Source organism: Rhodanobacter sp. K2T2, assembly GCF_013408815.1.
Lineage (GTDB): Bacteria > Pseudomonadota > Gammaproteobacteria > Xanthomonadales > Rhodanobacteraceae > Rhodanobacter.
In genome coordinates this window covers 1-199,275 of record NZ_JACCCA010000009.1, presented here as the reverse complement: position 1 = coordinate 199,275, position 199,275 = coordinate 1, and the positions used below count along the sequence as shown (strand labels likewise).

Here is a 199,275-nt window from a genome sequence, read left to right as displayed (position 1 = left end):
CTGTTCGTCGGTAAATCGCTTCTTCACGTCCAATCTCCTTCGATGGTGGGATTGGACTCCAAATCATCGTGCTACTCAAAACCGGGGGGACGTCGAGCACTCACCGCAGCAGCTAGCTCACAAAAGCAGTTCCAGGCGAGCATGCTCGTTACCGGCTCCATTGTCGTGGCGCCCGACGGGACCGTTAGCAGCTTTACGTTGGACCAAACCAGCAAGCTTCCCAGCGCTGTTGTGGATCTGATGAATAAGGGCGTTCCGTCATGGCGATTTGCGCAGACGAAGCGTGACGGCCAGCCAGTCGCCGCAGCGGCAAGAATGAGCGTCCGCATTATTGCCCAGCCTCAAGACAACGGAAATTACGTTCTCCGGATGAGCGGAGCCCAATTCGATCAAAATACGAATGCCAAGGACTCCCTACATGCAAACCGAATTCCTCCAACGTACCCTGCTTCGGCAATCCGGGATCATGTTGCCGGCTCGGTGTATTTATTAGTTCGAGTGAATAAGCAGGGGCAGGCGGTCGATGCCTTTGCCGAACAAGTCAACCTTGATGCCCAACCAGGGGGTATGCCTTCTGAGTCGACTATGAAAAGGTGGAGAGCCCTCCTTGCCAATGCCTCTCTTGAGGCCGTTCGCAAATGGACATTCCGTAGCCCTGGATCAAACGACCATTCCACGGATGGCTACTGGTACGCACGAGTACCCATAAACTTTAGTTTTTGCGGACTCACTTGAGCGTCCGACACCCGAGTACGGCAAGTGGGAAATCTACGTGCCTGGCCCCGTGGAAAAAATCCTTGGTATAGCCAAAGCCGGATAGCGGATCGCGATATAGATGCACTTCCGGATGGAAGCGTCTCTCTTGCCGATCAGAGGCTGCATCTGGTGACGCCACTTGGGGGCTCCTAAATAAAGATCCCTAAAGGCGGCAGTCGACCCGCGCTTTTCCTCGCACCTCATTCTTAAAGTCTTTTTCCAAAATCCAAGCGGTTGGAAGCAGGCTTTATCTGCGAATAAAGTTTCAATTGCACCTATTGACGCCATTGCTGCATCGCATCTATGTTCGACTCATGTCATCGAACTTGCTGCCCGCCCGCACGCACTTTGCACCGGTTAACGCCGGCGCCTTGCTGTTGCCGGCAGGCACCGTGTCGAGCGGCATTTCCTCGTCCACCATTACGATTACCACCACGACCGGTACCGGTACGGGCTGGGAGTCGGTGCGCGAATAGGTTTCAACAAACGCGCAACGGCTCCGCCCTCCAGAGGCGAGCCGGCACAGACCGACCCGCTTCCAAGAGTCGGGGCCTCATCCGGAGGCTACTGTGAACACCTGTGCACCCCAACTCGCCGAACAACCCCTCAAACGCCGCGCGGCTTTTCCGCTGGCGCCACCGTCGCTGCGCCAGCGCGTGCTGGCCGTCGGCCTGATCGGCCCCGGCCGGGTCGGCAGCGCTCTGCTCGATCAGCTGCGCACCGCACAGCCGCGGCTGCTGCGCGACACCGGGCTGGCGCTGCAGCTGCGTGGCGTAGCAGCCAGCAAACGCATGTGGCTGGACTGCGACGACGCCGAGCTCAACGGTCGCCACGGCGGCGCGCAGACCTGGCGACCGAACGATCTGGATGCCTTCGCCGAGCACGTGCGCAACAGCGGGCGCCATGCACTGCTGATCGACTGCAGCGCCAACGACGCCATCGTGTCGCGTTATCCCGCTTGGCTGCAGGCCGGCCTGCACGTGGTGACGCCGAACAAGCTTGCCGGCAGCGGTCCGCTGGAGCGCTGGCAGGCGATTCAGCGCGCCTGCGCCGATGGCGCGCGCTTCCGTTATGAGGCCACGGTCTGTGCCGGGCTGCCGGTCGTGCAGACACTACGCGACCTGCTCGATACCGGCGACGAGCTGCTGGCCGCCGAAGGCATGTTCTCCGGCACGCTGGCCTGGCTGTGCAGTCGCCACGACGGCGCCCAGCCGTTTTCCGCACTGGTGCGCGAGGCGCATGCGCTCGGCTACACCGAGCCCGATCCGCGCGACGATCTATCCGGCATGGACGTGGCGCGCAAGCTGGTGATCCTGGCGCGCGAGGCCGGCTGGTCGCTCTCGCTGGACGACGTCTCGGTGGAAAGCCTGGTACCGGAAGCGCTGGCCCAGCTGCCGCGCGACGAATTCATGCAGCGGCTGGACGAGCTGGATGCGCCGATGGCGGCCAAGCTGGCGGAGGCGCGCGCCTGCCACGGCGTGCTGCGCCACGTCGCCCATCTGGACCATGCCGGCCAAGCCAGCGTACGCCTGATGGTGCTGCCGGCGTCGCATGCGTTCGCCCATACGCGGCTGACCGACAACGTGGTGCAGTTTCGTACCCGGCGGTACTGCGATAATCCGATGCTGGTACAAGGTCCGGGCGCCGGGCCGGAAGTGACGGCAGCCGGCGTGTTTGCCGATCTGCTGCGCATCGCCGAATCGCTGCAGGTACACGCATGAGCACCCTGTCCTCAACCATTGCATCCGTCAAAAGCCCCGCTCAGGAAGTCATGAAGTCCGCTCCGCCACGCGCCCGCCGCGCCCTCGCCTTTGCCCCCGCCTGTGTGGGCAATGTGGGCGTGGGCTTCGATATCCTCGGTCACAGCATGGCCGGCGCCGGCGACCGCGCCGACGTGCGCCGCATCGAGGAGCCGGTGGTGCGCATCTCGGCGATCCACGGCAGCGTGGTCGACCTGCCGACCGACGCGCTGGGCAACACCGCCGGCGCCGCACTGATCTCGCTGCGCAAGGCGCTCGGCCTGCGCCACGGTTTCGACATCGTGCTGCACAAGGGCATTGCGCTGGGGTCGGGCATGGCCGGTTCGGCCGCCTCGTGCGTGGCTGCGCTGGTGGCCGCCAACGCGCTGCTGGAAAAGCCGCTGCCGCACGAAGCGTTGTACGGCTTCGCCCTCGACGGCGAAGCGGTGGCCAGCGGCAGCCGACACGGCGACAACCTCGGGCCGATGCTGCTCGGCGGCCTGGTGCTGGCCACTCACGATCGGTTGCTGCGCATACCCGTGCCGGCCAGCTGGTACTGCGCGCTGGTCCATCCGCATTTCGTGCTGGAGACGCGCAAGGCGCGCGCGGCGCTCGCCGGCGAGTACCCCCTCAGCGCGTTCGTGGCGCAAAGCGCCAACCTCGCCCTGGTCCTGGCCGGCTGCTATCGCAGCGACGCCGCGCTGGTGCGCGAAGGCCTGAAGGACGTATTGGTCGAACCGCGTCGCGCCTCACTGGTGCCGAACTTCGCCCGCGTCAAGCAGGCCGCGCTCGATCATCGCGCACTGGGCGCCAGCATTTCCGGCGCCGGTCCCAGCGTGTTCGGCTGGTACGAGCACCGCAGCGAGGCCGAGGCCGCCGCCGCGGCGATGCGCGCCGCATTCGCCGAAGCGGGCCTCGACAGCGACACCTACGTCGCACCAGTCGATGGACCCGCCGCGCGACTGATCGATGCCATAGATGAAAAGACCTGGGCCGACGCCCCCGCTGGCGAGGGCGCATGACCGCAGCGAGTTTGAAAACCCAGGCCGCTGCCTCACCGATGCGGTATGTGAGCACGCGCGCCGGCAGCCCCGCCGTATCGATCAGCGCCGCGATTGCCGCCGGCCTTGCGCCCGACGGCGGACTCTACGTTCCCGAAACGCTGCCACGGCTCGATCCTGCCGCATTCGATCCCGGCGGCGCACTGGCCGATACCGCCGCAACGCTATTGGCGCCGTTTTTTGTCGGCGATGCGCTAGCCAGTGAGCTGCCCGCCATCTGCGCCGAGTCGTTGAATCTCGAGATTCCGCTGCGCGCCCTGCCGCAGGCCAAGGCACACGTGCTCGAACTGTTTCACGGCCCCACGGCGGCGTTCAAGGACGTCGGTGCGCGCTTCCTCGCCGCCTGCATGCGGCGCCTCCCCCGTGCCGACGCCCGGCCGCTGACGATACTCGTCGCCACCTCGGGCGATACCGGCGCCGCGGTCGGCGCAGCGTTCCATCGCCAGCCCGGCTTGCGGGTGGTGATCCTGTACCCCGACGGCAAGGTGTCGCCGCGCCAGGCGCATCAGCTGGGCTGCTTCGGCGACAACGTGCACGCGCTGCGCATCGACGGGCGCTTCGACGACTGCCAGCGCATGGCCAAGGCGGCGCTGGGCGATGCCGAACTGCAGGCCGCCGTGCCGCTGACCTCGGCCAACAGCATCAGCCTCGGTCGCCTGCTTCCACAGATGAGTTACTACGCGCATGCGGCGCTGGGCTGGTGGCGCGAACGGGGCGAACCGCTCAATGTCATCGTACCGACCGGCAACCTCGGCAACGCGATGGCCTGCCTGTGGGTGCGCGAGATGGGTCTGCCGATCGGCCAGGTAGAGTTGGCCTGCAACGCCAACGCGACGCTGCCTGACTATTTTGCCGGCGGCGAGTACGAGCCCCGCGCCGCCATCACCACGCTTGCCAACGCGATGGACGTGGGTGCGCCGAGCAATGTCGAGCGTCTGCGCTGGACCTTCCCCGACGAGCGCGCTTTACGGCAACTGCTGCAAGCACGCAGCGTCGGCGATGAGGCCATTCGACAAACCATCACCGCCCATGCGCGCCGGCACGGCGAAGTGTTCTGTCCGCACACCGCCACCGCCATGCACCGGCTCGACCAACTGCGCGCCGCTGGCGACACAGACGCCTGGACCGTGGTCGCCACTGCTCATCCAGCCAAGTTCGACAGCGTGGTCGAGCCGCTGATCGGGCATGCCGTCGATGTGCCTGCGCCCCTCGCCGCGATGCTAGAGCGGTGGGCGACGGCCGATCCAATGGCAGCAGATGATGACGTACTGAAAATGTACTTGCGGCGCTGACGCTCAATTCGTCACGTGATTGTAGGCAGCTTGACAGGCAAAGCCGGCTTGTCTGCTAGCCTTTTGCGCTAAACACTATGGAATACATCAGATGACGTTGAGCGCCAAGTTCGCCACAGCCCTTGGTCTTGCCACACTTTTGGTCTTCGCCGGCCTCATCCCTCTGGGCCGCTGGCACGATGAATATTTCACGCTTTACCATTTTCACGAATCCGGCATCGCATACCTTGGCGAGCGCCTGCTGCATTGGAGCCCGCGTCCGTTATCTGAATTTTTCGCCTACATGTACGGTCTGGCGGTCTACCGTTTTGACTCACCTCTAATTGCCGAATTTCTGGCGATCTTCTGGCTTATGTTCGTGGCCGCTGCACTGTGGCCGGTGTTGCACGACGGCAAAGGCTTCCTGTGCGCATCGGTACTGGTGGCTTTGCTTTTACTGGGTCACCCGGTCGCCGAAGTTTTCTAGTGGCCCTTCGCGACGGTCGCCTATTTGCCGACGGTCGCAGCCGCACTACTTCTGCTGACCCTCGACTGGGGCGGTCAAATCGAAGGTCCTTCAGGCAACGCGTGGATTTTCCTGGCCCTGACGGTTTCTGCCGCGAGCTCCGAAGTTGGGGCGCTTTTTACGGCAATCTACGTCGTACTGCTGTTTGCCATCCGCAGCGTAGAAGACGGTTATCGCTGCCTGATCTTCACCATTCCATTGTTGCTTTCGGCTGCAGTGCTTTACTTGCAATTCACTGGGCGTGTCGCGGTTGGTGGCGAGGTTTTCGGTGACCCATCCGTCGCGCACCATCCGGTCGCGACCATGTCAGCCGTCGCGAAGCATTTGCTTTTCGAGCTTTTGAAAGGTGATAGCGGACATCACGCATTCACACTCCTCATTTCGGGCCTGGTCACAAAGCTTTTATTTTTCTGCGGCGTCTACATCGTTATATCCACGAGGAGGAAATTTGCTCCGCGAGTTCAGAAGCTAAGACTGATTCTCGCCATCGCAGCGATTGCGACAGCTGTGCTGACGCTCGCTGCTGCGCTCTATAATTTTGGATCTCCCTGCTGCGAGCGGCATGCCACGATGCGCCAGGAGTACGTCTTTATCACTATCGGTTCGATAGCCAGCTATATGGCAGCACGCTGGCCGATTCGCGGTCGCCGGCACGCCGGAATACTTCTGGTCTGTTCCATGCTGATTCCATTGGCGGTAGCCATCCCGAAACTGAAAACGGAATATCTTGGCTACGCCGAAACGTGGCGAGCGGATAACCAGACTTGGCGATCCGGTCGCTCCGCCGGATCCTCTATGCAAATAGAACAAGCGGTGCCTGGACCTATCAGCGGTGGCCTAGTTATTACCCCGGGCACCTATCAAAGCGGATCATCGGCGAGAAATGATGTGCCTTGGATGCTTGTCTTTTTCGGCAAACAATCGGCCATCGTCTCTGCGCCAAATGGAGCGCAAAACAACGATACCCGGCAGTAAACGTGCTCTATGCACCGATGAACGCGCTTTACTTAACGCAAACCAGTTGCATCAATCGAGCGCGCGGCGACGAGAAGACTCGCTAATTCACATTTTCGCTTTGAATCACACGCTTACAAAAGCGTCTGGACGCCCAGCCGTCCAAACGACTATTCGGTCGCACGAAAAAAGTTTCTAACGAAACTACCTCAGAAAAAGGTTGACAGGCTTTAGCAAGGTGCCTTACGGTCAGGGACATGTCGCAACGCACAAGCCACCGCAGCAACAACCAAACCCGTCCACTCATCGCGGTCGATGCGCTGCTGCAGCTGCGCGGCAAGCTTCTTCTTACCCTTGTACTCGTACTCCTTATTACCAACGGAGGTGCGGGCTGAGGGCATGTGTCCAGGTAAATAGAAACAAACCTGAAGACTCCCAAAAACCCCGCACCGGCAACGGAGCGGGGTTTTTTTTGCCTCCAGCAACGCACACACAGCGGAGCCATGATGAAAAATCCAAATCAACCATCTGACGACGGCATTAGCGACGTAGCGGCCGATCACGTGCGAATTTTCGACACCACCCTGCGCGACGGCGAACAGGCGCCCGGCTTTTCGATGGACCGCCGGGCCAAGTTGCGCATGGCGCAGGCGCTGGAAGCGCTGGGCGTCGACGTACTCGAGGCCGGATTTCCGCAGGCCTCGCCGGATGACTTCGCGGCCGTGGCCGACATCGCCCGCCTGCTGAAGACCACGACCGTCTGTGGCCTGGCACGCTGCCAGACCGGCGATATCGACACCACCGGCCGCGCGCTGGAAAAAGCATGGCGTTCGCGCATCCACGTATTCCTGTCGACCAGCCCGCTGCATCGCGAGCACAAGCTGCGCATGAGCAAGGCGCAGGTGCTCGATGCCACCGTGATGGCGGTCGAGCGCGCTCGCGGCCTCTGCCACGAGGTGGAGTTCTCGGCCGAGGACGCGTTACGTACTGAACCCGAATTCCTGGTGGAAGTGTTCAGCGCCGCCATTGCGGCCGGTGCCAGCACGGTCAACGCGCCGGATACGGTCGGTTACACCACGCCGTCGGAAATCTTCGAGCTGTTCACCTACCTGCGCAAGAAAGTCAAGGGCGCGGACAAGGTGGTGTTCTCCAGCCATTGCCACGACGATCTGGGCATGGCGGTGGCCAACAGCATGGCCGCGATCAGCGCCGGCGCGCGTCAGGTGGAATGCACCATCAACGGCATCGGCGAGCGCGCCGGCAACGCCTCGCTGGAAGAAATCGTGATGGCGCTGAAAGTGCGCGGGCACTATTTCGGCGTTGACACGCGCATCGACACGCGCAAGCTGCATCCGACCTCCCGTCTGCTGACCCAAATCACCGGCCAGCACGTGCCGCGCAACAAGGCCATCGTCGGCGATAACGCCTTCGCGCACGAGTCGGGCATTCACCAGCACGGCATGCTGAAGCACCGCGGCACCTACGAAATCATGCGCTCGGAAGATGTCGGCATTCCCGAAGTGCGCATGGTGCTGGGCAAGCACTCCGGCCGTGCCGCCCTGCGCCAGCGTCTGGAAAGCCTGGGCCACGCCGTGGAGGAAACCGCGATGGACGACATCTTCGCGCGCTTCAAGACGCTGGCCGATAAGAAGCGCGAAATCCACGACGAAGATCTGGAAGCGATCGCCATGGGCCTGGATCCCGACATGGCCGGGCCGTGGCGGATCGTGCAGCTCACCAGCGCCACGCATCTGGGTGGCGGCGCCTCGGCATCGGTAAAGCTGGCGCACGACGACGGCCGCGAAACCAGTGAAGCGGCGATCGGCGATGGTCCTGTCGACGCCGTATTGCGCGCGATCGAGCGTGCCGCCGGCAGCGACATGAAGCTGACCGATTTCTCCGTGCGCTCGGTCAGCGAGGGCGGCGACGCGCAGGGCCATGCGCAGCTCACCGCTCGCCACAACGAGCGCGACTGGCACGGTCACGGCATCAGCACCGACATCGTCGAGGCAACCGCGCTGGCGGCGCTGGACATCGTCAACCGTATCGAACGACACACGCCGGCCACGCAGCGCGTTGCCGTCGCACATCTCTGATCACACGCACCGCACTTCTTTCGGAACTCGTCATGACTACACCTTTCATCTGGCACAACGGCCGCATCAAGCCCTGGGCCGAGGCCACCGTCCACGTCAGCGCGCACGCGCTGCACTACGGCTCCTCGGTGTTCGAGGGCGAGCGCGTGTACGCCACGCACCGCGGGGCGGCGTATTTCCGTCTGGCCGATCACACGCAGCGGCTGTTCGAGTCGGCCCGTATGTACGAGATCGACATCGGCTACACCGAAGAGGAGATCAACGCCGCCTGCATCGAACTGATCCGCGCCAACGATATGGCCTCGGCGTACGTGCGACCGATCGTGTTTCGCGGCGCCGGCGGGCTCGGCGTGCTGCCGCGCGACGGTTCGCCGGTGGACGTGTCGATCATGGCGCTGGACTGGGGTGCGTATCTGGGCGATGCGCTGGAGGTCGGTGCCGACGTCTGCGTGTCGTCGTGGAATCGCGCCGCGCCCAACACTTTCCCTAGCTGGGCCAAGGCCGGCGGCAACTACCTCAGCAGCCAGCTGATCGCCTTCGAGGCACGCCGCGGCGGCTACGACGAAGGCATCGCGCTGGGCCATAACGGCTTGCTCAGCGAGGGCGCCGGCGAGAATCTGTTCCTGGTGAAGAAGGGCCGGCTGTTCACCCCGCCGACCAGCGCCGGCATTCTGGCCGGCATCACCCGCGACAGCATCATCACCCTGGCCGAAGACATGGGCCTGCGCGTGGAAGAGCGCGACCTGCCGCGCGAGGCGCTGTACTCGGCCGACGAAATCTTCATGACCGGCACCGCCGCGGAAGTCACGCCGGTGCGCTCGGTCGATCGCAAGCCGGTGGGCAAGGGCGAACCCGGTCCGATCACGCGGTCGCTGCAGCAGGCCTTCTTCGGCCTGTTCGATGGTCGTACCGAAGACACGCGCGGCTGGTTGAATTTCGTGAGTAAGGCCTCCCCCAGCGACGAAGAATCGTCGGCGGATTCCCGCGCTCATGGAAGAGCGCATAACCAAAAGGAGATCGCGGCGTGAGCGCGAAAACGCTATTCGAAAAAGTCTGGGATGCCCATGAGGTCGTGGCCGAAACCGAGGCCACTCCGGCAACCCTCTATGTGGATCTGCACCTGATCCATGAGGTGACCACACCACAGGCATTCACCGAACTGCGCCAGCGTGGCCTGCCCGTGCGCCGGCCCGACAAGGTACTGGCGACACTGGATCATTCCACCCCGACCACGCCAGCCGATACGGCCGGCCACTACACCTATGTCACACCCGAAGCCGAACAGCAGGTGCACATGCTGCAGGCCAACTGCGCCGAATTCGGCATCGAGTTGAACGGCTGGGGTAGCGATCACCGCGGCATCGTGCACGTGATCGGGCCCGAGTACGGCGCCACCCAGCCGGGCATGACGATCGTCTGCGGCGACAGCCACACCGCCACGCACGGCGCGTTCGGCGCGCTGGCCTTCGGCATCGGCACCACCGAAGTCGGCCACGTGCTGGCCACGCAGTGCCTGCTGCAGCGCAAGCCCAAGACGCTGGCCATCCACGTCAGCGGCAAGCTCAAGCCCGGCGTCGGCGCGAAGGATCTGATCCTGCATGTGATCGGCAGCATCGGCGTGGGCGGCGGCACCGGCCAGGTGATCGAATACCGCGGCAGTGCCATCGAGGCCTTGTCGATGGAACAGCGCATGACCGTCTGCAACATGTCGATCGAAGCAGGCGCCCGCGCCGGCCTGATCGCCCCCGACGAAACCACGTTCGCCTGGCTCAAGGGCCGTCCGCGCGCGCCGCAGGGCGCCGCCTGGGACGCCGCCGTCAAGCACTGGAAAACCCTGGTGACCGACGAGGGCGCGCGCTACGACAACGAGGTATTCATCGACGCCGCCGACATCGGCGCCACCATCACCTACGGCACGCATCCGGGCATGGTCACGCCGATCGGCGCGGCGATTCCCGCCGCCCGCGATGCGCAGGAAGAAAAGGCGCTGGCCTATATGCAGTTCAGCGGCGGCCAGCAGCTGACCGGCGAGAAGGTCGACGTGGTCTTTGTCGGCAGCTGTACCAATTCGCGCCTGTCCGATCTGCGCGAAGCCGCCAGCGTGATGCGCGGCCGCAAGGTCGCCCCCGGCGTGCGCGCCTTGATCGTGCCGGGCTCGGTGCTGATCAAGCGCGAAGCCGAAGCCGAAGGCCTGGACGAAGTGTTCCGCGCCGCCGGCGCGGAATGGCGCGAGGCCGGCTGCTCGATGTGCATCGGCATGAACGGCGACATCGCCCAGCCGGGCCAGCTGGTGGTGTCCACCAGCAATCGCAACTTCGAAGGTCGGCAGGGCAAGGGCGCGCGCACCGTGCTGGCCAGCCCGCTGGTGGCGGCCGTCGCTGCGGTCACCGGCCAGATCACCGACCCGTCCGCCTTTCTGGAGCAGGCCGCATGAAGCCCGTCACTGACATCCGCTCGCGCACCGCGGTGCTGTCGTTCGAGAACATCGATACCGACCGCATCATCCCGGCGCGCTTTCTAACCACCACCGAACGTTCGGGGCTGGGCAAGTTTGCTTTCAACGACTGGCGTTACCAGGCCGACGGCAGCGACAACCCGGACTTTCCGCTCAATAAACCGGAAACGAAAGGCTGCGCCATCCTGGTCGCCGGCCACAACTTCGGCTGCGGCTCGTCGCGTGAGCACGCGCCGTGGGCGCTGCTGGATTTCGGCCTGCAGGCGGTGATCTCGTCCGAGATCGCGGACATCTTCCGCAGCAATTCGCTGAAGAACGGCCTGCTCACCATCGTGCTGCCGGCCGATGCCCATCGGCGTCTGCTGGAACAGCCCGGTATCGAGCTGAGCATCGACGTGCGCGAGCAGTTCGTCGCGCTGCCCGACGGCAGCCGCATTGGTTTCGAGCTCGAGCCCTTCGCCAAGCACTGCCTGCTCAACGGCGTCGATCAGCTCGGCTACCTGCTGCAGCAGGACGAGGCCATCAGCGCTTATGAACGTCAGCACGAGCGGCAGGAGATCGCCGCATGAAGGCGCATATCGTCACCCTGCCCGGCGACGGCGTCGGCCCCGAGGTCACCGCAGCGGCGGTCGCTGTTCTGAATGCGGTCGCCAAACACGGCGGCCACGAATTCCGGTTCGAGGAGCATGCGATCGGCGGTACCGCCATCGATGCGTTCGGCGAGCCGCTGCCGGCCGCCTCGCTTGACGCCTGTAAGCGCGCCGACGCGGTGCTACTCGGCGCGGTCGGTGGCCCGAAGTGGTCCGACCCGAACGCCAAGGTTCGCCCGGAGCAGGGCCTGCTGGCGCTGCGCGCGGCGCTGGGCGTGTACGCCAACCTGCGCCCGCTGCAGGTGCATCCGTCGCTGGCCAACCTGTCGCCGCTGAAGAACGACAAGCTGAAGAACGTCGACGTGCTGTTCGTGCGCGAGCTCACCGGCGGCACCTACTTCGGCGCCAAGACGCGCACCGAGGACACTGCCACCGACGAGTGCAAATACACCGTGCACGAGATCGAGCGCGTGGTGCGCCGCGCCTTCGATCTGGCGCGCGGCCGCAAAAAGCACCTCACCTCGGTGGACAAGGCCAACGTGCTGGAAACCTCGCGGCTGTGGCGCAGCACGGTGCAGCGCATCGCGCCGGACTATGCCGACGTCACCGTCGAGCATCAGCTGGTCGATTCGATGGCGATGCTGCTGCTGACCCAGCCCTCGCACTACGACGTGGTGGTCACGGAGAACCTGTTCGGCGACATCCTCACCGATGAAGCAGCCGCGATTGCCGGTTCGCTCGGCCTGCTGCCGTCGGCATCGCTGGGCGACGGGCGCAACGGGCTCTATGAACCGATCCACGGCTCGGCCCCCGATATCGCCGGCAAAGGAATTGCCAATCCGACCGGCGCGATTCTTTCGGCCGCGATGCTGCTGCGTTATTCGCTGCATCTGGACGCCGAAGCAACGGCGATCGAGGCTGCGGTGAACCAGGTGCTGCGCGACGGCCCGCACACCCGCGACATCGGCGGCGACGCCGGTACCGACGCGGTGCGCAATGCCGTGCTGCGCGCACTTGAGCATCACGTCAAAACCTCCAACGCCTCGTTCGCCGATGCCAGCGCGTGAGGCCAGAGTTTCAACGCCTTTTCCCTTCCCCGATTGGACACAGGGACGCGTCCAGTTTTTTTCTGCCGCCATTTCGGCCGATACCCCGCTGCCTCGCGTCATTCAAAACTTCTGGAATCCCTCATGCGTAGTGATCAGATAAAAACAGGCCCCGACCGGGCTCCCGCCCGCGCGATGCTGCGCGCTACCGGACTGGACGATGAAGCGATCGCCAAGCCGCTGGTAGCGATCGTGCATACGTGGTCCAACGTCAGCCCGTGCAACCTCAACCTGCGCGAACTGGCCGAACATGCCGCGGCCGGCGTGCGCGCCGCCGGCGGTACGCCGATCGAGTTCAACACCATCGCGGTGACCGACGGCATTGCCATGGGCACGCCGGGCATGCGCGCCTCGCTGATCAGCCGCGAGGTGATCACCGACTCGATCGAGCTGGCCGTCGACGGCCATTGCCTGGACGCGATGGTGGTGCTGTGCGGCTGCGACAAGACCATTCCCGCCGCGGCGATGGCGATGGCGCGACTCAACATCCCTGCCGTCGCGCTTTACGGCGGAAGCATCGCGCACGGCACGCACGACCATCATCCGATCACCATCCAGCAGGTGTTCGAAGCCGTCGGCGCGCACGGCGCCGGCAAGATCAGCGACGCCGAGCTGACGTCGGTGGAGAAAGACGCCTGTCCCGGCGCCGGCGCCTGCGGCGGCCAGTTCACCGCCAACACGATGGCGATGGTGCTGACCACGCTGGGCCTGTCGCCGATGGGACTCAACGACATCCCGGCCACGCACCCGGCCAAGGGGCACGCTGCGTTTCGCTGCGGCGAGCTGGTGATGGAATGTTTCAGGCAGGACCGCAAGCCGCTCGATCTGCTCAGCCGCACTTCGTTCCGCAATGCCGCGCGCATGGTCGCCGCAACGGCAGGTTCCACCAACGCCGTACTGCATCTGCTGGCGATCGCCCGCGAAGCCGACATCGAATGGAACCTGGAAGACTTCGAGCCGGCCTCGGCGCATACGCCGGTGATCGCCGACCTGCTGCCGGCCGGCCGCTATACCGCAGTGGAACTCTTTGGTGCCGGCGGCAGCGGCCGCGTGGCGCAGGAGCTGATCGCCGTCGACATGCTGGACGACGCGCCGACGGTCACCGGCCGCAGCCTGTTCGAGGAAGCCGCCGCCGCACCGCGCGCGGACAAGCAGGACGTGGTGCATCCGGTCAGTAGCCCGCTGAAGCCGCGCGGCGGCTACTCCATCCTGTACGGCAACCTCGCGCCGGACGGCTGCATCCTCAAGCTGGCCGGCAAGGAAAGCGGTCAGTTCGAGGGTAAGGCGCGCGTCTTCGAGAGTGAGGAAGAAGCCTTCGCCGCCGTGCAGGGCGACCAGATTCACGCCGGGGACGTCATCGTGATTCGTAACGAAGGCCCGGCCGGCGGCCCGGGCATGCGCGAAATGCTCGGCGTCACCGCCGCGCTGATCGGACGCGGCATGGGCAACGACGTGGCCCTGATCACCGACGGCCGTTTCTCCGGCGCGACCCATGGCTTCATGGTTGGCCATATCGCACCGGAAGCGGCGCGCGGTGGTCCGATCGCGCTGCTGCGCGAAGGCGACAGCGTGATCATCGACGCCGAAAAGCGCGAGCTGCGCACCAGCGTCGATCTGGCCAAGCGCCGCGCCGACTGGCATCCGCCGGCACCCAAAGTCACCCATGGCGCGCTGGCCAAGTACGCGCTGCTGGTCGGCTCCGCCTCCGATGGCGCCACGACCCAACCGTCCAATGCCTCCAGCCGTCCGGCCATTCAGACGTCCAAAACCTCTTCCACCCCAACAACGCCTACCCCATCGAACCCAGGAGCCACCGCATGAGCAACGCCACCACCAACGACACTCTCGCCAAGGCGCGCATCGCCGTGCTCGGCTACGGCAGCCAGGGCCGCGCCCATGCGCTGAACCTGAAGGATTCCGGCCTCGATGTGGTGATTGGCCTGCGCCCCGGCGGTCCGACCTGGAAAAAAGCCGAGGCCGACGGCTTCGCCGTGGTCGAGCCTGCCGAAGCGGTGAAAGGTGCCGACCTTGTCGCCGTGCTGACGCCGGACATGGTGCAGCCCACGTTGTACACGGACGTGATCGAGCCGAATATCAAGCCCGGCGCTGCGCTGCTGTTCGCGCACGGCTTCAATATCCACTTCGGCCAGATCAAGCCGCGCGCCGATATCGACGTGATCCTGGTCGCCCCCAAAGGCCCTGGTGCGCTGGTGCGCAGCGAGTACGAGCGCGGTCGCGGCGTGCCGTGCATCTGGGCGGTGTATCAGGACGTCAGCGGCCACGCCGAGGCCACCACCAAGGCCTATGCCGACGGCATCGGCGGCGGTCGCGCCATGCTGATCCAGACCGATTTCAAGGAAGAAACCGAGACCGATCTGTTCGGCGAGCAGGCCGTGCTCTGCGGCGGCGCCAGCGAACTGGTCATCGCCGGCTTCGAAACCCTGGTCGAAGCCGGCTACCAGCCCGAGATCGCCTATTACGAAGTGATGCACGAGCTGAAGCTGATCGTCGACCTGTTCTACGAGGGCGGCATCACCCGCATGCTCGAGTTTGTCTCCGAAACCGCGCAGTACGGCGACTACGTCAGCGGCCCGCGCATTGTCGATGCCGCCACCAAGCAGCGCATGAAGGACGTGCTCACCGACATCCAGGACGGCACCTTCGCGAAGAACTGGACGGCCGAATACAAGGCTGGCCTGCCGAACTACAAGAAATTCAAGCAGGCCGATCTCGATCATCCGATCGAGAAGGTCGGCAAGGAGCTGCGCGCACGCATGCCGTGGCTGCAGTCCGGCAAACAGGCGACACCGGCCGCCGAGCCGCTGAAGAAAGTGGGCTGAAGCCAAAACGCCACGGCCGCCGAGCGATGCCATCCGCGCGGCGGCCGTCACACCCAACCGCAACATCTCATCAAGGAATGCTCATGAAACGTTTCCATATCGCTCTGGCTGTGCGCAACCTCGATGACTCCATTGCCGATTACAGCGCGCGACTCGGCCAGCAACCGCAGCTGGTCGTACGCGATAAGTATGCCCTGTGGCGCACCCGGCAGTTGAATTTCTCGATCAACGAAATGCCCGAGCAGGCCGGCCAGGTCCGGCATATCGGCTTCGAGGACGACGAAGCCAAGGGCTTCACCATTTCCAAAGACCCCAACGGGATCGAATGGGAGAATTTTTCCGTCACCGATCAGGAGGCGCTGATCGAGTCAATCTACGGCGAACCGACCTACGCCATGGTCAATATCGACATGGATGCGCTCGAGCTCATCCGCAACTAGACGTCCAAACGATCGACGCTCCGAATGGGCTCGCCAATAGCAAGCCGATATTCCGCACACAGCCGATACGTGCTGACTCAGGACAATTCACGTGACTACGCAAACGCTGAAAGCGCACAAGCCGACACCCTCCATCGCCATCGACGACGCAAGGCATCCGCTCGCCGGCACGCCGATGAGCGGTGCCGACGTGGTAGTACAGGTGCTCGCCGACGAGGGCGTCGAGGTGATGTTCGGCTATTCCGGCGGTGCCATTCTGCCGGTCTACGACGCGCTGTACCGCTACAACGCGGAGCACCTGCGCGCCGATGGCAGCGAGCCGATGCCGCTGATCGTGCCTGCCAACGAGCAGGGCGCCGGCTTCATGGCGTCGGGTTATGCACGTGCCTCGGGCAAGGTCGGCGTGGCCGTGGTCACCTCCGGCCCCGGCGCCACGAATATGGTGACCCCGGTGCGCGACGCGATGGCCGATTCCACGCCGATGGTGGTGATCTGTGGCCAGGTCGCCACCACCTCGCTGGGCAGCGACGCGTTTCAGGAGGCGCCGGTCAGCAACATCATGGGCGCCTGTGCCAAACACGTGTTCCTGGTCACCGAAGCCGAGGCGCTGGAAGCGACGCTGCGCACGGCCTTTGAAATTGCGCGCAGCGGCCGGCCGGGTCCGGTGGTGGTGGATATTCCGAAGAACGTGCAGAACACCGCGCTGACTTTCGACGGCCAGTCGCGGCTGCCGATTCCGGGCTATCGTGCGCGCCTTCGCGCGGTGGAAGAAGCGCGGCTGGACGATGCGGAATGCGCCGCTTTTTTCGCCGCGCTGGATGCGGCGCAGCGGCCGCTGATCTACGCCGGCGGCGGCGTGATTGCCGCCGAAGCTTCGCAGGCGCTGCGCGCCTTCGTCGAGGCTTTCGGGCTGCCGGTCACCACCACGCTGATGGGACTGGGCGCGCTCGACACCGGTGACGCGCTGTCGCTGCACATGCTCGGCATGCACGGCACGGCGTATGCCAATTACGCGGTCGAGGACTGCGATTTCATCCTGACGCTGGGCGCCCGCTTCGACGATCGCGTGGCCGGCGTGCCGGACAAATTCGCGCCGCGCGCCAAGTTCATCGCGCAGATCGATATCGATCCGGCCGAGTTCGGCAAGGTCAAGGCGATCCAGTGGCATCACTGCGGACCCATGGTGCGCACGTTGCAGCGTTTGACCCAGTACGGCAAAACGCACGGCAAGCGGCCCTCGCTGAAGGCGTGGCACGCGCACATCGCCGAGCTAAAGCGCGTGCATGCGATGAACTACGACCGCGCCAGCAGCTTGATCCAGCCGTATGCGGTGATCGAGGAGATCAACAAAACCACGCACGGCCGCGCCATCATCAGTACCGGCGTCGGCCAGCACCAGATGTGGGCGGCGCAGTATGCGGCCTTTCGCGAGCCGCGGCAGTGGCTGACCTCGGGCTCGATGGGCACGATGGGTTTCGGCCTGCCGGCGGCGATCGGCGCGCAGTTCGCCCGGCGCGATGCGCTGGTGATCGACATCGACGGCGACGCCAGCATCCGCATGAATATCGGCGAGCTGGAGGTTTGCACCACCTACAACCTGCCAGTGAAAGTGCTGGTGTTCAACAACCTCGGCGACGGCATGGTGCGGCAGTGGCAGAAGCTGTATTTCATGGGCCGCTTCGCCGCCTCGGACAAAAGCCTGCGCACCAAGGATTTCGTCAAGACCGCCCAGGCCGACGGCTTCCAGTGGGCGAAGCGGCTGGAGCATCCACAGGACGTGGCGAGCACCGTCGCCGACTTCCTGCGCTTCGAGGGCCCCGCCTTTCTCGAAGTGATGATCGACCCCGATGCCGGCGTCTATCCGATGGTGGGCCCCGGCGCCACCTATGCACAGATGATCACCGGCGAACACATCGCGGCGCGCGATGCCAGCGCGGCGCCGCCCGTGACGTCCACGCCGCTCGTCGACATGTTTTGAGGTTGAATCCATGCGCCACACGCTTTCCATACTGCTGCAGAACGAATCCGGCGCGCTGGCTCGCGTCGCCGGCTTGTTTGCCGCGCGCCACGTCAATATCGACGCGCTCAACGTCGCCGCCACCATCGACCCGGCGATCTCGCAGCTGACCCTGGTGCTGCACGGCGACGAGGCCACGCTGGAGCAGATCGTGCGGCAGACGCGCAAGCTGATCGACGTGCTCGACGTGATCACGCTCACGCCCGACGACAGCGACAGCGTACGACTCGCCACGGTAGCCGCACACTCGTGATTGCTCGCGTCGAACCCCTCAGTGCCTCAGCCCCGCAGCCGGTCCAGACTGTCGATACGCCGACCGACAGCGAGATGGTCAGGCGCGCGCAGTCGTCGCAGGTCTATGACGTGGCGCGCGAATCGCCGCTGGAATTCGCCCCGCTGCTGTCCTCGAAAACCGGCAGCGACGTCTGGCTGAAGCGCGAAGATCAGCAAACGGTGTTCTCGTTCAAGCTGCGCGGCGCCTATAACCGCATGGTGAAGCTGGACGACGCGCAGCGCGCGCGCGGCGTGATCGCCGCATCCGCCGGTAACCACGCGCAGGGCGTGGCGCTGGCGGCGGCCAAGCTCGGCATCCAGGCTACCATCGTGATGCCAGTCACCGCGCCGCAGGTGAAGATCGACGCGGTGTATCGCTTTGGCGGCGTCTTCGTGAAGGTGCTGCTGGCGGGCGACTCCTACAGCGATGCCCAGGTCGAGGCCGCGCGCCTGCAGCGCGAGCTCGGCAGCGTGTTCGTGCATCCGTTCGACGATATCGACGTGATCGCGGGACAGGCCAGCGTGGGCCTGGAAATCCTGCGCCAGCATCCCGAGTCGCTGCACGCAGTGTTCGTGCCGGTCGGCGGCGGCGGCCTGCTGGCTGGCGTGGCCACCTGCATCAAGTCGCTGCGGCCGGGGATCAAGGTGATCGGCGTGCAGGCCGCCGACTCCGACGCCATGGCGCAATCGCTGGAAAGCGGCGTACGGGTCGCGCTGGAGGAAGTCGGTCCGTTTGCCGACGGCACCACGGTCAAGCAGGTCGGTGCGCACACCTTCGAACTGTGTCGGCGCCACGTCGACACCGTGCTGCGCGTGGATACCGACGCCATTTGCGCGGCTATCGGCGACATCTATCAGGACACTCGCAGTGTGGCGGAGCCGGCCGGCGCGCTGGCGCTGGCCGGACTCAAGCAGTATGTCGCCACGCATGGCGCTAGCGACGGCGCACTGGTGGCGGTGGTCTCCGGTGCCAACATGAATTTCGATCGGCTGCGCTTCGTCGCCGAGCGCGCCAGCATCGGCGAACAGCGCGAAGCGGTATTCGCGGTCACCGTGCCGGAGGAGCGCGGCAGCTTCAAGCGGTTCTGTGCCGCGCTGGGCCAGCGCAGTATCACCGAGTTCAACTACCGCATCGGCGATGCCGCCTCGGCACATATTTTTGTCGGTGTGCAGATCGGCATTCGCGCCGACCGCGAGGCGCTGCGCGAGGCGTTCGAGGAGCAGGGTTTTGGCGTGCTCGACCTGACCGACGACGAGCTGGCGAAGCTGCATCTACGCCACATGATCGGCGGACGCTCCGCGCTGGCCCGCGACGAGCAAATCTACCGCTTTGAATTTCCCGAGCGGCCCGGCGCGCTGCGGCGCTTTCTAGAACACATGCACCCGGACTGGAACATCAGCCTGTTTCACTATCGCAACCACGGCGCCGACTACGGCCGCATCCTGGTCGGTATCCAGGTGCCGCCGCACGAGCGCGCCATGTTTCAGCAGTTTCTCGGCACGCTGGGTTATCCGCATTCCGATGAGAGCGAAAATCCGGCCTATCGGCTGCTGCTCGGTAACGATACTGCCATCGTAAACGGCACTTAGCCGGCTTATCGAACGGTAGTCATCGCTATCCTCACTGTGCAATCGCATGCCGTTAACGTGCGCGTCGCCAGTCTTGGAGCTCCCAGACAACGTGGAGCACCGTTTCATGCCAGGCAATCCGATGAATCCGCAACCGCCCTTCGCCGAGCCCGGCAAAGGCTTGCCGGAGCGAGAGATAGACAGTCCGGGACATTCGCATCCTGAAGTCGACGCTGATCCGGATCCATTGGAGCCGGATAGCGACGACGACGTTCTCTAAGGCGATCGGCGGCACGCCTTAGGCCTGCCGCGTACGCTTCATCCGTTTGGGCAGCCCAATCAGAGCGATGAGGATTGAGCTGCCTGAATTAATTCAACGCTATCGTTAACTCCGCGCCACCGCGGGAGCTTCTGCTTGGGGTCGCACTGGCCACGGACGGCCAGGTCGACGACTCGGGCATCGACAGGCCGAAGCCTCACGTTAGACTGTCGGTATGTCGCCACCGCCCCGCAAACGTCAGCCGCGCAAAGCCGCACCTTCGTCCACGCCGCGCACGCGGCCCGGCGCCCCGAGGCCCATAGAGAAGAAACCACCACGGCCGGCCGACAGCTCGACGCGCGCCACGCGCGTACTGAACTGGCTTTTGCAAAAGCTGCCGCCGCGCTACCGTGAGAAGGCGCTCGATTATCTCGTGCTCACGCGCATGGATCGGCCGATCGGTGCGCTGCTGTTGCTGTGGCCGACGTGGTGGGCGCTGTGGCTGGCCGCCGGCGATTTTCCGCCGTGGAAACCGCTGATCGTCTTTACCCTCGGCGTGTTCGCGATGCGCGCGGCCGGCTGCGCCATCAACGACTATGCGGACCGCAAGCTCGATCCGCAGGTCGCTCGTACGGCAGGGCGACCGATCGCCAGCGGTCGCGTCACTCCACGCGAGGCGCTGATCGTTTTCGTCGCGCTGCTCGCGTTCGCGTTCGTGCTGGTACTTTTCACCAATGCGCTGACGATCAAACTGTCGTTCATCGGCGCTGCGCTCGCGGCGGCCTACCCGTTTACCAAGCGCTACACGCACATGCCGCAGGTGGTGCTCGGCGCCGCGTTCGGCTGGTCGATCCCGATGGCCTTCGCCGCAGTTGCCGGCGCCGTGCCGCCGGTGGCGTGGCTGCTATTCATCGGCAACATCCTGTGGTCGGTGATCTACGACACGGAGTATGCAATGGTCGATCGCGAGGACGATATTCGGGCCGGTGCGAAGTCCACCGCCATCCTGTTCGGCGATGCCGACCTGCCCATCCTAGGTATCCTGATGGGCACCTTCCTGCTGGCCATGCTGTTTGTCGGCCAGCGCGCCGCGCTGGGGTGGCCGTACTGGGTCGGGCTGCTCATCGCTGCCGCCCTATTCGGCTACCAGCTATGGCTGATCCGCCACCGCGCCAGGGACGCCTGCCTCGCGGCCTTTCGTCACAACAACTGGCTCGGCGTGACGCTGTGGATCGGCATCGTGCTGGCGCTGGCCGTGCGCTGATCTTCGGCCAACACAGCGGCCACGTAGACGCTTCGCGGCATCAGGATCACTTGCGCTGGATGGAGGCGCTGCGCAACAGCAGGGCAAGTTTGCGCGCATCGACACTCTCGCCACTTTCAGAAGGTGATCGGGCCTGGTCGAACGTGAAGCGTAATGCGATGTTGCCGTCCGTTTGCTTCAGGGCGCTCGGCAGCGGCAAGGTCGTGTCCGGCGGTGGCTTGCCTCGCTCGAACTGCCAGCGCGCAAGACGATGCCCGTTCATGTCCACGTTCACTGTCAGGTGTGGAAAAGCCTCTGGCAGATAGGCATCCACATTCAGAACAATCTTCAAGTCAGCATCGCCCGGCGGCACATGAAAAGCCAGAATTGCCGATGGTCCCACCGACCAGGTAGCGTCATCCCCTGGCTCGCCCCATCCGGCCAGCATATACGGTATGCCATTGCCGTCTTTACCGAATACGCAGGTTTCTCCGATCGCGGCATCGGCAAAATCGTTAATGTCGAATCGATGCAGATAAGGGGCTGACGCGTTTTTGAACCAGCCGGGAGCAACGATCGTCATTCCGTCGATCAGCCCCATGCCGGTGTCTGGCGGAAATAACCGCTGCGCTGTTTTCAGCGACCCAAGGGCTGATGATTGCATCAGATAAAGACCATTGGGATCGAGTAGGCCCTCGAAAAACCGTTCGTGTCGGATCTGACGAGGCTCCTGCAACGCGGCGGCAGGTAGCCGCGCGGCATACGCTGTATCGATGGCAAAGCCATGTGCGCCTGCCAAGGACTCATAAGCAATATTCTCGCCGTCTTTATATTGCCCGGGGATCACGTAGATATTCGCGTAGCGCGATCGGGCCTGCGCCCAGAACGCCGACGGAAAGACAGGAAATTTACTGTTGGCCACCGTGGCTGCGGAAGCACGATTGATCGCATGATAAAAAGGAAACAGGTCAAATAGCTGTACGACAAAAAACAACAGCAATACACGGATGCAGACAGGCCGTGAAAAGCGCAACGTGCTTCGTACGGCAGCCAGCATCAACAGATAGTAAACGGGCCAGAACAACCTTCCCGACGCCCGAAATACGTTCATCGCCGATGTGATTTTCGCGGACATCGGCAAGACAAAAAGCACGCGGGAGCCCAACGTCACTTCATTGCTTATCGCCAGCAATGTCAGAACGGCGCAGCTGAGGATGAGCGCCAATTCCGGTGCTTTTTGCCAGTTTCCCGCCGCGCTGCCGGGTTGCCGAAAGTGTGTGGCGATGGCATGAAAAATCCCAAGCATCAACGCCATCAAGATACCCATACCGAGATGGTTGAAACCCTCGTACTGGCCCGAGGTGGCGCCCTGCGGCGAGTTCGGCAGAACCGGCCCCGCACCTATCCACGAGAAGGGCGCAAGCAAATTCATCGAGAAATAACCAAAGCCGCCGCTCGATACATCCATGTCGAGGAAATAGCCGGCCAGCCACATGATCGAGACCGAACCGGCGACCGAAAGGACCGCCGCCGTTGCCACGCGGCCGATCGACCACCGGCGATCCAGCACGCCGTATCGAAGCAGGTAAGCTGCCCAGATCGCGTACACCATGAACATAAGATAGGCGTGTACCAATGGCGCCAGCCAAAGCAAGGCGAGCCAATGCAGGGTCCGCCGTCCTTGTGGAGGCGCGTAGTAGAGATAGAGCGCCGCCACAATGAACCAGTGCGCCGTCAACGCCAGATGCCACTGCGCCCGGAAGAGCATGATCGGGCTGAGCAGAAAAAGCAGAACGCCTAGAACCAGCACGGATCGACGGCTGGTAAACAACGCCAGCAGGCGCAGCGCAAAATAGCCCTGCAGGGCATAGCAGGCACACAGCCACAATCCGTGATACTGAAATGCTTCCGGCAGCCATGCACGCAGCAACTTGAATGTGATGGCCAGCAGCGGGATGGAATCGGAATAGACGATCGAACCGGCTTGCTCCATACCCATCGTGTGCGTGAGGCCCAGCGGGAGCGACCACGGCTCGTGCCGAAAAAACAGCCAACCCAGATAACTTTGCGCGGGGTCGCCACTGGCCAGCCATCCAATCCGGAAGGGATCGACAATCGACGGATCGAGCAGCAGAGTGAAAACGATCGCGCCCGTCAGAGCGGCGACAAGCGCCAGTTTTTGCACGACCCGCTCTTGTTCTGCGTCAAAAGATAGTTGTACTTTCATCAACGTCGGTCGTTCCGATGGATTGTTCGGTGAATGTTCCGAACGGACCCCTGCAGGGAATCAATCCGCTGCCGGCTCGCAACGATTCCGCCGAGAGAAACAGCATCATACACAGCGCGAATCTGTAAATTCGCTCGTCAGCATACTGAAGCCTTGAACGATTGCGAACAGGTTCGGCTGAACCACTTGGGACCATGCCCCACCGCAAGAACGTGAACCCGTGGCAGGCCGCCCGCGCATGCTTGGACAACACACGGCGCGGCCTTTGGCATCTGCGCGCTTGTCGACTGTCGCCACCAAGATCGCACCTTGTTCGAGCGTGTGTCGGCGGCTATTTCATGGCGCTGTCATGAAGGCTCATTAGATTTGTGGATTCGGAAACAGTTGCCGGTCGATCTCTCCCCTGTGGACATGCCTTTGAAGCTGGACCATGCCCACGGCTTTTCGCGCCTGTTTTCCGAACAGCGCGCGCCGCTGAACAGCTATTTCCTCAAGCGCACGGCGCACGCGTGGGACGCGCAGGATCTGGTACAGGAAACCTATCTGCGCTTGCTCGCCGCCGATCAGCACGGCGCGGAAAGCATCCGCAATCCCGAAGCCTACCTCTATACCATCGCCGCCAACCTGATGAAGAAACATGCGGTGATGCGGCGCAGTGCGCCCGTGGGAACTGAGGGCCTGGAGGACATCATCGAGCGACTGGCCACGCCGTGCGACGCGGCCGCCGGTGTGGATCGCGAGGTGCGACGACAGCGCCTGGGCGAACTGATCGGACGGCTGTCGCCGAAATGTCGGGCGGTCCTGGTGATGCATTACCGCGACGAACTCAGCTATCGCGAAATCGGCGCGCAGCTGTCGATTTCAGCCAGCATGGTGAAGAAATATATCGTCAAGGCGCTTGCCGTGTGCCGTCAGGGAATGGGCCGCTATGACTGATCGATCCACACGGGATGTCTCCGGCGCCGATATGCGCCGCGCGACCGAGCAGGCGGCCAGCTGGTATCTGGATCAACGCCAAGGATTGTCGGCAACCGAGCAGCTCGCATTTCTGCTCTGGCTGAAGCAGTCGCCCCTGCATGTGGGCGAATACCTCGCCATCGCCCGCATGCACGGCGACCTGCGCGGCGCCGCCGCGATGGAGACGATGGATACCGCCGAGCTGCGCACGCTGGCGGCGAGCGAGCCGGCGGTCGTCACGCTGCACGGCGAACGCAAGACGCCGTGCGTCCCGGCCAAGCAAAGGACGCGCGGCGAGGGCCCTCGCCGTCGTCGATCAAAACGCTGGCTGGCTGCCGCAGGCATCGCTGCGTTAGGACTTTTCACGAGCGGTGCGCTGCTGTTTACGCCCGGCCGGCCAAGCGGCGATGTCTACGCCTCGACCAATGGCCAGGGGCATAGCCTGGAACTGCCCGATGGCACTCTCGTGCAGCTGGACCGCAACAGCGCTATTGCGGTGGACTTCGGCCCAAGCTTGCGCCGTATCGAGCTGCTGCACGGCAATGCGCTCTTCGACGTAGGCAAGGATCCTTCGCGGCCTTTGCAGGTACGTCTGGGCGCGAGCATGCTGCGGGATATCGGCACCGTGTTCGCAGTGCGCCGCGACGATGCCGGCAATGCGGTGACGGTCATCAGCGGGCGGGTCGACGTGCTCTCGCCCACCCATCCATGGCTGGATGCGCTGGCGCGCCGGCTTGGCCGTTCGTCCGGGCCGAACCACGTGGTCGCGAATCTCGGCTGCGGCGAGCAGGCCGTAGTTGCCGCCGACGGTGCGGTGATCGCCTCGAACAAACGCGCCGATATCGATCGGGCCACGGCGTGGCTTCCGGCGGATATCCAGTTCCGCAACAGCACGGTGGGCGACGTGGCGCGCCGCTTCAATGCGTACACCACCACTGCGCTGATGATCGACGATCCGCAGGTTTCCCGCATGCGGATCAGCGGCCGCTTCCACGCGCACGATGTCGATGCCTTTCTGGCGTACTTGTCCAGCCTGCACGGCGTGCAAGTGAAGCGCGATGGCGCCCGTGTACGGGTGGTCGCGGCCGCTTCGTCGAAACGCTGACACCGTCGGCTGTAAGAAAAAATTCATCAAATCAGCGGTACCCGGTTCGCTGGCCGGGCACTCGTAGATGGTCATGTGGCGGCAAGCCGCGCGTCGCGCGCTGTCGCCAGCCATGCATTCAACCATCAAGGGTCACCGCCATGCGTAGACAACTCGCCATCCATATCGCGCTACTGCTCGGCAGTGCGCTGCCCATTCTTGCATCGGCGCAGAGCCTGCCAGCCGAGACGGCGGATTCGCGCCAGAGCCAAGCGATCGGCGCCATGCCGCTGACCGAAGCGTTGGACGTGCTGGCCCGACGCAGTGGCCTGCAGCTGGTCTATCAGTCCGAGGTTGCCAGCACGGTGCGCAGCAACGGTGCGGCGGCAGGCCTGAGTGCGAGGCAGCAGCTGCATCTGCTGCTGAAAGGCACCGGACTGGATTACCGCTTCGTCACACCGACTACGGTGACCATCGTGGCGGCGCACGCGGCGGGAAACGCGCCCGCCGCAAGCGCGCGGGCGCCACGCAGCATTCCGCCGATCGAGGCTGCGGCCAATGTTCCGCATGACCTGGCACCGGTCAGCGTCAGCGCCAATGCGGTCGATACGCTGGCGCCGAGCGCCGCACCGCTGGACGCCATCCAGCCCACCTCGGTGATCGACGAGCGCTTTATCCGCGACGGCCTGCGCTTCAACGCAAACTTCGACGACATCATCAAGTACGCGCCCAGCGTCACGGTGACCTCACCCGAAGGCCCGGGCCTGGGCAAGAACGAAGGCATCAGCATCCGCGGCTTTCAGGACGGCCAGTTCAACATCACCTTCGACGGCATTCCCTTCGGCGACGCCAGCGATCTGCACCACACGACCTCGGCGTACTTCAACAACCACGTGCTGGGGCAGGCCGAAATCGACCGCGGCCCGGGCGGCGGCAGCACGATCGGCAACGCCACCTTCGGCGGCACCGTGGGCCTGCGCTCGCGCGATCCCAGCAGCGTACCGGGCGTCACCGCGTATCTCACGCTGGGTAGCTGGAACACGCGCGCCGGCGGCGTCAGCGCGGACGGTCAGCTCGGCGCACACACCCAGGTATTCGCCGACGTCTCCAAGGAGTCCAGCGACACCTATCTGAACGGCACCGACGATCAGCGCAACCATATTTTCCTGAAGACAATCACCGACCTTGGCGCCGACACCGCGCTGACCTTCGTCACCAGCTACAACGAGGAACACCAGAACACCGTACAGGGCGCGACGAAACAGGAGATCGCGCAGTTCGGCTGGCGCTACGGCCTGTCCGACAACCCCGCGCTGCAAAGCTACAGCGGCTACAACAACGCCGCGTACTACTCCAGCTTCAACTACCTCGGCCTCACCAGCCGCATCGGCGACTGGAGCGTGGACAACAAGGTCTACTACAACAGCTTCGATCACTGGTCGCGCAAGACCACCGATGCCAGCGACAACAACTCCGCCGACAACGGCGTGACCTTCTACAACGCCGCCGGCAAGAAGGTCGGCAAGGCCGCCAATGACGTGCCCGGCAAGCTCGCCGACGCCGGCTTCCATGCATTCGGCGACGTACTGCGGCTGAGCCGCGATCTGGGGCCGGGCACCCTGCAGGCCGGTGCGTGGCTGGAGCGCAACATCGACGCGCGCTACCAATATCCGCTCGACCTCACGACTGGCCAACAGACAGGCACCAAGTACGGCTATCTCGACAACTACCTGTTCGGCGATCGTACCGACACCGTACAGCCCTACCTGCAATACGACTGGAAGGTCAGCGACCGGATTACGGTCAGCCCCGGCCTGCGCTACTCGGAAGTGACCCGTTCGATCAACGCGGCGATCAACAAGACAACGCCAGTGCCGCTGGATGCCGAGGCGACCTATCACTCCACCCTGCCCTCGCTCAGCGTGCACGACCAACTGAGCGATCAGTGGGCGGCCTACGCGCAGGCGGCGAAAGGTTTTCTGGCGCCACCGATCGACGTGATCGAAACCAATGCCTCGCGCGGGCTCAAGCCGGAACAGACCACCAACTATCAGCTCGGTACCAGCTTCGCCTCCCGCAGCTTCACCTTCGGCGCGGACGTCTACTACATCGACTTCACCAACTATCTCACCGAAACCCAGGTAGCCACGACCGAGGGCAACGAGCTGACCTATATCAACGGCGGCGGCGCGATTTACCAGGGCGCCGAGGTGGAGGGCACCTACGCGCTGAACCACGAGTGGAGCCTGTACGGCAACGCCAGCTACAACGAGGCCACCTACAAGCACAGTAGCGTGCAGGTGGCGGCCACGCCCAAGGTCACCGCGGCGTTGGGCCTGCTCTACAGCGGCGAAAGCGGCTACTTCGGTTCACTAATGGGCAAGTTCATCGGCAAACAGTACGGACTGGACAACACCACCGACGCCAACGGGGATACGGTATTCGCCAACGGCCAGCGACTGGGTGGCTATGTCGCGGTGGATGCGGCGCTGGGCTTTCGCTCCGAGCACGGCGGCGTGTCGAACAAGGGCTACTCGATCAGCGTGGACGTCAACAACTTGTTCAACGTGCACAAGCTGACCGGCTACGCGGGCACGCAGTCGGTCAGCGGCAATGCGTTGTATTTCGGCCTGCCCGGCCGCGGCGTATTTCTCGATCTATCGATGAAGCTCTAGCATGCGCCATCCTTCGGCCTTTCTACGGGGCAGGCCACCTCGCCGTGATCGCGATCCGTACTCAGGAAATCCTATGACTCGCTATTTTCGCTCAAGCCGTTTTTATGGCATCGCGCTGGCGCTGCTTGCTGCATCGGGCGGCACATCTGCCTATGTCGAGGCCGCGCACGCGGCGACGCCGGAGCGGATCGTGCAGCAGATCGTGCTGATCCGCCACGGCATCCGTTCACCCACGGCTTCGCCGGATGCTTTGGCCGTCTATGCGTCCGAACCGTGGCCGGCGTGGCCGGTCGAACCGGGGCAGCTCACGCCGCACGGTGCCCAGCTGATGCATTCGCTGGGCAGCTGGTATCGCCAGCGGCTGATGTCCGAAGGCGTCACGACAGGCGCCTGCGACACGCCGGCCAGGATCAAGCTGATCGCCGACAGCACGCCTCGCAATCGCGACAGTGCCGCCGCCATGCAGGCCGGACTGTCGCCGACGTGTGCGCGCGGCTACTTTGCCTTTGCCGCCAATCAGCCCGACCCGCTGTTTCGCGGCAACGGCGATGACGACGCCGATACGCCGGTCACCAACCCACCGGCCATGCCCGCACTGACCGATCTGCAGCAGGTGCTGCTGGGCTGTCACGACGAGTCCTGTCTCGGCAAGGCAGCGGCCAGCGGCAAGAAGCTGCTGCTCGGCACGGCCCCGGCCAAGGCGCTGAAGAGCGCCGGCACGCTATCGGAAAACCTGATGCTGGAATACGCCCAGGATTTTCCTGCGGCGCAGGTCGGCTGGGGCCGGCTCGATGCCACCGGCGTAGGAAAAATCATCACCCTGCACAACCTGCAGTTTGCGCTGGCCAAGAAGACGCCCGCCGCCGCCAATGCACGCGGCGGCAATATGCTGGCCCATATCGCGGCAACGCTGGCCGCAGCGGCAGGACAGCCGCCCAAGCTGCCGCCGCTGGCACCGGCCGATACCCGGGCGCTGTTTTTGCTCGGCCACGACACCGATCTGGCCAGCCAGGCCGGCCTGCTCGGGCTGGACTGGCACAACACCACACAGCCAGACGACTATCCGCCCGGCGGCGCGCTGATTTTTCAGCTGGTCGAAACGCACGGTGAGTATGGCGTGCGTCTGCAGGTCGCTCTGCCCACGCTCGCCGCGCTGCGCGCCGCTGACGTCAGCGGCGCCCGCGCCATGCATCTGGCCACCTTGCGCCTGCCCGGTTGCCCGCCGTCCGACGTCTGCCCGCTGGCGGCGTTTCAAGCTCTGGTGAAGCGGGCAGTAAGGCCGGGGACTATCCTTGCCGGAACCGGCGGCGAACCTGCCGCGCAATGACGCCCGCTCCGTGATCGGCGGGCGGCGAGTTCGAGTCCGAGCCTGCACGTTTCGGCTGACCATGCGAGACTGCGGCGTCCGGATCAACCCGCTGGATCCGCCCAATCAAGCATTGAGTGAGCCTGCGCCTTGCCTTCCATCATTGACAAGCTACGGCAGCGTATCCACTTGGCATCGGCTGGCGCGGAAGTCTTCGAGGTACCGATGCCGGATATGTCGCTCGCTGGCGTCTGCCGCAGGATCGAATCGCAGGGGCTTTTCGTCATCGGCGCGGCGCGCACCGGAACGACGATTCTGCAGAATGCGCTAAACGATTCGCACGCGATTTTTCTCTTCGGCGAACCCGCCTTTCATAACGAAGGCGACAGTGAGGATTTCGCAGCACGCTACAACGCCATGCACCGAAGCTGGGGCAATCAGGAAAACAAGAGCACTTATTGCCCGCCGCTATTTGAAGAAGACGCTAGCTGGTATGCATATCTTGCGCGCCTGGCCCAGACGTATCGCTACGTCGGGTCCAAGATCGTGATCAATCCTTTGGAGGCTGAAGATCGCGCGAGCGAACTTTTCGACTTTCATTGCCGTCACTTCTATGCGTCGCGCTACCTTTTCACCTTCCGCAACCCGCTGGACGTGCTGATGTCGACGCGTGGTCTGGCCGAACTCAACGGCGGCACGGTATCGACGTATGCCGAGGTGATTAAAAGCTATTTCGTGGTTGTGCAGCTGTTCTTCCGCGCATTGCGCAACCTGCCGCACGTCGAGGTAGTTTTTCATGAAGCCGTGGAGCCGGCCACTTTCAGAAAGTTGGAAAGCTGGCTGGCCACGCCACTGCAGCACGCCGGCGACTATTACAGCGGCAGCAAGGTGCGTCACTACGAACTGACGGCGGTGCCCGAACCCCATCGTCCATTGGTCGCCGAAGCCGTCGATCTCTACGACAAGCTGAAGCGCGAGACGCTAGCCGGTTTTGAACTGATCCAGATCGAGCAGAACTCCGGTCATTTCGATCAGAACCACTTCACTGCGCTGGGCCAGCTGTCGCGAGACGTGTCGAACTTTCTACGGACGATCGACGCACCCAGCTAGGGTTGCCCGCGCGGCGACGGCGCCCGCGCCAGTGCCCATACATCCACGCGCTTTGCGCCGGCGCGCTTCAGGACGCGGGTGCATTCGGCCAGAGTGGCGCCGGTGGTCATCACGTCATCGAGAATGGTTACGTGCTTCGGCAGCGGCACAGCCGAGCGCACGGCAAAGGCACCGCGTACGTTGTGGCGCCGGGTGATGGCATCGAGTTCGGTCTGCGCTGGCGTGGCGCGCTGGCGCTGCAGCAGATCGTGCCGCAATGGGATGCCCAACGCTTTGGCCAGCGGCTTGGCCAGTTCCAGCGCCTGATTGTAGCCGCGCCGACGCAGGCGACCGCGATGCAGCGGCACGGGCACGATCAGATCGGGCAGTAGCGCCGCTCTTGGTTCGGCCTGCCATAGCGTGCTCAATACGCGACCGGCGGCGAGGTCGCGGCCGAACTTGTAGCGCGATTCCAGCCGATCCAGCGGCCAGGCGTAGCGGAACGGTGCCCACGCGGCGTCCCATGGCGGCGGCCGACGCTGGCATTCCCCGCACAGCGCTGCGGGAACGGCCAACGGCAGGGCACAGCGTGCGCAGCAGGAACGATTTCGCGGCAGGTCGGCGACACATCCAGCGCATAGATCGATGCCATTGCTACCCGGCGCGCCGCAGAGCAGGCAACGCAGTGGCAACAGCCAGTGCTGCAGCCGCCTGCCGAGGTTCGAAAGCGCCTCCCTGCGCGTGGTCATGGTCCGCCCTCAGCGCTTGAACATCGCCGCGTCGATGATCGACCAGATATGGATGATCCAGCCCATCCAGACGATCCACAACAAGCCGGCCAGCACGAACATCAGCAGGGCCTTCAGCAGTCGTCCCTGCACCAGCTGGCCGAGGCCGGGGATAAAAAAGCTGCAGATCGCCGCCAGCACGTTGCCGCCGCTACCTTGTCCAGAACTCATGTCTATCGCTCCCATTCTTTGAATACACGATGGTAGCCGCAGCAGCTGCGCGGGGTCACGTCAACTCGAAATCAGCCTGCGCGGTTGACTGGTGGCCGGTTCGCTCACACACTTCCCGGCTTACTGATGGGAGTTTTCCATGGCCGAAGCTGTGATCCGCCACGACTGGACCCGCGAAGAAGTGACTGCGCTGTTCGCCCTGCCGTTCAACGAGCTGATGCACCGCGCGCAAAGCGTGCACCGGGAGCACCACGACCCGAACGCGGTGCAAGTGTCGACCCTGCTGTCGATCAAGACCGGCGGTTGCCCGGAAGACTGCGCCTACTGCCCGCAGGCCGCGCGCTACGACACCGGCGTGCAGGCGCAGAAGCTGATGAGCGTGGAGGCGGTGCTGGAGCGCGCCAAGGCGGCCAAGGCCGCCGGTGCCAGCCGCTTCTGCATGGGCGCTGCCTGGCGCAGCCCGAAGGATCGCGACGTGGTCAAGGTCGCCGAAATCGTCAGCGCGGTGAAGAGCTTGGGCCTGGAAACCTGTGCCACGCTGGGCATGCTCAGCGACACCCAGGCGCAGTCGCTGAAGGCGGCCGGGCTGGATTACTACAACCACAACCTCGACACCGCGCCGGAGTTCTACGGCGAGGTGATCCACACGCGCCAGTATCAGGATCGCCTGGACACGCTCGAACACGTGCGCGCGGCCGGCATGAAAACCTGCTGCGGCGGCATCGTCGGCATGGGCGAATCGCGCGGCCAGCGCGCCGGCCTGCTGCAGACGCTGGCCAACCTGCCCGAGCATCCACAGTCCGTGCCGATCAACCAGCTGGTGCAGGTCGAAGGCACACCGCTGGCCGGCACCGAGGTGCTCGACCCGTTCGAATTCGTGCGCACGATCGCCGTGGCGCGCCTGCTGATGCCGGCCTCGATGGTGCGGCTGTCGGCCGGCCGCCAGCAGCTGGGCGACGGCATCCAGGCGCTGTGCTTCCTGGCCGGGGCCAACTCGATTTTCTATGGCGAAAAACTGCTGACCACCGGCAACCCGGACGTGGCCGACGACCGCGCGCTGTTCCGCCGGCTCGACCTGCACCCGCTGGAGATCGTCGAGACCGACAGCACCGTGCACGCCGACATTCTCGAAACGGAAGCTGCGCAAGCGGGTTGCGGGCAAGGCTGTGGCTGCACCGCCGCGGCCTGATCTGCTCGAGCGTTTGGCCGCCCAGACGGCCGAACGCGAACGGGCGAACCTGCTGCGCCGCGTTCGTACCGTCGATCAGGCCGACGGACCCTGGCTGGACATCAGCGGCAAGCGCCTGCTCTCGTTCTGCAGCAACGATTATCTCGGTCTCGCGCAGCACCCACAGCTGATCGCTGCGCTGCGCCGCGCCGCCTCGGAATGCGGCGTAGGCAGCACGTCGGCGCATCTGATTTGCGGTCACCGCACCGAACACGCTGAGCTCGAAGAGGCACTGGCGGCCTGGACCGGCCGCGAGCGCGCCGTGCTGTTTTCCACCGGCTACATGGCCAATCTAGGCGTGATGCAGGCGCTGCTGGCACGTGGCGACGTCTGCGTGCAAGACAAGCTCAACCACGCCTGCCTGATCGACGGTGCCAGGCTGAGCGGCGCCGAGTTGAAGCGCTACCCGCATGCCGATGTTGACGCCGCCACGCGCCAGCTGACCAGCAACGACAGCGCCGCCACTGTGCTCGCTACCGATGGCGTCTTCAGCATGGACGGCGACGTGGCCCCGCTGCGCGAGCTGGCGGCGCTTTGCACGCGCGAGCACGCGACGCTGATGGTCGACGATGCGCATGGCTTTGGGGTGCTCGGCCACAGCGGCGGCGGCAGCCTCGAAGCATCCGCGCTGAACCCATACGAGGTGCCGGTGCTGATGGCCACACTGGGCAAGGCGCTCGGTTGCGCCGGGGCCTTCGTCGCCGGCTCGCATGCGCTGATCCAGGGCCTGATGCAGTTTGCGCGGCCGTACATCTACACCACCGCGATGCCTCCGGCGCTGGCCGCGGCGGCGCTGGTCGCCACGCAGCTGGCGCAGGCCGAAACCTGGCGCCGCGAAAAACTCAACGCGCTGATCGCACGTTTTCGCGCGGGCGCAGGCCAGCTCGGGCTCACGCTGTCATCGTCGACGACCGCGATCCAACCGATCGTGCTCGGTGACGCGCAGGCCGCGCTGGACGCCGCCAACACGCTGGAATGGCGCGGCCTGCTGGTTACCGCGATCCGACCACCGACGGTGCCGGCCGGCAGTGCCCGCCTGCGCATCACGCTGTCGGCAGCGCACGAAGACGCGCACGTCGACAAGCTGCTCGACGCCTTGGAAGCGCTGCGGCTGCCGCCGGCGAAAAGCTGACGCAAAAGCGCCACCAACACGCCCCGTATAATTACACGCTGCTCCAACCCTGACCGCGCATGTCCACTGTCAATATCTCCGCCTACAAATTCATCAGCCTGGATGACCTGCCCGCGCTGCGCGAGCGCGTGCTGGAACGCTGCACCGCACTGGCGCTGAAGGGCACCGTGCTGCTGGCGCCGGAGGGCATCAACCTGTTCCTGGCCGGCACGCGCCAAGCGATCGAGGGCTTCATCGCATGGCTGCACGCCGATCATCGCTTCGCCGATATCGCGCCGAAGGAATCACTGTCCGAGGCACCGCCGTTCGGCCGCATGCGCGTGCGGCTGAAAAAGGAAATCATCACCATGCGGCTGCCGACGATCCGCCCCGAAGGCGGCCGCGCGCCGGCAGTGGACGCGCCCACGCTGCAGCGCTGGCTGGCGCAGGGTCACGACGACGACGGCCGCGAGCTGCTGATGCTCGACACGCGCAACGACTACGAAACCAAAGTCGGCGCCTTCGACGACGCGGTGGACTACCGGCTGACCAGTTTTACCGGTTTTCCCGCTGCCGTCGCCGCCGATCGCGAACGCTACGACGGCAAGACCGTGGTGTCGTACTGCACCGGCGGCATCCGCTGTGAAAAGGCCGCGTTGCATATGCAGGACCTCGGCATACCGCACGTCTACCAGCTCGAAGGTGGCATCCTGAAATATCTCGAACAGACCGACGGTGCACACTGGCACGGCGACTGCTTCGTGTTCGACGAGCGCGGCGCGATCGACAAGTCGCTGCAGCCTGCGCGTCTTCTCTTCGACAGTGAGAAGGACGTTTCGGCATGACCGAGCTTTACATGGACGTCGTCGGCGACGGCCCGATCCCGCTGGTCATTCTGCACGGCTGGGCCATGCACGGCGGCGTGATGTCGCCGCTGGTCGATGCGCTGAAGGATCGTTGCACCATGTACGTGGTCGATCTCCCGGGGCACGGCTATTCGCGCGATTGCACGCTACCGCTGGAGCCGCGCGCCAGCGCTGCCGCGATTGCCGCAGCGACGCCGCCGGCGATGTGGCTGGGCTGGTCGATGGGCGGTTTGATCGCGCTCACGGCAGCGCTGGTGCTGCCACAGCAGGTACTCAGCTTGGCGATGCTTTGCGCGACGCCGAAATTCGTGCGCGACGACAGCTGGCCTTACGGCAGCGACGCCAAGCAGGTACGTCATCTGGCGACCGATCTGGAAACCGACTATCACGCCACGCTGGAGCGCTTTATGGCGCTGGAGACGATGGGCAGCGCCGATCCGCGCGCCGAACTTCGGCATCTGCGCACGCTGGTGTTCGACCGCGGCGAGCCGGACCTGCGTGTGCTGCAGGAAGGCATTCGGATTCTCGAAGAAGGCGACCGGCGCCCCGACCTGCCCAATCTCGGCATACCCAGCGCATGGATTGCCGGTCGCCGCGACCGGCTGATTCCACCGCGCGCCATGCAGTGGTCGGCCGATCGGTGCGGCGGCCGCTTTGCGGAAATCGAACATGCCGGGCATGCGCCGTTTTTCGGCCACGTCGACGCGCTGATACAGGCGCTCGAGCCGTTGCTACAACAGACTTTAGAGCGAATTTCATGAGCGATTTTCATCTCGACAAGCGGCAGGTGCGGCAGAACTTCGGCCGCGCCGCCACAAGCTATGAAAAACACGACGTGCTGCAGCAGGAGGTGCAGTCCGCGCTGCTCGAGCGTCTGGACTTCTATACGGCCGATCCTGGCCGTATTGTGGATGTGGGCGCCGGTACGGGCCGCGGTACGGCGCTGCTGAAAAAACGCTATGCCAAAGCCGAGGTGATTGCCGTTGATCTTGCCTTGCCGATGCTGCGCGCCGCCAAGCAGCACGCGAGCTGGCTCAAACCCTTTCAGCGCGTCTGCGCCGAAGCCACGGCGCTGCCACTGGCCGATCACAGCGTCGACGTGCTGCACTCCAACCTCTGCTTTCAGTGGATCGACGATTTGCAGGCTCTGTTCGGCGAGTGCGTGCGCGTGCTGAAGCCCGGCGGGCTACTCGCCTTCTCCACCTTCGGTCCAGATACGCTGAAAGAACTGCGTGCCTCCTGGGCTGAGGCGGATCAACAGCCGCACGTCAGCCGCTTTCTCGACATGCACGACGTCGGCGATGCGATGCTCGCCGCCGGTCTGCGCGATCCGGTACTCGACGTGCACCGCTACACGCTGACCTACAGCGAACCGCGCAAGCTGCTGGAGGAGCTGCAGGGTCTGGGCGCCACCAACGCCGACCAGACACGTGAGCGCGGCCTGACCGGCAAGGCGCGCTACAAGCGCATGCTCGCCGCCTACGAAAGCATGCGCATTGACGGGCGCATCCCCGCCACTTGGGAAGTCGTTACCGCCCATGCCTGGGGGCCGCCGCCCGGACAAGGCCGCCGCGGTACCGACGGCGGCGAAATCGCCAGCTTTTCGGTCGACAGCCTGCGCGGCAGTCGACGCTAGCACCGGCGCGTGCCGAGTCAGCCCCTGCAAACCGCTAGTGCCGCTCGGTATGTCTGGCAAGGTCGGATGAGGCTCTCTCCGATTGAAAGCAAATCGTAAGATTGCCTCAGCACGATAAGGAGCTGAATCTCTTCAGGTTCGGCTACCTGGAATCCGCTGATGCGTCGCTCATGCCTTATCCCGCGCCATCTGTGCGTTCGGCTTGCCGCGTATGGCGACCCGTTGCTTGCGCACGGCGACCGCAGGCTCGTCGCTGACCACGTTCGACGTGTCAGTCGCTGAGCAGGGGCATAGCCGTTGCTCCCGCTACTTGCCAAGCCCGATACGATCGTTTTCGCTTCTGTCCTCCAACAGGCGCCTACGCGCGTTGTTCTTCGGGGACGCATGGCGATTCGCCGCGATGCCGATGCGCATGCCAGAGACTCGACCCCGTGACCGCGCCATTCCAGCACAACCTCGATGGCGAAACACAAGCACTGCCGGGACGCGGCGATAGCAAACTCTTCGCCATCCTGCTGGCGCTGTATTTTCTGATTCTGTACCCGATCCTGCGTGCCAATCGTTACTACAACGACGATTTGAAGCGCGCACTCATCGGCCATACCGGCTGGGATTCCAACGGCCGACCGCTGACCACGCTGCTGATGCGGTTGCTGCAGTGCTACGACAGCGCGCTGGTCGACATCTCGCCGCTGACGCAGATTGGCGCGGTCGCGGTACTGGCTTGGGTCGGCGTGCTGATCGCCCGCCGCTACGCGCTACGTTCGCCATGGCTGGCGGCACTGATTGTCTTTCCGCTCGGCGCGCAGCCGTTCTATCTGGAAAATCTGTCGTACAAATTCGACGCGCTGAGCATGAGCGTGGCGATATGGCTGGCACTGCTGCCTCTGCTCGGCATCGGGCGCGGCCGCCGCGGATGGTGGATGGGCGTACTGGCACTGTTCGGCAGCCTCGGCTTTTATCAGCCGGCGATCAACCTGTACCTGATCTTTGTGCTGTTGGATGTGGCGCTGGCGCAGCTGCGAGATGATCCGCTGCGCACGTGGCTGAAGGAATTTTTTCTGCGGGTTCTGCAGATCGGCGTGGCGGTGTTCGCGTATCAGCTGATCATCGGCATCCATATCCACGGCTGGGTCGGCCGCGAGAGCCAGAAAATCCACAGCCTCAGCCAGCTGCCACTGGTGGCGACCAATATCGCCGGCTTTTATCGGTTCATCGAAGGCTGTTTCGACCGGCAGTGGTGGAATTATTTTCTGCCGCTGCTGCTCGTGCTCGCGGCATTTCCCATTGTCATCGGTATTCGCTACGCGCTGCGGCAACGCCCGCGACACGCGCTGTGGGTCGCAGCGGTATTGACGATCGCGGGCGTTCTACTGCCACTGCTCGCGCTGCTGTGCCTGGCCGGCCCCATGCTCGTTTTGCTGACACCCGAGTTCGAGCCGCGAGTGATGATGGGCGTGGGCGCGCTGCTCGTAGCCGGTTTGATTCTGATGCAAACCGCGCTGGCGCAGTGGCGTCGCTCGCCGCGCTGGACGCTTGTCGCCGCGTGCATGCTGGCCATAGGCATGTGCGTACTGGCCAGCGCGTACGGCAATGCGCTGGGCGAACAAAAAACCTACGAGGACCGCATCGCCTCCAACCTCGCCGACGACCTGCTCGACCTGAAGGCGAGCCACGGCATCCGCGGCTTTCTGCTCGATGGCGCGATCGGGTTCTCGCCGATCACTCAGCACGTGGCCGAAGCATTTCCCATGATCGACTTTTTGATATCGCCGTATATCGAATCGGGCGATCGGTTCCACACTACCGATTTTCTGATGTATTACGTCGATGGCGTCGACAACCTGGGGTGGCATACCGATCCTGCCAGTTTGCGGGCTCAGTCGGACATTCTCGCCAGGGCCCAACAGACCTCAGCCATCCGCACGACCAGCGGCTACAGCCTGCGCATCGTCGACGACGTTGCCCTGGTGACGCTTCATTCGGCGCCGGCGCAAGCGTACGCCGCGGCCAATCGGCCGGCGGTTCGCTATAGCTCCCCGGCCAAATAGCGTCGCTCTTTCGTAAGCTCTTCCGACGGCCTTCAAAGTAGCGTTGCTTCCAAACGGGAGTCGGCGTGCAAGGGCGTGCTGCCGAAAAACGACTCACGGTAGAGGTATACCGCTCGCTTGGCGGCCTCTTGCGGCGTCATGCCCTGGGTCACCAGATGCGCATTGTGCGATCCGTACGGCCCGTAGATTTTTGCATCGGTGATCGAAAACATGCCGATCGTCGGCGTACCCGACGCCACCGCCAGATGCATCACACCGCAATCCGCGCTGATCATCATGTCGACGCCAGCCATCGCCGATGCCATGCGACGAATGCTGGTGGAATAGTAGCCGGGCCATTTTGAATCGAGCATCGAGCGGCCGTGTACCGGAATGATTTCCACCAGACTGCACTCCGGGCTTGCCATGCGGATAGCTGCAACGAAGTCGTTCCACCACTCCTGGCAATAGCGCTTTTTCCCGGTCGCCTCGGCGAATAATCCGATCACGCCGCCCTTGCTCGACTGATCGGACGACACGACAAGGTCGCGAACCAGCTGCTCGCCGTGCCGTTTTTCCGCAGCGCTCAAGCGCAAGTCCAACACGGGAAAATCTTCCGGCTCGTCTATTTGCCTCGATGCAAACCAGCGCACCAGCATCACCGAACGTTTTGCCATATGGTGCGGCGCCATCGCGGCGGGAACCAGATGCGTCATGCCGCGGCGCCGGCGCTCTCCGTCGTCAAAACCAAGCTTGCGCTTTCCCGTAAATAATCGCGTCAATAGGCGGCTAAAATCCGAGCCCAAGCAGGGATCGATAATCAGGTCGTAGTGGTTTTTTCGGATTTTTCGGATTTTTGAGAAGAAGGCGAAAGGACGTTTGAAGCCCCGACGTGGAAGGCAATAAATATGGCGGACACTGGAAAATGTCTGGAACACGTCGATCGCGGCATCACCCTCGGCGACAATGTCGATTTCGGCGCCTTTGTACAGCCGTTCGAGTTCGGCGATGAGCGGCGTCACCAAAATCATGTTGCCCAACCGGTGGTTCGGCCGGCACACCAGGATGCGATAAATCTCGTTCCCAGGTATGGCATTGGCCTTGGTACGGGGAGGGAGTCTTTTCACGCATTACCCCGAGGCGGCCATGTTGCAAAGGCCATGCGAACCAGCAAAGAGCGAGCTTGACTGGTTTGGACATTCTGTATGTTGTTAAAGCATTCGACGGCACGAATCGCCCCCTCGGGCGTTCACTTTCAGAATCGCGAAGTTCGCCGGGCGTAGCCGAGCTTTCCGGCCACTAGCTCGCGACTGTCGGAGTCTCACGCATCAGCTCGCGCGCATCAGGGTGTTGGGCGCGCGATGAAACGAAGGATTTCTTTGCAGCGTGGTGCCACACAGCGCCATCCAATGCGACTTTTGACGCAACTAATTGCGATCAGTTTCGGTTTGAAAAAAAACTGGATACCGATGATTTCTAAGAAAATAAAAATCTTTTTCGAAAAATAATGCGTTTAGCGCGCTCGATAACCCCGGGCACCGGCCACTGCCCGGAGGCGGATGACCCATAGCCTGATTGTTTTTGATAATGATTCGCATCATCATATCTGCTCAGCCAGCCACTCATGACTGTCTCGGTTCATGACGCCACGCGCCCAACCATCTGAGCAAAGGGTCATTATGAAAAGGGAAATAAATCGCCACCGAAAATCTCGGCGCGGTTTTCGTGGTGTGTGTGCTGCAACCGCATTGGTAAGCGGGCTGGCTTTGCTTGCGGCTCCCACGGGAAAAGCCACCGCGCAGCGCATCGCGGTGCCCGTCAGCCAGCAATCTGCCGATGGCCAGCCTGCCGATCAGGCCACGTTTCTGACCAATCTCCGGCGCAGCAATTACTTGCTTAGTGACATGTTTGGCCTGCGTACGTTTCTGAGCAAGTACGGCATCACGCTGGTCGCGCAGGAAACCAGCGAGGTGCTGGGCAACCCGAAGGGTGGCACGCAAAAGGGCGCGCAGTACGATGGGCTCACGCAGGTCATCATGCAGCTCAATACGCAGCGTGCTTTCGGTCTCTACGGCGGCCTGTTCAACATCAGCGCGCTGCAGATCCACGGCCAGAATTTCAGCGCCGACAACCTGTCGACCATTCAGACCTCCAGCGGCATCGAGGCCGACCGCGGAACGCGTCTGTGGGAGCTCTGGTACGACCAGAAATTTCTGGACGAAGATCGGCTCGACATCAAGGTCGGTCAGCAGAGCGTCGACCAGGAATTCATGGTCAGCACCAACGCTGCCTACTTCGTCAATACAATGTTCGGCTGGCCGGCGCTGCCTTCTTACGACATGCCCGGCGGTGGCCCGGCGTATCCCCTGTCGGCGGTGGGCGTCCGCCTGCGCTATCGGCCGGTCGATTCGATCAATCTGCTGCTCGGCGTTTTCAACGGCAGCCCGGCCAGCAGCAATGAAGGTGATCCTCAGCGAAGCGACCACAACGGGACTGACTTTCCGCTCGGCGGCGGCCGGCTGATCATGGCCGAGTTGCAGTATGCGTATCCCTCGCTGGGCAGCATGGTCTATCCCGGCGAATCGGCACCGCTATCACGCACCTATAAATTGGGCGCCTGGTACGACACCGAAAGTTTTGCCGACCAGCGCTACGACAGCAACGGCTTGTCGCTGGCCAACCCGGCAAGCAACGGCGTACCGGCCAATCATCGCGGCGACTTCTCGCTATACGCGGTGGCCGACCAGATGCTCTGGCGCAACAAGGACGACCCGAACAACTCGCTGAGCGGCTTTGTGCGTGTGATGGGTACGCCGCAAAACGACCGCAACTTTATCCGCTTCAGCGCCAACGCCGGCTTCGTGTACCACGAGCCGTTCGTCAATCGCGCGGATGACACGTTTGGCGTGGGCATGGGCTACGTCAAGGTCGGCAGCAATGTGTCGGGGCTCGATCGCGATACCGCGAGCTTTGCCGCGATTGTCGACCCGGGCAGTCTCAACATCGTGCGCCACACCGAAACGTATGTAGAGACCACGTATCAGTATCAGCTGCGCCCGTGGTGGCAGCTGCAACCTGACCTGCAATACGTTTTCAACCCCGGCGGCGGCATCGTCAATCCGAACCAGCCCAACCGACGCGTGGGCAACGAGCTCGTGCTCGGCCTGCGCACCAATATCCTTTTCTGATAGTGATCGACATGAGCTACGCCATGAATAAGATCCACCGCCTGACCGTCCACGCGCTTGTTGCTACCGTTGCTGTTCTCAGTGTGAGCAATGCCCTCGCCGACAAGGCGCCAATCGGCTTCCTCGAAACCGTGCATCGCCACGTGACGCTTGCCTCCACCGTCACCGACAACGGCGACCTCAACCCCTACGCCATCGTCGTGGCGCCGGTATCGGCGGGCAAAATCGCCAAAGACGACGTGCTGGTCGACAACTTCAACAACCTGTCCAACCTGCAGGGCACCGGCACTACGATCGTCGACTACCGGCCTTCGACCAAGCAGACCACCCTATTCGCCAAGCTGCCACAAAATCTGCCGCAGTGTCCGGGTGGCGTCGGCCTGACCACGGCCATGACCATGCTGAAAACGGGCTGGATCATTGTCGGCAGCACGCCAAGCACCGACGGCACGACGGCCACCAAAGGCGACGGCTGCGTGATCGTATTGGACCCCAACGGTCAAGTCGCGGCCACGTGGTCCGGCCCAAACATCAACGACCCGTGGGGCAATATGGCGGTGGTCGACAACGGCGACACTGCGACGCTGTTTATCAGCATGGCCGGGTTCGGCCTGCAGAGTCCGGACGTGATCGACCCTGCCACCAAGTTTCCGGTAAGGATCAAGAAAGCCACCGTGCTGCGCCTGGAGCTGCAGATTCCGCAGGGTACGCCGCCAGTGCTGGTCAGCCAGACGGTCGTGGGCGACGGGTTCTCGCAGCGCGCCGACCGCGACAACTTTTTGCTCGGGCCCACCGGTCTCGCACTGGGGCCCGACCACACCCTGTACGTCACCGATGGCCTGGACAACATCATCACCGCGATACCGGACGCGCTTAGCCGCACATCTAGCGCAGGCACCGGCAAGGTCGTCACTCAGGGCGGCCTGCTCAACTGGCCGCTGGCGATGGTTTACACCCCGGCCGGGCACCTGCTGGCCTGCAACGGCAAAGACGGCCAAGTGGTCGAGGTTGATACAAGCACCGGGAAGCAGATTTACAGCCAGTGGATCGACTCCGACCAGGCACAGTCGCCACCGGGCAATGGCGATCTTTTCGGCATCGCGATGACGCCGGATGGCGCCGGTTTTTATTACGTCGAAGATGATATGAACACCTTGATGCGAGCAGGAAAATGAGCGAATCAGACGATCCCAAGCTGCGCAGTCGACGCCGTTTTCTGGCGTCGGCGGCGACAGCGGCGGCGGTGGCCGCCACGGCGCCGGTTGCGGCGGCGGCGCACGGGCGCGCTGCAACATCGTCAAGCTCAAGCGAGAGCGGCGGCGACAGTGAGCCGTTCTTCGGCCTGCACCAAGCGGGCGTGGCGACGATGCCACAAGCCAACGTGTATTTCGCTGCATTCGATCTGACAACCGAAAAACGCGAGGACGTGGTCGCCCTGCTGCGCGCGTGGACCGCCGCCTCGGCGCGCCTGACGCAGGGCCTGAGCGCGGTCGCGCTGACCGAGGATCCCGCCTCGCCCGAGCCCGATTCGTACGACGCCGCTGGACTGAATGCCGATCGACTCACGCTCACGTTCGGCTTCGGCCCAGGCATGTTCACCAAGGATGGTAAAGATCGTTACGGGCTAGCCAAACACCGACCCGAGGCGCTCGCCGACCTGCCGCGCTTCAACGGCGATCAACTGGTGCCTGCGCGCACCGGCGGCGACCTGTGCATCCAGGCCTGCGCCAACAATCCGCAGGTGGCTTTTCATGCCGTGCGTCAGCTGTCGCGCCTCGCCTACGGCACGGCGAATATCCGTTGGGCACAGAGCGGCTTTATGGCCGCACCCAAAGACAAGAGCACGCCGCGCAATCTGATGGGCTTCAAGGACGGCAGCATGAATGTGCCGATCCGTGACGAGGCCTCGATGAACCGCTATGTGTGGGCCGGCGACGAAAGCGGCTGGATGCAGCACGGCACGTACATGGTCGCGCGCCCGATACGCATCGCGCTTGAGCATTGGGATCGGATGAAGCTGAGCTTCCAGGAGCAGGTAGTCGGCCGCCAAAAACACTCCGGCGCGCCGCTGGGTCAGAAGAACGAAAACGATAGCCTTGCGCTCGATACCAACGACGCGAGCGGCAACCCGATCATTCCGGAAAATGCCCACGTGCGTCTGGGCGCGCCGGAAAACAACGACGGCGCGCAGATATTGCGCCGTGCGTATTCGTACGACAACGGACTGAGCTATATCGCCGAGCGTTGGCCGCCGTGGCATCAGGGCATGGAGTTCGACGCAGGCCTGCTGTTTATCTGTTACCAGCGCGATCCGCGCACCGGCTTCGTGAAAATCTTCGACAAGATGTCGAAGTTCGACATGATGAACCAGTTCGTCACCCACGTCGGCGGTGGCCTGTTTGCCTGCCCGCCCGGTGTGAAAGAGGGCGGCTACATCGGGCAGCCGCTGTTCGAACTGGCCTGAGAAAACGCGACCATCGCTTGCGGTCGTAATGACGCGCGCTCGATCATCATGCTTTTTTTTTCGGCGAACAGGCTTTGTGCCGAAAACACGTCACCACATGGTCGTTGATCATGCCGGTGGCCTGCATCAACGAGTAGAGAATGGTGCTGCCGACGAAGCGAAAGCCGCGCTTTTTCATTGCCTTGCTCATGCCGTCGGACAGCGGCGTGCTCGCCGGCACGCTGCCGCTGTCCGCCCAACGATTGACCAGCGGCTGGCCGTCGACGAAAGACCATAGATAGCGATCCAGGCTACCGAACTCTTCGATCACGCCAAGCGCGGCGATGGCGTTGTCGCGCGTGGCAAACACTTTCAGCCGATTGCGGATGATGCCGGGATCGAGCAATAGTTTCTCCAGTTCGCGATCCTTCATCGCCGCGACGCGGACGATATCGAAATCGTGAAACACCTTGCGGTAGCGCTCGCGCTTGGCCAGCACCGTGCGCCACGACAGGCCGGCCTGCGCGCCTTCCAGGCACAGAAATTCGAACAGCTGCCGATCGTCGTGCAGCGGCGTACCCCATTCGGTGTCGTGGTAGTCGCGCAGCAGCGGATCGGTCGCGCCCCAGGAACAGCGTGGGCGTTCGGCGGCTTTCGTCATGGCGTGCTCTCGGTCGGTGTCGCGTTGCATGGGGAGCCGATCGCGTTACAGCAGTGAAATCGGCCCGATCGGCAGCGCTCTGTCGTGGCCGGTTATCATGGCAGGCATGAATCCCACCGTGCTCCCCGCCGATCCCGCGCAGTTTCCCGATCAGGCCGCCAGTTTCATGCTGGACGGTCCCACCGGCAAGCTGGAAACCATCACCGATATCGCCGAACCCGCCGACGCACGCCGCGGCGTGGCGGTGATCTGTCATCCGAATCCAGTGCAGGGCGGGACCATGCACAACAAGGTGGTGACGATGGCCGAACGCGCGCTGCGCGAATCGGGCCTCGATACCGTGCGCTTCAATTTTCGCGGCACCGGTAACTCGCCCGGCGAATATGACAACGGCGCTGGCGAAGGCGACGATCTGGCTGCCGTGGTGGCCTGGGTGCGCAAGACGCGTCCGCACGATGCGCTATGGCTGGCCGGCTTCTCCTTCGGCAGCTACGTGACCATTTCCCGCGCCGCCGAACTGCACGCCGATGCGCTGATCAGCATCGCACCGCCGGTGGGCCGCTGGGCCTTCGGCGAGCTGACCGTGCCGACCTGCCCGTGGCTGGTCGTGCAGGGCGAAGCCGATGAAGTGGTCGAGCCCGATGCGGTGTTCGAATGGATCGATGCGCTGGAGAAAAAGCCCGAGCTGGTGCGCATGCCCGACACCAGCCATTTCTTCCATCGCCGCCTGATGGATTTGCGTGGTGCGATCAAACACGCCGTGCGCGGCTGGTTGCCGCCGACGCGTTGAGCTTCTCCGCCAGCCGCGTTTCTGGCTCGGCCCTCGTTTCACATCCAAGACGTTCCGCCCGATGAGTGAATCACCGCAACTCGCGCCCAGCGCGCGCTATCAGGAAGGCGTTGCCGCGCACCGCTGGGAATCCGACCCCACGCAGCTGGCGCTGCTGCCGGAGTTCGACCGCATGCACGCGGCACTCGGCGCGCCAGCCGACGGCAGCAGTGGACTGTTTGGACGATTGAAGTCGCTGCTCGGCAGCGAGCCGGCAGCCGCCGTGCCAGGGCTGTATCTGTGGGGCAGCGTGGGTCGCGGCAAGACGTTTCTGATGGACCTGTTCGTTTCCAGCCTGCCGCAGGGCACCGCGCTGCGTCGGCACTACCATCGCTTCATGGGCGAGGTGCACGAAAGCCTGCGCGCGCTGGGCAACCGGCAGAATCCGCTGGTCGAGGTAGCGGCCGGGCTGGCCGCACGCTGCCGCGTGCTGTGTCTGGACGAGTTTCTGGTCAACGACATCGGCGATGCGATGATCCTGGCCGGCCTGCTCGATGCGCTGTTTGCGCGCGGCGTGACCCTGCTCACCACCTCCAACACCGCGCCGGCCGACCTGTACAAGAACGGCCTGCAGCGCGCGCGCTTTTTGCCAGCCATCGCGCTGATCGAAAAACACTGCCACGTGGTGGAAATGGCCTCGTCGCACGACTGGCGGCTGCGTGCGCTGGCGCAGGCACCGGTGTATCTGACGCCGCCGGGCGCCGAGTCGCACCGCGCGCTGGAGCGCATCTTCAGCAGCCAGGCCAGCGGCACCGTCGAGCAGAACGGCACTCTCAGCATCAACGGTCGCGACATCCCGTTTCGCAAGCGCGCCGAGAATGTGCTTTGGTTCGAATTCGATGCCTTGTGCGAGGGGCCACGTGCCGTTGCCGATTACATCGCGCTGGCCAAGGCCGGCCCCGCCGTGATCGTCGCCAACGTGCCGCAGTTCAACAGCTACAGCGACGATGCAGCCAAACGCTTCGTGCAATTGGTCGACGAATTCTATGACCGCCACGTCAAGCTGGTGTTGTCCGCCGCCGCGCCGATCACCGAGCTGTACGACGGCGAACGCCTGCGCGCCGAATTCGGCCGCACCGAGTCGCGCCTGATCGAAATGCAGAGCAAGGATTATCTGGCGCTGGAGCATCGGGCGGATTGAAATTGGATATGTTGGGGTGACAACTCGCTCCTGCGAGTTGCCCTACGGGCCATTCGCTGCGCGAATGTTCGTTTCGGCATCCTGCCTCCACAGTCGCTGCGCTCACCGCCAACCTACATGTCACGCTGCTAGCATTATTCCACTTGCGCCCAATCTCTACAGGCAAACTTCCGTGAGCCAAAACGAATCCCGCTCACGCAGCGACAGCGTCAAATCCATCTTCCGCGTGGTCGGCGGCAACTTTCTGGAAATGTACGACTTCATGGTCTATGGCTATTACGCCTCGGCCATTGCACGTACGTATTTCCCCAGCAACAACGCGTACGCCTCGCTGCTGCTGACCCTACTGACGTTTGCTGCGGGCTTTGTCATGCGGCCGATCGGCGCGATCGTGCTGGGCGCCTATATCGATCACCACGGCCGCCGCAAGGGTTTGATCGTGACGCTGGCGCTAATGGCCATGGGAACGCTGCTGGTCGCAGCCGTGCCGGGCTACGCGACCATCGGCGTCCTCGCGCCATTACTGGTGCTCGCCGGCCGACTGCTGCAGGGCTTTTCCGCCGGCGTTGAGCTCGGCGGCGTATCGGTCTATCTGTCGGAAATCGCCACGCCCGGACATCGCGGCTTCTACTGTGCATGGCAATCGGCCAGCCAGCAGGTCGCGGTGATGTTCGCCGCGCTGCTGGGCCTGCTGCTGCAGCGCTGGATGCCTGCGCAGGCGATGAACGACTGGGGCTGGCGCATCCCATTCATCGTCGGCTGCCTGATCGTGCCGTTCGTATTTCTGATCCGCCGCTCGCTGCAGGAGACCGAGGCCTTTCTCGCACGCAAGCATCACCTGGCGGCCAGCGAAATCTACCGTTCGATGATCGCCAACTGGCGCATCGTGCTGCTCGGCATGGCGATGGTGCTGATGACCACCGTGTCGTTCTATCTGATCACCGCGTACACGCCGACTTTCGGCAAGGAAGTGCTGAAGCTATCGTCGTCGGACGTATTTATCGTGACGCTTTGCATCGGCCTGTCGAACCTGATCTGGCTGCCGCTGATGGGTGCGCTGTCCGACCGCATCGGCCGCTGGCCGCTGCTGGCTGCCTGCACCGTGCTCGCTCTGCTCACGGCGTACCCGGTGCTGCATTGGCTGGTGGCATCGCCCGGCTTCGATCGCCTGCTCGGTGTGGAGCTGTGGCTGTCCCTCATCTACGCCGCCTACAACGGCGCGATGGTGGTGGCGCTTACCGAGGTCATGCCGGCTGATGTGCGCACCGCCGGCTTCTCACTGGCATACAGTCTCGCCACCACGCTTGGCGGTTCGAGCCTGGCGATTTCGCAGTGGCTGATCCACCTCACCGGCAACAACGCGGCGCCGGGACTGTGGCTGTCGTTTGCGGCGCTGTGCGGCTTGGTCGCCACGGTATTGGTGTATCGCGATCCGCAGCGGCGGCGGCAATATCGGACTTGATCCGTTGTCGTGCTGGAGAGCGTTGCTGTCGACGTTGCTGGCAGATCACTTTGGTTAGATCCAAGCCCTCCCGTTTGCTACGCTCAGCAGGCACTTCATTTCACAGGGAACAGGGACATGTTTCGAATGACCGCCTGGCTCGGCATTGGCGCAACCTTCTTCAGCATGCATGCCGTTGCGCAATCACGCATGCTGTTGCCCACGGTCTACGAGGCGGGCCACTTTTACGCGACGCCGGAACTGGTGAATGGCAAAACCATGCGCCTGGTGGTGGACACTGGCGGAGGCGGTGCGAAGGGGCTGTACGTTATCAAGGCACCGGCGGCCCAGCGTTTGGGGCTTGGCACCATCAAGTGCGCGCTTGGCGGTGAGACGGCCGAGCTGATCAAAGCGCCCGCTTTTCGTCCCGGCAAAGGTCTGCCCGTGTCGTCGAATACGCCGTGCCATTCGGCCGCATTCGTGATCCCGGCGGGAAAGGGCATGCCAGATACTGAAGATGGTCAGCTGGGTGCGGGCTATCTTCCAGAAAATGTCTGGACGTTCGACTATCCCGCTAAGCAATTGTGGCTGGAGCCGGCCACATGGCAAGCGCCGTCGGGCGCACATCGAACGGCGCTTGGCTTTCAAACGAATGCCCAAGGCGCTTCCGGAATGGCCCGCATTACCCTGAAGGTCGACGGCCAGCCGCTGGATCTGCTGCTCGATACCGGCGCCACCGCCAAACCGACGACCGCCGGTAAGGAAGCCAGCGGCACACCGACGGAACACGGCATCGGCGTCACCAGCTACATTACCACCAGCGTGCTGGAACGCTGGCATCAGAGGCACCCGGACTGGCGCGTGGTTGCCGACGGCGACGACTTGTTCGGCAGTCGGCACGCGAGCCGACTGATCGAGGTTCCAAACGTCGAGATAGCCGGGTGGGTCACCGGCCCGGTGTGGTTTACCGAGCGTCCGGACAAAAATTTCCACGACTTCATGTCCAAATACACCGACCAGCGCGTGGAAGGTTCGGCGGGTGGCAATATTTTTGCCCGTTTCGTCATGACCATCGACTATCCCGACCGGGTGGCATGGTTCACCTGTGCACGGCAATGCAAGATCGCAGCCGCACGGTAGGTTGGGCATCGCTGCGCTCAGCCCCCCACCGACGATTCGTCATGTGTGAGGTTTCCCGCAATCACGAATCGCATGTACGACGCTGGCTATAGTCGATCGCAACTATTTACGAAGGCGGCGTCGAAGCGATGACGGCACTCGATACCAGCACACCATCTGCCACCCGCGCATCACCGCGAACGGTCGACAGGAACGCGCCGTTCTTTATCGTGATGAACGCCGGCTCCGGCAAAAAGCAGGGCGACGAAACGAAGGCCTTGATTGAGGAAAAGCTCGGCGCAGCCAAGCGACGGTTCGAGTTTCGTCTGGTGGAGAACGCGGACGAGCTTGTCAATGTGGCACAACGGGCGGTAGCCGACGCGAAAGCAGCCCGCGGCGTTGTCGTCGGCGCGGGCGGCGATGGCACGCTGTGCGCCGTGGCGCAAGCCGTTTACGGCAGCGGCTGCCCGTTCGCGGTGTTGCCGCGCGGCACCTTTAACTACTTCAGCCGCGATCACGGCATTCCCGCCGAGCCGGCCCAAGCCATCGCGCTGATGTTGCGGGCGCGCGCGTTTCCCGTGCAGGTCGGCTTCGTCAACGAGCAGATGTTTCTGGTCAACGCCAGCCTCGGCCTGTATCCGAAACTGCTGGAGGATCGCGAGGCGTACAAGCAGCGGTTCGGCCGCAGCCGGCTCGTGGCGCTGTGGTCGGCGCTGGTCACCTTGCTGCGGCCACACCGGCATCTGCGCCTGCATATCGATCACGAAGGCGAGCAACATGACGTTCGGACATCGACGCTGTTCGTGGGCAACAACCGGCTGCAGCTTGAGCAGATCGGCACGAAGGAGGCACCCTCGTTGCAACAGAGCAAGCTGGTGGCGATCGCGCCTCGCGCCGTGGGTCGACTGAGGCAGCTGGTGCTGTCCCTGCACGGCGCCGCGGGCGCGCTGGGAGACGCCGACGACGTCAACCGCCTTGCCTTTCGGCAGATCACGGTGAGGTCACCATCGCGGCGCGTCAAGATAGCGACCGACGGCGAAGTGCATCGTTTGAAAACGCCGCTGGTATTTCGCGTTGGCGACGAGCCGCTGTATCTGCTGAAGTACGAGCCCGACGTCGCAGAAGAGCATCGTGCATGACCGTAATGCTACAGATTTCCGATCCGCATTTCGGCACCGAGCAGCCCCCGGTCGTCGAGGCGCTGCTGCGGTTGGTAAAGCAGCAGCAACCGACGCTGATCGTCATGTCGGGCGATCTCACCCAGCGAGCGCGGCGCGGCGAATTTGCGGCTGCGCGGCAATTCGTCGATCGCCTCGCACCAGTGCCGGCGTTGGTGATTCCGGGCAACCACGACATACCGCTATTCAACTTGCCCGCGCGCGCCTTCAACCCTTACGCCAATTATCGACGCGCGTTCGGAAACGCACTGGAACCCGTGCACGAATCGCACGACGCACTGGTGCTGTGCCTGAAAACCACGCGGCGCTACCGGCACAAAGACGGCGAAGTCTCCAACGCACAGATCCAGCGCGTGGCAAGCCAGCTCGAACGTGCAACGCCGCGACAGCTGCGTGTGGTGGTGACACATCAGCCTGTTGCCGCTGCGGTGGCTTCGGATCACAAGAACCTGCTGCACGGACGCGAGCAAGCCATCGCTGCGTGGGCGCGCGCAGGCGTGGACCTGATCCTCGGCGGCCATATTCACCTGCCCTATGTCATGCCGCTGCAAGACCTGCCGCGCCGCGTCTACGCGGTGCAGGCAGGCACTGCGGTTTCGACACGCGTGCGCGACGGCATACCGAACTCGGTCAACCTGATTCGCCATGACGGCTCGTCGCCACAAGTCCTCGTCGAACGCTGGGACTATCTCGCCGCGGGCGATGCCTTCGCTCCGGTAATGCGACATACGTTGGCCTTGGGCAAAACCTAGCCCCCAGTCAGCTACCCGCGCTCTCGTGGGTTGGGTTACGACAGCTCTTCCGACAGCTCTTCCGACAGCTCTTCCAACAGCTCCTCCGATGTCCAGCGCCTGTGATTGCGTTCGGCCGCGTGGATCAATTCGCACAGCTTGGCGTTGACCGGCGCCAGGCGACCTTGTGCTTGCGCCAGCTTCACCACCTCGCCATTGATGTAGTCGACTTCGGTCAGGCGGTCGGCTTTGAGGTCGTCCCAGGTAGAGGAGCGGGCGATCGGATCGATGGCCAGCATGCGCGAGGCGACACGACGGAAGAGCGCGTCCGGCAGCTGCAATACATGCGGCAGCCACGAGGGTGGCACAGGCGTCAGCTTCGCCACCGGCAGCCTGGCTTGGTGGAAGACGTCGAGCGCCTCGCGTTGGGCCAAAACCAGGCAGCGGCGCCAGCCGCGTTGCGACAGCTCGTCGCGCAGCGGCAGATCGGACAGGGCGTTGATCGCGTTGTTGAGATTGAGCAGCAGCTTGGCGCGCTGCACGGCGGCCATGTCGTGACGCAGCTCCAACGGCAGCCCGGCATTGGCGAAGGCGGCCAACCACGCGGCGAGCCTGACGTCCGACGCCACCATCAGTTCGCCGGACGATGCCTGATGAAACACACCCGGCGCGCGCTGCACCACGTTGAACGGCACCATGCCGGCCAGCACTGTGCACTGCGGCAGCGCATCGCGCAGCACGTCGGCGTTGTAGAGCCCGTTCTGCAGGCTGATAACCACCGTGCCGGGCTTGAGTACGGACGCGAGCTGCTGCGCGGCATCCACTGTCGCCGCCGACTTCACGCACACCAGCACCAGCGCCGCATCCGCTGCCGCCCGAGGCTCGGAGCGCAGATCCAAAGCGGCCGGCGCTGTCCGCTGTTGATGGCCCCGATAGTCCGTGACGGTGAGTCCGTGTTCGCGCAGGCTCTGCAGCGCCTTGTCCCGACCGATATAGCGAATCGGCGTTTGGCCTTCCAGACGTCCACCGATATAGCTGCCGATACTACCGGCACCATAGACCACGATCCGTCCTGTCGACGCGATCACGCGCAGGCCTTGGCCGCGGCGCGACCGGCAACGCGGCCGGAAAACAGGCAGCCGCCGAGAAAGCTGCCTTCCAGCGCGCGATAGCCATGCAGGCCGCCGCCGCCGAAACCGGCCGCCTCGCCCGCCGCGTAGAGGCCGGGCAGCGGCTGGCCGTCCGGTGCCAGCACACGGGCGTCGAGGTCCGTTTGAAAACCGCCGAGACTTTTACGCGTCAAGATATGGAGCCGCACCGCAATCAGCGGCCCCTTGCTCGGGTCGAGCAGGCGATGCGGCTTGGCCACGCGCACCAGCTTGTCGCCGCGATAACGTCGCGCATTATGGATCGCCATGACCTGACCGTCCTTGGCATAGGGGTTGTCGAACTGCCGATCGCGTGCCTCGATCTCGCGCCGTATGTGTGCGATGTCGATCAGCACGCTGCCGGCCAGCGCATTCATGCCCTCGACCAGCTCCTCCAGCGTGTCACGCACGATGAAATCGCGGCCGTGCTGCTTGAACGCCTCCACCGGCGGAGGCGCCCCCTTGGCGAGCGCGCGCTTGGCCACGAGGCGCCAGTTTTTTCCGGTGAGATCGGGGTTCTGCTCCGAGCCGGAGAGCGCGAACTCGCGCCGGATGATCTGCTGATCGAGGATGAACCAGCTGTAGTCATAACCGGTGCGGCGCAGGTGCTCAAGCGTACCGAGCGTATCGAAACCGGGCCAGAGCGGACCGGGTAACCGCTGACCGGTGGCGTCGAACCACAGCGAGGACGGACCGGGAAGAATACGGATCGCGTGCCGCGGCCAGATCGGAGTCCAGTTCTCGATGCCTTCCACGTAATGCCACATGCGGTCACGGTTGATCAGATTCGCGCCCGCTGCAGCGCCGATATCGAGCATGCGACCGTCGACGTGTGCCGGCACGCCGCACAGCATGTGCTTTGGCGGCTCGCCCATGCGCGACGGCCAGTAGCGGCGCACCAGCTCGTGGTTGCCGCCGATGCCGCCGGAGCAGACGATCACCGCCTGCGCGCGCTGCTCGAATGCGCCGACCGCCTCGCGCGATGTCGGCTTGCCGCGCTCGGCAAGATCGGCCATCAATACCGTGCCACGCGCGCCGACAACGGCACCGCTTTCCACGATCAGTTCATCGACGCGGTGACGAAACGCAAAGCGCAGCAAGCCCTTGGCTTCGGCGGCACGCGCACGGCGCACAAACGGCTCGATCACGCCCGGACCGGTGCCCCAGGTCACATGAAAACGCGGTACCGAATTGCCGTGACCGATCGCCCCGTAGCCGCCGCGCTCGGCCCAGCCAACCACCGGAAACCAGCGCATGCCCATGGCATGCAGCCACGTGCGTTTTTCCCCTGCGGCAAAATCCACATACGCCTCGGCCCAGCGGCGGGGCCAGAGGTCTTCGGCACGATCGAAGCCTGCCGTACCCATCCAGTCGCTCAGCGCCAGCGCGGGTGAATCGCGTACGCCCATGCGGCGCTGCTCCGGCGAATCGACAAAGAACAGCCCGCCAAACGACCAGAACGCCTGCCCGCCCAGATTCTGCTCAGGCTCCTGCTCCAGTACCAGCACGCGCTTGCCTGCATCCGTCAGCTCGGTCGCCGCGACGAGTCCGGCCAGCCCCGCGCCAATCACGATCACATCCGTACTGCGGCTCATAAGCGCTCCGGTGTTGTAGCGAACGATCAACTTAACGCGCCATGCCCACGTTGGCTAGGCGAGCTGTCGCAAAGGGCGGAGCCGACCACGGCTGTCGCGCGCCCTTTCCCTGCCCCTGGCAGCGTCGGAACGGTATCTGTCCGCCGCTGGCGTGCGGCGCGATGACGCCGCCGGTCGAAACGACCGCGTCGCCTGACGCGACAGCGAAGAGAGCGGACTGCGCCTTTCATGGGCATGTCTTGCAGCCAGACTACACTTGAGGTGTCTATTTCTCATCAGGCGGCGCGAAGTGAACTCAGCGGGACTGGCGGTAAAGTCGGGTGAGCTGACGGCGCTGCGCCTTTTCGACATTGCATACACCATCGATCTGGCGCAGGCCGAATCGCTGTGGGCGGCCCGCGAGGGCGGCAAAGCCAGCCGTTCCCAACTGACCAGTACGCCACCGAAAGCCGTCACTTTCGGCGTCGCGCCTTTGCTGTTTTCTCTGGGATCGACCACGCTCAGCCTGAGCGAGCGCGAGGTGACGGCCGAGCTCTCCGTGCGGCTGTACGATTTCGGCGTGGCGGCGCTGGCCGCGCGCATTGCCGTCGCCGACCTCGGCTGGGACGAATATGTCGCCAACTTCGACGCGCTGGACCGCGCCGTCGGTCCGGCCTCGCTCACCTTCTGGACGCAATGGCTCGATCGGGTGCGTGAAGTCATAAGGCCGGCGCTCGATCGCCCCGCCGCCGATGCGTCGCTGGAAGAGGACTACCTCATCGGCACGGTACACGCCTTCAGCACGCCGATCGATGCATCGGAACTTCGTGACAGCGTCGACCTCGTTGCGCTGCTGTCGGGTGAAAAACGCGCGCTATCGACCGCATCCCGGCGAGAGCTGCTGTCGCGCAGCTTTTCCTACTACGCCGACGACCTGGTGGTGCTGACCTGGGATCGGGCCTTTATCTACGAGCCGCGAAGCGATTCCGACGTGGCGGACGTCATCGAAGTGGCGAACGCCCAGCTGGTCGAATTCCGCTATTACGATACCTTGCTCGATGACGAACTTCCCCGCATGTACGATCGCGTGGAAAGCGCGCGCGGTGCGATGTCGCTGTTTGCCTCGCGGCGATTCGCGCACCTGGCGAGGCGCCTGTACACCCTGGTCGCCGAAGTCACCGAACTGACCGAGCGCGTGGACAACGCCTTGCAGGTCACCGAGGATGTTTACCTAGCACGGGTCTACAGCACGGCTCTGGGCCTGTTCCGCGTGCCTGCGCTGGGCGAATCGGTGGATCGAAAGCTCGCCATTATCCGAGACACCTACGCTGCGCTGTACGGTGAAGCCTCGAGCCGTCGCGCCGAACTGCTCGAGGTATCGGTGGTCGTGCTCATCATGCTTGAGATCGTGCTGATGTTACTGCGCCGTTGATGGCCGGCTCGCGCTATCGATCGCCGTACTTCCCCTGCGCGAACAGAGCCGCCGCGTCGAGCCTTCAGTACGACGATACGAAAGTCTCCACGCACACCGCCGGCTGGAGCCACTCGCTTCATAAGGCTATGGAGGGTGCGCTTGCGCTATTCAAGCGCGACGGCGAGCCGGATCGTTCCGGCATACGCTCAGTCGGCAAGGGCATCGGCGAGCTCGCGTTCGTCGCGCTGCATGACGGGCGCACCCGGCACGACGGGCACCGCATCGGGTTCGGGTTCGTCGTCAACCAGCGTGAAAAAGTCGACCTGTTCCAGCAGTGCGCCGGCACTTTCCCGCATGGCGCGACTGGCCGCCGCCGCTTGATCGACCAAGGCGGCGTTTTCCCGAGTCATCGTTTCGATGTCGACCATCGCGCGGCCGATCACGCCGATGTCGCTGGCGTGTCCGCGGCCGGCGGCGCCCATCTTGGCAACCGACATGGAAAGCTGCTCGATGCTGGCGACAATCCCAGCGAGCTTCGCGCCGGTTTGATCGACCAACGCCATACCTGTTTGTACGGCGTCGTCGCTTTCGGTAATCAATGCACGAATATCCTTGGCGGCCTGGCTGCAGCGATGCGCGAGCTGACGCACCTCGGCGGCGACGACGCCAAAACCACGGCCGTATTCTCCGGCGCGGGCGGCCTCGATGGCGGCGTTGAGCGCCAGCAGCTGCGTCTGGAAGGCGATCTGATCGACGAGATCGAGCACATCGGACATGCGCCGGCTTGTGCGATCGATTTCCCGCATCGATCCGATCGCTTTGCTTGCCACGGCTTTACCCTCGGTAGCGTGAGATAGGGCATCGGTAGCGGCAGTGTCGGCCTTATCGGCATGTCCTACCCCCTGATTGACCGCGTGGTTCATGCGTGCCACCGACATGGCCGCCTGCTCCAGACGCTGCGCCTGTGCCAGCGTGCGCTGGTTCAAAGCCTCATTCCCTTGTGCGATACCTGCAGCGGACTGCTCGACGAACGACGCTCTCGTACGCACTTGCTCCACCACGCTGGCGAGCTGTTCGTCCATGCGTGCCAGGGCATCGAGCAGCGCACCTATTTCGTCCATGCGTCCACGCGCCATCGGCTCGCCCAGCACACCGGTGGCGATGCGCGTTGCGACCGCACAAGCCAGGCCGAGGCACCGGCCCAGCGAACGGATGATCGATATGTCCACCAGTGCCGCTACCGCCAGCGCCGCAACGAGCAGCACCAGCAGCTGCAGCAGGCCGTGGCGGTTGTTCGTATGCTGCTGGTCCGCCTGCGCCTGTCCCTGGGCAAGCGACAGGCTGAAGAGATTGGAGAAATCGCTCTTCAACGGCACCAGGGAAGACTGCACATCGTTGGAGAGCTTGAGCTTGGCGATATCGAATTGCCCCGCGTTCAATAACTGCATCGTATCGTCCACGGCGGCATCCATATCCGCGCGATGTTTTACCGTCAGATCGAGCAACTGGCGCTGATCGTGCGTCAGGCCGCTGCCACTGAGCCGCTGCCAGTGGCGCTGGATATCCAGCCGGTTGCTCTTTATCGACGTGACCGCATCGTCGACCGACGAAGGCAGCTCCGTCAGCGTCGCGTGCACCAATGCCTGCATGATGTCGTCGTAATCGTTTTGTACGCGACCGAGCTCGGCTACCGGCTTGAGCGTGTCGCCCACGACCGCCCGAATCCGCTCGTCCGCACGTGTTAACTGCAGTGCGCCCGCGCCGCAGACCAGGATCAACAGCAGTGCCCACCCCACGAGCCGGATGAGGAGGCGAGAGCTGAGCGTCAGCGTCGAAAGAACATCGGTACGAAAAAGCATGGAAAAACCTTGCGGGGATAAGGGGCAATCCCTTGTCGACCGGAAGGTGCGGAAACTTGAACGAAAAATAGAAAATTTTCCATATATTTCATTTACTTGAATCTTATTCGTCAGATCGATGACGGCGTCATATTCGCTGGCGTCCCGACGAGAATCAACGCAAAGCGCCCCACAGCATCGACACGCCCGAAACGATCATCACCGCGTCGAGAATGAGATGAAAACGGCCAGGACTCATCCGCAAAACGACCGCTTTTCCGGCAATGGCTCCCGCCATCAGTGAAGAGCCGACAATCAGCCCCTTGACGATGGAAGTCACGGGCAACGCACCCAACTCACGAAAGGCGAAAACCTTGCTGGTATACAGCGCAAGAGAACTGGCCGCCTCGGTGGCGAGGAATGGCCCTTTCAGTAATCCATACGCGGCGAAGGCCGGCACGCTGAGCGGACCCGTCGACAGCACCAGGCCGGTGAGAAAACCGATGAAAGCGCCCGCCACGGCCAGTTGCCACAGCCGTAGACGAATGTTCAGTCGGACAAGCTGATAGCGCACCGGGACCATCAGCAGAAAGAAAATGCCCAGCGCACCTTCGACGACATGGGTTGGCAAGGCCAACAGCGTACGCGCACCCAGCGCCGCCGCCGGCACTCCCGGAATCGAGTAGGCGAGAAAAGCGCGCCAATTCAGGTCACGCCACCACAGCACGACACGCGACACGTTGGACATGACCGCCGCCACGGCCATGATCGGCACAGCCTCCTTGGGCCCATAAGCAAACACGAGCACCGGTAGCAACATGATCGACGATCCCGTCCCGATAACGCCACTCAGACAGCCCGCCACCAGCGCTACAGCCAATACAAAAATATAGGCCAACAAAAGCTCTCTTCACTTTCGACAGCCGATCATTCTAGTCCAGTGGTGGCAGCAGTTCTTCAAGCCGTGCGCGCCGCTGACGCTTTTGCGATCGGTAGGCGGCCAATCGAAGCCATGCGTTGGTAACGAACGTCGGTTGCGGGCTTCAGACCTTGCTGCGTCGAACCTTCAGATGACGTTCCCACGGCGGGTTTTCGCCAAAGTGTTCGGCCAGAAAATCTACGAACGCGCGCACGCGGGGCGGCACCATGCGTCGTTGCGGCATCACGGCGTGGATACCGGTGGTCGCGATCGGATACTTCGGCAATACCACCTGCAACTGCCCGCGTCGCAGTTCGTCGTGAACGTGCCAGAGCGAATGAATGGCGATGCCCACCCCGGCGACGGCTGCGTCGCGCAGCAATTCACCGGTATTGCTTTCGAAGCGGCTTCGCATGCGTTGCACGATCTCGCCGCCGTTGCCGTCGGCGAAGCGCCAGATATCCTGCGGGCCGGACGTACCGACCAGCAACAGGCATTCGTGCTTGGCCAGATCCTTCGGGTGACGAGGGTGCCCGTGCTGCTTCAGATACGCCGGCGACGCGCAGAGCACCCGTCGATTGGTCGCCAGCTGACGCGCGACCAGACTCGAGTCCCCCAGCACGCCCACGCGGATGCCCAGATCGAAACCCGCGCCAACTAGGTCGAGCAGTTCGTCGCTGAGATTGACGTTGAGCTTGATGCGCGGATGCCGCGTGAGAAACTCCGGCAGCAGCGGCGAGACGTACTGGCGGCCGAACGATGCCGGCATGGTGACGCGCAATGTCCCGGAAACTTCAGTCGCCGCCTGGCGCAGGCCGCTGGTCAGCGCCTCGAGGTCTTCCACCAGCACGCGGCCCTGGGCGGCCAACGCTGCGCCTTCGGGTGTAGCGTGCAGCTGGCGCGTCGTTCGATGCAACAGCACCACGCCGAGTTCGCGCTCGAGTCGCTTCAGACGCTGGCTGGCCACGGCTACGGAAACACCGAGGCTGCGCGCCGCCGCGCTGATCGTGCCCAGATCGAGTACGCGCAGGAACAGGCTCAGGTCGCCGACGCGATCCATAACTATCAACTATTTATTGAAAATGATTACGCATTCTGTCCATTTATTTGTAAAAAGCAACGACCTACGCTGACGCCATCTTTTGTTGGAGCGTCATCATGTCAGCCACCTCTTTGGCCAAACCTCGCATGCCGATCGCGCTCTACGCGCTGACGGCCGGCGCGTTCGGCATCGGCACCACCGAATTCGTGATCATGGGTCTGCTGCTGCAAGTGGCCGCGGATCTGCGCGTCACGCTCGCCGCCGCCGGCTTGCTGATCACCGGTTACGCGCTGGGCGTGTTCGTCGGTGCGCCGCTGCTTACCGCGGCGACCAGCAGACTGCATCGCAAGACCGCGCTCGTTGCGCTGATGGTGATCTTCACCGTCGGCAACCTGACGAGCGCGCTGGCGCCGAACTATGCGGTGCTGATGATCGCGCGCATCATTACCTCGCTGGCGCACGGCACCTTCTTTGGTGTGGGCGCCGTGGTTGCCACCGGACTGGTGGCAGAAGACCGCAAGGCCTCGGCCATCTCGATCATGTTCACCGGCCTCACCGTCGCTACGTTGCTGGGCGTACCGGCCGGCGCCTGGCTCGGACACGCCTACGGCTGGCGCGCGGCGTTCTGGGCGGTGACCGTGATTGGCGTTGTCGCCACGGCGATCATTGCGCTGTGGGTGCCGGCCGATCGCGGCGATGCGGCGCCGGTGAAATTCTTCGAAGAACTGCGCGGCATCGCCAAACTGCAGGTGCTGCTCGGCCTGCTGATGACCGTGCTGGGCTTTGCCGGCGTGTTTACCGTGTTTACCTATATCCAGGCGATTCTCACCACGGTGACGGGGTTTGCCGACAGCGCGGTCTCGCCGATCCTGCTGGTGTTCGGCGGCGGCCTGGTGGTCGGCAATCTGCTCGGCGGTCGATTGGCCGATCGCCGACTCACGCCGACCCTGCTGGGCTCGCTGATCCTGCTCGCCGTCGTGCTGGGCACGATGACCTTCGCGCTGCACAGCAAGGCGGCGATGATCGCGTTCACCGGCCTGCTCGGCATCGCCGCTTTCGCCACCGTCGCACCGCTGCAGCTGCGCGTGCTGCAGAAAGCCGCCGGCGGCGGGCAGAGCCTGGCATCGAGCTTCAATATCGCCGCATTCAACCTGGGCAACGCGATCGGTGCGTGGCTGGGCGGTGTGGTGATCTCGCACGGTCCTGGCATTGGGGCCGTGACGTGGGTCGCTGCACTGGTGACGGTGTCCGGCCTGTTGGTGGCGCTGGTAAGCGTGCGGTTGGACCGCGCTCAACCTTACGTCTCGCTGGATCGCGGCGCTTGCGCCACCGGTCACGCCTAAGCTCAAAGCAAAGCGCACATCCCGATCAGGAGATCGTCATGCATTCCCACACGCGTCGCTCTACGACGTATCCATTCCTCATGCCTAACGCCGGCCGCCGACTCATGCATCTGATTCTGTTTTCCATCGCCGGTTGCCTCGCCACTATGGCAGCGGCAGCTCCACTGCCGACGACGAGCGACGCGCACTGGATCACGACATGGACGGCCAGCCCGCAGCCGCTTTGGGCCGGCGACTTTCCCCTGCCGACCCATGTCCCGTTCAATGTCTGGAACCAGACCCTGCGGCAAACGGCACGCATCAGCGTCGGTGGGGCAAGCGTTCGTATTCAATTGTCGAACGCCTACGGCACCGCACCGCTGGTCGTCGGTTCGGCCCACCTGGCATTGGCAGGCGACGGTGCCGATATCGTCAACGGCACGGATCGACCGATCACGTTCTCGGGCCGGCGTTCCGTCACCATCCCGCCCGGCGCACCGGCTCTGAGCGACCCCATCGATCTTCCCCTGACCGCACTTCAGCGCGTATCGGTGAGCCTGTATTTTCCGCACCCGACCGCACCGTCCACCTTTCACTGGGACGGGCGACAGACCGCTTACGTGGTGACCGGCGATCAGACGGCCGAGGCATCGATCGCGCCAGAGTCGACGTTGACCAGCCGCCTGTTTTTAAGCGCGATCCTGGTCAATGCACCATCGACAACGCGCACCGTCGTGGCCCTGGGCGACTCGATCACCGACGGCGCCGGAGCGACGATGGATCGCGACACCCGCTGGCCCGATTTCCTGGCGGCGCGGCTGGCAGACAAACATGTGGCCGTGCTCAATGCAGGCATCTCCGGCGCGCGACTGCTGCAGGACAAAATGGGCGACAACGCGCTCGCCCGGCTCGATCGCGACGTATTGAGCCAACCGGGCATCGCCTCGGTGATCGTGCTGATCGGCATCAATGACATCAGCTGGAACCATATGGCGTTTGCGCCCGACGACGGCGCTGCCGATGCCGAACAGCTGATCGCCGGTTATCGACAGATCATCGCCCGAGCCCATGCGCGTAACGTACGCATTGTCGGCGCAACATTGACGCCATTCGAGGGTGCACTGAAAGACACTCCCCTGATGGGCTACTACTCCGCTGACAAGGAACGCATGCGGCAATCGGTGAATGACTGGATACGCCATAGCGGCGAATTCGATGCCGTTATCGACTTCGACGCGTTGCTGCGCGATCCCGCCCACCCCACGCGCCTGCTGCCCGCCTACGATTCCGGCGACCACCTGCATCCCGGCGACGCGGGTAACAAGGCCATGGCGGAGACTGTCGACCTAGAGGCACTACTGCGCTCGTAACGATCGCAAGCGCAGGTATGGGAAAGCCGCACGAAGCAAGCCGCACGCGCTAGCATCGATCATCCCTGGCTCGGAGATGCCCATGCGCCGCACCGCTCTCGCTTTTGCGCTCGCCACCGTCGTAATCTCGTCGCTGCACGCCGCCGATACGCCCGCGCCCAGCGTGCAGGCAATGGCGCAGAAAGAGTTGCCGCAAGTCACCGCGTGGCGGCGCGATATTCACCAGCATCCCGAGCTCAGCAACCGCGAGGTGCGCACGTCGGCGCTGGTGGCGGCGCAGCTGAAAAAGTTCGGGCTGGAGGTGCATACCGGCATCGCGCATACCGGCGTGGTCGCGCTGCTTAAGGGGGATCTGCCCGGTCCGCGGCTGGCCATTCGCGCCGACATGGATGCGCTGCCGGTGACCGAGCCGGCCGGACTGCCGTTTGCCTCGACGGCGACCGGCGAATACCGCGGCAAGCCGACCGGCGTGATGCACGCCTGCGGCCACGACGCGCATACGGCGATGCTGCTGGGCATGGCGCAGGCGCTCAGCGGCATGAAGAAGACCCTGCACGGCTCGGTGCTGTTCGTGTTCCAGCCGGCCGAAGAAGGTGCGCCGGCCGGCGAGGAAGGCGGCGCCTCGCTGATGCTGAAGCAAGGCCTGTTTCGCGATTTCAAACCGGACGCGATGTTCGGCATGCACGTGGTCAGCTCGCTCAACGTGGGCACGGTGTCGGTACGGCCGGGGCCGACGATGGCCGGCTCGGACTGGTTCCGCATGGTGGTGCACGGCAAGCAGACGCACGGTGCCATGCCCTGGAACGGCATTGACCCGATCGTGACATCGGCGGAAATCATCACCGCCGCGCAGACCATCGTCAGTCGCCGGCTGGATATCAGCACGCTGCCCGCCGTGCTGAGCTTCGGCATCGTCGAAGGCGGCTCACGCTACAACATCGTGCCCGACCAGGTGGAACTGCAGGGCACGCTGCGCACCTTCGACGCCGGCATGCGCCAGCAGGCGGTGGACGACTTGAAGATGACGGCCGAGCACATCGCCGCCGCCAATGGCGCCACGGTCGACGAACAGATTCCGGTCGGCGACAGCAATCCCGTGCTGGTCAACGACCCCGCGCTCGCCGCGCGCGTGCGCGCCAGCATCGGCAAGGCGATCGGCAGCGACCACGCGATCGAAGCGAAGCCGTGGATGGCCTCGGAAGACTTCGCCTACTTCGCGCAAGCGGTACCTAGCGTGTATTTCTTCGTCGGCGCCACGCCAAAGGGCCAGGACGCCTCGAAGGCGCCGTCCAACCATTCGCCGAAGTTCTTTCTCGACGAAGGCGCGCTGACCATCGGCATGGAGTCGATGCTGCAGGCGAGCCTGGATTATTTGAATGGGCCGGCGGCCTGAGCGCTCCTCCCCATGGCCAACGTGCTTATCCCTTTACCCAGCCGCGATTCCGATCCGTCGGAAGTCGCGGTGAGCTGGCAGACCTTGCGCAGCGATGGGCATGTCGTCGTGTTCGCCACGTCCGATGGACAGCCCGCGCACTCGGATGAGCTGATGCTCAGCGGCATCGGGCTGGACCCGTGGGGCTGGTTGCCGGGTCTACGCAGGCTGCGCGTGGTCGGGCTGGTGCTGCGCGCCAATGGCGATGCGCGCCAAGCCTACGCCGCGATGCGCGACGATGCCGCGTTCCGCTCGCCACGTCGCTGGGACGAGCTCAATGCCAACGATTACGACGGTCTGCTGCTGCCAGGCGGTCATCGCGCGCGGGGCATGCGCGAGTATCTGGAGAGCCCGGTGTTGCAGCAGCTTGTGGCCGCATTCTTCGACGCCGGCAAGCCGGTGGCGGCGATCTGCCATGGCGTTTTGCTCGCCGCGCGCAGCCGTTCGCCCGTTACCGGCAAGTCCGTATTGTTCGGCCGCCGCACCACCGCACTGACCTGGGCCTTCGAGAAGAAGGCATGGATGACGACGCGCATCACCCGCTTCTGGGATCCGCACTACTACCGCACCTACAGTGAGGCGCCGGATCAAACGGACGGCTATATGTCGGTGCAGCAGGAAGTCACGCGCGCGCTGGCCGACCCCGCCGATTTCCGCGACGTGCCGCACAACGCAAAAGACTATGCCCGCAAAACCAACGGCATCGCGCGCGACAGCGCCACCGACGACTCCCCGGCCTTCGTAGTGCGCGATGGCAGCTACCTGTCAGCACGCTGGCCCGGCGACGTGCACCGTTTCGCCCGCGAGTTCTCGGCGATGTTTGGAGAATCGACGTAGGTTGGCGGTGAGCGCAGCGAACCCCAACATTGATGGCCGCGGGACGTTGGGGTTCGCTACGCTCACCGCCAACCTACGCCGGGACGAACCGCTGACGGTTTCCTAATCCCATATCACTCGCCCCGCTCGCCTAAGGCATTCGGAGAATCAACATCCGCGGCCCAATCGGCGGCAAGTAACCCTGAGCGGATATAGCGATGGATAGACGAGTAAGACCAATCGTTCGCCTTCACTGCATGACCATGTTTTACGGGATTGATGTGGACGTAATCGATATGACGCGCGAGATCGTTTTCATCGCGAATCTGATGTTCCCAGAAGCGGCGCTGCCAGATGCCGCGTTCGCCCTTGCGCAGGCGTGAAGCGTTGATGCTCTCGCCGCTTTGAATGCTTCGCGAGAAGCCTGTTTTGATCAGCATCCAGCGGGTGGAGAAGTCTTCGTCGTTCGGCGGCAGCGCCCATATAGCATGCGTGTGCTCGGGTAAAACAACCCAGGCAAGAATCTCGAAGGGATGGCGTTGTTTGACCGTGCGAACAGCTTGGCGAAGCTCAGCGACATGCTCAACCAGCAGTGAACTCGAACGATCGGCCAGATTCACGGTGAAGAAGTAGGTGCCCCCGGCGGCTTTTGCTCTTCGATATCGCACGACGTCTTCCTTGACGTTGGGTTGAGAGAAACGTTGGGATTCGCTTGCGCTCGTCCCAACCTACGCGTGGGCGTTAGGCAGCCGTGGCCCCCAACTGCGCGCGCTGGAAGCGGCGATGGTGGATGAGCAGGCCGGTGAAGTAGAGGATGTAGTAGCCGATCAGCAGGCCGATCACCAGCATGGTGAGAGGGCTGGAGGTGTAGGCGGACGACCAGGCTTGTGCGCCGGCGTCGGGCACGCCCTGCCCCTGCAAGGCGACATGGGCTTGATGTACCTGCGGCATCACCACGACAAAACGATAAGCGAGCCGGCCGAGCAGCAGCACGGTGAGAAACGCACCGATCCAGGGATTGGGGACGTAGCAGTCACCGCGTACCGGATCGACTTCGAAGCGGGTCAGGCGCACGCCGAGGATGCCGAGCGCCGCGCCAAGTATCACGCCGCCGAACAAACCTTCGGCCAGTTCGATTTTATGCAGGCCGGCCAGCGCGAGCAGCACGCCGATCACGGTAAAAATCGCGATGCGCGCGATCATGGTCTTGCGCTTGATCGGCTGGCGGCCGAACGAGCGACTGACGCGGCGCCAAACCACCCACGCCATGATCGGCAGCATGATGAGATATTGGGACAGGTGGGCAGGCATGGGCATCGCCGGTGAGTGGATACCGGCACAGCTTAATCCAGCGCCGAGGCAGTGACGACTGACGGGATACCGCCGTCGCGCATGACGACTGTCATGCGCCGGGCATCACCCTAAACCGTTGCTAGGCGTCGCCGAGCTGCTCGGCCAGCGAGCGCGTTTTGTCCATCACCACATCGCCGGTATGCAGGGTCGATTTGCGCTCGATCAGCAGGATGTGGCACTCGTCCGACGCAACAGGATTGTGCCGCACGCCCTTGGGCACCACGAACATCTCGCCCTGGTCCAGCTCGATCGCCTCGGCGTTTTCCAGCTCGATGCGCAGATGTCCCTTGAGCACGAGGAACAGCTCGTCCTCGTCGTCGTGGCTATGCCAGCACAGGCTGCCGTGCACTTTGGCGACCTTGATATAGTTTTCCTCGAGCTCGCCCACCACGCGTGGCGACCAGTACTCGGTCAACGAGGCGGCAATGGCCTGCGGTGAGGTAGCCTTGGCCATGCTTATTTCGCTTTACCCTGGTTGGCGACGGCCGCCATCTTGGCTTCGATCTCGGCGGCGTCGCCGAGGTAGTAGTGACGCAGCGGCTTGAGGTGCTCGTCGAATTCGTAGACCAGCGGAATGCCGTTGGGAATGTTCATCTCGACGATGGCTTCGTCGGAAATATCGTCCAGGTACTTCACCAGCGCGCGCAGCGAATTGCCGTGGGCCACCACCAGCACTCGCTGACCGGCGCGGATCGCCGGCGCCAGCGTCTCGTGCCAGTACGGCAGCACGCGGGCCACGGTGTCCTTCAGGCATTCGGTGTCGGGAATTTCCTTGGGGTCGAGCGTGGCATAGCGCGGATCGTGTACCGACTCGTTGGCACTGCGCTCCAGCGGCGGCGGCGGGATATCGTAGCTGCGGCGCCAGATCTTGACCTGCTCGTCGCCGTACTTGGCTGCCGTTTCGGCCTTGTTGAGGCCGGTGAGGCCGCCGTAGTGGCGTTCGTTGAGGCGCCAGTCGGTCAGCACCGGTATCCACATCTGCTGCAGCGCGTCCTGCACGCCCCACAGAGTGCGCACCGCACGCTTGAGTACCGACGTATGCGCGACATCGAAGGTATAGCCGGACGACTTCAGCAGCTCGCCCGCGGCGGTCGCTTCGGCGTTGCCCTGCGGCGTGAGGTCGATATCGGCCCAGCCGCTGAAGCGGTTATCGAGGTTCCACTGCGACTGGCCGTGGCGAATCAGTACGAGCTTATGCATGGCGATCATCAGGTGTGGACAGGCCGGCATGGTGCGGCCGCGAGCCGGCAGCGTCAAATCCGACCCCTGCCACAGGTCACGGTAAACCCTGAGGCGCGCCGGCGCATCCTAACTGCACACATCATCTACGGAGACTGCCATGCGTCGATTCCCGACGATTTTCATCAGCGCGGCGTTTGCCGTGGTCCTGCCGCTGGCGAGCCTGCCCTCGGCGGCCTGGGCCAGCGGCGACGACATCAGCAAGATCAACGGCTCGGTCACTGTCGAGGCCAACCAGCCGGCCGGCGACGTGAGCACGGTCAACGGTTCGGTCCATATCGGCGACGGCGCCAAGGTGGAGAAAGCCAATACGGTGAATGGTTCGATCGATCTGGGCGACAAGGGGCAGGCCAAGTCGCTGGAAACGGTCAATGGCGCCGTGACGCTGGGAGGTGCCAGTCGCGTCAGCGGTGACGTCACCGCCGTCAACGGTGGCCTGCATTTGGCCCAAGGCGCCGAGGTGCAGGGCAAGGTCAGCAACGTCAACGGTGTGATCGCGCTGGAGGCCGCGCACGTGGCCGGCGGCATCGACACGGTCACCGGTGACGTCACCGTGGGCGCCAATTCGCACGTCGAGGGCGGCATCCTGGTCGACGAGTCGCACGGCTGGATCCACAAAAATACCCACACGCCGGTGATCGTGATCGGCCCGCACGCCGTGGTACAGGGCACGCTGGAGTTTCGTCGCGAGGTGATCCTGAAAGTTAGCGACAGCGCGCAGATCGGCCCGGTCAAAGGCGCCACCGTGGTGAAGTTTAGTGGCGCGACTCCTTAGATGAGCGGGAGCGAGAGCTAGGGACGAGGGGCGAGTAGCGAGGGCGTCAGACGAAGGCGCTGCGGGAAGCCGGCAGTCGGCGCGAGTCGGCTCTCCGCCTTTCGCTCACCCCTCGCCCCTCGCCCCTCATCTCTCATCTCTCAACTCTCAATCCAATCCCTAGGCTTCAAATAATCCGCCAGCTTCGCCTCGGCCGAGCCGGCTTCCGGCGCGTAGGCGTACTCAAAGCGCACGCGCGGCGGCAGGCTCATCAGGATCGATTCGGTGCGCCCGCCGGACTGCAGGCCGAACAGCGTGCCGCGGTCGTAGACCAGGTTGAACTCGACGTAGCGGCCGCGGCGGTAGAGCTGGAATTCGCGCTCGCGCTCGCCGTATGCCGTGTCCTTGCGGCGTTCGACGATCGGCAGATAGGCGTCGAGAAAGCCGTTGCCTACCGCCTGCATGAAATCGAAGCAGCGCTCGAAACCGCCCTCGTTGAGGTCGTCGTAGAACAGGCCACCGACGCCGCGCGTCTCGTCGCGGTGCTTGAGATAGAAATATTCGTCGCACCATTTCTTGTAGCGCGAATAGACATCCTGACCGAACGGCGTACACAGCGCGTTCGCCACGCCGTGCCAGTGCCGTACGTCTTCTTCATACGGATAGAACGGCGTGAGGTCGAAGCCGCCGCCGGACCACCACACCGGGTCCATGCCCGGCTTGCCGGCCTCGAAATACCGCACGTTGGCGTGTGTGGTCGGTACGTGCGGATTGCGCGGATGCAGCACCAGCGAGACGCTGGCCGCCACGTACGAAGCACCGGTGAGTTCGGGCTTGCGTGCCGTTGCGGCAGGCGGCAACGACTTGCCCCGGGTATAGGAAAAATTGACGCCGGCCTGCTCGAACACATCGCCTTCGCTCAGCACGCGCGTGCGTCCACCGCCGCCGCCCTCGCGCGTCCAGGCATCCTCGACAAAGCGGGCGCGGCCGTCGACCTGCTCCACGGCGGCGCAAATGCGGTCCTGCAGTCCTCTCAGGAAGGTTTCGGCACGTTCGGCCTGCTCGCTCATCATTTGTCCCGATCCATTCAACAGCGGCGAGCTTAACAAGGCGTCACGGCAGGCGTCGGCGTTCCCGCGGCCTTCATGCCCGAAACTTCAGTATCGGCGCCGTCTGCCGCCGATCCATCGGAAGGCTAGGCAATCCCCGAATCGACCGGTAGGCTTTTGCGATGCCCGATCCCATGACACCGCTCGCGGTCACCGCGTATACCGCCACCTCGGCCATCGGCCACGGCCTGGCGGCGCAGTTCGATGCCCTGCGGGCTGCCCGCAGCGGCCTGCGCCCGAACGACTTCAGCAGCGCCCCGCTGGACTGCTGGATCGGGCGCGTAGCCGGCGTGGAGGACGCGCCGCTGCCGGCGGATCTTTCCGTATGGGAGTGCCGCAACAACCGGCTGGCCTGGCTCGGCCTGAACCAGGATGGTTTTCTCGACCGCGTGCGCGCCGCGCGCGAACGCTACGGCGCGCACCGCATCGCGCTGATGCTGGGCACCTCCACCGCCAGCATCGGCGAGACGGAAGCCGCCTACCGCCGGCTCGACGCCGACGGCGGCTTTCCCGACGACATGCGTCGCCCGGCGATCCACGCGCCGCATTCGCTGGCGGCCTTTGTCACCGCGGCGCTGGAACTGGAAGGTCCGTGCCTGACCATTTCCACCGCCTGCTCGTCCAGCGCGAAGGCGTTCGCCAATGCCGAACGGCTGATCCGGCTCGGCCTTGTCGATGCCGCCGTGGTCGGCGGTGTGGATACCTTATGCGACAGCGTGCTGTTCGGCTTCAACGCGCTGGAGCTGGTCTCGCCGCAGCCGTGCCGGCCGTTCGATGCCGCGCGCAACGGCATCTCGATCGGCGAGGCAGCCGGCTTCGCCCTGCTCGAGCGGGTCGACATCGCCCCGGCGGCACCGCGCCTGCTCGGTTACGGCGAAGCCAGCGACGCGCACCACATGTCCACGCCGCACCCGGACGGCCTCGGCGCCGAGCTGGCGCTGCGCGATACGCTGGCACGCGCCGGCATCGACGCCGATCGGGTCGATTACATCAATCTGCACGGCACGGCGAGCCAGAAAAACGATGAAGTGGAAGCCGCATTGGTCAGCCGCGCGTTTCCAGCGCGCACCCGCGGCAGCTCGACCAAGGGGTTTACCGGCCACACGCTGGGCGCCGCCGGCATCATCGAGGCGACCATCGCGCTGCAGGCGATCGAGCACGGCCTGATCCCGGGCAACCTCGGTGGCGCCACGCCGGACGCCGGCTGCGGAGCGCAGTTCGCCTGGACCAACGAACAGCAGCGGGTCGACGTGGCGCTCAGCAATTCGTTCGGCTTTGGCGGCAACAACGCCTGCCTCGCTTTCGCCCGCGCGGAGTTTGCCGCATGAGTCCTCTGCGCATTCACGTCGAAGGCATCGGCCTGTGGTCGAAGCAACTGGGCAACTTCGCCGCGCTGCAGGCGCTGCTGGGGGGCAACGCACCCGAGCCGCCCTCACCGAAACCGGTGGCCACCACGCTGCCGCCGAACGAGCGCCGCCGCGCACCGGAAAGCGTGCTGCTGGCGGCCGAGGTGGCCGGACAGGCGGTGGCGATGAGCGGCCGCGCAGCGGATTCGCTGACCTGCGTGTTTTCCTCCTCGCACGGCGATCAGGCGATCACCGATTACATGTGCGCCACGCTGGCGAGCGCGCCCAAGGAACTGTCGCCGATCCGCTTCCACAACTCGGTGCACAACGCACCGGCCGGCTACTGGACCATCGCCACCGGCTGCCACGAACCGTCCACCGCCGTGTGCGCACAACGGATGAGTTTTGGCGCCGGGCTGCTCGAAGCGATCAGCCATGCGCTGGCCGACCGTTGCCCCGTGCTGCTGGTGTGCAGCGATATCGCCGGCGTGTTTCCGCTGGTCGAGGAAACCGGCTGCACGCAGTCGTTTGGCTGTGCGCTGGTGCTTACCCCCGAACTCAGCGAAAACACGCTGGCCTCGCTGGACGTCATGCTGGCGCCGATCCAGGGTTCGACCGACCACGCACTGCCCGAACCACTGGTCGGCTGGCGCGCCGCCAACGCGTCCGCCGAAGCGCTGCCGCTGCTGGCCGCACTGGCGCGCGGTCACGGTCATTGCGAGCTGAAGGCCGCGGCCAGCCTGGGGCTGCGTATCGAGCTGCAGGCCGCTGCAGTTCAGCCAGACCACGCGCCAAGCCGCACCGCGGAGCAGGTCGCATGATCGCCTCCTCCGCCCGCTGGTGCGTGTTGATTCCCTGCCTCAACGAGGAAGAGGCGATCCAGTCGGTGGTGCAGTCGGTGCTAGCGCTTGGCGCGAAAGTCATCGTGGTGGATGACGGCTCGAACGATCGCACGCCCGAGATCGTCGCGGCCATGCCGGTGACCTTGCTACGCCACGCGCAGCGGCGCGGCAAAGGTGAGGCGCTGCGCTGCGGATTTCGCGAAGCGTTGCGGCAAGGCTTCGACGCGGTGCTGACCATGGACGGCGACGGTCAGCATCTGGCTGCCGATATTCCACGCATCGTCGCGGCGGCGGCGGACCACCCCGAGCACATCGTGATCGGCGCGCGCCTGCTCGATCGCGAACAGCAGCCCAAGGGCCGCCGCCGCGCCAACGCGGTGGCCGACTGGGGCATCTCCTGGGCCTGCGCCCAGCCGGTGGCCGACACCCAGAGCGGCCAGCGCTGGTATCCGCGCAGCGCAATGGAACTGGTCGACCTGCCGGCGGAACATTTCGTGTTCGAAGCCGCGATTCTGATTGCCGCCTCGCGCGAGAAAAAGCTTGGGGTCGTCGCGGTACCGATCGCGTCGCGCTATCACGCCACGTTTCGACGCAGTCACTTCGCCCCGGTTCGTGACGTGACCCGCATTACGACGTACACCATCGGTCGAGTGATTCATTACGGCGATATCGTGAAAAGCTACCGTCGTTCACACGCGCAGCCGTTGGTGGTCGATCACATCATCGCGAGCGCGCCGCTGACCACCCTGGCGCCGGTGCCGTAATCGATCGCTGCGCGCATGCGGCGAAATTACGCGTCGATACGCCGCGCCGCTGACGCCCAAAACACCGGCGCCGTGCGAGGATCAAACGGTGCACAATCAAGGCCGAAACGGCGGCGCGGAGTCTGCATGACCAACACGTCCCACGATGCGGTAATACTCGGCGGCGGCCTCGCCGGGCTGTGCCTTGCGCTGCAGCTGCGCGGCGAATTTCCAGACATGGACATCGTGGTGCTGGAGCGCCGCGCGCATCCGCTGCCCGCCGCCGCGCACAAAATCGGCGAATCGACGGTGGAGATTGCCGCACATTATCTGGCCGAGACGCTGGGCCTGCGCGAGCATCTGGAAACCGAACACATCCGCAAATTCGGCTTCCGCTTCTTTTTCTCCGACGGCCGCAGCGATCTGGAGAACGTGACGGAGCTGGGCGTTCGTCGGGTGCTGCCGACGCCGAGCTACCAGATCGATCGCGGCATCTTCGAGAATTTTCTCGGCGACGAAGCGCGCCGGCGCGGCATCGATTTTCGCGACGGCGTGGCCGTGCAGACGTTCGAACTCGGCAGCCACGGCGACGCGCACAGCGTGCGCTACATCGACGCCAGCGGTGATACGCATGCGCTCAGCGCGCGCTGGCTGCTCGACGCCTCCGGCCGCGCCGGCATGATACGCCGCCGGCTCGAGCTGACCCGCGACAACGGCCACCACGCCAACGCGGTGTGGTTTCGCCTCGACGACCGCCTGGCGATCGACGGCTGGTGCGACGACAGCGACTGGCAGGGCCGCTGCAACCCCGCCGAGCGCTGGCGCTCGACCAACCACCTGTGCGGACCGGGTTACTGGACCTGGCTGATTCCGCTGGCTTCGGGCGCGCACTCGGTCGGTATCGTGGCCGACGCGGCGATGCATCCGATCGACACGATGAACACCTTTGCGCGCGCGCAGGACTGGCTCGGCGTGCACCAGCCGGCGATCGCGCGCGAAGTGGCCAAGCGGCAGGACAAGCTGCTCGACTTCGCCTTCTTCCGCCATTACTCCTACGGCTGCGCGCGCATGTTCAGCGCCGACCGCTGGGCGCTGACCGGCGAGGCCGGGCCGTTTCTCGATCCGTTCTACTCGCCCGGCACCGACTTCATCGCGATTGCCAATACCTATATCTGCCGGCTGGTGGCGGTCGATCGCGCCGGCCAGCCGATCGCGCCGTACGCGCGGCTGTACGAACGGCTGTTCCTGTCGTTCTACGAGAGCACGCTCAAGCTCTATCGGCATCAGTACCCGCTGTTCGGCAACGCCGAAGTGCTGCCGATCAAGGTGATCTGGGACTACGCGTACTACTGGGGCGTGCTGTGCCAGCTGGTGTTCCAGCAGCGCCTGGGCGATGCCGCGCTGTTCGCCGACATGGCGCGCGAACTCGAGGCGGCGCAGGCGCTCAACGAACGCATGCAGCATTTCTTCGGCCGCTGGCATGCGCTGTCGCAGGGGCGCAATCCGCGCGGCATGCTCGACCAGGGCATGCTGCCGTGGTTCGCCGAAATGAATGCCACCCTGCACGATCAGCTCAGCGATGCCGACCTGCGCGTTCGCCTGCGCGAAAATCTCGATCTGCTCGAAGGGCTGGCCGCCAGCATCGTCGAACGCGCGGTGGCCGACGGTGGTGATTCGCTAAGCGGCGACATGCGCGACCTGGCCCGCGCGCGGCTGCGGCCGATGCTGTTCGCCGCTTGAGAGTTTTCTCAGACCCTGTTCACGCTCTCAGGCCATGCCGCCGTTGATGCCGATGACCTGGGCGTTGATATAGGCGGCCGACTCGCTGCATAAAAACGCGACCAGCGCCGCGACTTCGGCCGGCTTGCCGGCGCGCTGCGCGGGAACCATCTCGCGGATGCGCTCGGGCGGAAAGTCGTCGCCGATCATGCGGCCCTCGATGATGCCCGGCGCCACCACGTTGGCGGTGATGCCGCGCGAGGCCATCTCGCGCGCCAGCGACTTGGTCGCGCCGTGCAGCGCGGCCTTGGCCGCCGCGTAATTGGTCTGGCCGCGGTTGCCGACCTGCGCGGCGACCGAGCTGACCGACACGATACGCCCGAAGCGCGCGCGCGCCATCGGCAGCAGCAGCGGCTGGGTGACGTGGAAAAATCCGTGCAGCGACACGTCGATCACCCGATGCCACTGCTCGTCGGACATGCCGGCCATCGGCGCGTCGTCGTGGATGCCGGCGTTGTTGACCACGGCATGGATGGTGCCTTCGGCCAGCAGCGCGTCCAGCGCGGCGCGCGTCACGCCCGCGTCGGTGACGTTGAAGGCGCACGACTCGGCGCTGCCGCCCTGCTCTCGAATGGCCGCGGCGACGTCGTCGGCGCGGTGCAGGCTTTGATTGCCGTGCACGATCACGTGATAGCCGCCAACGGCCAGCGCATGGCAGATCGCGATGCCCAGTTCGCCACTGCCACCGGTGACCAAGGCGCGACGCAAGGGAGGAATGACGGTCATGGCATGGATCTCAGGAGTCGGGGTGGATGACGGCCGCGCGTCCGCTGGCCAGCAGGCGGCCGCGATGCTCGATGCGAAACAGATATTGCGCGCTGGCTTCACCGGCCTGCAGGCATTGCGCATGGACGTCCAGACGGCCATCGCAGGTGTCGACATAGTCGGCCAGCAGCTGCACATCGCGCAGGCTGACCAGCCGGCCGGGCTTGGCCGTTTTCGCGCCCGCGGCGCGCGCCAGCAGGGCGCCGTGTACGGCCATCGCCTGCGCGCCGTATTCGGCCAGATGCACCGCGTGCAGCCCCTGGGTACCGCGCAGCGGATTGTCCGCGCGCGCGTGGCCCTCGGTGACGGCGTGGATGGTGTGCTCGTCCCACGCCAACACGGCGTCGAGCAGGCACATCGTGCCGGCGTGCGGAATAAGTGCCGCCCAGTCAGTCTTCGGAAGCATGCGGCGCCATCAGGATGGAAAGACAGAAGTGGAACGCCACGCCCAGGCTCACCGTGAGCCCGATCGCGCGCAGCACCGGAATGGTCGCCCAGGCCAGCATGCCGAACACCAGCAGCGCGGACAGCACGCAGACTCCGGTCGCATGCAGGGTGCGCCGCTGTTCGGCCGGGTCGCCGGTATCGCGCTCGAAAAACAGCGCGTAATGCAGGCCCAGGCCCCCGGCCAGAATCAGCGCGACCAGATGGAACAGCGAAATCTCGATGCCGGCCACGCGCTCCACCGCCAGTACCAGAAAGGTGGCCAGCGTCATCGGTGCCAGCACGTGCCAGGCGCGACGCACGCTGCGCAGCGCAAAACTGATCGTGGCAATCAGCAGCACGGTCGCCGCCAGCAGCGCCTGCAGGATGCGCGTGCGGTAGTCGACCACCAGCGATTCGGACGCCGCTTTCAGATCGAGCAGGCGCACCGTGCCTGCGCTGTTGTCACCCAGCGCCTGCACCGCCGCGACATCGTGCAGGCCGCTTATCGAGCCGAGGCCGAGCCAGTGGCCGTCGCGCTGGGTCAGCATCGAGGCCAGCCGCTGTCCCAGCGGCGAGGCGGCATACAAGGTCGGAGTCAGCGGCGGCAGCCGGCGCGCGGTAGCCACGTCGTCGAGAAACGGCTGAAACAGATTCGGCTGGAACGGCAGGCCCTGCAGGGCATCGCCCAGCGACTTTTTCAGCGCCTCGGCATCCGGCAACTTTTGCTGACGCGATTGCTGCAAGGCCACGCTGGGCAGATAGCGCGACGGCAGCTCCAGGCCGTCGACCGCGTGCGCCGCCACCAGCGCATCAACCTTCGGCTGCAGCGCCTCGGACAACGCCAGCACGCCCTGCTCGGTTGGTGCCTGCAGCACGAGCAGGTAGCGCACGTCCGGCGCGCCCAGCGCCTCGCGCAGGCGCGCGTCGTGCAGCAGCATGTCCTGCGGCAGCGGGGTCAGCGCCGCCAGGTTGTTCTGCCAGAACGGTCCGGGCGCGAACGCCAGCATCAGCACGATCGCCAGCGCCACGACCAGCGGAATCCACCGCGGCCGCGGCAGGCGATCGACCAGATCACGCGCCCGAACCAGCCAGGGCAGATCGGCCACGTCGCGCACCTTGCGCGGCAGCAGATGCGGCAGCAGATAGCGCGTGCTGAAGCCGGCGACCAGCAGGCCGACGATGGTGAACACCGCCAGCTGCTTGAGGCCGCTCACGCCCGACGCATAAAACGCCAGGTAGGCGATGCAGGCCGACGCGATAGCGGTGAGCAGCAGCGGCCACAGCGCCCGCACGCTTTGCACGGCGTCCTCGCCCGCGCGGCGGTGGCTGAGCACGCGTATCGGGTATTCCTGCGCCACACCGAGCAGGGTGAAGCCGAACGCGAGCGTGATGCCGTGCACCTCGGGAAACGCCAGCGTCAGCGCCGCGATGCCGGCCAGGGCCGCGCTGGCGATCGGCAGCGCGCCCAGCAGCAGCGAGCTCACGCTGCGATAGGCCAGCAGCAACAGCGCGATAAAACCCACGGTGGAAATACGCCCGATCCACTCGGCCTGATGCTGCGTCTGCGCGCCGATCACCATGCTGAAGTAGCCCGGCCCGCTGAGGTCCAGATGCGCGCCGGCGCTGCCGGGCAAGGCATGAAACGCCTGCTCGATGCCGCCAATGGCCTTGGCCTGCGCGTCGGGATCGAAACCGGCGGCGGCGGTCTGCACCACCAGCAGCGCCTCGTGCTGCGGCGAAAACCATACGCCCTCGCGCAGCTCGGGGGATCGCGGCGGCGTCCAGCGTTCGGCCAGCTTCAGCACTTCCAGCGTGGGGTCGCGCGGCAGCAGGTCCTTGAGCAGGCTGGCGCCGGGCGAGGACAGATCGTCCAGCCGCTGCTGCAGCTGGTCGGCAAGATAGGCCTCGTCGATCGGCTGGGTATCCAGCGTCGGCGACAGCAGGTAGCGATACGGCAAAAGCTTGGGGTCGAGTGCGCCGAGATCGAAGCCCCCATTGAGCACCTGGCTGTAGCGCGGATCTTTTTTCAGCGCCGCGACCAGACCCTGGCTGAGCGCGGCGAGCTTCGCGTCGGGCTGGCCCGATATGGCCAGCAGCAGCAGTCGCGAGCCAGCGCCGTCGCCGACCTGCGCCATCAGCAGGCGCTGATCCGGCGTGGTCGGTGCCGGCATGAAGCTGCGCAAGTCGGTGCTGACCTTCAGCCGCTGGCTGACCATCCAGCCCAGCCCGGCCAGCACCAGCAGCCAAAGGACCAGCAGCGTGACACGCCCACGCTGGCGCATGCTCAGTGCGCGCCCTGGCACAGCGCCTGCAGCGAGGCACGCGTCGGCTGCGTCGGCATCTTGTCGGCCAGCGGCCCGAGCAGGTCGATGGCCAGATCGCCATCGGCTTCCTGCATCTGCATGCAGCGCGGCTGCTTGCCCTCGCCGTCGATCACGATGCTGGCGACGGTTTTGGCGACTTTCGCATCGCGCGGGGTCAGCGTCAGCGTCCACGCGCCACTGGCCTGCCCGGTCTGGCTGATGTTGAACGCCTGCTGCAAGCGGCTGCCGTCGCCGCTGAGCAAGGCTACGAAACTGTCCAACAGCACCTGCAGCTGCGGCGCGTGCGACAGCGAAAACGTGCGCGCACTTTTGCCCGCGCGCTGCAGCGTCACTTCGCCGTTGGCGATGCTGGCCGTTTCCTGATTCGGATGATCGACGCGGCGCTGCAGCTGATCGCCGCCGAGCCAGGCCAGCTCGCCGGAGACGACCAGCGGCTTGTCCAAAACTTTCAGAAAGCGTGCTTCGGCAAACGGCGTGCGCGCCGGTGCGGGCTGGCCCAATGCCGCAATCAACGTTTCCGATGTACCCGATGAGGATGCCGCGGCTGCGGTGGTTTCAGACCTCGACGCGCTCGCCCACGGTAGCAACGTCATGCACAGCAGTAGCGCGAACATCTTGCTGCCAGAAATCATAGAAGTTGAACCAGTTGTAGGGTGCGACATGGACGTAGTGTTCCAGGCGTTGGGCATAGCGGGTGATCAGTGCGTCCAGGGCCGGGCCACGCTGCTTGCGCGGAATCTCCACCCGGTCGGCCATCGCCTCGAACACCACGCGATAGCGGTTGCCGCCCAGGTACAGGCCGAAGCACAGTATCACCGGCACCTGCAGCGTATGCGCCAGCAGCCACGGGCTGATCGGGAACGGCGCCGGCGAGCCGAGAAACTCCGCATGACGCAGCGACTCGTGACCGCGGCCGCGATCGGCCAGCATCGCCACCATCGCCCCGCTCCGACAGGCCTCGGCCATCGCCAGCGCGATGCTGGTGCCGTCCTTCGAGGCATCGATCACGTTGGCCCCGATGTCGGGCGCGAGGTCTTCCAGCAGGCGCGTCATCGCCGGCGTTTTCTGCTTGTCCAGTACCACGCGGATCGACATGTCCGGCCGCCGCGCGCCCACCGCGCGCAGGGCTTCGAAACTGCCCTGGTGCGAACCGAACAGCAGCACGCCGTGGCCGCGGTCGATACAGGCATCGAGCAATTCGAGCCCTTCGGTTTCGATCTCGAACAGCGACTCGCCGCGCGCCAGCAGAAAGATCCGGTCCAGGCTGGTCGCCGCGTAACTGTGCATGTGATGGAACACCTGGCGCATCGTGGCCGGCTTGCCGAACACACGCTGCAGGTATTGCCGCGAGGCGAGGCGCTCGGGCTTGCGCCGCAGATAGAAATACAGCGTGATCGGATACAGGCACGCGCGGGCCAGCCCGCGGCCGCCGTAAAGCGCGATGGTGCGGATGATCCACATCGCGAAAAAGCCGCCGCCCTCGGGGCGGTCCTGCCAGTGCTCCTTGGTGGTCATGCCGCCGCCTCGATCGTGCCGCGCGCCAACAGCGTGTCGCCGCGAAAAATCTCGAAGCGAAGGCGCTCGGCAGCGGCCTGCGTGAGGCGTACAACGGCGGTTTCGGCCGGCAGCAGCGGCGCCACGAATTTCGCGTCCATCACGCGGGCCAGTCGCTGCCCGCGCCATGTGCGCAACGCCATCGCGACCTGCTCCAGCAGGATCACGCCCGGCACCAGCGGATGACCGGGAAAGTGACCGGGCAAGGAAGGATGATCGAGCCCGATGCAGAATGGGTGCTCAAAGGTTTCATGGAGTGTCGCCGTCTCGTCTGCGTCCGTCTTGATCACATCGGCACTCATCGCGGCGACGCCTCTTTGCCATGCATCAGCTGCGGCCACTGAAGCATGAGCTTGAGCAGCATGTCGTGAAGACCGGGATGACTGAGATGGCGCAGGCGCCAGCGGCGGTAGCCGTATTCCAGCGCAAAGGCCACCGCCAGCACCAGATAGCCGCCGACATGCAACCACATCGCGGCCCAGCGATCCGATACCGGCAGCGGTGAGGTGAATCCCAGACGCGCCAGCACGCCCGTGTGCTCGGCGCACAACAGCAGCATCGCCAGCAGCAAGGCCTGTGCCGCCAGCAGCAGCGTCCAGCTCCAGGTGATGTCATGCGCGTAGCGCGCCACACCCGGTTGCGCCAGGCGCTCGCGACCTTCCAGCGCCACGATGAAACGGGCGACCAACGGTTCGGACGTGCCGAGCGTCCTGCCAAAACCGATGGCCAGCAGTGCGCTGACCAGAATCGGCACGCTCTCCAGCAACAGGTCCGCGAAGCCGAACACCGACGACAGCAGCAGCGCCGCCAGAATCGCCAGCCAGGCCAGCCACTCGCCCATGCGCAGCATCAGCAGCCGCGGCAGCATCAGCGCGGTGGCCAGCAGGAGCAGCGCGATCAATGGAAAGATCTGTCGATGCGTCACGTCGCCGGCGATCGCCAAAACCGGATAGGCCAGCAGCAATGGCAGCACATAGCGGCGCGTGTCGACGATAGGCCGCGGCGGCTCAGCTGAAAGAGGCGGAAGCGTCATACCGGTACCGTGATGACCGAACACACGGGCAGGTTTGCCACACGCGTGGTTAGGCGGCGAGGCGATGCTGCTCGACATGCGCCGACAGCGTGCGCAGGCTGGTGAAGATCTGCCGGTTGTCAGGGTTGTCCGAACGCAGCTGAAAGCCGTAGCGTTTGGACACGGCCAGGGCGATCTCCAGCGCGTCGATCGAATCCAGCCCGAGATCGCCGCCGAACAGCGGCGCGTCGGGGTCGATCTGGTCGGGCGTCACGGTATCGAGGTTCAGGCATTCCACGATCAACGTGGCCAATTCGTGTTCCGACGCTGTTTGCTCTGCCATGCTCGATTCCGACTGGGGTTTACTTCGCCTACACCCGGTGGCGACGGCCATGCAGTGTAACATAGCGATCTTAACGTTCTTGGTTGCACCGCATGGTTCAGGGAAGTGAAAAACCGCAGTTTGCCCCCCTTTTGCGCCGCGCCCCGCGCGTGTCGTATCGCGTTGGCGATACCGCCGCCGCGCTGAACGAATCCGGCACGCTGGCCCTGCTCGGCTTCGGCGCCGGCAGCCAGAAAACGGGTGACCCCCGTGCGCTGCAAATCGCGCTGGAAAGCTTCGACGCCCCAGCGCCGCTGGAGATCTGGCAGGTCGATGCACCGGTGACCCATGGTCGCGTCGACGCCCTGCGTTGGTCGGCTGGCGGCGGCTGGCTTTTTGCCGCCATCGAGCTGGACGAACGTGAGCACGGTGGTCCGGAAGGCGCGGCGAACACGGCCTACACGCAGGTGCGCCAGTTCCTCGAACAGCGCGCGGAGCGACATGTGCTGCGCCTGTGGAATTACCTCGGCGCCATCAATGAAGGCGTCGGCGATGCCGAGCGCTACAAACAGTTCTGCGACGGTCGCGCCGCGGGTATGGGCAGTTTCTTCGCCGACGGCTTTCCCGCTGCCAGCGCCATCGGTCATCACGGCCCGGCGCACCGGCTGCAGATTTACCTGCTGGCCTGCGACCAGCCCGGCGAGCGCGTGGAAAACCCGCGCCAGGTCAGCGCCTGGCGCTATCCGCGCCAATATGGCCGCACGCCGCCGAGCTTTGCCCGCGCCATGAACCTTCCTGGCAACGACGTGCTCGCGATCTCCGGTACAGCGGCGGTCGTCGGCCATGCCTCCGCCCATGACGACGACCTGGATGCCCAGCTCGACGAGACCCTGATCAACCTGGAAACGCTGCTCGCCAGCGCCGACATGCCTGCGGGCTTCGACACGCACTCGCCGCTCAAAGCCTACGTGCGACACGCCGTCGACGCTCCACGCGTGCGCGACTTTTTCCGTCGCCGCCTGCCCGGCGTACCGGTGCTGCTGCTGCACGGCGATATCTGCCGCCGCGAACTGCTGGTGGAAATCGATGGGTGGCGGTATGCCTGATCAGCCTGCGTCCGTCGAAGGCGCCTTTGCCGTCAAATCCTTGCACATGAATATCCGGCTGGCGCCGGGAGGGTCACAGAGGATTTCACCGAAGGCACGCCAACCGTTGCGTTCGTAAAATCCAGGGGCTTGGAAGCTGATGGTATACAGCACGGCCGAGCGACAGCCGCGGCGGCGGCCTTCTTCCTCGAACGCCGCCAGAATGCGGGTACCCAGGCCATCGCCGCGCAGCGATGCCGGCAAGAAAAAGAGTTCGAGAAACAGCAAGCCCAACGACGAACGACCGAGCGCGCCTCCGAGCGGTTCGCCGTTGTCCGGATTTTTCAGGACTACGGCGAGTGCATGTCGATCGCCGTAGCCGGCTATCGCATCGTTGAATTGATTCAAGCCCTCACCGATGACCTGATGAATCCGTTCGTCGACCTGATCGGTTACAACTATTTCAGGTTGCGCAAAGGACATAGAATCCTCACCCGAGACACTTCGTTTATCAACACACACGGTATCCGAAATCGGTTGTATGCGCCGACACGGATTCATTCGACCCGCTTGGTCGGCCGTTTCCATCCCTTCAGCGTGGTCTGCTTCGCGCGAGTCAGCGTCAGCTCGCCTTCCGGCGCGTCGCGGGTGATGACGGAGCCGGCGCCGATAGTGGCTTGGGCACCGACGGTCACCGGCGCGACGAGTGCGCTGTTGGAGCCGATAAAGGCGCCGTCCTCGATGCGGGTGATCGACTTGTTGATGCCGTCGTAGTTGCAAGTGATGGTGCCGGCACCGATGTTGACGCCGCGGCCGATCTCGCTGTCGCCAAGGTAGCTGAGGTGGTTGGCCTTGCTGTTTTCGCCGATCGTGGTTTTTTTGACCTCGACGAAATTGCCGACGTGCACACCGCTGGCTAGCTCTGTGCCGGGACGCAGGCGCGCGAACGGGCCGATCACGCAGGGGCCGTGGGTAATCACACCCTCGACGTCGCAATGTGCGTGCACGACGGTACCGGCCGCGAGTTGCACGTCCTTGAGCCGGGTGAAGGCGCCGATGCGCACGTCGTCGCCAAGCACTACCTCGCCTTCGAGGATCACGTCGATATCGAGTTCGACATCGTGCCCCACGCGGATCGTGCCGCGTACATCGATGCGCGTCGGGTCGGCCATGCGCACGCCGTCGAGCGCCAACACGTGCGTGGCGCGACGGCGAAAATGCGCCTCCAGCTCGGTCAGCTGCCACGGGTCGTTGGCACCGGCCGCCTCGACCGGGTCGGCGCATTCGACGCTCAGCGCGGCGCGATTTTCCCGCGCCGCCATGGCAAAGATATCGGTGAGGTAGTACTCGCCCTGTGCGTTGTTGCGATCCAGTCGTGCGATCCAGCCGCGCAGCGCGGCCGCGTCGGCGGCGAGGATGCCGGTGTTGATCAGCGTAACTGCGCGCTGTTCCGCAGTGGCGTCCTTCTCTTCGACGACTTCGGCGATCTGCCCGGCCGCGTCGCAAAGCACGCGCCCGTAGCCGTGCGGGTCGTCCAGCCGCGTGGTGAGCAGGCGCAGAGCGCCGCCGGCCTGCACCAACGGCCGCAACGTGTCGGCGCGGATCAACGGCACGTCACCATACAGAACCAGCACCTGCGCCTCGTCGGCGATGGTCGCCAGCGCTTGCTCGACGGCGTGGCCCGTGCCCAGCCGCTCGGCCTGCAGCACCCAGCGTAGATCCGACTGGTCGGCAAAGGCCGCGCGCACTTCGTCACCCGCGTGGCCGTAGACAACGTGGGTCTCCGCCGGCTGCAGCGCGCGCGCGGTGCTAAGCACATGGGCCAGCAGCGGACGGCCGGCCAGCGGCATCAGCACCTTGGCGTGGCGGGATTTCATCCGCTTGCCTTCGCCGGCGGCAAGAATGATGACGTGCAGCGAGGAATCAGGCATGACAGCACCAACGTGATCGAAACAAGAGGTATTCAGCGACGCAGGATATAAGTGATCGCGCGTGCTGCGCGCTTATCTCCAAGAGATCCGGTCGAACGCCTTCAAGAAAAAATGCTCTACCGACGACCGATCAGTTTTTCGGCGCGGGCTTCAGTTTTTCCAGCTGGGGCGAATACGCCTGCACAAAGGCGTTGTGCAGAATGCCGAGAATGGCCTGCGACGGATCGGCCACCTTGTCACCGATGCGTCCGGAGATCGGCACCCGTGTGCCGAACTGGTCTTTTTCCTGGTTCTTGAACACCGAAACGACGCCCTGCGCGACAGCCTCATAGGCGACTTTCAGCGGACTTTTCTTTTCCTGCTCGACGTCCTTCTTCCAGCTGAAGATTTGCAGATTGTGGAAGAGTGGTTTGGCGTAACCGTCCAGCTGTCCGTTCTGGGCCTGCAGCTCCATCGTGAAATCGCCGGTGCCGCCGGCGAAATCGAGGCCCGCATACGCGCGCGCTAGACCGTTGGCGTTCACCAGCGGGATATCGGTCGCGCGCAGCGCATAGGAAAAATCGCCGAGTTGATTGATCGGGTCGAACGTTGCCTGCGTCTCGAACGGCGCATTGCCGAAGATCTTGGCCGTGGCGTGCAGCTCGGCCACACGGTTGCCGTTGCGGCGCTGGATATTGGTCAGGTTGGTCACGGTGCCGTTGACGTCGGTCATCTTCAGGTCGACGCGCGGGTTGGAGACGAAGCTCTGGAACGTCACCGTGCCATTGATGACGTTGATCTCGTCCAGCCGCATCGGCGCCAGCAGCTTCAGCTGGTCGCGCCAGTTCACGCCCTTGCCGGTCTGGCTGGCGCCCTGGTTGCTGCCTTCGATGAAATTGATCGTCGGCTGGGTGAAGGTCACCTTGCCGCGAAAGACGCCGTGGGTGAGCGCTACCCAGCTCAATGAAATGTCGGTGCGCGGGGTTTCCAGCAAGGGCGCCGGCAGTTTGCCGCTGACTTTGACGATGCTCAGCTGGTTGATGGTGTAGCCGCCGCGCCACAGGTGCAGATCGATATCGGCGATCTGGCCGTGGTAGTCGCCCATCTTGTCCATGCGGCTGTTGAGGTAGTGCCGCACCGCATACGGCATGGCGGCGCGAATGATCAGCAGCATCACGATGACAATGATCAGCACGCCCAGATGTCGGCGGTAGCGAAACTTCATGGCGATCGTTTCCCGGTGCGGTCGGGGCATTCTAGTCGCGCCCGTGTCTGCGTGGCGGCAAATGCTGGCGACAAAGCGACGCGCGGATGGCAAAACGCCGGCGCAAGGCCGGCGTCAGGTCAACCGCCCGCAGTTCAGGCGACGACGCTTTTACTGATAGTGCGGCCATGAATGGCCGCCTCTCGATCGTGCTCTGCGCTCAGGGACGAGCGCACAAACTCAATGCTTGAGGTTCTTGCGCAGGCGCTCCAGCGCCTGCAGCTGGGCCATCGCTTCGGCCAGTTTCGCCTGCGCCTCGGCGATATCCAGCGCCTCGGTGCGATGAGCCAGCGCGTCCTCGGCTTCCTTTTTGGCGCGCTGTGCCGCGGCCTCGTCCAGATCGGAGGCTCGGGCGGCGGTATCGGCCAGCACGGTGATGACCTGCGGCTGCACTTCCAGAATGCCGCCGGAAACGTAGAACTGCTGACGCTCGCCACCGTCCAGCACCACATCGACGTGGCCGGGCTTGAGGCGGGTGATCAGCGGCGCGTGGCGGGGCGTAATGCCCAGCTCACCCAGCTCGCCGGTGGCAATGACCATCGTCGCGTCGCCGGAGAAAATCTCGGCTTCGGCACTGACGATGTCGACGCGAATGGTGTTGGTCATGGTGGGTGGTCTCGCTGTGCTCGACGGGAACGGGGAATGGGGAAGCAAGGAACGGTCAGATCAAAAGCGTGGATGCCGAGGCTTCTTTGCTTTTGTTCCCCGCCGGGCCACCTCGGGTGGTTCCCTGTTCCTTGTTCCTGCTTCTACAAGATTAGGCCGCCTTCTTGGCGCCCATGTCTTCGGCTTTCTTGATCGCCTCGTCGATGCCGCCGACCATGTAGAACGCCTGCTCCGGCAGGTGGTCCACGTCGCCGTCGACGATCATCTTGAAGCCGCGGATGGTTTCCTTCAGCGGCACGTACTTGCCCGGCGAGCCGGTGAACACTTCGGCCACGTGGAACGGCTGCGAGAAGAAGCGCTCGATCTTGCGTGCGCGCGTCACCGACTGCTTGTCTTCTTCGCTCAGCTCGTCCATGCCGAGAATCGCGATGATGTCCTTCAGTTCCTTGTAGCGCTGCAGCGTGCCCTGCACCTTGCGCGCGACTTCGTAGTGCTCCACGCCGATCACCAGCGGATCGAGCTGGCGGCTGGTCGAGGCCAGCGGATCGACCGCCGGGTAGATACCCAGGCTGGCGATTTCGCGCGACAGCGCCACGGTGGAGTCCAGATGCACGAAGGTGGTGGCCGGCGACGGATCGGTGTAGTCATCCGCGGGCACGTACACGGCCTGAATCGAGGTGATCGAGCCGGTCTTGGTCGAGGTGATGCGCTCCTGCAGCACGCCCATTTCCTCGGCCAGGGTCGGCTGGTAGCCCACGGCCGACGGCATACGGCCGAGCAGCGCGGATACTTCGGTACCGGCCAGCGTGTAGCGATAGATGTTGTCGACGAAGAACAGCACGTCGCGGCCCTTGCCGCTGGCGTCCTTCTCGTCGCGGAAGTACTCGGCCATGGTCAGGCCGGTCAGCGCCACGCGCAGGCGGTTGCCCGGCGGCTCGTTCATCTGACCGTAGACCATCGCGACCTTGTCGAGCACGTTGGAGTCTTTCATCTCGTGGTAGAAGTCGTTGCCCTCACGGGTACGCTCACCGACGCCGGCGAACACCGACAGGCCTTCGTGCGCCTTGGCGATGTTGTTGATCAGCTCCATCATGTTGACCGTCTTGCCCACGCCGGCGCCGCCGAACAGGCCGACCTTGCCGCCCTTGGCGAACGGGCAGATCAGGTCGATCACCTTGATGCCGGTTTCCAGCAGATCGTTGCCGGCCGCCTGTTCGTCGTAGCTCGGCGCCTCGCGATGGATCACCCACTGATCCTGCTCGCCGATCGGACCGGCTTCGTCGATGGGGTTGCCCAGTACGTCCATGATGCGGCCGAGCGTGGCCTTGCCGACCGGCACCTTGATGCCTTCGCCGGTGTTGCGGGCTACCAGATTGCGGCGCAGGCCGTCGGTCGAGCCCAGCGCGATGCAGCGCACGATGCCGTCGCCCAGCTGCTGCTGCACTTCCAGCGTGATCGCCGTGCCGTCGATTTTCAGTGCGTCATACACCTGCGGCACTTCATGACGCGCGAACTCCACGTCGACGACTGCGCCGATGATCTGAACTACTTTGCCCTGGCTCATGAAATGCTCCGGATGTAATTTTTAAGGTTTGTTGCGGCGCCGCTCCTGCGCGTCGCCAAAATTCTGTAATGAAACGTTGCTCTTACACCGAGTGCGGCCACGGATGGCCGCCTTTTGATCTTGTACTGCGATCACGGATGATCGCTTTTATTACCACTGCGATCACGGATGATCGCTAAAACTAAACCGCCGAAGCGCCACCCACGATTTCCGAAATTTCCTGGGTGATCGCCGCCTGACGCGCTTTGTTGTAGACCAACGTCAAATCACCGATCACCTTGCTGGCGTTGTCCGATGCCGCCTTCATGGCGACCATGCGCGCGGCGTGCTCGCTGGCCAGGTTCTCCAGCGTCGCCTGGTACACCAGCGACTCGACATAACGAGCCAGCACGTGCTCCAGCACGGTCTGGGCGTCGGGCTCGTAGATGTAATCCCAGTCGTTTTTCTGTTCGAGCTTGGCGCCGTCGGCTTTCTCCATCTCCGCCGCGACCGCTGGCAGTGGCAGCAGGGCGTCGATGGTCGGCTTCTGCGTCATGGTGTTGACGAAGTCGTTATAGGCCAGGAACACGCGATCCAGGCCGTTGGACGTATAGACGTCCATCATCACCTTGATCACGCCGACCAGCTGCTCGAGCTTGGGTTTTTCACCGAGATGGCTCACGCTGCCGATCAAGTTGACGCCCTTGATCCGACGGAAGAACGAGATGGCTTTCTGGCCGATCGCGACCACGTCCACTTCGACGCCCTGCTTCTGCCATTCGGCGATCGACGGCAGCAGCCGGCGGAACAGGTTGGAGTTGAGGCCGCCGCACAGGCCGCGATCGGTCGACACGACGATATAGCCGACGCGCGCCACGTTCTCGCGCTGGGTCAGGAACGGATGGCTGAAATCGGTGCTGGCCTGGGCCACGTGCGCGATCACCTTGCGCATCGCACGGGCATACGGGCGCGAGGCGCGCATCATGTCCTGCGCGCGGCGGATCTTCGCCGCCGAGACCATTTCGAGCGCGCGCGTGACCTTGCGCATGTTCTGCGTGCTCTTGATCTTGGTTTTGATTTCGCGTCCGCTTGCCATCTTTCTCTGTCTCGCTCGCTTTACTCGCTTGGGGAACCGGGATCGGGGAACAGGGACGTGGATCTGTCTGTGGATCGGAGAAAGCGATTAACGCGGATTCTCCGTTCCTTATGTCCTGTTTCCCGCTCTGCTTACCAGCTACCGGTCTTCTTGTACTCGTCCAGCGAGGCCTTGAAGGTGGCTTCGATGTCGTTGTTCCAGTCGCCGGTGGCCACGATTTTGGTCATCAGCTCTTCGTGGTTCTGGTGCATGAAGGCATGCAGGCCCTTCTCGAACGGCAGCACCTGGTTGACCGCGAGGTCATCGAGGTAGCCCTTCTCGGCCGCATAAACCGACAGCGCCAGTTCGGCGATCGACAGCGGCGAATACTGGCCCTGCTTCATCAGCTCGGTCACGCGCTGACCGCGGTCCAACTGCGCGCGCGTGGCCGGGTCCAGATCCGAGGCGAACTGCGCGAACGCGGCCAGCTCACGGTACTGCGCCAGCGCCAGCTTCACACCGCCGGACAGCTTCTTGACGATCTTGGTCTGCGCGGCACCGCCGACGCGGGACACCGAGATACCGGCGTTCACGGCCGGACGGATACCGGCGTTGAACAGGTCGGTTTCCAGGAAGATCTGACCGTCGGTGATCGAGATCACGTTGGTCGGCACGAAGGCCGACACGTCGCCACCCTGGGTTTCGATGATCGGCAGCGCGGTCAGCGAACCGGTCTTGCCCTTCACTTCGCCATTGGTGAACTTCTCGACATACTCCTCGGACACGCGCGCTGCGCGCTCGAGCAGACGGGAGTGCAGATAGAACACGTCGCCCGGGTAGGCTTCACGACCCGGCGGGCGCTTCAGCAGCAGCGAGATCTGGCGGTAGGCCACGGCCTGCTTGGACAAATCGTCGTACACGATCAGCGCGTCTTCGCCGCGATCGCGGAAGTATTCGCCCATCGCGCAACCCGAATACGGCGCCACGTACTGCAGCGCGGCCGACTCGGAGGCCGAGGCGACCACCACGATGGTGTAAGCCAGAGCGCCGTTGGCCTCGAGCTTGCGCACCACGTTGGCGATCGACGAGCGCTTCTGGCCGATGGCCACGTAGATGCACTTAATGCCGGAATTCTTCTGCGCGATGATCGCGTCGATGGCCAGCGCGGTCTTGCCGGTCTGGCGATCGCCGATGATCAGCTCGCGCTGACCGCGGCCGACCGGAATCATCGCATCGACCGACTTGTAGCCGGTCTGCAGCGGCTGGTCGACCGACTTGCGCCAGATCACGCCCGGCGCCACGGCTTCAATAGCGGCGTTGACCTTGGCATTGAGCGGACCCTTGCCGTCGATCGGGTTGCCCAGCGCGTCGACGACGCGACCGAGCAGCTCCGGACCCACCGGTACTTCCAGAATGCGGCCGGTGGTTTTGGCGGTGTCGCCTTCGCGCAGGTGCTGGTATTCACCCAGCACCACGGCGCCGACCGAGTCGCGCTCCAGATTGAGCGCCAGAGCAAACGAGTTGCCCGGCAGCTCGATCATTTCGCCCTGCATCACGTCGGCCAGGCCGTGGATGCGCACGATGCCGTCGGACACGCTGATCAGCGTGCCTTCGTTGCGTGCTTCGGCGCCGAGCTTGAACTGCTCGATGCGGGTCTTGATCAGCTCACTGATTTCCGACGGATTCAAGGTGGTGCTGGACATGGTCGTTATCCTGAATTTTTAGATCTCTTTTTCAAGAGTCCGGCCATGGACGGCCGGGTTTTTTACTGTTCGCGTTAGCACTTCGCGTAAAACTGTTTTTCGGAGTTCAGCCGTTGATGGCCGGTTTTGCTCTTCGCGAAACGGACTTCGCGTAAAACATTAGACTGTCAGCGCGCTCGCCATACGCTCAAGGCGTCCGCGGGCCGAACCGTCAATCACTTCGCTACCGGTATCGATCACCACGCCAGCCAGCAGCGACGCATCGACCTCGGTCTCCAGCTCGATCTCGCGCTTGAAACGACGCTTCAGCGACGCCTTCAGCTGCTCGGACTGCGCGGCATCGAGCGCCATTGCACTGGTGACCTTCACCAGCAGCTGCGACTCGGATTCGCGCTTGTAGCCTTCGAACAGCTCGGCCACTTCCGGCAGCAGGGTCACCCGGCGGTTTTCCACCAGCTCGGCCAGAAACTGCGCAAACGGCGCGTCGCTGGCCACGCCCTCGGGCAGATGCAGCGCCACGATCTGCTCGGGCTTGACCCGCGGATCGTTGTCGAGATCGACCACGCGCGCATCCGCCGACACCGCCGCGGCAAACGCCAGCAACTGCGACCAGCTATCCAGCGACCCGGTGGCATGCGCCACTTCGAAAGCAGCGCGTGCGTACGGGCGAGCGAGAGTGATTGCCTGAGCCATCGATCAGATCTCGGCCGCGAGCTGGTCGAGCAACGCCTTGTGCGTGGACGCATCCACTTCGCGCTGCACGATCTTGCTGGCGCCCTGCACGGCCAACGCACCCACCTGCTCTCGCAGCTGGTCGCGGGCGCGCTGCGCCATCGAGCCGATGTCTTCCTGCGCCGAAGCCTTCAGCCGGTTGATCTCGACCACCGCTTCGGCGCGAGCCTTTTCGATGATCTGATTGGCCTGCTGCTGAGCCTTGTCGATGATCTCGCCAGCCTGCTGACGAGCCACCTTGATCTCGGCTGCGACCTTCGTGTCAGCCTCACGCAATTCTGCGTGCGCGCGCTCGGCCGCATTGAGGCCTTCGGCGATCTTGATCTGACGATCTTCGATAGCCTTATTGATGTGCGGCCAGATGAACTGGACGCAGAACCAGATCAAGATGGCGAACGAAAGCATTTCGCCAATCAAGGTCGCGTTGAAATCCATCGCTGCGTTACCTGTAGATACGGAATAAAACCAGCATGGGCGTTACTTATCCATGCCGAGCTAAACGGCGCCTTAGCGCCGTCGAACAACTTAGCCCGCGGCGAGCTTCGAGAGCAGCGGGTTAGCCACGGCGAAGTACATCGCCAGCGCCACGCCGATCAGGAACGCTGCATCGATCAGGCCGGCCAGCAGGAACATGCGACCCTGAAGCAGCGGCACCAGCTCCGGCTGGCGGGCGGCGGCTTCAAGAAACTTCGAACCCATGACGCCGATACCGATACAAGCACCGAGTGCACCGAGGCCGATGATCAGACCCAGCGCGATAGCGGTGAAGGACTGGACTTGAGCAATGTGAGCGACTAATTCCACGACGGTCTCCTGAGAAATTGAAACTAAAAAATTTGAGCAGTTGAAAAGGGATGATTCAAAAGAATCAGTGGTGATCGTGCGCCATCGAAATGTAAACGATGGTCAGCACCATGAAAATAAACGCCTGAATGCCGATGATCAGGATGTGGAAAATGCCCCACACCGTGTAACCGATGATGCCCATGCCGTAAAGCAGCCAGCTACCGGCGCTGAACAATCCGGCGATCAACATGAAAACCAGCTCGCCAGCATACATATTGCCGAATAGTCGCATCGCCAGGCTAACCGGCTTGGATAGCAGCTCGACCACATTCAGCAAGAAATTCGGAATCCACAGCAGCGGGTTCGCTCCAAAGGGCGCTGTGAACAGCTCATGCATGTAGCCACCAAAGCCTTTGGCTTTGAAGCTGTAAAAAATGATTAACACGAATACGGTCAGCGACATCGCAAAGGTCATATTGATATCGGCTGTAGGCACAGCACGGAAGTGACCAAGGCCGAATTTTTCAGTGATCCAGGGCAACAAATCCACCGGCAGCAGATCCATTGCGTTCATCAGGAAAACCCAGACAAACACGGTCAGCGCCATTGGACCGAGTACACGCCGGTCACCGTGAAAAACATCTTTCACCTGACCGTCGACAAATTCGAGTACAAGCTCGACAAATGCCTGGCCACGACCGGGCACGCCCGAAGTCGCCTTGCGCGCCTTAAGCCAGAACAGCAGGCAAAAGATCACGCCGAGCGCCAGCGACACGGAAACAGAATCAAGATGCACTGCCCAAAAGCCACCGCTGTTCGCATGCGGGGTGAGATGGGTAAGGTGATGCTGAATGTATTCGGTTAGTCCGCCCTGCGGCTCGCTTGCCATGTGTCTCAACCCTTGAATCGGAACGCCAACAGATAAACCGCGAGAGCAGCCACCAGCCCCGTTATGGCAGCTAGCGGCGGCAACTTAAATTTAGCCAGGATCAATAGCAGCCCCCCGACGATCACGAACCACTTCAGAATCACGCCCGCAATCAAACGGCTAAAAGCCATACCCGCGCCGTTCAATCCGCTAAAAAATCGCATAGAGAACAGCATGGTGCCCAGCGCCACTAATGACGCACTCATGGCAGCAGACACCGCTTCACGACGCCCCAGCGTCAAAAAAACGAGGCCGGCCAGCACGGCTACAGCAAGCTGCAGCAACACGGTGCGCAAGGCTAGACGTCGACCGGAGGCAAGACTATTGAGCATGTAAAGGTCTCCGCACGGTTTACACCAGGCGGCACCGCTACAGCCACGGGCCACGATCCCAATCTCGAAAAGTATACCAGCCGGCCCAGCGGCACGACAACCGAGTTACTGGCGGATAGCAATGGATTTCGCAAAGAAAAACATGTCGCGACGCAATATGTTAGCCACTGATGCGATCCGCTCTTGCATCGAAATCGCCGCCGAACTTACATGCCCCGATAACGACAGCCGGAGGTGCAGGTCTCATGGACCACAACCTCCGAAAGCAGTGGAAGCAGGGGCTTGAGGCGATCCCATATCCAGATCGACAGCCGTTCGCTGGTCGGATTCTCCAGACCCTCGATGTCGTTGAGGTAGTGGTGATCAAGCTGGTCGTAAAGCGGCTGAAAAGCCGTCTTCACGTCGGAAAAATCCATGACCCAGCCGGTTTCGTCGCCTAACTCGCCATGAAGATGAATCTCCACCCGGAACGAATGCCCGTGCAGGCGCGCGCATTTGTGGCCCGGAGGCACGTTGGGCAGGCGATGCGCCGCCTCGAGGGTAAAGACTTTGAAGATATCCATGTGCGCATTGTAGCGCCCGCCCGCCGTTGAGACCGCTCAGGCCCAACGACGCCTCGCTACGGCGGCCTGAGTCGCGACTAAACGGCATTCGCCCGTTCACGCCGGTTTGCGGGGCACCTGCGCAAGCTGGCCCTCCACACTTCGTCGACACAGAAGGACTTCACCATGAACAAGCGCATGCTTCCCCTCTTGCTGGGTTTGTCAGTTTGCAGTGCCGCCATGGCACAGAACGCACCGACGAACGCACCCGCGCCAGCCGCCGCTACCCAGATGACGACCACCACTGTGACCTGGGCAACACCGACCAGCGGCGCACTCAGCCAGGATGCCATCGAAACATCGATCGCCAACGCCGGTTATAAAGAAGTGGAAGGCCTCGCGTTCAAAGACGGCGTGTGGCGCACCAAAGCCCGCGGCGGCAACAAACAATGGTCCAAGCTGGCGGTCGGCCCGGTCACCGGCCGAGTCTATCCAGCCGATGCGCCGTCCGCCCTCAATGCGGACGAAGTCAAAGCCAAACTCACAACGGCCGGGTACCAAAACCCCACCGACGTCAAATTCGATGCCGGCCTGTGGAGCGTCGCCGCCAAATCGCCGCAAGGCAGCGACATTCACCTGCTGGTCGATCCGACCGACGGCAGCGTCGTGGCGCAGTCGCGCGATTGATGGTTCCAACCGACTGACGTAAGACACGCGGCTATATTGGCCGCCTCTCTGAGTCAGTGCTGCCGACGATGCTCTGTCCCAGAATATAAAGCGATAACCTTCATGATGAGCTCATTGTGTGAGCCGATTACGCGGTTTATTCGGCTCAAGAGCATCGAACCGAGGTTGGCCAACCTCGTCTCCCTGAGCAACAACCAAGGCCCGGCGAGGCTGAAGGCACAAAAAACCCCGCCATTAAGCGGGGTTATCTCACATCATCCAGCGGCTTGATCCGCCAAGGACGTGGTGGCTATGGGTGCACTCGAACAAGGGCTAGTAACCCCTGTCTCATGCGGTTTTCTAAACTTTTCTAAAATTGACCTACCGTCGCAGTTACCGTCACATTGCGATTGCTCTGACGGTTCGAATCCGCATTTACTCTAAACGCTTCGACATTCTTTTGCTATGTCGGCCAATTCTTGCGGAGCGTTTGGCCAGCTGCCAATATCCTGTGCCAGTATCCGCCGAGTCATCGCTATTCACCCCGGCCGCTGTGAGCGGACAAACAAACTAGCGACAAGCGCAGCGCAGCCGGCAGCTGCGCCTCCCCAGGGCGTCGTCATGATGCCGGGGCCGGCCACGAGCAGACCGCCGATCGCCGAGAATGTTGCGATGCCTAAGTTGAACGCGGCGATGTTGAAGCCCGAAGCAGTCGCGACCGCATCGGGCGCGACCTCTTCCGCCGCCGCGACCACGCCCGACTGAACGATGGGGCCAAGACAGAAGCAGCAGGCAGACCAGAGGAGCAGGTTGGCGAACATCGTCAGGACGTGCGGGGCCGAAAAGGGCAGCGCCGCAAGCGCCAGGACAAGACCGACCAGCGCTGTTATTAGACCGCGCCGCGTGCCGAGTGAATCACTAAGCCGGCCCCCGCCAAAATTCCCGGCCACCGCAGCTGCGCCGAATGCCATAAGCGCCAAGCTGACTGCGGCCGGAGACACGTGTGTTACCTCCGTCAGCAGCGGCGCGAGAAAGGTGAAAACCACGAATGATCCGCCGAACCCGGTCATGGCGATGAAATAGAGCGCCAGCAGGCGGGGCTTCATCAGTACGGCGAGCTGCGACTGCAATCCGGAGGGCTGAGCGTGGGGGATTTCCCGCGGCAACAAAAGTCGCAATAGCGCTGTCGCGAGGCATCCGAGCACAGCCACCGCCAGCAGCGGTGCACGCCACCCAAGGCTCTGTCCGACGATTGTGCCGAACGGGACACCGATGACCATTGCAAGGGTGAGCCCTGCGAACATCGTCGCCACCGCCCGCGCGCCGCGCTCACGATCCGCCAGGCTCATCGCAATCGGCGCGCCGACTGCGAAGAACACACCGTGCGCCACTCCGGTCACGACCCGCCCGGCCAGCAGCACTTCATAAGTCGGCGCAGCGCCGCCAAGCAGATTACCGAGCGTGAACAGGCCCATCAGCCCAACCACAAGCCTGCGGCGGGGAAGCCTTCCAGTAAGTGCCGTGACCGTCGGCGCCCCAACGGTCACGGCCAGGGCATAGCCAGTCACAAGCAGACCCGCTTGGGGTATCGTTACCGTAAGATCGCGCGCGACATCCGGGACAAGCCCGATCATGACGAACTCCGTCGTGCCGATGGCGAAGGCCGCTACGGCAAGCGCGAACAATGCAGCCGACATCGTGTTGCTCTTTATGCGTCGATTAGATCGGCAAAATGCGCGGCAAGGCCGCTTTGGCCCGGAGCAACGTGGTCGGCCATAGTGTGGCGATCGGGGAAGTCGCCGCCGTTTTGCGAACGGAAGGGAATCGGCTTGTCGGTGAATAGCCCGGCAACACGCACACACCATGCTGCCTTGATCGCCTCCACTTCCTCCGCCGTGGAAACGTGGCCCGCACCATAGACCGCGTGCGTCGGGAGCACGTCCATGCCGGGGTAGAACAGCGCGCCATGAGTCAGCGGGAATAGAAGTTGCTCGATCGGCCCGTTGATACCTCGCGGGTCATAGTCGGCCGCTGGGCCGCCTGCCTGCACGTTGACCAGCGCTCGCTTGCCCTTGAGGATGCCGTCGCCAAAGCGAAACTCGTTGGAGCCATTCTGATAGCCGTAGGCAAAACCGAAGGCATAAACCCGCTCTATCCAGCCTTTCAGGATCGCGGGCACACCGTACCACCACAGCGGGAATTGCAGGACCACAGCATCGGCCTTGAGCAGCTTCTGCTGCTCGGCGATCACGTCGGGCGTCTGATGCCCGCTTGCGTAAGCATGGCCTGACTCCATGATGAACGATAGCCGATCAGGGTTGTTGCGCATCGGAAAGTCATCGGCATCGTACACCGCCTTCCACTTCATGCCGTAGAGGTCCGAATGGACCACCGTGTGCCCCGCTGCCGACAGCGTCTCAGCGGTCACGTCGACCAACTGCCGTGTCAGCGAAGTGGGCTCAGGATGGGCATAGACGAGAAGAACATTCATTGCGGGGCCTTCACAGTGCGAGAAGCAGACAAGGTAGGTTTTTGCCCGGTATATTGGAAATGAATTTCCTGTATTGCAGGTATTGCCATGAATAATCTGAGACGGCTGGACCTCAATCTGCTGGTGACGCTTGATGTGCTGCTGTCGGAACACAACGTGACCCGCGCCGCGCAACGGCTGAACTTCTCGCAACCCTCGGTCAGCGTCCATCTGGCCAAGCTGCGGGATGTGCTTGGGGATCCCCTGTTGCTGCCGGGGCCACGAGGCATGCGGCCCACCGCCAGGGCGGAAGCGTTGCGCGAGCCGTTGCGGCAAGCGCTTGATGCATTGGAGCGCGCGGTGTCGCCCGCCAGTCCCTTTAATCCAGCCGAGGCCGGCCATACGTGGCGTGTTGCCGCGACTGACTACGGCGAATCGACGATCGTGCTGCCTGCCTTGAAAAGGTTGCGCTCGGCGGCGCCAGGTACCCAGCTGGCCGTCCTGGAAGCGGTTCCGTCACGCATCGCCAAGCTGGCGGAACAGGGGGAGATTGATCTTGCCTTCCATACCAGCGAGGGAGCACCGCCAGGCTTGCATCGCCAGACGCTCTTTACGGAGCGTTATGTCCTGGCAGGCCGCGCGGGTCATCCACGCTTGAAGCGACGACCGACACTTTCGCAGTTCTGCAAACTCGATCAAGTGATCGTGTCGCCGGATGGCGGCGGGTTTCACGGCGTCACGGATGAAGCACTTTCGAAGCTGGGCCTGGCGCGTCGGGTTGTGCTTTCCGTTCCACACTTCCTGTTTGTAAGGTCGGTCTTGGCAAGCACTGACCTTGTGGCGATGTTGCCTTCGCGCTTGGTTCGCGACACCAGTGCGCTGCAGGTTGTCGAGCCACCTGTTGATGTACCGGGCTACGAGATGTCCATGCTCTGGCATGAGCGCTCCCACCGCGACCCCGCGCATCAATGGCTGCGCGATTGCATCGCAAGCTCGGTATAGATCCTGCCAGACATCCCGCCTCCCAAACTTTACTTGAGGGCTATCAGTCCCATCCGCTATAGGCACGTGCAAGCCGCAGCGGGCACTTTCCTGCACGTCAGATCGGCTGACACCTCAGGACCTGTTCAAGAAGCTTGCCCAGCTACAGTCTTAAGCCGCAAGAGCCGCTATCGGCCAGTGAAACGCGATTCGCCGGTGGGGGCATTCATTGCCTGCACCTTTGCACCCATGACCAGGAGCCACAACATGAAAACGACCTCTCCGAGTTGGGCGGGGCAAGCAATGCCAGAGACCGTATCCTCGTATTGCTGGAGCAATAAACCCGTAAAGCTCAGGGCCAGATAGGCGAAGCCGTTGATGATCAGCCAGATGCCCAGGAAGCGAGGAAGGAACCGCGATCTGTACACAAGCATCGCCGAACGCCGTCCGATACGCCCTCATTGTGTCTCTAGAGGTCAATCAAGAGCTGGAGGTCGATCTGTATACGCCAATACAGACGGCAATCGCCACGCCGATCGAGACGAACATTTCGCGACAACCTTACTCGGTAATCGAAGACATAGAAGCATTAAATGAAGGCGTGGACTGAGGTCATCAGAAAGCAGACTGAAACCTGGGCATCGGCTCTGGTCAAGTTTTACTTTACGATTATGGCCCCTTGATTGATTACACAGACAACGGTTATCCCGCCGCTTCCCATTCTCGGACGCTGAGAAAAGTCGAAGCCCATGGTCGAGAGGCTTGGCGAGGTTTTTAGACGAATGCACACGCGGGGTGCGCACTCGAACAGAGGCAAATAGGCCCAGTCCTATGCGGTTTTATAAATCTCTCTAAAATTAGCCTACCGTCGCAGTTACCGTCAGATTTTGTTTGCTGCGGCGGTTCGAAGCCGCTTCGATTTTATTCGATTCGGTAATCTTCTTCTATTGATCTATTCGTGAGGGACGCCACCAACCGCAGGTTGAACGCGACCACGCTTGTGGCAAGTTCGGCGCGTGGGGCATGTAATAACGTAAAGCGGATCTCACGCGTGACGAGGCGGAGAGCTCGGGTATTCACTGAATTTCTCTAGGCGGCAAGAGCCTGGCGGGCATGTCGCCGTATTAAGCGACCAGCGTGTTCCGCTTCACATCGGCCCAGACCGTCCGAGCGCGCGCAGGGGCCGGCTCGCAACATTTGCCTACCGCTAACCCTCGTAAAAAAGCTACAACTGCAGCGTTGCTATACGCGTCCATCGAACGAGGTGTTTGTGAAAAAGTTTATTTTCTACGGGGCCACCCTTCTACTCTTCTGTGGCAAAGCTGTAGCGACAGACCGATCGAACAGCGTCAGCGGAACGGCGCCGCAGGATGCAACGGACATTCAGCATGTGATGGACGCGTTTCACCGTGCGGTCGCCACGCACGATGGCGGCAGCGTATCCAAACTCTTTCTCGATCCCGGTAGTACCTGGGTTACCGTGCTTTCGGACAAGGCGTTCGCCGCGGCTCGCGCGAAGAACCCCTTGACGCCGAAGGTTCACGTCGGCAGCTATCGGGACTTCGCCAGTTTCGTATCGAAAACGCCAGCAAATCTCGACCCTCGCCACACGGACGTGCGCATCACGAGCGACGGCGCGGTCGCATCGGTCTATTTTCATTTCGATTTTCTCATCGACGGCAAGGTACAGAACCGCGGTGACGAGACCTGGCAACTGGTCAAGACGAATGATGGTTGGCGCATCGTGGCCATCACCTACTCCTCGAATCCTCCGGCGGCTTGAGCCGCGCGTGCATCCGCGCAAGCGGGGAATGGCCGTCCGATAGATACGCGCCGGCCAAATGGAGCGCACCTTCGAGCGGACAGGCAAGGACGACACGGCGCGTGACTAGCACCCATACTCCACGCATGGAAAAAAGCTCCTTCAGCAGGTTGCGCCTTTCGCTTGCCTCGCTGCTCGCCTGGACGGCGGTCGGTGTCGTTTTCGCGGTGCCACGCCTTGCGTCGAACGCGGCATGGTGGTTCATCCTGCGTGGCTCGCTGGCGGACTGGTGGGCCTGGGGGTTACTGGTGCCGCTGATCGTGGCCGTGGATCGACGCCTGCCTATCGGCGTGAACAACGTGAGGACGCGGCTTGCGGCGCATATCGCAATCGGCATTCCGACCACCCTGGTTTACAGTTATCTCGCGGCGCTGCTTCAAGTGGCCGTCGGCGTGATGGCGTGGCCGCAGGCGATGGGCCTCGGACCCTTACGCGATGCGATGAAAGGAGGCGTGCTGTGGAATCTCCTGGTTTACCTTCTCGTGGTCGGCGGTTGGCAGGCGGTGCAATACAGCCAGCACTATCTGGCGTCGCAGCTGAGGCTGGAGCGGCTGGAGCGCCATTTTTCCGAGGCGCGTTTGAATGTGCTGCGCATGCAGCTCGATCCACACTTTCTTTTCAATGCGCTCAATACCATTTCCTCTCTCGTTGGAAGCCAGCCCAAGCTGGCGCGTGGCATGATCGAGCAGCTGGGCGATCTGCTGCGGCTGTCGCTGGAGTCCGGGCGCAGGCAGCAGGTACGTCTTGGTGAAGAGCTAGAGTTCCTAGGGCACTACCTCGCCATCCAAAAGACGCGCTTCGGGGATGCCTTGCGGGTCGTCGTCGATGTTCCCGCCTCCGCACCACCTATTTTTGTGCCGAGCCTGATCCTGCAGCCGCTGGTCGAGAACGCGGTGCGCCATGGACTGGCGCCGCGACCGGGCGGCGGCACCGTCTGGGTGCGCGCGTCGATCGAGGGCGCGACGTTGTGCCTTTCCGTGGAGGACGATGGCGTTGGGCTGGGCGATACGTGGACGGATGATCGCGCAGGTCTCGGGCTAAGCGTGACCCGCGAGCGCATCGCCATGCTCCATCCTGGTCAGAAGGCCAGTCTGCATATCGGCGCACGCGAAGGTGGCGGCACGCATGTGCGCGTTCTGATACCCGCGAATACGGTTGAGGTGCCTGGCGATGAATGATCGACAGACGTATCGAGTTCTTGTCGTCGACGACGAGCCGCCGGCACGGGAGCGGCTGCGCGAGCTGTTGGACGGCGATGCGGACATCGGCGAAATCATGGAAGCTGCTAATGGGCTCGACGCTGTCGAAGCGATTCTGCGGGACAAGCCGGAGGTGGTGTTTCTGGATGTCCAAATGCCCGGGCTCGATGGCCTGGGCGTGATCGAGACGATCGGTATCGAGCGCATGCCGATCACGGTCTTTGTCACCGCCTTCGATCAGCATGCAGTACGCGCTTTCGAATCGGCCGCCATCGACTACGTGCTCAAGCCCTATGGCGACGAGCGCATGGAGGCTGCCTTCTCGCGCGCCAAGTTTCGCCTGGAGGATCGATACGTGCGTGAAGTCGGCCAAAGCTTGCTCAAGCTGCTTGGCGATCACCGCGTGGAAAAGCCACTTCTCGATCGCATCGTGATACGCGAGCGCGACAAGACCGAGCTGATCCGTGTGGAAACGATCGACTGCATCGAGAGTGCGGGCGTCTACGTAGTGCTACACGTGGGGAAGGAACGCATCATCCACCGCGCTGCGCTTGGCGAACTTGTCGGGCGGCTCGATCCGTGCCGCTTCGTTCGCGTGCATCGCTCGACCGTCGTCAATATCGACAGCGTGCTGCATCTGGAGCCCGCCAGCCACGGTGAGTTCGATCTCGTTCTGCGCAGCGGCCATCGGGTGCACGTCAGTCGCACGTTTCGACCCTTGCTTGAGGCTCGAATTGGGCAGCCTTTGTGATGCACGCTGCTTCACTGTGAAAAGATTAAGTTTATCGAAGAGCAAATCGCATTTGTGTTGCGCGAATCCGAAAGCGGCGCGTATCACGCTATCTCTTTGCTGTGATGTAGGGTCTGGCCGTCCAGCGCGAGACGGTTACAACTTGGATATCTCCAAGAGATTGTGGTCGAAGCGCTGCATTCCGTAAGCCGCGTCGACTAATCCCAACGGCTCTCCCGGCTGGAGGGGTGAGACGGCTTAAACTCGATGCTCACTTTAACTGCTTCGCATAGGCGAATTGCGCCAGTGCACCAGCGCATCCTCGCCGCCTACGGGCGCATGAACGGCTGATCTGCTTCGCAATACCAATGTATTCGATCGGTACCTCTGCCTGATAGTAGACGTCGGCGCGTTCCTCCACGCGTCGGTTTACTGCTCATCGGCCTTCTGGGAAGTGGTCGTTCTAACGAGGTAGAACCCGACGATGAATATCTTACTAAAGGTCCCCCGCTCGAAGTGCTCCGCTGTCCAATGATGCAGCATCGAACAATTCATTGATTGCGGGGCGCAGAAGACTGTGCGTCCTTTGCTTCGCAAGCGTGCGCATTTCGATCAAACACACCACCGATTCCGCTTTCAGGACGGCCACCAGCAATGCTCCGAAACCAGCCCCGTCGCAATGTGAAGCCGGCACCGAAGTACTCTTAAACCGGCTGATCCTTGCGCTCTTCGATCAGCCGCATTAATGCTTCCCCTCGGTGAGGCGTTCGAATTGTTGAGTACCACGCACGACACCGGTGCGGCGGGCAGACATCGGCTAAGAGCGGAATCAAGTGGCGGCGAAGCCGTCCACCTTGAATAAATTGTTGGGCGGGAACAGGAATGGATATGTCACCGACGAAGTTCGCCATCCGGCCCATACGGGAGCGCAAGTGGTCACTACTTCCGACCATCGCCGAGCATTTTCAAAATTTAGCGAAAAATACGCTGTGGAATAGCCTCTGCGAAAAACTCGGTGACTCGTCGCACGCGCGCCGGTACAAAACGGCGTCTTGGCCAGATGAGGCTTATGTCTCTGGCGTCGCCCATGAATTCGTCGAGAACGGTGATGACGTCGGTATGCCGGAGATCATCGGCAAGGGAGACCTTGGCAAACCGGCCGATTCCCACGCCGGCTAGGACACCAGCGCGGATGGTTTCTACGCTGTTGGACGTGAGATTTCCGCGTACGGGCACGCTAAATCGACCTTCTGGCCCCATAAAAGCCCAATGCGTTGGCTCCGTCGAGCCGCGATATAAAAGGCAATTGTGATCGACAAGTTCGGTGGGGGTCTTAGGTATTCCGTGCTGCTCAAAGTAACGACGAGACCCCACGCATACGAGGGGAGTGCGGGCCACGCGCTTGGCGATAGCGTCAGGATCGTTGACGGGCCCTACCCGGATCGCCAGATCGATCCCATCGTCCACCATATCTCGCACGAAGTCCGAGAGAACGACGTCTACCCGCAGGCCGGGATGGAGTAATAACAAGTCGGGGATAAGCGGCAAAATATGAAGACGGCCAAAAGTACCGGATGCGGCGATCCTGATGAGACCCGAGACACTATGTGTGCTGTTGGTGAGTTCGCTGTCGGCATCATCCATGCCGTCAAGCAGCGGTTTGGCTCGATCGTAATATCTCTGCCCCTGATCGGTCAGGGTCACGCTACGCGTGCTTCGGTTAAACAACACCACGCCGAGGCGCCTTTCGAGCGCGCCGATGGATTTACTGATCGTCGACTGTGAATCGCCGGTTCTACGCGCCGCGGCGGTAAAACCACCGGCTTCAACCACGGCGATGAAAGCGCTTAATTCGTGGAATCTATCCAATTCATTCTTCCTGAGAATTAATATCATAACAATTTAACTAATTATCAGCGGTTCCGACATCGCCCACAATCTCCACTCTCTCCACAGTTGAAGGAATGGCGTTATGAATATCGATCTCATGGGCCGCAAGGCAGTCGTTACCGGATCCACGGCAGGTATCGGCCGCGCCATCGCCGAGGGGTTGGCGCGTGCTGGCGCCGCCGTCGTTATCAACGGCCGTCGGGAGGACAGGGTTGCCGCAACGCTTCGCGAGTTGCGTGCGCATTTCCCAAAAGGGGAGTTCATCGGTGTCGTCGCCGACCTAGCGACCGCCGATGGGGCGGCGGAGTTGTTCGCGCAAGCGCCGGATGCGGACATCCTCGTCAACAACGTGGGCACGGGGCGAGCGAAGCCCTTTTTCGATATTGGCGACAGCGAGTGGACCGATCTCTTCGAGCTGAACGTCATGAGCGGTATTCGCGCGTCCCGTCACTATGTGCCGAACATGACGAAGCGTGGTTGGGGCCGCGTCGTCTTCATCAGTAGCGAATCCGCGCTCGCCATTCCCAAGGACATGATCGACTACGCGATGACCAAGACCGCTCAGCTCGCCGTGGCGAGGGGCTTGGCCGAGGCGGTCGGCGGAACCGGAGTCACGGTCAATTCGGTCCTCCCTGGCCCGACGAATTCGGAGATTATGAGCGGCTGGATGCAGGCAGCCGCGGAAGAGCAAGGCATTACGCAACACGAAGCCGAGCAACAGTTCATCAAGACGATGCGCCCGACATCGCTGCTCAATCGCTTTGCAACAACCGAAGAAGTCGCCAACCTGGTGGTCTATGTCTGCTCGGAGCAGGCGTCAGGGACAACTGGTACGTCTTTGCGTGTCGACGGTGGTGTCGTTCGAACCATTGCATAGGGCACACGCTTTTTCATTGCTCAACGCGCCCGGGAAGGGCCAAACCATTGCTTCCTGCCAGCAGTGGACGACAGCTCAAGTTGAAATGCGCCTGTATTGACACTGGCATATCCGGGCCTGAGATCCGCAAGGTCCTGAATCTCCAAGTTCAACGCAGGCAACAGACCTTCCGGCTCGAATGTGAGGATCCGGATCGACACATTAACCGTATCGGTCTCAACGACAGACACACAAGAAAGGTCATTCACGATGAACTCTGAAGAAAGACACAGATCGCTACTTTCACGTCGAAAGCTGCTCATAAATGGCGCGATTGCGACCGCAGGCTTAGGCCTAATCGGGATTGCTAGAGCGCAGGAAGCGACAGGCGGAACGCAGGCTTTGAAAGCATCCGACTCCAGCATAACTCTGCGGATCTACAAGGGCTTCTCGCAGAATCGGCTCGATCTTTGGGATGCAGTGATCCATCCCGACGTCAAGTCCAACAGCACTGCAGGGCGCAACATCGATGGGATAGCCGCTCTCAAGCGATGGAACCAGTCGTTCATTGACGCTTTCCGCCCGAGGACCGACCTGGTCGACCATTTTGTCGCTGGGGATCGCGGTCTCGTCACGATCAACCTCCACTGGAAGCACGATCGTCCCTTCAACGGTCTCGCTCCGACTGGAAAGACCGGAACGTCGGTAGAGAATTTCATTCTACGGATCGAAAATGGTTTGGTCACCCAATGGGACGTCGCTGATGCTTCGCTTGATCTTGCCATTTATCTCCACGACGAGGGCTTGAAGATGCCCACGTTTGTCGAGCCGTCACCGCTCATCAAAGGCGTAGCTCTCCCATCCTAGAAGCCGGACGGTCGCCGTTACCTCGGTCTTCTCCGCGGTCGAAGCGCTCGGGCGTTCGCCCGCGCTGGAGCTCTGTCGCGTTCAAGCTTCATCGACACCCCTTTCTGGGACTTTCTGACGGAGGCCAGGCCGCCGACGTGCGCCAGAAGGTGCGCGAGAGGTTCCCCGTGCGCCGGCGCGGCACGCCTGCGGACGTTGGTCACGCCACGACTTTCTCATGACCAACCCCTAAGTCATCGGCAAGGTGTTCGAGGTCTCGGGCGGCGAGCTTCTCATCGACTGAGTTTCTTAGCTGCTTTGGCGCTGCGGAGTTCGCGTTCTGCTCAGAAAGTCAAATAACTCGACCTGTTTTATGAAGACTGATTCTTCTGACGAGTGCGTTGCGTTATCGAAGCGCATCACAGGCTTTGTTTGGCCATGTCGTAAAAAACAGGCAGGAAAAACAAATATGGGCAAGGGTGAGCAGCACGGTTTTCCAGAATCGTCGATCAAATTGAGGGCTATCGGCAGAGCCACATTCCTCCTTTGCAACGCTGCCAGCAGTCCCGAAGTCTTGCATCACTCGACGCCAATGTTCGCAGGTGGGTTCAACCGGTGGATGCAACACACTTAAAGCTGCCCTGGCAGCGGGAGTGTTACAGATGCACCTACGGACACGGATTTATTACCTAAGTTTTCTGCATTTTTAATCGACATCGCCCCTCTGCTGTTAACAAGCTCTTTGAGACTAGGATAGGAAATGACATACAAAACTTGGGTTGGCACGCTTGCGTGTGGAATCGCCTTCGCGTTTCACACGTTGCCAGCCGCTGCTGCGACTGGCAATTCGGCAATTGAAGCTGCAGTTGCAACATCAAACCGATCAAGCGCCGCGCAAGCATTGGATGCCGCCCGAAAGCCCGCCGGCGTTTTAACGTTCCTCGGATTAAAACCTGGCATGGAGGCTGCCGACCTGATGACGGGTACAGGATATTGGGCTGAGATCATGGGGCTCGTCGTCGGCTCGGCCGGCCACGTCACGGCCTTCCAAGCGGACCGGCCGCCAGCCGACCCGGCCGTCACTAAGGCTTGGGAACTTCTGCTTCAGCGCGAAAAGACGTTAACGCTGAAATTCTATCCATGGGCACATTTTTCTGCTCCTGCCGACAGCCTCGACTTCGCGATCATCAATAACAACTACCACGACCTTTACTGGGAATCGGCGAAATACCAAATCCCTCGTACGGATCCAAGTGAGTTCACTCGTGCCCTCTATGCCGCCATGCGGCATGGCGGTGTTGTCGGGGTGATCGACCATACCGCTCTGCCCGGTGATCCGCGCGCCACTGTCGAGAAGCTCCATCGCATCGACCCGGAGCGTGTCGAAGCTGACTTTCAGGCTGCTGGATTCAAGCTCGCCGGTCGCAGCAATTTGCTCGCCAATTCGAAGGACGATCACACCAAATTTTCCGGCGATCCATCGATTCTGGGTAAAACCGACCGCTTCATTCTGAAATTTGTAAAAAGCTGATCTCGGGGAATGGATCGCATTGCCGGCCTTACCGCAACGGTAGCCACTGCGTCGGCCCGACGGGCGAAGCTATCGGAGACATCGACAAAGTCATGGGCGAGATGCCGTAATTGAGGCCGAAGACGTCGCAAGATTGAAGTACGTCTGTTCACAGTTTTGCAGAGACGCCGACGGCACATCGTTGGTAGCACGCTAGAGGAATCGAGGACCTCTGATAGAGATAACGGGGATCGCTGAAATATCAAACACTGCTGCTAGGTTGTTGGACTTGCTGTGCGCTAAGGGCGCACGGTATCCCACCGTTCGAGTGCCAAGTGTCGTACCGACAAACATTTGAGAGAATGAATAGCGCTATCACGTAGACCCATCCACTACGTATTGCCGCCATCCCTATCGGCAAGTACGGCGGAACCATAGGCGTGACCTTTGCACCGGGCAAACGGCGAGCGGCCGCGATGACCGGCATTGGGGGAACGCGATTTGGCGTCGGATCCTTGATCGCGCTCGACAGAGATGTTTGCACGTTGTGCAGTCGCTCCGCTGCACGAGCTAAGTGGATTCTTCAGCAACAGCCAGAAAGCAGCGGGGATGATGTAATTCCATATTTCACCCGCCCCTTCCAGCACCTTTTCAAGGTCAACCTATCGTGTTCCGATCTCTCGACTTGATTACTGTTCGAGCGCCAGGGTTGCCTGCTCGATTCGAGTGAAACGCCTGTAGGGTCGCGCTCCGCGAATATGTACACTTCTTGCACAATCGTTCTCCGTCGTGCTCGACCAGATCGACGACATGGCGTTCCGCGTAGTGGTCGCCATCAGCGAGTTCATTCAGAACAGTGATCGTGGCATGCTCGACAACTTCTCGAAGGAGGACGATGCGCTCGAGAAACGCGGGGCGGTCGACCTAACTCCCGTTGGTGCGTTGCCGGAGGTGGGGTCGAAGTTCCGGTCGACCGCCTCGTCTGCTGCCCGGACGACTCATCACCGCCGATAAGCGAGGACCTGCCTTTAGACACCAATTAACTGCCGCTTCGCGGCGCCAGCAGAAGGCTTAGACGATCGACGCTGCCCGTGATTCTCTCGAGCCGCGGGTAACGCAGACTTCCGTGATACGCAAGCTCGGCGGTGCGAGTCTGCCCATCTGCCTCGAACTTAATCTCGATCGGTATACGAGCGGCCGACTTCACCGCTGTTCGCATCCGATCGTGGGTATACGGTTCGCCATCGACCGAAATAATGCGTGCTCCCGGCGCCATGCCGGCATCGAAGGCCGCACCGTGCCAGGAAACCGCCTTCACGTCGCCCTTGCTCGATATCGACAAACCGATCGAGTACATCAGGTTGATCGCGTCGGCATCCGCCTCATCTTGTACGAAGGTCGCGGTCGGTGTGTCGGTATAAACCAGTCGCCAGCCCGTCCGCGCCAGGCCATCCAGAACACCGGCATCGTGAGCGTCCAGACGCGATTGCAGGAACCGACGCCAGTCGTAAGGGACCACTTGATGGAGCGTCTCGCACACCTGTTCGAAGGTATAGGTCGAAGTGATACGTGAACCGTTCTCCACGTCGAAAAACGCACGAGCGAAGTCGTCCAGACCTTTCCTGCCCTCGCTGCGCTCGCGCATCACCGCATCGACATACAGCCACAGCATCACGCCTTCCGGATAATAGTCTTCGCGACGCTGCCAGTCCCGCCAGGCCACGGCATGTCCCGCCATGTAGACGGGATCGTTGTTGCTGTCCTGCAGGGTTTTCCAGCGGCGTCCCACCCGTGCATCGACGACTGCCGCATCGAGCGCCAGCTTATCGAGCGTTTCCTGTTTTGTGCGTTGACTACTGCGTGCGGCGAGTACGCGACCCCAGAATTCCGTCTGCCCTTCGTAGACCCACAGCAGGCTATCGCGCATCGGCACGTTCAACGTCGGCGTCCAGAGATCGGCCGGCCGTCTGAATTTGCCGTTCCAGGAGTGCACGTACTCGTGCGCGATCAAGTCGCTGTTATTCAGCTGCTGGGCGCTTTCGGTGAAGTAGTTGGCCGGCAGATTGTCTTCGCCGGATTCCAGGTGCTCGATGCCGCCCGCCGAAAACGCATCGCTCAGCGTAACCATCGCATCGTAATGATCGTAATGCGCCGGCCCGAGCAGCTGCCGCGTCTGCTCAAGCAGCCGACGTAGCCGGGTCAAATCGTCGTTCGTTGCAGCTAGGCTCCCTGGGTTGTCGGCAAGCATATCGAGCCAGACCGGCGGCACGTCGTTCGAGGTCAGTTTCACCCGTCGCCAATATCGACTGGCATACACCGGAGAATCGGTAAGCGCCTCCAGCGAGGCAGGCTCGTAAATGACCGTGCTGTCAGACACTCGATCCACATCCAATGACGTGAAGGCCTGAAAACCTGCGGGCAACTTCAAACGGGTCGCAAAGGAAATATTTCTGGCAAACCAGCCAGCCGGATAAAGCAACAGCCGCTGCCACTGCACGTCGACGAGGCTGGGCGTCATCATGGCATCCGATGCCCGCGTGAGATATTGAAACTCGACATCAACCGAACGTGCGCCATCGGGCACGTTGATGTGGAAGGCATGCATGTCGACCGCGTCGCGCTGCCATTCCACGGCCTTCCCATCGATGCTGACGACGAGGCCGGCAAGATTGGCCACCGGAATCGTCTCGGCATGGCTTGCGTCTTCCCAGGACGGATAAAGCAGCGTCAGCGGACCCGATGCCTGCACCGGCAGATTCTCCCTGACGACAAACAGCTTGTGGGCCATATCCGTGGCGTCGACTGCCAGCGTTACCGTGCCATTGAACGGCATATCGCGGGGAGCGACGATCGGTGCCGGATAAGGCAACGGCTGGGGCAATGTCGCAGCGCTGGCTTGCGCCAGGAAAGAGCCCAAGGCGATGCCAACGCCAGCGCAAAACATTCTCATTCGACCGTGAAAGACGCCGTCCAGAGAAGCCCTGACCTGCTCGCGCCTGCCGGCAAACGTCGAAGTGAGATGCCATGGCCGAAAAGTAAGGTGTTCGATAAGCGAATTCACTGACCCTGTCCCCACGTAGCGGTGGCGCCAACAGCAGTCAGCCTAGCAAGGCTATTTACAAACAGTCAATCTTAGACATATTGTCTACTTCGTAGCGGAGGCTCGCGCCCTCTCCGTACCGCGAGACATGGCCTGCCGTTAAAGCGGCTACCCCGTGACATCCCAGCAGAACGATCGATATGCCGAAAAAAACGAAACACGACCAGCAGAAATTTGCCGCTTACTTTCCTATCGCTGACGCCATCGCGACGCTTTTCCGACCGCACGTGGAAGTGGTCATCCACGACTTGTCATCCTTGAAAGTGGCCCATATAGCCAACCCCATTTCCAAGCGGCGCGTGGGTGACTCCTCGGTGGCGGATCAGGTTTCCGAAGACAGCCTCGCGCAGCAAGTGATCGGCCCCTACCGCAAGGTGAACAAAGACGGCCGCAATATGCGCTCCGTCACCGCAGTCATTCGCGATATCGACCAGCAACCCATCGCGATGATGTGCATCAACTTCGACGTCTCCACGCTCGAACGCGTCAGGGACGAAATGTCTGCGCTGGCGTTTCTACCCGAATCCCTGGAACCGCATGCGCCGTTCTTTCACGACAATTGGCGGCAATCCCTCGAGCGCCTTGTGCAATCCATCGAGCGCGAGCAAGGGATGCCGGCGAAGTCGTTCAACAGCGGCTTGCGCCTCGCGCTGATAGAAAAAATCAGCGGCAGCGGCTTGCTGAGCGTGCGCAATGCGCCACCCGTCATCGCCGAACGTATCGGCATTTCGCGCGCCGCGCTTTACAAATACCTTAAAGAAGTTCGATCTTGCGTATAAATGTTTTTTAGCCGGGAAGCGTACTTCTTCGACGCTGCAAGCCTTTTACGTCTGGCACTCGAAATGACACTCTGGCGCTACGACGTAGTCAGCTAAGAAGGTAGCGCGTGCGCGGTTTGCTCAGGTGATCCGTGCGGGATTGAAGATTCGTGTCGAGCCTGACAAACGCGGAGTACTTTGGCTGGATAGGGCATCTTCCGAATATCACTCTTGCGCCATCCAGCGTTCCGGCACATCCACAGCTTGACTGCAAACCGACCGGCCCGGGCTTTCTGGCCCGCTCTCGCAATATCGATTACGGCTGGTGTAAAACCAAGCGCTTTGGCGCATTTTCCGACCCATTGGATGTCAACTTCATCTGACCCCCGCCAGCCTCGTACTGGGAGACAGGTCATGTTAAGAGAAATTCGCAGTGCGACTTCCGCCGAGACTCAGACTAAGTTTCGACGCCACTTGCGATATGAAAAGCGGACTCACGCATCAACTGCCGAGATGGATTCAACTTGCGCTGATTGAGTCGGGATAGCCAAGGGCATCTTTGTTATGCGACACCCGCGTTACGTCGCGCTGTTCAGGATCAATCGGGGCGATAGCCGCTGGGCGTGGCTACCCGCATGTGCGGTATGGATGTGGTCACCCAGATAAGCCATACCTTCCCTGCCGCCATAAGGCAGGACTTGCGAACCTAGTTGAGGATCAGCAGTGATCAAACTGATCGCGTCGTACAAAATATGAGCGGCTTCGTTCAATTGAGGATCTGGCGCCTTCTTGGCATCCGCCTCTTCTTTCAGCTCGGCAGCAAGGCTGCGCTCATTCGCGTTGAGGCCATCGTCGAGATTATCGTCCGTGACCGAAAAATCGCCGTTGATCACTTTCTGACGGGCGCGGAAGTTTTCGATAATCGCATCAAGCTGCTTACGTTCGGCCTGACGCTGAGCCAGATTGAGCGAAATGCTGTTTCGGTCTGCCAGCTTTTTATCCTGCGCGAGCTCATCCAGCGTCAATCGCCAGGCCGGCGATTTGGCATCGCGCTCGGCGTGCATATGTTCGAGCTGCGGCAGGTAGGCCTTCATGTCGGCTACCGGTTGGTAGTCAGCTGGCGGGATCTGTGTCCACTTGAGCGCATTAGCATAAGTAGACTCGCCGTAGCTCTTCTCTTCGCCATTGGTTGGAAAAGCGATGTCCGGCGTGATCCCTTTGAGTTGCGTAGATCCGCCGTTGATGCGAAAAAACTCCTGGATCGTCATCTTCAACGAGCCAAAGTCCGCGCCCGCGTCAGATGCGAATTTGTCCAGATCGATCAGCGTCTGTACCGTGCCCTTGCCGAAGGTGGGTGAGCCAATGATCAATCCGCGGCCATAGTCCTGAATCGCAGCGGAGAAAATTTCGGATGCCGAAGCCGTTCCTCGGTTGACCAGCACCGCAAGTGGGCCAGACCAAGTCATTGGCATGGCGACGCCTTTTCCTTGCGCCTGTACCTGACCCTTCGCATCGCGCACCTGTACGGTAGGGCCTTTGTCAATGAACAAGCCTGTTAGTTCGTTGGCCTCGTAGAGCGAGCCACCGCCGTTGTTGCGAAGATCGATCACCACAGCTTGAACATGTTCGGCCTTAAGGTCACCGAGCAGATGGGCGACGTCCCGAGTGGCACTCTTGAAATTCTTGTCGCCTTCACTATGCGCGCCAAAGTCAGTGTAGAACGTAGGCAGCTCGATGACGCCGATCTTGCGGTCGACGCCGCCCTCATTGATGTCGATGATCTTTTTCTGGGCCGCCTGCTGTTCATTGATGACCTTTTGGCGCACCAGGCTGATGAGCACATGTTGGCCATCCACCCCTTTAGCTTCAGGGGCGACTTCGAGACGCACCATAGTGTCTTTCTTTCCGCGGATCAGATTGACAATATCGTCCGCACGCCAACCGATCACGTCGACAATGGCGCCGTTGGCACCCTGCCCGACGCCCAGCACATAGTCCCCGACATGCAATCTGTTCGATTTCATGGCCGGACTGCCCGGGATTAACTGAGCTACCTGGGTGTAGTCGCCTCGCGATGAGAGTGTGGCGCCGATACCTTCGACAGAAAGCTTCAACTCGATGTCGAACTCTTTTGACTGGCGCGGCCCCAGATAATCGGTGTGGGGGTCCGTGGAATTCGCGTAAGCCGTCATGAAGATCTGAAATGCATCTTGGCTATTCAGTTGCTTGGTACGCTCGATGTAACCGGCGTAACGCTTGTCCAGCACTTTGCGGATGTCGTCATCGCTTCTTCCGGCGAGCTTGAGCCGCAGCCAGTCATTCAACGTTCGCTTGCGCCAAATATCGTTCAGCTCGGCCTCGTCCTTTGACCACGACGCTTCCTTGCGGTCGATCGCGTAGTAATCATTGGAATCGAGGTCAAAACCCTTCTTCAACAAATTGCGCGCGTATGTCATGCGGCCTACTGTGCGCAGCTGATATTGATTGAATATGTCGAAGGGCGCGCTTAGATCCCTATTCCAGATCGCGTCACCGAGCTTGTCGCGGTACTTAGCAAAATTCGCCGCGTCCTGTTGAGAGAAGAAGATTTTCTCCGGGTCCAGCTGCTTGACGTACAGGTCGTAAATCTCGGCCGACATGGCACTGTCCAGCGGTCGCGCGTCATAGTGGAAGCGAGTGAGAAGTTGCGCTGAGATCAACGCCGCATCGGCCTCGCTTGGAGTCGGCTTCAGTGGAAAGTCGGAAGTCTTCCGCGACTGGGCCGCCTCCATGCCGGCAACCGACTGTGCAGCAACTGTGCCGGTAAGAGACAGCGCGATCAGCGTTGTTAAAACAGAACGGAAAATCATAAGCTGTTCAGACTCGAAAAATAAGAAGTTACGGAGCGAACGAAACGCTGGCCTGATATCACCACTCTAACTGCCTCTCTGCAAGGCACTGGAACTCGCGCAAGATCGGCCAGGCCAGTGCCCCTATTTTCTTTGAGGCTGATCATTGCATGATCTAGATGTTGGCGCTGCGCTTTGAGTGCCGGCGCATACGATCTGGTCAGTCGAGAAATAGCAGCGCGGGTTAAAGTTGAACGAGCGGTTAGAGGTGCGCTCAAACGATCAAGGAGCGACGCCACGTCGGCGACAGGCGTTCCATCAATTTGAAAGTGATGCCGACTTGTCTCTTTTTGGTTCGTCAGCCGCCGCCGACAGAATCACCGGTTGCCTTAACCATATCGGGGTCATTTACAGCGAACGAAAGTCGTCTGACTCGCTACGCAATTCTTTCAAGAATTCGGATTCCTCTGCGATCCTTGCTGCGATTTGCAAACGACCAGCCGACGAGACAATGTGCGGAGGCACCTCCTTCATGTTTTTCTCGATCAGCGCGATCTCGTCGGGCACGGTCGGGCTTTGGCCGTGCGAATCAGCGAGCGCCAGCACCCTGGCTATACCGATCGCTCCGAGCCAGTCGAGCGCATCTGCATCGTGAAGGTAGGTCGCTTCAGGGCCGACAGGCATGCGGTAATACATGTGCGTGCGGATCGCGCCGCGAACGGCTTCAAACTTGTCACGCGGAAAGCTGGTGCCCTTCAGGACGATGTCGATCGTCATCGCACCGACATCGCTGTGGTCCTTTCCCTCGACCTCCCAGGGCTTGAAAGCAGCCATGTCATGCAGGTACGCCGCGGCAAAAAGCACGTCGTCATCGAGCACGACATGATCAGATGCGGCCAGTTGACCGGCCAGCTCGTAGTCCCGCTCGGAATGGGAAAGTCCCCAGGCGGGATTCTTGAAGTTGCTCGCCGCGAACGCACGTACGGTCTGGCGCCATGCCGGCTTTTCTAAAGGTGCCGCGTAGCCAATTGCCGTCACCATGCAGAGGCACAGGCCGGTCACCAGCGCAGCATGCACCTGGTCTCGCCACACAGACTTTTGCCACGGCCAACATCCCATATTTTGATCTCCACTTGTCGAAATGATTGCGCGGCCCCAGCAAAGTTGCCGCAATGCAGCCGTCCGGGCGAGCTGCGCGTGCGCCAGATCCGACCTGAAACAGAAATTGCTTTCCCCGTTTTCACACCGCAGATCGAGGCCTTCCGCCGCGGATGCACAGTCTTGCAATCACCAGGTTGAAGGTTGCCATCTGCCGGAGATATGAGCTCACTCACGGCCTGGGCCGCAGGATGTCGTCGAGCAAGTCCGGTGTTCCCGGCACTCGTTCCAGATGTGGATAGCGCAAACCGCCGTCCCACGTCAGTGAAAGCGCATACTCCGTCTGACCTCGTGCGACCCGCAATTGAATGGGACGATCGCCGCGCGAATCCGAAATGGCTGACTTGATCACCGATGCCTGGTAGAGCCGCCCGTCGACCGAGAGCACCTTCGCGCCGACAACCAGACCTGCGCGCCACGCTGCGCTGCCCCAGACGACGCTAGTCACCTCGCCGTCCTTTTTCAGATTGACGCCGATCGAGAAGCTGAGGTTACTCCCACCGCTCTTGGTCTCGCTGGCTTGTTGGAAGCCTGACGGTTGGCCGCTCCAGGTCAGCCGATAGCCGGCGCGCGTGATGCCGTCGAGATCTGTATTGATACCCACGCTGTCTACCCGCGCGCGCAGGAAGGTTGCCCAGTCGTACGGCGTGACGAAGTTCAGCGCGGCAACGAGGTCCTCGAACGTGTAAGGCACGGGAACTCGGCTGCCGTTACGGATCCCAAAGAAGCCACGCGCGAAGTCATCCAACGACTTGCGACCTTTGCTGCGTTCGCGGATCAGCGTGTCGATGTCAAGCCAGATCAACTGGCCCTGCAGATACGCGTCCAGAGTGTTGAGTTGCCAATCTGGCCAGGGCTGGAGTCGCTCCTCTGGATAGATGATGTTGTTGCCGTGCTGGATGAGCACCTCTTCGGAGGCGTCCTGCAACGTCCGCCACTCCAGTCCGGGACGGTTCGCATATGCCGATGCGGTGGACTCCCAGCTCCTGAGTGCGTCCTCCCGGCTGGCGACCCCTGACCGTGCGTCGAGCACGCCGTTCCAGTACATCGTCAAGCCCTCGAACACCCAGAGTAACGAGTCCTGAGGTGCGACATTCAGATTCGCCGTCCACATCGTCGCGGGAACGCGGAAGATGCCATTCCACGCATGGACGAAGCCGTGAAACGGAGCGCCAAGAGATCGACCGTAGCGCGCCTGGTCACTGAAGAACGCTGTAGGGAAGCCATTCTCCCCTGAGCGACTCTGCTCGAAGTAGGCCGGGCCAAAATCGTTCGCCAGCCAGACCAGCATGTCGTAATGATCGTAGTGCTGGCCGCCAAATAATTTATAAGCCTGCGCGACTTCGCGACGGTACTTGTCGAGAGCCTCGGGCGGCACGAGGAGGCCGGACTCCGTATCGGCCGCAACGTCAAGTCGTACCGGCACCGGGTCGTCACTGAGGGCATACTGCCTCATCCAGCGCGCTGCCATGACCGGAGAATCCACAAGCGCATCGAGCGACACGGGAGAGAACCGTACGACATCACCGACGCGAGTGGCACCGTCGAGCGACGAAGCGAACTGCCAGTCGTGAGGTAGCGTCACCGTGGGGGCGACCTGAATGCCGCGCGAGTAGTAGCCGGCCGGGTAGAGCACATGGCTCTGCCACTGAAGATCAACCATCGTCGGGGTTGACAGCACGGGGCCGATCGCCGCGCTGGCGGGGAAAAGGAACTCGAAATCGACGTCCACTTCCTGTGCCCCCGGAGGCAGGTCGACGTGGAATGCTGCTTGTTCCACAGGATCGCGTCGCCATGGCCGGCGCTTCCCGTCCACATTGAAAGCAAGCCCTGCGACCTGGTCGAGCACATTGGGCGGCACCGGATCGCCCGGAATCCATTGGGGGAACAGCAACGTCAGCTGCTTCATTCCGCGTACGGAAATGACTTCGTGGATGCGGTGGATGCCACGCATGGCATCACTGGCGTCCACGTCGAGGCGAAGGGTGCCGGGATAAGCGACATCCCGCGGGGGCGCTACCGGCGCTGGTGCCGGGGTCGCCTGTGGAAGTGGCCAAGCAGCAGTCGCCCCATTGGCAGCATCGCAGCCTGCCAATGCAAGCGACACCACCAGCGCCATGGTTGTCATCACGAATTTCACGCATGTTCTCCCTGGCCACGGTCGGCCAGACAGGTTCGACCGGACGCATAGATGTGGATGTATTTCATGCGCTCAGGCGCTTTCTTTGAGGAAAGGCGAGGTATTCCAGGTCATAGGCGTCAATGCCCGGCGTCGCTTCCGGCGACTGATACCAGAAGCAGGTGCGGACGAGTTGCCACATGGTGGTGTCGAGTCCGATATGGATCGAGTGCAATTCCCCATCACGTCCTAAGGCATCTGCTTTGGCCTGCTCGTCAGACGCCAAGACGCCGAGATCAGTGGAAGGTTCGATTGAGATGAACTCCTGAGTCGCTTGCCCCGGCATGTGATAGTCGTCTTCCGTTCTCGAATAAATACTCATCCATGCACGCACCCTGGGCCGGCCATATTTGGCGCAGACCTGCGCAAATGCGTTCGAGAGAACGAATGCTTGCATGGCCTCCTCATCCCGCCAGACATAAAAAGGTGCGTACCGATTGGGATGGCCTTTTGCGATGTTCGAGACGAGGAACGCTTTTTGGACCAGGCCGGCGAGCGAGTTAAAACTGGAACCAATGACCCCTACCCGCTCGCGCAGGGCCGTCATGTCATGATCGTCGTCCAAGTCGAACCGGTACTGCATTAGCAACATAAGGGTCTCCGCAACCGTAGGACAGTCGCGGGAGTCTGGAAGGTTCGCTCGCCCCTTAAAAGCGAGCGGTTTTAAAGTCATTGATAAGGTTTGCTAAACGGTGACTTTCGAGCTGCCCAACCTGCTCCCGTTTGTCGCGGCGATGGAGCTGACGGGTTCGACAAAGCTAGCAAGTTCTTCCATGGACTCATTGCGTTTAATGGCAATTGGAAATGCAGGTAGATGGGTTACGGAAAAACCTTGGTAAACGCGACGCGGTCGTGCGCAGAAATTATGGCCATGTCGGGATGCATGCGATGAAAGTCGGAAATGCGTCTCGTCGCCACATCGACAAATTCAGGATCGGCGTCGGTGCTGGTGCGAATTGACGATTTCTTACGCAAACCACGTTCAGCCGATTCCAGGGTGTCAGCTGCATCCCCTATTCATCTCAGAAAATCCGTAACGTGGCTTGGTTCGACCGAAGCGCGCTGCGCTAGTGAGAGCAGGAGACACGCTGTGGCACGCTGATGATGCGTATACGGTTTCACGCGAAGCGAACGCTAGCTCGTCGGGCCGATTGCAGGCATTGGTGGACGGCACATTTGGCCCCCTGCATGTTGTGCCGGACCTACCGCGTTTCCTGGACGAACATCCAGAGCATGCGACCGGCCTGAATCTGAACGACCGGATAATCGATTTTGTAGTCCAGGGTGTCGATGCCAGCCAAATGGGCACCGCCATCCATCGATCCGTGAATGGCCTACCCGTATCGCAAACACTTGGGCCAGCGCCAATTTCGCAGGGGCATTGCAAGCAGGAAACTTACAACCCGTGTTCGTTAGACGCGACCTTCTGTAAGCGGAGCCCGCTTACTTATCAAGCCACTTCGCTATGCATGCGATGGGCGTCCGAGACTCTTCTCCCGCTCAATCCAGTGGTCGACTCGGGCTTCAAGTAAATCCAAGGGGAGGCTGCCGGCATCCAGCACTTCCTCGTGATACTTCCTGATATCGAAGTTAGGACCGAGCTCTCTTCGGGCACGTTCCCTGAGTTCGATGAATTTCAGTTGCCCGATCTTGTATCCCAGGCTTTGGGCAGGCCAGTTCACATATCGATCGATTTCCGCTTGCAAAGAGGGCTCATCGGCCGCGCCGCTTTCTCGGAAGTAAGAGACGGCTTGTTCCCGAGTCCATCCGCCCGCGTTGATGCCCGTATCTACAACCAAGCGAACAGCGCGCATGAGCTCAAGATTTAGACGTCCATAATCCGAAGCAGGGTCCTGAAAGAAGCCTATTTCCTTACCCAGCGCTTCCGCGTAAACCGCCCAGCCCTCGACATAGGCCGTGTTTCGAAGTTCTGAACGAAATTCGGGCAAACCCTTGAGGTGCTGCTGAATGGCGACCTGTAAAGCATGGCCAGGAATGCCCTCGTGATAAGCCTGCGTCTCGTCGCTGATAAGGCTTCGTTGTGAAAAGTTGGACACGGCGACAACAACGCGTCCGGGTCTGCTGCCATCCGCTGATCCTGGCACGAAGTGCGTACCGAATCCCGGATTCGTAGGCGAACCTGCTTCTACGGTAAGCAAAGTCTTCGGATATTCCTCGAAGAGGTCTGGCAGGCGGGGTTGCATCGCGCTCACATAGCGATGGAAATCATCCACAATTTGTTCTGGAGAAGAAGGTCGATACTTTGAATCGATCTTCAACGCGGCACGATAGCTGGCGAGGCTGGCATACCCGGCTCGATGAGCGACACTCTGCAACAGTCCCTGAATTCGTGCGACCTCTCGCAAACCGAGGTCGTGGATTTCCACGGGCGTCATGTTGGTCGTGGTCTGTTCGTGGATGGCGTTCTGATACATCTCGGCCCCACGGGGAAGACTACTCAGTCCGATGCCTCGACGGGCGTGCGGAGCGTAGTCGCTCTTCACAAAATCCCGAAAACTCTTATACGCGGGAATGACTTCATCGTTTACGACTTCAGTGACCTTTGCCGTGATGCGATCTTGGTCGTACGTCGAAATCGACGTGGGAAATTTTTTGGTCGGCCTGAGAAATGGATCTTCTGTAATGATGTCGTCGCATGCCGTGACCACCTTCTCCAATAGGTAACGCGCTGGAAGCACGTCATCTTTGATGCCCAGCCTCGCGAGATCTTCTGCCTGCCGCAATACTCGGGGAATTTCCCGTAGATTTTTCAGGTAGTCGGCGTAATCCGCGGCTGACTGGAAGTTGCCGTCACCAAGTTCGGCGAGGTCTATATAAATGCCCTCACCCTCAGCGAGCGGAAGCTCATAGAGCTTCAGATCGTAATCTCGGCTTTCTTGATCGAGTTCACGCAGAAGTATTTCGTGTGACAGCAAATCCTGTTCTGCGAAGCCGTCCGTCGAAATAGCGGCAAGATTCGTCCGTAGTATTACGTTGTCTTGATGTTCTTTTGCAATAGAGCGAAATGATCGATCCGGGAAGTCAACATTGCGCTGTTGTTCGTTTTTCTCATACCGAACAAAGAGGGCGTTCTGCTCTGCGAGTCGCGAAGAAAGATCTTCGCTGCGGCTACCTGAAAACGCATGACATATGGCTGGAGAGAAAGCTGGCAGCCACAAAAAAAGAACAAGTGCGTTGCGCCATGACCGATAGGTTGAGAGCTTCGGACCTTCCATGCGAGAGGCCAGCTGGGCTCGAATGATACGTTTCAAAAAATCGAACGCGTATAGCATCGCAAACATATTCAGGCTCCTCTTACGGGCGACCGCGAGTCGTAGCGAGCAATTCGATCAGGCTCGACGTATCCAAATGGCCTGCACCCCGGTGCTGAAGCTCGGCATAAAATTCATCGATGACACTAGTCATTGGTAGCTGACTTCCATTTCTCGATGCTTCATCACGGCATAGCCCCAGGTCCTTGCGCATCAGGTCCACCGAGAAGCCGAAATCGAATCGACGCTCGTGCATGGTGGCGCCCCGGTTATCGAGTTGCCATGATTGTCCGGCACCGCCTGCGATAACGTGCAGTACTTTCGCCATATCGAGCTGCGCGTTCTCGGCGAAAGCCACAGCTTCCGCCAATGCTTGTATGACACCCGCAATGCAAATCTGATTTGCCATTTTCGTGCGCTGACCGGCGCCACTCACGCCCATATGAACGACGCGCTTTCCGTAACTCTTGAGTACATGCAGGGATTGATCAAACGCTGCTTTATTGCCACCGACCATGATCGACAGCTCACCTTTGATCGCACCGGCTTCGCCCCCGGATACCGGGGCATCGAGGAACTGGACACCGCGTTCGACCGAGGCCCGCTCCACCACATCCACGACATGGGCAGACGTCGTCGTATGATCAATCAAGAATGCGTCGCCGCGCATCGAAGACAACACGCCTACCGGTCCGCAAACGACTTCTTCAAGGTCAGAGTCGTTGCCTACGCAGGTGAAAACATAATCTGCGTTGCTCGCAGCTTCGGCTGGTGTCGCACAAATAATTCCGTCGTAACTATCAGCCCATGCCTTGGCACGTGCGGCGCTGCGGTTATACACCGAGACATGGTGGCCGCTTTTCACCAGATGCCCGCCATCGGTCCGCCCATCCTGCCAAGTCCAATAAAGGCCACATCGGCCATCGGTAAGGTTCCCTGAAGAAGCAAGTCGGGACACCATACCGGCTCAAACTATGCACAACTATGAAGTCTTTCATCGGTTATCGATTAGTATTTCTAAACTATGAATCTCGATATTGCTGCCATCAGAACCTTTGTAGCCGCCGTCGATTTGCAGGGTTTCGCGAGGGCTGCGCGCAAACTTCACCGATCCCCGGGCGCTATCAGCTTGCAGCTGAAATCGCTCGAGGAACGCGTGGGTTGCGAACTCTTTCAGAAGTCTGGTCGCCAACAAATGCTGACACCCGCAGGGGAGGTCTTGCTGGGCTATGCCCGTCGACTTTTGCAGATCAACGACGAAGCTTACTTAGCCATGGGAGGACTGGCCCGCGGCGGAGAGGTCTCGTTCGGTATGCCGCAGGACTTCGCCCAAACCTTGCTGCCGCAGACCCTGGCGCGTTTTGCTGGAGCGCACCCTGCCGTGAGCATTGGTATCAAGGTCGGGCGCAGTGTCGAACTGACTCAGGCGGTCGTGGCAGGCGACCTTGACCTCGCTCTGGCATTCGGCGTTTCAACAGCGGATAGCGCACCGGCGGTGGGACAATTGGCCGTACGGTGGTTCGCAAATCCTGACGTGTCTTGGCGACGCCATGACCCGGTACCGCTACTGATACTTGATCAGCCTTGCACGTTCAGGCAGGCCGCCATCGAGGCGCTGGATCAGGCGAACATTCCATGGCGGATCGCCATGTCCAGCGGAAGCGTCTCGGCAGTGTGGGCGGCCGCCGAAGCCGGTCTCGGTGTTACAGCGCGTACCCGACTGAATGCACCGACCTCGGTTTCGGACGTGGGCGATGCGCTAGGGTTGCCCTCAATGAGTCCAGTATCGATCTTTCTGCTTAAAAGCAACGCCGTCATAAACTTGACCGCCGATCATCTCGAACTGGTGATAAGAGAAGCGCTCGGCGAAATCATCGCCTGATCATTCGTCCATCGCTGATCTGGTTCCGTTGGTATTCTCGTACGAGCCACGTTGCCAGGATTGTACGGATCACAAAAGTAAATCTGGATGTCGGTCGCTAAGGTTAAGCGACGATGACTGGCCATCTCCGATCCTTGATCCACGTCAGCGATCGATAAAGCTCCTTTTCGCGTGGTTGATCAGTGCATCGATCGCCGTCACGGTATCGCGTGGGTTGACTTTGCCGTTCGACCAGAATGGCTATCTGACTGTTCTTGTCACCGAACAGCAGATTCTTTTCCCACTGACCGGGCACGGTGCGATCTTCGATAGCCGGTGACCACTCACTGATGGAGACGGCGTCGGTGATCCTGCCATGGTTGTCGGTTTTCTGCGCGTGGTTGCGCGAACCACGCATCGCGCGGGTGTGCCGAAGATGCGCAAGAAGCTTTTTTGGGCATCGCGGGACGGGATGTTGCACTTGCTGTAGACGGTTTCGTGTGACACCTGACAACCCGTATCGTCGGGATAATGGGGCTTGAGCCATCCGGAAATCTGCTGTGACGCCAACTGTCGTGGACAGCTTCTCAGCTACCCATCGTGCCTCGGTCGCTTATGGGATTGGGCAGGTAATCGCTTGGCTTGAACTCCCTTCGCATTCGCTGGGTGGCGAAATCGACAAAAGCGCGAAGCTTTGGCAGTGACTGACTTCGACTTGGATAGTAAAGAGAAAGACCGGGAACCTCTTCACAATAAGGTTCGAGCACGGTCTGCAGATCGCCATGTTCAATATGCGACATCACGAGCGAGTGTGGCAATTGGAAGAGCCCGACTCCTCTCAGCGCTGAACGAACGCATGCGTCGATGTCGTTAATCACTAAAGGCCCCGCTACACCCACCGTGATGCGCTTGCCATCGACGACAAATTGCCAGTGATCAAGAGCTCGCACGGATTGTCTAAGCAAGATGCAACGATAGTTCTGCAGATCATACGGGGATGCGGGCCGGCCATGCTTCCTAAACAGTGCCGGTGCGCCAACGACAACGAAGCGCTCCGGTGGGGTCAGCCACATCGCGACCATGTCAATCTGGACGAAGTTTCCCAGTCGTATTCCCGCGTCGAATCCTTCTTCAACGATGTCGATGGGACGATCGTCGCCCACTAGTTCAAGCTCAACATTTGGATGAGCATCCAGAAAGTCCGGCAGCAAGCGATTCACCAGCAGTGTCAAAATGGGCCTGGGCATATTGATGCGCAGTCGGCCGGTAATCTCGCCACCCAAACCACTCGCGGCGTCTAACCCCGCTGAGAGCATGTCGACCGCCGGGCGCGCGTGGGCAAGCAGGCGTTCGCCCGCTTCGGTCAGCCTGACGCTTCGCGTTGTTCGGGAGAAGAGCGGCGCGCCAACCCGTTCTTCCAGACTGCGTATCGCCTGGCTGACCGCAGATGGCGTGATGCCGAGGTGCCGAGCCGCAGCGCGAAAGCCTCGATATTCCGCGACGGTCAAAAACATGACCAGTCCATCCAGATGGGTTCGAGCGATTGTTAAGTTCATCTACACGGCCCGTTCCGAATATGCCCCGTATTCGAATAATAGCGCACGGGGTACCGTGAGCCATCAAACCAAATGAAGGTAAACGAATATGTTTTTAGTGATGGGAATTACCGGAAAAGTTGGCGGCGCCACGGCCACTCATTTGCTGACGCAAGGCAAGAAGGTGCGCGCGCTGGTTCGTGACTGCGCGAAGGCGGCAAGCTGGGCTGACCAAGGTGTCGAACTGGTTGAAGGCGACTGGAACGATGCAGCCTCCATCAAGCGAGCACTCAGGGGCGTCGATGGCGCATTTGTCATGTTGCCTCCCATCTGGGCCCCCTCGCCGGATTTCAGGGAAGCAAAGGGCGTTATCGCGAACTATGTCGAGGCCCTTATCGAAGTGCCGGTGCCGCGGGTCGTCGCACTTTCGTCGATGGGCGCGAACAAAACCAGCGAGATGGGGCTAATCACGGCGCTGTCGCTTTTGGAGCAAGGTTTTCGCGATCTGAACGTGCCGATCGCCTATGCACGAGCCGGTGGGTTTTTCGAAAACTTCCTTTACGGCTTTCAGGTTGCCCAGGGTGGCACGCTGCCCGTCTTCTACGACCCGACACATCGGAAATCGACCATGGTCGCGACCAACGACATCGGCGCCGAGATCGCATCGCTTCTGAGCGGACAGGCGTGGTTGGGCCATCGGTTCATTGAACTCGGTTCTATGGTGAGCGCCGATGAAGTGGCGGCGCAATTAGGTGAAGTGATGAAGCTCGACGTGAAAGCCGTTGCCGTCCCAAGGGCCGATTGGGCGGATACATTCGAGCAGTTCGGCATTCCGAAGGGCAAGTCTGGGCCGGCCGAAACCATGTATGAGGCCGTCAACGCCGGAGCGATGGACATCGGGGCGGTGGGTACGGAACACGTCCCTGGCACAACGTCTGCTCGCGATGTTTTTGCGGCGGCTCAGAAGGCCGCTACAGCTTAAGTCCGAGCATCGGCGATCGCTGCGACTTTGGACCCCACTCCGAAGATTCGCAACCGATCGCGATTCTGGAAAGAAAGCCAAAAGAGCCCATTTCTTTGTGAAGTGCGGCGTCCATAACGAACAAGATCGAGATTGAAATATGAAAGTTCTTATTTTGGGTGCAACGGGCGGAACCGGACGGCTAATCGTCCGCGACGCCCTGCAGAAAGGTCATTCCGTCGTGGCGCTGGTTCGCTCGACGGCAGGCGCCGATCTGCCGGGAGCAGAATTGATCGAGGGCGATGCCCGCAATGAGATCGTCCTCGAGCGCGCCCTGGACGGCTGTGATGCCGTCGTCAGTGCATTGGGGACCGGCATGGGCTTCAGCAAAGTCAGCCTGCTGACCGAAGCGACACGCGCGCTGATTATGGCGATGACGCGTAGGGGCGTTCGCCGCCTGGTCTGCATCTCCGCTTTGGGCGTGGGAGATAGCCGCGGCCATGGCGGCTTCGTGTTCGATCGGCTCTTCCAGCCTTTGCTGCTTAGCCAAGCTTACAAGGACAAGGACCGCCAGGAAGTCGCGATCCGTGCCAGCTCACTCGATTGGGTCATCGTCCGGCCCGGCATGCTCACCAACGACCCAGCTCGTGGAAGCGTCAGAGCCATCGTTGACCTCGCCAGCGTTAAGGGTGGAAAGGTCGCACGCGCAGATGTCGCTCGGTTCGTGGTGGAGCAACTGGCGACCAACACCTGGTTGAAACAGACACCTTTACTCCTGTGGTAAGTGCTAGTCGCGCGGCTCATCTTTTTCCGCCGCCACATTCGTCGTAAATCGGCCCGCTTGTCGATCGGACGGTTAAGCCAATTTCGGCAGCAAACTCAGTATCGAAGGTCGGACAAATGTCTAAAATCTCCTGGCGCCAAGTCTTACCTTTAGTCCTTGCCACTTTCTTCGTTGTCGGTTCCCTCAGCAACATTTTCGCCCCGGGACCGATACACGAGGAATACGTGAAATGGGGGTATCCGAGCTGGTTCCATTTCGTGACCGGATCGCTGGAACTCACGGCTGCCATTTTGCTTTTCCGCGCGCCGACTCGCGTGTTGGGATCTGCCCTTGGCTTCACCGTCATGCTCGCCGCGCTCGTGACCGTTATTGTCCACGGCGAATACGGGCATGCGATAGCACCCCTCGTCGCGGCGGCATTCTCACTCGTGGTCGGCTGGATAAGCTGGCGCAATCGCATAGTGTTGCCAGCCAGTGATCAGCGCCGGCAGTAGCAGCGCATAGTCAAGGTGGTCTGCAACCAGATTGCCCGAGATGCCACACCCCGTACCCAAACTTTATCAGGCAAGCGGCCGCTTAACGTGGCGTTCGCCTTGGTGGGATGCCGTTTCGCAACATCGTTGATCCACTACGGATCATTTCGATAGGACGACTGAGGTGTCGCAAATAAAGTAGTTGCTAATGTCTAGTCAGGCCGCTCTGGACATACCGAGGTAACCATGGAGAGATGCATTAGATGCGACGGGGAGCTAGAGAATGGATTCATTCTAGACAAAGGTGATGGTGGATCTACCAGTCAGGCTTTGTGGGCAAGCGGCGATCCCAACACGTCATTTTGGCAGATGTCTGCTGTTAAACCCGGCAACAAGACGCTGCCGGTAATCACATACCGTTGCAAGAGTTGCGGTCGTCTCGAGTCATTTGCATATACCGCAGCTTAACAATTCATTCAAGCCTAGCTGGCTTCGCCAGTCGGCTTAATTCAGGCATTAGGCGAGAGATCGAACACATGTCAATAGTATTCAAGTACGCAAGTCGGGCGATGGCGCTTTATCGGCTAAGAGGTTGGCTGCTTACTGCCTTAATCATGGGGCTCTCACAACCCATTCTCGCCTTCGACGTTACTCACATTCCGATGACACCTGCGCAATGGCAGGCGAATGGTGACGTGTCCTTTCAACACGATCCAACCCAGCAGGGTGTGCTTGTGGTCAACAAGGGTTATGCCGAGCTGAAGAACACCAACTTCAGCAATGGCACGATCGAATTTGACGCAAAATTTGTAGGGAGCCGGATTACCGGCATCACCTTTCGCCAACACGATGACGCAGCCGACGCCTTGTATTTTCGACCGAGCGCGGACTGTGCGGTGTCGGAAGAATGTATCCAGTACATGCCCACAGCGCATCATTTATTCGAATGGGATTTGTACGGGCAGTACCAAACGCACGCGCCCATCAACCCCGCGGGTTGGAACCACGTCAAGCTGGTGCTCTCCGGCGCACGCATGCAAGTGTTCGTCAACGGTGCGCGCTCGCCCACGCTGGCCGTCGACACCCTGGTTGGTGGCTTCCCCGACGGCTCGATCCGGCTGCATGGGCCGGCGTCCTACGCACACCTGAGCATCGCGCCCAACGTCGTGGATGGCTTGCCCGCGGTGGCCTCCAACGATCCCGCGAAGAATGACCTGCGATACGTTCGTGATTGGCTCGCTTCGACGCCGTTCGTGATGCCCAGCCGCATGGATGCCACGCTTCAGGAAAACACTGGCATTGATCCCGTGTATTCGTCGATGCCCAAAGCGACGGCGTCGTGGAAGCCGATCGCGCCCGACCCGGGTGGGCTGATCAATCTGACGCGCTGGTATGGCGATGCGCAGACCGGGCAGGCCATCGCCGGCATGTGGTTGAAAACCACAATCAACGCGGATCATGAACAGATCAAGCATGTGGATATTGGCTGGACCCGGGAAGTCTGGGTCTTCGTCAACGGCAAGCTGGCATTCCAAAGCAAGAATCTCTACGGCGTCAAAGGCGCGAGCAAAGAGCCGGACGGCCGCCTCGGCCTGACCAATGGATCATTCGACCTGCCTCTGCATAAGGGCTCCAATCAGGTTGCCGTAGCGATCGACGATAACTTTGGTGGTGGCGACGAACACTATGGATGGGGACTGGAAATGCGCTTGGCCAATATCGACGGTATTCGTCAGATGGGCGGCGCTGTCGCGACAGCAAACGATGGAAGCCATTAAAGGGCATGCATTAGATGAGTGCGCGGTAATCAGTACCGCGGCGTGTTCGACACTTCCCGGAATTAGTGACCAGATGCGCCGGATTCCGCACATAAATGCGGATCGCGCTAAGCGCCAAATACCGCGCCCGCCGATTTGCAAGGCTCTAGGGTGAGATTCTCGGAAAGTCATCGATACAACTCATTTGGGAATTTCACGCTTTATGGGAAAGACACGTCAAATTTTCCTCTGGCTCTGGTCAGCGACTCGGCTGATAGTTTTTATCGCAGTGCTATCTCCTCTGTCTTTAGTCTTCGCCAAGAGCGGTGTAATCCCGGCGAACACTGCTGGGTTTCCCGCTGAGGCAGTCTCGCTTTACCGGCAACACGTCGCCCTCGGGCCGGAGGGGCGCTTCATGACGGTGTTCGCCAATAAAAGCCTGAGCGTCGCAGATAGTCACATCAAGACCATCATCATCGTAATCCATGGCGGTGGGCGCGATGCTGACGAGTATTTTCGATCCGCGATGGCCGGCGCGTATCTCTCCGGAGCCTTGGATGACACACTGATCATCGCGCCACGGTTTGCCGCCTCGGATGCCACACCGGGTTGCTCGGATATCATGGAGCCCGGCGAACTGCACTGGGACTGTGACAACTGGAAGGTAGGGGGCGTCTCGTCTGACGCACCACAGGTAACTTCGTATGGGGCGGTTGACACGGTAGTCCGTACCGTCATGCGCGCTGGCCTCTTTCCCGGCCTAGTGAACCTCACGATCGTCGGCCACTCGGGTGGAGGCCAGTTTGTCTCCCGTTACGCCCTGATGGGGAAAGCAGACGATGTGTCACGTATCCGCCCTCTTTACGTGCCGGTGAATGCGTCAAGTTATCCCTATCTGGATCGCGACCGGCCGCTTATGCCGCAAGACCCAACCACGCCCGATGCAAAGATTGATCCCCGGGATTTGCTGGAACAACCTCGCGCTCGGTTCGAGACCGTATCGAATCCACGCGGCTGCGAGGCATTCAATCGTTGGCCCTATGGACTTGAAGGGCGGCCACCCCTGCTTGCGGGTCCAGACAACAAGTCGATCGAGAAGAATTTTACATCGCGTCGGATTACTTACGTTGCCGGTCAAATAGATATCGTGCCGCTTGCCGGTTTCGACGACACTTGTGGGGCCAACATGCAGGGCCCGAATCGGCTTAAGCGGGCCATCTACTATCGGCAACACGAGAACGAGCGATATGGCGCTAATCATCCCCTCGTGATCGTGCCTTTATGTGGGCACGACGGGCGTTGCATGTACACCTCACCACTACTTATGCCGATCCTCTTTCCGCGTTAAGAAGGCGGGCAGGATACAGAACTTTAATTCTTAGCAATTCCTAGAAGCAATCTGGTCGCGGATGAAATTTCCAGCAACGGCAAACAAAGCCGTACAAAAGTTGCAGAATTTAGAACTGGCCAGCGCGAGCGGTTTAAATTGACGACTAGAGCGAAACTCGATCACGCCGCAGCGGCGATGGCGAGATAAGAGGTATACATCAGTGAAAAGTTTAAAAAAAGCCTTCAAACAATGCTGCGTTATAGCAGCCGGCTGTCTGATTTATGCTGCGAATAGCGCAACTGCGTCAGCTCAAGCCGTTGATGCGCCTTCAGATGAAAAGAAGGTGCTCTACGCAAACGACAAATTGCTGCTGAACGCGCTTCATCGCGGCGATCAAGATACGTGGGCACGACTGACCACGTCCGACTTCATGTATGTCGAGGAAGGGAACGTCGCTCGTCGAGCGCAATTCCTAAGCGAACTTGAAGAGGATGGATTGATGCCGCTCATCATCCATAACTACGAAGTCAAGATCATTGGCGATACGGCACAGGTTTTTCATCAAGACGATGTACCGCAACGGCCAGGAGGCGTGGATGAAAGCCATTCACATCTACTCATGACCGAGACTTGGCAGCGAATTCACGGCGAATGGAAGCTTAGGGTGGTGCATACCGATCGCATTCGCATTAATCCACCACCCGTTTCGCTTTCTTCTCTGCAAATCGATGAGCTAGTGGGCACTTATCAAAGCGCCGATAAAACGTACATCATCCAGCGAGATGGCAATCGCATTCTTGGAGGAAAGTCCGGACAGCCGCTCACCGAATTGATGGCTGAAACGCGCGATGTACTTTTTCAGCCCGACGACGTGTATCTGCGCCGGGTCTTTCAGCGTAATGCGAACGGACAAGTCACCGGATTTATTGATAGACGCGAAACTGATGGCCGCTCTTGGAAACGTGTTAGCTCCAATTGATCCAAACGTCGATTTTCATATGGTCGGTTCTGGGCAGAGCAGAGCAAAGCTCTGGGCATAAACGGCGCATGGAATCCACGGACTATGGGCTTTACGAGATAACGCAACTTGCGCATCCGACTAAATTCATAAATGGCGCTGATCGGAAACCGAAACCGGGGGCTCAGCCTCCGTCCCTGTTTCCTACGCTCGCGGAAGCCGCCGGCATCGACGACTCGGCTGCTGCGCGTTTGAACTCTGGTGAATACAAAAATGGTGTCAGGGAAAATTTCTATCAATAGAGGCGCCGCATTGCTGCGGCGCCGGTCAGTTCACGCTTAGTAGATACGCTGATCGTTGCGCACGATAGCGACACCGTTCGCCGCCGGGGCGTTGATGGTCGCAAAACCTTTCAGAGTGAAGTCGCCATCACCATCGACGTTATAGATCGATACATGCGAGACCGAACCGCCCGCATCGACCACCGCTGCCACATCGCTGCGAAAGGCAATATCGGTCGGGGCGCCAGCGATCGTGGCCACCACGGGTGCATCCTGAATGATTTTCTCGCCATACACGGCGTAGCGCGAGACAGTCTTGCTTGCGGCGTTGACCGAGAACAAGAAAGGTCCGTCAGGCGTTACCCAGCACGGCGCACTCTGCGTGCCCGAACTGGTAACGGTGACCACCGCGTCATTGCGCACCAAGCTAAGCTCGTTAGCATGAGCGATGCTCACGTAAGCGTCGTTAGCCCGCGTGGCGAGTCCGAAAGGTGCGTTGACGTTTGACGGAATGTTCGCAACCTCTTTGGTGTTGCCGTTGATCGCGCCGTCTTCGTTCAAATGGACGGTCTCGATCACATTGCTCTTTTCACTCAGGATCAATTGACCTTGTAGCACCCCGACTTGCGCGGCGGACCCATCACCGACGAACAGCTTCGCTTTGCCATCGGCCACCGATGCCACGCCATTCTGATCGATACGATGGGACTCGATGTAGCTGGTCGTCAGAATGTACAGATGATGGTTCGCGAGCGCGACGCTCACTGGATTGGTCAGTGCAGGAACCAGTTTCTCGAAACGTAGGTTGAGATTCTCGGTGTCCTTGCTAAACACCGTTACGTTGCCCGAGCCAAAATTGATGACCGCCAAGCGATCATGATCTTGCGTGATACCGCCAGCATTACCGGTAGCGCCGCCTGAACCGCGAGTGGGGATCGTTGCTTGCAACACACCTTGCGTGTTGTAGATGAGCAAGTCGTTGGTCGATGCATTGGTCGCAGTAACGACAACGGCGTGATTGTCACTCCACGTCGCATTCTGTGCCGCGACCGCGGTAGCAATCATCAGCGACAACGCGCCGATGCCGAAAGATAATGTCTTTTTCATAAATGTTCTAGCGATAGGAGGGGCGCCCACAACGCGTACGCGTACGCAATCGCAGGGCAACGATGTCCGATCGATCATCTCGATCGATTATTCATTCGTTGGCGCGGCGGGATCCGTTACAGACATCCAAAGATTTATCGCAGCGAGGGAGCAGACTGAGAACTGGTAGGCGTAATTGACGCCAACACCACTGCGGGAATAATTCGAATCATCGATTGCATACGCTGCAGGGTGGGACTTGGCCTACCGTGATCGAGCAAACCGTTGACTACGCGACTCCATCGACATGCATTCGCGCTTACACCACAACCCTTGGTACATCGAGCGCAGGCCTACACGGCCTGCTTCGTGCTTAATGAGAATCCCTGGAGCGCGCATCAATCGCCCCGAGCACATGGCCCACGTCACGCAAGTGATGCACGATCAAATGGGATACGCCCGTTTTTCCAATGCCGCAGGACGGTCCGATCTTCGGATAGACGCTGCGCTTACCTCGCGGACAGGTAGGGACGGGGCTTTTGTGAGGAAGTTGTCTTTACGAAGTTGTTCGAGGTCAGTGGCTTTGGCTTAAGTCAGCGCCAATCCAACCCGAACCCTTTTTGGACTGAATGGTTCGACCAATGGTCGTAGTCCCAAACGCTGCTTGTCAGAGCTTGACGACCTTGGCCCATAGCCAGTAGTCCTCAAGCAGGGCGGTGCAGCGCGCCTGAAGAAACGATTTAAGTTGAGTGATCGTCGGCGTCAGCCGTGAGCGTTGCGCGCATATGAGGTTGAGCGGTGACGGTTCGCTATGCATCGGCGGAAAAATATCCACCAGGCGGCCAGCTCGCAGATCAGGGACAAGATCGAGGCGCGATTTGTAAACTATTCCTTCGCCCGCGACCGCCCATCGCCGGACGGCATCCGCGTCATCGCTGATTCGATTGCCGGACACGAGGACGGTCTGGTTACCACCAGGCAAGGTGAATCGCCAACGCTCGTGAAGTTGTTCGCTCCAGACAAAGCGCAGGCAATTGTGATGCCTGAGATCGTCGACGCTACTGGGCATACCCGCACGTTCCAAATAAGAAGGTGCAGCGCACAATGCGCGCCGGTTGTTCTCGATCAGCGGTATGGCGACCAGCGACGAGTCCGACAGCGGGCCGTAGCGCACCGCGGCATCCAGCGGCTCTCGCACCAAGTCGGCGACCCGATCGCTCATCCGCACATGCAGGGTCAGCGCCGGATGCTGACGCTGGAATTCGTCAAGCCAGCCCAGCAATAGATTCCTGCCAAAGTCCGATGGGACGGACAGGCGCAGGCTTCCCGACAAAGCCTCTTGATCGCTGGCCAGTGCACGCTGGCCTTGCGACCGCGCATTGAGCATCGTTCGCGCATACGGCAAATAGCGCGCTCCCTCCACCGATAACTGCATGCTCCGGGTGGATCGAACGAACAGCCTAGTGTTCAGCGCTTTCTCCAGCCGCTGAACGGCGGCACTGGCCAGGCCGGGGGCAATATTGAGCCGGCGAGCCGCCTCGGAAAAACTCTCTGCCTCCACTGACTGCACGAAGATCTGGACGTCATCAAGCCGAATCATTTTCTTGATAACTCGGTAAGTGTTACGGACATTAGCCGATTTTTGCAGCAACGAAGCACTGACACAATGTGCGTCTGAATCCACTTGGCAAGCACAACCATGAAAGCCGTCGGCTTTTACCAAAACCTTCCGATAGACCATGCCGATGCCCTGCAGGACATCGAGGTTGCCACGCCCGAGGTGCGCGACCACGACATTCTTGTCGAAGTAAAAGCGGTTTCGGTGAACCCGGTAGATACCAAGATCCGCGCCCATGGCGACGTACCCAGTGACGCCGCACGCATTCTCGGCTGGGATGCCGCAGGCATCGTCTATGCGACTGGGTCCTCGGTCACGCTGTTCAAGTCCGGCGATCGCGTCTGGTATGCCGGTGACATCACGCGGCCTGGCAGCAACAGCGAATGGCACGCGGTCGACGAGCGCATCGCGGGCCTGATGCCCCGGTCGCTGTACTTCGCCCAGGCGGCCTCCCTTCCGCTGACCACCATCACCGCCTGGGAGCTCCTGTTCGACTGCCTGCGAATACACGAAGCCGACCCTACCGAGAACACCGTGCTCCTGGTGACGGGTGCCGCTGGCGGTGTGGGCTCCGTCCTTACCCAACTGGCGCGCAGACTGACCGGCGCCACTATCATCGGCACAGGGTCACGGCCAGAAACACGCGATTGGGTGCTGACGCATGGCGCGCACCACGTCATTAATCATCGCGAACCGTGGGCGCCCCAGTTATCGGGGTTGGGCATCAAGGAGGTTGATTTCGTCACCGGCCTCAACGAAAGCGCGGGCTACATACCTCAAATTGCCGCAGTTATACGCCCGGAAGGCAAGTTCGCGCTGATAGACGATCCCGCCGTGCTCGATATCGGGCCATTCAAAGCCAAGTCCATTTCGATCCATTGGGAGCTGATGTATACGCCCGATTTTCACCACGCGCACACTTTCCCGACAACACGCCCTGTTGCGCCGCATGGCCGAACTGGTCGATCGCGGCGATGTCGCGCACACGCTCACCCGTCGCATTGATGGCCTTGATGCCGCCGGCCTTGTCCAGGCTCATGCGCTGGTCGAAGCCGGCAACATGATCGGCAAAGTCGTCGTTGCCGCCCGATAACTTTTATCCGTCCCAGGAATAGCCATGAACGCAAAGATCAACACTACCCACACTCTCACTTTGGACGCAGCGCATGAACTGCTTGCACAGGCCCGTTCGGCATGCGCCCAACGCGGGTTCGCCGCCACCATCGCCATCACTGACGCAGGCGGCCATCTGCGCGCCTTCGAGCGGGCCGACGCCGCGCCGTTCTTGACGGCCGAGGTTGCCGTGGATAAAGCCTGGACCGCCGCCTCATTCGGCATGTCTACCGATCAGTGGAACCAATACATGGGCGAGCCCACCGTGGCACCGCTAGCACAGCACCCACGACTGATGCCGGTAGGCGGCGGCGTACCCATCGTCCTTTTGACGGCAAGCTCGCTGGCGGGATCGGCATCTCCGGCGGCGCGTCGTTGCAGGATCATGAAGCAGCTGTGGATGCGCTGCGGGCGGTTGGGCTGATCGCCTGAGACGGGCCTAAAGGCAGAATTGCAGCGATTTCGCTTCGCTGACCCGCTGCCGCTCGTTCGACATTGACCTGTCTGTTATCAACTGACTAGGTCGTGAGTGCTGATAATCAGAGCCCGATCCCGATTTATTGATCAGGCAGACGGTCTACCGCAAACGAAAATAGCAGTGCCTTCCTGGCCAATTCTGCGCGAACGCCAACAGGCGGACGGCCGGCAGAAGCCAGGTGTCCGAGCGGGACAGTTCGAAGAGCGACTCTCCTGCGACACTCACCGGCCGACAAATTAGCGAACAGCAACCAAAGGCATTTAGCGGCCCAGAAGAGCTCGCCAGTTACTGCAAATGAACGCCGCAAAGCGACCGTTCGCGACTGGCTGAAATGGGTCGGGATCTGACACCCGCCATACCCTCGATGATCCTCCCTAATCGCCCTTACGGGATTTACTAAAAGCGAACGCGCGACGCTGGAGTCAAACGGTGGCGGTTGCCATTCAAGACGACGAGATCATCACCGTGTCGTCTATAGGTTTACCACATGAATGTTGCCGGCAAAATTAGCTAAGAGCAGATATTCCAGGCCAGGTGAGAAACAGATCACAGTTAGCGTCGGCTGGATGCTGAGGTCGTATCGTTTCACTTGCTCTGATTCAGAATCGGCCGGCTCGAAAGTCGGCGAACGCTTGCTGGATTTCCGACTGTGTGTTCATGACGAAGGGCCCTCCAAATACGATCGGCTCACACAAGGGTTGGCCGGCGAAAAGAAGAAAGCGACAGGTGTTGCCCTGCGCCGCTATGGTAAGTTCCGACGTTCCTGGCTCCTCCGATCGCGTTAACCAGCCAAGCTGGCTGGTCTCTAAAAGGTCACCGACGAGCCCGATCTCGACCGCACCTTCGAGGACGTAGACAAAGGCATTGTCGGTCGCCGCAAACGAGTGCTGAAACGCGCCGCCGTTTTCGACTCGCACCTCGAGCATCGTGACAGGATGGTGGTTGAGCGTGGTCGAGACCCTGTCGGCGTAGGCGCCGGAAAAGATCCTGACCTCAACACCGTCCTCACTCCACACTGGCAGGACGGACGCCTCCAGATCCTGATACCGTGGAATAGCCATCTTCCCGGCCGCGGGTAAATTCACCCAGAGCTGCAGGGTATGAGCACTTGTCCCGGCCGGAGGGTTTTCCTCATGCTGGACGCCTCGGCCGGCGGTCATCCATTGCGCATCGCCGGCATGGATCACCCCCTTATATCCGGCGCTGTCTCGATGCTCGATCGCCCCCTCAATGACGAACGTAACCGTCTCGATGCCGCGATGTGGGTGAAAAGGGAATACCCCCTGGGACGTCCAATCCTCGGCCATCAGGACGAACGGATCGGCGAAGGCGGCGTCCGGTGCGTCGATCAGACGGCGAGCGCGATGTCCGGCTCCTTGTCCCGATACGAACTGGGGATCGTCGATGCGCGCTACTTCTCGAACAAACATCGGTTTGGGAGTGCTCATCCTGTATCCCTCAAAGACGGCGACCGATCGGCAGGCGCACGATGCCCGCAGCTCAGGTCTTATTCGCGGACGATCCGGCGGACGAAGTGCAATTCAACAGCGGATAGAGAGCCACCGAGCTGTTGCATCGCACCGCCTTCCGCGAGAGAGCCGAGGTCGAGCGCGATCAGGCCCGTCGAATTAATAAGATCAACTACGAGCGCCTTGGCATCGCGATCGTCGCCCGACACGAACAGGACGGTCTTCGGCTTCTGTGGCGAGAAGTCCTGTATCCAGGTCATCGGCATATTGCTGATCGACTTCACCAGCCTGGCACCGGGCGCCATGGCGGCGACTATCTCGCTCGACGTGCGGCCCGCCAGCGCGGCTATCGATCTCGCTACGCCGCTAGCGCTGATGTCCGGTTTCTCACCCCTGTGGGGGTTCGTCCCGTCGACGAGTATGCGGCCGCTCCAGTCGATATCCTTGAGCGCCTCCGGCGCATCCGCCCAATTCGTGGCGAGGATCACCACGTCGCATTCCGCAGCGTCCTGCCTGGATCCTGCGCTGGCGGCCAGACCCAGATCGGCGACGAGCCCCGCTAACGCCTCCGGCCCCCGCGAACTGGACAGGACGACCTCGTGGCCCGCACCGACGAAATGACGACCGATGGTCGTAGCCATGCGACCCGCGCCGATGAACCCAACTTTCATGACCGTTTCTCCGCGATCAACCGACGACTCAAGCAGCCGCGGCCGATGCAATCACGTCGCCGAACGCCTCCACCGCTGTCTCGCCTGACATTCCAGCGCGCGCCGATCCGGCGAGGACGATGTCCAGATCTGTCATTCCGATGAACCCCAGCACCTGACGGAGGTAGCCGCTGGCGTGATCGTAGCCTTCGATCGGAGAGCCAGGACTGAAATCACCCCCGCTGGCAAGAATGACGGTGACCTTCTTGCCGGTCAGCTGCCCGACGTTGTCGACGACCGTGACACCGACCCGGACGATATGGTCGATGTAGGCCTTCAGCGCCGCGGGGATGGTGAAGTTGTACATCGGTGTGGCGATGACGATGCGATCGGCTGCCTGCAACTCGGCGACCAAATTGTCGGAAATCTTGATGGCGGCAGCGCTCTCCGGCGAATGTTGCTCCGGGGGCGTAAACGCGCCGCCAATCCATGGCAGATCGACAAACGGCAGATGGGTCTTCATCAGATCGCGTTCAATGACTTTGCCGCCGGGGTGTGCGGCCAGCCATTTCTCGACGAACAGCGCCGAGAGCTTGCGGGAGGTCGAGTGTTCGTGGCGAGGGCTTACCTGTATCGCGAGAAGTGTCGGCATGTCGATCTGTTTCCTATCAGCTTTGAAGCGTTGCCCAAGCGGGCTTGCGTGATAGGAAAGATAGGGAAAGTGAACCATCTTAAAAACTGAAAAAATATCGCTTCCACCCATCTAAAGAGTAGATGACATGCTCGACACCGTCTCCATCAACCAACTTCGCACCTTCGTCGCCGTATGTGAGGAGATGAGCTTCACGGCCGCGGCGCGCCGGCTCCGGCGAGCCCAATCCGCCGTTAGTCACGCGATCTCCGCATTAGAAACCGCGCTAGGCCTGGAACTCTTTCAGCGAGACGCTCGGAAGCCTGAACTCACCGCCGCCGGACGGGGCCTTCTTCCTGACGCGCGAGCCGTGATTGCACGTATGGAAGAGATGAAGAACCGGGCGAAGTCGATGTCGACGGAAGGCGTGCCGAGCCTCTCCATCGCCGTCGATACGTATTTCCCAAGGGGGCGCCTGATCGACTGCCTGCGTGCGCTCGAACGCGAATCGCCAACGGCCGCCATTAACCTGCGCATGGTCACCATGCAGGGTGGTGAGGCGCTGGTACTGGCAGGCAGCTGTTCGCTCGCTATCACCGTTTCAGACGTGCCCGAAATCAAGAAAGGCGCGATCGAGAGGCACTGGCTTTGCGAGGCAGAGATGGTCACCGTGTGTGCGCCGACCCATCCGTTAGCGAATATCGAGCGGCCAATCTCCGTCGAACAATTTGGTCAGTATGTGCAGTTGGTGGTGACAGACAACCAGCCGGGTGCAGAGAAGACCCAGATGGGCGTGGCTGGAGAGCGCCAGTGGCTCGTCAACGACCTCGGCGCGAAACGTGACCTTCTGATTTCGGGGCTCAGCTGGGGCCACATGCCTGCGAACCTGGTCGCTGAAGACCTGGCTGCCGGTCGTCTTGTCGAGCTTCGTCGCCGGGCATGGCACCTGCGTCCTCTTGTGTTCGTCCTCTCGCGCATGCGCGGCAGCGAGCTATCGCCGTTCGAAGAGCGCGCCGTGCAGCTTCTGGCGGATCAGGCGGTGTCAGACGCTTCGCAATAGCCTTGAGATCGAGCATGCAGTCCCGCGCGCTGCCAGATCCGGCTTGAGCGCGTTCCAGTTCAGCGCCATAGGGCAGCGCCCAGGTTTACACCCACGGGGGCGGTCGACATGAAGTTGGCGCCGGGATCTGTCAGGGCTTCACGAACCGATAGGCGAAGCGATCGGTTTCGCCCTTGATCGCGGGATCGAACACCTTGATCGAGTGCGGATCGTCCTTGTTCGCGAGCAGGGTACTTTCCTCGTCCAGTACGAAGCCAGCGGCCTCCACCTCCTTGCGAACGGACGCAGGCTCGATCCGATGCAGCGACTGGGCGTCGCTCGTGCCCTGCCCGACGGCGGCGGCGTGGTCCACGATGACGTAGCACCCGCCGGGCTTGAGCTGCTCGTAGACCACTCGATTGAAGTGGGCCGCCGTCGCGCTCCTGGCCTGCATCAGCGGTGTGTGGAGGTCGTGATAGAACAGATGCAGCCAGAGGACATCCGCTGGCTGCGTGACCTCTGGCATCGCGATGAGATCCGCCGAGACAGCTTCCACGTTCTCTCGACCCGGCTCCGTTGCAAGCATCCGCATGCGACCGAACGGATCGTTCTTGAAGTGGGCGACTTCGGCCGGCACGAAACTGTAGACCCGTCCTTTGGGTCCCACGTCGTCGGAGAAGAGACGGGTCCAGTCGCCTTCGCCTGGATAAACGTCGATGACGGTGGCGCTAGTATCGACTCGTGCGAACTGGATCAACTTGGATAGCGTGGATGGGTCGTACATAGGGGATCTCCTTTGCGGTTAGTCATTCGACAAGTGCGCGGCATGCGGGGGCGATCCATGGAATCATCCGCCGTCGACCTTAACCCCATGGCCGCAGATGGCTAGCATTACGCCAGCCCGGACGTGTCTACCTGCGAGGCACGTGCGAGTGCTTGCGTGTCGATGTACTCACGGATGCTCGTCAGTTTGCCGTCGCGGACCGTGATGGCGAAGATCCAGTCGTCCTCGAACGTTTTGTTCGTGGCTTTGATCGTCCCTTTGGCGACGCCGATAACCAGAACTCTGTCTCCTTGCGCGATGAACTCCCGGGGTTCCGTGGATGTTTCTATCGACCTGGATGCGGTCTCAAGCAAATCCGTCAGCCCCGCGTGTCCGTGGTGTGTTCCGGCCAATGGCCAGTCCTCGCCCGGAATGATCCACTCGATGTCTTCGGCGACCAGCGCCAGCAGACCCTTCCTGTCGCCGCGGCCGATCGCGGCGAAGAAGTCCTTCACGGTCTGGACGTTCTTATTGGTACTCATGGGAAATTCTCCATTTCTCTTGGTTCGGATCGCGGGCGAAGTATCTCAATCAGAACTTGCTGCCAATATCCGTCGCCCAATCGGCTTGTCGTCGGTCAAACGCCCTGGCAAGAGGCCGGCCGGCATTGCAGAAACGCGGTCCCACGACTGGCGGGGCCTGTGGGCCAGCCACGGCAGCGCACCGGAGTCAGCCCTGCGCCCAGCCCCCATCGACGGGAAGATCGATACCCGTAATGTAAGAACTTTCATCGGAGGCGAGGAACGCGACTGCTGCCGCAAGTTCCTCAGGCATGCCCCTGCGGCCCATGGGGATCTGCGCGATGAACTGTGCGAGCGCTTGCTCAGCCTGTTCAGCGGTAAGGCCCGTCGTCGTCGTCAAGGCCGGGGTGTCGATTGCTCCGGGGCTCACACAATTCACACGGATCTTGCGGTCTTTCAATTCCAAAGACCAGCCGCGCGCGAAGTTGCGCACAGCCGCCTTACTCGCGGCGTAAGCCGTAAATCCTGGAAGCCCCTTCACGTTTGAGACCGAGGAGTTCAGGATGATCGAGCCACCGTCCTTGAAGAGGGGAAGGGCCTTCTGCACCGTAAAGAACATGCCCTTTACGTTCACGTCGAAGGTCTGGTCAAAATGGGCTTCACTGGCTAACGCGAGCGGCGCGATTGTCCCTGCGCCCGCGTTCGCGAAGAGAATGTCGATGTGACCATGTTTCTCTTTCACGACAGCAAAGAGGCGGTCCAGATCTTCCAAGCTCGACACGTCGCCCACCACAGCCGTAACGTTTCTCTCGATGGCGGCGGCGGCCTCCTGCAGCTCTTTCTCTCGCCGCCCGGTGATCACGACGTGCGCACCTTCTTCCACGAAGCGCTTGGCCGTGGCCAAACCAATTCCGCTGCTTCCGCCCGTGATGACGGCAACCTTACCTTCCAATTTCTTCATGATCTTTCGCCTTTCGTTTGAGGTGTCAGCAGCGCCTTTGTTCCCATGGGTACAAAGGCGCTGTATTATTTGGAGCACCGATCCATATCCTGATTCGCTCTATCCGGACCAGTGATCCAAATATACGGATCAGTGATCCGATTTGCAAGGGACCCTCATGCGAGCCGACGCCCAAAAAAATTACAGCCACCTCCTTGCAGTCGCGCACGACGTGGTCGCCAAGCACGGTGTCGACGCGTCGATGCGAGATATCGCCCGCCGGGCTGGCGTCGGGTTGGCGACACTTCTGCGTCATTTCCCGACGCGAGAAGCCTTGTTTGAAGCGTTGTTGTGTACGAATCTGGATGGACTGACGCAGAAGGCAAACGAACTCGAAACGTCGAATTCGCCTGACGAAGCGCTTGTGTCCTGGTTTCGTGAATGGATCGCATTTGCCCAAAGCTATAGAGGTGTTGTCGCCCTGATGGCAGCCGCTCATACCAACCCGGACTCCGCGCTTTACGCTTCATGCGCAGCCGTGCACTCAGCGAGCGCACGGCTGCTGTTGCGTGCCCAAGCCACAAAAACAGCACGTGCCGATATGAATGGGGACGACCTGTTCGGCCTGATGGCGGCGCTCGGCTGGCTCGTTGATCTGCCTTCATTCGCGCCACGGGCAGATCATCTTGTTCACCTTATTACGAGCGCCATCCTGACAAACCGGACCGGCAACGACGTCAAAAAGAAAGATGTCAAAAAGGCCAAGCGCTGAGTCGGATCGGCCAGGAAGAATTGCTGGGGATCAGTCGAACTTGACCAGGTCCTTGAAGATCAGTCGACCCCAGCTCTTTCCGCGTGCCTGCACAAGCAGTCCGCCTTCCGAAAGTCCGCCAAGTTGGATCGGCGAGAAGCCAAGATTTTCCGCCAGCGTACCGATCTCCGTGGCGGCGTCGTCCTCGTCGCTGGCCAGGAACACGACGCGTCGGCCGCCGTGTACGGCCGGATCTTGCTCGAGGACGGACGCGCCCAAATGGTTGAAGCCCTTGACCAGTCGTGCGCCGGTGAAGGCCTGCGCGACGACCTTGGACGAAGGCTGCCCTCCCAGTTCCTCGGGAGGCACGCCGTAGGCATTGGTCACATCGATGATGGTCTTGCCCTGCCAGGTCGGCAGCGCTTTCGCGACATCCGGATGCGACTCGAAACGGACGGCCAAAAAGACGATGTCCGCCTTGACCGCTTCCGCCAGTGTTTTGGCGATGACCTTGGGCCCGATCGCGGCCGCTTCGGATGCAACACTTTCGGGGTCGCGCGTGGTTGCCACGGACACGGCGATGCCCTTGCGGGCAAACGCCTTGGCCAGGGCCTGGCCGATGTTGCCGAAGCCGATAATGGCGTAGCTCATAGAAATTCTCCTTGGGTTTGGCACGCCCTACGGTGCTCCGAACATCGAAGGGAGCACCGTAGGAGGTAACGCGTCAGAGTTGCGCCAGGCCGCCGTCGACGGCGACCTCGCTGGCGGTCATGAAGCTGCTGTCCGACGAGGCGAGAAAGGCGGCCGCCGCCGCAATCTCCGATGGATCGGCCATGCGCAGGAGCGGCGTCATCGCGCCGTAGGCCTTCTGTCCCTCCTCGCCCAGCGATCGCTTCGCGAGTTCGGTCGCCGTCGCCCCGGGCGAGAGCACGTTGACCCGGATGCCGGTGCCTTTCAGGTCCGCCGCCCAGGTCCGCGCCAGGTTGCGCACGGCTGCCTTGCTCGCGCTATAGGCAGTGAATCCCGGGGCGCCCGTGGTCCCGGCGCTCGATCCGGTGAGGACGATCGAACCACCCTGGCCCATCAGCGGCAGCGCCTTCTGGACCGTGAAGATCGTGCCCTTCACGTTGGTGTCGAAGGTTTCGTCGATGTGCTCGGCGGTGATTTTGCCGAGCGCGAGCGGGCTTCCCGCACCGGCATTCGCAAAGACGATGTCGAGGGTTCCGCGCTCGGCCTTTACCGCCGCGTAGAGTCGGTCGAGGTCGGCCTCATCGGAGACCGAGCCCTGCACCGCGCGGGCATGGGGCCCGAGGTCGGCTACGGCGGCATCGAGCGCCTCCTGTCGGCGGCCGAAGAGGAAGACGAAGGCGCCTTCCTCGATGAAGCGCTTGGCAGCGGCGAGGCCGATGCCGGTTGCGCCGCCGGTGATCACGGCGGTCTTTCCTTTCAGTCGGGTCATGACGTGCATCCTTGGTTGGAGTGGAGCGCAAGCAGGGATGGGCTTGCTTGAGGACAAGGATGGCGTCCTGATAACCTAGGGACAAGTATGCACTTTTAGGTAAGTATCCAAATGACGACGTCCCCTGAAATCTGCGACACCGGCTGCGGACTCAACGCCACGCTGCGCATCATCTCGGGCAAGTGGAAACCGCTGATCCTGTTTTTCCTGCGCAACGGCCCGAAGCGCTACGGCGAGCTCAAGCGCTTGATCCCAGGCGTCAGCGACAAGGTGCTGATCCAGCAATTGAAGGATCTGGAGGCCGATCGCGTGCTGATGCGGACCGACTACAAGGAAGTGCCGCCGCGCGTGGACTACACGCTGACCCCGCTCGGTCGCAGCCTGGCCGACGCGATCGTCCCGCTGTGCACTTGGGGAACCCAGCACGCGGAGGAAATGGCGAGCATCTTCGCCAACCGCGACGCTTTGCCTTCAGCAGACGGATGGCCCACGCTTGAGTGCTGAAACTGCTTGATCGGACATGACATCTCAGCAGTCGTAATTTCGCTCCAGAGCGGCCGCTCCTGCAAGTCTGCTTGACGGCAACCTCGGAAGCGGACACCCGCCCTACCCACGATAGCGCTTCCTAATCGCCCTGTCCTAAGTCCGTAATCGGCCAAAAGCGGGCATTGCCAGTCATCAGATGATGGCCGAGTTGCGAGATATGGTGGAGCGCAACTGCGGCCTCTGCACTCATTGCGTTGAAGCTAAAATCCTCATCGATTGGCGTACCCCATACATCAGCGTTCGCCACAGCCACTAAGCGGTAACCCGTCAGGCGCGCCGCGGCAAAAGCACCAAGTCTTCCACTTCCTCGGCATCCCTGAGCGTATTGCGCGGAATGCATATCTGCGCACGCATGGTAAGACCATGTGCGAAATCCGTGACTTGGGTTGCGCGCACGATCACAGGAGAGCCGGCCGGCATTTCTTCAACGGTGATCCCTTCCCGAAGACGACCTTCCACCAGAGCTGCTCCGCCGGGCGCGCATTCTGCAGGAACTTCCGGACCTCAGCATCGTCCACAGACGGCGCGACGCACGTCATGCGGTTGCAATACGGTAACGTCGGTCTGGGCGCGTACTCAGGGTGTGGGCTGTGCTGGATGCCTGTTAAAATAACCGCGATTTCACCGAGAACGCCAATATGGATGTCTTCCAGCGCAACTATGTTCGAGTGCTCGGTAACGGTGCGCCGACGTTCGTCTTCGCTCACGGTTTCGGCTGTGACCAGAACATGTGGCGTCTGATCGCTCCCATGTTTGCCTCCCAATACAAGGTCGTCCTGTTCGACCTGACGGGCGCAGGGCGATCGGATCCAGCCGCTTACGATTATAAGAAATACGACTCGCTACACGGCTATGCGGATGATCTGATTGAGATCATCAAGGCGACAACCGACGGCCCGGTGATGTTTGTGGGCCATTCGGTCAGCGCGATGATCGGCGTACTCGCGGAGGGCAAAGCGCCTGAATTGTTCGCCGGTCATGTCATGATCGGACCCTCCCCCTGCTACATCAACGACGGCGACTACGAAGGTGGCTTCTCCCGCGAAGACATCCTGTCATTGCTCGACACCCTCGGCAGCAATTATCTGGGGTGGTCGAGCACGATGGCGCCAGCCATCATGGGCTCACCGGACCAGCCGGAGCTCGCCGAAGAGCTGACCAATAGTTTCTGTCAAACCGACCCTGAGATTGCCAAGCAGTTCGCTCGTGTCACATTTCTATCCGACCACCGGGCGGACTTGGCTAACGTCACCGTACCCACCTTGATCATTCAATGCAGCGACGACCTGATCGCCCCTCAGGCGGTGGGTCAGTTCATGCACCGAGCGATTCCCGGCTCGACGCTTCGCATTATCGAAAACATCGGGCACTGCCCTCACCTCAGCGCGCCCGAGGCGAGTGTCCAAGCGATGCAGGACTTCCTCGTTTCATTGGGTCGGCCTAGTGTCGTCGCCTGATCTCCCGGATCAGTTCTATGAAGAGGCACCTTGCGGACTGCTGGTCACCGATGGCAGCGGGCTTATTAGACAGGCAAATGCGACCTTCTTGAGATGGTTCGGCTACCAACCCTGCGATCTTGTGGGCCGCCGAAATTTCCAAGAGCTCTTAAGCGTGGGTGGCAGGATCTTCTACCAAACGCATATCGGCCCCTTGTTGGAACTTCAGGGCTCGGTTGCCGAGGTTAAGCTCGACATCAAACATCGAGACGGAAAAACGCTGCCAATCTTGGTGAACATCCTTGACCGAGCGAGCGCTCAAGGCAAAATTCGCCAAATCGCCGTCTTCATCGCGGAAGATCGCGTCAAATATGAGCGCGAGCTCGTTCGGGCCCGGGAGCGTGCCGAAGAGTTGCTTGACCAGCTCCAACAGGCACGCGTGCTGGCTGAAGACCGCGCGCTTTTCGCCGAGCAAATGGTGGCCATCGTCAGCCATGACCTGCGCAATCCGCTGATGGCAGTGTTGCTTGGCATTGATGCCGTCGAACGCGAAACGGTCACGCCCCGCCAGGAGCGTTTGCTCACGCAAATGGGCACGGCGGGCCGCCGTGCCTCCCGACTCATTAACGATCTTCTCGACTTTACGCAGGCGCGCGTCGGTCAAGGCATCCGCGTTCATCTCGTCCCGATAGATATTCACGCGTGCGCATGTGATGCCCTGAAGGAATTACGACTTACCTTGCCGGAACGTGAGCTAGTGCATATCGAAAGTGGCCCAGGACCTCAACTCGCGGATGCGGATCGGATCGTTCAATTTATCGGGAACTTGGTGGGCAATGCCAATGCCTATGGCGATCCAACATCGCCCATCACGGTTTCCTCGATCGGGGGAAACGGGGCCTTTGAAATCTGTGTCCACAATTTGGGATCGCCCATTCCCACCCATCTTCTCGACAAGATCTTCGAACCGATGACGCGCGGTGAGCAGGCCTCCGAAGGCATCGGCCTCGGCCTTTTTATCGTCAGTCAGATCGTCGACGCGCATGGCGGCCGTATGGAGGTTCAATCTACCGCTGCTGAAGGCACCAGTTTCCGTGGCTACTTTGCGCCGAGCGCAAATGTGGCTTCGGGAACCTCAAACGCAATCATCGAGGCGAAGTGACATCGCGGTCAGGTGGTCGACGCCTGTCATTTTGCCGTGTGCGACCCTTTTTGAGCATCGACCGGCGAAACCGGAGAACTGAAGACCGATCGCCTTCGTCTGGAGCACATTACGCATTCAAACGTGGTTCTCGTCAAGGCAGTGGACCACCCCCTGTCGCCTCACGGGAAGCAGATCTGCCGTCAAAAGCCGCTATTAGCCGTCGACCTCCAACGCATAGATAAAGGCCACAAATACGTTCAATTACGTTTCTGGCGGCATCGAGTCGCCACTGGTCAAGAGGACAGTCGTTGAAAATCTCGAGGGCACCGAACCTGCCTTTAAGAATCGGAAGCGCAAGTACTGTCTATGATGAAGATAGATTGGTGCTATGGGCCCTAAAGTCACAGTAATTAGGAACGCTAAAAGACTGCTCGATTCGGATTAGCGGTTGCGGCCGAAGCAACTGCGCCTGACGGCTTCCATCGTGAGTAATCGAACGTCGCAAAAGAGTCGGATAGTGACCTTGCCTCGTGTCGCCATCCGGCCACTCGCGGCCGGTCGTGAGTACCGCGTCAGGGCCGTCTATTCGCGCGTAGACGTGCATAGTGTTCGATCAAGCTCGGCACTCGGCACCCACGCTGCCCCGAGGCTTGCGAGGAACCTGTCGACACATATCACCCTAGGGCTGAGAGACACCAGGAGGTGATGAGCCATCTCAGAGCGTCAACCGTTAGATTTCAAGTAACGTCCGGGTGTTTCGCCAAGAACTTTGCGAAACATGACCACAAAATTGCTCGCGTTCTCGTAGCCCAGACCGTCGGCGACATCTTGGACCGTCGCGCCCTTGGCCATCCATTGCAGGGCTAGCAGGATATGAAGTTGCCTGCGCCAGCGTCCGAAACTCATGCCGGTTTCCCGGGATACGACGCGTGAGAGCGTGCGCGAACTCATGCCCACTCGTTGTGCCCACGAGTCGATGCTTGCCGGCTCGGACGGACTCGCCATGATCCACTCGACCAATTTGCGCAGCCGCTTGTCTTTCGGCAGGGGAAGATGCACTCGCCCGGGCTGCGCCAAAGCCATTTCGTCGAGAAGAAGCGTCATCACCCTCGACGCCATGCCCCCTTCTTCGTAACGCATAGGCAATGCCGCTGAACGGATGATCAACTCGCGCAGCAGTGGCGTCGTCGACAAGGTGCAGCAATCTCGCGGCAACGCGTTGCCCGCCGCAGGGTCGACATAGACCACGTAGCACTCGATCGTGCCGGCGGCCTCCATTCGATGCTGCACCCCGCCGGGTACCCAAATGGCGCTTCCTGGCGGCACAAGCCAGAAGCCGCCGGCGACCTCGCAGGTGAGCACTCCGCGCATCCAAAGCAGGAACTGACCTTTTTGATGGTGGTGGAAGTCCGCTTCCTTGCGGCTGTCGATCGGATGCGTGTCGTCGTTGCCTGTGACAGCCATATCCACGCCTGCGGCACCAAGAGTGATCACGGGCCTCGGGACAAAGTCAGGATCCTCCCAATCGATGGACGAAGCGTCGCTGAGAACAGGCATTGGCAACTTCCAAAGACGATGGATTATTGTGGCAAAAATTCAATATGCCATGGCACGTTGGATCCTTTTTAGCCAACACGTGGTGCGCCTAACATGAGCGCTGAAATTACAACCACGAGAGCTGTCACCATGAAACGATCGAAGAAAATCTTGATCTGCGGCGGCGGGATCGCGGGCCCAGCATGCGCCTGTCCCGCCATAAGCCGAAGGCAAAACGGATTTGAGGCAGCCTGCTCTTCGCAAAATTTCCATGCCGGCTTCAGGAAATGTTTCGGCCAGATCATCTGTGCGAGCGGTCAGGCTCAGCTCTCCTCGAGCATCGCGCAACTGCTCGAGCACATTCTTAGTCAATGGCCTGGTCGTGTGGGTCGCCGCAGAAGTCATGCTCGCACTCCACTCTTTTCAAAGTCCCAATCATCCTCACACCCGACCGCCAGGCTCCGTAGAATTTGCTGAGCGTTTCTAATCTCCGTAGGCAGTTGGGAAGGAAGAATGGGAACTCTTTTTAACTGAGGTGCCATCCGCTCCAGCTTCTGCCAGACATCTTCGAAATGTTTGCAGGCTCCGGCTTGCATCGCCAGTTGATCTTCCGGCTTAAGGTGAAGAGCCCAAACCCTAGCAGCGCTCGGCCAATTGTCGCGATTGATCCACGCTTCGCGCAAACGTTTTCTAAGCGATGCACGATCGTATGCTTTCTGCGCGACTTCGAGGCGTGGATCGCAAGGTGTAAGGGGGACGGAGACGCGTTGACGCAGAGTATCTGCCATTCCCCCCGGGGCGCGGCCAAATAGTCTGCCAGATGTGAGGACCCGCGTGGCGCAGTCGTGCCGCACTCGCATTCCTTGCGCTTCCATCATATTGATGAAAAGCCGGTCCTCTCCGCACGGAACGTTTGGAAAATCGCAAATACCACGCAGAGCGTCGACTCGCACAGCGATGTTCGCCCCGGAGGCGTTGTAGTGGCGGGGCCATGGGTCATGAGAAATGGGATCGACAACGGAATCGATTTGATCAAGAAGTAGCGCATATTGCTCTTCTAAAATCCCTCGACTATGAAGCAAGGGCAAAATTTGCTCGCTGTCGTCTGGGTTGATATCCACCTGCCCCGCTATCGCATCGTAGCCACGACGCAGCATGTGACAGTAGTCGGCGATCCACTGGGGCGGGGCAGCGCTGTCAGCATCCGTCATAAATAAAAGCCCGGACTTTTCGTGCAAAAGGTCGATGGCCGCATGATTGGCCATGCGACGTGCAAAACCAGCGTTCCGGCGAGTTTCGGGAAGGAGTACGTTATAGGCGGTAACCGCGATTTGAAACCTTTCGAGATTTCTCCGTATGAATTCGTACGTTCCGTCTTTACATCCATTGGCCATCAGGACTACTCGCACCTGACCCTTTCCTAGCAGCAACCCAGAAGAGTCTCGCTGTTCTGCCAGCGCTTCCACACATCGGCCAACACGTTCAATTTCATCACATACTGGGATGGCGACAGAAATGAGCGGGCTCGGATGTTTTTGTGCAATGCGATTCGACTTACAATCAATCAGCAGTTTTTCCAGTTGCCTCATGGCTCGCTTGTGCGAGCGCATGAAGCCCGCGGCTGCAGATCCCAAATCTTCTCGCCCCCTATCACCCGCCGGCGGCGTCGTGGCGCGGTTTAAGTACATTGAGATTAGCCCTCCCTCCTTCTGGCGGAGGGATTTTGAAATGCTGCTGGTCAATCAACGGTGACGTAGCCGTATATCTGTCGTTCACAATAGGATTTTATCGAGAGCGAAGCGATGATCACGGGGCGCATCAACTCGCTTTGCAGCTGCGACCGTTCGAAATGGGCAATCCGAACAAGAACGCATTAATCGAATTCTTCAACGGGCGTCTGCGCGATGAGTCTCTCAAAGGACTCTCGGTCACCCATCTTCTGAACGCCCGGACGGTAATCAATGGCGGTGCGAACACAACGACGAGCGACCGAAGAAGGCCTTGCGCGATGAACACGTCTCCCTTGTATACAGAGCACCTGAGAGAGAGGACGCTACACTTCAGGCTCCGAAGCGGCCCTATACTGAACGAAGGAACGTTAGGGAACGCTCAGTCGAGCCATGGGTGGCTCAAATCATTCACTCTACACAGAGCGTTACCGACGCTCTTCTCAACCTGATCAGATAGCCATAAGCGACGGCCGAGTCGTTCTGTCGAAAGGACCACCCAACCATGTTTTATTTTCGCCGAGACGGTGTTGCCATCATCATCGAGCCAGATCCTGATCTTGCTAGTGCGCTGTGCGATTTGCTGATTCAAATGGGCTATCTGCCGATTTCGGCGCCTACACATGCTAAAGCTGCTGAGCAGGCGGCTTTGTACAACTCCATTGCGCTGCTTGCCGCTTGTGTACCGGCGCCAGACGAAAGCCGTGCAGGTATTTATTTGGAGCAGGCAGTAATTTTGAACCCACTGTTGGCAATTGTTCTAATGCTTTGTGACACAAGCGAAACTCCCGACAATGCGCCGAAGCAGGCGGTGCGGGTGCTTAAACCTTTTGGCCGCGACGCGCTTGAAAGAGCAATTCTGGAATCGGAGCGGAAGGTGCGACACAACCTCGTAATAGAATAGAAGTTCTTTGCGGATCATTGGTGGCTAGCAAATAGTGCAACTTTCGACCCCGGAATTCGCTTGCCTCAACGATTGAGCGCATCGTGTCAGACGAATTAATTGATCGATTAATTGACAGGTTTCAGATCGGGCGTGAACAACCGCCACTGATTGTCCCCACCTTCGACGCAAAGATAGCTGCGCTCACCTTGCTCTGCCGCTTCTGTTAGAGCCAGTTTACGCGCGAAAGCCAAGGCATCCGGACGCGATGCAAACTGTTTCTCACCGTCTCGCGGAATCGGTACCACCCAGCCATGGGACTGGTCGGGATTGAATGGGATGTAGAAAATTTCCATTGCAGATTCCTGAATCGCGTTTTGCAGAAAATAAGCTAGAAGTAGTGAATGGGTTGTGCAAGTTTGTGCTTAAAAAATCGTTCACCATCTTTGGCAATTTGAATTTACTTTTACGTTGATCTTCGATTCGATATCAGGTAACTCAAAGCTATGAGCTGGCTTCTTCGGCAGAGTGGTCACGGCCCTGTTGCTCGGATTTGGCAAGTGGGTGATTGGAATTTACCTCCCTATCGGCAACGTCGACGGTGCCTACGACGCTGTTGGCAGCAAAGGCCGGGATTGGTATTTCCCGTGTAGCGCTCTATAACTTTCTTAAAGAAGTTCGGTCACGCGTTTAAAGGTTTTTTGCGGAGGGGTGTGATTTAAGACAGCTTTCAAAAGCGTTCCAGATAGCCAGTCTGGTGCGAGTTGAAAAACCGCTGTGCAATTGATATCGACCAAAACGTATGGCGTTCAATCGCTGATAGAGCCCCTTTATGGTGCCTTTGTGAAAATGCACAGCAGCCGCATCGATGGGCCGCCAATCGCTTTCATCAAGCGTTGATCCCTATGAAGATTATGCTCCGCAACGCGCCCATGGAGCACTCATGTCATGGCAGCCAAGCACGAAGAGATTCGGGCGTTATTGACAGGTCTGGAAGCGGATGTACCGCGGTTACACAAGGCCTACCCATATCCAGCAATGTTCATGGACGCACTCGAAAGCCAAGCAGACATCATTTCGCAGGTTGTCAGTGAAAACGACTATGCGTGGGCGTCGCGCGAGATAGATCGGATCATGACAACGTATTGCAGCATCAAGGACCCCGCCGCCTGAGCTCGACGCGTTGCTTCACCCACTCGAACTCTTGATTGGGAACATACGCGAGCCGATATGATGGGTTTCAGAGCGCTGAGGACCGGTCGGAGATAATGTTGCCAGTCCAAGATGGCGCCGAACAGAAATATGCATTTAACTGCCTTATGACGATGCTCCGCCACGCGCAATTACGTGCTTATTCTTGGTGCATCGACGTTTCTTGAATCGTGGGTATGCCGAGCCTGGATACTCTTTCGAACGCGTTTATGGCCATGGTGGCTTACGTTTGCATTCATCTGATCGAGGGCGAAACAAGCGCCCCGATGGTATGCGCGCCCCGGTTCGCCCTTAAACCTATCCTTCTGACCATCTCGCTGATTTCCGGCGATTCGATGTAGGGCGCGCCGGGAGCGATTTTGGTGGTGCCCGTGTGAGCCTACCAAAAATGTGCGTAATCGAATTCTGACAATGGGAGCGCGGGGCCATTTCCTGGAAGGTACAAACATTCGTTCGAACCGTGGCGGAGCCGTTTTATTTTCACGTAGTTACCACTGAAACCTGCTTATAAGAAACAGCCGCATCGTCGCGGCCCATTGAGGATCCGCAACATGGATAAGAATCGAACCGAAGGCACGAAACACGAGATAAAAGGCGCCGTAAAGGAAGGCGTCGGCAAAGTAACCGGCAACAAAGGCAAAGAGTTTGCCGGCAAGATAGAGAAAAACGCAGGAAAAGCTCAAGACGCCGTGGGGAAAGCTGCTGATAAAGCGCGAGATGACGCGAAAAAGCGCTAAACCTTGGCATATCAAGATGTAAAAGAAAGGCCAGCCGAACGACTGGCCTTTTTACTGCTGACGCGACTTCAATAAACCTTTCGACGAGATGGGTATTTACGTAGATGGTAGACGCGATGAATTTGGCCTGCGCCGAGCCAACCGCCCAAGGCCGAACCCAGTAGCGAAAGAAAACCGCTGAGAAACGCGATCCACAACGTCAGCGACAGATAATGCGCTGCCTTGTCCGCTTCCACTTTCGTCTCCGACCGTGCCGCGTCGATTTGGGGCGTGAGCTTTTGCAGGGAAGCCGCGGCGGAAGCCGTCGACGTGCCAGTGTCGGCGGCCAGAAGGGCCGAGGCGACCTGATCCTGGCTTGCCAACAACGCCGTGACAATGGGTTGAGACCCACCGCGCTCGCGACCGGTCAATTGATAGGCCACATTCGCATCCAACACACTCACCGCGGGACTAAGCGCAGGTGAACCTGGACCGCGCATCTGTCCCCCAGGGCCGTCCAGTGCGACGCCGTGGCCACCCATCGAATGGCTGAAGCCCAGAGCGAGCCACAAGGCCGTCGTGGTCAGCGACAAACCCCACACCGTGACCCCGTGAAGGGCACCGCTCGTGTCGTCATTGCGTCCGTCAAACCATGCCGCAAACATGCCGCCCATGAAGAGCGCCGCCACCCAAGTAACAACCATCCAAATCCCCGTGCCAATACCAATACCTTTGGCGCTTCCTTCGGCGTGCCAAGCATCGAAGCTGGCGAAGCCGAGCGCCAGGCCGGCGACATATAAAAGGCCAGCCACACCCGTGGCCACGAGCCACCCGGCAAAGACGGCGCGGAATTTCATCGCAGGATGTTTGATGACTGTTTCATCCGCGAAATCACGGTTCGGCGAATAGGACATGGAGTTCCCCTAGAAGTTGATGAGCGCCAGCGGCAACGGGACGAACCTGGGTAATCAAGCGCAACCACGCAGCAGCGCAAAAAGGATCAACAGCGGAATGGGCACACCCATCATCCAAAGCAACACATAGCCGATCCCGCCCTTCTCTTTGGAAGATTCAGGCACCGGAACACGGTTCAATTCGTTCATCTTTCCCTCCAAAGTGTGACCCCATCTGCGACAGCCTCAGGTGACGCTGGGTGGCGGAACATTGCGCAATTTCAGGTGGAAATTTTGTGATGCCGCCCCCCATCAGCGCGACATCTTCACCGCCGGCGGCAGTAGACTTCTGAGATGTGTGGACGCTATGCCAGCCAGCTTGAATTCGAGTTCACTTTTGACCAGCGTTCATTGCTGGAAAAGATGAACCCTCTGATTGTCGATCAATTGGTGTCACGCGAGCCGCGATACAACATCTGTCCCACTCAGTTGGCTCCGGTCATCGCTCACGGCGAAGACGGTTTCGAGTTGAAAGCGCTCCGCTGGGGACTTGTTCCGTCATGGTCGAAAGACATGAAATCGGCAGGTCGCGGCATCAACGCGCGCGCAGAGACCGTAGCCAAGCTTCCGACCTTTCGAGCCGCGTTCAAGTCCCGCCGAGCCTTGATTCCGGCGACCGGATATTTTGAATGGCAGGGCGATCCGGGCAGCAAACAGCCCTATTACTTTTACCCTAAAGATCGCTCGCTGCTCATGTTCGCCGGCTTGTGGGAAGCCTGGAAAGACAAGGCAGACCCGCAAGCAGAATGGCAAAAGACATTCACCATCATCACCAACGGAGCCGGCCTGGTCAGTTCCAATGTCCATGACCGCGAGCCGGCAATTTTGCCGTGTTCGATGTGGGAGCAATGGCTCACAGGTACGCGTAACCAAGCGTCAGATTTGTTACTGTCGTTACCCGAGGCCGACTTGGCTTATTACGCGGTCAGCAAGGCGGTCAGCAACCCGAAAAATCAGGGCGAAGACTTGGTTGAACCCATATCAATCGAGTAGTCCAAGGGCCGCGGTGAGTCCAGCGCCAGTGGCATCGAAAAAGTGAACGACGTGCTCGATGCATTGGACTGGACGATTATTCGTCCACCGTGGGCTGTCGCAATTTGTTTGGCGATATAAAGACCAAGGCCAAGCCCCGGCTTGGGAGCGTTTGATTTCCCCCGAGTGAACGGCAGGAATAATTTGTCCATCGTTGATTGGGGAATGGGCGTGCCGCGGTTTTCTACTTGGATGGTGAATGCATAATCACCCGAACCGATCACCACGTGTATCGGATGATTCTTGTCGCCGTGGGCAACCGCATTCGATACAAGGTTACTCAGCACTTGTGCGATGCGGCCCTTGTCGCATAGCGGGGACGTTTTTACGTTCACTTGTAGGTTGATGACACGATCGGGATGAGTGCTTCTCACTTCCGAAACCACTTGGGTGAGCTCATCAATCAATTCGTCCTGACGCGTCAGGTTCAAAGCAATCCCGCTACCCAACCGCCCGCGGGCAAGATCAAGAATGTTGTGGATGAGCTCGCCCATGCGCATGGCGCTGCGCTGAATGTGTTGCGCGACCCGGCGTTCGCGTCCTTCGGGAAGATCGCGCGCAAGCATTTCGGCGCCCATGGCGATTGACTGCACGGGCGACCGTAAATCGTGGCCCAGCACGGCTACGAATTCTTCGCGCAAAATGCCGTGCTCGCTCTCGCTGGCGAGCGCCTTCTCCATTGCCTCTTCCCGCAGTTCAGCCGTCAGGGCGGCCGCGAGCAGTGCGGCGAACAACTCAAAGGTTTTCGTGATGTGGGCGGCGTCGAAACCGGCAGCCACCGTATCAACGGCGCATAGCGTGCCAAAGAAGGTGCCGTCTTCAAAAATGATGGGGATGGAGATGTAGCTCTCCAGTCCATAGAGCAGGGGGGTGTGATGCGACGAGTAAGTTGGATCTTGACTGGCGTGATTGAAGACCACCGGTTGGTGATGCAGGCGGATTTCGTTGCATATGGTTGTTTCGAGCGCCAACTCCCCGCCGGGACACAGGCCAAAATCAATCAAATCGTAAACGGCGCAGGCCGTCCAATTGGTTTCGGTGACACGGGCGATGGCCGTGAAACGCATGCCACTGGTGTGGGCCGCCAGCTCCAAGATTTTAGGCACCGCAGAGATGCGGTTGACGGCCGCAACATCCTCAGCAATGGGTCGGGTGGCGGTCAGTGCCATATAAAATCTATTGAATGTCAATTGAAGATACCACTACCGGCAGGCTCAAATGTCGTTGCCGCTCCACGCCCGGACGGCCAGAACAGCTAACTCGTTGGATCACTTGAAGGAATGCATTCTCTCAATCCCTGAGACCGTGGCGATGCTAGTCTTGATTTCCGAACACTAATCAAGATCACCAAATGGCACCCCCCGAACACGGCGGATCCCGACCAGGCGCAGGTCGGAAACCTGGCTCCAACGCTTACGGCGAGCCTACCGAACCACTGCGCGTTCCCGTGTCCCAGAAAGAAAACATTGTCAATTTTCTTGCGGCTTACCGCGAGGCGAGCACCGCGGTGGGTCCACGGCCGATTTCACTGCTTCCAACGGCGTTCCCGTTGCCTACTTTCGCCAGTGGGGCGGCGGCTGGATTTCCTTCGCCAGCAAGCGACTATATCGACGACTCGATAGACATCAATGCCGAAATGATCATTCCTGGACATGAAGCCTGCACTTTTATTCTGAAAGTTCTGGGACTGAGCATGTATCCCATTCTTTTCGATCAGGATCGGATCGTCGTAGATCGGGGGCTTGATCCCATCCACGGAGATATCGTGGTCGCCATTCTGAACAACGAACTGACTGTAAAAACGTTGGGCAACCTGGATGGCAAACTGGCGTTGGTTCCAGCTAATGCTCACTTCAAACCGATTGTGATGCAGGACGGCGACCATTTAGAGATTTGGGGAGTGGTGACCAACTGCTTGCGGAATTTCAAGCGTGGTGGCCGATGAGCACGAGTGGGCGTGGAAGGCCCCAGGCAAGAATCGCGCTCGTGGATGCCAATTCGTTCTACTGTTCAGCGGAAAAAATCTTCCGACCGGACTTGCTCAACACGCCGGTGTGCGTGTTGAGCAACAACGACGGCTGCGTCGTCGCGCGCGATGCTCTGGTAAAGAAACTGGGCGTGCCGATGGGCATGCCATGGTTTCAGATGCAGGGCCTGGCGAAGCAGCACGGCATCTTGGCTTTCTCCTCGAATTAAACACTCTACGGCGACATCAGCCGACGTTTTATGGAAGTGCTGGCCCAGTTTGTCCCACCTTCCGACCAAGAGGTTTATTCGATTGACGAGTGTTTCCTCGACTTCACTCACCAATGGCATCTGGATTTGACCGAGCTCGGCGCCACGATGCGTGACCGCGTGAAACGGTGGACCGGACTGCCCGTTTGCGTCGGCGTAGGCTCGACGAAAACCTTGGCCAAGTTTGCAAACAATGTTGCAAAAAAGCAGACGCGTTGGAACGGCGTGTGCGATCTCACAGTTTTGCCCGAAGCCGACTTGGTGGACCTGTTGAGTCAGTTTGAAGTGCGTGATGTCTGGGGCATCGGCAGAAAAATCGCCATGCAGCTCATGGACTACAACATTCGCACCGCGGCCGACCTGCGCGCGGCCGATGGCAAGCGATTGAAGGAACGCTTTTCCGTGGTGATCGAGCGCACGTGGTCCGAATTGAATGGCGTGAGCACGGTGGCCTGGGAAGACCAGCCACCAGCCAAACAACAGATCATTGCGTCCCGTTCGTTTGGTGGCCCGCTTTACACCACCGAACAGCTGTCGGCACCCATGGCTCTCCACATGGCGCGAGCGGCAGAAAAACTCAGGCAGCAGGGTGGCACCGCCGGTCGCTTCGGGGTGTTCTTGGAAACCAATCGGTTCAGGCCGCAGGATCCGCAATACAGTCCATCAAAAAGCATCGCGCTCCCTATGCCAACGAGCGACAGCGCGGTGCTGACGCAGTGGGCGATGGCCCTAATGAAAGCGTTATGGAAGCCGGGCTTTCGTTACGTCAAGGCCGGAGTGATGCTTCTCGATCTTCGTGAGCTAGGCGTGCTTCAAGGCTCGCTGTTCGACGCGCCACCGCCGGCTCAGGATGTGCGCCGGGAGAAACTGATGGCGCTGCTCGATAAGACGAATGAAAAATGGGGTCGGGGCACGATGGGGAACGGGTCGGCCGGTGTGAAGGATCAGCGTGGGTGGGCGATGAACCGCCAGAATTTATCTCCTCGATACACAACCTGCTGGGATGAAGTGCGAGCCGTCAGCTAAGCAATCGCCCAAGGGCATCGGTGTAAAGAAAAACGGCCTTTTGGGACCGTTTCTTTCATGCAAAAGATGACACCAATTTCAGTCCCGGCTGGCGGTGATGCGGCCCAGCAGAAAGGCAACGCCGGCGGCAATCAACACGGCATTAACAGGTCGCTCAGCAGCCCACTCGGAGAAGCGTTCAACTATGTCTCCGGCCTTGGCCTGGACGTCGCCGGCTTCGGCATGTGCCTTTCCTTTGACCTGCTGGTCCGCATCACCCGTTAACGCGCCGGCTGCGTCTTGGATACGCCCAGCAACTGTATTGACCGTGCCTTGGACTTGATCGACGTTCATGAAATTACTTTGTTGTGGTTGATTGATTTGATTTGAAAGAGCGGGCGAAGCGTCGCGAAGAAGATAGAACTGGCCATCTTTTCGGTCGACGTTCCCAACCAAGTAGCGGCGGTCAAACGGTTTCATAATTTTCAACCGCGCGAGGCCGCATCGGCACGCGCTCTCCGGGTCCAAGGGCGGCCGGTGCCATCGGGAGGGTTGGATTGGTCCGACCCAAGGTGATGTTTTTTCCGGCACGAACGTATCGGTTGGCATATGTCCAGATTTCGCCGGTTTCGGTTATCAAGACCACCCAATACAAGTCAGACTCAGGGCCGTAATCGAGCATCAGATGCGCAAAGCCCTCGCCTTTGGGCGTGTTCATCGGCAGCGGTGGATTGAGTTGGATCATGGTGGTCTCCCCGGGTTTTCACGCACGTTGTCCCACCCATCGTGAATATGCAGCGAAACAAATGTGTGAGAGAAATTGACGCGGGTTTGGAACGATCCAAAGCAAAAAGTTCCACCGGCCACGCAAAGAAAAACCGGGCCGTGAGGCCCGGTTCAAAGGACAGCTAGATCACTTGGCGCTGGCTTCGGATGCGCTGGAAATGTCGTCAGCGTTATTGCGCTTGAATACATCTTTGGCAACGTCCCGCTGCTTGCTATCATCGGTGTGCACCGAGATCAGAATGTTGCCCTCGCGAATTTTCGCGTCATAACGCTTAGCTTCAAATTCGGGAATGCCCAGTCCAACCAGCGCACCGATGACGCCACCGGCGGCCGTGCCGACTGCTGCGCCACCCAGTGCCGCCATGATCGGCCCTGCTGCGATGAACGGACCCACTCCAGGAATGGCGAGCGCACCAATACCGGCCAGCCAACCTACCGCTGCGCCGACACCAAGCCCCGCAATGCCGCCCGTCGTGGCACCCTCTGGCGCTTTCGTGTTGTGCTCGTGAGCGAAATCTTTGGTGCCGCGCTTGTCGGGAAGTAGTGCTGAAATGTCGTCGTTGAAAAAGCCAGCCTGTTGGAGTTCTGAAACAATGTTCTCGGCTTGTTCGACGGTTTTGGTGGTGCAAAAGACAGAAGCATTCATTGTTTTAGATCCTTATTAGTTTTTGACATCGAGCTGGTTATCAACGCTGGACACACCCGACACGGCCTTGGCATCGGCTTCCACTTTCGCTTTTTCGTCCGCGTTCTTGACGGGACCACGCAGCGTCACAACGCCTTGTGCAGCCACCAGTTTGACGTTGTGGGCAGAGGTCGAAAGTGACTTGTCTTTATAAATCGAGCGACGAACGGCAGCTGCCAACTTGATGTCTGCTTTGTCTTCGGGTTGATCGGTCGGCTTCATCGTCTGGGATGAGCGATCACGTTTGTTCACCGCCGTATCGTTGGCAGGTGCCGACATCGTGGAGCTGCTCGACGCGGTTTGTTGTGCTGTTGCGGCAGTGGCGCACGCAAGCAACGAAGCGGATACAGCAGTAGACAGGAGCATGGAACGAATGGGTTTCATAACTAGAACCTCATTGCATGAAAAAAAGCAGCCCGCGCTGCAACCTTGTAATCGGTGCTGCTTTATCCACGAGCACGAGTGAAGCGTCCGTGCAAACGCCCCTGGTGGATACCTTTGTTTGACAAAGGCGGCGGCAAGACGCGCTCATCCAATGTGAAGCAAACCACGACACATGCCTCACATCTGGTTGATGCACTAACCAGCAGTTTGATCTACTGAAGGTCATTGCACTCACGGGTTTGCTACCAGGTGTACTGATGAACTGATCGACAAACAAGGACGACGAATGGCGGCATTGCGCAGCGCACTAACCTACCGCGTGGCTACGTTTACAGGCCAAGTCGCGCATCTTTTGATCGTCAATAAATCATCGCAGCAAATGAACTTTTCATTGGCTGAGCACGTGAAAACAGCGGTGCAAGGACTGCATGATGACGACCGGCGTTGGGTGCTCGCTGAAGTGGATGTACTTTTGCATTCTTTCGGAATTCTGCCAGTAGCTAACGTGGAGAATTCTAAAACACGTTCTGAGCCTCCGGAAAACTTATAGCCCAGATCTCGTCTGTTTTGGATTAAGGACTACGTGATGGCGTGAATCGAAACTTGCAAAAATTCATAGTTGTTGAAGGTTCTTGAACGAAAATCTAGCGTAAAAGATGCGCCGTTCTCACGCCTTCCGCCAGCACTACGTCTGTCGGTCAAGACAGATTCTCTGCCTCGCCAAGATGCGAAGCCGGCAAACCGCGCTGCCCTTACCGCGATCAAAAAACCGCCTGACCTACCGGGCGGTTTTTCTTTGGGTGATACCACCAAATTCAGCTGCTGATATCCAAATGAGGACCAGCAGAAGAGCTGGTGGGATGACGGCCAATCACGGCCATCAGGCGCTCGGAGAATGAGCGTGCATCGACAGGCTCACTTTCCAAGGCGAGCTTCCTCTCCAACGAAGCAATATAGGACTTGCTCTGTTCGTTAAAAAAGTCGAGCGATGCGGAGATCACGCGTTTCCCGCGGCCCGGAAGTAGCGCGCTCGTGTCCACCACGGCAGTCGAGCAGAGGTCATACATCGACTTCATCTCCGCGTGGAACCTTGCTTAAGGCGGGATGATGGAGGTCAACGGGCTTCCCGTTACACTGGATACTATCTGCGCAGTTGCTGCCGACAGCTCTGGCCGCTAGTGTTGCGCTACGGCCAATAATCAGAAAGCATGAGCGAAACTGCTGGCACCATTCTTGTCGCCGATGATCATCCGATGTTTCGCTCGGCGATCGTCCACGCGCTGCGCGCGGCGATGGCGCATTGCCGTGTGCTGGAGGCTTCCAGTCAAAGCACGCTCGAATCCTGCCTTGCGGCAACGCCGGATATCGACCTGGTTTTGCTGGATCTGACGATGCCTGGCGCTATCGGTTTTTCGTCGCTGCTCTGGCTGCGCGGTGAGCGCCCGGACTTGCCGGTGATCGTGATTTCCTCTCAGGACAATCCGCGCACCGCAAGACGCGCGCAGCAGTTCGGCGCGGCGGGTTTCGTACCCAAGGCTGCACCGGTGGAGGATCTGGACAAGGCGGTGCAACGCGTTCTCGATGGCGGCCTGTGGTTTGAATCCGCGAGCGCGGAGCGCAGCGAGCGGGACGCGGTGCTGGCGGCGCGGCTGGCCAGGCTGACGCCGCAGCAATTCCGCGTGCTGATGCTGATGGCCGAGGGCTTGCTCAACAAGCAGATTGCGTCGCGGCTCGGGCTGGCCGAAAACACGGTGAAGATTCACGTGACGGCCGTGCTGTCCAAGCTCGACTGCCGCTCACGCACGCAGGCGGCCGTGCTGGTGAAGTCGCTTGATCTGGATGAGGGCGACGAGACCTCATGACGTGCGCGGCGGTTCGCATGCGAACGGCCTTCCAAGCTTCTTTCTGTGGCTTGACGAGCCGATCCTAATGCCGTCTGGCATTCTGCCGGCTAAAGCAAACAAGGAGCGGCCCATGGAAGCGATTTGCAAGTCGGCGGGGGTCACGGAGACCGAACGGATGCTTGCCGAGTTCTGCGAGAGATCGTTCCTAAAACTCTGGACCTACCCAAATCCTTTCAAGGATGATGGAAAGGAGTTGTGCGACGTCCTCGCTGTGTTCGGCGATCAAGTCTTTGTCTTTTTCGATCGCGAAAAGGCCTTCACAGACTCGCCAGAGGACGACCCGCTGATCGCTTGGGATCGTTGGAAGCGTAGGACCATCGATCGCCAGGTCGTCACTGCCCGCGGAGCGGAGCGCTATCTGCGCACGGGGCGTGGCATCTTTCTCGACCCGAAACAGGCTCAGCCGTTTCCATTGGAAATCAACCTGTCGACGGCAATCGTCCACAAGGTTGTAGTTGCTCACGGGGCCAAGGACGCCTGCAAACGTAGTTCCGAGCAAAACGTATATGGAAGCCTGGCGATTACCTACTCTGATCCAGAGATCAAGTCCGAGCCATGGCCCTTCCACGTGGTGATGGATCGCCAAGACCCGGTCCATGTGTTCGATAGCCACAACATGCCGATCGTGCTAGGTGAGTTGGACACCATCACCGACTTTTCGCGCTACTTGGTCGAGAAGACGCGAGCAATCGGTCGCTTTGACACTTTATCCTATTGCGGTGAAGAGGACCTTCTTGGCCACTATCTGTTGAACTTCGACGCGAAGACGAATCAGCACGTGATCGGCTCCTCGGATGGATCGTTCAATGGCGTGATGATCGGTGAGGGCGAATGGCGAGACTTCGTACAGTCTGAGCTATACAAGAACACGAAGCGCGAAGACGAAGTCTCCTATTTTTGGGATGAACTCATCCAGCGAACTTGTCAAAACGCGCTTGATGGAAGGCTTGGTGGAAACTCCGACCTCCTCCGGGGAAAGAGCGCCATCATTGAGATGGTCAAGGAGCCGCGCTTCGTGCGTCGCGCGTTGTCTAGCAAAATTCGAGAAAATGTCGTCAATTTTCCAGACGGATCTGGCTTCATGCGGCATGTATCGCTCATGCCATCATTCTTCCCCGAAGTTGCCTACGTCTTTCTGCAGATCCGTGCACCCGAAGAATTTCGGAACCAGCCAGACTATCGAGAAAAGCGCATGACGCTTCTGGAGATAGCGTGTGGGTCGGCAAGAAACAAGTTCTCGCACCTCCAGAGGATTATTGGCATAGGCATGGACGCGCCGAAGTTTGCAGGAGATACCAACTCCGAAGACTTCATCTTGATGCCATGCGAACAGTGGAGCGAACAACAGCGAGCCCACTATGAAGAGCAAAATCAACTGTGGCGCTTCTTTGATACTCCACAGGCTCAGCGATACGAGCAAACCGTGACCCAATTCGTGCCGCCAAATGAGTCCTGGCAAGGAAAGAAGGTGGGCCGAAACGACACGTGCCCTTGTGGTTCCGGCAAGAAATACAAGAAGTGCCATGGTAAGGGTTAAGAACGCTGCCGACAGGAACTCAGCAGCCGTAGGCGCGTTCTTCGCTCCTAAGGACTTGAAGAAATCCTCGGCCACGGTACTTCAACCAATTGAACCGATCCATCTGGAAGCCTTCGTGCGCGCCATGGTCAAAATACCCGCGATTGGCGAATCGCCGAAGCAAGAGCTTTCGCCCAGTCAGCTGCAGGTATGCGTTCAGGCTGTCTCGCCGAACAAACAACCCGTGCCTACGCCTTCCCTCGGACGCGAATGCCGCCAGCGAGCCGCTGCCATCAATCCACCCCCGCTGCCGATCCCACTTCAGAGCCAGTGCCCTGATCAGATCTTCGCAAGGCACGCGAAGATGGTCTTGTCGCCCCGCCCCGACATAGGAATAGTCGTACTCCCACTCACCGCCTCGTGACAAAGTCACTTCTGCAAAAAGCATGCCGCCACTTCCGCGATTGAAATAGCCCTCTGCTGCGATCTGGTCGAACACGGGGCCGTCCGGATACTCTGCGAGAAAGCCGCGGTAGCAACTGGCTCCCTGACTGTCGAATGCATCCCGCAAGGCCTGCTGGCCAATGGTCCTCGCCACCGTGCGGCTTGCAAAGATCCCGGTATAGAACCAATTTGAACCCAAGTACGGGTTGGTCATACCGTCGTCCCCGTCCGCGCGATCGTCGTTCCGGTCGCTCAAGGCGATTGCAACCCACTCCTCGCCAGAATTGGACCTGCGAAGAATAGACTCGTCATGCGGTGGGTAATCGTCCTGTCGAGCCCACGCTTTCGTATCACTCGACCGATCCGGATAGGCAGCTCGAGGCCAGTCCAGGACCTCGTCCGGATACTCTATCGGCACGCTGATGTCGCGCATATCAGTTGGATCAGTTTTGCGAACATCCACGGACCATAAGTGTCCTGGACCGGGCTTCCAGTTCCAGGAAGTGGTCCTCGGAGGCACATTGTCTGCTAGCAAGCCAATGAGACGGTGAAGAGCTATCCAGTAATACTTCTTACCCAGGCGCTCCGCGAATCCCTTTCGGCCGCGCCCCTGACCGTACCTCTGAGCGAGCACCAAATCGTGTGCATGGGCGACTTGCTCGTGTCCTGGATATCCAAGTCTCAGGGCCTCGGTCATGATCCAGCAGGCGATGTTTTCATAGCTGATGCCGGCGCCCTCCAAGTCGAAATCATGAATCTTTGACTCGACTTGATAGCGCCAGAAGTCACATCCCAATGACTCGCCCCACAATTTCATGTTGGAAGGCAGCCGCTCAATATCCAATAGCGGCTTGGCATCGGAAATAGTGGGCCACCGCTTTGGCAATTCCACCTTCTCCGGATACGCCTCCAGTCCTCGCGCAGTGCGATCGGAAAGCCACGCGGGATCGAATAGCTTTGCAAGCAGTCTTACGTAGTCACGTACGAGCACGTTCTGTCCGTCGGAAAACGAGGACGAAAGCAGGCGCTCGAGCAGAGGCGCGAAATTCTTGGCGCCGTCCCGGTCCAAGAGGCACGCGCCATAGAATCCCAGCGCAATACTCTCCAGGATGTAGTCGTCGTCGCAGTACTGGAACTCTTCGAGAAGCCCCTGGCCAACGTCTGGATCCATACTTAGAACGCGGGTAAGTGCTTTGGTGGACAAGTCACGGATTCGACGATCGGAGCACGACGATAGCCAGGCCAGCGTCGTGACGCACTCGTGTCGGCTCCCCTGCGGCCAGCGGAGCACGTCTGCGTACAGGGCGGCCTGAATGAGCGACCATACTGAGCCTTTCGCGTCGAAGGATTCTAGCGCCGCGATGGTCAAGAACGCATCGCGATCCACCATGGTGGACTTCTGTAGGAAGTAGCCGAGCCAACGCGTTGCGTTCAAGGGATGATCTGGGACCAGGCTGAGGCGAAAAAAAACCTCGTAGCACTGCTTCCAAAGACCCGGTGTGTTCAAGGCGCCATAGACTTCCTGCTGGATCTTCCAGGAGACGCTCTTGCGAGAACGCCAAGGCAGCCCTTCAAGAAATAGGCGGTGGGCTCGAGCTGGCTCCAGCAACAATTCAGGCGCAGTCAACTCCATGCCAGTTGTTTCGGGCAGGACTGCCGCCAACGCCTCAAGAAGCCCCTCGTCTTCGTCAGTCAGCTGGCTCAACTTGACCGCCAGTGCGGCGTGGTCAAGTCCACCTTGCTTGACGCTTTCGATAAGACTGTTGGCGCGCAGCGTGTCGCCGTAGCGCTGGTATCCGAGGCGGACGAGCCACTTGTCGTCGGCGGCTGGAGAAAGAATCACAAGCCCTTCGTACTGCAGCTGCTTCAGCATAGCCTCTGGAGTCACCTCAGAGCCGAGCAACGGTCGCACAGCGTCCGTACACGCTTCCCACGTGCGCTCCTGAGGCAAGTTCTGTATCAAGGTCTCGGCTAGTCGGACCATCGAAGCCCGAACCACGTTCCTAGGATTGGAGTAATGCAGCCGGCTTCGAATTTGCGCGTCGCAGTGCTTCAAATGGCTGTCGAGAAGAGCGGAAAATCCCGGAAGCGAAAGGTCAAGCGAGGTTAGGCCTTCGGCCTTGAAGGTCTTACAGGCCAAGTGCAGAAAAAGGGGATTGCAAAGCTCGGGTGAAAATAGCGGCGTGATTTCGGTGTCCAGCCCGTAGTAAGTTGCAAACGCCTGAAGTGCCTCGAACTCCTGGCCAGCAAAACCAATGTGCTCGAACGCGAGGCCAGGAAACCGGGAGTCGACGACCAAATCGCGGTACGTGTCTCGCGTAGAGACGCAGATCTTGATTCCGGGGTATGGCTTGCACTGTGCGAGCAGCTCAGGAAGCTTGTTCTTCCACAATGAACTTTGCGGCGTCTCGTTCAAGGCGTCGATGTACAAGACAAAGGGTAGGCCGGTGCCCGTAGCGCAGGCTTCCAGGCACTCAAGCAATTCAAAACGACCAACCGCACTGCCGAATCCTAACTTGCTGCGGACGACCTCCCAAGGCTCTTCCTTTCCGAAGTCCTCTCCGAATACAACGAGAGAACTGCCGCCGCGAGCAAAGCGACGAAGCGCGGCACTCACGATGGCGTGGGTCTTGCCTATTCCGGCCGGACCGACGAGCAATAGTGAATGTGTCGTTGCCGCACCGATCTCTTGGGAGGCTAGTACGGATTGAAGCCGAAGCGACGATTCTTCCCACTTTCTCGCCGCGTCCATTTCGCCGGCGGGAAATGTGCACATGTACTCGGCCATGAACTGGCGGAAGCTAGGCGTGTCCTTGTCGCGACCATGAGTCGCATAGAAAGCCTTCTCTTGCGCGTCACGAGCTTTTGCTAGGAGCGGGTTCAAACGGCGCAGGTACCCGAGGGCAAGCTCGGCCTGCGATCCCGCGACAGAGAAGCTGGTTATTCCGGCGCACGCAGCCACTACATCGCGCACAAGCTTTCGAGCCACCCCAGCGTCAGTCTTGCCAAGGATTTCAAGCGACTTATCACCCCACCCACGCAGTTCGCGAAACTCGCTCGAAGCGGGCGCCAGCTCGCCCTCCCGCCAGCCCTGAAAATCCCCTATGCCTCCGAAAAAATCTAGGCCCGCATGCGCATTGGTGACTACATCGAGTGCCGATGAAAACCGAGGGCCTGCGAATGCGGCAGCAACTTCCAGCCCATTTTGAATTTGGGCCGGCGTCAGCACCGAGTCGTCGAACCAGTATCGACGCATTCCACCGTGCTTATCCAAGTGGAGGAGCTGGCTGCGGATGACTGCCGCAGTGCACAACACGACCTTTAGAGGCCGAGCGCGCTTCACAGCAGCTGCCTCTACCTTTGACTTCCACACCTCAAATCGCTCGGCTTGGCTGGTGCCGCGGCTACCGCCCGCGACACGTCCGGTAAGATCGAAAGGAATGTAGATCCAATACTCGGCTAGATTTGGATGATTCGCTAGCGCGGTGCCGAGCGACTTGGAGATCTGAGACAGTTCAGCTGCGCGAAGCTCGAAGAAATACTTTGCCTGGACGCCCAGGATCTCGCCGCTTGGGGAACGAAAGTATGCTTCGACACCACCATCGCCCCCGTCGCCTCTCAGGCTAACGAAGCTTGAATCGACCGGCGGCGTGCAGCTGTTCCTAAACAGCTGCACTGAAAGCGCTTCAAAGCTGTCGTTGCGACTCTTAGGTGCGGATCGCATCTTGGTGAAGTCAATCGTCGCCATGAGTACACTGCTGAGATTTTCCGGCAGAGTACTAGGATCCGACCAATTCAATCCAATCAGATTGTCGACGGAGTACGGTCAGCTCTCGCGAAACCCGTGTCACCGGTTCGGTACGTGCCGGAGCCCGCGACCAGGCCCCGCCATCGAAGCCTGCTTTGAGGACAGCAAGCAGGCCTGGAGGCGATTGTTCTCGATCGTCAACTTGAGGATGCGGGCGTCAGCCTCTGCGAGCAGTCCGGGCCAACGGCTGCTTGTGGCCGGAACCGGCCCACTGCCCTACTCGAGATAGCAGCAGCTAATCACCTTGTCCAACGGCAGCCAATCCACCACTGCTCAGCCCTCGCACATCGCTCGCCTGAAGAAAGGCGAAGTCGATGGTCTGTTTCACGATGCGAACCGTGGCTTCGTGGGACATAACGCCAATACCAAAGAACAAGAAGATCAGAAACCCGCCAAACACGCGTGACATAGCTTCTTGGCGTAATGCATCGGACACTTCCGCCGTAAACACCCATTGCGACGCAGCCCAAACTAGGCCAGCCCAACATATGCCTAGGAGCCAGTTAATGCGGGTAATCCGCATGCTGGCTACAGAGTCCAGCGCCGCCACGCCAGACTGGAGCAAACTGATGGAGGCATCATCCGGAGCGACGGATTTGATGTACGCCGCAAGGCTAGCGACATGTTGAGGCCGCGCACTCAGCCGAGCAGACCGGCTTGGAAGAGGGAAAAGTACTGAGCCCATAGCCATCAGGCCAGCGACAACCCGGCCGTTCGACGCGTGAAGGTTCGCAGCCGGATTTCCGCCAGTTACCAACATGATGGCGACGAGGATGCACCACCAGACAGGAACAAGAAACAGCCCGAACCCAAAAGTTGCTAAGTGTTCCCGGATACCAATCAGGAGGAACCAAGGCACGTGCACAACGGCATCGATCATAGATTCGATCGATGCCCAGCGTGATTTGACGCGAGGTCCAATGACTAAGCGCTCAGCCGTTTTTATGATCGAAACTGTTTCCTCGAAGATCGACATACCCTGCCCCGTTTTGGTTTCTTTGCGCATTGCGCAAGATCAGTGCGAGAGACCTTAGCATTCCCGACCTCACGCGTGAGCTCTGCTATCGCCTAACTCAGCCGTTTCCGACCGACTCAACTGCGTCGATTTCTGCCGGTCGTTGTCGACTGCGACCGAAGACAGTGGTTGCTAAACTGGCTATTGCCAGTGGTTCGTCTGTTGTATGTAACCAGTTGCCTATATCGCTATTGGATCAGGTTGCTAGACCGCTATGGACCGATACACCAATCAAAATTATTTGAGATCTACATAACTCAAGGGAGAGCAGCAAAGTGCTCTTGTGAATCAGCTGATTTCATCATTTCAGCTATCAGACCCTTGGAGCGAATCGTGATCTTCAACTATCCAATCCTAGAAAGCCTCGTGGCGTTCGCCATCGTTTTCTTTATCGGTTTCCTTTGCGGTAAAACTCGTCAAGCCGCTGGTGAAGCACGACCTTCATCGGGGAATACAGCCCTATGACAACGTGTCCGAATTGCAACGCGGAAGCGTTTGCGGCGCTTAAGCATCACGTTCAGAAGACCGCCACAGCCACGGGCGGTGTGGCGGGTGCCATACGTGGTGTGTCATCGGCGTTGGCGGAATCGGCCCTTGCGGACGCGACTGTCGTTAACGGTCGTCGCCTCCACTTGATTGCCAACGCGATCATCGGCGGCCTTCGTGGCGGCGCGACCGGTTGTGCCGCCGGATCCCTCATCGGCGAAACGATAAAACAGTCCGTCACGGCCGTCTATCTCTGCAAGGAGTGCGGCCACTCGTTCGACTAGAGCTTTCGCCTACAACGCGCTGACCGAGTGGCCAGCCTAAACGGGGCGTCCGCCCTATCACTTGTTTCCTCTTGATACGCATAGAGCCTGGCTTCGGCCGGGCTCTATGCGTATTTCTGTCTCTTTAGGAGTTCACTCATGCATTCCGTTCAATCTATGGCTTACGTCAACGAGGTCCCTTGGCATGGGCTGGGTCAATCGCTTGCACCTCATCAACCGCTCGAAGTCTGGGCTGAACAAGCCGGCATGCGCTGGTCCATCGAGGCTTCAGACGTCCTGTTCGACAGCGGCCTCGACGCGGACGTCAGCTCCACCTTCCCGGGCCAGAAAGTTCTCTACCGCTCTGACACCAAAGCACCCTTGGCCATCGTCTCCGATCGCTACCACGTGGTCCAGCCCTCGGAGATCCTGGAGTTCTACCGTGACCTCACGGAAATTGCGGGTTTTGAGTTAGAGACGGCCGGTGTTCTCAAAGAGGGCAGGAAGTTCTGGGCGCTCGCACGCACAGGCCAGAGCGCGATGTTAAAAGGTGGCGATCAGGTCAACGGCTATCTACTGCTCGCCACGGCATGCGACGGCTCGCTGGCCACTACTGCCCAATTCACATCGGTCAGGGTCGTTTGCCAGAACACCTTGTCCGTCGCTCTCAGCAGGGATGCCTGTGCGGTAAAGGTGCCGCATCGGACTCAGTTCGATGCAAAAGCGGTTAAGCAACAGCTCGGTGTCGCGATCGCATCGTGGGATGACTTTATGCAGCGCATGAAAGCCCTGTCCGAATGCAGGGTCAATGCGAAGACGGTGGAAGCGTTGCTGCAGCGAATACTGACGTACCCCACGACCAACGTCTCCGAAACACAAACCACGGCGGTTAATGAGCGGGCACTTAAGACCGTACAGGGGCTGTTTGAAGGGCGTGGTAAAGGCGCTGACATGAGGTCTGCGGCCGACACCGCGTGGGGCCTCGTCAATTCAGTGACGGAATACGTCGACCACCATCGCCGTGCACGCAGCGACGGCCACCGTCTCGACGCGGCCTGGTTTGGTCAAGGGGCTGAGCTAAAGAAGAAAGCGTGGGACGAAGCACTGATGTTGCTCAGTTAGTGGCACCGCGCGACGTTTGACTCAGAGTCGCCAAGTTTATCCGACCCGCCCGCTTGGCCCAGACCTAGCGCACCACTGCAAGTTTAATCAAACACCCAAGCGCTCAAAGGCCCGGCTCATTGCCGGGCCTTTTTTGTTTGCCCGTCCATCACTCAGGAGCACCGATATGAAATGTGTCCGATCAAACGCTAGCGTCACCTACAACTTTGCCGCGGCGACCGAACAGGATGTTCTCGCCGCGGCGGAGGGCATTCTGATAGACAAACTGAAACGACTGGGAGCCATCACCAATCCCAGCGATGCATCCGACTTCTTGCGTATGCGCCTTGGTGGTTTGTCGCATGAGGAGTTTCATGTTCTGTGGCTGGATAACCGACACCAGATTATCGACTGTCAAAAACTGTTTACGGGGACGATAGACGGCGCCAGCGTCTACCCGCGGGAAGTGGTGCGGGCAGCATTGAGCGTCAACGCCTGCGCCGCCATTTTTGCTCACAACCATCCCAGCGGCGTGGCAGAGCCCAGCACGGCTGATCGCGTTATCACGGACGAGCTACGCGATGCACTGAAACTCATCGGGGTCCGGTTTCTGGATCACATCGTGGTGGGTGCTGACTGCGTGAGCATGGCGGGACGCGGGCTGATATGAGCTGCTGCTTCCGTGCTTCTGAGCCCTCCCTGCGCTACCTAAACTTCTACAAGTGCACCAACTGCAACACCGAATGGGAGGATGCCTGGGACGCAATGTGCGATGACGAGTGTCCGCAATGCGGCACGATCATGACGCCCTATCAGTCTGACGATTCGCCTTTGTAAGGACGAGCTTTTAGACGCCACGCGCGGAGGCTAGCGGTTCGTTCGCCGAGAGGGCTTTGCAAGCTTCTTTAATCGTTGGTCCAATTCGACCGAAAAGGCTGGAAGCGACACGTCGTAGGCCTCGCAGAGGTCCAGCACCTGAAGTAAGTCCAAGCCTCGCTTGCCTTTCTCGATGTCTGACACATAGGTCTGAGGCCGGCCGATGGTTTCGGCCACTTCAGCCTGCGTGAGGTGGCGAAGCACTCTCAGCTCGCGCAAATACTCAACAAGCACCGCATGCCGTTCGCTGTAGAGAGAGGTTCGTTTCATGACCGGACCTGGAGGGACGGTCAACGAAGCTATACCTGACTATGCGTTATATGTAATTCAGGATTTATACCTGCTTAATAGGTATTCTCGTGGGGACTTTACGACCTCACTTTCGCAGGGATGCCGCGAGCACTTGAAGGGGAATGTACCTAGCGCCGTTCTAAGCCAAGCACGCCGTCGGCGCGTTCACCTAAGCGTGGGCGATCAGCAAAGGAGCGTCCAGTTAGGGATGGGGCGACGTTGCTAGGCGACTGGTCACCAGCCGTCCGCGGACGGTTGAGGAACTGCAACGAACTGAAACCCGTAAGAGAAGGGATTTACGCGCAAGTTCGTGGGTGAGCGAATCCCGACTTTCGTGTTGCTCGTCAAACCTTACCCACCGCAAACCAAGCCAATAAGGAAATTAAACCATGCGCCAATTTCATCTGACTTCGAGCCAAAAGAAATCAAACCTGTGGATTGGGGGACTCACCGCTGCGGGCCTGTTAATCATTGCAGCCGTTTTAGGACAAGTCGCGGCCAACGAGGAGACCGGCGCCAACCTCATGCTGGCTGTCATCGGCCTGACGCTGGGCGTACTTGTCCGCAACTCGACCAAAAGGGGCTGGACATATGCGATGGCTGACCAGTCGCCAACTGCTGCCATCAAATGGACCGCGAAGCGTCGACTCGGAGTGGTCGGGCGTGCGCTGGCCATGCTCGTCGCCGGCGGCCTGATTATCAGCGGACTCGGTGGTCTGGCATCGGGAGATATCGCGTTATCGCTCTTCATGGCGCTCGCCGTGCTTGTGATTACAGCCGGCGGGATCGTGGCGGGACTGCGTTACGGCTGGAACGAAGCCCAAAGCAGTCTCGAGACAATCACCACAGCAAGAACAACACCGTAAAGCGTTGCAAAACATTCATTCGGACTACAGGGGATTTCTCATGCGTAAAACAACGGTAGGGATTGCTTTATTCACGCTTGTCGGTGCATTGCTAACGGCGTGCGGCCAGGAAACCTTGGACTCGCGACAAATCGACAACAACGGCGGCTTGGCATACAAGCACGGCAGCACTGATCCGTTTACCGGTGTCGTTGCGTTCAAAGACACGATTCCTTCCAATCTTCAGGACTATTGGACAGCGAACATCGCCACCGTTCCGGGTCACCCAGTGAATCAGGTCTTGTCAGCCTGTGAAGAGCACTACGTTAAAGGCTTACCCGACGGAGGCGCCTGGTGCGAAGGTACCGGCGGTCACAAAGCCTTCGTCCTCCACTATAAGGATGAGCAGTTCGACGGTCCGTCGACGCTGTATAACGCAGATACCGGTGAGTTGATCAAGGATCAATCATGGTCAGCGGGAAAGCTCGAAGGCACGGTTAAAACCTATACCTACGATGGAAAGCAGCTAATTAGTCGGGTTGACTGGAAAGACGGTCTACCGGACGGCACCGTCCAGCAGTGGAACACCCGAGGCGAGGCGACCATCAACGCCATCTATAAGGCTGGTCAAATCGACTCTGGGACCTTCAGCACGGATGACGGGACATTCAAGTCAACGACCGAGTTCCGAGACGGTAAGCCCAACGGAGCATTTGTAAAGGTTCTCGAGCAGGGCGATCCTTTACAGAAAGGCGTATTCGCCGACGGCCAGCGCGAAGGAGAGTGGGACGATCAAAGCATAGGCGTTACGGAGACTTACAATCAGATACATAGGAGTTGCTGGGACGCGAAGATTGACCTCGGTCACGCCCTCACCAGCCCCGCCCATATCGACTCACATTGGAAGCAAGGAAAGCTTGATGGCGAAGCTAAAGCCTGGGACGTAGATGGAAAACTGCTTTTCGACCTGCACTTCAGCGACGGGTCTTTGGTCGGGACAAATCTTGTCGTAAACGACAGCGGAACGACGCAGACTTTTAACTTGAATGCCGGACACGTCGTATCTGAACCGGTGTCTGCGTCAAGCAGCGCGGTGCCTTCAGAAGCGCCTCAGGAACCCACTAAAGCCCAACCAGGCCGCGCCTCAAGCATTAGTTCTCCCGCGGATGCGTTGTCTGGGAGCGTGCAGATTCTAGGTACGGGAAACGCCTGTCTTGACGATTGGGAAGCCGCTTACCGCAAAGAGCGTGGTGACGACGCCGTTATCGCATATGACCAGATTGACGAATGGACCGAAGACTGTAAGCAAGGAAAAACAGCCCCCAAGAACTAGATGCTTAAGAGCCTCACGTTATCGCAATATCGGAACGGCTCGGGAGCTAACGCAGTACCTAAAGGTGGTTAGGAGATACAAAAAGCGCACGATCACGTGCGCTTTTTTTTTGCCTCCATAACCTCGTTCGAGGAGCACGCCATTTCATGGGCCTTTGATGACAGCTTTAGCGCTTGCCCTTCGAGCTCGGTCTCAATAGCGCGGGCCTCATCCCGATTCGTATCAGCCAGATGACCGCGCTCGACACATAACTTAACCGAGATTGCCGACGGGCTAACCATCCGACTGAAGGTCGCTTGTCGACCCATTTCTGCCGTTGGCAAGCGTCTGCTTTGCGGCGTCATCTTTAGGCGGCTGAACGTCTCTTCCTGGCCGATTGGGGCCTTCCCCTTCGCCGAACTCGACGGCAGGAAGCTGCCGTTCAACGTTTAACATCAACGGCTACAGCCACTGCTTGGGTGACGGAAGGATCAGTCGTGGCTCGATGCGCTACGAAACCAGCCCCTAGAGCAGAAGTGCTTGACCAAGATATCCAAGCAACCAGCCTACTGCTCATCATCGCTGCTCACTGAGGAGTTCGTCACGAATCTGTTGGATGAACACTCGCTCTACGGCTTCCTGGAAAGCAGGGCCGAATGCAGGCGAATCAAGCGGCGTGCGATGCAGCTCAGATAGAGCTCCCGCGTACGTCGAGGAAATTACCAGCTCAGTACCGACGGCGTCCACGCGGAACTGAATGAAGGGATCGATCGACGAAGATGCGGACATTAAAAAGCAGAGTGCTGTCTTGGCCCACCGTTCCTCGATTCTTACTTCATGCGCCGTTTGCGTAGGCCGCAGCATGGGGGCGATCCTCTGGGCCTCAAGCGAAGACATCACGGCAGATATCTCCTGAAGCGCTCTCTCGAGGCTGCTCAGCATTTGCTGCTTCGCCTTGGACGAGGCGGAGCTTTGAAGCACGCGAACATCTTCGAGTAGCGCATTACGAGTCATCGGTGCCTCAATGGCACCCGTCTCAATTCGTTGTAGTTCCGATCTGAGTTCCCCAGCCGACTGCCATCTGCTAGTCAACGCATTTTGAAAAGCAGTATCGAAGACCCGCTTTAATTGGCTCACGCGCCAGATATCGCCTATCGACAAGAGCCTCTCGCTGGCTATCTCGACTTGATGTGGCAGCTGGCCATGACCATCTGCAAGCACAGCAGGAACCTCGCCCGTGAGCGCATAAAGCAGTACGCCTGAACAGAACGTCACGTCGCTGCGCAGATCACGCTTGATTGGCGAACTCGGAGCGAGCTCGGGCAGCCGGAGAAACCGATTTCCAACCTCCTCATAGAGATCGGTTGCATCTCGTGCCACCTCATCGTCGTTGAACGAGAGGCCGAAGTCCACAAGCACAGGATCTCCGGGATTGAGTCCGCGCAAGATGATATTGGCAGGTTTGATATCGCGATGAACGACTTCAGATTGATGGCAGTGCTCTACGATACCCAGCAATGCGATGGCGAATCTGATCGCGTCCAAGAGAGGCAAAGGCCCGTGGCTTTCAACGTACTTGTCGAGCGTTGAACCTTTCACTACTTCGGTAACAAGGTAGAGCTTGTAGTCCTGGTCGTCGAAGTTTTCCGCGTTCGTCTCGATGAGCTTGGGAATTGCTGGGTGCTGCAGCGTCCGGTACGACGCCACTTCCCGATACATCCGCTGTCGACGGCTCAGATCATTCTGGTGTCGAAGAATCTTTAGGAACCTTTCTCCGGGCTCACTTCCGTCCTTCCGAACCACGATCTTGATGTCTCCTTGACCACCGCCTTCGCCGCTTGAAACAGCGGTCCAGTTTTCGTCCCATTTACGGGCATCTGGGTGTGTGGCTGCGGCGCTTGAATTCATGTTCTCTTCCTGAAGTGGTCTTTCCCATACCGCGCATTGCTAGTGCGTTTTTCATCCAGATGCCGGCGATGCCTGATCGCCCAAACGGGCTGGCCTCACCGTTGCCATTAGCAGCCTAATGGTCTGAATCTCCCCAGCATTCTGAGACACCCGCAACTCGCACGGTGGACAGCCGCATAGCTGCCGCTGGTAGACTTTCGCCTTCAGTCTGTAGTGGTCTCTCGCGGAGATGCTTTCAAGGACTGCTTCTGGCCGGTCAGCGACCGTTAGTCGCCATTCGACGATTCAGAGCCCGATGAAGACTGATCGACGGTCGCTGTGCGACCCAATGCGGACACCGCAACGGGGGCAGCGCGTCGCTGCGCCACGCATTCCGGTCGCGCGGTAGATCCGAAATTCCGTCGACCCGTTTTAGCTCGCGCCTTCAGGCGTATCATTTCCGCATGGCCACCCTTCCCCCAGGCGTCCCAGCGGACAGCGTCATCGTGAGCGTGGCGAGGGTCGGAGATCTCGCCTCAGCGCTCCGCGCAGCAAACGTCACCGTGCCTGGTCGGGCGAGCAGGCGGACGCACTACCAAGTCGAGATCTACTCGCTCATCCGGGTGCTGGCGTTGCGGGCCTACCACCTTTCCGATTTCCCGCTGAAGCTCATCAAGCGCGAGCGGCCAGACTTCATGCTCTCGGCGAACGGAGTGGCGATCGGCGTCGAGCACACCGAAGCGGTTCCCCAAAACGTGGCGAAGGAAGCCTTCCTACGCGATAGTGGCATCGGTCCCGAGACCCACTACCTGCGCCCTGCCGCCATCGGCGAGCGAGCAAAGGGCTCCAAAGAAATCCGCGCCGAAATAGAAGCGGACAAAATGGGCGAAGGGTGGATGGGCGATTCGGCCGAGTGCAGCTGGGTCGAGGCCATGACCCAGTTCGTCAGTGACAAGATCCAGGCCGCGCAGTCGCCCGACTACACTCGCTTCGATCGCACCTGGCTCGTGATCTACGACAACTGGCCGGCGCCGATCCTCAACCACGCTAAGGCGGTGCCGCTGCTGACCGCCGAACTGCTCAAGCTCGCGACCTGGTCGGTCTTCGAGCGCGTCTTCATCCTCGACGAGTCTGTCTTACTCGAGATTGAGCAAACCGCGGTTCGCTTCCACTGCGTCAACCACTGCTGAGGACGCGCTGTCGATTCAGCGGCTGCCGGTGCCTCTCAGCTCCTCGTCGGTGAATGCGACCTTGATACCCGAGGGCGATAGCCATCCAATCGCCAACTGGTAAGCGAGGCACCGCGATGCTGATGCCACAGCTGTTCGAATAGGGTAGAAGACGGTGGCAATCCTGCCTTGGAATGGCTGCAGCAGCGCTAGGCGCTCGCCATTGCGTTCGACCGCCCGCCGGCCCCTGGTGACCGGGCGGTCGATGTCCAGCCAAGTCAACCCGTCGAAGGCATCCGGCACGCGCTCAGAACCTGATGGCATCGAGGCGAATCTTCCGAAATGGCTTCGACCACGTCCCGTCCGCGTGCGCGCGGCGCACGTACCCGACGCCGGTTCCGTTCGAGTACGTCACGGCGCCGGCGCGCCACCGGATGAAGTCGGGCCAGCCGCTCGGCCGTGGGTACAATTTCTCCGAATGGATCAGCGCATCCTGGCCGCGAGCTTCTTCAGCGGTCGTGACGCGATATCGCTTTGTCACTCCATCATCCGAATCCAAGACCGCGTGGTTGATGCGGTGTTTGGAGGGAATGCGCCTAGCCTCAATTTCATCAAACTCGCGGCTGATCGAGGTGGCATCGCCAATTTCGCGGAAATAGACGTTCGCCATCGCGGTTAGTAGTTGCTGCTGGTTGAGCATGCGCACGTCGCTATCTCTCTTGACGCAGACCCAACCGTTGGCCACCGGCAGCGAGTAGACATCCCCGTCGTACGCCAGAAAAAGATGCCGGGGCGTAAGGGGAAGCAAGCAAATCGTCCCGGATTTTGATAACCCCGGCGCACCGAGTCGTTCGTGTCCTGGTCGCAGGTACCAGCGATTCGTGCAGATGGCAGGGTCGTCGCTCGTGAAGAAATCGACGGTCGACCGATTGCGCAGCAGGCACACCTTCAGGTCTTCCACGGCAGAAACCATCTCGGGGACCGTCGGCATCACCAGCTGCACGGCCTCTGCGAGCGACGTCCGGAATTCCTCGGGCGCTCCCGTCGTGTCTACTACCTCGTCGGACATCGCCGCGAATGCGCGCGAAGCAGCTTCTGTTCTCAAGTGCTGCAGCACCCAGAACGCGCGAAATACCTCACGATCATCGCTGGTCAAGTTGTAGCTCGGGACGGAGATCCGCGAAATTGCCGCGGAATACAGCCCTTCGATCAGCTGCATCTTCTTTTCGTAGTGAAGGTCCTTTCCATAGAAGTAGTCGGCCGAACACTGATTCTTCACCGGCGCATTCGGCACGGCGCGGCGGCGCGCGAAGTTGAACAGGTTGATCGCTACGCCTTCGCCATCCAGCGTGAATGGGCGCAGGTGGCAGCGCGGCACGAAATGCTGATTCTTGAGCGCAGGCATGGGACGCGCAGTCTGCCTCCAGGGGGCCTTTCGGAGCAAGGCTCTGCCGACGAGGCGTGCCGCGCGCCAAGGAGCAACCATGGGGCAAGTCCCGTCGGTCAAAAAGCCGCGACCCGGGCAGATAGGTATCTCAAACCATATGAACGGGCATTCGCCAGTCGCGAATGGCAGCTCTGCGGCGCGCAGTTGAAGATGTCGACCGACAGAAGTTGGCCGAAGTCGGCCGGTCGACTTCCGCTGCTAGCGCGCGTGGCCACTCCCATCAGCTCGGTGTTCTGATCATTCGCTACGAGCACACGAACTACCGGTAAGTGTCGGCCCGGCAACATGCTCATGCCCGCATGCATCGCTGCGCATCTTCTAGGCGCGCGCATCGGAACTGCCAGCCAGGGGCCCGGAAACCCGCCGCAAGGCGCCAGCGGACTTTATGTTGCCTCGTAACATAGACAAAGCCAGAGACGACGGCGCTTACGCTGATCATCATATATTTCAATAACTTATACTTGTTTCAGCAAAACATCTGCACAACACCGAGTGCAGGATCCACCCATTGCGTCTCTGTCGCTGGTAAGGCCTTCGAACGCATACAGCGCTCGCATCGCCTCCGTTAAACCAAGAGTCTGTTTGCTGAGCTTGAAAAGTCAGTGCAGCAGGTGGTCTGTGGGTGCCCGCATATGATGCTGTGGTAAGTAAGAAATATTGGCATGGCTAGCTGCCATCAGAATCGAAGGCTCACCCACTTGCCTCAGACTGCATAGCGTAGCTACAACAACCACAGCTACGCCCTTTAGTGGCGGGCGACTACATAGCGGGCGAAGTACTACCCCCGTTGCGACGAGCGCACTGTGTGGCTTGGACAAAGTGTCCAAGCAAATTTCTATCCTGATTCCGCCGATAAATGTTTACGCTCCCCTTAGCCTTGAGAACAAACCACTAAACAACATTCTCCCGCGGCTACCGGTTCACTAATCGCACCGATGACGAGTACCGAGCACCTATCGCTGAAGCATATAGCCGACAAGAGATACTGATGACGCGCCATGCAGATGGCTCCGCGCCGCTAGACATGCCGATGCCTACCCGTCTAGCTCATCTAGGCCAAGACCAATCTAAATTCGACCATATCGATAACAGCCAACTCTCCGTCGAATACTCCAATGCGATGCGTGAAGCATTTGAAGTCTGAAGGTACCCCGGTCATCGGTTCCACCTGACAAGTAGAGTGTCGGCTATCGCCTGACACTAGCCGGATCGGGCCTGACTCACGGGGAAGCTATATGGTGCGCCCTTCTCGTTTTAGACGATGTTGGCAGCGGTAGCACACGCGTGTAGGCGCAAGCCATCCTGCGCGTCCGCTAATAGCTATACCCGTGTAGTCAGCATCGTAAGTTGACCATGCCTCCTACGCGTACTCGGACGCATAGCGATGTTTAACCTAGGAAGCAGTAAAAGTTTACTGCTCTGCTTATGGTTATGGGTTGAGTACGAGTTAGGTGGTCAGGCATACCGCCTGATGATCAACAGAGAACGTTAAGTAGCGCATAAACAAGAGCACCCCTCTTACTAGGTTGTAGAGGGAGGAGAAGCAGTACGCGCACTTACCCTTTCTCATGAAAGCTGCCCCTGAAGCAGTGATGACAACACAAGAGCAAGCTGGCGAAGATCCCTTCGCCAGCTTTTCTATTACCAATAAAGAAAGGGTGTCCACAATGGCTAGTTTTCATCATCGTATAAAGAGTGGAAAGAAGGGTACGGCAGAGGCGCATGTCGAATACATCGCTCGCGAAGGCAAGCACGCTTTGCGGCATGACTTGATGGCATCTGGCGTTGGAAACATGCCGGGTTGGGCAGAACAACGCCCCATGCTCTTCTGGCATCTGGCAGATCGCTACGAACGCAAGAACGGTGCTGCCTATAAAGAACATGAAGTCGCTCTTCCATCGGAGTTGCTACTAGCGCAGCAAGTCGAACTGGTAGAGCGCCTGTTACCAATACTTGTCGGCGATAAGCCACATCAGTGGGCTATCCACATGCCAAAGTCATCGTTGGAAGGTGTAGCCAACGCGCACGTGCACATCATGTACTCCGATCGCATGGACGACGGTATTCCTCGTGCACCAGAACAGGGGTTCAAACGTTATAACCCGACTGAGCCAAGTAAAGGCGGCTTCCGGAAGGACAGCGGCGGAATGAGTCCACTTGAAATACGGATGAAGATGAAAGCCTTGCGCAAGCAAGGCGCAGACATACAAAACGAAGTGCTAGAGAAATATGGGCACAGCGCCCGTGTTGATCACCGGTCCCTGCGCGATCGGGGCATTGAACAGAAGCCTGAAACACACCTCGGTCAAGCCCGTATCCGTCGAATGTCGGAGTCTGAGAAGAAGGCATACTTGGACGAGAGAAATAAGCGCCGAGGGTAGCGAAGAGGCTATGACCATGCCTCTCGTAACGACGAGAGAGTCGTGCGCCTTAATTGCGTTAGCACTTGATAGGAATCCAGCTCTCACTCATTGAGCGGCTCAAGCTACGAGTTTCGAAAGCGGGGTTCTACTCCGAAATCACGGACGGTTGTGAAAGGGTGGAAAACTTCAAATCCTTTCTGGCGGTCCTTCGCCGCATTCTTGGGTTGTGGCGCCGCTCGATGTATTCGAACACATCCGCTCTTGCGGTATCGAGTGTTGGATAGGTCATGCGATAAATCCGTTCGCGCTTGAGCATGCCGAAGAAGCCCTCGCAAGCGGCGTTGTCGCCGCAGTGGCCAACCGCGCTCATCGAGCACACCAGCGCGTTGGCCAGCAAATACTTCTGATAATCACCGCTTCTGAACTGACTACCTCTATCCGAATGCAGGATCACTGGTTCGTTGTGCTGTCGCTGCCATACAGCCGTCTGTACGGCCCGGATCACCATCTGCCGATCTTGCCGATGGTGCATCGACCAACCCACCACCCGATGGTCGAACAGGTCCAAGACGACGCATAGATAAAGCTTGCCTTCTCCGATTTTAATCTCGGTGATGTCCGTGACCCATTTGGTTTCCGGCTCCCGTGCGGTGAAGTCCCTTTCCAGCCGGTTGCGCACGCCTGGCGGAGTGAGTGCCGGCCGTGCTCGCATCCCCCGTCGCTTCGGGCGCGGCCAACCCTGCAAGCCATCAGCGGCCATCAACCGAGCCACGCGGTTCAGGCCGACCCGCTGACCTTCATCGGCCAGGTCTTCCTGCATCCGGCCGACACCCAACGTGCCTCCGCTGTCTTCGTGCAGCTCACGCATACGCCCCAGCAAACGTGCATTGTCGAGCTGGCCGGCGCTAGGCAGGCGCAGGCTCCAGTCGTAATAACCGCTGGCCGAGAGCCGCAGGCAACGGCACATCAGCCGGATCGGGAACTGATCGAGGTAACGTTCGATCACTTGATATCTCAGGATGATCCCTTGGCAAAGAACGTCGCCGCTTCGCGCAAAAAATCCCGCTCCTTCTTCACCCGCGCTAGCTCGCGATTCAAACGCTCCAGCTCCTCATCCCGTGGCGTGCCCGTGCCGGCAAAGGTGCTGTTGCGTTGACTCCCGGCCTCACGCTTCCAGCGCGTCAACAGGTTGTCCCGGATCCCCAGCTTACGAGCTACCTGGGCACAACTGACGCCCGGTTGGCTCGCTTGTTCAAGCGCACCACGCTTGAACTCCACACTGAACTTTCTTCGCTTCGACATGAACACTCCTATCGGACCTCATCGGCCTTCTCGTAAGTGTCCGTGAAATCGGGGGTGAACCCGGGCGGGTCGATGACGGTATCGAACGTTCGCCGGAGCAAACCTTTCAACGGTTCAATGCCGCGCGTCCTGAACCGGGTGGCAGCAGGAAGGTTGGTTCTGGGGTGAGGCCATCCCAGATCAAGGCTTCTACCATCGAGATGCGTCGCATCATTGCCGAAACGATCAACGATGGGCTTGCCCATCACGGGTTCTCGGATCGTATGGTTGACCATCGTTCGTTGCGAGATCAGGGGATCTTCCGGGAGCCGGCGCCATACTTGGGGCCAGGTCAACTTCGGAAGGTGAAGCAGCAAGGCAACGAGTATTTCCGCCATCGGCGGATTCGGGCGAATGATCACTTATCGCAAATATCTTCAGACGAGTGGGTGATCTAACAACTGCTGGCCCGTAGGGCGTCTGGGAAGTTAGCGGGGGATGGCTGGTTCATCCAGTCCAGCGGCGGCCTAGTCTTGTCGTTGGAGGTGGTGTGCACGGACCTGCTCGTCTGTCGTAGTAGAGCCGGGGCTGGTTCCACGACAAGGCCGTTGGGTGCCACGAAACGGCAGCTACTGGCGCTACTGTAGCAGCGATAGCACGTTTTTCATGTGGCGCAGGTAGACGCGGCTTCCCTCTGGGCTAAGCAGGCAGTAGTTAAGCGCCAACGCCAACGGCACACACACGTCGACGAGAATGAGCAGGGCCTTCTGCACTGCGTTCCCGTAGGCATGTTCAATGCCTGTCAAGCCGACGGGTTCAGGCCGACGGGTTACTGTGAACCTAACTTGGGGTCATCCTTGGTCGGTCGTCGTGGCGACCGACCAAGGCCATCTATCAACGAACAGGACTAATCGGGAAAAATTGGACGTTGAGGTCCAGATAGGCTTTCCTTGTAGAAATGGGATAAGTGAAAATTTTCAGCTCGTGCAAAATGTCGAGCATGATATCCAGCTCTTCGACAGGCATGTGCGAGAGCTGAAGTACATGGTTCTTCGGAATCAGCGCCGCGCGTTCGTCTCGATATCCCGTTACAACGTCATGATGACCTACCCACCATGTGTAGAGGATTTTGATGATCTTCTTGAGCTTTTCGGCCAAGGGCTTCACCATAAAAATCCGGCATGCTTGGGCCAGGTACCATTCCACGATCTGGATGGCCCGCTTTACGGTGCTGGCAGAAATCTCTTTCTCGTTGCCGCCATCGGAAACGTGGAGAACCGCGGCAAGGCGCGTGATGAGCTGTGGTGACTTCTTGGCAAGAAGCCTGGCACTTCGCCACAGTCCATCCCGCCCCAAAAGCGGCTGGATGCAGTTCATCCATTCGACGAGCACTTCGGATGCATCATGATCCAAGTCGAGTTCGGTGGGCATGAACTCGTCGGCGCTGGCCGAGGCGTTGATTTCGTAGAGCATGCGTTCAAGGGTGGCGCAGAAATGATCGACATATACCCAAGAAGGGTTTGCGATGGGGGTTGGCACCTTGACATCCTTTTCTTCGACCATGGCGATGAAACAACGGCCAAGAAATCCCCGCTCGATGGCATCGTCTCCGTACTTGGCGATGAACTTCTCGAGCGCCTTGGGATAGGTTGCAAGCGACATGGTCATGATCGGCTGTTCAATGCGAACCTTGAAGTTCCTTCGACCTCGGCGAATGGGCTTGCCATCGAAAATACGGTTGAGGTCGGGTTGGTCTTCTTTAATTGTTCCTTTCAGAAGGGCCTCACCTTCGTCGCTGATGAGAAAAACACACTTCTCGCCACGATTCATCGTGTCGAGGATGTCGCTGATTGACGCATCTGTCTTCAGCATGTCGGGTTCATGCGGCATGATCGGCTCACCGACCAGGTGGTCATCCAATGCCTTTTCGACGTCGACGAGCTCAGGGTCGTCTTCCTCAAGCCCGCGTATCGACAGGTTAGTTACTCGCTGTGCCTTGCCCTTCTTCTTTGCGTTCCACTTTGCCAACTTGCGCTTATACAGCAACATGTCATCTTCGAACTTATTCCTCAGGTCTGACTGGTAGTTCTCGAATGCCTTGACTAGGCGTTCGTCGACCCGAGATTTGCCGCTACCCGACTCTGATGCCACGATGAAGAAAATCGACAGTAGATCAAGGCCACCACTTAGCGTTTTCACGCGGTAGCCACGTTGGAAGGCGCCGGCCATGCACGTCAACATTTCACCCAGAATGACGGCAGGAGGCGCGCCTGTGTTTTTCAGGAATTCCAGGAACGCGTCGCGCCCACGGATTGACAATGCTTGATAGGGACATTCCTTGACCTGAAGGAGATGGCCGAAAAGGCCATCTCCGAGCAGTTTCTCGGCCAGAGCTATAAAGTCGATATCGGTAATCTGGCGCTTAATGTCTGCGAAGCCGCTTATGCGACCTATATTGAACCCCAGGTTCATGCCGACTCCTCCTGCTGATCACCTTCCGTGGTGCTGTCAGGCACGGTTTGGGTCATCGGTGCGGAATCATCGGCTTTGCCGGCATTGGTAGCTTTACGAATCTTTGGCTTCCTCGGTGAGCCGAGAGGCTTGCATTCGAACTGTTCACCAACTTTCAAGCGACGCTCGAGTTCGCCGTTGAACACTTTGATGATCGTCGCCGTGTGCACACCCGGCCATGTGAGCTTCAGGGTGACGATGACCTGCTGGTCGCTGGCGCCGAGCATCCGTGCGTCAACAATCGAGGAAAACATCGTTTCCATAGCGCGACTCATCAACACTTCCTTGCTCGGACGCATTGCTTTGAACATCGCAATCGTTTCATCCGTCGACAAACCCGTTGTGGTCGACTCATCAGCCGTCTCGACTGAATCGCTAGTCGTGTTGATCACGGCGTCACCTCGCCATGACTTCCAGCGAGGATCGTTGACTGGGAGCTGTTCTGGTTCGCGGCAATACCCATGCGATCGAACCATGCGCCGATAGCTGCTGTCGCCCAACGCTTCTTGCCCGTCTTGATTACGGGCTCCGGGAGTTGCAACCACGGGTGCGGAGGGATCTTGTCATTCTGCTTGAGGTGGCCAGACGCATCGTACATAGGCACGAGGCCGTACAAGTAGGCAGATGAGTTTGAGAGCTTCGCGAACTTGAGGATTTCGCTCAGCGACATGAAACCTGCCGAGACTTCCACTGCTGCGAGACGCTGGGCGATAGCGACAAACTGCCGCGCGAGCGGGCTAATGTTGAGGGGCCGTGTGTCGGGCAAGTGCAGGGCCGCGGCTGCCTGGTTAACACTAGGAACCGCGGAGGACCCAAATTGCGCCTGATGATTCATTTCCATAGTTATTCCAACCGATCGTATCCGTGATCGCTTGCGTGCCGAGAGTTGGGTGTCGAAAACTCGTGAAACAGCCGCAAACAATCATTGCTACGCAGAGAAGCGTAGATGAGGGTTTTCCGTTTCAAGACGGGGTGGCTCACGGTCAGTGCCGCACGAACGGCGCACCGGAATGCCAGAATCGGTTGTCATCTCCGGCAGGTAAAGACCATACCAAATGGAAGCCAAAGCTGTCCAGAGCAAAAGAAAGCCGGATCAGCGGGCCACGAAAGTTGCGTACCTCACATTGAACGTCTTGTCCGCGAATATCTGCGAAGGAGCGCCGGTACGATTTACACACTGAGTCCAACACCACTCCAAGAGCACCCGCGCTCGATCAGAGTTGGCGCAGATGACACACAAAGAGCTAGCCAACCAGATCAATCCATGATCACTTTTTTAGCTGGTGGGCGGCCACATAGCTCTTGAGCCCCCGGCATCGCTGGCGCCGATGGCTTCACCGCCGCGCCGCAATATGTTCAGATAGTTGGCCCACTCCTGCATGATCTTTCGGCGCTCGTGCAGATGCTGAGCCTTGTTATAGACCCCGGAAATTCCCGGCTCTTTGTGCGAAAGCTGGCGCTCAAGTGCCTCGGGATTCCAGCCGAGCTCGCCCAGCATTGTCCGAGCCATATGACGGAAGCCGTGCCCTGTAAGGATGCCCTTGTAGCCTAAGCGGGCTAGTGCCGCGTTCACGGCGCCGTCTGACATATTTCGCTTGGGGCTACGCGCGCCTGGAAAGAGGAACCGTCCGCGCCCGGTAACGATGTGCAGCTCGCGCAAGATCGCTATCGCTTGGGTAGATAGCGGCACAATGTGGGGGGCCGTTTTGGGATTTTCCTTTTCGGCTTTACGCAGTTTCCGAATCATGGGCGGCACCATGTAGGCCGGATTCTCGCCGTCGAGATTAAAGTGCTCCCACTCAGCTTGACGAATCTCCCCCGGACGGCAGAACCAAAGCGGCGCCAGCTTCAGCGCGCAAGCCACTACGAAGGTGCCTTTAAACCCGTCGATTGCACGCATGAGCTCCCCAACCTCCGAGGGCTCGATGATTGTTGGGTAATTTTGCGGTCGACGGGCCGGGAGCGTATCGCGTAGATCAGCGGCCGGATCGCGAAGCGCTCGTTCGGTTGCCACCGCATAGCGGAATACGCGGCTGAGTTGATGACGTAACCGATGAGCCTGCTCGATGTGATCTTTCTTAACCAAACCATTCAAAAGCGGTCGGATTTGCGCGACACCCACGTCGGATACCGGCAGTGAGCCGATCCATGGGAAAGCATGGTTTTCCAACCTCCCCTGCTCTTTCTCATATTGGCCCGCCGTCCACTCCCGCTGCTTGAGGGCGAGCCACTCGCGTGCGACGACCTCGAAGCTGTTAGCCGAGCGCCCACTACCCGCTGCTTTTTCGGCCTTGCGGTGTTCGCCTGGGTCAACGTTATTTGCTATCAGCCTGCGAGCCGCGTCGCGCCGCTGACGGGCATCTTTAAGCCCGGTGTCTGGGTAGGTACCCATACTCAGCGTTTTCCGCTTACCGCCGAATCGGTAATCCAGGCGCCACCAGCGGGAGCCAGTTGGATTCAGCAGAAGGTATAAGCCACCGCCATCACTCATCTTCAATGGCTTAGTGGCGGGCTTTGCGCTGCGTATGGCGACGTCTGAAAGAGGCATGACGGTAGCACCTAAAGTGACTGGGGCAGCTACTGTCAAATCTACCGTCGCCTTGCTGTGGATTGCAATGGATCGACTAGGACGTGTTTGGACAGGGAAGACCTGGAAAACCTTGGTATAGCTGGGTTTAGCGGACTTTTCTGGACGTCTTTGGATAGACTATTGGTGGCTATGGGTGGACTCGAACCACCGACCCCAGCATTATGAGTGCTGTGCTCTAACCGGCTGAGCTACATAGCCATGGGATTGCCCACTATACCGGATCCGGGCGACCTCGGCGGGGCGCGAAAGTGTAATGGCGGCCGCCTGGCGGTACAAGTGCGGCGCTTGCTGCTGGTCGATGGGCTGTGGTTGAATCGGGCATGGAAGCGGCTAGGCGATGCGCGCAGGCACTGCGCGGCATGGCACCAGGAGGCCCGATGATCGACATTGATGGATACCGTCCGAACGTAGGCATTGTGATTTTGAATGCCCAGGGGCAGCTGTTTTGGGCGCGCCGGGTCAACCGCGACGGTTGGCAGTTTCCGCAGGGCGGCATGCGCACCGATGAAACCCCGCTGGAAGCGATGTACCGCGAGCTGGAAGAAGAAACCGGCCTGGCGCCGCAGCACGTCGAAGTAGTTGCGGCCACCCACGGCTGGCTGCGTTACCGGCTGCCCAACCGCTATGTGCGGCATCACCAGCGCCCGACGTGCATCGGACAGAAGCAGGTGTGGTTTCTGCTGAAGCTGGTCGGCGGCGAAGAGGCGTTGAAGCTCGACGCCTGCGACAAGCCGGAATTCGATCTGTGGCGCTGGGTGGATTTCTGGTATCCGGCCGCGCACGTGGTGAATTTCAAGCGGGAAGTGTACGAGCGCGCGCTGCGCCACTTTGCGCCGCACGTCGAGGGGCTGTGCAGCCTGCAGCTGGGCACGCTCCCGCCCCGGAATAACGACGACCCGTCGAGCGGCGGTCCGCGCAAGGGCTGCGAAGCCGCATAAAGCCTCGCCTTCTCGAGGATTGTTGACAATCGTTCGCATTCGCGTTCTCATGCGCAGCATGTATATCTGCCTGTGCAACGCCGTGACCGACCATGACATCCGCCGCGAGGCGGCCGATGGCGTGCAGTCTTTCAGCGAACTGCAGGCGCGCACGGGCTGTTCGGACTGCTGCGGATGCTGCGAGTCGATGGCCCGTGCCACGCTGGCCAAGGCTATCGAGCAGCACACGCTGGTGCAGTGGCCGGGCGTCGCCGCCTGATTCCAAGCTTGCGGCACGTCAGCGTGCTGCCGATCGATGCACTCGCCGACGCCCCACGCAGCGTCGGCTATCGCGCAAGCAAACCATAGCCATTCCCATTCAACCGCCCGGCCGTTGGCGTTTGTATAGTGTCGGCACGTTTTGAAAGGCCAGTCGGAGACTCCCAATGAAAGGTGATGCCAAGGTTATCGAGTACCTCAACAAGGTGCTCTACAACGAGTTGACCGCGATCAACCAGTATTTTCTGCATTACCGCATGTTCAAGGACTGGGGCTATACCGAGCTTGCCGACCACGAGTACAAGGAATCGATCGAGGAAATGAGGCATGCCGATCGCATGATCGAGCGCATTCTTTTCCTCGACGGCCTGCCCAATCTGCAGCATCTGGGCAAGCTGCGCATCGGCGAGAACGTGCTGGAGTGCATCCAGGGCGACTTGGACCTGGAGATCGACGCGGTGAAGGATCTGCGCGAGGCCATCGGCTACAGCGAAGGCGTGGCCGATTACGTCAGCCGCGACATGTTCAAGGCCATCCTGCACGACGAGGAAGAGCACATCGACTGGCTTGAAACCCAGTTCAGCCTGATCAAGGACATCGGCGCCGAGCGCTACCTGCAGAACAAAGCCAAGAGCTGAGGCTCGCCGCGGGGAGCATCAGTAACGCGCGCCCCGCGATCGCTGCCAGAGGGCGCGCGTTTCTTGACGCCCTCCTCGCGCCGGGGCTATACCTTGGGTTTTCCTCGGAACGACCCGCATGGTGTCACGACCCCCGCCGCGTTTCGTGGTGCGCCGGCACGACGACGTCAGTGCGAAGCGGCTCCAGCTCTGGTTGGCCGCCGCCTGGATCGGCAGCCTGCTGGTGACGGGCCTTTTGGTGGGACTGCTGAGCCACCACGCCGACCCGGTTGCCGTGGATCACCGCCAGCAGCGCGCGCTGAATGCGCAAATCGAGAATCTCAAGCAGCAGCTGGCAAACGCGCAGCGCGATGCGCAGGTCAACGATGTGGCCACCAAGTCGCTGCGCGTCACGCTGACCCAGCGCGAAGAGGAAATCAGCGGCCTGCGCGCCAATCTCGGCTTCTACTCGCGGCTGGTCGGCGGCGATACGCAGCACCAGGGCCTGAAGCTGCAGGAAGCCAAGCTGGAGCCGATCTCCGGCTCGCACGGCTGGAATCTGATGCTGAGCCTTATGCAAGCGGCCAAGCGTAACGACGAAATCACCGGCACTGTCACGGTGAGCGTGGAAGGCCTGCGCGACAATAAGGTGGTGCAGCTGGACTGGGCCGCGCTTGGCAATGTGGCGGAAAAGGATGGCCTGCCGTTCCGCCTGATGTACTTTGAGCAGCTGCACGGCACGATCGTGCTGCCGGCGAATTTTCGTCCGATGCGTCTGCACATCGGCATTCAGTCGGCAGGCGAAGCGTCCGTAATGCAAACCGTGTCCTGGGAAGACGCGCTCAGTGGCAATATCATCACGGCTCAGGGGGATCACGATGCTCAACCGTAAACGCAACGAACGCAGCCCGACCAGCCAGGACACCAGCCTGATCGCGCACGGCACGGTCATCCGCGGCGACCTGCGCTTCAGCGGCGCGCTGCATCTGGACGGCCGCATCGAGGGCGCCGTGCTCGGCGAAGGCGACGATGCCGTTTTCACCCTCAGCGAGCATGGCCACGTGCAGGGCGAAATCCGGGTGCCGCATGCGGTGATCAACGGCCATGTCACCGGCGACGTTTACGTCAGCGCGCGGCTGGAACTGGCGGCGCAGGCGCGCATCGATGGCGATCTGCGTTACCACACGATGGAAATGGCCGCCGGCGCCCAGGTCAACGGGCGCATCGCGCGCCAGGCCGACGAGGCGCCGCGCGAGCTGCCCTCGCCCAGCGCATTGAATGAAGGTGTAACGGCATAGGGCGTATGCTTGCACCCGTCCGCCACGGCCCCCATTGAAAGACCATGGAAACCTTGCTCACCATCCCCGACTATCGCAGCAGCGGCGAACCGCTGCTGTTCACCGCCGCCGCCGCGCACAAGGTGCACGAACTGATCGCCGAAGAAGGCAATCCGGCGTTGAAACTGCGCGTCTACATCACCGGTGGTGGATGCTCGGGTTTCCAGTACGGCTTCACTTTCGACGAAGCGCAGGCCGAAGACGATTTTGCGCTGGAGCGCGAAGGCGTCACGCTGTTGTGCGATCCGCTCTCGCTGCAATACCTGACCGGCGCGCAGATCGACTACGCCGAAAACCTCAGCGGCTCGCAGTTCGTCATCAGCAACCCGAACGCCAAGACCACCTGCGGCTGCGGCTCATCGTTCTCCACTTGAACGGATTGTCTTGATGGACCGGGACACACCGCCGCACCAGAGCACGTTTGCTGGACTGAGCCTGGTACTCAACCGGGCGGCCGAGCGGCGCGACGATGGCGAATGGATCGCGGCACAGGCCGGCGCGCCGGATGCTCGGTACCTATTGCTGGATGCCGCGGGCGAAGCGTTCATGCATCGCCATCGAGAAGCGCTGCGCTGGCTCGACCAGCGCGAGTACGAAAGCCTGGGCCTCGGCATACCGGCCAGCTTTCTCGGCCTGATCGAAATAACGCCGCATTTTCTGCTGGTGCTTGAGGAGACCGCGTCGGTCGATCAGCTCGAAGAGGTGCTCGACGCGCGTCGCATGAGCCTGCGCTCGGTCGGCCTGCAGCTGGCAGCCGACGAAGCCGGTTTGTTCGCCTATGCCAAAGGTCTGGCGCACTGGCAGCGCGAGATGCGCTACTGCCATCGCTGCGCCGCACCGCTAGAGCTGGTCGCCGCCGGACACCGCGCGCGCTGTACCAACCCGGACGGCGCCCACATGCATTTCCCGCGCACCGATGCCGCCGTCATCATGCTGGTGGAGTACGAGGGCGCATGTTTGCTCGGCCGCCAAGTGGGCTGGCCGCCGGGGCGCTATTCGACGCTGGCCGGTTTTGTAGAACCCGGCGAATCGTTGGAAGATGCGGTGCGCCGCGAAGTGGCGGAGGAATCCGGCGTCATCGTCAACGACATTCACTACCACTCGTCGCAACCGTGGCCGATGCCGGCCTCGCTGATGGTGGGATTTATCGCCACCGCCTCGTCGCCACACATCACTTTGCGCGACCGCGAGCTGGAAGACGCGCGCTGGTTCACGCCGCAGCAAATCGTCGACGGCCTGGCCGACGGCAGCTTTCTCCCCTCGATGGCGCTGTCGGTGTCCTACCAGCTGCTGGCGTATTGGCTGAAGCAGCGTGCGGGGCTCGATCTGGACGTGCTTGTCGCTAACGCCCGCTGATTGCCTCGATGAGGTACCAACGGTTATTCCGCCGCAGCTGATCGCTGACGCCTGACCACTCGCATACAATGCGCACTCGCTTCGCGAGTCTGTCTTCATGGCTATCCGACTGCTTACCGCTCTTATTGCTCTTGGCCTGCTGCACGTTATGCCGCAACTGGCGCGCTGGCGTCGCGATGGGCTGTTTCGACGCTGGGTCGCACAGCTGGCTGACACCAGCGGCAGCGGCCGCGTGGCGTTGGCGCTGCTGCCACCGCTGGCGATTTGTCTGCTGCTGTCGTGGCTGTTCGATCATCCGCCGCTGGGCGAGCTGCTGGGCCTGCTGTTTTCTCTGGTCGTGCTGTTGTTCTGCTTTGGGCCGCGCGAGTTCGAAGTAGACATTGAGGCGATTCTGAAAGCCCCTGACGGCGCCAGTCGGCAGGCTGCCGCACAGCAGCTGGTCGACAACGGTGGCGCGGTGATCTGGACCGCGCCCGCGCTGGGCGAAGCAGTGGCTTACGCTGCGCTTCGTCGCCGGTTTGCCGTGCTGCTTTGGTTTTTTCTGCTCGGTCCGTTTGGCGCACTGCTTTATCGCTTGACGCAGACGCTGGCGCGTGAGGAGTCGCTTGCGCTCGATGCGAGCAGCTGCACGGCAGCGCGTTATCTCGCCAACGCGCTGGACTGGCTGCCTGCGCAGCTGCTGACGTTCACGCTTGCCGTAGTCGGGCATTGGGAAGCGGTGATCGGTGCGTGGCGTCGCTGGCACAGCCAGGCCGCACCCACCAGCTGGTACAGCGCAGAGCCTGGCTTTCTCGGCGCCGCGGCACAGGCCGATATCCTCAGCGATATCGAAGCCGGCGACGGCTATTTCGAAGAGCGCAGCGAACCGCTGATCGAGCTGCTGCGATTGCGCGGCGCCTTGCTGCGCGCGCTGCTGGCATGGCTGAGCGCGGTGGCCTTGATCGTCATTGGTGGCTGGCTCAGCTGACGGACATGGAACCACGGCGCGTCAGGCCATCGTTCCTCGCAGTTCACCCACACGCTGTTCCAGCGAAGCCGCCGTCACATTGGCCGGCGCGATAGCCTGATCGATGACCAGCTCCACGCGCGCACGGAATCGCCGCGGCAAACGCGAACGGTGCAGCATCGAATCGCGCTTGCTCCAGACGCTGCCCCACAGTCCGCGCAAGGCCATCGGCACTACCGGCACCGGGCGACGCGCCAGGATTTTTTCCACGCCGGTGCGGAATGTGGCGATCTGGCCGTCGCGCGTCAGCGCGCCTTCCGGGAAAATGCAGACCACTTCGCCGTCGGCCAGCGCTTCGTCGATCGCGTCGTAAGCTTTCTGCAACAGCGCAGGGTCTTCCTTATGGCCGGCAATCGGAATGGCTTTTGCCGTGCGGAACACAAAGCGCAGCAATGGAATATTGAAAATCTTGTAGTACATGACGAAGCGCGCCGGCCGTCGCAGGTTGGCCATGAGCAACAGCGGATCCATAAAACTGACGTGGTTGCACACCAGCAGAACGGCGCCTTCTTCAGGAATGTTCTGCGTACCATCCACGCGCACCCGATACAAGGTGTTCACCAATACCCAGGTGATAAAGCGCATCACGAACTCGGGCACCAGGGTGAAAATGTACAGTGCCACCAGCGCGTTCAAAATCGCGATGGCGAGAAAGATGTGCGGTATGCCGAAGCCCAGCGCGCCCAGGCCCAGACCGAAACCGGCAGCGCAAACGATAAACAGCGCGTTGAGGATGTTGTTGCCGGCGATCACCCGCGACAGCCGGTCGCGCGGCGTGCGGCTCTGGATGAAGGCAAATAGCGGAACCACGTAAAAGCCCGCGAAAACGCCGATCAAAGTCAAATCCATCGCGATGCGCCAGCTGCCGGCGGCACGCAAAAAAGCCAGCCAGTTCAGCCCTTGCGTCGGCGCCAGACCCGAGCGGGCGAAAAACAGGTCGATACCGAACGCCGTGAGTCCGAACGCGCCCAGCGGCACCAAACCTACTTCGACGCGGCGACCAGACATTCTTTCGCACAGTAACGAACCGATGCCGGTACCGATCGAAAATAGCGTAAGGCCCAGAATATTGACCGACCCGTCACCGCCAAGATTGAGCTTGGTGTAATTCGGCAGCTGAGCGACCAGCACGGTGCCGAAAAACCAGAACCAGGAAATACCCAGCACGGCGTTGAACACGCCGCGATCCTGTTTGGTGATGCGCAACACGCGCGCCGTCTCGGTGAACGGATTCCAGTTGAATTTCAGTTCCGGGGCTGTGGCCGGAGCGGCGGGAATGCGGCGACTGGCCAGGTAGCCGACGATTGCCACCGCAATCGTGGCTGCACCGGCAAGCACCGGCCCTAGATGCGGGATCTGCATCAGCGAGCTGCCGACAATAAGTCCGATCAATACGGCCAGCTGCGTGCCCATCTCGATCAGGCCATTGCCGCCCACCAGTTCGCCGGGCTTCAGCGCCTGCGGGAGAATGGCGTACTTGATCGGCCCGAAGGTGGTCGAGTGCATGCCCATCAGAAAAAGCACAACCAGCAGCAGCATCGTGTTGTGCGTGTAGAAACCTACGGCCGCCAACACCATCGCAGCGATTTCAAACAGTTTGACGTAGCGGACGATTCGGGTCTTCTCGAACTTCTCGGCCAACTGCCCCGCCGTAGCCGAAAAAAGGAAAAACGGAATGATGAACAGCGCCGGCGCCAGGTTGGTGTAGAGCGACACGGTGTGATCGTCCAGCCCCATCTGGAAGGCCACCAGCATCACCAGGGCGTTGCGAAACACGTTGTCGTTGAACGCACCCAGTGCCTGGGTCCAGAAGAAGGGCGCAAACCGGCGATTGCCCAGCAGGGTGAATTGGCTCATCTCTTTCCTTGGGATAGCCCGAAGGCTGTCAACCGCGCTCACGCTGGCGCGTTGCCGAAGGTTAGCTTACGAAACGCCCAAGAAAGAAACTGCGCGTAGGTTGAATCGACAGTTCAGGAAACGCCAATAGGTCAAGGTTTGAAGCTGTGATCGTCGATAATTGCCAGCACAGTCAATGAAGTAAAGATGTGTAAATATTTGCGATAAAGGCATAATGTGCGCACATCTCCCGTTAAAAACGGCACAAAATCTACGTAACGCCACGGTTCAATGTTTCGAGCCGGATTGTCCGGCCCCAGCGTCGTAATTTTTTGCACCATCTGCCACGGCCACCATCATCATGAATATGCAGCCTTCGTATACGCCTACACCCTCCCCAGGAGGCACCTTTTCGGACCGCATCAAGCTGCTGATCCAAAGGGTCGGCAGCGCTACCGAAATAGCCCGCATGTGCGGCTTTTCCGAAGGCGTGGTGCGCAGCTGGCGCGACGGCAACACCGATCCGTCCCGAGCACGCTGTGTGACGCTAGCGCGCACGCTGGGCATATCGCTGGTGTGGCTGGTGGCTGGCGAGGGCGCCATTCAGACCGACCCATCGACCACGACGCCGGACGATCAATACAGCTCCGAGGTGGTATCGACGCAGCGACCGAAGCTTCGGCTGGGAGGCGCTTCGGTCAGCATGCTGCCGGCGCACGACAACGGCGTGGACTCGCAGCGACTCAACACGGCCATGAAGATTCTGCAGTCCGAGCTGGAGCTGGCGGACAGCCCGCTGACGCTGGCCGACAATACGGACATGCTGGCCGATCTTTATGAAATCCTCGGCCCGGGCGGCATCAACGTCGATACCACGGCGATGGTGACGTTCAATCACCGCTTAGCCAAGCGGATCCGTCAAGGTCGAAGCAATACGGTGGCTTGAGACATCGTTCAATCGCTCACAACTGCAGCCCATAAAAAAAGCAGCTTCACGGCTGCTTTTTTTATGGGCTGTTGCCGAGGCACTCAGAGCAGCGATATATCCGCGATGGCACCGAACTGCGCTTTCAACTGGCCTAGCAGGGCCAGCCGATTGGCTCGCACGGCCGGGTCTTCCGCGTTCACGAGGACGCTCTCGAAAAACAGGTCCACCGGACCCTGCAGCCGGGACAGTCGGTCCAGAACAGCGGTGTAGTTGCCGGTTTGAAGAAACGGCGCCGTATCGCGTTGCGCTGAGGCAAGCGCCTCGGCCAGGTCGCGTTCCGCCGCGGATTCGAAATACGCCGAATCGACCGTGCGAGAGATGGCTAATGCACCGGGCTCTTCGGCCTGCTTGCGCAGAATATTACCCACGCGCTTGTTGGCCGCCGCCAGACTGGCGGCTTCCGGCCGCAAACCAAACTCGGCCACGGCACGCAGGCGCCGATCGAAATCCGGCAGGCTACCCGGCTGCACGACCAGCACCGCTTCGAACGGCGCACTGAGGAAGCCCTGGTCCGCGTAGTAGCCGCGTAAACGATCCATCACGAAGTCGTAGAGCTCTCCGGCCAGCGCCGCCCGACGCTGGCCCGCATTCAACGTGGGCGCGGCGCCGTCTTTACCCGGCTTGAGGCCGGCGGCGAGTGCAGCATCGGGCAGCAATTCCAGCGCTTCGACAAAGCTGCTGCGCAGGTCGATCTCGAGCCCGCCTTCGATCAGCGTACGTGCCATGCCGAGCGCGGCGCGGCGCAGCGCAAACGGATCCTTGTTGCCGCTGGGCTTCATGCCGACGGCAAAAATGCCGGCCAGCGTGTCCAGCCTTTCCGCCACGGCCAACACCCGGCCCACCGCGTCAGCCGCGATCGCGTCGCCGCCGAAGCGCGGCTGGTAAAAACTGTCCAGCGCCTCGGCGACCTCGGCCGTTTCACCATCGTGGCGGGCGTAGTAGCGGCCCATGATGCCCTGCAATTCTGGGAACTCACCGACCATGCGCGTCAGCAGGTCGCATTTGCTCAGCGCCGCCGCGCGCGTCGCCAGGCCGGCGTCGACGCCGACGCGATTGGCAATGATCCGCGCCAGCTCGGCCACGCGGACGGATTTGTCCCACACGCTCCCGAGCGACTGCTGATAGGTGACCGTCTTCAGCGGCTCCATCTGCGAAGCGAGCGGCGTTTTCAGATCCTCGTCCCAGAAAAACTTGGCGTCGGCGAAGCGCGGACGGATCACCCTCTCGTAGCCTTTACGAATCTCCGCCGGATCGCTGCTCTGGATGTTGGCGATGCCGATGAAATGCTCGGTCAGCTTACCCGCAGCATTGAACACCGGAACGAACTTCTGGTTCGTCTCCATCGTCGTCACCAGCGCCTCGGGCGGTACCGCGAGAAATTCGCGCTCGAAGGTGCAGGCAATAGCGACCGGCCATTCGGTGAGGTTGGCGATCTCGTTCAAGAGCTCATCCGTCACGCGCGGCACGCCGCCAGTCTGCGCCGTCACCGCCGCAATTTCGTCGCGAATGCGTTGACGACGTTCTGCAGGATCAGCCAGCACCTTGGCCGCACGCATGGCATCGAGCCAGCTATCGGCATCCGCCACTTGGACCGCGCTCGGATGCATGAAGCGGTGACCACGCGATGCACGCCCGCTCGTCAGGCCCAGAATGTCGCCGTTGATAACGTCGGCACCGTGCAGCATCACCAGCCAGTGCGCCGGACGCACGAAGCTGTAGTCGTGGCTGGCCCAGCGCATCGGCCGCGGAATCGGCAGGCCTTTCAGCGCCTCGTCGACAATCTCCGGCAGCAGCGCCGACAGTGGCTGGGCCGGCTTGAGCGTGCGCCAGACATACCAACCGCCCTTGTCAGTTTCGAGTTTTTCGAGCTGCGCCACATCGACGCCGCAGGACTGCGCAAAACCCAGCAGCGCCTTTGACGGCTGACCGTCCTTATCGAGCGCGGCGCCGAGCGCAGGACCTCGGCGCTCGACGGATTGCTCCGGCTGCCCCCCAGCGACGTTGGGAATATGGACAGCCAGACGGCGCGGCGACGCATACGCCGCGGCCTGATCGAGATCGCCGGCGATACCGCGCTTGGCCAGACCGTCGCTGATACCGCGCAGGAACGCCGCCGACAGCTCATCTAGCGCCTTCGGTGGCAGCTCTTCGGTCCCCAGTTCGATCAGAAGCGATTTCGTGGCGCTCATGCGGCCTGCTCCTTCGAGTGTTTCAGGCCGGGAAAGCCGAGCTTTTCGCGCTGCGCCACGTAGGTTTCCGCCACGCTACGCGACAGCGTACGCACCCGCAGGATATAACGCTGGCGTTCGGTGACGCTGATCGCGCGGCGCGCGTCGAGCAGATTGAAGGTATGGCTGGCTTTCATGACCTGCTCGTAGGCCGGCAGCGGCAGATTGGCGGCGATCAGCTGATTGGCGCTGGCTTCGCAGACGTCGAACCAGTGCAGCAGCTCGGCCACATCGGCCTGTTCGAAGTTGTAAGTGCTCTGCTCGACTTCGTTCTGATGGAACACATCGCCATAGGTCACGACGCCATGGGGCGCGTGCGTCCAGACGATGTCGTAGATGCTGTCCACATTCTGCAGATACATCACCAGGCGTTCGAGGCCGTAGGTGATTTCGCCCGTCACCGGCCGGCACTCGAGTCCACCGGCCTGCTGGAAATAGGTGAACTGGGTGACTTCCATGCCGTTGAGCCAGACTTCCCAGCCCAGCCCCCAAGCGCCCAGCGTCGGCGATTCCCAGTTGTCTTCGACAAAACGCAGGTCGTGCACCAGCGGATCGATGCCCAGTTCCTTCAGCGAGCCGATATATAGCTCCAGAATATTTTCCGGATTCGGCTTGAGCATGACCTGGTACTGGTAGTAGTGCTGCAGACGATTGGGGTTGTCGCCATAGCGTCCGTCGGTCGGCCGACGGCACGGCTGCACATAGGCCGCCGCCCAGGGCTCGGGGCCGAGCGAGCGCAAAAACGTGGCCGGGTGAAATGTGCCGGCGCCGACTTCGAGATCGAGCGGCTGCAGCAGCACGCAACCCTGCGCCGCCCAGTAGCGGTTGAGCGTCTGAATGACGTCCTGAAAAGTGCGCGCGGACATGGTTTTCCGTGACCGTGGATAAAGCGTATTAGTATAGCTGCAGCTGCTTTTTCACCGGGCGCTTTCACTGGAATGCGCGTCAACCGGGACACTATCGGAGTCACGCGCGATGGCCGTATCACCGCAAATCGCATCCCTGCTCGGCCGTCGCGGCCGCCTCGAATTGGATGAGATGCTGGCCGCGCTGGTGGTCGACGGCTACCTGCTCGCCGATGACGCCAAGCAGGTGCGCATGGGCGCACGCGCCGGGCGCGCCACGGTGGAACTGCATCCGCTGGTATTGATCGCCAACGCCAAAATGGTCAACCAGCGCGATCCCGGCCGACCGCTGCGCCTGGAGACGCTGACCGAATGGCTGGCCGGACACGCTGGGCTGCCCTATCTGAAAATCGATCCGATGAAGATCAACGCCAGCTCGGTGACACAGGTGGTCAGCCACGCCTACGCGCAGCGACATCGTATTTTGCCGGTCGCGGTGTCTCCCGGCGAAGTCACGTTTGCCACCAGTGAGCCGTTCGATTCCGCATGGTCTACCGATCTGGCGCAAATGCTGCGCCGTGATGTGAAGCGGGTGGTGTCCAGCCCGATCGACATCAACCGCTATCTGCAGGAATTCTATGGCGTCCAGCGCTCGATCCAGCTGGCGCACGATGCCAAAGGCACCAGCCAGACCTCGTCGGCCATACTCAACTTCGAGCAGTTGGTCGAGCTGGGCAAAACGGGCGAAGTCGGTGCCGACGATCGTCACGTCGTGCATATCGTCGACTGGCTGCTGCAGTACGCCTTTGAACAGCGCGCCTCGGACATCCATCTGGAGCCACGGCGCGAAGTGGGCATGATCCGTTTCCGCATCGACGGGCGCATGCACAAAGTCTTCGAGTTGCCCTCGCCGGTGATGACAGCCGTAACGGCGCGCATCAAGATCCTCGCGCGCATGGATGTGGCCGAGAAGCGCCGTCCGCAGGATGGCCGCATCAAGACTCGCTCGGCGTCCGGTCGCGAGGTCGAGCTACGCATTTCCAATATGCCGACGGCTTTCGGCGAGAAAGTCGTGATGCGTATCTTTGATCCGGATCTTGTCGTCAAAGATTTCGCCCAACTCGGCTTCTCTCCGGGCGAGGGCGTGCTCTGGCGCAGCATGGTCGAGCGGCCACACGGCATTGTGCTGGTCACCGGCCCCACCGGTTCGGGCAAGACCACCACGCTGTATTCGACCCTGCGGCATCTGGCGACACCCGAGCTCAACGTCTGCACGGTGGAAGATCCGATCGAAATGGTCTCGCCGGAATTCAACCAGATGCAGGTGCATGCCGCGATCGATCTGGATTTTGCGGCCGGCGTGCGCACCCTGCTGCGGCAGGATCCGGACATCATCATGGTCGGCGAAATCCGCGACCTGGAGACGGCGCAGATGGCGGTGCAGGCGTCTCTGACCGGTCACCTGGTGTTGTCGACCCTGCATACCAACGATTCGCCAAGTGCTGTGACGCGACTGCTGGATCTGGGTGTACCGCACTACCTGATCCAGTCCACCTTGACCGGCGTGGTGGCCCAGCGCCTGGTCCGCACGCTGTGCCCGCACTGCAAGCAGCCCACGACGCAGGACCCGCAGGCCTGGAATGTACTCACCCACGGTTGGGACATTCCGGTTCCGGAACGGGTCTTCGAACCGCTAGGCTGTCTGGAATGCCGCAACACCGGCTTTCTCGGACGTACCGGCATCTACGAAATGATGAGGCTATCGCCACGGCTGCGCAGCCTTATTTCCTCCGAGTTGGATTTGGGCAATTTCGGCAAGGCGGCGCTATTGGAGGGCATGCGGCCGCTGCGGATATCCGCAGCCGATCAGGTCGCGGCTGGCCTTACTACCGTGCAGGAAATTTTGTCCGTACTGCCTCCGGTGGAAAATTTCGATGACACGATTACCGAAGAACTTCAGCCGTAAAGACGTCCGAAATCACCATCGACCCGACACTGCATGAAGCCTGTACTGATTATTCAAACTGGCCGCGCGCCAGACCCCATACGTGGCCGCCACGGCGATTTTCCGCATTGGTTTCGGATCAGCACAAGGCTAGCGTTCCATCGGCTGAGAACGGTGAATGTGAGCGCCGGTGAATCCTTGCCGGCACCGCGGGAGGTGGCCGGAGCGATTATTACGGGCTCGGCCGCCATGGTGACCGAGCGAGCCGAGTGGAGCGAGCGCACTGCCGGCTGGATCCGTCATGCCATGGAAACGGAGGTACCGCTCTTCGGCGTCTGCTATGGCCACCAGCTGATGGCGCATGCCCTGGGTGGTAGGGTGGACTATCTTCCCGGCGGGCGCGAGATCGGCACACAGCCGATCGAACTTCTTCATGAAGCGCGGCGCGACGAACTGACCTCGAGCCTTCCAGCGAGTTTTCGCGTTCATACGACTCACGAACAGAGCGTCATCGAACCGCCGAAGAGCGCAATCGTACTCGCAAGATCGCAGCGCGATCCGCACCAACTGCTGCGGTACGGCGTCAAAGCGATCAGCACACAATTCCACCCCGAGTTCAACGCGGAGGTCATGCGCGATTATGTCCGGCGCAAACATGCCGATATCCGTCGCGAAGGAGCCGACCCTCGCAGCATCTATAAGGCGGTGGCGGCGACACCGATAGCGCGGGGGTTACTTCGCCACTTTTCGCGCATCCATGGCTGGGTCGATGTGCTGGACTGATGCCTTGTAATGGCTCAACCGCGTAACCGTCGAGCGATCGAGTCGCGCGAAAAAAGCGCGAACACGACCCCAAACATGAACCCTCCGATGTGCGCCCACCAGACATAGGCACCATAGCTCGGTCCTATGTAGCTGAAGAGCAGCTGCAGCAGCGCCCATAACCCGATCAGTAGAAACGCCGGCACCTTGACGAACTCGAGATAGAGTCCCAGAGGCAAGACGAGCCCAAGCTTTGCACGGGGAAATAACGCTACGTAGGTTCCGACGACGGCCGACACCGCGCCACTGCATCCGATAATTGGCAATCGCACACCGGCAAGTGACAGCGCGCCTATGAGATTAGCCACCATGCCGCCCAACACAAACAGCAGCAGAAACCTAAACGACCCCAGCGCACGTTCGCCCGGTAATCCAAAAATCGCCAAGAAGAGAACATTGCTTAGCAAGTGCAGCCAGGTGACGTGGATAAACAGTGCGGTAAACAGGCGCAACAGCGCCGGATCAGCCAGCTGCGGCAGGAGAGGCTCATGCGAGTTGAAGATATTCGCCGGCACCGTGCCCCACTCCAGCAGCAACAGCCCGCGCTGGGGCTCTGGTGTCAGCGCCAGAGCCAGAAAGCACACGACGCACAGGCTCACCATCAGCAAGGTCGCCCAGTGCCAGCGGGGGCGGCGGCGTGTTTCGACGTGGATAAACACATTCAGTCCTTCGGCACCAATCCGAAATAGGTTGGCCCGACCATCATAAGTCCCTCAGACACTCACGTCAGCGCGATCGATCGCGCTGCTGCATGCCACCAGTTACGCAGTTCTCTAATGCCGTAAAGCACCCTTCCGATCATTCTGATCAAGGCGGTCCGAGGTATGCAGCGCCGCGCATGCCGTTGCGGTTTGGACTGTGCGAGTACCGAGGAGTCGCCCAAGCAAAACCCCCCACCGTCACCGGCGAGGGTTTGGGTATAAGGGCGCTGGCGTAGAGCGGTT

Annotated in this window: 188 protein-coding genes, 1 tRNA gene and 3 pseudogenes; 104 read left to right on the top strand and 88 right to left on the bottom strand. The window is 60.7% G+C overall.

Annotated features, from left to right (window positions below; translation table 11 throughout):
* From HDE78_RS20855 to ubiA, 20 genes are all read left to right on the top strand, one after another.
* On the top strand, window positions 1–735 hold a 735-nt coding region (locus HDE78_RS20855; RefSeq protein ID WP_218862411.1), incomplete at its 5' end, for an energy transducer TonB.
* Window positions 736–1,070: 335 nt separating this feature from the next.
* Entirely contained in the window at window positions 1,071–1,232 is a 162-nt protein-coding gene (locus tag HDE78_RS15530; RefSeq protein ID WP_179481083.1) for a hypothetical protein, read from the top strand.
* A 153-nt stretch (window positions 1,233–1,385) separates the two neighbouring features.
* Window positions 1,386–2,477 (top strand): homoserine dehydrogenase, encoded by a 1,092-nt coding sequence (locus HDE78_RS15525; protein ID WP_218862423.1) that lies wholly within the window; start codon window positions 1,386–1,388, stop codon window positions 2,475–2,477.
* 50 nt (window positions 2,478–2,527) lie between these two features.
* Window positions 2,528–3,517, top strand: coding sequence for a homoserine kinase (locus HDE78_RS15520; RefSeq protein ID WP_179481120.1), 990 nt, complete (start codon window positions 2,528–2,530; stop codon window positions 3,515–3,517).
* A 38-nt stretch (window positions 3,518–3,555) separates the two neighbouring features.
* Complete coding sequence (gene thrC, locus HDE78_RS15515; protein ID WP_179481118.1) at window positions 3,556–4,848, top strand: threonine synthase; 1,293 nt, start codon at window positions 3,556–3,558, stop codon at window positions 4,846–4,848.
* Between the two features lie 91 nt (window positions 4,849–4,939).
* Complete coding sequence (locus tag HDE78_RS15510; RefSeq protein ID WP_179481080.1) at window positions 4,940–5,314, top strand: hypothetical protein; 375 nt, start codon at window positions 4,940–4,942, stop codon at window positions 5,312–5,314.
* A 24-nt stretch (window positions 5,315–5,338) separates the two neighbouring features.
* On the top strand, window positions 5,339–6,328 hold the full coding sequence (locus tag HDE78_RS15505; protein ID WP_179481078.1) for a hypothetical protein: 990 nt from the start codon (window positions 5,339–5,341) through the stop codon (window positions 6,326–6,328).
* Window positions 6,329–6,564: 236 nt separating this feature from the next.
* Window positions 6,565–6,702, top strand: a complete 138-nt coding sequence (locus tag HDE78_RS15500) for a hypothetical protein (protein ID WP_179481076.1) — start codon at window positions 6,565–6,567, stop codon at window positions 6,700–6,702.
* A gap of 111 nt (window positions 6,703–6,813) precedes the next feature.
* Window positions 6,814–8,403, top strand: coding sequence for a 2-isopropylmalate synthase (locus tag HDE78_RS15495; protein ID WP_179481074.1), 1,590 nt, complete (start codon window positions 6,814–6,816; stop codon window positions 8,401–8,403).
* Between the two features lie 32 nt (window positions 8,404–8,435).
* A complete protein-coding gene (locus tag HDE78_RS15490; protein ID WP_179481072.1) occupies window positions 8,436–9,431 on the top strand; it encodes a branched-chain amino acid transaminase in 996 nt (331 codons plus the stop codon).
* Entirely contained in the window at window positions 9,428–10,837 is a 1,410-nt protein-coding gene (leuC, locus tag HDE78_RS15485; RefSeq protein WP_179481070.1) for a 3-isopropylmalate dehydratase large subunit, read from the top strand. Before HDE78_RS15490 ends, leuC begins: the two co-directional genes overlap by 4 nt.
* Window positions 10,834–11,427, top strand: a complete 594-nt coding sequence (leuD, locus tag HDE78_RS15480) for a 3-isopropylmalate dehydratase small subunit (protein ID WP_179481068.1) — start codon at window positions 10,834–10,836, stop codon at window positions 11,425–11,427. The genes leuC and leuD overlap by 4 nt, the downstream gene beginning before the upstream one ends.
* Window positions 11,424–12,515, top strand: coding sequence for a 3-isopropylmalate dehydrogenase (leuB, locus tag HDE78_RS15475; protein WP_179481066.1), 1,092 nt, complete (start codon window positions 11,424–11,426; stop codon window positions 12,513–12,515). The genes leuD and leuB overlap by 4 nt, the downstream gene beginning before the upstream one ends.
* A 123-nt stretch (window positions 12,516–12,638) precedes the next feature.
* Window positions 12,639–14,375 (top strand): dihydroxy-acid dehydratase, encoded by a 1,737-nt coding sequence (gene ilvD / locus HDE78_RS15470; RefSeq protein WP_179481065.1) that lies wholly within the window; start codon window positions 12,639–12,641, stop codon window positions 14,373–14,375.
* Complete coding sequence (gene ilvC, locus HDE78_RS15465; protein WP_179481063.1) at window positions 14,372–15,394, top strand: ketol-acid reductoisomerase; 1,023 nt, start codon at window positions 14,372–14,374, stop codon at window positions 15,392–15,394. Before ilvD ends, ilvC begins: the two co-directional genes overlap by 4 nt.
* Before the next feature lie 83 nt (window positions 15,395–15,477).
* The gene (locus HDE78_RS15460; RefSeq protein WP_179481061.1) at window positions 15,478–15,834 is read left to right on the top strand and encodes a hypothetical protein; all 357 of its coding nucleotides are present in this window, start codon (window positions 15,478–15,480) and stop codon (window positions 15,832–15,834) included.
* A 175-nt stretch (window positions 15,835–16,009) separates the two neighbouring features.
* Entirely contained in the window at window positions 16,010–17,812 is a 1,803-nt protein-coding gene (ilvB, locus tag HDE78_RS15455) for a biosynthetic-type acetolactate synthase large subunit (RefSeq protein ID WP_179481116.1), read from the top strand.
* Window positions 17,813–17,822: 10 nt separating this feature from the next.
* Window positions 17,823–18,104 (top strand): acetolactate synthase small subunit, encoded by a 282-nt coding sequence (gene ilvN, locus HDE78_RS15450; protein ID WP_179481059.1) that lies wholly within the window; start codon window positions 17,823–17,825, stop codon window positions 18,102–18,104.
* Window positions 18,101–19,714 carry a threonine ammonia-lyase, biosynthetic gene (gene ilvA / locus HDE78_RS15445; RefSeq protein ID WP_345776076.1) on the top strand — a complete coding sequence of 538 codons (1,614 nt, stop codon included), beginning with the start codon at window positions 18,101–18,103 and terminating at the stop codon, window positions 19,712–19,714. The genes ilvN and ilvA overlap by 4 nt, the downstream gene beginning before the upstream one ends.
* A gap of 473 nt (window positions 19,715–20,187) precedes the next feature.
* Window positions 20,188–21,216, top strand: coding sequence for a 4-hydroxybenzoate octaprenyltransferase (gene ubiA / locus HDE78_RS15440; RefSeq protein ID WP_179481057.1), 1,029 nt, complete (start codon window positions 20,188–20,190; stop codon window positions 21,214–21,216).
* A 46-nt stretch (window positions 21,217–21,262) separates the two neighbouring features.
* On the opposite strand, the gene HDE78_RS15435 is transcribed toward ubiA, so the two are convergent.
* The gene (locus tag HDE78_RS15435) at window positions 21,263–23,422 is read right to left on the bottom strand and encodes a DUF6311 domain-containing protein (protein ID WP_179481055.1); all 2,160 of its coding nucleotides are present in this window, start codon (window positions 23,420–23,422) and stop codon (window positions 21,263–21,265) included.
* A 309-nt stretch (window positions 23,423–23,731) separates the two neighbouring features.
* Between HDE78_RS15435 and HDE78_RS15430 the strand changes: the two genes are divergently transcribed.
* The 5 genes from HDE78_RS15430 to HDE78_RS15410 all read left to right on the top strand — a co-directional run bounded on the left by HDE78_RS15430 (window position 23,732) and on the right by HDE78_RS15410 (window position 30,554).
* Window positions 23,732–24,358, top strand: coding sequence for a sigma-70 family RNA polymerase sigma factor (locus HDE78_RS15430; protein WP_255457844.1), 627 nt, complete (start codon window positions 23,732–23,734; stop codon window positions 24,356–24,358).
* Window positions 24,351–25,484 carry a FecR domain-containing protein gene (locus HDE78_RS15425; RefSeq protein WP_179481053.1) on the top strand — a complete coding sequence of 378 codons (1,134 nt, stop codon included), beginning with the start codon at window positions 24,351–24,353 and terminating at the stop codon, window positions 25,482–25,484. The genes HDE78_RS15430 and HDE78_RS15425 overlap by 8 nt, the downstream gene beginning before the upstream one ends.
* Before the next feature lie 140 nt (window positions 25,485–25,624).
* On the top strand, window positions 25,625–28,138 hold the full coding sequence (locus tag HDE78_RS15420; RefSeq protein WP_179481051.1) for a TonB-dependent receptor: 2,514 nt from the start codon (window positions 25,625–25,627) through the stop codon (window positions 28,136–28,138).
* A gap of 73 nt (window positions 28,139–28,211) precedes the next feature.
* The gene (locus HDE78_RS15415; RefSeq protein WP_179481049.1) at window positions 28,212–29,465 is read left to right on the top strand and encodes a histidine-type phosphatase; all 1,254 of its coding nucleotides are present in this window, start codon (window positions 28,212–28,214) and stop codon (window positions 29,463–29,465) included.
* Window positions 29,466–29,594: 129 nt separating this feature from the next.
* A complete protein-coding gene (locus tag HDE78_RS15410) occupies window positions 29,595–30,554 on the top strand; it encodes a sulfotransferase (protein ID WP_179481047.1) in 960 nt (319 codons plus the stop codon).
* On the opposite strand, the gene HDE78_RS15405 is transcribed toward HDE78_RS15410, so the two are convergent.
* Both HDE78_RS15405 and HDE78_RS15400 read right to left on the bottom strand, forming a co-directional pair.
* A complete protein-coding gene (locus tag HDE78_RS15405; RefSeq protein WP_179481045.1) occupies window positions 30,551–31,282 on the bottom strand; it encodes a ComF family protein in 732 nt (243 codons plus the stop codon). The two genes, HDE78_RS15410 and HDE78_RS15405, sit on opposite strands and share 4 nt — an antisense overlap.
* 9 nt (window positions 31,283–31,291) lie before the next feature.
* Window positions 31,292–31,492, bottom strand: a complete 201-nt coding sequence (locus HDE78_RS15400) for a hypothetical protein (RefSeq protein ID WP_179481044.1) — start codon at window positions 31,490–31,492, stop codon at window positions 31,292–31,294.
* Between the two features lie 139 nt (window positions 31,493–31,631).
* Here HDE78_RS15400 and bioB point away from each other — a divergent pair, with 139 nt between their 5' ends.
* From bioB to HDE78_RS15370, 6 genes are all read left to right on the top strand, one after another.
* Complete coding sequence (bioB, locus tag HDE78_RS15395) at window positions 31,632–32,681, top strand: biotin synthase BioB (protein WP_179481042.1); 1,050 nt, start codon at window positions 31,632–31,634, stop codon at window positions 32,679–32,681.
* Window positions 32,659–33,852: an 8-amino-7-oxononanoate synthase gene (bioF, locus tag HDE78_RS15390; RefSeq protein ID WP_345776075.1), complete on the top strand. Its 1,194-nt coding sequence runs from the start codon at window positions 32,659–32,661 to the stop codon at window positions 33,850–33,852. Before bioB ends, bioF begins: the two co-directional genes overlap by 23 nt.
* A 59-nt stretch (window positions 33,853–33,911) precedes the next feature.
* The gene (locus tag HDE78_RS15385) at window positions 33,912–34,676 is read left to right on the top strand and encodes a sulfurtransferase (RefSeq protein ID WP_179481040.1); all 765 of its coding nucleotides are present in this window, start codon (window positions 33,912–33,914) and stop codon (window positions 34,674–34,676) included.
* Entirely contained in the window at window positions 34,673–35,458 is a 786-nt protein-coding gene (bioH, locus tag HDE78_RS15380; RefSeq protein WP_179481038.1) for a pimeloyl-ACP methyl ester esterase BioH, read from the top strand. Before HDE78_RS15385 ends, bioH begins: the two co-directional genes overlap by 4 nt.
* Window positions 35,455–36,333 (top strand): malonyl-ACP O-methyltransferase BioC, encoded by an 879-nt coding sequence (gene bioC / locus HDE78_RS15375; RefSeq protein WP_179481036.1) that lies wholly within the window; start codon window positions 35,455–35,457, stop codon window positions 36,331–36,333. Before bioH ends, bioC begins: the two co-directional genes overlap by 4 nt.
* A 431-nt stretch (window positions 36,334–36,764) precedes the next feature.
* On the top strand, window positions 36,765–38,384 hold the full coding sequence (locus HDE78_RS15370; RefSeq protein ID WP_179481034.1) for a glucosyltransferase domain-containing protein: 1,620 nt from the start codon (window positions 36,765–36,767) through the stop codon (window positions 38,382–38,384).
* 32 nt (window positions 38,385–38,416) lie between these two features.
* Here HDE78_RS15370 and HDE78_RS15365 read toward each other — a convergent pair whose 3' ends face one another.
* Window positions 38,417–39,490: a glycosyltransferase family 9 protein gene (locus tag HDE78_RS15365; RefSeq protein ID WP_218862409.1), complete on the bottom strand. Its 1,074-nt coding sequence runs from the start codon at window positions 39,488–39,490 to the stop codon at window positions 38,417–38,419.
* 603 nt (window positions 39,491–40,093) lie between these two features.
* On the opposite strand from HDE78_RS15365, the gene HDE78_RS15360 reads away from it, so the two are divergent.
* Genes HDE78_RS15360 through efeB form a run of 3 tightly spaced genes read left to right on the top strand, consistent with a single transcriptional unit; the run spans window position 40,094 to window position 44,015 of the window.
* On the top strand, window positions 40,094–41,551 hold the full coding sequence (locus HDE78_RS15360) for a carbohydrate porin (protein ID WP_179481030.1): 1,458 nt from the start codon (window positions 40,094–40,096) through the stop codon (window positions 41,549–41,551).
* 23 nt (window positions 41,552–41,574) lie between these two features.
* Window positions 41,575–42,726, top strand: a complete 1,152-nt coding sequence (locus HDE78_RS15355) for a hypothetical protein (RefSeq protein WP_179481028.1) — start codon at window positions 41,575–41,577, stop codon at window positions 42,724–42,726.
* Window positions 42,723–44,015, top strand: coding sequence for an iron uptake transporter deferrochelatase/peroxidase subunit (gene efeB / locus HDE78_RS15350; RefSeq protein ID WP_179481026.1), 1,293 nt, complete (start codon window positions 42,723–42,725; stop codon window positions 44,013–44,015). Before HDE78_RS15355 ends, efeB begins: the two co-directional genes overlap by 4 nt.
* A gap of 46 nt (window positions 44,016–44,061) precedes the next feature.
* Here efeB and HDE78_RS15345 read toward each other — a convergent pair whose 3' ends face one another.
* On the bottom strand, window positions 44,062–44,655 hold the full coding sequence (locus HDE78_RS15345; protein WP_179481024.1) for a DNA-3-methyladenine glycosylase I: 594 nt from the start codon (window positions 44,653–44,655) through the stop codon (window positions 44,062–44,064).
* A gap of 106 nt (window positions 44,656–44,761) precedes the next feature.
* On the opposite strand from HDE78_RS15345, the gene HDE78_RS15340 reads away from it, so the two are divergent.
* From HDE78_RS15340 to HDE78_RS15315, 6 genes are all read left to right on the top strand, one after another.
* Window positions 44,762–45,445 (top strand): alpha/beta family hydrolase, encoded by a 684-nt coding sequence (locus tag HDE78_RS15340; protein ID WP_179481109.1) that lies wholly within the window; start codon window positions 44,762–44,764, stop codon window positions 45,443–45,445.
* A gap of 61 nt (window positions 45,446–45,506) precedes the next feature.
* Complete coding sequence (zapE, locus tag HDE78_RS15335) at window positions 45,507–46,625, top strand: cell division protein ZapE (protein ID WP_179481022.1); 1,119 nt, start codon at window positions 45,507–45,509, stop codon at window positions 46,623–46,625.
* A 172-nt stretch (window positions 46,626–46,797) separates the two neighbouring features.
* The gene (locus HDE78_RS15330; protein WP_345776074.1) at window positions 46,798–48,087 is read left to right on the top strand and encodes an MFS transporter; all 1,290 of its coding nucleotides are present in this window, start codon (window positions 46,798–46,800) and stop codon (window positions 48,085–48,087) included.
* 126 nt (window positions 48,088–48,213) lie between these two features.
* Window positions 48,214–49,206: a hypothetical protein gene (locus HDE78_RS15325; protein WP_179481019.1), complete on the top strand. Its 993-nt coding sequence runs from the start codon at window positions 48,214–48,216 to the stop codon at window positions 49,204–49,206.
* Window positions 49,207–49,334: 128 nt separating this feature from the next.
* Window positions 49,335–50,324 (top strand): diacylglycerol kinase family protein, encoded by a 990-nt coding sequence (locus HDE78_RS15320; RefSeq protein ID WP_179481017.1) that lies wholly within the window; start codon window positions 49,335–49,337, stop codon window positions 50,322–50,324.
* Complete coding sequence (locus tag HDE78_RS15315) at window positions 50,321–51,115, top strand: metallophosphoesterase family protein (protein ID WP_179481015.1); 795 nt, start codon at window positions 50,321–50,323, stop codon at window positions 51,113–51,115. Before HDE78_RS15320 ends, HDE78_RS15315 begins: the two co-directional genes overlap by 4 nt.
* 35 nt (window positions 51,116–51,150) lie before the next feature.
* Here the strand turns inward: HDE78_RS15315 and HDE78_RS15310 are convergent, their stop codons facing one another.
* Both HDE78_RS15310 and HDE78_RS15305 read right to left on the bottom strand, forming a co-directional pair.
* Entirely contained in the window at window positions 51,151–52,182 is a 1,032-nt protein-coding gene (locus HDE78_RS15310) for a 2-dehydropantoate 2-reductase (RefSeq protein ID WP_345776073.1), read from the bottom strand.
* Window positions 52,179–53,837, bottom strand: a complete 1,659-nt coding sequence (locus tag HDE78_RS15305; protein WP_179481013.1) for an FAD-binding dehydrogenase — start codon at window positions 53,835–53,837, stop codon at window positions 52,179–52,181. The genes HDE78_RS15310 and HDE78_RS15305 overlap by 4 nt, the downstream gene beginning before the upstream one ends.
* Window positions 53,838–54,126: 289 nt before the next feature.
* Here HDE78_RS15305 and HDE78_RS15300 point away from each other — a divergent pair, with 289 nt between their 5' ends.
* A complete protein-coding gene (locus HDE78_RS15300) occupies window positions 54,127–55,248 on the top strand; it encodes a hypothetical protein (protein ID WP_345776072.1) in 1,122 nt (373 codons plus the stop codon).
* A gap of 188 nt (window positions 55,249–55,436) precedes the next feature.
* Here HDE78_RS15300 and HDE78_RS15295 read toward each other — a convergent pair whose 3' ends face one another.
* The 3 genes from HDE78_RS15295 to HDE78_RS15285 all read right to left on the bottom strand — a co-directional run bounded on the left by HDE78_RS15295 (window position 55,437) and on the right by HDE78_RS15285 (window position 59,047).
* Window positions 55,437–57,089: a methyl-accepting chemotaxis protein gene (locus tag HDE78_RS15295; protein ID WP_179481011.1), complete on the bottom strand. Its 1,653-nt coding sequence runs from the start codon at window positions 57,087–57,089 to the stop codon at window positions 55,437–55,439.
* Window positions 57,090–57,243: 154 nt separating this feature from the next.
* Complete coding sequence (locus HDE78_RS15290; protein ID WP_179481009.1) at window positions 57,244–57,966, bottom strand: sulfite exporter TauE/SafE family protein; 723 nt, start codon at window positions 57,964–57,966, stop codon at window positions 57,244–57,246.
* A gap of 145 nt (window positions 57,967–58,111) precedes the next feature.
* Window positions 58,112–59,047: a LysR family transcriptional regulator gene (locus HDE78_RS15285; RefSeq protein ID WP_179481007.1), complete on the bottom strand. Its 936-nt coding sequence runs from the start codon at window positions 59,045–59,047 to the stop codon at window positions 58,112–58,114.
* 98 nt (window positions 59,048–59,145) lie between these two features.
* On the opposite strand from HDE78_RS15285, the gene HDE78_RS15280 reads away from it, so the two are divergent.
* From HDE78_RS15280 to HDE78_RS15265, 4 genes are all read left to right on the top strand, one after another.
* The gene (locus HDE78_RS15280) at window positions 59,146–60,372 is read left to right on the top strand and encodes an MFS transporter (protein WP_179481005.1); all 1,227 of its coding nucleotides are present in this window, start codon (window positions 59,146–59,148) and stop codon (window positions 60,370–60,372) included.
* Window positions 60,373–60,518: 146 nt separating this feature from the next.
* Entirely contained in the window at window positions 60,519–61,721 is a 1,203-nt protein-coding gene (locus tag HDE78_RS15275; RefSeq protein WP_255457852.1) for an SGNH/GDSL hydrolase family protein, read from the top strand.
* 82 nt (window positions 61,722–61,803) lie between these two features.
* Window positions 61,804–63,114: an amidohydrolase gene (locus HDE78_RS15270; protein ID WP_179481003.1), complete on the top strand. Its 1,311-nt coding sequence runs from the start codon at window positions 61,804–61,806 to the stop codon at window positions 63,112–63,114.
* 12 nt (window positions 63,115–63,126) lie between these two features.
* Entirely contained in the window at window positions 63,127–63,990 is an 864-nt protein-coding gene (locus HDE78_RS15265; protein ID WP_179481001.1) for a type 1 glutamine amidotransferase domain-containing protein, read from the top strand.
* A gap of 113 nt (window positions 63,991–64,103) precedes the next feature.
* Here the strand turns inward: HDE78_RS15265 and HDE78_RS15260 are convergent, their stop codons facing one another.
* The 4 genes from HDE78_RS15260 to gpmA all read right to left on the bottom strand — a co-directional run bounded on the left by HDE78_RS15260 (window position 64,104) and on the right by gpmA (window position 66,522).
* Complete coding sequence (locus tag HDE78_RS15260; RefSeq protein WP_179480999.1) at window positions 64,104–64,637, bottom strand: transposase; 534 nt, start codon at window positions 64,635–64,637, stop codon at window positions 64,104–64,106.
* Window positions 64,638–64,710: 73 nt separating this feature from the next.
* On the bottom strand, window positions 64,711–65,280 hold the full coding sequence (locus HDE78_RS15255) for a DUF1453 domain-containing protein (RefSeq protein WP_179480995.1): 570 nt from the start codon (window positions 65,278–65,280) through the stop codon (window positions 64,711–64,713).
* A 121-nt stretch (window positions 65,281–65,401) separates the two neighbouring features.
* Window positions 65,402–65,776, bottom strand: coding sequence for a cupin domain-containing protein (locus HDE78_RS15250; protein WP_179480993.1), 375 nt, complete (start codon window positions 65,774–65,776; stop codon window positions 65,402–65,404).
* Window positions 65,777–65,778: 2 nt separating this feature from the next.
* The gene (gene gpmA / locus HDE78_RS15245; RefSeq protein WP_179480991.1) at window positions 65,779–66,522 is read right to left on the bottom strand and encodes a 2,3-diphosphoglycerate-dependent phosphoglycerate mutase; all 744 of its coding nucleotides are present in this window, start codon (window positions 66,520–66,522) and stop codon (window positions 65,779–65,781) included.
* 139 nt (window positions 66,523–66,661) lie between these two features.
* On the opposite strand from gpmA, the gene HDE78_RS15240 reads away from it, so the two are divergent.
* On the top strand, window positions 66,662–67,336 hold the full coding sequence (locus tag HDE78_RS15240) for a hypothetical protein (RefSeq protein ID WP_179480989.1): 675 nt from the start codon (window positions 66,662–66,664) through the stop codon (window positions 67,334–67,336).
* 140 nt (window positions 67,337–67,476) lie between these two features.
* On the opposite strand, the gene hemF is transcribed toward HDE78_RS15240, so the two are convergent.
* Complete coding sequence (hemF, locus tag HDE78_RS15235) at window positions 67,477–68,385, bottom strand: oxygen-dependent coproporphyrinogen oxidase (RefSeq protein WP_179480987.1); 909 nt, start codon at window positions 68,383–68,385, stop codon at window positions 67,477–67,479.
* Between the two features lie 161 nt (window positions 68,386–68,546).
* Here hemF and HDE78_RS15230 point away from each other — a divergent pair, with 161 nt between their 5' ends.
* From HDE78_RS15230 to HDE78_RS15215, 4 genes are all read left to right on the top strand, one after another.
* Window positions 68,547–69,752 carry a beta-ketoacyl-[acyl-carrier-protein] synthase family protein gene (locus HDE78_RS15230; RefSeq protein ID WP_179480985.1) on the top strand — a complete coding sequence of 402 codons (1,206 nt, stop codon included), beginning with the start codon at window positions 68,547–68,549 and terminating at the stop codon, window positions 69,750–69,752.
* Entirely contained in the window at window positions 69,749–70,591 is an 843-nt protein-coding gene (locus HDE78_RS15225) for a beta-ketoacyl synthase chain length factor (RefSeq protein ID WP_179480983.1), read from the top strand. The genes HDE78_RS15230 and HDE78_RS15225 overlap by 4 nt, the downstream gene beginning before the upstream one ends.
* On the top strand, window positions 70,588–71,376 hold the full coding sequence (locus HDE78_RS15220) for a glycosyltransferase family 2 protein (RefSeq protein WP_179480981.1): 789 nt from the start codon (window positions 70,588–70,590) through the stop codon (window positions 71,374–71,376). The genes HDE78_RS15225 and HDE78_RS15220 overlap by 4 nt, the downstream gene beginning before the upstream one ends.
* 126 nt (window positions 71,377–71,502) lie before the next feature.
* Window positions 71,503–73,095 carry a tryptophan 7-halogenase gene (locus HDE78_RS15215; RefSeq protein WP_179480979.1) on the top strand — a complete coding sequence of 531 codons (1,593 nt, stop codon included), beginning with the start codon at window positions 71,503–71,505 and terminating at the stop codon, window positions 73,093–73,095.
* Window positions 73,096–73,122: 27 nt separating this feature from the next.
* Here HDE78_RS15215 and fabG read toward each other — a convergent pair whose 3' ends face one another.
* The 8 genes from fabG to HDE78_RS15175 form a co-directional block, all read right to left on the bottom strand.
* On the bottom strand, window positions 73,123–73,860 hold the full coding sequence (fabG, locus tag HDE78_RS15210) for a 3-oxoacyl-ACP reductase FabG (protein WP_179480977.1): 738 nt from the start codon (window positions 73,858–73,860) through the stop codon (window positions 73,123–73,125).
* 10 nt (window positions 73,861–73,870) lie between these two features.
* Window positions 73,871–74,305, bottom strand: a complete 435-nt coding sequence (locus HDE78_RS15205) for a phosphotransferase (RefSeq protein WP_179480975.1) — start codon at window positions 74,303–74,305, stop codon at window positions 73,871–73,873.
* Window positions 74,289–76,607, bottom strand: a complete 2,319-nt coding sequence (locus HDE78_RS15200; RefSeq protein ID WP_179480973.1) for an MMPL family transporter — start codon at window positions 76,605–76,607, stop codon at window positions 74,289–74,291. The genes HDE78_RS15205 and HDE78_RS15200 overlap by 17 nt, the downstream gene beginning before the upstream one ends.
* 2 nt (window positions 76,608–76,609) lie before the next feature.
* Window positions 76,610–77,263 carry an outer membrane lipoprotein carrier protein LolA gene (locus tag HDE78_RS15195; protein ID WP_255457843.1) on the bottom strand — a complete coding sequence of 218 codons (654 nt, stop codon included), beginning with the start codon at window positions 77,261–77,263 and terminating at the stop codon, window positions 76,610–76,612.
* Window positions 77,205–78,164 carry an acyltransferase gene (locus HDE78_RS15190; RefSeq protein ID WP_179480969.1) on the bottom strand — a complete coding sequence of 320 codons (960 nt, stop codon included), beginning with the start codon at window positions 78,162–78,164 and terminating at the stop codon, window positions 77,205–77,207. The genes HDE78_RS15195 and HDE78_RS15190 overlap by 59 nt, the downstream gene beginning before the upstream one ends.
* Window positions 78,161–78,430: a hydroxymyristoyl-ACP dehydratase gene (locus tag HDE78_RS15185; protein ID WP_179481101.1), complete on the bottom strand. Its 270-nt coding sequence runs from the start codon at window positions 78,428–78,430 to the stop codon at window positions 78,161–78,163. Before HDE78_RS15185 ends, HDE78_RS15190 begins: the two co-directional genes overlap by 4 nt.
* 71 nt (window positions 78,431–78,501) lie before the next feature.
* Window positions 78,502–79,236 carry a xanthomonadin biosynthesis protein gene (locus HDE78_RS15180; RefSeq protein WP_179480967.1) on the bottom strand — a complete coding sequence of 245 codons (735 nt, stop codon included), beginning with the start codon at window positions 79,234–79,236 and terminating at the stop codon, window positions 78,502–78,504.
* Window positions 79,237–79,285: 49 nt separating this feature from the next.
* Window positions 79,286–79,558 (bottom strand): phosphopantetheine-binding protein, encoded by a 273-nt coding sequence (locus tag HDE78_RS15175; RefSeq protein WP_179480965.1) that lies wholly within the window; start codon window positions 79,556–79,558, stop codon window positions 79,286–79,288.
* 92 nt (window positions 79,559–79,650) lie between these two features.
* Here HDE78_RS15175 and HDE78_RS15170 point away from each other — a divergent pair, with 92 nt between their 5' ends.
* A complete protein-coding gene (locus HDE78_RS15170) occupies window positions 79,651–80,643 on the top strand; it encodes a pteridine-dependent deoxygenase (RefSeq protein ID WP_179480963.1) in 993 nt (330 codons plus the stop codon).
* On the opposite strand, the gene HDE78_RS15165 is transcribed toward HDE78_RS15170, so the two are convergent.
* The 13 genes from HDE78_RS15165 to queD all read right to left on the bottom strand — a co-directional run bounded on the left by HDE78_RS15165 (window position 80,644) and on the right by queD (window position 92,064).
* Complete coding sequence (locus tag HDE78_RS15165; RefSeq protein WP_255457841.1) at window positions 80,644–81,210, bottom strand: GNAT family N-acetyltransferase; 567 nt, start codon at window positions 81,208–81,210, stop codon at window positions 80,644–80,646.
* Entirely contained in the window at window positions 81,180–82,553 is a 1,374-nt protein-coding gene (gene glmU / locus HDE78_RS15160) for a bifunctional UDP-N-acetylglucosamine diphosphorylase/glucosamine-1-phosphate N-acetyltransferase GlmU (protein WP_179480961.1), read from the bottom strand. The genes HDE78_RS15165 and glmU overlap by 31 nt, the downstream gene beginning before the upstream one ends.
* 130 nt (window positions 82,554–82,683) lie before the next feature.
* Window positions 82,684–83,757, bottom strand: a complete 1,074-nt coding sequence (locus HDE78_RS15155; RefSeq protein ID WP_179480959.1) for a DUF748 domain-containing protein — start codon at window positions 83,755–83,757, stop codon at window positions 82,684–82,686.
* Window positions 83,758–83,976: 219 nt separating this feature from the next.
* Window positions 83,977–84,402 carry a F0F1 ATP synthase subunit epsilon gene (locus HDE78_RS15150; protein WP_179480957.1) on the bottom strand — a complete coding sequence of 142 codons (426 nt, stop codon included), beginning with the start codon at window positions 84,400–84,402 and terminating at the stop codon, window positions 83,977–83,979.
* Window positions 84,403–84,553: 151 nt separating this feature from the next.
* Window positions 84,554–85,966, bottom strand: a complete 1,413-nt coding sequence (atpD, locus tag HDE78_RS15145) for a F0F1 ATP synthase subunit beta (protein ID WP_179480955.1) — start codon at window positions 85,964–85,966, stop codon at window positions 84,554–84,556.
* A 181-nt stretch (window positions 85,967–86,147) separates the two neighbouring features.
* Window positions 86,148–87,041, bottom strand: coding sequence for a F0F1 ATP synthase subunit gamma (atpG, locus tag HDE78_RS15140; RefSeq protein ID WP_179480953.1), 894 nt, complete (start codon window positions 87,039–87,041; stop codon window positions 86,148–86,150).
* Window positions 87,042–87,172: 131 nt separating this feature from the next.
* Entirely contained in the window at window positions 87,173–88,723 is a 1,551-nt protein-coding gene (atpA, locus tag HDE78_RS15135; RefSeq protein ID WP_179480951.1) for a F0F1 ATP synthase subunit alpha, read from the bottom strand.
* A gap of 159 nt (window positions 88,724–88,882) precedes the next feature.
* Window positions 88,883–89,416 (bottom strand): F0F1 ATP synthase subunit delta, encoded by a 534-nt coding sequence (locus HDE78_RS15130; RefSeq protein WP_179480949.1) that lies wholly within the window; start codon window positions 89,414–89,416, stop codon window positions 88,883–88,885.
* A gap of 3 nt (window positions 89,417–89,419) precedes the next feature.
* Window positions 89,420–89,890, bottom strand: coding sequence for a F0F1 ATP synthase subunit B (locus HDE78_RS15125; protein WP_179480946.1), 471 nt, complete (start codon window positions 89,888–89,890; stop codon window positions 89,420–89,422).
* A gap of 90 nt (window positions 89,891–89,980) precedes the next feature.
* Window positions 89,981–90,259: a F0F1 ATP synthase subunit C gene (gene atpE, locus HDE78_RS15120; RefSeq protein ID WP_179480944.1), complete on the bottom strand. Its 279-nt coding sequence runs from the start codon at window positions 90,257–90,259 to the stop codon at window positions 89,981–89,983.
* A 64-nt stretch (window positions 90,260–90,323) separates the two neighbouring features.
* On the bottom strand, window positions 90,324–91,130 hold the full coding sequence (atpB, locus tag HDE78_RS15115; protein WP_179480942.1) for a F0F1 ATP synthase subunit A: 807 nt from the start codon (window positions 91,128–91,130) through the stop codon (window positions 90,324–90,326).
* A 5-nt stretch (window positions 91,131–91,135) separates the two neighbouring features.
* The gene (locus tag HDE78_RS15110; RefSeq protein WP_179480940.1) at window positions 91,136–91,501 is read right to left on the bottom strand and encodes a hypothetical protein; all 366 of its coding nucleotides are present in this window, start codon (window positions 91,499–91,501) and stop codon (window positions 91,136–91,138) included.
* A 206-nt stretch (window positions 91,502–91,707) separates the two neighbouring features.
* A complete protein-coding gene (gene queD, locus HDE78_RS15105; protein WP_179480938.1) occupies window positions 91,708–92,064 on the bottom strand; it encodes a 6-carboxytetrahydropterin synthase QueD in 357 nt (118 codons plus the stop codon).
* 165 nt (window positions 92,065–92,229) lie between these two features.
* On the opposite strand from queD, the gene HDE78_RS15100 reads away from it, so the two are divergent.
* The gene (locus HDE78_RS15100) at window positions 92,230–92,730 is read left to right on the top strand and encodes a PepSY domain-containing protein (RefSeq protein ID WP_179480936.1); all 501 of its coding nucleotides are present in this window, start codon (window positions 92,230–92,232) and stop codon (window positions 92,728–92,730) included.
* Window positions 92,731–93,248: 518 nt separating this feature from the next.
* Here the strand turns inward: HDE78_RS15100 and HDE78_RS15095 are convergent.
* Window positions 93,249–94,406: an MFS transporter gene (locus tag HDE78_RS15095; protein ID WP_179480934.1), complete on the bottom strand. Its 1,158-nt coding sequence runs from the start codon at window positions 94,404–94,406 to the stop codon at window positions 93,249–93,251.
* Window positions 94,407–94,417: 11 nt separating this feature from the next.
* Window positions 94,418–95,200: an NAD(P)H-dependent oxidoreductase gene (locus HDE78_RS15090; protein WP_179481097.1), complete on the bottom strand. Its 783-nt coding sequence runs from the start codon at window positions 95,198–95,200 to the stop codon at window positions 94,418–94,420.
* 87 nt (window positions 95,201–95,287) lie between these two features.
* Here HDE78_RS15090 and HDE78_RS15085 point away from each other — a divergent pair, with 87 nt between their 5' ends.
* Window positions 95,288–96,181, top strand: coding sequence for a LysR family transcriptional regulator (locus tag HDE78_RS15085; RefSeq protein WP_179480932.1), 894 nt, complete (start codon window positions 95,288–95,290; stop codon window positions 96,179–96,181).
* A gap of 167 nt (window positions 96,182–96,348) precedes the next feature.
* Here HDE78_RS15085 and HDE78_RS15080 read toward each other — a convergent pair whose 3' ends face one another.
* A complete protein-coding gene (locus HDE78_RS15080; protein WP_179480931.1) occupies window positions 96,349–96,594 on the bottom strand; it encodes a DUF4386 domain-containing protein in 246 nt (81 codons plus the stop codon).
* 836 nt (window positions 96,595–97,430) lie between these two features.
* Here HDE78_RS15080 and HDE78_RS15075 point away from each other — a divergent pair.
* The 3 genes from HDE78_RS15075 (at window position 97,431) to HDE78_RS15065 (ending at window position 99,932) form a co-directional block, all read left to right on the top strand.
* Complete coding sequence (locus tag HDE78_RS15075) at window positions 97,431–97,943, top strand: nuclear transport factor 2 family protein (RefSeq protein ID WP_218862408.1); 513 nt, start codon at window positions 97,431–97,433, stop codon at window positions 97,941–97,943.
* A gap of 101 nt (window positions 97,944–98,044) precedes the next feature.
* Window positions 98,045–99,160 carry a histidine kinase gene (locus HDE78_RS15070; RefSeq protein WP_179480929.1) on the top strand — a complete coding sequence of 372 codons (1,116 nt, stop codon included), beginning with the start codon at window positions 98,045–98,047 and terminating at the stop codon, window positions 99,158–99,160.
* Window positions 99,153–99,932 carry a LytTR family DNA-binding domain-containing protein gene (locus HDE78_RS15065; RefSeq protein ID WP_179480927.1) on the top strand — a complete coding sequence of 260 codons (780 nt, stop codon included), beginning with the start codon at window positions 99,153–99,155 and terminating at the stop codon, window positions 99,930–99,932. Before HDE78_RS15070 ends, HDE78_RS15065 begins: the two co-directional genes overlap by 8 nt.
* A gap of 951 nt (window positions 99,933–100,883) precedes the next feature.
* Here the strand turns inward: HDE78_RS15065 and HDE78_RS15060 are convergent.
* Window positions 100,884–101,780, bottom strand: a complete 897-nt coding sequence (locus HDE78_RS15060) for a LysR family transcriptional regulator (protein WP_179480925.1) — start codon at window positions 101,778–101,780, stop codon at window positions 100,884–100,886.
* A gap of 103 nt (window positions 101,781–101,883) precedes the next feature.
* Between HDE78_RS15060 and HDE78_RS15055 the strand changes: the two genes are divergently transcribed.
* The 4 genes from HDE78_RS15055 (at window position 101,884) to HDE78_RS15040 (ending at window position 106,027) form a co-directional block, all read left to right on the top strand.
* Window positions 101,884–102,678 carry an SDR family oxidoreductase gene (locus HDE78_RS15055; protein ID WP_179480923.1) on the top strand — a complete coding sequence of 265 codons (795 nt, stop codon included), beginning with the start codon at window positions 101,884–101,886 and terminating at the stop codon, window positions 102,676–102,678.
* 249 nt (window positions 102,679–102,927) lie between these two features.
* A complete protein-coding gene (locus tag HDE78_RS15050; RefSeq protein ID WP_179480921.1) occupies window positions 102,928–103,524 on the top strand; it encodes an ester cyclase in 597 nt (198 codons plus the stop codon).
* A 739-nt stretch (window positions 103,525–104,263) separates the two neighbouring features.
* Window positions 104,264–105,034: a class I SAM-dependent methyltransferase gene (locus HDE78_RS15045; RefSeq protein ID WP_179480919.1), complete on the top strand. Its 771-nt coding sequence runs from the start codon at window positions 104,264–104,266 to the stop codon at window positions 105,032–105,034.
* Between the two features lie 768 nt (window positions 105,035–105,802).
* The gene (locus tag HDE78_RS15040; protein WP_179480917.1) at window positions 105,803–106,027 is read left to right on the top strand and encodes a hypothetical protein; all 225 of its coding nucleotides are present in this window, start codon (window positions 105,803–105,805) and stop codon (window positions 106,025–106,027) included.
* A 25-nt stretch (window positions 106,028–106,052) separates the two neighbouring features.
* Here the strand turns inward: HDE78_RS15040 and HDE78_RS15035 are convergent, their stop codons facing one another.
* Window positions 106,053–107,930: a M61 family metallopeptidase gene (locus HDE78_RS15035; RefSeq protein ID WP_179480915.1), complete on the bottom strand. Its 1,878-nt coding sequence runs from the start codon at window positions 107,928–107,930 to the stop codon at window positions 106,053–106,055.
* A gap of 323 nt (window positions 107,931–108,253) precedes the next feature.
* Here HDE78_RS15035 and HDE78_RS15030 point away from each other — a divergent pair, with 323 nt between their 5' ends.
* Window positions 108,254–108,892, top strand: coding sequence for a PAS domain-containing protein (locus HDE78_RS15030; protein WP_179480913.1), 639 nt, complete (start codon window positions 108,254–108,256; stop codon window positions 108,890–108,892).
* A gap of 149 nt (window positions 108,893–109,041) precedes the next feature.
* Entirely contained in the window at window positions 109,042–109,254 is a 213-nt protein-coding gene (locus HDE78_RS15025; protein WP_179480911.1) for a hypothetical protein, read from the top strand.
* 195 nt (window positions 109,255–109,449) lie between these two features.
* Here HDE78_RS15025 and HDE78_RS15020 read toward each other — a convergent pair whose 3' ends face one another.
* From HDE78_RS15020 to HDE78_RS14995, 6 genes are all read right to left on the bottom strand, one after another.
* The gene (locus HDE78_RS15020) at window positions 109,450–111,720 is read right to left on the bottom strand and encodes a carboxy terminal-processing peptidase (RefSeq protein ID WP_179480909.1); all 2,271 of its coding nucleotides are present in this window, start codon (window positions 111,718–111,720) and stop codon (window positions 109,450–109,452) included.
* Between the two features lie 387 nt (window positions 111,721–112,107).
* The gene (locus tag HDE78_RS15015) at window positions 112,108–112,776 is read right to left on the bottom strand and encodes an HD domain-containing protein (RefSeq protein ID WP_179480907.1); all 669 of its coding nucleotides are present in this window, start codon (window positions 112,774–112,776) and stop codon (window positions 112,108–112,110) included.
* 253 nt (window positions 112,777–113,029) lie between these two features.
* Entirely contained in the window at window positions 113,030–114,997 is a 1,968-nt protein-coding gene (locus HDE78_RS15010) for a M61 family metallopeptidase (protein WP_179480905.1), read from the bottom strand.
* A gap of 64 nt (window positions 114,998–115,061) precedes the next feature.
* The gene (locus HDE78_RS15005; protein ID WP_179480903.1) at window positions 115,062–115,628 is read right to left on the bottom strand and encodes a DUF4865 family protein; all 567 of its coding nucleotides are present in this window, start codon (window positions 115,626–115,628) and stop codon (window positions 115,062–115,064) included.
* A gap of 871 nt (window positions 115,629–116,499) precedes the next feature.
* A complete protein-coding gene (locus HDE78_RS15000; protein ID WP_179480901.1) occupies window positions 116,500–118,338 on the bottom strand; it encodes a DUF885 family protein in 1,839 nt (612 codons plus the stop codon).
* Between the two features lie 13 nt (window positions 118,339–118,351).
* Complete coding sequence (locus tag HDE78_RS14995) at window positions 118,352–119,173, bottom strand: NAD(P)-dependent oxidoreductase (protein ID WP_218862407.1); 822 nt, start codon at window positions 119,171–119,173, stop codon at window positions 118,352–118,354.
* Window positions 119,174–119,332: 159 nt separating this feature from the next.
* Here HDE78_RS14995 and HDE78_RS14990 point away from each other — a divergent pair, with 159 nt between their 5' ends.
* The gene (locus HDE78_RS14990; RefSeq protein ID WP_179480899.1) at window positions 119,333–120,190 is read left to right on the top strand and encodes a LysR substrate-binding domain-containing protein; all 858 of its coding nucleotides are present in this window, start codon (window positions 119,333–119,335) and stop codon (window positions 120,188–120,190) included.
* A gap of 24 nt (window positions 120,191–120,214) precedes the next feature.
* Here HDE78_RS14990 and HDE78_RS21115 read toward each other — a convergent pair.
* Both HDE78_RS21115 and HDE78_RS14980 read right to left on the bottom strand, forming a co-directional pair.
* A pseudogene (locus tag HDE78_RS21115) lies at window positions 120,215–120,745 on the bottom strand (IS30 family transposase); the annotation flags it as partial.
* Window positions 120,746–120,756: 11 nt separating this feature from the next.
* Window positions 120,757–121,683: a LysR family transcriptional regulator gene (locus HDE78_RS14980; RefSeq protein WP_218862405.1), complete on the bottom strand. Its 927-nt coding sequence runs from the start codon at window positions 121,681–121,683 to the stop codon at window positions 120,757–120,759.
* Between the two features lie 130 nt (window positions 121,684–121,813).
* On the opposite strand from HDE78_RS14980, the gene HDE78_RS14975 reads away from it, so the two are divergent.
* The 6 genes from HDE78_RS14975 to HDE78_RS14950 all read left to right on the top strand — a co-directional run bounded on the left by HDE78_RS14975 (window position 121,814) and on the right by HDE78_RS14950 (window position 127,988).
* Complete coding sequence (locus tag HDE78_RS14975) at window positions 121,814–122,686, top strand: NmrA family NAD(P)-binding protein (RefSeq protein ID WP_179480896.1); 873 nt, start codon at window positions 121,814–121,816, stop codon at window positions 122,684–122,686.
* Between the two features lie 139 nt (window positions 122,687–122,825).
* Window positions 122,826–123,449 (top strand): SDR family oxidoreductase, encoded by a 624-nt coding sequence (locus HDE78_RS14970; protein WP_179480895.1) that lies wholly within the window; start codon window positions 122,826–122,828, stop codon window positions 123,447–123,449.
* Window positions 123,450–123,565: 116 nt separating this feature from the next.
* Window positions 123,566–123,943: a DoxX family protein gene (locus HDE78_RS14965; RefSeq protein ID WP_179480894.1), complete on the top strand. Its 378-nt coding sequence runs from the start codon at window positions 123,566–123,568 to the stop codon at window positions 123,941–123,943.
* A gap of 548 nt (window positions 123,944–124,491) precedes the next feature.
* Window positions 124,492–125,700, top strand: coding sequence for a hypothetical protein (locus HDE78_RS14960; protein ID WP_179480893.1), 1,209 nt, complete (start codon window positions 124,492–124,494; stop codon window positions 125,698–125,700).
* A gap of 394 nt (window positions 125,701–126,094) precedes the next feature.
* Window positions 126,095–127,027 carry an alpha/beta fold hydrolase gene (locus HDE78_RS14955; RefSeq protein ID WP_179480892.1) on the top strand — a complete coding sequence of 311 codons (933 nt, stop codon included), beginning with the start codon at window positions 126,095–126,097 and terminating at the stop codon, window positions 127,025–127,027.
* Between the two features lie 202 nt (window positions 127,028–127,229).
* Window positions 127,230–127,988: a DUF4440 domain-containing protein gene (locus HDE78_RS14950; RefSeq protein WP_179480891.1), complete on the top strand. Its 759-nt coding sequence runs from the start codon at window positions 127,230–127,232 to the stop codon at window positions 127,986–127,988.
* A gap of 317 nt (window positions 127,989–128,305) precedes the next feature.
* Here HDE78_RS14950 and HDE78_RS14945 read toward each other — a convergent pair whose 3' ends face one another.
* Both HDE78_RS14945 and HDE78_RS14940 read right to left on the bottom strand, forming a co-directional pair.
* Window positions 128,306–129,355: a hypothetical protein gene (locus HDE78_RS14945; RefSeq protein ID WP_179480890.1), complete on the bottom strand. Its 1,050-nt coding sequence runs from the start codon at window positions 129,353–129,355 to the stop codon at window positions 128,306–128,308.
* A 646-nt stretch (window positions 129,356–130,001) separates the two neighbouring features.
* Window positions 130,002–131,075, bottom strand: a complete 1,074-nt coding sequence (locus HDE78_RS14940) for a LysR family transcriptional regulator (RefSeq protein WP_255457839.1) — start codon at window positions 131,073–131,075, stop codon at window positions 130,002–130,004.
* On the opposite strand from HDE78_RS14940, the pseudogene HDE78_RS14935 reads away from it, so the two are divergent.
* Both HDE78_RS14935 and HDE78_RS14930 read left to right on the top strand, forming a co-directional pair.
* Window positions 131,034–132,045, top strand: a pseudogene (locus HDE78_RS14935) (zinc-binding alcohol dehydrogenase family protein). The gene HDE78_RS14940 and the pseudogene HDE78_RS14935 sit on opposite strands and share 42 nt — an antisense overlap.
* Window positions 132,046–132,069: 24 nt before the next feature.
* Complete coding sequence (locus HDE78_RS14930; RefSeq protein WP_255457838.1) at window positions 132,070–132,489, top strand: heme-binding protein; 420 nt, start codon at window positions 132,070–132,072, stop codon at window positions 132,487–132,489.
* 653 nt (window positions 132,490–133,142) lie between these two features.
* Here the strand turns inward: HDE78_RS14930 and HDE78_RS14925 are convergent.
* Genes HDE78_RS14925 through HDE78_RS14915 form a run of 3 tightly spaced genes read right to left on the bottom strand, consistent with a single transcriptional unit; the run spans window position 133,143 to window position 135,314 of the window.
* Window positions 133,143–133,991: a pirin family protein gene (locus HDE78_RS14925; RefSeq protein WP_179480889.1), complete on the bottom strand. Its 849-nt coding sequence runs from the start codon at window positions 133,989–133,991 to the stop codon at window positions 133,143–133,145.
* 59 nt (window positions 133,992–134,050) lie between these two features.
* Window positions 134,051–134,683, bottom strand: coding sequence for an NAD(P)-binding domain-containing protein (locus HDE78_RS14920; RefSeq protein WP_179480888.1), 633 nt, complete (start codon window positions 134,681–134,683; stop codon window positions 134,051–134,053).
* A 28-nt stretch (window positions 134,684–134,711) separates the two neighbouring features.
* A complete protein-coding gene (locus HDE78_RS14915) occupies window positions 134,712–135,314 on the bottom strand; it encodes an NAD(P)H-dependent oxidoreductase (protein WP_179480887.1) in 603 nt (200 codons plus the stop codon).
* Window positions 135,315–135,441: 127 nt separating this feature from the next.
* On the opposite strand from HDE78_RS14915, the gene HDE78_RS14910 reads away from it, so the two are divergent.
* Window positions 135,442–136,353: a LysR family transcriptional regulator gene (locus HDE78_RS14910; RefSeq protein WP_179480886.1), complete on the top strand. Its 912-nt coding sequence runs from the start codon at window positions 135,442–135,444 to the stop codon at window positions 136,351–136,353.
* A gap of 130 nt (window positions 136,354–136,483) precedes the next feature.
* Here the strand turns inward: HDE78_RS14910 and HDE78_RS14905 are convergent, their stop codons facing one another.
* From HDE78_RS14905 to HDE78_RS14895, 3 genes are all read right to left on the bottom strand, one after another.
* Complete coding sequence (locus HDE78_RS14905) at window positions 136,484–137,116, bottom strand: class I SAM-dependent methyltransferase (RefSeq protein ID WP_179480885.1); 633 nt, start codon at window positions 137,114–137,116, stop codon at window positions 136,484–136,486.
* A 107-nt stretch (window positions 137,117–137,223) separates the two neighbouring features.
* Window positions 137,224–137,637 (bottom strand): nuclear transport factor 2 family protein, encoded by a 414-nt coding sequence (locus HDE78_RS14900; protein ID WP_179480884.1) that lies wholly within the window; start codon window positions 137,635–137,637, stop codon window positions 137,224–137,226.
* 187 nt (window positions 137,638–137,824) lie between these two features.
* Complete coding sequence (locus HDE78_RS14895) at window positions 137,825–138,577, bottom strand: glucose 1-dehydrogenase (RefSeq protein WP_179480883.1); 753 nt, start codon at window positions 138,575–138,577, stop codon at window positions 137,825–137,827.
* 157 nt (window positions 138,578–138,734) lie between these two features.
* Between HDE78_RS14895 and HDE78_RS14890 the strand changes: the two genes are divergently transcribed.
* The gene (locus HDE78_RS14890; RefSeq protein WP_179480882.1) at window positions 138,735–139,328 is read left to right on the top strand and encodes a TetR/AcrR family transcriptional regulator; all 594 of its coding nucleotides are present in this window, start codon (window positions 138,735–138,737) and stop codon (window positions 139,326–139,328) included.
* A gap of 30 nt (window positions 139,329–139,358) precedes the next feature.
* Here the strand turns inward: HDE78_RS14890 and HDE78_RS14885 are convergent, their stop codons facing one another.
* Window positions 139,359–139,958 (bottom strand): NADPH-dependent F420 reductase, encoded by a 600-nt coding sequence (locus HDE78_RS14885; RefSeq protein ID WP_179480881.1) that lies wholly within the window; start codon window positions 139,956–139,958, stop codon window positions 139,359–139,361.
* Between the two features lie 73 nt (window positions 139,959–140,031).
* Window positions 140,032–140,766, bottom strand: a complete 735-nt coding sequence (locus HDE78_RS14880) for an SDR family oxidoreductase (RefSeq protein ID WP_179480879.1) — start codon at window positions 140,764–140,766, stop codon at window positions 140,032–140,034.
* A 111-nt stretch (window positions 140,767–140,877) separates the two neighbouring features.
* Between HDE78_RS14880 and HDE78_RS14875 the strand changes: the two genes are divergently transcribed.
* A complete protein-coding gene (locus HDE78_RS14875; protein WP_179480877.1) occupies window positions 140,878–141,270 on the top strand; it encodes a helix-turn-helix domain-containing protein in 393 nt (130 codons plus the stop codon).
* A 309-nt stretch (window positions 141,271–141,579) separates the two neighbouring features.
* Here HDE78_RS14875 and HDE78_RS14870 read toward each other — a convergent pair whose 3' ends face one another.
* Complete coding sequence (locus HDE78_RS14870; RefSeq protein ID WP_179480875.1) at window positions 141,580–141,771, bottom strand: hypothetical protein; 192 nt, start codon at window positions 141,769–141,771, stop codon at window positions 141,580–141,582.
* A gap of 179 nt (window positions 141,772–141,950) precedes the next feature.
* Here HDE78_RS14870 and HDE78_RS14865 point away from each other — a divergent pair, with 179 nt between their 5' ends.
* Both HDE78_RS14865 and HDE78_RS21255 read left to right on the top strand, forming a co-directional pair.
* Window positions 141,951–142,769: an alpha/beta hydrolase gene (locus HDE78_RS14865; RefSeq protein WP_179480874.1), complete on the top strand. Its 819-nt coding sequence runs from the start codon at window positions 141,951–141,953 to the stop codon at window positions 142,767–142,769.
* Window positions 142,756–143,910: a PAS domain-containing sensor histidine kinase gene (locus HDE78_RS21255; RefSeq protein ID WP_179480872.1), complete on the top strand. Its 1,155-nt coding sequence runs from the start codon at window positions 142,756–142,758 to the stop codon at window positions 143,908–143,910. Before HDE78_RS14865 ends, HDE78_RS21255 begins: the two co-directional genes overlap by 14 nt.
* A gap of 705 nt (window positions 143,911–144,615) precedes the next feature.
* Here HDE78_RS21255 and HDE78_RS14855 read toward each other — a convergent pair.
* Genes HDE78_RS14855 through HDE78_RS14845 form a run of 3 tightly spaced genes read right to left on the bottom strand, consistent with a single transcriptional unit; the run spans window position 144,616 to window position 147,017 of the window.
* Window positions 144,616–145,449 carry a helix-turn-helix transcriptional regulator gene (locus HDE78_RS14855; RefSeq protein WP_179480870.1) on the bottom strand — a complete coding sequence of 278 codons (834 nt, stop codon included), beginning with the start codon at window positions 145,447–145,449 and terminating at the stop codon, window positions 144,616–144,618.
* Window positions 145,450–145,488: 39 nt separating this feature from the next.
* Window positions 145,489–145,833: a hypothetical protein gene (locus HDE78_RS14850; protein WP_179480868.1), complete on the bottom strand. Its 345-nt coding sequence runs from the start codon at window positions 145,831–145,833 to the stop codon at window positions 145,489–145,491.
* Entirely contained in the window at window positions 145,830–147,017 is a 1,188-nt protein-coding gene (locus HDE78_RS14845; protein ID WP_179480866.1) for a glycosyltransferase family A protein, read from the bottom strand. Before HDE78_RS14845 ends, HDE78_RS14850 begins: the two co-directional genes overlap by 4 nt.
* Window positions 147,018–147,660: 643 nt before the next feature.
* Here HDE78_RS14845 and HDE78_RS14840 point away from each other — a divergent pair.
* A complete protein-coding gene (locus HDE78_RS14840) occupies window positions 147,661–148,059 on the top strand; it encodes a hypothetical protein (RefSeq protein ID WP_179480864.1) in 399 nt (132 codons plus the stop codon).
* 107 nt (window positions 148,060–148,166) lie between these two features.
* Here HDE78_RS14840 and HDE78_RS14835 read toward each other — a convergent pair whose 3' ends face one another.
* Complete coding sequence (locus tag HDE78_RS14835) at window positions 148,167–148,394, bottom strand: hypothetical protein (protein ID WP_179480862.1); 228 nt, start codon at window positions 148,392–148,394, stop codon at window positions 148,167–148,169.
* Between the two features lie 592 nt (window positions 148,395–148,986).
* Between HDE78_RS14835 and HDE78_RS14830 the strand changes: the two genes are divergently transcribed.
* Together HDE78_RS14830 and HDE78_RS14825 are read left to right on the top strand one after the other, a co-directional pair.
* A complete protein-coding gene (locus HDE78_RS14830; protein ID WP_179480860.1) occupies window positions 148,987–149,211 on the top strand; it encodes a hypothetical protein in 225 nt (74 codons plus the stop codon).
* 590 nt (window positions 149,212–149,801) lie between these two features.
* Window positions 149,802–149,987: a CsbD family protein gene (locus tag HDE78_RS14825; protein ID WP_179480858.1), complete on the top strand. Its 186-nt coding sequence runs from the start codon at window positions 149,802–149,804 to the stop codon at window positions 149,985–149,987.
* 68 nt (window positions 149,988–150,055) lie between these two features.
* Here the strand turns inward: HDE78_RS14825 and HDE78_RS14820 are convergent, their stop codons facing one another.
* Both HDE78_RS14820 and HDE78_RS21100 read right to left on the bottom strand, forming a co-directional pair.
* The gene (locus HDE78_RS14820) at window positions 150,056–150,880 is read right to left on the bottom strand and encodes a hypothetical protein (protein WP_179480856.1); all 825 of its coding nucleotides are present in this window, start codon (window positions 150,878–150,880) and stop codon (window positions 150,056–150,058) included.
* 54 nt (window positions 150,881–150,934) lie between these two features.
* Complete coding sequence (locus tag HDE78_RS21100) at window positions 150,935–151,069, bottom strand: hypothetical protein (RefSeq protein ID WP_255457836.1); 135 nt, start codon at window positions 151,067–151,069, stop codon at window positions 150,935–150,937.
* A 144-nt stretch (window positions 151,070–151,213) separates the two neighbouring features.
* On the opposite strand from HDE78_RS21100, the gene HDE78_RS14815 reads away from it, so the two are divergent.
* Window positions 151,214–151,912, top strand: coding sequence for an SOS response-associated peptidase (locus HDE78_RS14815; protein WP_179480854.1), 699 nt, complete (start codon window positions 151,214–151,216; stop codon window positions 151,910–151,912).
* Here HDE78_RS14815 and HDE78_RS14810 read toward each other — a convergent pair.
* A complete protein-coding gene (locus tag HDE78_RS14810; RefSeq protein WP_179480852.1) occupies window positions 151,873–153,120 on the bottom strand; it encodes a GAF domain-containing sensor histidine kinase in 1,248 nt (415 codons plus the stop codon). The two genes, HDE78_RS14815 and HDE78_RS14810, sit on opposite strands and share 40 nt — an antisense overlap.
* Window positions 153,121–153,398: 278 nt before the next feature.
* Between HDE78_RS14810 and HDE78_RS14805 the strand changes: the two genes are divergently transcribed.
* From HDE78_RS14805 to HDE78_RS14800, 3 genes and pseudogenes are all read left to right on the top strand, one after another.
* The gene (locus HDE78_RS14805; protein WP_345776071.1) at window positions 153,399–153,896 is read left to right on the top strand and encodes a S24 family peptidase; all 498 of its coding nucleotides are present in this window, start codon (window positions 153,399–153,401) and stop codon (window positions 153,894–153,896) included.
* A pseudogene (locus HDE78_RS21095) lies at window positions 153,893–154,366 on the top strand (hypothetical protein); the annotation flags it as partial. The gene HDE78_RS14805 and the pseudogene HDE78_RS21095, both read left to right, overlap by 4 nt.
* A 141-nt stretch (window positions 154,367–154,507) precedes the next feature.
* On the top strand, window positions 154,508–155,212 hold the full coding sequence (locus HDE78_RS14800) for a DUF4113 domain-containing protein (protein ID WP_345776077.1): 705 nt from the start codon (window positions 154,508–154,510) through the stop codon (window positions 155,210–155,212).
* Window positions 155,213–155,290: 78 nt separating this feature from the next.
* Here HDE78_RS14800 and HDE78_RS14795 read toward each other — a convergent pair whose 3' ends face one another.
* From HDE78_RS14795 to HDE78_RS14780, 4 genes are all read right to left on the bottom strand, one after another.
* Entirely contained in the window at window positions 155,291–155,671 is a 381-nt protein-coding gene (locus HDE78_RS14795; protein WP_179480849.1) for a CsbD family protein, read from the bottom strand.
* Window positions 155,658–155,936: a hypothetical protein gene (locus tag HDE78_RS14790; protein WP_179480847.1), complete on the bottom strand. Its 279-nt coding sequence runs from the start codon at window positions 155,934–155,936 to the stop codon at window positions 155,658–155,660. The genes HDE78_RS14795 and HDE78_RS14790 overlap by 14 nt, the downstream gene beginning before the upstream one ends.
* A gap of 168 nt (window positions 155,937–156,104) precedes the next feature.
* Entirely contained in the window at window positions 156,105–156,623 is a 519-nt protein-coding gene (locus HDE78_RS14785; RefSeq protein WP_179480845.1) for a hypothetical protein, read from the bottom strand.
* A gap of 15 nt (window positions 156,624–156,638) precedes the next feature.
* Window positions 156,639–157,046 carry a BON domain-containing protein gene (locus HDE78_RS14780; protein WP_218862400.1) on the bottom strand — a complete coding sequence of 136 codons (408 nt, stop codon included), beginning with the start codon at window positions 157,044–157,046 and terminating at the stop codon, window positions 156,639–156,641.
* 286 nt (window positions 157,047–157,332) lie between these two features.
* On the opposite strand from HDE78_RS14780, the gene HDE78_RS14775 reads away from it, so the two are divergent.
* Entirely contained in the window at window positions 157,333–157,596 is a 264-nt protein-coding gene (locus tag HDE78_RS14775; protein WP_179480843.1) for a hypothetical protein, read from the top strand.
* A 265-nt stretch (window positions 157,597–157,861) separates the two neighbouring features.
* On the opposite strand, the gene HDE78_RS14770 is transcribed toward HDE78_RS14775, so the two are convergent.
* The gene (locus HDE78_RS14770) at window positions 157,862–158,113 is read right to left on the bottom strand and encodes a hypothetical protein (protein ID WP_218862398.1); all 252 of its coding nucleotides are present in this window, start codon (window positions 158,111–158,113) and stop codon (window positions 157,862–157,864) included.
* 141 nt (window positions 158,114–158,254) lie between these two features.
* Between HDE78_RS14770 and HDE78_RS14765 the strand changes: the two genes are divergently transcribed.
* The gene (locus HDE78_RS14765; protein WP_179480839.1) at window positions 158,255–158,908 is read left to right on the top strand and encodes a response regulator transcription factor; all 654 of its coding nucleotides are present in this window, start codon (window positions 158,255–158,257) and stop codon (window positions 158,906–158,908) included.
* Window positions 158,909–159,020: 112 nt separating this feature from the next.
* On the top strand, window positions 159,021–160,487 hold the full coding sequence (locus tag HDE78_RS14760; protein ID WP_179480837.1) for an SEC-C metal-binding domain-containing protein: 1,467 nt from the start codon (window positions 159,021–159,023) through the stop codon (window positions 160,485–160,487).
* Between the two features lie 19 nt (window positions 160,488–160,506).
* Here the strand turns inward: HDE78_RS14760 and HDE78_RS14755 are convergent, their stop codons facing one another.
* A complete protein-coding gene (locus tag HDE78_RS14755) occupies window positions 160,507–164,658 on the bottom strand; it encodes an ATP-binding protein (RefSeq protein ID WP_179480835.1) in 4,152 nt (1,383 codons plus the stop codon).
* Window positions 164,659–164,953: 295 nt separating this feature from the next.
* The gene (locus HDE78_RS14750; RefSeq protein ID WP_179480833.1) at window positions 164,954–165,724 is read right to left on the bottom strand and encodes a hypothetical protein; all 771 of its coding nucleotides are present in this window, start codon (window positions 165,722–165,724) and stop codon (window positions 164,954–164,956) included.
* 470 nt (window positions 165,725–166,194) lie between these two features.
* Between HDE78_RS14750 and HDE78_RS14745 the strand changes: the two genes are divergently transcribed.
* The 3 genes from HDE78_RS14745 (at window position 166,195) to HDE78_RS14735 (ending at window position 168,253) form a co-directional block, all read left to right on the top strand.
* Complete coding sequence (locus tag HDE78_RS14745) at window positions 166,195–166,503, top strand: hypothetical protein (RefSeq protein ID WP_179480831.1); 309 nt, start codon at window positions 166,195–166,197, stop codon at window positions 166,501–166,503.
* 138 nt (window positions 166,504–166,641) lie between these two features.
* A complete protein-coding gene (locus HDE78_RS14740; RefSeq protein WP_179480829.1) occupies window positions 166,642–167,604 on the top strand; it encodes a DUF932 domain-containing protein in 963 nt (320 codons plus the stop codon).
* A gap of 166 nt (window positions 167,605–167,770) precedes the next feature.
* Entirely contained in the window at window positions 167,771–168,253 is a 483-nt protein-coding gene (locus HDE78_RS14735) for a JAB domain-containing protein (RefSeq protein WP_179480827.1), read from the top strand.
* A gap of 197 nt (window positions 168,254–168,450) precedes the next feature.
* Here the strand turns inward: HDE78_RS14735 and HDE78_RS14730 are convergent, their stop codons facing one another.
* Window positions 168,451–168,729: a helix-turn-helix transcriptional regulator gene (locus HDE78_RS14730; RefSeq protein WP_179480825.1), complete on the bottom strand. Its 279-nt coding sequence runs from the start codon at window positions 168,727–168,729 to the stop codon at window positions 168,451–168,453.
* A 410-nt stretch (window positions 168,730–169,139) separates the two neighbouring features.
* Here HDE78_RS14730 and HDE78_RS14725 point away from each other — a divergent pair, with 410 nt between their 5' ends.
* Complete coding sequence (locus HDE78_RS14725) at window positions 169,140–169,616, top strand: hypothetical protein (protein ID WP_179480823.1); 477 nt, start codon at window positions 169,140–169,142, stop codon at window positions 169,614–169,616.
* A gap of 40 nt (window positions 169,617–169,656) precedes the next feature.
* Complete coding sequence (locus HDE78_RS14720) at window positions 169,657–170,928, top strand: hypothetical protein (RefSeq protein WP_179480820.1); 1,272 nt, start codon at window positions 169,657–169,659, stop codon at window positions 170,926–170,928.
* 555 nt (window positions 170,929–171,483) lie between these two features.
* On the opposite strand, the gene HDE78_RS14715 is transcribed toward HDE78_RS14720, so the two are convergent.
* Window positions 171,484–172,815: a protein kinase gene (locus tag HDE78_RS14715; RefSeq protein ID WP_179480818.1), complete on the bottom strand. Its 1,332-nt coding sequence runs from the start codon at window positions 172,813–172,815 to the stop codon at window positions 171,484–171,486.
* A 443-nt stretch (window positions 172,816–173,258) separates the two neighbouring features.
* Between HDE78_RS14715 and HDE78_RS14710 the strand changes: the two genes are divergently transcribed.
* Entirely contained in the window at window positions 173,259–173,984 is a 726-nt protein-coding gene (locus tag HDE78_RS14710; protein WP_179480816.1) for a hypothetical protein, read from the top strand.
* Between the two features lie 286 nt (window positions 173,985–174,270).
* On the opposite strand, the gene HDE78_RS14705 is transcribed toward HDE78_RS14710, so the two are convergent.
* The gene (locus HDE78_RS14705; protein ID WP_179480814.1) at window positions 174,271–175,368 is read right to left on the bottom strand and encodes a DUF4238 domain-containing protein; all 1,098 of its coding nucleotides are present in this window, start codon (window positions 175,366–175,368) and stop codon (window positions 174,271–174,273) included.
* Window positions 175,369–176,978: 1,610 nt separating this feature from the next.
* Here HDE78_RS14705 and HDE78_RS14700 point away from each other — a divergent pair.
* A complete protein-coding gene (locus tag HDE78_RS14700; RefSeq protein ID WP_218862397.1) occupies window positions 176,979–177,791 on the top strand; it encodes a MobA/MobL family protein in 813 nt (270 codons plus the stop codon).
* 127 nt (window positions 177,792–177,918) lie between these two features.
* On the opposite strand, the gene HDE78_RS14695 is transcribed toward HDE78_RS14700, so the two are convergent.
* The 7 genes from HDE78_RS14695 to HDE78_RS14665 all read right to left on the bottom strand — a co-directional run bounded on the left by HDE78_RS14695 (window position 177,919) and on the right by HDE78_RS14665 (window position 184,353).
* Window positions 177,919–179,075, bottom strand: a protein-coding gene (locus tag HDE78_RS14695; RefSeq protein ID WP_179480812.1) for an IS3 family transposase whose coding sequence is annotated in 2 segments (ribosomal slippage) — window positions 177,919–178,835 and window positions 178,835–179,075 — 1,158 coding nt in all. Because the reading frame shifts where the segments join, the coding sequence is not laid out codon by codon here.
* Between the two features lie 8 nt (window positions 179,076–179,083).
* Window positions 179,084–179,476: a hypothetical protein gene (locus HDE78_RS14690; RefSeq protein WP_179480810.1), complete on the bottom strand. Its 393-nt coding sequence runs from the start codon at window positions 179,474–179,476 to the stop codon at window positions 179,084–179,086.
* 472 nt (window positions 179,477–179,948) lie between these two features.
* Window positions 179,949–181,526: a DUF3987 domain-containing protein gene (locus HDE78_RS14685; RefSeq protein WP_179480808.1), complete on the bottom strand. Its 1,578-nt coding sequence runs from the start codon at window positions 181,524–181,526 to the stop codon at window positions 179,949–179,951.
* Complete coding sequence (locus HDE78_RS14680) at window positions 181,523–181,957, bottom strand: hypothetical protein (protein WP_179480806.1); 435 nt, start codon at window positions 181,955–181,957, stop codon at window positions 181,523–181,525. The genes HDE78_RS14685 and HDE78_RS14680 overlap by 4 nt, the downstream gene beginning before the upstream one ends.
* The gene (locus tag HDE78_RS14675) at window positions 181,954–182,406 is read right to left on the bottom strand and encodes a hypothetical protein (RefSeq protein WP_179480804.1); all 453 of its coding nucleotides are present in this window, start codon (window positions 182,404–182,406) and stop codon (window positions 181,954–181,956) included. Before HDE78_RS14675 ends, HDE78_RS14680 begins: the two co-directional genes overlap by 4 nt.
* A gap of 435 nt (window positions 182,407–182,841) precedes the next feature.
* On the bottom strand, window positions 182,842–184,113 hold the full coding sequence (locus HDE78_RS14670; RefSeq protein WP_179480802.1) for an integrase arm-type DNA-binding domain-containing protein: 1,272 nt from the start codon (window positions 184,111–184,113) through the stop codon (window positions 182,842–182,844).
* A 163-nt stretch (window positions 184,114–184,276) separates the two neighbouring features.
* Window positions 184,277–184,353: transfer RNA gene (locus HDE78_RS14665), tRNA-Met, on the bottom strand.
* 179 nt (window positions 184,354–184,532) lie between these two features.
* On the opposite strand from HDE78_RS14665, the gene HDE78_RS14660 reads away from it, so the two are divergent.
* The 8 genes from HDE78_RS14660 to ampE all read left to right on the top strand — a co-directional run bounded on the left by HDE78_RS14660 (window position 184,533) and on the right by ampE (window position 189,628).
* The gene (locus HDE78_RS14660; protein WP_179480800.1) at window positions 184,533–185,093 is read left to right on the top strand and encodes an RNA pyrophosphohydrolase; all 561 of its coding nucleotides are present in this window, start codon (window positions 184,533–184,535) and stop codon (window positions 185,091–185,093) included.
* Between the two features lie 58 nt (window positions 185,094–185,151).
* The gene (locus HDE78_RS14655) at window positions 185,152–185,352 is read left to right on the top strand and encodes a (2Fe-2S)-binding protein (RefSeq protein ID WP_179481087.1); all 201 of its coding nucleotides are present in this window, start codon (window positions 185,152–185,154) and stop codon (window positions 185,350–185,352) included.
* 166 nt (window positions 185,353–185,518) lie between these two features.
* Window positions 185,519–185,989, top strand: coding sequence for a bacterioferritin (gene bfr / locus HDE78_RS14650; RefSeq protein WP_179480798.1), 471 nt, complete (start codon window positions 185,519–185,521; stop codon window positions 185,987–185,989).
* Between the two features lie 118 nt (window positions 185,990–186,107).
* Window positions 186,108–186,860 (top strand): DUF6776 family protein, encoded by a 753-nt coding sequence (locus HDE78_RS14645; protein ID WP_179480796.1) that lies wholly within the window; start codon window positions 186,108–186,110, stop codon window positions 186,858–186,860.
* Window positions 186,847–187,266, top strand: coding sequence for a polymer-forming cytoskeletal protein (locus HDE78_RS14640; protein WP_179480794.1), 420 nt, complete (start codon window positions 186,847–186,849; stop codon window positions 187,264–187,266). Before HDE78_RS14645 ends, HDE78_RS14640 begins: the two co-directional genes overlap by 14 nt.
* A gap of 44 nt (window positions 187,267–187,310) precedes the next feature.
* Window positions 187,311–187,679: an iron-sulfur cluster insertion protein ErpA gene (erpA, locus tag HDE78_RS14635; RefSeq protein ID WP_179480793.1), complete on the top strand. Its 369-nt coding sequence runs from the start codon at window positions 187,311–187,313 to the stop codon at window positions 187,677–187,679.
* Window positions 187,680–187,692: 13 nt separating this feature from the next.
* Window positions 187,693–188,661, top strand: coding sequence for an NAD(+) diphosphatase (gene nudC / locus HDE78_RS14630; RefSeq protein WP_179480791.1), 969 nt, complete (start codon window positions 187,693–187,695; stop codon window positions 188,659–188,661).
* 97 nt (window positions 188,662–188,758) lie between these two features.
* Window positions 188,759–189,628 (top strand): regulatory signaling modulator protein AmpE, encoded by an 870-nt coding sequence (ampE, locus tag HDE78_RS14625; protein ID WP_179480789.1) that lies wholly within the window; start codon window positions 188,759–188,761, stop codon window positions 189,626–189,628.
* Window positions 189,629–189,649: 21 nt separating this feature from the next.
* On the opposite strand, the gene HDE78_RS14620 is transcribed toward ampE, so the two are convergent.
* Complete coding sequence (locus HDE78_RS14620) at window positions 189,650–191,524, bottom strand: MFS transporter (protein WP_179480788.1); 1,875 nt, start codon at window positions 191,522–191,524, stop codon at window positions 189,650–189,652.
* A 340-nt stretch (window positions 191,525–191,864) separates the two neighbouring features.
* Between HDE78_RS14620 and HDE78_RS14615 the strand changes: the two genes are divergently transcribed.
* Entirely contained in the window at window positions 191,865–192,449 is a 585-nt protein-coding gene (locus HDE78_RS14615; RefSeq protein WP_255457835.1) for a helix-turn-helix transcriptional regulator, read from the top strand.
* An 83-nt stretch (window positions 192,450–192,532) separates the two neighbouring features.
* On the opposite strand, the gene glyS is transcribed toward HDE78_RS14615, so the two are convergent.
* Together glyS and glyQ are read right to left on the bottom strand one after the other, a co-directional pair.
* Window positions 192,533–194,680, bottom strand: a complete 2,148-nt coding sequence (gene glyS / locus HDE78_RS14610; protein ID WP_179480786.1) for a glycine--tRNA ligase subunit beta — start codon at window positions 194,678–194,680, stop codon at window positions 192,533–192,535.
* Window positions 194,677–195,585 carry a glycine--tRNA ligase subunit alpha gene (gene glyQ / locus HDE78_RS14605; RefSeq protein ID WP_179480784.1) on the bottom strand — a complete coding sequence of 303 codons (909 nt, stop codon included), beginning with the start codon at window positions 195,583–195,585 and terminating at the stop codon, window positions 194,677–194,679. The genes glyS and glyQ overlap by 4 nt, the downstream gene beginning before the upstream one ends.
* A gap of 109 nt (window positions 195,586–195,694) precedes the next feature.
* On the opposite strand from glyQ, the gene HDE78_RS14600 reads away from it, so the two are divergent.
* Complete coding sequence (locus tag HDE78_RS14600; protein WP_179480783.1) at window positions 195,695–197,530, top strand: GspE/PulE family protein; 1,836 nt, start codon at window positions 195,695–195,697, stop codon at window positions 197,528–197,530.
* A 33-nt stretch (window positions 197,531–197,563) separates the two neighbouring features.
* Window positions 197,564–198,292 (top strand): glutamine amidotransferase, encoded by a 729-nt coding sequence (locus HDE78_RS14595; RefSeq protein WP_179480781.1) that lies wholly within the window; start codon window positions 197,564–197,566, stop codon window positions 198,290–198,292.
* Window positions 198,293–198,306: 14 nt separating this feature from the next.
* Here the strand turns inward: HDE78_RS14595 and HDE78_RS14590 are convergent, their stop codons facing one another.
* Entirely contained in the window at window positions 198,307–198,990 is a 684-nt protein-coding gene (locus tag HDE78_RS14590) for a rhomboid family intramembrane serine protease (protein ID WP_179480779.1), read from the bottom strand.
* Window positions 198,991–199,275: the final 285 nt, after the last annotated feature.

Bases quoted from the DNA above. Each gene is read 5' to 3' on its own strand.
- HDE78_RS14675 (WP_179480804.1), bottom strand. From the start codon at position 182,406: ATGGAAATGAATCATCAGGCGCAATTTGGGTCCTCCGCGGTTCCTAGT.
- HDE78_RS14885 (WP_179480881.1), bottom strand. From the start codon at position 139,958: ATGAGCTACGCCATTATCGGCTTCGGCAACATCGGCCAGGCCCTGGCC.
- HDE78_RS14795 (WP_179480849.1), bottom strand. From the start codon at position 155,671: ATGAAACCGTTTGACCGCCGCTACTTGGTTGGGAACGTCGACCGAAAA.
- HDE78_RS14815 (WP_179480854.1), top strand. From the start codon at position 151,214: ATGTGTGGACGCTATGCCAGCCAGCTTGAATTCGAGTTCACTTTTGAC.
- HDE78_RS14955 (WP_179480892.1), top strand. From the start codon at position 126,095: ATGACGGTGTTCGCCAATAAAAGCCTGAGCGTCGCAGATAGTCACATC.
- HDE78_RS14905 (WP_179480885.1), bottom strand. From the start codon at position 137,116: ATGTACGACCCATCCACGCTATCCAAGTTGATCCAGTTCGCACGAGTC.
- HDE78_RS21100 (WP_255457836.1), bottom strand. From the start codon at position 151,069: ATGAACGAATTGAACCGTGTTCCGGTGCCTGAATCTTCCAAAGAGAAG.
- HDE78_RS14910 (WP_179480886.1), top strand. From the start codon at position 135,442: ATGCTCGACACCGTCTCCATCAACCAACTTCGCACCTTCGTCGCCGTA.
- HDE78_RS15275 (WP_255457852.1), top strand. From the start codon at position 60,519: ATGGCAGCGGCAGCTCCACTGCCGACGACGAGCGACGCGCACTGGATC.
- HDE78_RS14735 (WP_179480827.1), top strand. From the start codon at position 167,771: ATGAAATGTGTCCGATCAAACGCTAGCGTCACCTACAACTTTGCCGCG.
- HDE78_RS15165 (WP_255457841.1), bottom strand. From the start codon at position 81,210: ATGGAAACGGCCGACCAAGCGGGTCGAATGAATCCGTGTCGGCGCATA.
- queD (WP_179480938.1), bottom strand. From the start codon at position 92,064: ATGGATATCTTCAAAGTCTTTACCCTCGAGGCGGCGCATCGCCTGCCC.
- HDE78_RS14825 (WP_179480858.1), top strand. From the start codon at position 149,802: ATGGATAAGAATCGAACCGAAGGCACGAAACACGAGATAAAAGGCGCC.
- HDE78_RS14745 (WP_179480831.1), top strand. From the start codon at position 166,195: ATGACAACGTGTCCGAATTGCAACGCGGAAGCGTTTGCGGCGCTTAAG.
- HDE78_RS15415 (WP_179481049.1), top strand. From the start codon at position 28,212: ATGACTCGCTATTTTCGCTCAAGCCGTTTTTATGGCATCGCGCTGGCG.
- HDE78_RS14915 (WP_179480887.1), bottom strand. From the start codon at position 135,314: ATGCCGACACTTCTCGCGATACAGGTAAGCCCTCGCCACGAACACTCG.
- HDE78_RS15265 (WP_179481001.1), top strand. From the start codon at position 63,127: ATGGCCAACGTGCTTATCCCTTTACCCAGCCGCGATTCCGATCCGTCG.
- HDE78_RS14990 (WP_179480899.1), top strand. From the start codon at position 119,333: ATGAATCTCGATATTGCTGCCATCAGAACCTTTGTAGCCGCCGTCGAT.
- HDE78_RS15435 (WP_179481055.1), bottom strand. From the start codon at position 23,422: ATGAAAGTACAACTATCTTTTGACGCAGAACAAGAGCGGGTCGTGCAA.
- HDE78_RS14730 (WP_179480825.1), bottom strand. From the start codon at position 168,729: ATGAAACGAACCTCTCTCTACAGCGAACGGCATGCGGTGCTTGTTGAG.
- HDE78_RS14855 (WP_179480870.1), bottom strand. From the start codon at position 145,449: ATGCCTGTTCTCAGCGACGCTTCGTCCATCGATTGGGAGGATCCTGAC.
- HDE78_RS14850 (WP_179480868.1), bottom strand. From the start codon at position 145,833: ATGACTTCTGCGGCGACCCACACGACCAGGCCATTGACTAAGAATGTG.
- HDE78_RS15045 (WP_179480919.1), top strand. From the start codon at position 104,264: ATGACATACAAAACTTGGGTTGGCACGCTTGCGTGTGGAATCGCCTTC.
- HDE78_RS15190 (WP_179480969.1), bottom strand. From the start codon at position 78,164: ATGACCACCAAGGAGCACTGGCAGGACCGCCCCGAGGGCGGCGGCTTT.
- HDE78_RS14925 (WP_179480889.1), bottom strand. From the start codon at position 133,991: ATGAGCACTCCCAAACCGATGTTTGTTCGAGAAGTAGCGCGCATCGAC.
- HDE78_RS15500 (WP_179481076.1), top strand. From the start codon at position 6,565: ATGTCGCAACGCACAAGCCACCGCAGCAACAACCAAACCCGTCCACTC.
- HDE78_RS15005 (WP_179480903.1), bottom strand. From the start codon at position 115,628: ATGTTGCTAATGCAGTACCGGTTCGACTTGGACGACGATCATGACATG.
- HDE78_RS15220 (WP_179480981.1), top strand. From the start codon at position 70,588: ATGATCGCCTCCTCCGCCCGCTGGTGCGTGTTGATTCCCTGCCTCAAC.
- HDE78_RS15355 (WP_179481028.1), top strand. From the start codon at position 41,575: ATGAATAAGATCCACCGCCTGACCGTCCACGCGCTTGTTGCTACCGTT.
- atpG (WP_179480953.1), bottom strand. From the start codon at position 87,041: ATGGCAAGCGGACGCGAAATCAAAACCAAGATCAAGAGCACGCAGAAC.
- HDE78_RS15340 (WP_179481109.1), top strand. From the start codon at position 44,762: ATGAATCCCACCGTGCTCCCCGCCGATCCCGCGCAGTTTCCCGATCAG.
- HDE78_RS14930 (WP_255457838.1), top strand. From the start codon at position 132,070: ATGAACGCAAAGATCAACACTACCCACACTCTCACTTTGGACGCAGCG.
- HDE78_RS14940 (WP_255457839.1), bottom strand. From the start codon at position 131,075: ATGGTCTATCGGAAGGTTTTGGTAAAAGCCGACGGCTTTCATGGTTGT.
- fabG (WP_179480977.1), bottom strand. From the start codon at position 73,860: ATGACCGTCATTCCTCCCTTGCGTCGCGCCTTGGTCACCGGTGGCAGT.
- HDE78_RS15030 (WP_179480913.1), top strand. From the start codon at position 108,254: ATGCCGAAAAAAACGAAACACGACCAGCAGAAATTTGCCGCTTACTTT.
- HDE78_RS14765 (WP_179480839.1), top strand. From the start codon at position 158,255: ATGAGCGAAACTGCTGGCACCATTCTTGTCGCCGATGATCATCCGATG.
- HDE78_RS15385 (WP_179481040.1), top strand. From the start codon at position 33,912: ATGTCCACTGTCAATATCTCCGCCTACAAATTCATCAGCCTGGATGAC.
- HDE78_RS14895 (WP_179480883.1), bottom strand. From the start codon at position 138,577: ATGAAGAAATTGGAAGGTAAGGTTGCCGTCATCACGGGCGGAAGCAGC.
- HDE78_RS14710 (WP_179480816.1), top strand. From the start codon at position 173,259: ATGGCCACCCTTCCCCCAGGCGTCCCAGCGGACAGCGTCATCGTGAGC.
- HDE78_RS14880 (WP_179480879.1), bottom strand. From the start codon at position 140,766: ATGACCCGACTGAAAGGAAAGACCGCCGTGATCACCGGCGGCGCAACC.
- glyS (WP_179480786.1), bottom strand. From the start codon at position 194,680: ATGAGCGCCACGAAATCGCTTCTGATCGAACTGGGGACCGAAGAGCTG.
- HDE78_RS14840 (WP_179480864.1), top strand. From the start codon at position 147,661: ATGTTTTATTTTCGCCGAGACGGTGTTGCCATCATCATCGAGCCAGAT.
- HDE78_RS14740 (WP_179480829.1), top strand. From the start codon at position 166,642: ATGCATTCCGTTCAATCTATGGCTTACGTCAACGAGGTCCCTTGGCAT.
- bioB (WP_179481042.1), top strand. From the start codon at position 31,632: ATGGCCGAAGCTGTGATCCGCCACGACTGGACCCGCGAAGAAGTGACT.
- HDE78_RS15400 (WP_179481044.1), bottom strand. From the start codon at position 31,492: ATGAGTTCTGGACAAGGTAGCGGCGGCAACGTGCTGGCGGCGATCTGC.
- HDE78_RS15405 (WP_179481045.1), bottom strand. From the start codon at position 31,282: ATGACCACGCGCAGGGAGGCGCTTTCGAACCTCGGCAGGCGGCTGCAG.
- HDE78_RS14800 (WP_345776077.1), top strand. From the start codon at position 154,508: ATGCAGCTCATGGACTACAACATTCGCACCGCGGCCGACCTGCGCGCG.
- HDE78_RS14760 (WP_179480837.1), top strand. From the start codon at position 159,021: ATGGAAGCGATTTGCAAGTCGGCGGGGGTCACGGAGACCGAACGGATG.
- HDE78_RS14920 (WP_179480888.1), bottom strand. From the start codon at position 134,683: ATGAAAGTTGGGTTCATCGGCGCGGGTCGCATGGCTACGACCATCGGT.
- HDE78_RS15240 (WP_179480989.1), top strand. From the start codon at position 66,662: ATGCGTCGATTCCCGACGATTTTCATCAGCGCGGCGTTTGCCGTGGTC.
- HDE78_RS14770 (WP_218862398.1), bottom strand. From the start codon at position 158,113: ATGTATGACCTCTGCTCGACTGCCGTGGTGGACACGAGCGCGCTACTT.
- HDE78_RS15315 (WP_179481015.1), top strand. From the start codon at position 50,321: ATGACCGTAATGCTACAGATTTCCGATCCGCATTTCGGCACCGAGCAG.
- HDE78_RS15020 (WP_179480909.1), bottom strand. From the start codon at position 111,720: ATGATTTTCCGTTCTGTTTTAACAACGCTGATCGCGCTGTCTCTTACC.
- HDE78_RS14970 (WP_179480895.1), top strand. From the start codon at position 122,826: ATGAAAGTTCTTATTTTGGGTGCAACGGGCGGAACCGGACGGCTAATC.
- ubiA (WP_179481057.1), top strand. From the start codon at position 20,188: ATGTCGCCACCGCCCCGCAAACGTCAGCCGCGCAAAGCCGCACCTTCG.
- ilvN (WP_179481059.1), top strand. From the start codon at position 17,823: ATGCGCCACACGCTTTCCATACTGCTGCAGAACGAATCCGGCGCGCTG.
- HDE78_RS15175 (WP_179480965.1), bottom strand. From the start codon at position 79,558: ATGGCAGAGCAAACAGCGTCGGAACACGAATTGGCCACGTTGATCGTG.
- zapE (WP_179481022.1), top strand. From the start codon at position 45,507: ATGAGTGAATCACCGCAACTCGCGCCCAGCGCGCGCTATCAGGAAGGC.
- HDE78_RS14705 (WP_179480814.1), bottom strand. From the start codon at position 175,368: ATGCCTGCGCTCAAGAATCAGCATTTCGTGCCGCGCTGCCACCTGCGC.
- atpB (WP_179480942.1), bottom strand. From the start codon at position 91,130: ATGGCAAGCGAGCCGCAGGGCGGACTAACCGAATACATTCAGCATCAC.
- HDE78_RS15065 (WP_179480927.1), top strand. From the start codon at position 99,153: ATGAATGATCGACAGACGTATCGAGTTCTTGTCGTCGACGACGAGCCG.
- HDE78_RS14755 (WP_179480835.1), bottom strand. From the start codon at position 164,658: ATGGCGACGATTGACTTCACCAAGATGCGATCCGCACCTAAGAGTCGC.
- ilvB (WP_179481116.1), top strand. From the start codon at position 16,010: ATGAGCGGTGCCGACGTGGTAGTACAGGTGCTCGCCGACGAGGGCGTC.
- HDE78_RS14615 (WP_255457835.1), top strand. From the start codon at position 191,865: ATGAATATGCAGCCTTCGTATACGCCTACACCCTCCCCAGGAGGCACC.
- ilvC (WP_179481063.1), top strand. From the start codon at position 14,372: ATGAGCAACGCCACCACCAACGACACTCTCGCCAAGGCGCGCATCGCC.
- HDE78_RS14660 (WP_179480800.1), top strand. From the start codon at position 184,533: ATGATCGACATTGATGGATACCGTCCGAACGTAGGCATTGTGATTTTG.
- HDE78_RS14830 (WP_179480860.1), top strand. From the start codon at position 148,987: ATGGCAGCCAAGCACGAAGAGATTCGGGCGTTATTGACAGGTCTGGAA.
- HDE78_RS15345 (WP_179481024.1), bottom strand. From the start codon at position 44,655: ATGACGAAAGCCGCCGAACGCCCACGCTGTTCCTGGGGCGCGACCGAT.
- leuD (WP_179481068.1), top strand. From the start codon at position 10,834: ATGAAGCCCGTCACTGACATCCGCTCGCGCACCGCGGTGCTGTCGTTC.
- HDE78_RS14670 (WP_179480802.1), bottom strand. From the start codon at position 184,113: ATGCCTCTTTCAGACGTCGCCATACGCAGCGCAAAGCCCGCCACTAAG.
- HDE78_RS14865 (WP_179480874.1), top strand. From the start codon at position 141,951: ATGGATGTCTTCCAGCGCAACTATGTTCGAGTGCTCGGTAACGGTGCG.
- HDE78_RS15305 (WP_179481013.1), bottom strand. From the start codon at position 53,837: ATGAGCCGCAGTACGGATGTGATCGTGATTGGCGCGGGGCTGGCCGGA.
- HDE78_RS15155 (WP_179480959.1), bottom strand. From the start codon at position 83,757: ATGAAGTTTCGCTACCGCCGACATCTGGGCGTGCTGATCATTGTCATC.
- HDE78_RS15200 (WP_179480973.1), bottom strand. From the start codon at position 76,607: ATGCGCCAGCGTGGGCGTGTCACGCTGCTGGTCCTTTGGCTGCTGGTG.
- HDE78_RS14645 (WP_179480796.1), top strand. From the start codon at position 186,108: ATGGTGTCACGACCCCCGCCGCGTTTCGTGGTGCGCCGGCACGACGAC.
- HDE78_RS15180 (WP_179480967.1), bottom strand. From the start codon at position 79,236: ATGACGCTTCCGCCTCTTTCAGCTGAGCCGCCGCGGCCTATCGTCGAC.
- HDE78_RS15280 (WP_179481005.1), top strand. From the start codon at position 59,146: ATGTCAGCCACCTCTTTGGCCAAACCTCGCATGCCGATCGCGCTCTAC.
- HDE78_RS14785 (WP_179480845.1), bottom strand. From the start codon at position 156,623: ATGAATGCTTCTGTCTTTTGCACCACCAAAACCGTCGAACAAGCCGAG.
- HDE78_RS15090 (WP_179481097.1), bottom strand. From the start codon at position 95,200: ATGAATGTTCTTCTCGTCTATGCCCATCCTGAGCCCACTTCGCTGACA.
- HDE78_RS15250 (WP_179480993.1), bottom strand. From the start codon at position 65,776: ATGGCCAAGGCTACCTCACCGCAGGCCATTGCCGCCTCGTTGACCGAG.
- glyQ (WP_179480784.1), bottom strand. From the start codon at position 195,585: ATGTCCGCGCGCACTTTTCAGGACGTCATTCAGACGCTCAACCGCTAC.
- HDE78_RS14750 (WP_179480833.1), bottom strand. From the start codon at position 165,724: ATGCGCAAAGAAACCAAAACGGGGCAGGGTATGTCGATCTTCGAGGAA.
- HDE78_RS14720 (WP_179480820.1), top strand. From the start codon at position 169,657: ATGCGTAAAACAACGGTAGGGATTGCTTTATTCACGCTTGTCGGTGCA.
- HDE78_RS15170 (WP_179480963.1), top strand. From the start codon at position 79,651: ATGGTTCAGGGAAGTGAAAAACCGCAGTTTGCCCCCCTTTTGCGCCGC.
- nudC (WP_179480791.1), top strand. From the start codon at position 187,693: ATGGACCGGGACACACCGCCGCACCAGAGCACGTTTGCTGGACTGAGC.
- HDE78_RS15050 (WP_179480921.1), top strand. From the start codon at position 102,928: ATGAACTCTGAAGAAAGACACAGATCGCTACTTTCACGTCGAAAGCTG.
- HDE78_RS14715 (WP_179480818.1), bottom strand. From the start codon at position 172,815: ATGAATTCAAGCGCCGCAGCCACACACCCAGATGCCCGTAAATGGGAC.
- HDE78_RS15270 (WP_179481003.1), top strand. From the start codon at position 61,804: ATGCGCCGCACCGCTCTCGCTTTTGCGCTCGCCACCGTCGTAATCTCG.
- HDE78_RS15000 (WP_179480901.1), bottom strand. From the start codon at position 118,338: ATGTTTGCGATGCTATACGCGTTCGATTTTTTGAAACGTATCATTCGA.
- HDE78_RS15085 (WP_179480932.1), top strand. From the start codon at position 95,288: ATGAATAATCTGAGACGGCTGGACCTCAATCTGCTGGTGACGCTTGAT.
- HDE78_RS14835 (WP_179480862.1), bottom strand. From the start codon at position 148,394: ATGGAAATTTTCTACATCCCATTCAATCCCGACCAGTCCCATGGCTGG.
- HDE78_RS14845 (WP_179480866.1), bottom strand. From the start codon at position 147,017: ATGAGGCAACTGGAAAAACTGCTGATTGATTGTAAGTCGAATCGCATT.
- HDE78_RS15215 (WP_179480979.1), top strand. From the start codon at position 71,503: ATGACCAACACGTCCCACGATGCGGTAATACTCGGCGGCGGCCTCGCC.
- HDE78_RS15080 (WP_179480931.1), bottom strand. From the start codon at position 96,594: ATGCTTGTGTACAGATCGCGGTTCCTTCCTCGCTTCCTGGGCATCTGG.
- leuB (WP_179481066.1), top strand. From the start codon at position 11,424: ATGAAGGCGCATATCGTCACCCTGCCCGGCGACGGCGTCGGCCCCGAG.
- HDE78_RS14775 (WP_179480843.1), top strand. From the start codon at position 157,333: ATGGCGGCATTGCGCAGCGCACTAACCTACCGCGTGGCTACGTTTACA.
- HDE78_RS15420 (WP_179481051.1), top strand. From the start codon at position 25,625: ATGCGTAGACAACTCGCCATCCATATCGCGCTACTGCTCGGCAGTGCG.
- atpD (WP_179480955.1), bottom strand. From the start codon at position 85,966: ATGAGCCAGGGCAAAGTAGTTCAGATCATCGGCGCAGTCGTCGACGTG.
- HDE78_RS15495 (WP_179481074.1), top strand. From the start codon at position 6,814: ATGAAAAATCCAAATCAACCATCTGACGACGGCATTAGCGACGTAGCG.
- bfr (WP_179480798.1), top strand. From the start codon at position 185,519: ATGAAAGGTGATGCCAAGGTTATCGAGTACCTCAACAAGGTGCTCTAC.
- HDE78_RS15230 (WP_179480985.1), top strand. From the start codon at position 68,547: ATGCCCGATCCCATGACACCGCTCGCGGTCACCGCGTATACCGCCACC.
- hemF (WP_179480987.1), bottom strand. From the start codon at position 68,385: ATGAGCGAGCAGGCCGAACGTGCCGAAACCTTCCTGAGAGGACTGCAG.
- HDE78_RS14980 (WP_218862405.1), bottom strand. From the start codon at position 121,683: ATGTTTTTGACCGTCGCGGAATATCGAGGCTTTCGCGCTGCGGCTCGG.
- HDE78_RS14595 (WP_179480781.1), top strand. From the start codon at position 197,564: ATGAAGCCTGTACTGATTATTCAAACTGGCCGCGCGCCAGACCCCATA.
- ilvD (WP_179481065.1), top strand. From the start codon at position 12,639: ATGCGTAGTGATCAGATAAAAACAGGCCCCGACCGGGCTCCCGCCCGC.
- HDE78_RS14780 (WP_218862400.1), bottom strand. From the start codon at position 157,046: ATGAAACCCATTCGTTCCATGCTCCTGTCTACTGCTGTATCCGCTTCG.
- HDE78_RS14875 (WP_179480877.1), top strand. From the start codon at position 140,878: ATGACGACGTCCCCTGAAATCTGCGACACCGGCTGCGGACTCAACGCC.
- HDE78_RS15195 (WP_255457843.1), bottom strand. From the start codon at position 77,263: ATGTTCGCGCTACTGCTGTGCATGACGTTGCTACCGTGGGCGAGCGCG.
- bioC (WP_179481036.1), top strand. From the start codon at position 35,455: ATGAGCGATTTTCATCTCGACAAGCGGCAGGTGCGGCAGAACTTCGGC.
- HDE78_RS14655 (WP_179481087.1), top strand. From the start codon at position 185,152: ATGTATATCTGCCTGTGCAACGCCGTGACCGACCATGACATCCGCCGC.
- HDE78_RS15325 (WP_179481019.1), top strand. From the start codon at position 48,214: ATGACCGCCTGGCTCGGCATTGGCGCAACCTTCTTCAGCATGCATGCC.
- HDE78_RS15055 (WP_179480923.1), top strand. From the start codon at position 101,884: ATGAATATCGATCTCATGGGCCGCAAGGCAGTCGTTACCGGATCCACG.
- HDE78_RS14600 (WP_179480783.1), top strand. From the start codon at position 195,695: ATGGCCGTATCACCGCAAATCGCATCCCTGCTCGGCCGTCGCGGCCGC.
- efeB (WP_179481026.1), top strand. From the start codon at position 42,723: ATGAGCGAATCAGACGATCCCAAGCTGCGCAGTCGACGCCGTTTTCTG.
- HDE78_RS15510 (WP_179481080.1), top strand. From the start codon at position 4,940: ATGACGTTGAGCGCCAAGTTCGCCACAGCCCTTGGTCTTGCCACACTT.
- HDE78_RS15490 (WP_179481072.1), top strand. From the start codon at position 8,436: ATGACTACACCTTTCATCTGGCACAACGGCCGCATCAAGCCCTGGGCC.
- HDE78_RS15285 (WP_179481007.1), bottom strand. From the start codon at position 59,047: ATGGATCGCGTCGGCGACCTGAGCCTGTTCCTGCGCGTACTCGATCTG.
- HDE78_RS15225 (WP_179480983.1), top strand. From the start codon at position 69,749: ATGAGTCCTCTGCGCATTCACGTCGAAGGCATCGGCCTGTGGTCGAAG.
- glmU (WP_179480961.1), bottom strand. From the start codon at position 82,553: ATGCCTGATTCCTCGCTGCACGTCATCATTCTTGCCGCCGGCGAAGGC.
- HDE78_RS15130 (WP_179480949.1), bottom strand. From the start codon at position 89,416: ATGGCTCAGGCAATCACTCTCGCTCGCCCGTACGCACGCGCTGCTTTC.
- HDE78_RS15150 (WP_179480957.1), bottom strand. From the start codon at position 84,402: ATGACCAACACCATTCGCGTCGACATCGTCAGTGCCGAAGCCGAGATT.
- HDE78_RS15205 (WP_179480975.1), bottom strand. From the start codon at position 74,305: ATGCTTCCGAAGACTGACTGGGCGGCACTTATTCCGCACGCCGGCACG.
- HDE78_RS14890 (WP_179480882.1), top strand. From the start codon at position 138,735: ATGCGAGCCGACGCCCAAAAAAATTACAGCCACCTCCTTGCAGTCGCG.
- HDE78_RS14945 (WP_179480890.1), bottom strand. From the start codon at position 129,355: ATGAAAAAGACATTATCTTTCGGCATCGGCGCGTTGTCGCTGATGATT.
- HDE78_RS14640 (WP_179480794.1), top strand. From the start codon at position 186,847: ATGCTCAACCGTAAACGCAACGAACGCAGCCCGACCAGCCAGGACACC.
- HDE78_RS14820 (WP_179480856.1), bottom strand. From the start codon at position 150,880: ATGTCCTATTCGCCGAACCGTGATTTCGCGGATGAAACAGTCATCAAA.
- ampE (WP_179480789.1), top strand. From the start codon at position 188,759: ATGGCTATCCGACTGCTTACCGCTCTTATTGCTCTTGGCCTGCTGCAC.
- HDE78_RS14685 (WP_179480808.1), bottom strand. From the start codon at position 181,526: ATGAACCTGGGGTTCAATATAGGTCGCATAAGCGGCTTCGCAGACATT.
- HDE78_RS15100 (WP_179480936.1), top strand. From the start codon at position 92,230: ATGAACAAGCGCATGCTTCCCCTCTTGCTGGGTTTGTCAGTTTGCAGT.
- HDE78_RS15255 (WP_179480995.1), bottom strand. From the start codon at position 65,280: ATGCCTGCCCACCTGTCCCAATATCTCATCATGCTGCCGATCATGGCG.
- atpA (WP_179480951.1), bottom strand. From the start codon at position 88,723: ATGTCCAGCACCACCTTGAATCCGTCGGAAATCAGTGAGCTGATCAAG.
- HDE78_RS15520 (WP_179481120.1), top strand. From the start codon at position 2,528: ATGAAGTCCGCTCCGCCACGCGCCCGCCGCGCCCTCGCCTTTGCCCCC.
- thrC (WP_179481118.1), top strand. From the start codon at position 3,556: ATGCGGTATGTGAGCACGCGCGCCGGCAGCCCCGCCGTATCGATCAGC.
- HDE78_RS15110 (WP_179480940.1), bottom strand. From the start codon at position 91,501: ATGCTCAATAGTCTTGCCTCCGGTCGACGTCTAGCCTTGCGCACCGTG.
- HDE78_RS15460 (WP_179481061.1), top strand. From the start codon at position 15,478: ATGAAACGTTTCCATATCGCTCTGGCTGTGCGCAACCTCGATGACTCC.
- HDE78_RS14700 (WP_218862397.1), top strand. From the start codon at position 176,979: ATGAAAGCTGCCCCTGAAGCAGTGATGACAACACAAGAGCAAGCTGGC.
- HDE78_RS14810 (WP_179480852.1), bottom strand. From the start codon at position 153,120: ATGGCACTGACCGCCACCCGACCCATTGCTGAGGATGTTGCGGCCGTC.
- HDE78_RS14975 (WP_179480896.1), top strand. From the start codon at position 121,814: ATGTTTTTAGTGATGGGAATTACCGGAAAAGTTGGCGGCGCCACGGCC.
- HDE78_RS14790 (WP_179480847.1), bottom strand. From the start codon at position 155,936: ATGATCCAACTCAATCCACCGCTGCCGATGAACACGCCCAAAGGCGAG.
- HDE78_RS15530 (WP_179481083.1), top strand. From the start codon at position 1,071: ATGTCATCGAACTTGCTGCCCGCCCGCACGCACTTTGCACCGGTTAAC.
- erpA (WP_179480793.1), top strand. From the start codon at position 187,311: ATGGAAACCTTGCTCACCATCCCCGACTATCGCAGCAGCGGCGAACCG.
- HDE78_RS14965 (WP_179480894.1), top strand. From the start codon at position 123,566: ATGTCTAAAATCTCCTGGCGCCAAGTCTTACCTTTAGTCCTTGCCACT.
- HDE78_RS15295 (WP_179481011.1), bottom strand. From the start codon at position 57,089: ATGCTTTTTCGTACCGATGTTCTTTCGACGCTGACGCTCAGCTCTCGC.
- HDE78_RS14620 (WP_179480788.1), bottom strand. From the start codon at position 191,524: ATGAGCCAATTCACCCTGCTGGGCAATCGCCGGTTTGCGCCCTTCTTC.
- bioH (WP_179481038.1), top strand. From the start codon at position 34,673: ATGACCGAGCTTTACATGGACGTCGTCGGCGACGGCCCGATCCCGCTG.
- HDE78_RS14725 (WP_179480823.1), top strand. From the start codon at position 169,140: ATGCGCCAATTTCATCTGACTTCGAGCCAAAAGAAATCAAACCTGTGG.
- HDE78_RS15095 (WP_179480934.1), bottom strand. From the start codon at position 94,406: ATGTCGGCTGCATTGTTCGCGCTTGCCGTAGCGGCCTTCGCCATCGGC.
- gpmA (WP_179480991.1), bottom strand. From the start codon at position 66,522: ATGCATAAGCTCGTACTGATTCGCCACGGCCAGTCGCAGTGGAACCTC.
- HDE78_RS15425 (WP_179481053.1), top strand. From the start codon at position 24,351: ATGACTGATCGATCCACACGGGATGTCTCCGGCGCCGATATGCGCCGC.
- HDE78_RS15125 (WP_179480946.1), bottom strand. From the start codon at position 89,890: ATGGATTTCAACGCGACCTTGATTGGCGAAATGCTTTCGTTCGCCATC.
- HDE78_RS14900 (WP_179480884.1), bottom strand. From the start codon at position 137,637: ATGAGTACCAATAAGAACGTCCAGACCGTGAAGGACTTCTTCGCCGCG.
- HDE78_RS15320 (WP_179481017.1), top strand. From the start codon at position 49,335: ATGACGGCACTCGATACCAGCACACCATCTGCCACCCGCGCATCACCG.
- HDE78_RS14960 (WP_179480893.1), top strand. From the start codon at position 124,492: ATGGCGCTTTATCGGCTAAGAGGTTGGCTGCTTACTGCCTTAATCATG.